The sequence below is a fragment of the Stenotrophomonas sp. X genome (assembly GCF_055721025.1).
On sequence record NZ_CM146756.1, the window covers coordinates 3,131,392 to 3,360,864 of the forward strand.

Below are 229,473 nucleotides of genomic sequence, written 5' to 3' on the forward strand. Positions count from 1 at the left end.
CGCGCGGCGAAGGCCACCGCGACATCTGCCTGATCCCGGACTCGGCGCACGGCACCAACCCGGCCTCGGCGCAGATGTGCGGCATGAAGGTCGTGGTGACCAAGACCGATGCCAACGGCAACGTCGACGTCGAGGACATCCGCCTCAACGCCGAGAAGTACAGCGACCGCCTGGCCGCGATCATGATGACCTACCCGTCCACGCACGGCGTGTTCGAGGAAGAGGTGGTCGAGATCTGCGAGATCATCCACAAGCACGGCGGCCAGGTGTACACCGACGGCGCCAACATGAACGCCCTGGTCGGCGTGGCCAAGCCGGGCAAGTGGGGTTCGGACGTTTCGCACCTCAACCTGCACAAGACCTTCTGCATCCCGCACGGCGGTGGTGGCCCGGGCGTGGGCCCGTGCGCGGTCAAGGAGCACCTGGCCCCGTTCCTGCCGGGCAAGCTGGGTGACAACGGCCCGGTCGGCATGGTCAGCGCGGCCAGCTTCGGCAGCGCTTCGATCCTGCCGATCAGCTGGATGTACATCGCGATGATGGGCCGCGAAGGCCTGCGCAAGGCCACCCAGGTCGCGCAGCTCAACGCCAACTACATCGCCAAGCGCCTGGCTCCGCACTTCAAGACCCTGTACACCGGCCGCAACGGCCTGGTGGCGCACGAGTGCATCCTGGACGTGCGCCCGCTGGAGAAGACCAGCGGCATCGGCGCCGAGGACGTCGCCAAGCGCCTGATCGACTTCGGCTTCCACGCCCCGACCCTGAGCTTCCCGGTCGCGGGCACGCTGATGGTCGAACCGACCGAGAGCGAGTCGCTGCACGAGCTGGATCGCTTCATCAACGCGATGATCCAGATCCGAGAGGAAATCAGCGCGATCGAAGACGGCCGCCTGGACCGCGAGGACAACCCGTTGAAGAACGCGCCGCACACCGCCACCGCGGTGACCGCCAGCGAGTGGACCCACGCCTACCCGCGCGAACTGGCCGCCTTCCCGCTGGCCAGCCTGAAGCAGAGCAAGTACTGGCCGCCGGTGGCACGCGTCGACAACGTGTACGGTGACAAGAACGTGATGTGCGCCTGCATCCCGGTCGATGCCTACAAAGATGATGAAGTCGAGGCTTGATTCCTCACTGCATCGATAAAGAAAACGGCCCGCGCAAGCGGGCCGTTTTCATGAGGGCGTGTGAACCAAGGTCCACACCCACAATTACCCGATCACGGGTCCGGCATCTGTCCCAGGCTCAACTGCCACGATACGCCGAAGCGGTCCTGCACCCAGCCATAGCGGTTGCTGAAGTCGTAATCACCCACCGGCATCAACCAATGGCCGCCCTCGCCCAGCACGCGTGCCGCACGCTCGAACTGCTCGGCACCGGAGCACTCGACGAACAGCGAGATCGACGGGCTGAAGGTGAAGTCGTGCACATCCAGGCTGTCGAAGCACAGGTAGTGGGTGCCACCGAGCAGGAAGATGGCCTGGCGGACCTGTCCGGGTACGCCGGCGCCGGCCTCCTCGGGGTGGCGTTCCAGGGCCAGCAGGCGGAAATCGGCAAAGGCTTCGGCGTACAGGGCCAGCGCGGCCTCGGCCTGGCCGGTGAACATCAGGAAGGGACGGCTGCGCAGCATGCGGTACTCCTGGTCGACGGGCCGCTGGCGGCCCACACGATCAGGATGGCACGGCGGATGTATGCCGGCTGTAGAGCCGAGCCCGCGCTCGGCTGGCGGCCACGCGAACAGCAGCCGACCACAGGGTCGGCTCTACAGAAACTACAGCAACCGCAGCCGACCACAGGGTCGGCTCTACAGAAGCTACGGCAACAGCAGCCGACCGTAGGGTCGGCTCTACAGCTTCAGTCACGCCTCGCGCATGCGCCGGGCGATGGCGCTGCCGGCGGCGATGGTGGCGGTCAGCGCCACCATCGACAGGAACTGCAGGCGGGTGTGCGCCTCGCTCAGCAGCAGGCCGAAGATCAACGCCAGGATCGCCAGCGCGCAGCAGGTCAGCCACGGGAAACCGGCCATGCGGAATGGCAGCCGGGTACCCAGGCGATCGGCGCGGCGGCGCAGCACCAGCTGCGAAACCAGCGACAGCGTCCACACCAGCAGGCAGGTGGAACCGACGATGTTCAGCAGCACCGGCAGCACCCGGTCCGGGAACAGCAGTTCCATCACTGTGGCCGCAAAGCCGAACAGCACGCTGGCCAGCACGGCGATGACCGGCACCTGCCGCGGATCGGTCCAGCCCAGCACGGCCGGTGCTTCGCGGCGCTGCGCGAGCGAATACATCATGCGCGAGGCGCCGTAGAGGTTGGCATTGAGTGCCGACAGCAGCGCGATCACCGCGATCAGGGTGATGGCGGTGCCGGCGCCCGGAATGCGCGCGATGTCCAGCACGGCGGCGAACGGTGACTTCAGTGCTTCGCTGGTCCAGGGCACCACGGCGATGATCACGCTCAGCGAGCCGATGTAGAACACCAGGATGCGCCAGGCCACAGTACGGATGGCACGGGCGATGCTGCGTTCGGGATCTTCGGTTTCGGCCGCCGCAACGGCGACGATTTCGGTGCCGCCGAAGGCAAAAACGACAACCAGCAGCGCCGCACCGATCCCGGCCAGGCCCTTCGGTGCGAAACCGCCGTGTCCGGTGAAGTTGCTCAGGCCAGGTGAGGTCACCTGCGGCAGCCAGCCCATCAGCAGTGCCACGCCAATGGCAATGAAGGCCAGGATCGCCGCCACTTTCAGGATGGCGAACCAGAATTCGAACTCGCCGAAGTTCTTCACCCCGAGCAGGTTGATCGCAGTGAAGAACAGCATGAAGGCCAACGCAGCCATCGGCACCGGCACCACCGGCCAGACCGTGGCAAGCAACCCGGCCGCACCGACCGCCTCGGCGGCGATCACGATCACCAGCTGCACCCACCACAACCAGCCGACCGTGGCGCCAGCGGTGGCGCCCATGGCATCGGCGGCGTACACCGAGAACGCGCCGCTGGTCGGTTTGGCCGCCGCCATCTCGCCCAGTGCGTTCATCACGATGATCACCAGCGCGCCAGCGACCAGATACGAGACCAGAACGGCCGGACCGGCCGCCTGCACACCGACGCCCGAGCCGAGGAACAGGCCGGCGCCGATGGCACTGCCCAGGCCCATCATGATCAGCTGACGGGGCTTGAGCGAATGTCCGAGGCGGGACGGCGAAGCGGTCGGAATCGAATTGGGCATCGGCGGGGCTGGCGGCGGGCTACAGGGGCGACACCTTACCCTGTCCCAGGCCCGCGGGGATAGGCACAGCGCAGCAGGGGGCTCAGGCCAGTGCGGGCTCGCCGACGTTGCCGCCGATCCGGGCGCGATAGGCGCGCGGCGAGAAACCGGTTTCAGCCTTGAACTTGCGGGTGAAGGCGCTCTGGTCGCTGAAACCGCAGGCCTGGCCGATGCAGGCAATGCTGTCGTCGCCATGCAACAGGTGCATGGCCATCTGGATCCGCAGCCGGGTCAGCACCTGCTGCGGGGTCATCTGGAACACTTTGCGGAAACTGCGCTCCAGCTTGGACAGTGAGAAGCCGGTGATGTCCAGCAGGGTCTGCATGCGCACGTTCTCGGCGTAGTGCGCGTTGAGGTGGGCCAGCGCCAGCCGCAGCTGCTCGTACTGGGCGCCCAGGCTGTCCTTCTGGCCCAGGTCGCGGGAAATGCCGATCAGGCCCTCGATGGCGCCATCGACCAGCAAAGGGCGCTTGCAGGTCAGGCACCAGCCCGGTTCGCGGTTGGCGAACAGGTGCAGCTCCATCAGGTTCTCGATCACCTCGCCGGACAGCACGCGGGCGTCCTGGTCGACATAGTCCGCGCTGAGGCCGGTCGGGTAGATCTCGGCCGCTGTGCGCCCGATCACGTCCTTGCGCGCGCGCAGGCCCAGCCGTCGCAGCATGGTCTGGTTGACGTGGGTGTACCGCCCCTGGCGGTCCTTGATGAAGAACAGCACGTCCGGGATGGCGTCGAACAGGGCTTCGATGTCGGCGGGCTCGACTCGCATGGGGCAAGCATACCCGAGCCTGCTTTTGCCCGTACGTTCACCTTTGCCGGACCTGGGTTTAACGGGTTCGGTTCCAGTGTCGTGGTTCCCTTGATGATCCGGAGCCTCCCCCATGGCCGCCAGCAAGCCGACCGGCAAGCGCGCAACCGAAAACCACCCCCGCGGCAACGGCGATGAACTGCACCCGCGCGCCGGCGGCAGCCACCCGGCGATGACCACCGATCAGGGCATCCCGGTGGCAGACAACCAGAACTCCCTGCGGCAGGGACCTCGAGGACCCACGCTGCTGGAAGACTTCATCCTTCGCGAGAAGATCACCCACTTCGATCACGAACGCATTCCCGAGCGCATCGTGCACGCACGTGGCAGCGCGGCACATGGCTACTTCGAGTTGACCCGGTCTCTGGCCGCCCACACCCGGGCGCGCATCCTGACCGAGGTAGGCGTGAAGACGCCCGTGTTCACCCGCTTCTCGACCGTGGCCGGCGGCGCAGGGTCGGTGGACACTCCGCGCGACGTGCGCGGCTTCGCGGTCAAGTTCTATACCAAGGAAGGCAACTGGGATCTGGTCGGCAACAACATCCCGGTGTTCTTCATCCAGGACGCCATGAAATTCCCGGACCTGGTGCATGCGGTGAAGATGGAACCAGACCGTGCGTTCCCGCAGGCGGCTTCGGCCCACGACACCTTCTGGGACTTCATTTCGCTGATGCCCGAGTCGATGCACATGATCATGTGGGCGATGAGCGACCGCGCCATTCCGCGTTCGCTGCGCATGATCGAAGGCTTCGGGGTGCACAGCTTCCGCCTGCTGAACGAGGCGGGCGAGTCGACGTTCGTCAAGTTCCATTGGCGGCCAAAGCTGGGCATCCAGTCAACGGTCTGGGACGAAGCCTTGAAACTGCAATCGGCTGACAATGACTTCCATCGCCGCGACCTGTTCGAGGCCATCCAGCGCGGTGATTTCCCCGAGTGGGAACTGGCGGTGCAGCTGTTCACCGAAGAAGAAGCCGACGCGTTCCCGTTCGATCACCTGGACCCGACCAAGATCATTCCCGAATCGCTGGTACCGCTGCAGGTGATCGGGCGCATGGTGCTGGACCGCTGGCCCGACAACTTCTTCGCCGAGACCGAGCAGGTGGCGTTCTGTCCGGCCAACGTGCCGCCGGGCATCGACTTCAGCAACGATCCACTGCTGCAGGGCCGCCTGTTCTCCTACCTGGACACCCAGCTGCTGCGGCTTGGCGGCCCGAACTTCCATCAGATCCCGGTGAATGCCCCGAAGTGCCCGTTCGCCAATCACCAGCGCGACGGCCACATGCAGATGCAGGTGCCCAAGGGCCGCGTCGCCTATGATCCCAGCTCGCTGCAGGAGGACTCGCCGCGCGAGACGCCCGCAGGTTTCCGCAGCCATGCCAGCGCCGACGATGGCCGCAAGGGCCGCACCCGCGCGGAGAGCTTCGGCGACCACTACAGCCAGGCCCGCATGTTCTTCCGTAGCCTTGAGAAGCCGGAACAGGCGCATCTGGCATCGGCACTCGTGTTCGAATTGTCCAAGGTGGAAACACTCAAGGTGCGGGTGCGTACCGTCAGCCACCTGCGCAACATCGACGAATCACTGGCGCAGCGCGTAGCCGATGGGCTCGCGCTGCCTGCACTGCCCGACCCCGCGCCGACCGCCACGCCGGCGCAGGACATGCCTGCCGCTCCCGAGGTGCGCGTGATCGGGCGCAACAAGCCCACCCTGCAAGGACGCAGCATCGGCATCCTGTTTGATGAGGGCTCCGACGCGCGCGTGATGGCCAGCCTGAGCAAAGCGGCCCGGAAGGCGGGTGCAGACGTGAAGCTGGTCGCGCCCAAAGTAGGCGGCGCCACGCTGAGCGATGGCGCGATGCAGGCGGCGGATGGGCAACTGGCGGGCACCCCATCGGCTGTGTTCGATGCGGTCGCCGTGGTGCTCAGCCCAGAAGCCGCGAAGGCCTTGTCGAAAGAGAGTGCAGCCATCGAGTTCGTCAGCCAGGCGTGGGCGCACCTGAAGGCCATCGCCAGCGACGCAGGCGGCCAGGCGCTGCTGAAGGCGGCGCGCGTCGGAAACGATGCCGGCATCGTCGAAGCGGAAGACGCCAAGGCCTTCCTGACGGCGGCCGCCACCCGCCAGTGGGCGCGTGAACCCAAGCTGCGCCTGCTGGCCTGACTACTACAACAGGAGAACCGTCATGCCCCGTGGTGACAAATCCGCATATACCGACAAACAGAAGCGCCAGGCCGAGCACATCGAGGAAAGCGAGCGCGAGCGCGGTGCCAGCGAAAGCACCGCCGAACGCATCGCCTGGGCCACCGTGAACAAGCAGGACGGTGGCGGCAAGCGTAGCGGCAGCGCACGCAAGGGCACGAAGAAGGCGGCCAGCAAGGCGCCTGCCAGGAAGTCGGCCGCAAAGAAGGCCACGCCCAAGGCGACGGCCGCGAAGAAGGCGCCTGCGAAGAAGGCGGCGGCAAAGAAGGCACCGGCTCGTAAGACCGCCACCAAGAAGGCCGCAAAGAAGACAGCGGTCAAGAAGGCCGGTACAGCCGCCTCGCGCAGTGCTGCAGCGAAGAAGGCGGCCAAGACCCGTGCGGCGAAGAAGACCGTGCGCAAGGTGGCGGCCAGGAAAGCGGCACGTACCCGCGCCCGCAGTTGAGCGCATCGTTCAACGCGGCAACGTCCTCATCCACGCGGCCACTTCGGCTGCAGCTGCGTCGGCACGTGCCTGCAGCAGCAGATGTGGCCCCTCCAACGACACATGGCGGGCATCGGGCAACAGGGCCTGCAGCTCGGCCAAGCTGGGCGGCCACAGCAGGCGGTCGTGGCACGCGTGCAGGCACAGCGTCGGCACCTGGATTGCCGGCAGCAATGCACGCACGTCGACCCGCAGGGTCGCCGCGGCGCGTTGCCGCAACGTGCGCGTCGGAGTCCTGGCCAATGCATCGCGCAGCATCGACGTGTGCCCGCGGGTGCACCACGGCCCCAGCAACAGGCGCGCCAGCAATGCCACGGGAGGCAGCGGCCAGGCCGGCGACAGCAGGGCTGCGCTGGCTGCCGGCAGTGGCACCGGCCGACGCGCAAAGGTCGCGGCAAGCACCAGTCCGCGCAGCCCGGTGGGTTGGCGCGTGGCCAGTTCAACAGCCAACGGGCCCGAGAAAGACTCGGCGAGCAGGATGAAGGGACGACTGGGCAGCTGCGACCACAGCCGTTGGGCAAGCGTGGCGTGATCCTGCGGTCCCTGCGCGGGCAGCGTGATCGCCTGCGTCGTCAGACCATAAGCCTGGAGTGCCGACAGGAACGGGGGCGATAGCCTGCTGGAGCCATCCAGACCGGGCAGCATCAGCACGTGCTGCGGCGCGGCCGATGCAGGGAAACAGATCGGCGTTTCCTCGCTCCCGATTCCCATGCCACCTCCTTTGCTGGCAAGCATCACCCACATCGGCAGGCAACGGAACCCCTGCTCCGGCTGTCCTGCTGCTTTGCCGGCCAAGGTTGGGCAATACTACCCGCTCTGCCGCGGGACGCGGCTACCCGGGAGAGCCGTTGATGCGATGGACCTGCGCGTTGGCCATGATGGCCATGATGCTGCCACTGGACAGCTCCGCCAGCGATGGTTGGATAAATGGGGATGGCAAGGCATTGGCGGAGACCGATGCCATGAAATCCAGCGGCGGCTTCGCGGCATCGCTGCTGGTCACTTCCGATGCCGACTGGCGGGCCAAGTGGACGACCCCGCAGGAGACCACTCCCCGCTTCAACGAGGCCGACGAAGTCCACCCGGGCGGTGAGTTGTTCCTGCTGACATTCCTCTCCAACCCGCAACTGGACGAAAACCGCGTACCCAAGGTGCACTGCGATCTGCGCATGCTGCGCCCGGACGGCAGTACCAGTATCGACGAACGCGATGTTCCCTGTTTCACCGCCGCCCTGACCGGCCCGCCAAACCTGCTGTACATGACCAACCTGCACCTGAGGTTCGTCGCCGAGGCCGGTGATCCGAAAGGCACGTGGACTGCGCAGGTGGTGGTCCGGGATCTGCTGCGGAAAGTGAGCCTGCCGCTGCAGGCCCGCTTCGACGTCCGTTGAACCGGGGCATGCGGATGAAGATGCGGCGACTCCTGAGCTGGACCGGTCTTGCGCTTTGCGTGGTCTACCTGCTGTTGACCGCATGGCTGGTTCACGGCGCGCAGTCGGAGGGGGACCCGAAGGGTACCTATATCCTGATGGCGCTCCCCATCACCCTGCAGTCTGCCGCACTCGATGCCATCGGCGCAGGCGGCCTGCTGCGTGGCAAACCCTGGTCGACCGCATATGCAGTGCTGGTTCCGCCGACACTGCTGTTGCTGTACGCAGCCGGCTGGCTGATCGAACGCTCAGCCCGCGGGCGCTAGCCCGCGGCATCGTTCCGGTGGGTGCATCGACGCCCTGCATGCGGGACATCGCAGGCAGGGCGCCATCCAGTATCCAGTTACAGGTCGCTTACGCCGCCCGCGCCGGCATGACCGGCATGCGCGGCCCCTGCTCCAGCTGGAATACCGCCACTGACGTGGTCAGTGCATGCGCCTGTTCTTCCAGCGCGCGGCTCGCGGCAGTGGCTTCTTCCACAAGCGCGGCGTTCTGCTGGGTCACCTGGTCCATCTGCACCACCACCTGGTTGACCTGCTCGATGCCGGCGGCCTGTTCCTTGCTGGCCGCTGCGATGTCGCTCATCAGCTGGGTGGTGCGCGAACTGGCCTGCGCCACGCGTGCGATCGCGGCTTCCGATTCAACGGTCACCGCCAGGCCACTCTTCACCTTGGAAGCGGCGTCCTCGATCAGTTCCTTGATCTCCTTGGCGGCGACACCGGCACGCTGTGCGAGCGTGCGCACTTCGCTGGCGACCACGGCAAAGCCACGGCCCTGCTCGCCTGCGCGCGCAGCTTCCACTGCGGCATTCAGCGCCAGGATGTTGGTCTGGAACGCGATGCCGTCGATCACCGTGGAGATTTCCGAGATGCGCGCCGAGGACTGATCGATTTCGCCCATCACCGATGCCATCTGTGCCATCGCCTGCTCGGTCTCGCGCACGGCGGCACCGGCGGCATGCGCTTCGCTGTCGGCCTGACGCGCCAGTTCGGCGTTCTGGCGTACGGTGGAGGTCAGCTCCTCCATCGACGCGGCCGCTTCTTCCAGATTCGCAGCCTGCTGCTCGGTGCGGCGCGACAGGTCGTTGTTGCCGGCGGCCAGTTCCTGGGCCGCGTTGTTGATGCTGTCGGCAGCCACCTGGATGCCGCGGACAATGCCGGTCAGCTGCGCGGTGGTGGTGTTGGCATCGTCGCGCATGCGCGCAAACACGCCTTCGTACTCGCCCTCCATGCGTGCGGTCAGGTCGCCATGCGAGATCGCGCGCAGCACGTCGGAAACATCGGCGATGCTGGCCTGCGAACTGGCCATCATGCCGTTGAGGTGCTCGACCATCGTCTTGAACTGGTACTGGAACGCAGCGGCATCGCCACGCATGCTGAAATCGCCGGCGCGTGCGGCGCGGGCCAGTTCATCGATCTGCGCGTTGATCGCCATCAGGCTCTGCTTCACCGCCGCCAGGGTGCGGGTCAGCGTGCCCTTCTCGCCCGGGTAGTCCGGCAGGTCGCGGCTGAGGTCACCCATGGCGTAACGCTGCATCACCTCGGCCATCAGCAGTTCCACCTGCACGTGCGACTCGACCAGGCTGTTGGTGGCCTGCACCATGCGGCCGAAATCACCGGGGAACGCACTGGCGTCCATGCGATAGCGGATTGCACCGGCCTCGTGCTGCTCGGCCATCTGCAACTGCGCGCCGATCGCCGCCTGCACACTCTGGCGCACGCTGGCCATCGCCTCGCCCAGCTGGGTCAGTTCGTCACGGCCGCCGAGGCGGAATTCCTGATCCAGCTGGCCCTTGGACAGGCGCTCGGCCAGGTTCACCGCGCGGGCCAGCGGGCCGGTCAGGCTGCGCCCGATCATCACCGAGGCACCGATGCCGACCAGCAGCGCGACGCCGCCCAGCACCAGCAGCTGGAGCAGGCTGCGCTCACCCAGGCGGATGGCCTCGGCGGCTGCCTCACGGCTTTCCTTCTCTTCGAAATCCACGCCATCGGACAGTGCCTTGTTCCAGCCGTTGGCCGCTTCCTGCACCGGGCCCAGGGTCAGTGCCACGGCACCCGGGTAGTCGCCCTGCTCCATCAGTTCGCTGGTCTGCTTGTTGAGCGGGCGCGCGATGGCACGCTTGGCCGCGATGGTTTCCGCGATGGCCTTGCCCTCCGCATCGCCTGGCAGTGCCTGGTAGGCGGCCCAGCTGGCCTCATAGCGCTTGACCAGATCGGCAATGCGCTTCTCATCGCTGCCGCGGTCTTCGCCCTGGCGGATCAGCATTTCGCGCCGCACCACCATCATCTGGTTGTTGGCGTCGAGCATCTGCGACAACAGGCGCACCTTGGCCACGCTGACGTCGACCACCTGCTGCATCGCGCGCTTCTGCACGACACTGGCGGTGGCGCCGGTGGCCACCACGGCGGCCACCAGCAGCAGCAACAGGCCAAAGCCCAGCCCAAGACGCCAGGCAACCCTGACGTTCCTCAAGTAGTTCATGGGGGTATCCAAAACGGGGGGATGTGGCCTTATCGGCGGCCCGGCAGGCAATCTTGATCGCCGCCCATCGACGGCGTCGGCCACCGTTCACCTTGGTGAGTCCCCGTCCCAGCGGCACCTGCCGGTGCCAGCCGGCCGCAATGACATGTCTGCTCATGCGGGTATCAGATCCCTTTCACGGCGGCTCCGCACCGTCTGCGGGCAAGGTGGCGGCGTACCTGCTGGAGATCCCAATGCGCTCATCTGTGTCCCGATCCACCCTGCTCGCAATCTCGCTGCTGGCATCACCTACCTTCGCGCAGGCGCCGCCGCCCGGACTGCCCGCCCCCATTGCCGAGAAGGCTGGCCCGGACACCGCGGTGCGCTCCGCACTGCATGCCCAGGTGCTGCTGGATCGTGCGAACTTCTCTCCAGGCCAGATTGATGGTGAGGTAGGCAGCAACCAGCGGCGGGCGGTGTCAGGCTTCCAGGCGGCGCACGGGCTGACCGTAACGGGTGAGCTGGACGACGCCACCTGGAAGGCTCTGCAGGCCGATACGATCACGCCGCTGGCCAGCTACACGCTGACTGCCGAGGATGTCGCCGGGCCGTTCCAGGCGGTGCCGAAGGGCCCCGCCGCACAGGCCAAACTGAAATCGTTGGGCTTCAACAACGTCGAAGAGTCGCTGGGCGAACGCTTCCACGCATCCCCTGAGCTGTTGAAGCTGCTCAATCCGGGCGTGGATCTGAGCAAGGCCGGCAACCGCATTCAGGTGCCCAACATCGCACCATCGGCGCTACCGAAGGCAGCCAAGGTGGTCGTCGACAAATCCGACTCGACCCTGCAACTGCTGGATGCCCAGGGCAAGGTGATCGCGCAGGTGCCTGTCTCATCCGGCAGCCAGCATGATCCGCTGCCGATCGGCGAATGGAAGATCCTGGGCGTTTACCGCGACCCGCCGTTCCACTACAACCCCAAGCTGTTCTGGGATGCGCGCAAGGGCGAAAAGAAGGCGACGCTGCCGCCGGGCCCGAACAATCCGGTCGGCCGGGTCTGGATCGATCTGTCCAAGCCGCATTACGGCCTGCATGGCACGCCTGAACCCGGCCACGTGGGCAAGACCGAGTCGCATGGCTGCGTACGCATGACCAACTGGGATGCACTGCGCGTGGCTGATGCGGTGGATGAGTCGGTGCCCGTGGTGATGCAGGAGTGAGTCGATGCGTCTTCCGCAACTGATTGTGCTCGGTGTTCTGCTGGGATTGGGTGCAGGTTGGTGGCTGCACCGCGATATGGATGAGCCGGTGGCCGACGCGCTGCCGGAAGCGCCATCGACGGTGGCCACCGCGCCGGTGACGGAACCGGTAGCGCCAGGTGCAACAGCCCCACCCGCCTCCACCGCGCCGCCGGCCGCGCAGGCTCCGGATGCACCGCCCGGGTTACTGCTGCCGGTGCAGGGCATCCTGCCCTCGCAGCTGCGCGATACCTTCACCGATGCACGCAGCGAGGGCCGCGTACACGATGCCATCGACATCATGGCCGATGCCGGTACGCCGGTGCTGGCGGCGGCCGATGGCACGGTGGAGAAACTGTTCGACAGTGAGCGCGGCGGGCTGACGATCTACCAGTTCGAGCCCAGCGGGCGCTGGTGCTACTACTACGCGCACCTGCAACGCTACGCCGATGGCCTGGCCGAGAAGCAGGTGATCAAGCGCGGGGAGGTGATCGGCTACGTCGGCAGCACCGGCAATGCCAGCGCCGAGGCCCCACACCTGCACTTCGAGGTGCATGTGCTGGGGCCGGAAAAGCAGTGGTGGAAGGGACAGTCGATCAATCCCTATCCGCTGCTGAAGTCGGCGGCACTGATGCCCGGCGCTGCCAGCGCCGCAAGGTGAACGTGAACACCGCCAACGCCCCCCCGGGAATCAGCAGGAACAGTGCCGCCACCTTCCAGAAAAAGAACGGCCACAGCCAGACGTAATCCAGGTCGGTCAGCTTCAGCAGGTCCAGCGGGGGCTGCAATTCGATCACGGCCGCCCTGCCCGCCAGCGCCGGGTCCACCTCCAGTACGGTTACCCGCAGCCATGAGCGTCCGCGTGGCAATGCATCACCGCGGCCATATCCAAAATAGGACGCCATGAGCCCGCTGGACTCAACCGATGCCAGCCTGCGGTTGATACCCTGCCCGGCCACTCCCGAACGCTCTCCTGCGCGGAAGTCCCCATGATCGGTGGGAGTGTCGATGCGCAGCAGCACTTCAGGGTCAGCCTCAGTACCGTCTGCGGCATACCGCAGTCGCAGCCGCAGTTGGTCATCAATGAAGCGGTAGACCGTCACCTCGGCCGTCGCGCCGGGGCTGAGCAGCAGCGGCAGGGTCTGGGTACGCGAGGCCAGATGGTTGGCGATGGCGCCGAGCGCCAGAACCGCGCAGGCGATGACCCACAGGCTCCACAACACCCACAGGGTGACCCGCACCACGGTCTCGCCTTTCACGCTGACATCCTGGTCATCGCCTCGCTTCCTCGCCGGCACTGGCGACACAGTAACGAAAAAGCCCCGCGTTCGCGGGGCTTCTTCCTTCTGCGACGCCAGGCATGGCCCAGCGCTACCGGTCACGCACTCAGGCAAACGGATCCTGCAGGACCATGGTGTGGTCGCGGTCCGGGCCGGTGGAGACGATGCTGATCGGGCAGCCGGCCAGCTCTTCCAGCGAACGCAGGTAGGCGCGTGCGGCCGGCGGCAGGTCGTCCCACTGGGTAATGCCGTGGGTGTTCTCGCTCCAGCCCGGGAACTCCAGGTACACCGGGGTGCATTCTTCCCAGCCCTGTGCGTCCAGCGGCGCGTACTCGGTGCGCTTGCCGTTGTATTCGTAGGCGATGCAGACCTTCAGCTTTTCCATGCCGTCCAGCACGTCCAGCTTGGTGATGCACAGGCCGCTGATGCCGTTGATGGCCACGGCGCGCTTCAGCGCGACGATGTCCATCCAGCCGCAGCGACGCGGGCGGCCGGTCGAAGCGCCGTACTCGGCACCGCGGTCACGGATGCCCTGGCCGACTTCGTCGTCCAGTTCGGTCGGGAACGGGCCGCCGCCGACGCGGGTGGCGTACGCCTTGGCAATGCCCAGCACGTAGTCGATCGAATCGGCGCCGACGCCGGAACCGGCCAGCGCACCACCGACGGTGGTGTTGGAGCTGGTGACATACGGGTAGGTACCGTGGTCGATGTCCAGCAGCGCACCCTGCGCGCCTTCAAACAGCACGCGCTTACCCTGCTTGCGCAGGTCGTGCAGGATGCCGGCCACGTCGGACTTCATCGGCTGCACGTATTCGCCGAACGCCAGCGCTTCGTCGAAGGTCTTCTGGAAGTCGACCGCATCGGTGTTCAGATACTTGGTCAGCACGAAGTTGTGGTAATCCAGCGCGGTGCGCAGCAGTTCTTCCAGCTGCTTCGGGTAATGCAGGTCGGCGATGCGGATGCCGCGGCGCGCCACCTTGTCTTCGTAGGCCGGGCCGATGCCACGACCGGTGGTGCCGATCGCCTTGCCACCGGCAGCGCGCTCGCGCGCCTGGTCCAGGGCGATGTGGTACGGCATGATCAGCGGCGCGGCCGGGGAGATCTTCAGGCGCGAACGCACTTCCACGCCGGAGGCTTCCAGCTCGGCGATTTCCTTCTGCAGCGCGGCCGGCGAGATCACCACGCCGTTGCCGATCAGGCACAGCGCGTCGTCACGCAGGATGCCCGACGGGATCAGGTGCAGGACGGTCTTCTTGCCGTTGATGACCAGGGTGTGGCCGGCGTTGTGGCCGCCCTGGAAGCGCACGACAGCGCCGATTTCCTCAGTGAGCAGATCGACGATCTTGCCCTTGCCTTCATCGCCCCACTGGGCACCCAACACTACGACAGACTGACCCATGACGGGCTCCTCGATTTGTTGCGGCCATCGGGGCCGCGGACGGGTAAACCGTGGCGGGGCTGGCCAGCACCTGGAGGGCGGCTCCAAACGGGGAGCAGCCGGCGATGGAAGGCCCAGACACGGAAAAAGCCGAACGGGGAGGCCCGTCCGGCTTTTGTGCATTATCCGGGTTTCCGGGGTCCGGTGCCACCTTTCCGACCGGCGGCTTCACCGGCCGGTCAGGCCGGCGTCTCATGTAGAGCCGAGCCCATGCTCGGCTGCCTTCCCGCCGCTGCGCGGCGCCGCCCGAGCATGGGCTCGGACGCTACAGGGCGGGGTCAGTGCCGCGCCCACCACAGCAGGCTCAGGCCGGCCAGCAGCACCAGCCCGCCGAAGCTGCGCAGGGCCGGGCTGGGCAGGTCCAGCAGGCGCTCGGCCATGCGCTTCCAGGCGAACGGCGCCACGAACAGGAACAGGCCTTCCAGCACCGCGACCAGGCAGACGGCGGCGAACAGATCTTTCATGGGGGACTCCGGAAAAAGCACGGGGCCCGGCGTCTGGCCGGGCCCCGTGGGGTACTGCCCTGCGACCTCAGCGGTCGTTCTTCAGGTACTGCAGGAACGGGTCGTTCTTGTCGAGCACAATCACGCCGTTGCCGTCGGTCATGGAGCCACGGTAGGCCTCCAGGCTGCGATAGAACGCATAGAACGACGGATCGGCCGAGCCAGCCTTGCCATAGATGCGGGCCGCCTCGGCATCGCCTTCACCGCGCAGGCGCTGTGCATCGCGCTCGGCCTCGGCGATCAGCACGGTGCTGTCGCGGTCGGCCTGGGCACGGATGGTCAGCGACTGCTCCTCGCCCTCCGCACGCAGCTTGGCCGCTTCCTGCTTGCGCTGGGCGCGCATGCGCTCGTACACGTCGTTGATCACCTGGCTGTCGGTCGGCAGGTCCACCTGCTTGATGCGCAGGTCGATCATCTGCATGCCGAGGCCGGCCACCGCCTCGTTGATCCCCTTCAGCTGCTCGGCGATCAGCTCGCTGCGGTCGCCGGACACCAGCTGCTGCAGGGTGCGCGAGTTGATCTGGTTGCGCAGCGAGTCGGTGATGATCGGCGCCAGGCGGGCGTTGGCCACACGCGGGTCGCCGCCGGTGGCACGGAAGTAGTCACCTACGTTGGAGATGTAGCCGATGGCGAAGAAGTCGACGCTGACGTCCTTCTGCTCGGCGGTGAAGTAGCGCGCAGGCGCGGTGTCGAGCACCTGGAAGCGGCGGTCGAAGACCTTCACCGTTTCCACCACCGGCACCTTGAAGTGCAGGCCCGGCTTGATGTCCGAACGCACCACCTTGCCCAGGTTCAGCACCATGGCGGTCTGGTCCTCACGGACCACGTACACCGAGCCGAGCAGGCCCAGCACCACCGCCACGATCACGGCGATCCAGATAGGACTCTTCATCGGCTGCCCTCCTCACGGCCGCTCGGTCGCCCGGTCGGGCGGCCCACCGGCCGGCCCGGATCACGGGAAGCTTCCACCGCTGCACCCGGCAGCGATGGCATCACCACGTCCGGGTTCGCCACTGCGGCCGGGGCCGAGGTGGTGGGACGGGTATCGCCGGTCATCGGCACGTAGATCAGCTGGCGGCCATCGCCGCCGATCACCTTGCGGTTCTCGCTCAGCACCTGCTGCACGGTTTCCAGCCACAGGCGCTTGCGGGTCACTTCCGGGGCGTCCTTGTACTGGGCCTGCAACAGGCTGAAGCGCTGCGCGTCACCCTCGGCCTTGGACACCGCAGCCTGCTTGTAGCCTTCGGCGGTGGTACGGGCGCGCGAGGCCTGGCCTCGGGCTTCCGGCACGACCTTGGCAGCGTAGGCCTGGGCTTCGTTGATCAGGCGTTCCTTGACCTGCTGGGCACCGTTGACTTCGTCGAAGGCCGGCTTCACTTCTTCCGGCGGACGGGCGTCCTGCAGGGTCAGGCCGGTCACGGTCAGGCCGGTCTTGAACGCCTTCAGCAGTGCCTGCAGGCGCTCCTCGGCAGCCACGGCCAGCGGGCCACGATTGTTCAGTACAGCGTTGAGGTCGGCACGGCCGACTTCCTCGCGCACCGCGCTCTGCGCCGACTGCTCCAACACCTGGTTGGCATCGACGGTGCCGAACAGGTACTGCTGCGGGTCGTCGATGCGGTACTGGACGTTCAGCGAGACGTTGACGATGTTCTCGTCCCGGGTCAGCACCGGCACCTGGATCGAGAACGTCTTGATCTCGGTGGCGTTGACCTTGGTGACCGATTCGATCGGCCACGGCAACTTGAAGTTCGGGCCGGGCTGCAGGATGCGCGAGAACTGGCCGAAGCGCAGGACCACGCCACGCTGCTGTTCACCGATGAGCTGGAAGCTGGAGAACAGCACCAGCAGCACAACGGCCGCCACCACCCAACGCACGATGCCGCCGTCGAACAGGTCCTTCAGCGGCCCGGGCAATCCGCCCCAGCCACCACCATTGCCACCGCCGCGCGACCCGAACGGCCCGCGTCGATTGTCCTCGGGGCCTTGTCCGCCCTTGTTGCCGCCGGGTGTATTCCAGGCCATGCACGCTCCATCAAGATGTGGGCTGCGGCGCGGGCCCTTCCCGCGGCGCCAGCCGTGAAACCATTACTGATCATACAAGATGGGGCGGATTGGCAGGATCGAAAGGGGGGCAACGGGGTAAGGTGGCGTTTTCCTCGAAGTCAGGCAATGCCGATGGCCCCCACCACCCCATTCACCGCCTTCCGCATCGAAAACGACGACGCCGGTTACCGCAGCGGCCTGGCCCAGCTCAAGGTCGAAGACCTCAGCCCCGGCCAGGTTCTGATCCGCGCCAGCTGGTCCTCGGTCAACTACAAGGACGCCCTGGCCGGCACCGGCAAGGGAAAGATCCTGCGCCGCTTCCCGCTGGTGGGGGGCATCGACGTAGCCGGCACCGTGGTCGCCAGCACCGATCCGGAATGGCGTGAAGGCGACGCGGTGCTGGCCACCGGCTGCGGCCTCAGCGAGACCCGCGACGGCGGCTACAGCCAGTATGTGCGGCTGGAATCGCGTGCGGTGATCGCCCAGCCGGCCGGGCTGAGCCCACGCGAGGCGATGGTGCTGGGCACCGCCGGCTTCACCGCGGCGTTGGCGCTGCTGCGCATGCAGGACAACCGGCAGAGCCCGGAGCTTGGACCGCTGGCGGTCACCGGCGCCAGCGGCGGTGTCGGTGCGCTGGCACTGTCGATCTTCAGCCGCGCCGGCTACACGGTGCATGCGATCAGCGGCAAACCCGACCAGACCGGTTTCCTGCACGCCATCGGCGCCACCGAGGTGCTGCCGCGTGAGGCCTTGGCCGACACCGGCCCACTGCAATCGGCGCGTTTCGGTGGGGGCCTGGACAATGCCGGCGGCGCCATGCTCGCCAGCCTGCTGGCGCAGACCACGCCCTACGGCAGCGTGGTCAGTGCCGGCCTGGCGGCCAGCCCGACCCTGGACATGACGGTGATGCCGTTCATCCTGCGTGGTGTGTCGCTGCTGGGCGTGTCTTCGGCCAATGCGCCACGCGGGCTGCGCGAGGACGTCTGGGCGCGACTGGGCAACGAATGGAAACCGCAGCACCTGGACCGCATCTGTACCGCGGAGGTCGGCCTCGATGGCCTGCCGGCCGTGTTCGAGCGGATGCTGGCGGGCGGATCGCTGGGCCGCACCGTGGTGCGGATCGACTGAACGTCGCAGGCAGGCGACGGACGGCAGATGCGCCCCTCCCGCCGGTAATGAGCCCGCACTACACTGCGGGCATTACATGGGGAACAACATGGCACGCATTCTGATCGTCGACGACTCACCGTCGCAGCTGTTGGGGATACAGCGCATCGTCGAGAAGCTCGGGCACCAGATCCTGACCGCCACCGATGGCGCGGCCGGGGTCGAAACCGCCAAGGCCGAGCTGCCCGACCTGGTCCTGATGGACGTGGTGATGCCCAATCTCAACGGCTTCCAGGCCACCCGCACCCTCGCCCGCGACGAGGCGACCCGGCATATCCCGGTGATCCTGGTGACCACCAAGGACCAGGACACCGATCGCATGTGGGGCATGCGCCAGGGCGCCAAGGCCTACATCACCAAGCCGTTCTCGGAAGACGAGCTGTCCGAAGTGCTGGAGCGCGTGTTCGCCGGGCAGGGCTAAGCCGTGCGCGGTAGTGCCGGCCGCTGGCCGGCAATCAAACCTCTGCCGGCCAGCGGCCGGCACTACCGGAAGGCGTCTCAGATCGTCTCGCCAAACGCCTTGGCCAGGTTCCGGTAGGCCTTCTTCTGCGCCTCGTCGGTCGCGGCCGGGGCCACGATCTCGATCTCGACGATCTGGTCGCCCTCCGGATTGCCCGGCAGGCCCCGCCCGCGCAGGCGCAGCTTGCGCCCGGCATCCGAATCGGCCGGGATCTTCAGTTCCACCGCGCCGCCCAGGGTCGGCACGCTGATGCTGGTGCCCAGCGCGGCCTGCCACGGCGTGACCGGCAAGGTGTAGAGGATGTTGCGACCATCGACCTCGAACTGCGGGTGTGCGGCGTACTCCACTTCCAGCAGCAGGTTGCCGCCATGGTTGCCCTGCCCCGCCAGGCGGATCACCTGCCCCGGACGGATGCCCTTGGGCACGCGCACGTCCAGCTGCTTGCCGTTGACGGTGATGCGCAGGCTGTCGCCGCTGTAGGCCGCTTCCAGCGGGACCGACAGCTTGGCGCGGGTATCGCGGTTGGGCGCATGGCCCTGGCTGCTGAACCCCGGGCCAGGGCCGGCACCGCCGCGCTGGCGCGCGAACAGGCTTTCGAAGAAGTCGCTGAAGCCGCCGTTGGCGCCACCACCGCCGAACACTTCCTCGAAATTGAAACCACCGGCGCCGCCGTAGTTCGGCGGCACGTTGAACTCCTCGCCTGGGCGATAGCCCTGCGCGCGCAGCTGGTCGTAGGCCGCGCGCTTTTCCGGATCGCGCAGCGCCTCGTAGGCCTCGTTGACCGCCTTGAACTTGTCCTCCGCCCCGGCTTCCTTGCTGACGTCCGGGTGGTACTTGCGTGCCAGCCGCCGGTAGGCGGTCTTGATCTCCGCCTCGCCCGCGCTCGGTTCCACCCCCAGGGTGGCGTAGTAATCCTTGAATTCCATCCAGCTACCTCGATCTGCTTCGGCCGCGCCGGTGGCGCCGCCCCGGGTTCATTCTACGCGCCGGCGATGCTCCGCCGCCCCTCGTGCGGCGCCAGTGAGGCCGACTGATCCTGCGCAATGCGGTTGCCATCGCCCTGCCCCAGGCTATGGCTGGAAGCCCGCTCCGCAAAGCCTGAAGATGGGGCCTGCACGCCGGTTTTCCAATGTCTTGACGTCCCTGTCCCATCCGGCCCACTACGCTGCCCCAGCAAGGAGTTCCCCCATGACCATCCATGTCGGCGACCGCATTCCGGAAGTGACCCTCAAGCGCATCCGCGAGGGCATTGAAACGCTTGATACGCATTCGCTGTTCGACGCGCGCAAGGTGGTGCTGTTCGCCGTGCCCGGCGCGTTCACGCCGACGTGCTCGGCCCGCCACCTGCCCGGCTACGTCGAGAAATTCGAGGCCTTCCGCCAGCGCGGCATCGATGTCTACTGCATGGCCGTCAACGACCCGTTCGTGATGAAGGCCTGGGCCGCCGATCAGCACGTGCCCGACGGCCTGCTGATGCTGTCCGACGGCAATGCCGAACTGACCCGCGCGCTCGGCCTGGAGCTCGACGCCAGTGCCTCGGGCATGGGCATCCGCGCGCGCCGTTTCGCCCTGTACGTGGTCGACGGCGTGGTCCGCGCCGCCTGGGTTGAACAGCCCGGTCAATTCGAAGTGTCTTCGGCCGACTACGTGCTGGAGCACCTGCCCACCTGATCTCCCACCGCAAGAGGAAACGGCCAGCCATGTCCAGCAAGCCAGCCAAAGCCCCCAAGCCCGCCGCGCAGATTCCCGGCATCAGCGAGCGCACGGCCCTGCGCGAGCGCGCCCGGCGCAACATCGAGGATGGTGCGATCACCGACAGCTACAGCGCCGACCGCAAGGTGGTGATCAAGCTGCTCAACGACGCACTGGCCACCGAGTACGTGTGCGTGTTGCGCTACTACCGGCACTACTTCATGGCCAAGGGCATGCTGGCCGACGCGGTGAAAGCCGAGTTCCTTGAACATGCACAGCAGGAACAGGCGCATGCCGGCAAGCTGGCCGAGCGCATCGTGCAGCTCGGCGGCGAGCCCGACTTCAACCCGGATACGCTGACCGCGCGCTCGCATGCCGAATACAAGGAAGGCAGCGACCTGCGCGACATGGTCCGCGAGAACCTGGTGGCCGAACGCATCGCCATCGACAGCTACCGCGAGATGATCAACTTCATCGGCGACCGCGATACCACCACCAAGCGCATCCTCGAAGAGATCCTGGCGCAGGAAGAGGAACACGCCGACGAGTTTGCCGACCTGCTGGACGGGTGGATCGGGGAATAGCGGTTACGCCACACGCTCGCTGCCATCTGCCGCGTTGTAGAGCCGAGCCCATGCTCGGCTGACTGCACCACGCACGTCGCAAGAGCAGCCGAGCATGGGCTCGGCTCTACAACAGCGTCGCAAATATACGGAAAGCGGTGACCAAGGTCGGCACCTACCGCAGCACGTTGAACCGTACCTGGGTCCACGCGCCATCTGCCGCCAGCGCGGTCAGGGTATGTGCTCCCGGATCGGCGAACTCGCGCTGCATCAACTGCGCGCCGTGGGTCTGCGCGATCCAGCGTCCATCCAGCAACCAGTCCACCGCCTGCTCGCTGCCCAGCGCGCGCAGCTGCAGGCGTACGCCATGTTCGGCGTTGGGTGCACGCGCCAGTGCGGCGCCATCATTGAGGCCATCGATGTGCAGCGCGACGCTGGCCTCCCGGCCATCATCACGGCAGTCCGGCGACAGCGCCGGCAGCTGCGAGGCGTCGCGCGTGGCCTTGGGCAGCCACGGCGACAACAGCGCCGGCCAGCGCGCGATCTCACGCGCGACTTCCTCATGCGGCAAACGGCAATCAGCGGAGACACGCAGACCGGTCCGCGCATCGGCCAGGTAACGTTGACGCCCCGGCTGCCAGCGCCGCGCCTCGCGCTCCGGGAAGGTCGGCGGTGCGGCGCCATCGAGCAGGTAGGCCGGCATCCTGCGCTGGCACAGTGCAGCCGGCAGTCCCTCGGCACGTTCGCCAGTGGGCCAGCAGATGTCTTCCTGGCTGACACTGGCCGGCATCGGCGCGGCCGCCGAATCACCACGCTGGCGCGGCAGGCTGTCCACCACTTCGAACATCAGCGGCAGCGCGGTGACCGCGCCGTACTGGCCCGGCAACGGAGTACCGTCCGGCCGGCCCACCCACACGCCCACCGTGTAGTGGCGGGTACTGCCGATCGCCCACGCATCGCGGTACCCGTAACTGGTGCCGGTCTTCCACGCCACGCGCGGGCGGCCACCGACATCGAACGTCCCGGCGCTGTATCCCGGGCGCGGGTTTGATTCGAGCATCTCGCGCACGATCCAGCTGGCGCCCGGCGAGGCCAGGCGCCGCTCGATCATGGGCTCGTCGTCGGTATAACGCACGCGGCCGGCGATACCGCTCCGGTTGAGCGCGGCGAACGCGCCGACCAGGTCTTCCAGGCGCGCGCCGGTGCCGCCCAGGATCAGCGACAGGTTGGGCGTACTGCCCGGCGGGAAGCGCAGCTGGATCCCGGCGTGCGACAGGCGGGCAGCGAAGCGCGCCGCGCCGACCCGCTGCAGCAGGTCCACCGACGGTACGTTGAGCGACAGCCGCAATGCGCTGGAGGCACCGATGGGCCCATTGAAGGCCATGTCGAAGTTGCCGGGGCGGTAGCTGCCGAAACTCTGCGGTGCATCGACCAGCAGGCTTTCCGAATGGATCAGGCCATCGTCCAGCGCCATCGCGTACAGGAACGGCTTGAGCGTGGAGCCTGGCGAACGCCAGGCCTGCACCATGTCCACGTGACCCAGCCGCTGGCGGTCACCGAAGGACAATGTGCCGACATAGGCGCGTGCCTGCAGGTTCCGGTTGTCGACCACCAGCAGGGCCGCGGAGGTACGCTCGGGCAGCGTCGAGAAATAGCTGGCCACGCGCTCTTCCAGCGTGCGCTGCAGGCCGATGTCGATGCTGCTCTGGATGCGTGCCTGGCCCGGATGCGCCGAATGCAGGCGCTGCGCCAGCAGCGCGGCGTGCAAGGGAGGGCGCAGCGAACGCGCCACCACATTCTCGACGCGCGCATCCTCCACTTCTTCCGGTGTCCACGCGCCCAGCTCGGCCATGCGTGACAGGACCTTGTCGCGCGCTTTCTGCGCAGCTTCCGGATGGCGGTCCGGGCGCAGCCGGCTAGGTGCCTGTGGCAGCACCGCCAGCAGCGCAGCCTCGGCATGCGACAGCTGCGCCGCCGGCTTGCCCAGATAGGCCCAGCTGGCCGCTTCCACGCCTTCGATGGTGCCGCCGTAGGGTGCACGCTCGAGGTACAGGGCCAGGATCTGCTGCTTGCTCAGGTGCACCTCAAGCTGCACCGCACGCAGCATCTGCTTCAGCTTGCCCCACGGGGTGCGTGAGTGCGGATCGAGAATGCGCGCGACCTGCATGGTCAGGGTCGAACCACCGGACACGATGCGGCCGCCGCGCAGCAGCTGGCCGCTGGCCCGCAGGATCGCCAGCGGGTTGATGCCCGGATGGCGCCAGAACCAGCGGTCTTCATAGGTCAGCAACGCCTGCAGGTACAGCGGTGAGACGCTGTCGATCGAGGCCGGATAGCGCCACACGCCCTCGGCATCGGCAAACGCGCGCAATGGCGTGCCGTCGGCAGCCACCACCAGTGTGCTGGTATCACGCTGCTTCGGCAGCGGCGGCGGGAAGGCGAAATCCAGCACCAGCAGCAGCGCCAGCGCAGCGGCCATGCCCCAGCGCAGCCACGGCCACAGCGGCCGCCACCGGCGGCGCAGGGTCGCCAGCCGGGTCATCATCGTGTTCTTCATTGCGGGTTGCCAGCAGGACGGGCCGCGCCGTCGCGGCCCGTCCGCGCGGTCACGGCTGTACCACCGTGATCGTGGTCGGGTTGCTGCGGCCGACACCGCGCAGCTGCGGCCGGTACATGTCCTCCACCAGTGGCGGCGGCACCGAGTAGGTACCCGGGGTCACCGCGCGCACCAGGTAGAACACGTTGGCCTTGCTGCCACGCGAGAGCTTCAGCGCAGCCACGTAGCGGTCGTCGCGGAACTCCTCGTGCTTGGTATCGGCGGCCTCACCCCGGTCGCTGATGGTGATGCCATCGACCACCACGTCGGCCCACTGCTTGGCATCGCCCAGGTTGAAGTTCTCGATCTCCAGGCCCGCCGGCAGCAGGTCGGTCAGCAGTGCATCGGGCATCGTGGTGTCGGCGGTGACGGTGACGCGCACGATCAGCGCTTCGCCTTCCTTCAGCGGACGCGGCGACCACGGCTTGCCATCGGTACCGAAGTAACTGCGTTCAATACCCACTACGCTGTTGTCCGGTGCCGGTGCACTGCGCGGGATACCGGCCACGTCGATGCTGGCGAACATCGGCGGTTGCCCCTGCGGGGTGAAGCGCACGCCACTGGCCAGCTCGCTGGCGCTGAAGTTGCGTCCGAACAGCTTGCGCTCGGCGATCGCTTCGGTGGTGCCACCGATCACCAGCTCACCGGCTACCAGCGCCTTCTGGTTGGCGGCGAGCGCCTTGCCGAGGCGGGCAATCGCCACCTGCTCCTGCGTGCTCAGCCACATCCAGCCGGCATTGCGGCGCGCATCCAGGCCACGACCGAGGTCGACCGCGCGCGCGTCCCAGGCCGGCTTGGCCAACTTGTTCTCGTGGGTCAGCGCGATCATCAGCGCGTCATCGCGGATCGCGCTGCCGTAGTCGCCGAAGTACGACGGGCGCTCGCTGCTGGACTTGGCGAAGGCCGCCGCCAGCGCGGCCTGGCCACGCTTGGCATCGCCCTGCAGTGACAGCGCCACGCCCAGGTGGACCAGCGACAGGCCGCCCACCGCCTTGCTGCGCTCGTTGTCGTACAGCGTGCGCAGGGTACCCAGCGGCGCACGGTTGACCCGGGCCAGCACGTAGCCCGAATAGGCCTGGTTGGCGAACTTCAGCTTCTCGCGGTCATCCTGGCCGTAGAACTGATTGCCGCCGGACAGCAGATCCTCGCTCAGGCGGTTGAGCGCCTTCTGCAGCACGTTGTCAGGCACCGCAAAACCGGCGTCCTTGGCATCGAGCAGGAACTCGGTGATGTACGGCGTCAGCCACGGGTTCACGTAGCCGTCGTCACCCCACATCGAGAAGTTGCCGTTGGCCACCTGCATCGACGCCAGGCGACCGAACGCACCTTCCATGCGCTCGCGACGGGTCTTGGCATCCAGGCCGTCGGCACCGAGCATCGACGACGTCGCCTGGTCCAGGATCAGCGCCGCGTAACCCTTGCTGGTGGTCTGCTCGGCACAGCCATATGGATAGTTCAGCGCGCCCTGCAGTGCACTGGCGAACGGAATCGGCGGCAGCGGGCTGACCAGCAGGCGGGCATTGACCGACTCGGACATCAGGCCATCGGTCAGGCTGTTGTCGAGGCTGACCGCCGCCAGTGGATCGAGCGTACGCACCTGCGAACGCAGCACCTGCGGCCACGCCGCACGCACCGGCAGGTCGTAGCGGCGATCGGCCTTGAAGCCGTTGCCGTCCACCCGCACCCTCACCTTGGCCACGCTGTGGCCTTCGCGTGCCGACAATGGGAAGCTCAGCGTGGTCTTGGCGTCGGCATTCAACTGCACGCTGCGGCTGCCCTCGCCCAGGTTCAACGGGCCCTCGGTTTCCACCTTCACGTTGAACTGGCCCGGCTTGCCGGTGAAGTTCTGCACGTCCAGGGTCACGGTGCTGCGGTCGCCCGGGGCCAGCACGCGCGGCATGCTGGCTTCGGCCAGGATCGGTGCGCGCACTATGGTTTCCACGTCGCGCTTGCCGTACTGGTCATCGCTGTAGACCAGCGCCGACACGCGCAGGGTGCCGTTGAAGTCCGGCACTTTCAGCCGGATGCGGGCATTGCCCTTGGCATCCAGCTGTACCGGGCCGGAGAACAGGTCCACGGTCTGCACGCGCGCGGTCGGGCGCTTGGCCTGCGGCAATGCCTGCAGCGCCATGTCGCCGCCGAACTTCAGCTTGCCGCTACCACCATCGAAGCTCTCGATCACCCGGCTGTAGATGTCGTAGGCATCGATACCGAGGCGACGCTGGGCGAAGAAGTGTGCACCGGCGTCGGGCACCGGGAAACGGGTGATGTTGAGGATGCCCACGTCCACCGCCGAAACGGTGACGTGCGCGGTCTTGCCGGCCAGCTGCGGCGCACTGACGGTTACCGGCAGGTCCTGCTCGGGCCGCATCTGCTTGGGCGCGACCAGGCCGACGGCCACTGTGCGGCCCTTGCGGTCCATCGGCACATGCACCACGCCCACGGCACGGGCCGGGGTGATCTTGCTCGGCGCACTGCCGCCACGGAACACCAGCGCAGTGATGTAGACGTCGTGGCGTTCCCAGTCGGCGGTGACCGGAATCTTGAAGGTCGACCCCGGCTTGGCCTCGATGTCCTGCACGTACAGCATGCGGTCGGTCTCGACCATCAGGATGCCCTTGCCGGCGTGCGGCGGGGTCACCGTCACCTCCAGGGTGTCACCGGCCTTGTAACCGGTCTTGTCCAGGCCCAGCTTGACCTTGTCCGGGCGTGCATCCAGGCCACGGTTGTCATCGCCCCAGCTCCAGCCGGCACGGAACGGGTAGCGGCTGGTCAGGCCGGTGGACGGATCGAACACGTCCACCCGGTACTCGCCCCACTCCACCGGGAAATCAAAGGCGACCGCGCTGTTGCTGGCATCGACGGTTCGGGTTTCCTTGTTCTCGAAACGGCGGGTGAAATCGTAATCCCAGCGGTTGTCGTTGAAGGTCCAGTGGTAGTCGCGCAGCTCGCGCACCAGGGTGATCTTCAGGCCCTTGGCCGGCTGTGGCGTACCAGCGGCATCCACGCGCATCAGCTCGAAGCGCGCGTTGCCGTTGGAATCGGCGCCGTCTTCGGGATTGAACAGCGGCCGCACGCCGACCAGCGCATTGGCCGGCCACATCACCCGCTTCAGGGTGCGGGTGACTGTGCGGCCGCCGGTTTCATACAGGCTGCCGGACAGCACCACGGCGATCGGCGCCTTGGCCTTGGCGGCCTCTTCCGGCAACGCCACATCCTCGCGCAGCTGGCCATTGGCCGGCAGCGTGGTGTCGATCACGTCCTTGGCCTCGCGCGGCAGCTGCAGGGTCGGGTCACCGAAGAAATAGCCCGGCAGGCCTTCCACCGGCTTCTGTTCGGCGGCCACCGCCATGCGTGCGGTGAAGCGGTTGCCATCGGCTGGTGCGCCATACAGGTAGGCGCCATTGGCCTGCAGTCGCAGGTCCTCACCCGGCTTCAGCGTCTTCTGCGCGCTGTCCAGGTCCAGCTTCATGCGTTCGGGCAGGAACTCCTCGATGCGCAGGGTCATGCCCTGGATCGCTTCCTTGCTGGCCGGGTCGGTGCGGAACTCGACCTGCCAGCGGCCGGTCGGCGCCTCGGCGGGGATCACCTGCTCGAAATTGATGTAGCCCTGGTCGCCTGGCTGCAGGCGGGTCTCGCGGAAGGTCTTGCCGTCGGGCTGCTTCAGCCGCAGGAACACCGGTTGCGCCTTGACCGGCTTGCCGTCGTTGTTGCGCAGCAACGCGGACAGGCGCACGGTCTCGCCGGGGCGGTACAGGTCGCGCCCGGACCAGGCATAGACATCGAACCACGCGTTGTCGCGGCCGGCCACGGCGAACTCGCTCAGGTCCAGCGCCGGCTGGTTGAACGGCAGGAAGCTGGTGTCCTTGCCACTGCTGGCGACCAGCACGTGGGTGGCATCCAGGGTGTAGTTCAGCAGCGCATTGCCGTTGCCGTCGGTGCTGCCCTTCAGCACCACCTCGCCCTTGGCGTCGAGCACGCGCAGGTCGATGCCCTTCAGCGGCGCGCCGTCCTTGAGGCCGGCGGTATGGACGAACAGCTTGTCCTTGTAGGCGCGGGTATGCAGGCCGATGTCGCTGACCGAGAAGAACGCGGTATCGAACTCGCCCTCGTAGTCACCGGTGCGCTTGAGCAGGGCGAAGTACAGGCCCGGCTCCTGCAGTTCCTTGATGTCCTGGGTGGGCAGGTAGGTCAGCACCCGCTCGTTCTGCTTGCCGCCAAGGATGAAGCGGTTGACGTAGACCGGCTCGGCCAGCTTGTTGATCGGGCTGCGCTCGTAGTCGCTGCTCAGCTCCCAGCTGCCACGGCGGCCGCCGCGCTGGTACTGGCTGAAGAAGGTCGGCAGGTCCTTCTCGCGCACGCGCAGGAATTCGACGTCGACTTCCGGCACGTTCACCGAGACCACCGGCAGGCCACGGCTGTCCTTGGCAGGCAGCACGCTGCCCTGCGAGGCGAAGCCAACCACCGGCTTCAGCTCGCCGCTGAACACCTTCTGCTTCAGTTCCTTGCCCAGGCGGCTGCCATCGGCGGCCAGCAGGTCCGGCGAGACCACCAGGCTGAACTCCTTGCCGGCCTCGACAAACGGGTAGCGCAGGGTCAGGCCGTCATCGGACAGCGTCCAGCTGCTGTCTTCGGTGCCGACCTTCTCCTCGAAGCGCACCAGCGTGTCGAAATCCTGGGTGCCGACCAGCGGGCGCGAGAACTCCAGCGCCAGCGACAGGCCGTCATTCTTCTGGTCCGGGTAGGCGCGCAGCAGGGTGAATTCCTTCACCTGCTCGGCCTTGGTGGTGATCGCCTCGCCACTGGCCTTGGGCAACTGCCCGCTGTCGTTGCGGCAGCCGGCCAGGCCCAGCAACAGGCCTCCTGCCAGTACCGCCGCCGCCCATCCCCACCGCTTCCGCCGTGCCGGACCGCTCATGTCGTCACTCCTTGATCGAGGTGGTCATTATAAGCAGGCCGCGTCAAGGCGTTGGCGCCCCGGCGGTCGGAAACCCGGTTCCGCCCGGGACCCGGTAGCCGCCAACCTCGGTTGGCGCCCCCCACATGCCAACCAAGGTTGGCCTCTACCAGAGCGGCCCTACCCCGGCAGGTACAGGTCCACGTAGTCGGTCACCGGCATTGCCGCCAGCGCTACCGGGTCCAGTGATGCCGCCAGGATGCGCTGCTGCTGGACTGTCGGGAAGCGGTGGGCCAGGTGCCGGCGGAACTTGTCCATCAGCAGCGGAATGCCTTCCTCCCGGCGCCGGGCATGGCCGAGCGGGTACTCCACCAGTACCTCGGGCAGCTCAGTACCGTCGCTGAAGCGCACGCCCAGGCCATTGGCGATGCTGCGCTTGCCCGGGTCCAGGTAGTCGGCGCTGAGCTGCGGATCCTCATGGCAGGCCATCTTCGCCCGCAGGGCATCGATGCGCGGATCAGCTGCAACGTCGTCCTCGTAATCCTCGGCCACCAGCCGCCCGTGCAGCAGCGCGATGGCGACCATGTACTGGACGCAGTGGTCGCGGTCGGCCGGGTTATGCAGCGGGCCCTGCTTGTCGATGATGCGGATGCAGGCCTCCTGGGTCCGGATCGCGATATGCGCGATGTCCTCGACCCGCCGCCCCATCGCGCGCAACTGCTGGTGCAGCGTGATGGCCGCCTCCACCGCGGTCTGGCCGTGGAACTCGGCCGGGTAGCTGATCTTGAACAGCACGTTCTCCATCACGTAGCTGCCCAGCGGTCGCCCCAGCGTCAGTGCCTTGCCATGCATCGACACCGCTTCAAAGCCCCAGGTCGGCGCGCTGAGCACGCTGGGGTAGCCCATCTCGCCACTGGCCGCCATCAGCGCCAGGCGCACGCCACGACTGGTCGCGTCGCCGGCGGCCCAGCTCTTGCGCGAGCCGGTGTTGGGTGCGTGCCGGTAGGTGCGCAGGGACTGGCCATCGACCCAGGCCAGCGACAACGCATTGAGCATGCGCTCGCGATCCAGGCCGAGCAGCTGCGCAACCACGGCGGTGGTGGCCACTTTGACCAGCAACACGTGGTCCAGCCCGACCCGGTTGAAGGAATTTTCCAGCGCCAGCACGCCCTGGATCTCGTGCGCCTTGATCATCGCCAGCAGCACGTCGCGCACGGTCGGCGGGGGGCGCCGCAGGGCCTGCGCGTTGCGCCCCAGCCAATCGCAGACGGCAAGGATGCCCCCCAGGTTGTCCGAAGGGTGCCCCCATTCGGCCGCCAGCCAGGTATCGTTGAAGTCCAACCAGCGCACCATCGCGCCGATGTTGAAGGCGGCCTGCACCGGGTCCAGCACGTAGTGCGTACCCGGAACGCGCGCGCCGTTGACCACGCTGATGCCCGGCACCAGTGGACCAAGGAGTTTGCTGCAGGCCGGGAAGGACAGCGCTTCCAGGCCGCAGCCCAGCGTGTCGAGCAGGCAGTGGTGCGCGGTCTGGAACGCCAGGGGTGAGTCGATGCGCGCGTCGCGCACGTAGTCGACGATGCCCACCAGCAGCGCATCCCACGCTGCACGCTCGTTGGATGGGGTGTGGTTGTGGGACATCGTCGATCTCCTCGCCGGAAAGCAGGTCAGGCCGTGCGTCCCGGTAGTCGCCAACCTTGGTTGGCGCTTGCATGCCAACCAAGTTGGCATCTACCAGAGCACTATTCGGCCGGCACCCGCACCTTGCCTTCCATCAGCACGCGGGCACTGCGGCTCATGATGGCCTTGGTCACTGTCCACTGGCCGTCAACAAGACCGGCCTGCGCACCCACGCGCAACGTGCCCGAGGGATGACCGAAGGTCACCGCTTCACGTTCGCCACCGCCGGCCGCGCGATTGACCAGCGTGCCCGGAATCGCTGCTGCGGTGCCGATCGCCACGGCAGCGGTACCCATCATCGCGTGGTGCAGCTTTCCCATCGACAACGCACGTGCATGCAGGTCGATCGCCGAGGCCGGAATGGCCTTGCCACTGGACGACACGTAATCCTGCGCCGCTGCCACGAAGGCCACCTTCGGCGTGTGCTGGCGCGTGGCCGCATCTTCCAGGTTCTTGATCAGCCCCATGCGCAAGGCGCCGTAGGCGCGGATCTTCTCGAAGCGCTCCAGCGCCCCCTTGTCCTCGTTGATCGCAGGCTGCAGTTCGGTGCCGGTGTAGCCCAGGTCGGTCGCATTGAGGAAGATGGTCGGAATGCCGGCGGTGATCATGGTCACCTCGAAACTGCCCACGCCCGGCACGTCCAGGGTGTCGACCAGGTTGCCGGTCGGGAACATCGCGCCCGCATCGCCGTCATCGGACGGATCGATGAACTCCAGCTGGATCTCGGCGGCCGGGAAGGTCACGCCATCCAGCTCGAAATCACCGGTCTCCTGCACTTCGCCATCGCGCATCGGCACGTGGGCGATGATGGTCTTGCCGATGTTGGCCTGCCAGATGCGCACGGTGCACAGGCCATCGCGCGGCACGCGGGACGGATCGATCAGGCCGTTGGCGATCGCGAACGGCCCCACCGCGGTGCTGAGGTTGCCGCAGTTGCCGCTCCAGTCGACGAAGGCGGTGTCGATCGAGACCTGGCCGTACAGGTAGTCCACATCGTGGTCCGGCATCGAGGCGGTGGAGATGATCACGCATTTACTGGTGCTGGAGGTGGCGCCGCCCATGCCGTCGGTCTGCTTGCCATACGGATCAGGCGAGCCGATCACGCGCATCAGCAGCGCATCGCGTGCGGCGCCCGGCACTTGCGCGGCGTCGGGCAGGTCCTGCAGGCGGAAGAACACGCCCTTGCTGGTGCCACCGCGCATGTAGGTGGCGGGAATACGGAGTTGCGGGAGAAATGCCATGAAAGATCCCTTGCAATGAAAGACGGCCCGTTACCGGGCCGTCGGTTGCCTTACGCCACCTTGGCGCCTTCCAGGAAGTCCTGCGCGAAGCGCTGCAACACGCCACCGGCCTCGTAGATCGCCACTTCCTCGTCGCTGTCCAGGCGGCAGGTGACCGGCACGATCACGTCCTGGCCGTCGCGGCGGTGGATGACCAGGGTCAGCTCGGCGCGCGGGGTGCGCTCGCCGATCACGTCGAAGGTCTCGGTGCCATCGATGCCCAGGGTCAGGCGGGTGGTGCCCGGCTTGAACTCCAGCGGCAGCACGCCCATGCCGATCAGGTTGGTGCGGTGGATGCGTTCGAAGCCTTCTGCCACGATCGCTTCCACGCCGGCCAGGCGCACGCCCTTGGCGGCCCAGTCACGCGAGCTGCCCTGGCCATAGTCGGCACCGGCGATGATGATCAGCGGCTGCTTGCGGTCCATGTAGGTTTCGATCGCCTCCCACATGCGCATCACCTTGCCTTCCGGCTCCACGCGCGCCAGCGAACCCTGCTTCACGCTGCCATCGTCGTTGCGCACCATCTCGTTGAACAGCTTCGGGTTGGCGAAGGTGGCGCGCTGCGCGGTCAGGTGGTCGCCGCGGTGGGTCGCGTAGGAATTGAAGTCCTCTTCGGGCAGGCCCATCTTCGCCAGGTATTCACCGGCGGCACTGGAGGCCAGGATCGCGTTGGACGGCGACAGGTGGTCGGTGGTGATGTTGTCCGGCAGCACCGCCAGCGCGCGCATGCCCGACAGCGTGCGCTCACCGGCCAGTGCGCCCTCCCAGTACGGCGGACGGCGGATGTAGGTGCTCTGCGGGCGCCAGTCGTACAGGGGGCTGACCGCGGCACCATGCTCCACGCGCACATTGAACATCGGGTTGTAGACGCGGCGGAACTGCTCCGGCTTCACCGCGGCCTTGACCACGGCGTCGATCTCGGCATCACTCGGCCAGATGTCCTTCAGGCGCACCTCGTTGCCGTCGGCGTCCACGCCCAGCACGTCCTTCTCGATGTCAAAGCGCACGGTGCCGGCGATGGCATAGGCGATCACCAGCGGCGGCGACGCCAGGAACGCCTGCTTCGCATACGGGTGGATGCGGCCATCGAAGTTGCGGTTGCCCGACAGCACGGCCGTGGCGTACAGGTCCCGGTCGATGATCTCCTGCTGGATGGCCGGATCGAGCGCGCCGCTCATGCCGTTGCAGGTGGTGCAGGCGAAGGCGACGATGCCGAAGCCCAGCTTTTCCAGGTCCGGCAGCAGTCCGGCCTCTTCCAGGTACAGCTGCACCGCCTTCGAGCCGGGCGCCAGCGAGGACTTCACCCACGGCTTGCGCAGCAGCCCGCGCTCGTTGGCCTTGCGTGCCAGCAGGCCGGCAGCGATCACATTGCGCGGGTTGGAGGTGTTGGTGCAGCTGGTGATGGCGGCGATGATCACCGCACCATCCGGCATCAGGCCCTGCGCCTGCTCGGCCCTGCCCGCTGCCAGCTTGGCCTCGTCGGCGATGCCGCGCTCGGCCAGCTCGGCGGTCGCCACGCGCTTGTGCGGGTTGGACGGGCCGGCCATGTTGCGCACCACGCTGGACAGGTCGAAGCGCAGCACGCGCTCGTACTGCGCGGTGGCCAGGTCGTCAGCCCACAGCCCGGTGGTGCGCGCATAGTTTTCTACCAGTGCCACCTGCGATTCCTCGCGGCCGGTCAGGCGCAGGTAATCGATGGTCTGCCCGTCGATGTAGAACATCGCGGCGGTCGCGCCGTATTCGGGGCACATGTTGGAGATGGTGGCGCGGTCACCGATGGTCAGTGCCGCCGCCCCCTCGCCGAAGAATTCAAGGTACGCGCCGACCACGCGCTCCTTGCGCAGGAATTCAGTGAGCGCCAGCACCACGTCGGTGGCGGTGATGCCCGGCTGCGGCCTGCCGGTCAGCTCGACGCCGATGATGTCCGGCAGCCGCATCCACGAGGCACGACCGAGCATCACGTTCTCGGCTTCCAGGCCGCCCACACCGATTGCGATCACGCCCAGCGCATCCACGTGCGGGGTGTGGCTGTCGGTGCCCACGCAGGTATCCGGGAAGGCCACGCCGTCCTGCACGTAGACCACCGGCGACATCTTCTCCAGGTTGATCTGGTGCATGATGCCGTTGCCCGGCGGAATCACGTCCACGTTCTGGAACGCCTGCTTGGTCCAGTCGATGAAGTGGAAACGATCTTCGTTGCGGCGATCCTCGATCGCACGGTTTTTCTCGAACGCCTGCGGATCGAAACCACCGCACTCCACCGCCAGCGAGTGGTCGACGATCAGCTGCACCGGCACCACCGGATTGACCTTGGCCGGGTCACCGCCCTTGTCGGCGATCGCATCACGCAGGCCGGCCAGGTCAACCAGTGCGGTCTGGCCGAGGATGTCGTGGCAGACCACGCGCGCGGGGAACCATGGGAAATCGAGGTCGCGGCGGCGCTCGATCAACTGCTTCAGCGAGTCGCCGAGCGTGGCCGGATCGCAGCGGCGCACCAGGTTCTCGGCCAGCACGCGCGAGGTGTACGGCAGCGTGGCGTAGGCGCCGGGCTGGATCGCATCGACGGCGGCGCGCGCATCGAAATAGTCCAGCGTGCTGCCGGGGAGGTTCTTGCGGTAATCGGTATTCATGGGCTGGCGGAATGCTTGAGGCGGGCCGGGTGCCGGCAATGCGGCGGCGAAAGCACCCGGCCGGCACAGGGCCGGCCGGATGGGGACAGCAGGTGGATCAGACGCGCTTGTCGATGGCGACGAAGTCGCGGTCTTCCGGACCGATGTAGTTGGCGCTCGGGCGGATGATCTTGCCGTCGATGCGCTGCTCGATGATGTGCGCGCTCCAGCCGGCGGTACGGGCGATCACGAACAGGGGAGTGAACATCGCGGTCGGCACGCCCATCATGTGGTAGCTGACGGCGCTGAACCAGTCCAGGTTCGGGAACATCTTCTTGATGTCCCACATCACCGATTCCAGGCGCTCGGCGATGTCGTACATCTTCATGCTCGACTGTTCTTCGGACAGCTCGCGGGCCACGTCCTTGATCACCTTGTTGCGCGGATCGGAGACGGTATAGACCGGGTGGCCGAAGCCGATCACCACTTCCTTGCGCTCGACGCGGGCCTTGATGTCTTCCTCGGCCTCATCCGGATTGTCGTAGCGCTTCTGCACTTCGAACGCCACTTCATTGGCGCCGCCGTGCTTCGGGCCACGCAGTGCGCCGATGCCACCGCAGATCGCGCTGTACATGTCGCTGCCGGTACCGGCGATGACACGACAGGTGAAGGTCGAGGCGTTGAACTCGTGCTCGGCGTACAGGATCAGCGAGGTGTGCATCGCCTTCACCCACGATTCCTGCGGCTTCTCGCCGTGCAGCAGGTGCAGGAAGTGGCCACCGATCGAGTCGTCATCGGTTTCCACGTCGATGGCACGGCCGTTGTGGCTCCAGTGGTACCAGTACAGCAGCATCGAACCGAGGCAGGCCATCAGCTTGTCGGCAATGTCGCGCGCGCCCGGATGGTTGTGGTCATCCTTCTCCGGCGCCACGCAGCCGAGCACGGACACACCGGTGCGCATCACGTCCATCGGGTGTGCCGACGGCGGCAGTTCTTCCAGCGCGGCCTTCACCGCGGCCGGGATGCCACGCAGCGACTTCAGCTTGGCCTTGTACGAAACCAGCTCGGCGCGGGTCGGCAGCTTGCCGTGCACCAACAGGTACGCGATTTCCTCGAACTCGCTGGTGTTGGCCAGGTCCAGGATGTCGTAGCCACGGTAATGCAGGTCGTTGCCACTGCGGCCCACGCTGCACAGCGCGGTGTTGCCGGCGGCGGTGCCGGACAGGGCGACGGACTTCTTCGGCTTGAAGGTCGGGGTTGCGGTCGTATCGTTCATGTTTCCCTCCGAAACTTGATGGTGCAGGGTACTGCTTATTTCTTGGCGGCGAACAGCGCATCGAGCTGCTGCTCGAAGGCGTGGTAGCCGATGCGGTCGTAGAGTTCCTCGCGGGTCTGCATGGTCTCCACCACATTGCGCTGGTGGCCATCGCGGCGCACCGCCTGGTAGACGTTCTCGGCCGCCTTGTTGGCCGCGCGGAACGCCGACAGCGGGAACAGCTGGATCGCAACACCGGCCGAAGCCAGTTCATCGCGGCTGAACAGCGGGGTGGCACCGAATTCGGTGATGTTGGCCAGCACCGGCACCTTCACCGCGTCGACGAAGCGGCGGTAGGTGTCCAGATCGTAGGCCGCCTCAGCGAAGATTCCGTCGGCACCAGCCTCGACACAGGCGATGGCGCGCTCGATGGCCTTGTCCACGCCGTCCACCTGGATGGCGTCGGTACGCGCGATCAGGAAGAAGTCCGGATCGGTCCTGGCATCGGCGGCCGCCTTCACGCGGTCGACCATTTCACCCTGCGAGACGATCTCCTTGCCCGGACGGTGACCGCAGCGTTTGGCGCCGACCTGGTCCTCGATGTGGCAGGCGGCCGCGCCGGCCTTGATCAGCGACTTCACGGTGCGCGCGATGTTGAACGCGCTCGGGCCGAAGCCGGTGTCGATGTCCACCATCAACGGCAGGTCGCAGACATCGGTGATGCGGCGCACGTCCACCAGCACGTCTTCCAGGGTGTTGATGCCCAGGTCCGGCAGGCCCAGCGAGCCTGCGGCAACACCACCGCCGGACAGATAGATGGCGCGGAAGCCGGCGCGCTTGGCCAGCAGGGCGTGGTTGGCGTTGATGGCGCCGATCACCTGCAGGGGCGATTCGGCAGCCAGCGCCTCACGGAAGCGGGCACCGGCGGAGAAAGGGGCGGAAGCGGTCATGCGGCGATCCAGGTTGAAGTACGGGACAGACAGCGCAAGCCCCATGCCAAGCTGCAAGCCGTTGATTTCACGGGGACGACCGCCACGCGATAGTGAAACATATGAAACATTGAAACGGATGTATCATGAAACATCCCGTCGACCTCCCGCCGCCATGTACCCGCCCCGCTCACCCCTGCGCCATGCCGACGCCGACCCCGGTCGCCCCGTGATCTGGACGGTCAGCGTCTCTCGCCTGACCGGCCTGTTGGGCGACGTCATTCCCGAGTTCGACCGCCGTGCGCGCATCGAGCAGATCAACCTCGGCTTCGAGGAAGCGGTGGACGTGATCGGCCAACGGCTGCGCCGCGAGCACTGCGACGTAGTGATCGCCGGCGGCTCCAATGCGGCCTGGCTGCGCGGGCGGCTGGAGTTGCCACTGGTGCCGATCCAGGCCAACGGCTTCGACCTGATGGAAGCACTGGCGCGCGCGCGGCGGATCGCCAGCCGCATCGGCCTGGTCACCCACGCCAGCGACGTACCGGTGTTCAGCAACTTCCAGCAGAGTTTCGGCCTGGAGATCGAGCACCGTCGCTTCGTCACCCGCGAGGACGCACGCGATTGCATTGCCGACCTGCGTGCCAACGGCATTGAGGTGATCGTCGGCACCGGCATGGCCATTGACCATGCCGAGCAGGCCGGTCTGCCCGGCGTGCTGCTCTATTCGGCCGACTCGGTGCGGCAGGCGTTCGAACATGCGCTGGAGCTGACCCAGGCCCTGGCCCGCTCCACGGGCAGCCGGCCGCCCCTGCGCCGGCGCCCGACAGTACGCAGCGACGCGCACGAACTGCTCGGCGACAGCGACGCGATGGCGCAGGTACGCGCTCAAATCGCGCTCTACGCACCGCACGACAGCACGGTGCTGGTCACCGGCGAAACCGGCACCGGCAAGGAACTGGTAGCGCGTCAACTGCACGCCGCCAGCGGCCGTCGCGGGCGCTTCGTGGCGCTGAACTGCGGCGCCATCAGCGAATCACTGCTGGAAGCCGAACTGTTTGGCTACAGCGATGGTGCCTTCACTGGTGCACGGCGCGGTGGTCGCGTGGGCCTGGTCGAGGCCGCCGATGGCGGTACGTTGTTCCTGGATGAGATCGGCGAACTGCCGCTGCCGTTGCAGACCCGCCTGCTGCGGGTGTTGGAAGAACGTGAAGTGCTGCGCGTGGGCGCCACCGAACCGACGCCGGTCGACCTGCGCGTGGTAGCCGCCACGCTGCAATCGCTGGAGCAGCGCGCAGCAACAGGCAGCTTCCGTCGCGACCTGTATTACCGGCTGGCGGCGCTGCGCATCGCCCTGCCCTCGCTGCGTGCCCGGCGCGGGGACATTCCGCTGCTGGCACAGCACTTCTTCCGCCAGCTGCGCGGCATCGACGCGCCACTGGACGAAGCTGCGATGGCAATGTTGACCGCCGCTGAGTGGCCCGGCAACGTGCGCGAACTGCGCAATCTGGTGGATCGCCTGCGCATCCACTGGCAGCCGGCTGAAGGGTCTATTGATGCCGCGCGACTGCTGCAGCTTGCACCCGAGCTGACAAGCGAAGGCGCGACGGCACTGCCACTGGAAAGCAACGGCAAACGCCCGCCGCGTGCGCAGCTGGAAGCATTGCTGCAGGAACATCGCAATGACCGCGAGGGCATGGCACAGGCGCTGGGCGTATCACGCACCACGCTATGGCGCTGGCTGCGCGCGGAGGGGTTGTAGAGCCGGGCCCATGCTCGGCTGCGCGTGCGGAAACATCAGCCGAGCATGGGCTCGGCTCTACAACTGCAGCCCGCCGGCCAGCAGCAGCTCGATCTCCTCCACCTGCACCACCGGCATCCGCCATGGATGATGCGGCACGATGCCCTGCTCGAAGATGCGCTGCAACCGCTGCGGATCACGCGGCAGGCAGAACTCCAGGCGCACGCTGTCGACCACTTCGGTGCGCCCCGCCTCCCCCTGCGCGGGCGACGCACCCACCCGCGGGCGGAACTGCTCGAACCCCGGCGCCGACCACCACATGCCGTGCTCGTAGTCACCCCCTGCCAGGGCATCCACCGCAAGGATGCCCTGCTTCACTGCGTCCAGTGCTGCCGACGGCACGAACACCACCACGCGGTACAGCGGCAGGCGTTGCACCGGCCAGCCTTACGGATACAGCAGGCGCTTGCTCCAGCGCCCTTCGGCACCGGCTTCATAGCACCAGCGCTCGTGCAGGCGGAACTGCGCGCCGTACCAGAATTCGATACGGTCAGGCACTACCCGCAGACCACTCCAGCCGTCCGGACGCGGCACGTCCTTGCCGTCGAAACGTGCCTCGACCTCCGCCACGCGGGCATCGAACTCCTCACGCGTGGCCAGCGTCTTCGACTGCTGCGAGGCCCACGCGCCGATCTGGCTCATGCGCGGACGGCTGGCGAAATAGGCATCGGCTTCGGCATCGGCGACCTGCTCGACGCGACCCTCGATGCGCACCTGGATACCGGCCTCGCGCAGGCTGCGCCACAGGAACAGCAGTGCAGCCTGCGGATTGGCCTGCAGCTCCCGGCCCTTGTGGCTGTCCAGGTGGGTGTAGAACACGAAGCCACGCTCATCGAACGCCTTCAGCAGCACGGTGCGCGCCGAGGGACGGCCGTGCGTATCGGAGGTCGCCACGGTCATGGCGTTCGGCTCGACCTCGCGGCTCTGCCTGGCCTCTTCGAACAGGCTGGCAAACGTGGACAGGGCTTCGGCGTACAGGTCGCTCATGGTTGCGTTCTTCTCACACGGATTGGGCTATTGTGGCTGCATGGCCGCTGCTGCGTATATGCCCCAGGTGAAAGGATTCCCCGAAACATTGGCCGAACAGGCGCTCGATGATGCGCTGGGCAGCAGCGCAGCGGTTCCAGTATTGGCGATCAGCGGCCTGCAGGGGAGCGGCAAATCGACGCTGGCCGCGCAGGTCGTGGCCCGTGCCCAGGCGCGCGGCCTGAACGCGGCCACGCTGTCGATCGATGATGTCTACCTGACCCGCGCACAGCGCCAACGGCTTGCCCGCCAGGTGCATCCACTGCTGATCACCCGGGGCCCGCCGGGCACCCATGACCTGCCGCTGGCCCACGCAGTGCTGGATGCGGTGGCCGCGCGGCAGCCCTTCGCGATGCCGCGTTTCGACAAGCTGGCCGACGAACGCCTGCCAGAAGCGCAATGGCCGCGCCTGCAACAACCGCTGGACCTGCTGGTGTTCGAAGGCTGGTTCCTGGGCACGCCCGCGCAGGATGGCATCGCGCTGGACAGCCCGTTGAACGCGCTGGAGCGCGAGGCCGACGCCGATGGCCGCTGGCGGCGCTGGTGCAACCAGGCGCTGGCCCGCGACTACCCGGCGCTGTGGCAGCGCTGCGACCGGCTATGGTTCCTTCAGCCGCCGGACTTCTCGGTGGTACCGCGCTGGCGCTGGCAGCAGGAGCAGAACCTGCAGGCCGCGCAGCCGGGCCGGCACGGCATGAGCCGGCCACAGCTGGAGCGCTTCGTGCAGTACTACGAGCGGGTCAGTCGGCAGGCACTGCGCACGCTTCCCACGCTCGCCGACCACGTCGTGGTCCTGGACGGCCAGCGGCAGGTGCAGGCCGTGCGCTGAGCGCGGCTACTCCACCAGGAAGGTCACCCGCAGGTTGACCCGCCACTCGGTGATCTCGCCGCTGCCATTGGTGACCACCTTGGTCTCGTTCACCCAGGCGCCCTGGATGCCCTTGACCGTCTCGGAGACCTTCTTCAGCCCGCTGCGCACGGCGTCCTCCACGCTTTTCGGCGAGGAGGCGGTGATTTCGATGACCTTGGCGACCGTCATGGCCTGTACTCCGGCTGGCGCGGGAAACCCCGCAGGAACAGCTACCCTGACGTGAAGGACGTAAAGGCCAGGGCACGGAGGTGTTAGCATCACAGGGCATGAATCCTGCTCCGAACCTGATCCTGATCGGCCCGATGGGCGCCGGCAAAACCTGCATCGGCCGCCGCCTGGCCGAGCGCTTCACGCTGGACTTCGTGGACGTCGACCAGGCCATCGTCGATGCCGCCGGCGCCAGCATCCCGACCATTTTCGAGCACACCGGCGAAGCCGGCTTCCGCAGCCATGAGCGGCAGGCCCTGGCCCGCGTGCTGGAAGGCCGCGGCCAATTGGTCTCCACCGGCGGCGGCGCGGTGCTGGACCCCGGCAACCGCGCATTGATTGCCCGGCGCGGCTTCGTGGTCTACCTGCGGGTCGGCGTGGCCGCGCAGCTGGAACGCCTGGCCCGCGACAAGGGCAGGCCGCTGCTGCAGCGCCCGGACCGCGAGCAGGTACTGCATGATCTGGCCGCACAGCGCGACCCGCTGTACCGAGAACTGGCCGACCTCACCCTCGATACCGACCCGTATACCGCTGCCGACGCGACTGCCCAACTGGTAGTCAAGCTGGCCACGCAATGGCAGCGCCAGGACATGACCGCATGACTTCCCCCGCCCTGCTGCAGGTCGCCGTTGGCGGCGATCGCCCCTACTCCATCACCATCGGCGCCGGTGCCCTGGCCGATGGCGCTGCATTGGTTTCACACGTGCGCGGCCGCCATGTGCTGCTGCTCAGCGATAGCGAAGTGGCTCCGCGCTATATGGCGTCGGTCAAGCAGACGTTGTTGACCGCACGCCCCGACCTGATCGTCGGCGAGCACGTGCTGGCCGCCGGCGAAGCCTCGAAGACGCTGGCCGAATTCGGCCGTGCGATCGAAGCGCTGGCCGCGCTCGGCGCCACCCGCGACGCCTGCGTGTTCGCCCTCGGCGGCGGCGTGGTCGGTGATCTCGCCGGTTTTGCCGCCGCCTGCTGGATGCGCGGCGTGGACTGCGTGCAGCTGCCGACCACCCTGTTGGCGATGGTCGATTCGTCGGTGGGCGGCAAGACCGCGGTCGACATCCCTGCCGGCAAGAACCTGGTCGGCGCGTTCCATCCACCGCGTGCGGTGATCGCTGATACCCGCGTGCTGGCTACCCTGCCGCCGCGCGAACTGCGCGCGGGCCTGGCCGAAGTGGTGAAGTACGGCGCGCTGGGCGATGCGGTGTTCTTCGAATGGCTGCAGCAGCATGCCGATGCGCTGCTGGCCGGCGAGGATGCCACGCTGGCCGAAGCCATCGCGCGCAGCTGCCGGCACAAGGCCGCCATCGTCGAGCGCGATCCGTTCGAGAAGGGCGAGCGTGCCCTGCTCAATCTCGGCCACACCTTCGGCCATGCCATCGAGACCGAGCAGGGCTACTCGGCTCCTGGCCGCGATGCGCTGAACCATGGCGAAGCCGTGGCGGTGGGCATGGTGCTGGCGGCAAAGCTGTCCACCGACCTGGGCCTGGCCGACGACGCCGACCGCGCTCGCCTGCAGGCACTGTTGGAACGCCTCGGCCTGCCGGTGGCGATCCCGGCCGGGCTGGACCCGCAGGCCCTGCTCGGCCGCATGCGCCTGGACAAGAAGAATGTGGCCGGCCGCCTGCGCCTGGTGCTGTGGCGCGGCATGGGCCGCGCCGAAGTGGTGCCGGACGTGGATGAAGCGGCGGTGCTGAAGGTGCTGGGCGCGGGCTGACCTTTCCGCGTTCGCCGGGCATGGCCCGGCGCTGACGGATTGTGCTGCGGCATGAAGCGCAGCCGAGCGTGGGCTCGGCTCTACAGGTCCGTGCTGCCCCGGGACGATACAATCGGCGCCATGCACGTCTACCTGCAACATCCCGACGCCGGTGCGCAGGCACCGCGTTTCCTGCGCCTGAGCCTGCAGCCGGACCTGTTCGGCGGCTGGGAGCTGCTGCGCGAGAGCGGCCGCGTCGGCAGCCGCTCGCAGCTGCGGCGCGAGCTGTTCCTGCAGGCCGACGACGCCCGCCACGCCTTCGAGAAGGCCCGCGATGCCGAACTGCATCGCGGCTTCCAGATCCTTTCGCACGGCGACTGACGCCGCTGCTCCTCCCGTCCAAGGAATGCCCATCGTGACCAGCCCTCTCCGCAACGATCGCCTGCTGCGCGCCCTGCGCCGCGAACCGGTGGACTGCACCCCCGTCTGGCTGATGCGCCAGGCCGGCCGCTACCTGCCGGAGTACCGCGCGACCCGGGCCAAGGCCGGTAGCTTCCTGGCCATGGCCAAGACCCCGGAGATCGCCTGCGAAGTCACCCTTCAGCCGCTGCGCCGGTTCCCGCTGGACGCAGCCATCCTTTTCTCGGACATCCTCACCATTCCCGATGCGATGGGCCTGGAGCTGTACTTCGTCGAAGGCGAAGGCCCGAAGTTCCGCCACCCGGTGCGTGATGAAGCGGCCATCGCCAGGCTGGCCGTGCCGGACATGGAACAGGACCTGGGCTATGTGATGGACGCGGTGCGCCTGATCCGCCGCGAACTGGATGGCCAGGTGCCGTTGATCGGCTTCTCCGGCAGCCCGTGGACGCTGGCCTGCTACATGGTGGAAGGCGGCGGCAGCAAGGACTTTGCACGCATCAAGGCGATGGCGCTGAACCACCCCCAGGCCCTGCACCGCCTGCTGGAGGTCACCACTGAAGCGGTGATCGCCTACCTCGGCGCGCAGCGTGCGGCTGGTGCGCAGGCGCTGCAGGTGTTCGACACCTGGGGTGGCGTGCTGTCGCCGTCGATGTACCGCGAGTTCTCGCTGCGTTACCTGCAGCGCATTGCCGAGGGCCTGGAGCGTGGCGAAGGCAGCGGGCGCACGCCGCTGATCCTGTTCGGCAAGGGCACCGGCCTGCACCTGGAAGCACTGTCGCAGACCGGCGCCGATGCACTTGGCCTGGACTGGACGCTGGACCTGGACGAAGCAATGCGCCGCACCGGTGGTCGCGTTGCCCTGCAGGGCAACCTCGACCCGACCACGCTGTACGCCTCGCCGGATGCGATCGCCACGGCCGCAGCGCGCGTGCTCGACACCTATGCCGCCGGCAACGGCGGCTCGCGCGAAGGCCATGTGTTCAACCTCGGCCACGGCATGTCGCCGGACATGGACCCGGCGCACGTGCAGGTCCTGGTCGACGCGGTGCACGCGCACAGCCAACGCTGAGCATTCCGCATGCCATCACGGCGCGATGTTGATCGCGCCGTGACCCGCAGTGCGCGATCATGGCGGCCCCCACGCTGCACCGGCCACACCCCATGCCCACATCGCCATCGACCTACAACCGCCAGCGTCCCCTGCTGTGGCTGGTGTCCCTGGCGATCTTCATGCAGATGCTGGACTCGACCATCGTCAACACGGCGTTGCCGGCAATGGCAGCCAGCCTGGGCGAGAGCCCGCTGCAGATGCAGTCGGTGGTGTTCAGCTATGCGCTGGCGGTCGCCACGTTCATTCCCGCCTCGGGCTGGATCGCCGACCGCTATGGCACCCGGCGCACCTTCCTGGTGGCGATCATCCTGTTCACCCTCGGCTCGCTGGCCTGCGCGTTGGCCCAGCACCTGCACCAGCTGGTTGGCGCGCGCGTGCTGCAGGGCGTCGGCGGTGCGATGCTGCTGCCGGTCGGCCGGCTGGCGGTGATGCGCTCGGTGCCGCGCGAGGATTTCCTGCGCGCGATGAGCTTCATCGCCATCCCCGCGCTGGTCGGCCCGCTGATCGGCCCGACGCTGGGCGGCTGGCTGGTCGAGATCGCCTCATGGCACTGGGTGTTCCTGATCAACCTGCCGATCGGCGTGATCGGTTTCATCGCCGCGATGAAGATCATGCCCGACCACTACGCCAGCCATCGCACCCGTTTCGACCTGCGCGGCTACATCATGCTGGCCTTTGCGATGGTGGTGCTGTCGCTGGCATTGGACGGCATCTCGGGACTCGGCACCCCGCACGCGCTGGTGATGCTGATGACGGTCGCGGGCCTGGCTGCGCTGGTGGGCTACTGGCTGCATGCCGCCAATTCCACCGCGCCCTTGTTCTCGCTGGCCCTGTTCCGCGTACCCAGCTACCGCATCGGAATCCTCGGCAACCTGTTCTCGCGCATCGGCAGCAGCGCCATGCCGATGCTGATCCCGCTGCTGCTGCAGGTCGGCCTCGGTCTGGGCCCGATGAACGCCGGCCTGATGATGGTACCGGTGGCGGCCGCCGGCATGGTCTCAAAGAAACTGGCAGTGAAGCTGGTCGAACGTTACGGCTACCGCCGCGTGCTGATGACCAACACCGTGCTGGTGGGGCTGGCAATGGCCAGCTTCATCCTGATGACACCTGGCCAGCACCTGGCCTGGCGCCTGGTGCAGCTTGCATTCTTCGGCGCGGTCAATTCACTGCAGTTCACCGTGATGAACACCGTGACGCTGCGCGACCTTGACCGCGAATTCGCCAGTTCCGGCAACAGCCTGCTGTCGATGGTGATGATGCTGGCCGCCGGTTTCGGCGCCGCGGCGGCCGGCAGCCTGCTGGCCGCGTTCGGCAATCACCTGGACAGCAACAGCGCGACCGCCGCGCTGCATGCCACATTCCTGTGCGTGGGCGCGATCACCCTGACCTCGACGATGATCTTCTGGCAGCTGCCTGACACCAAGCCCGAACCGCGGCAGGTCGAGCACGTCGCGGAGTGAGGGTGGTTCGGCAGGCCCTGCGGCCCTGCACCTGCGGTAGTGCCGGCCGCTGGCCGGCAACAGCAACAGCCAAAGCGGCATTCCGTGGGTTGGCGGGGCAGTGTCGCAGTGCGGGGACGCCGCAAGTACGTGCTTGTAAGCTTGGCAGCCGCATCCATGCGGCTGACACCCCGCACTGCGACACCGCCCCACCTCTGACAGACTCCGGCGGCTCTTGATAGGTGTCGACCTTGGTCGACACATCTGTCAGATATCGAAATCGATCTGGGGTCAGATCCGTTTTCCTACGGGAAACGGATCTGACCCCACGCCATTTCGACAGCACGCAGAATTCTGTCGAAGGCGGGTGCAGGGCCGCAGGCCTTGCAGAACCTACCTACCCGTGACCCTGGCGATCGCTTCCACCAAGAGCTCACCAGTCACCGGCTTGCGCAGGAAGCCGCCGATGCCGGCCGCTTCCACCTGCTGCTGCAGGTCCGGATCGGTCCTCGCGGTCACCGCCAGCAGCGGCAGCATGTAGCCCTGGTTGCGCAGGTGCTGGGCCAGTTCGAAACCACTCAGGCCCGGCAGGTCCAGATCCAGCAGGCCGACATCGAAATCGCCGGCACTGATCTCGCGCAGCGCCGCCAGCGCATGGCCGGCATGCACCACCTCGTGGCCGCGTGCGCTCAACAGGCCACGCACCACGTCGGCCACGGTGGCATCATCCTCGACCAGCAGCACCCGCAGCGGCGGCATGTTCGCCGCTTCGTCGCGATGCCCCTCGGCCGATGCCTCGGCATCGCTGTTCACCACCAGCGGCAACGGCAAGGTCACGCCGAAACAGGTGCCCCGGCCCAGTTGGCTCTCCACCTGGATCCGCCCCTGCATCGCATGCGCCAGCTCGCGGCAGATCGCCAGGCCGAGGCCACTGCCACCGTACTGCGCCGCGGTACGTGCACCATCGGCCTGCTCGAAGCGACGGAACAGGCGCTGCTGCTGTTCCTGGCTGATGCCCGGGCCGGTATCGCGCACCTCGAAGTGCAGCGCGCGCAGCTCGCCATCGCAACGTGCGTGCAGGGTGATAGTGCCGCGGCTGGTGAATTTCACTGCGTTCGACAGCAGGTTGAGCAGGATCTGCCGCACGCGCATGGCATCACCGGTCGCCTGCAGGCCCGGCGGCAGCTGGTTGTCGAGGACGAAGCGCAGGCCCTTCTGCGCAGCCAGCGGGCCCATCAGCGCCGCCAGATCCTGCAACAGGCCATTCAACGCAAACGACTGCGACTGCAGTTCCAGGCGCCCGGACTCGATCCGCGCCAGGTCCAGCGCATCGTTGACCAGGTGCAGCAGGTGCTCGCCAGCATGCCGGATCGACTGCGTGTAGCCACGCTGCTGCGGGTCCAGTGGCGAGGCCAGCAGCAGCTCGCTCATGCCCAGCACGCCGGTCATCGGCGTGCGGATCTCATGGCCAAGGTTGGCCAGGAAGCGGGTCTTGGCCGCCGACGCCTGCTCGGCCAGTTCCTGCTTGTGCAGCGCCAGCTGATAGGCGTGGCGCCGCTGCAGGCGACGTCGGTACAACCAGGCAAACCAGCTGGTCAGCAGCAACCCGACCGACGCCAGCACCAGCAGGCCGGACAGGCTGCGCCACCACGGCGGCTGCACGCGGAATTCCAGGCTCTGCACCCGCGACCACACATGGTCGGCCGAGCGGGCCTGTACTTCCAGCCGGTAGCTGCCCGGCGCCAGGCGCGAGAACAGGCGCTCGCCGGCCGGGCCGACTTCGACCCAATCGGGGTCGTAGCCGGCCAGGCGGTAGCGGTACGTATTGGACGCCGAGTCGGCGAAGGACAGCAATCGCGCGACGATGCGCAGGTCGCGGTCGCCATCGGCGATCTGCAACGGCGCATCGTGGGTCATGTCCAGCACCTGCTCGTTGCGGCGCACTTCCACCCGCTCGATCACCAGCGGGGCGCGACGGACCGAAGGCCGTACCTGCTCCGGGTCGAACACCACCGCGCCCGCTGCCGTTCCGGCCACCAGGTGGCCATCGGCCGCTGCGATCAAGGTGTGTTCGCGGAATTCCTGGCTGGGCAGGCCGTCGTGCACGCCGTACAGGCGCACGCTCTGCCCATCGGCACTGACGCGTACCAGGCCGCGTGCGCTGGTCGCCCAGGCCACGCCCTGCGCATCCACCACCAGGCCGGAGGCGGAGATCGCCGGATAGCCCTGTTCGGCACCGACCACCGCCTGCCGTTCCAGCCGCCCCTGGCTCCAGCGGTAACGGGACAGTCGACCATCCTCGGACAACCAGACCTGACCGTCACGGCCCACATGCAACGCATGGATCGCCGTTGCCGGCGCGCCCGGCACCGGCTGGAAGCGCTCGCTTTCCGGCAGCCACTGCAGCAGGCCACGGCTGCTGGCCAGCCAGATGTGGTCCTGCGGCCCGCATTCCACATCAAGGTTGAGCTGGCCCTGCTGCAGGCCGCGCTGGCCATTGTCCAGCTGGCGCCGCACGTGGCCGTCGAGGTCGCGCTGCTGCAGGCCTGCGGGCAGCATCAACCAGAGGCTGTCGCCGTCGCAGGTCATCATTGCTTCGACCACCCCTTCCATCGCCGCATCTGCACCGGCATCACGGCCCCAACGACGCAGTTCGCGCCGTTGCGGGTCGTAGCGCACCAGCGCATCGGTCGATCCAATCCAGACCTGCCCACGCCGGTCCTCACGCACCGAGGTCAACCAGTGCATGCCGTTGACCCAGGTGCGATGCTGCTCGATCCTGCCGGTCTTCGGATCGAAGCGGTCCAGCGCGCCATGGCTGCCCACCGTCCAGACGCCGCCGTTGCTGGAGGGGCTGGTACCCAGCACGAGTGCATTGCGCAGCGAGCTGGGGTCGTCCTCCAGGCGCGACAGCACCGAGAACTGCCACCAGCGTGGCAGCAGGTGCCACAGCCCGGCATTGGTGCTGGCCAACCAGATGCCACCTTCGCGGTCCTCGTAGGCACCGGTCCAGTTCGGCCGTACCGGACCGCGCGCGATCGCGCTGTACAGCGGCACGGTCTGGTACTGGCCATCGACCGCACGCCCCAGCCCGGTGCGTGTATCCAGCCAGTGCCCGCCCTGCTCGTCGCGCAGCATCATGCCCAGCACCTGCTCGCCCGGCGGCAGCTTCCACGGGGGGGCTTCGAAGCGGCCATCCGGGCGGCGCACGGTGGCGCCGGCCATCGTGCTGATCCACAGGCTGCCATCCGGCTCGACGGTCAGCCCGTTGATCAGCAGGCTGGGGATGATGTCCGTACCGACACGCTCGAAGTCGGTCCCGGTCCAGCGCGCCACGCCATGCTTGGTGCCGATCCACAGGCTGCCATCGGCCAGCGTGGCCAGGTAGGGCACCGACGACGAAGGCAGGCTGCGCGGATTGTTCGGCTCGGGCAGGAAGCGCTGCAGGCGATCCTGGCTGTCCAGGCGGTACAGGCCGCCTTCGTGGGTACCGAACCAGATCGAGCCATCAGGCGTGCTGGCCAGGCTCCAGACCGTGTTGGTACCCATCAACGGCTGGCTGCTGCGGTCGTAGAAGTGCAGCTGGCGGCGGTCGGCCGACATGCGCACCAGGCCGGCGTTCTCGGTGCCTATCCACAACTGGTTGCGGGCATCGACCAGCACCGTCCAGATGCGGTTGTCACGCAGTCCATCCTCGGAACGCCACACGCGGTAGGTGCGGCCGTCATAGCGGGCCAGGCCATCGTTGGTGGCGATCCACAGGTAGCCGTAACGGTCCTCGGCCATGCGGTTGACGGTATTGGACGGCAGGCCATCGAACACCGTCACCTGCCGCGGGCTCGGAGGCACCGGCTGTGCCGCAGCGGGCAACGCGCAGCACAGGAGGACCAGCAGCAGCATCGCCGCCCGCAGATACACCACCGATTGCCTCCTCACGCTGGTCCTGATGATTCCCGCGCTGCGGGCGTCGGCATGGTAAACCGAAAGTCGCGCCGTTCACGCCCTGCGTCGGCGTCGTCACGCAGTCGCCTGTCGTTTCGCGCGCGCCTGGGCAATGGCCGTCACCAGCAGGTCGCCGGTCACCGGCTTGCGCAGGAAGCCATCGAAGCCTGCGGCCAGCACCTGGGTTTCGGCATAGGCATCGGAACGGGCGGTCACCGCCACCAGCGGCAGTTCATAGCCCATGGTGCGCAGCTGGCGGGCGATGGCCGTACCGTCCAGCGCGGGCAGATCGAGATCGAGCAGGCCGACGTCGAAACCATCGGTGGCGATCTCCGACAGCGCGCCCAGGCCATGCAGCACGTGGACCACCTCATGCCCGCGCACGCGCAGCAGGCCGGCGATGACCTCGGCCACCGTGGCATCGTCCTCGACCAGCAGGATGCGCAGCGGCGGCAGTTCCGGCAGGGCCGCCACGTCGCCTGCACTGTTGGCGGCCTGGCGCGTCCAGGGCAGGGGCAGGCGCACGCGGAACCGCGCGCCCTTGCCAGGCTGGCTGTCCACTTCGATGCGCCCCCCCATCGCCACCGCCAGTTCCTGGCAGATCGCCAGCCCCAGGCCACTGCCGCCGTAGCGCGACGCGGTACGCGGGCCGTCGGCCTGTTCGAAACGATGGAACAGGCGCTGCTGCTGCTCGGCGTTGATGCCCGGGCCGCTGTCATGGACTTCGAAACACAGGCCGCCCTTTTCTTCCAGGCGTACGGCCAGGCCGACGTGGCCGCGCTCGGTGAATTTGATCGCGTTGCCGAGCAGGTTCAGCAGGATCTGGCGCACGCGCATCTCGTCGCCACTGACACTGATCGGCCCGGGCGGGTCTTCGCCGCGCTGGAACACCAGCTGGCGTTGCTGCGCCATCGGCTGCATCAGGCCCTGCACCTGGTCCAGCAGCTCCCCCAGATCGAACGGGCGCAGGTCCAGCTCCAGCCGCCCGGCTTCGATCCGGGCCAGATCCAGGGCATCGTTGACCAGCCGCAGCAGATGGCTGCCGGCCTGCTGGATGGACCCGGCGTAGCCGCGCTGCACCGGATCCAGCGGGGTCGCCAGCAGCAGTTCGCTCATGCCCAGCACGCCGGTCATCGGCGTGCGGACTTCGTGGCCCAGCGTGGCCAGGAAACGGCTCTTGGCCTGCGAGGCCTGCTCGGCCAGCTGCTGCTTGTGCACCGTCAGCTGCCATTGCTGGCGGCGGCGCAACCGCGCGCGGATCGACCAGACCAGAACCACCACCAGCAACGACCCCAGCAGGATGTAGCCGAATATCGCCATGCCGCTGCGCCACCACGGCGGCAGCACCTTCACCTGCAACTGCTGCGAAGGCGTCCACGTGCCCCGGGCAGTCGCAGCCTGCACCTCGATGACATAGCGGCCGGTCGGCAGCCGCGACAGGGTGCGCTGGCCATCGCCCCCCTGCTCCACCCAATCCTGGTCGTAACCCTGCACGCGGAAGCGGTACCGGTTGCCCTGCGGGCTGGCATAGGACAGCAGCCGCGCATCGATCTGCAGATCGCGGTCGTCCGGTCCCAGCAGCAGGGTGCCGGTGAGCGGCAGCGGTTGCCAGCCGCGTGCGTCGTCGCGCCGCACACGCACTTCGGCGATCACCAGCGATGAAGGCGGCAGCACGGTGTCGTCGGCATTCACATCAAAGGCGACCAGGCCGGTCTGGGTAACCGCCAACACGCGGCCATCGGCATTCACCGCAGGTGGCCGACCGGTGAACTCGGCATCGGACAGGCCATCGCGTTCGTTGAACTGTTGCAAGCGCCGCGTCTTCGGGTCCCACCGCAGCAGGCCGCGCGGCGTCGTGGCCCAGAGCTGGCCATTGTCGGCCAGCGCCAGCCCCCCCATGGTCACCGGCGGCACGCCCGCACTGCCGTCGATGCGCTGGATCAGGCGCAGGCTCATGCCATCCCACTGGTAGCGCTCGAAGGCGCCTTGGCGCGCCAGCCACAACTGCTGCGGATCGATCCATACCAGATCGTAGATCGGGCCGCGCGACACGCCGGGCACTGCCTCGAAGCGTCCGGCCTGCTCACGCCAGATGCCCATGTCGCCCATCACCCAGGGCCGGCCATGGGCGTCGAAGCGGATCTGCTCGATCGGCGCATCGGCCGTCCCGCGGAAATGTTCCAGCGGATGACTGTGCAGCAGCCGGCCCTCTGCATCGCGCTGCTGCAGGTCCAGGCCCATCACCGACACCCACACCGTGCCATCAGGGGCCTGCCGCATCAGGTCGATGCGCTGGCGCAGGTCGGCACTGCCATCGATCCGCAGGTCACGCAATGCGCCGGTGGCCGGATCGTAGACGGTGATGCGGCCGCCGCGTCCCAGCCACAGGCGACCATCCGGGCGCGGCAGCACCGACCACACCACGCCGTTGCCGAGCTGCCGGTCGCTGGCCAGCAGACGCAGGGTGCCCTGCGCATCGAGCTGGTACACCCCTCGCGCCGAGCCGACGTAGTAGTTCTTCCCATCGCTGGCCGCGCTCAACAGGTACTGGCTGTCCAGGGGCTTGCCGTCGAGCTGGTTCCAGATCGAGAAGCGCCGCCAGTCCGGTGGCAGATAGGCCAGGCCCTGGGTCAGCAACGCCACCCACAGTCCGCCCTCGTGGTCCTGCAGCAGGTCAAGCACACCGCTGTGCGCGGTCAGGAAGCCGCTGCCGCGGTCCCCCTCCAGGCGGCGCAACGCCGCCGCATCCCCTCGCAACAGGCCATCGGAGGTACCCGCCCAGTAGCCCCCCTGGCGATCGGCCAGGACCAGGGCCGACCGCAGCTGGGCACTGTCGGCCCATCGCGGGCGACTGACCCGGTCCTGCCCATCGATGCGGTAGAGGCCATCGTTCTGGCTGCCTACCCAGATCGAACCGTCTGCATCACGGCTCAACCGGAGCACGCTCAGCCTACCCAGTTCCCGCGCGGCCACCGGCTCGAAGCCGCTGCCGTTCCAACGCGCCACACCGGCTTCGGTGCCGACCCACAGGCGGCCCCGCGCGTCGATCAGGCTGGTGAAGATGCTGTTGCTGGGCAGGCCACCCGGGTGCGCCGGATCATGGGTGTAGAGGCGCACGCTGCCGTCTTCGCCGAAACGGCAGACGCCATGGTTGTTGGTCCCGATCCACAACGCGTCGTCGACATAGGCCAGTGCCCAGAACTGCCCCTGGCAGGTGGAATTGACCGTACCGAAGGTCTGGAAGCGCTCGCGGTCGGCATCCAGGCGCGCCACGCCCTTGCCATTGATGCCCACCCAGACCCGGTCCAGCGGGTCGATCAGCAGGGTCTCGATCTCGTTGCCAGGCAACGAGCCCGGCTGTTCCGGGTCGTGCTCCCAGACCCGCAGGCTGTTGCCGTCATAGCGGGCGAGTCCACCATCGGTGGCAGCCCACACGTGGCCCTGGCGATCCTCGGCCAGCGCCACCACCATGCGAGACGGCAAGCCTTCGGCGGCACCGAAGCGGCGCAGGCGTGGTGTTTCTGCCATGTGCAGGGTCGCAGCCGCCGTGGCCATCGCCATCAGCAGCAGTCCCATACCTGCGATGCCACGGCACCACAGGCGCCAGCCGCTCGTCATCCTGAACCCCCTGTCCTGCGCCGATTGTCACACAGGGCCGGGGTCATGGCTGCAACAGCCTGTTTCCAGCGGCGGCACCACCACGAACTGTTGCACCCATGCACGCAACGTTGGCAGGGGGCTGTGCGTATGATCGCAGCGTCCCCTTCCGGAGCCCGCCATCGATGCGTCCCTGTCTGGCCCTGCTGCCGATGCTGCTCGCCACCGCCCCTGCCTGGGCGGCCGCTGACACCTATCGCCTCGATCCGGTGCACACGCGGGTGCTGTTCTCGATCGACCACGCAGGCTACTCGCAGGCCATGGGCACGGTATCGGGCAGCGAGGGGCGCGTGCGGTTCGATCCCGACAACTGGCGCGACGCCACCGTGGAAGTGGATGTCCCGGTGTCGCGACTGGACCTTGGTGATGCCAAGTGGAACCAGGCCACGTTGGCCCGCAGCCTGCTCGACGGCGAGCGTTTCCCGACCGCGCGGTTCGTCTCCACCAAGGTCGAGCCGATCGATGCCAGGCGCGCGCACGTGTCCGGCACGCTGACCCTGCGCGGGGTCAGCCAGGAAGTCACGCTGGATGTGACCCTCAACGCCATCAAGCGCTACCCGCTTCCCCCGTTCCGACGCACCGCCGGTTTTTCCGCCAGCACCACGCTGAGCCGGCGCGCGTTCGGCATCACCGCCTGGCCGGGCGTCATCGGTGATGCAGTACAGCTGAGGATCGAGGCTGAAGCCACCCTCGACCGCAGCGACGCCCCGGGAACTCCCGCTCCCGTTCCGCACTCCGACCCCAAGACGGCCCCCTAGAGGACCCCTCATGACCGCCAAGAACACCCCCGCCGCCTGGGGGAGTGTCAGCCAGATCCTGCATTGGTTGATCGCACTGCTGATCCTCGCCCTGGGCGTGGTCGGCCTGACCATGGGTGAACTGCCCAAGACCCCGAAGTACTTCTGGGTCTACACCGCGCACAAGTCGATCGGCATCACCGTGCTGGCGCTGGTGCTGTTCCGCCTGGGCTGGCGCCTGTACGCCGGTGCACCGAAGCCGGTGCCGGGCGTGCCCAGCTGGCAGGAGCGTATCGCCAGTGCCACCCACGTGCTGCTGTACGTGCTGATGTTCGCCATCCCGCTGTCGGGCTGGCTGTACGACTCGGCCAGCGGCCTGCGCCCGTTCCGCTGGTTCGGCCTGGTCGACGTGCCCAAGCTGAGCGGACCCGACCCGCAGGTTGTCGCGGTATCGCATGCCATCCACGAATACGGCTTCTGGCTGTTGATCGCGGTGGTGCTGGCCCATGCCGGCGCTGCCTTCTACCACCACCTGTTCCAACGCGATGCAACGCTGTCCCGCATGTTGCCGCGCGGCTGGCTCGCCTCCCCTCAGAAGGACTGACCGATGAACCTGAAACTGACCACTCCGGCCGCCGTGGCCGCCGCCCTGGCCGGCATGCTGGGCACCGCCCCTGCACTCGCCGCGGACTACGCACAGGCCCCGGGTGCCGGCTCGATCCTGGTGTTCGCCACCAAGTACGACGGCGAAGTGTTCACCGGCAGCTTCCCGGGCTTCGCCACCAAGCTCAGCTTCGACCCGGCCAACCCGGCCGCCGGCTCGCTGGACGTGGTGATCCCGCTGGCCGGTGCCAAGAGCGGCAACAGCGACCGCGATTCGACCCTGCAGGGTGCCGACTTCTTCAATGTTGGCAAGTTCGCCACCGCACGCTACACCGCCAAGGGCTTCCGCGCGGTGGGCAACGACCAGTTCGCCGCCGATGGCACACTGGAGCTGCGCGGCGTCAGCAAGCCGGTCACGCTGACCTTCACCTGGAAGCCGGGCACCCAACCGGTGCTGACCGGCAAGGCCACGGTCAAGCGCCTGGACTTCGGCGTCGGCGGCGGTGACTGGGCCGACACCAAGACCATCCCGGACGAAACCGCGATCAGCACGATCGTGAAGTTCGACGCGAAATGAGCGATGGGCCGGGGCACGGCTCCGGCCGCATCCTGTAGAGCCGAGCCATGCTCGGCTGCCGTCCAGGTCGCGCTGCGCGCGTCAGCCGAGCATGGCTCGGCTCTACAATGAGCTTTCAGCCAGCCACGCCTGAACCGTGGCGGCGTCGAACGGCCAGTCCAGCTCACGGTCGCCGCGTTCGTCGCGCAGCACCGGCACCCGCGCGCCGTAGCGCGCTTCCAGCGCCGGCTGGTCATCCAGGAACACCGATTCGAACTCCGGTGCCCGCGCCTTGGCCAGCTCGGCCAGGGCCATGTCACACAGGTGGCAATCGTCACGTTGGATCAGGGTCAACACCGGTCGGGCTCCCATGGCGGAAATGCTGCGCCGCAGCCATCGGATGGCCCGGCAAGCCGTTAGAATAGCGGCTTGTCCGGTACCCGCAGTTTGGCAACCATGGCTGTCAGCACGTTCGACGTTTTCAAGATCGGCATTGGCCCGAGTTCCTCGCACACCGTCGGGCCGATGAAGGCCGCCGAGCGATTCATCCATCGCTGGCTGCTCGACCCGGGCCGCCTGCACGAGGTCGCGCGCATCCGCGCCGATGTCTATGGCTCGCTGGCACTGACCGGCCGCGGCCACGGTACCGACAAGGCGATCCTGCTGGGCCTGGAAGGCCAGCGGCCGAACCTGATCGACCCGGACATCATTCCGGCCACGCTGGAGCGCATCCGCAGCAGCAAGCGCATCCAGCTGATGGGCCAGCACGAGATCGCCTTCGACGAGAAGCGCGACCTCGGCATGAACAAGCGCCAGAAGCTGCCGTACCACACCAACGGCATGCGCTTCACTGCCTACAACGCCGACGACGAAGTGATCGCCACCCGCGACTACTACTCGGTGGGCGGCGGCTTCGTGGTCAACCAGGACGACGCGGCCGATGATCGCATCGTGCCCGACGAGACCCCGCTGCCCTACCCCTTCAAGAGCGGCGATGAGCTGCTGGCGCAGACCGCGCGCAGCGGCCTGAGCATTGCCCAGCTGATGTTCGAGAACGAGAAGTGCTGGCGCAGCGAAGACGAGATCCGCGCGCAGCTGCGCGAGATCTGGAGTGCGATGCAGTCGTGCGTGGCGCGCGGCATCCGCGAGGAAGGCGTGCTGCCGGGTGGCCTGAAGGTGGGCCGTCGTGCGCCGGCGTTGTACCGCGAGCTGTCGTCGAAGCCGGAAGCGGCGATGCGCGACCCGCTGACCACGCTGGACTGGGTCAACCTGTACGCGCTGGCCGTGAACGAGGAGAACGCGGCCGGTGGCCGTGTGGTGACCGCGCCGACCAACGGTGCGGCCGGTGTGCTGCCGGCGGTGCTGCACTACTTCGACCGCTTCTGCCCGGGCGCGAACGAACAGCGCGTGTTCGACTTCCTGCTGACCTCGGCGGCGATCGGCATCCTCTACAAGGAAAACGCCTCGATTTCCGGCGCCGAAGTGGGCTGCCAGGGCGAGGTTGGCGTGGCCTGCTCGATGGCGGCCGGTGGCCTGGTCGCGGCACTGGGTGGCAACCCCAGCCAGATCGAGAACGCCGCAGAAATCGGCATGGAACACAACCTGGGCCTGACCTGCGACCCGATCGGTGGCCTGGTGCAGATCCCCTGCATCGAACGCAACGCGATGGGCGCGGTGAAGGCGATCAATGCCTCGCGCATGGCGATGCGTGGCGACGGCAAGCACAAGGTGTCGCTGGACAAGGTGATCAAGACCATGCGCGATACCGGCCGCGACATGCAGGACAAGTACAAGGAAACCAGCCGCGGTGGCCTGGCGGTGAACGTCATCGAGTGCTGAGTTGTAGAGCCGGGCACCTGCCCGGCTGATGGGGCAGGAGCAGCCGGTGGTGATCCCGGCTCTACATCGGACGACACCATCACCGCGTTCCGGTTAGGCTCGGGGCTCCCCCATCCCGGATTGCCCCATGCGCGTGATCGCTGCCGCCCTGCTTGCCTGCCTTCCGCTGACCGCCCTGGCCGCGCCCAGCTACGGGCCGCGCCTGGAGGGCTTCGACTACGGCTATCCGGTGAAGACCTTCGCGCTGGAATCGCAGCGGCAGCCGCTGGAGATGGCCTACCTGGACATCGCACCGAAGAAGACTCCGATCGGCGTGGTGGTGCTGCTGCATGGCAAGAACTTCTGTGCGGCCACCTGGAAGGAATCGATCAAGCCGCTGGTTGCCGCCGGCTACCGGGTGATCGCTCCGGACCAGGTCGGCTTCTGCAAATCCAGCAAGCCCGAGCGCTACCAATACACGTTCGCACAGCTGGCAGCCAACACCCATGCCCTGCTGCTGCAGCTGCAACTGGGCGACGTGCCGGTGCACCTGGTCGGTCATTCGATGGGTGGCATGCTGGCGGTGCGCTACGCGCTGATGTACCCGCAGGATCTGCGCAGCCTGTCGCTGGTCAACCCGATCGGTCTGGAGGACTGGAAGGCACTCGGCGTGCCGTGGCGCAGCGTTGATGCATGGTATGCCGGCGAACTGAAAGCCAGCTATGACAGCATCCGCCGCTACCAGCTGGACGTGTACTACGACGGCACGTGGAAGCCGGCGTACGAACCATGGGCACGCATGCAATCAGGCATGTATGAAGGCCCGGGCAAGCAGGCCGTTGCATGGAGCCAGGCGCTGGCCTCGGACATGGTGTTCAACCAGCCGGTGGTCTATGAACTGAAGAACCTGCAGGTGCCGACCACGCTGTTCATCGGCCAGAAGGACCGCACCGCGATCGGCCGCGACCTGGCGCCACCAGCGGTGAAGGCGACGCTGGGCAACTATCCAGCGCTCGGCAAGGCGGCAGCCGCAGCGATTCCCGGCGCCACGCTGGTCGAGTTCGCCGAACTGGGCCACTCGCCGCAGGTGCAGGACCCGAAGCAGTTCAACGCGGCGTTGCTGAAGTCCTTGAAGGCGCATTGAACGGCAGCCCTCCCCTGTAGAGCCGAGCCCATGCTCGGCTCATCCAGCAGGAGGGGATCTCGCCAGTAGCAGCCGAGCATGGGCTCGGCTCTACAAGAACTGTGCGCTCAGCCGACGATCCGCAGCACGTCATCCAGCAACGCGGCGGCGGTGACTTCCGCGCCCGCACCCGGGCCCTGGATCAACAGCGGCTGGCGACGGTAGCGATCACTGTGGATGGCGACGCGGTTGTCGGTCCCGGCACCCTGCGCCAACGGGTGATCAGCCGGCAGCTCGCGCAGGCCCACCTGCGCACCCTCACCGTCAACGCGGCCGACGAAACGCAACACGCGGCCGTTTTCGCGTGCCTGCTGCCAACGCGCCTGCAGCGGCGCATCCAGCTGCTCCAGCGCAGCCACTGCGCCCTCCAGCGGCAACGCGGCCAGCGATTCAGGTACCAGTGAATCCACCTGCACCTGCGAAGCATCCAGCGCCAGCCCGCTGCTGCGGGCCAGGATCAGCAGCTTGCGCCGCACGTCCTCGCCGGACAGGTCAAGCCGTGGATCCGGCTCGGTATAGCCGGCCGCCAGCGCCTCGCGCACCGCCGCCGAGAACGGCGACTGGCCGTCGTAACGATGGAACAGCCACGCCAGCGAACCGGACAGCACACCCTCGATGGCATGGATGTGATCGCCACCGGCCACCAGCGCGCGCAGGCTGCTCAGCAGCGGCAGGCCCGCGCCGACGGTGGCGCTGTCGCCATAGCGCGCACCACTGTCTGCGCAGCTTTCGGCAATCGCCTGCGCGCGTGCGAGCTGCGCACCACGGCCCAGCTTGTTGGCGGTCACCACATGCACGCCGCGCGCCAGCCACTGCACGTGACGTGCGGCCACGTCTTCGCTGGCGGTGGCATCGACCACCACATCGCCACGCTCCAGCCCTTCGGTGCTGGCCCACGCCGGCGAACTCTGGCCATCGCGTGGCGCACGTCGAGCCAGTTCCAGCGGCAACGCCAGGTCACGATCAATCTCCAGCGCAGTGCGCGAGTTGGCCAGCCATTGCACGCTGGGCAGTTCCAGGCCACGCGCCCGCAATGCCTGGTAACGCTGCACGAAGGCCGAGCCGACCGTGCCAGTGCCCAGCAGCGCCAGGCGTCCCACGCCCAGCGCAGGAATGTCGGCGGCGAGCGCGCTCATGCATCCACCACCTGTTTGCGGCGTGCGGCCGCATCGATCACGACTTCGGCGCGCTGCAGCGCGGCACCGAGATCGGCCAGCAGGTCGCGCTCGGCCTCGATGCCGACCGACAGGCGCAGCAGCCCTTCGCTGATGCCAGCGGCGGCACGTGCTTCTGCGGTCATCGCCGCATGGGTCATGGTGGCGGGGTGGGCGATCAGGCTTTCGACGCCGCCCAGCGATTCGGCCAGGGTGAAGCAACGCAGGCCATCCACGAATGCGCGCACTGCCGCGTGCGGATCTTCACCGGCGCAGTGCGCAAGCTCGAACGACAGCATCGCACCGAAGCCGCTTTGCTGGCGGGCGGCGATGGCATGACCCGAATGATCGGCCAGGCCCGGGTAGTACACCGTGCCGACCGCCGGATGCTGGTCCAGCAGGGCAACGATCGACGCAGTGTTTTCCTGGTGCACGCGCAGGCGCGCATCCAGCGTGCGCAGGCCGCGCAGGGTCAGGAAGGCATCGAACGGCGAACCCGTCAGCCCCAGCGCGTTGCCCCACCACACCAGCTGCTCGTGCAGTGCCGGATCACGCGCGACCACTGCCCCGCCCACCACATCGCTGTGGCCGTTGATGTACTTCGTGGTGGAATGCAGCACCAGGTCCGCACCGAACGAGAGCGGTTGCTGCAGCGCTGGCGACAGGAACGTGTTGTCGACCACCACGAGTGCGCCGGCCTTGTGCGCGGCATCGATGACGAAGCGCAGGTCGGTGATGCGCAGCAGCGGGTTGGACGGGGTTTCCACCAGCACCAGCTTCGGCTGGGTGGCCAGCGCCTGCGCCAGCGCGCGCGGGTCGGTCAGGTCGGCGGTGACCAGTTCGAAGTGGCCCTTCTTCGCCAGGGCGTTGAACAGGCGCCAGCTGCCGCCGTACGCATCATGCGGCACCACCAGGGTATCGCCCGGCTGCAGCAGCGCGTTCAGCACCAGGTTGATCGCCCCCATGCCGGTGGCGGTGACCACACCACCGACGCCGCCTTCCAGTTCCGCCAGCGCTTCACCCAGCAGGTCTCGGGTCGGGTTGCCACTGCGCGTGTAGTCGTACTGGCGCTTGTTGCCGAAGCCTTCGAAGCTGAAGTTCGACGACAGCACGATCGGCGGCGTGACCGCGCCATGCGCGGTGTCCCGATCGATGCCCGCACGGACGGCGGCAGTGGTGCGACTACAGGACGGCTCGTTGGCGTGCAGGCTCATGCGGACTCTCCAGAAGTGCGGAAGGCGGTGGCGAGGATCGCGTCGATGCGATCGGTTTCTTTGAGGAAGGCGTCGTGGCCATAGGGCGAACGCAGCACGCGCAGGCTGCCGCGCGGGCCCAGCCCTTCGACCAGGCCGACCAGGTCGGCCAGCGGCACCAGGCGGTCGCCCTCCACGGCCACCACCACGGTCGGCGGCAGGATCGCGGCGGGGTCGACACGGTGCAGGTCGATCGATTCGGACAGGCGCAGGTAGGCGGTCACCGGCGTGCGCGCGACGTACTGCGCACCCGCCGCATCGAGATAGTCTTCGGCGGCCACGCGTACGCGGCCATTGATCACCTCCGGCGCGGCGTCGAAGCGCTCGCCGAACTCTTCCGGCGTGCGGTAGCTGAGCATGGCGAACTGCCGGGCCAGGGCCAGGCCGTGGTCTTCACCGCACTGCAGCTGGCCAAGCGCGACCGCGCGGCGCTGCAGTGCACGCCAGGCGGCGGCATACGGGTGCGGGCGATGCGCACCGCTGGCCAGCACCAGCTGGCGCACGCGGGCGCGGTGGCGGATCGCGAACTGCTGGCCGACCAGCGCGCCATACGAATAGCCGACGAAGGCCTTCAGCGTGCGGATGCCGAGATGGTCCAGCAGCAGCGCCAGCGCATCGGCCTGGTCGGCAGTATCGATCGGCACATCCAGTGCACCGTCGGCACCGATGAAATCGAAGGCCAGCACGCGCAGTTGCTGCGGATCCAGCGCGCGGCCGCTACCCACAAGCGCTTCGGCCCAGCCCTTCTCGCTGAACTGTGCGTTGGAGGCCACGTGGCGATGCGCGGAAATGCCACCGGCCAGCACCACCACCGGCGCGTTGGCCGGGCCGACCCACTCATAGCGCAGGCGCACCGGGCTGGGGCCTGCATGACGCATCGACAGCACCGCGGCGAACTCACCGCGCTCGGCGTGCACGCGGTCTGCGACCGGCACGCTGACGGGGACAAAGGGTTCGGGGCGAACGGCGGTACTGGTGGCGAAGCTCATGGCGGGATCCGGTTGGGGAATCGGCCATCGAGCCTTCGCGGGGCCCGCGTTCGAGATGCACGTGGGGTGCATGGTTCGAACCATCTTTCGGTGGACGCCACGGTCCCCGCAGGATTTGGCACCTACGCAGACGCTTGCGCGCCTGCGGGCTGCCCCGGCTTCAAAGGGCCTGTCCCTCTGCCGGTCTCGATGGTGGAGCCACGATGCCAGCCCTTTCCGGCCCTGTCAATCCCTTCATGCGGATAAAGCGATAGATATCTCCAGAATCACTCTGCGAGGGCCGTCCCGGTCGCCCCGTTCAGGATCGGGTACAGTCCCGGCGGTCCTCTCGCTGGAAACGCCGATGCCGCGCCTGCCCCTGTCCTGCCTGCTGTTGCCTCTGCTGGCGAGCGCGACCGCACACGCCGGCGACTGGCGCCAGGGCTGGGGACTGGCTCCCCCTTCCACCCGTGCCACGCGCGCAGGCAGTGCCGAGGGCGGCGCCCCCATGGCCCGGTTGCGCCTGCAGCCGGTCGGTACGCAATGGCAGGCGCGGATCGACAACGGGCTGGCAGGGCCGCTGCAGATCCAGCTGCGCGCCGCCCCCGGACACCCGGTCGAAGGCCTCCCGGTCGAGTCGCTGATCCAGGGCGACAGCAGCGTGGTGGTCGGCCACCTGCCCGCCCCGATCAATGGCCGCATGCTGGACCTGCGCCTGCAGTCGGTACCGGGCAATCCGGCCGCACAGGCCGAGGATGTGGCCTATCGCCTGCCGTTCGATGCGGCCCGTCCACGCGTGGACCAGGCGCCGCAGGGCCGGTTCAGCCACGACGACGAGGAAAACCGCGATGCGGTCGACTTCGCGCTGCCTGAAGGCACGTTGGTGCTGGCCGCACGCGAGGGCACGGTGATGCAGATCCAGGATGGCTTCCGTGGCAACGGCCAGGACCGCGAGCGCGATGGTGCCCGTGCCAATTTCATCCGCGTGCTGCACAGCGACGGCAGCATGGCCCTGTACGGCCACCTCCAGGCCGGCGGCATGCGCGTGCGCCGCGGCCAGGCGGTGGGAGCCGGGCAACCGATCGGCCTGTCCGGCAACAGCGGCTACAGCACTGCGCCGCACCTGCACTTCGTGGTGCAGGTCAACCGCGGCATGGGCCTGCGCTCGGTGCCGGTGCGCATCTTCGCCGGGCAGGGCCAGCTGCAGTTCGCCCGCCACGGCGAGGCCGACGGCGGTATCGGGCGCTGACCGGCCCCGGCCGGTATAATCGGGCGCTTATCTCTTTGAAAAGCGCCCCGGGCGGGCGCCACTGCCATGTCCGAAGTCGCCAACGAAGCGTCGCGTCGCCGCACCTTCGCCATCATTTCCCACCCTGACGCCGGCAAGACCACGCTGACCGAAAAGCTGCTGCTGTTCGGAGGCGCGATCCAGATGGCCGGTTCGGTCAAGGGCCGCAAGGCCGCCCGCCACGCCACCTCCGACTGGATGGCGCTGGAAAAGGAGCGCGGCATCTCCGTCACCTCCTCGGTGATGCAGTTCCCGTACGAAGGCAAGATCGTCAACCTGCTTGACACCCCTGGTCACGCCGACTTCGGCGAGGACACCTACCGCGTGCTGACCGCAGTGGACTCGGCGCTGATGGTGATCGACGTGGCCAAGGGCGTGGAAGAGCGCACCATCAAGCTGATGGAAGTGTGCCGCCTGCGCGACACCCCGATCATGACCTTCATCAACAAGCTCGACCGCGAGGGCAAGGACCCGATCGAGCTGCTGGATGAAGTGGAGACCGTGCTCGGCATCCAGTGCGCGCCGGTCACCTGGCCGATCGGCATGGGCCAGCGCCTGAAGGGCGTGGTTCACCTGCTGACCGGCGAAGTGCACCTGTACGAACCGGGTCGCAACTTCACCCGCCAGGACTCGACCATCTTCCCGTCCATCGATGCGCCCGGCCTGGCCGAGAAGATCGGTGCGCAGATGCTGGCCGACCTGCGCGACGAACTGGAACTGGTGCAGGGCGCCAGCCATCCGTTCGATCTGGACGCTTACCGCGCCGGCAAGCAGACCCCGGTGTTCTTCGGCTCGGGCGTGAACAACTTCGGCGTGCAGCCGCTGCTGGACTTCTTCGTCGAGCATGCGCCGTCGCCGCAGGCGCGAACCACCACCGGCCGCGAAATCGCACCGGAAGAGAACAAGCTGACCGGCTTCGTGTTCAAGATCCAGGCCAACATGGACCCGCAGCACCGTGACCGCGTGGCATTCATGCGGGTCTGTTCGGGCCGTTTCAGCGCCGGCATGAAGACCTTCCACGTGCGCACCGGCAAGGAAATGAAGCTGGCCAACGCGCTGACCTTCATGGCCAGCGACCGCGAGATCGCGGCCGAAGCGTGGCCCGGCGATGTGATCGGCATCCACAACCACGGCACCATCTCCATCGGCGATACCTTCACCGAAGGCGAAGCGGTGACCTTCACCGGCATTCCCAACTTCGCCCCGGAACTGTTCCGCCGCGCACGCCTGCGTGATCCGCTCAAGCTCAAGCAGCTGCAGAAGGGCCTGGCCCAGCTGTCCGAGGAAGGCGCGACCCAGTTCTTCCGCCCGCTCACCAGCAACGACCTGATCCTGGGTGCCGTCGGCGTGCTGCAGTTCGACGTGGCGGCCTACCGCCTGAAGGACGAGTACGGCGTGGAAGCCACCTTCGAGCCGGTCAGCGTGACCACCGCGCGTTGGGTCCACTGCAGCAACGAGAAGAAGCTGGAAGAATTCCGCGAGAAGAACGCATTGAACCTGGCCCTGGATGCGGCCGGTCACCTGGTCTACCTCGCTCCGACCCGGGTCAACCTGCAGCTGGCCCAGGAACGCTCGCCGGATGTGCGTTTCTCGGCCACACGCGAAGCGGCGCACACCGTTTCGGCAGGCTGATGCCACGGGGTCGGATCCCTTTCCGCAAGGAAAGGGCTCTGACCCCGCCGTCGCAACGCAGGGATTCACCCACCATACGGTGACGGGCGTGCACATGCCGCCCATCGCGGCGATGATAGAGGGGTGCGGGTCCCCCTCCCCGCGAACGATGCCTACGCCATGTCCACGACTTCCGTTGCTTCGATCCGCGAAGAAATCGCCAGCGCCCTGACCCACGGCCTCGGTGCCGTGCTCGCCCTAGGCGCCGGCGCGGTGCTGATCACCCTGGCCGCAATCTACAGCGATGGCTGGCAGCTGGCCGGCGCCATCGTGTTCGGCATCGCACTGCTGCTGCTGTACACCGCGTCCACCCTGTACCACGCCATCCAGCACCCGGTCGCCAAGGGCCGGCTCAAAGTGTTCGACCACTGCGCGATCTACGTACTGATCGCCGGCACCTATACCCCATTCACCCTGATCGGCCTGCGCGGCCCGTGGGGCTGGGGCCTGTTCGCCGCGATCTGGACCCTGGCCCTGGCCGGCGTGGTGTTCAAGCTGTTCTACACCGGTCGCTTCAAGCGCCTGTCCACTGCCATCTACGTGGCCATGGGCTGGCTGGTGATCGTGGCGGTCAAGCCGATGCTGGCCTCGATCGACGGCTGGACGCTGGGCTGGCTGCTGGCCGGCGGCCTGTCCTACACGCTGGGCACCTATTTCTACCACCGCGAATCGATTCCCTATTCGCATGCGATCTGGCACCTGTTCGTCATCGGTGGCAGCGTCTGCCACTTCGTCGCGGTCACCATGCAGGTGCTGTAGCACTGGCCCGTGCGCGGCGCGTGCACGCCGCGCACATGGACGCTTCGCGCCCCGTCCACGATGAGGGGGCAACCATGGCAGCGTGAATGCCGCCGCCTCCCCTGCCGCAAAGCGCACGAACCGCTGGCGCCTCCGCCGCCCCGGCCCGCGAGGCCGGCGCTGGTTGACGCTGCTGATCTTCCTGCTCGCGGCGATCCTGGTGCTGATCGCGCTGTGGGACTGGAACTGGTTCAAAGGCCCGGTCGAGCGCGCCGTGCAGGCCCGTACCGGCCGTGCACTGCACATCGGCCATCTGGATGTCGACCTCGGCCGGACCAGCACCATCCGTGCCGATGCGATCACCTTCGCCAATGCCGGTTGGGCGAAGCAGCCGAACATGGCCACGGCCGACCGCGTCGAGATCGACGTGCGCGTGTGGCCCCTGCTGCGCGGCAGCGTGCAACTGCCGGAAGTGCGCCTGACCCGACCGGACGTGCTGCTGGAAACCGCCCCACGCAAGGGCGAGCCGGGCAACTGGGACTTCCTCGGTGACAGCGCTGGCGGCGCCAGCCCGCAGCTCAAGCGCCTGCGCATCGACGACGGCCGACTGCAGTTCCTCGACGCACCGGGCCGTACCGACATCCGCGTGGGCGTGCGCAGCGGCCAGCCGAAGCAGGCCGATGCCTCGCCGCCGCTGCTGGTGCAGGGCAAGGGCCACTGGCAGGGCAACCCGTTCACCCTGCAGGGCGGAACCGAATCACCGCTGGAACTGACCAACAGCGACCACCCGTTCCGCATCCACCTCGACGGCCGCGCTGGCGCCACCCACGCGGTGGCCAGCGGCACGCTGACCAATCCGTTCCAGCTGCGCGTGTTCGACCTGCAGTTCGCACTCAGTGGCCAGGACCTGGCCGATCTCTACCCATTGCTCGGCATCGCCATTCCGCCGTCCCCGCCCTACGCGCTGAACGGACACCTGAAGCGCGACCACGACGTCTGGCGTTACGACGGTTTCACCGGCAAGGTGGGCGACAGCGACCTCGGTGGCAGTCTTCAGTTCGAGGTGGGCCGCGACCGTCCGCGGCTGACCGCGACGCTGGAATCCAGGCGCCTGGACTTCGATGACCTGGCCGGCTTCGTCGGCGCGCCACCGAAGACCGGCGGTGGCGAAACCGCCAATGCGGAGCAGAAGGCCGAGGCCGCGCGGGTGGCCGCGCGCGCGCGCGTGCTTCCGGACACGCCCTACAACCTCGGCAAGCTGCGTGCGATGGATGCCGATGTGCGCTGGAAGGCCCACCGCATCAACGCACCGTCATTGCCATTGGACGACATGGACGCCCATCTGCTGCTGGATGACGGGGTGCTGCGGCTGGCCCCGCTGAACTTCGGCGTCGCCGGCGGCGATATCCGCAGCACCATCCGCATGGACGCACGCCAGCCGCAGATCAGCACTGCGCTGAAGGCGAGCGTGCGCGGCGTTCAGCTGGGCCAGCTGTTCCCCGATGCCAAGCTGGCCGAACAGGCCAAGGGCGGCATCGGCGGTGAGGTGGACCTGAGTGGCCGCGGCAATTCGATCGCCGCAATGCTCGGCAGCAGCAGCGGCGAGGTCGGCCTGGCGATGGGCCGTGGCCATGTCGGCAACCTGGTGATGGAGCTGGCCGGCCTGGACATCACCGAATCGCTGAAGTTCCTGGTGACCGGCGACAAGCAGATTCCTCTGCGCTGCGCCTTCGCCGACTTCGGTGTGCGCGACGGCCTGATGACCAGCCAGGCGCTGGCGGTGGACACCACCGACACGATCCTCATCGGCGAAGGCACCGTCAGCCTGCGCGACGAAACCCTGGATCTGCTGTTGAAGCCGCGCCCGAAGGACAGGAGCATCCTGGTACTGCGCTCGCCGCTGCACGTTGCCGGCACGTTCAAGGACCCGTCGTTCCGCCCGGACTTCAAGGCGCTGGGCATCCGCGGAGCGGTGGCCCTGGCACTGGGCAGCATCGCCCCCCCGGCGGCGCTGCTGGCGACGATCGAGCTGGGGCCGGGCAAGGATGCCGACTGCGGTGGGCAGTATGCGAAGTAGGGTTACAGCGTTGTTCGCGGCGCCTCTTTTCCCGCGCGTAGAGCCGGAGCAAGGCGACAGGCAGGACACGCCGTAAATACGTCCCTGTAGGCTCGGTCGGCGCATCCATGCGTCTCACGGTCCTGCCTGCCGCCTTGCTCCGGCTGCGGACAGCTTCCTGCGCGCGGAACGAGAGCGAAATTCAAAGTCAAAAGAAAAAAGCAAAGTCAAAAGCTGTTGCCAACCAAGGTTGGCGGCTACCAAAGGCGAGCCACCACGCATGTGCGCACCGCGCTCGCAGGAACGTGTCCAGAGGCGGAGGGTGCGGCTGGGCAGGACCGTGAGGCGCATGGATGCGCCGATCGAGCCCCCATGGATGGGTTTACGGCGTGTCCTGCCCAGCCGCACCCTCCGCCTCCCAACGTATCAGGAAGGCGCTGCTTTGGCTTTGGCTTTGGCTTTGGCTTTGGCTGTGGCTTTGAGCTTCGAAAAGCGGGCCGGCGGGCCGCAGGCCCGCCAGCGACACCCTCACCCGGCAACGATGTACTGCTGCAGTTGATCCAGCTCCCGCCGCTGCGCATCGATCACCGACTTCACCAGGTCGCCGATGGAGATCACCCCCAGCACCTGCGCGCCCTCCACGACCGGCAGATGGCGGATGCGATAATCGGTCACCAACTGCAGGCAATGCTCCACCTGCTCGCCCGGCGACACCGTCACCACCTGCGACGTCATGATCTCTGCCACCGCCGTATCGCGCGAAGAGCGATCACGCAACACGATCTTGCGCGCGTAATCACGCTCGGACAGGATTCCCACCAGCCGCGGGCCGTCCATCACCAGCACCGCACCGATGCCCTTTTCCGCCATCAACCGGATCGCATCGATCACCGCCGCATCCGGCGCGACCGCATGTACTTCAGGAGACTTGCCGTCCAACAGTTGCCGTACCGTGGTCATCTGCCTGCCCTCCCAGGGTGGGTTGCGGGACCGAGTCTGCCACGGACGATGCTAGCCAGGCGTCAACCAGGTACAACGGCCGCTGCTTGGACTCCTCGTACAGCCGCCCCAGGTACTCGCCGATCAGGCCAAGCGCGATCAGCTGCACGCCGCCCAGGAATAGGATCACCGCCATCATCGTCGGCCAGCCCGCCACCCGGTCGCCATACAGCGCCGCCTTCACGATCACCCACAGGCCGAACACGAAAGCGACGGCCGCGGTTGCCAGCCCGAGGTAGGTCGCCGCCCGCAACGGCACGGTCGAGAACCCGGTGATGCCTTCGAGGGCGAAATTCCACAGCCGCCACAGGCTGAACTTGCTGCTGCCGGCCACACGTGCGTGGCGGTGGTAGGGCACGGCGATCCGCTTGAATCCCACCCAGCTGAAAAGTCCCTTCATGAAGCGGTGGCGCTCGCGCATCCCGCGCAGGGCGTTCAGCGCGCGCGGTGACAGCAGGCGGAAGTCCCCGGTATCGGCCGGAATCGGTGTCCGCGACAGGCGGCCCATCACCCGATAGAACATCGCTGCCGTGGCCCGCTTGATCCAGGCCTCGCCATCGCGGGCCATGCGCGTGCCGTAGACGTTGTCATGCCCTTCGCGCCAGCGCGCGACGAACTGCGGCACCAGCTCCGGCGGGTCCTGGCCGTCGGCATCGAGGATCATCGCCGCACCCTCGTGCACCAGATCCAGGCCGGCGGTCAGCGCCGCTTCCTTGCCGAAGTTGCGCGACAGCTTCAGCGCCGATACGCGTGCATCAGCCTGGGCCAGCCCGGCGATCACGTCCCAGGTGCGGTCATGGCTGCCGTCGTCCACATAGAGGATGTGACCGTCGATGTCGGGCATGCCGTCGAGCACCGCGCACAGCCGTGGATGCAGCAGCGGCAGTGCCAGGGCCTCGTTGTAGGCGGCGATGACGAAGGTAAGCCGTTCGCGGGTCATGGCCGGATTGTACGTTGCCGGCACGTGCCCGGCCCGTCGCCTGCCAATTGCAGCGCCGGGCTCAGTCCTCCGACAGATAGGACGCACCACCCAGCTGGCGCGCCTGGCGTTGGATCCACGCGGCCCGCCGCTGCACATACGGCCCAGGCTTTGCCGCGTTGTAGCGACGCGGTGCCGGCAACACCGCGGCCAGGCGCGCGCTCTCGGCCGGACTCAGCCGGGCCGCGTCCTTGCCCCAGAATTTCTGCGCTGCCGCCTGCGCGCCATACACACCATCACCGAATTCGGCAATGTTGGCGTACATCTCCAGGATCCGCTCCTTTGGCCACAGCGCCTCGATCAGCACCGTGTACCAGACTTCCAGGCCCTTGCGGATCCAGCTGCGGCCCTGCCACAGGAACAGGTTCTTGGCCACCTGCTGGCTGATCGTGCTGGCGCCGCGCAGGCGCCCGCCCCTGGCGTTGTGGTCGCGCGCCTTTTCGATGGCCTGCAGGTCGAAGCCGTTGTGGTCGGGGAAGCGCTGGTCCTCGGCCGCCACCAGCGAGATCGGCAGGCTCGGTGCCATCTGGTCGAGGTCGCGCCACTGGTAATGCAGCCGATAGGACCAGTCGGCCTCGCCCAGCGCCTCGCCATAGCGCCACAGCATCACCATGGACACCGGCGGGTCGATGAACCGCAGCACCAGCACCTGCAGACAGCTGAAGGCGGCCAGCAGCACCGGCAGCCACAGCAGCCGCTTCCAGCGCCAGCGTCGCCGGCGCGGCGCGGCGACCACGGCCTCTACCTTGTGCTGCTCTCCCGCTGCCCCCATTACTGGTGCATCCTTCTTCTGTCTGGTTGTCGGCGCATTATCCGGCAACCGCCCCCGTTTACGCGCGATGTGAGCCGATGACCGCCAACCCCGATTCCCTGATCCGTTTCCTGCTCCCCGACGCCGGCGTGCGTGGCGTGCATGTGCACCTGCAGGCCACCTGGCAGGAAATCCTGTCCCATGCCGCCTACCCGGACGCCGCTGCCGAACTGCTTGGCGAGGCCTGCGTCGCCTCGGCGCTGTTCACCGGCCACACCAAGATCGACGGGCGCCTGTCGGTGCAGCTGCGCAGCAGCACCGCGCTGCGCACCCTGTTCGCCGAATGCACCGCCGCCGGCACCCTGCGCGGTATCGCCCAGCTCAGCGAGGGTGGCGACGCACCGCGTGACCTGTCCCGCCTCGGTGATGACGCAATCCTCGCCATCACCATCGAGAACCCCGGCCTGGACGCGCGCGAGCCGCAGCGCTACCAGAGCCTGGTCGCGCTGACTGCGCCGGAACTGGACGAGGCCTTCGAGGACTACTTCCGCCAGTCGGAGCAGCTGCCAACCCGCCTGCTGCTGGCGGCCGACCGCAACGGTGCCGCCGGCCTGCTGCTGCAGAAGCTGCCGGGCGACGAAGGCGACGAGGATGGCTGGGCCCGCGCCAGCGCCCTGTTCGAAACCCTGGGCAAGGCCGAACTGCTGGCGACCCCGGCCGAGCAGCTGCTGCACCGCCTGTTCCACGAGGAGCGGCCGGAACTGCTGGGCGACAAGCCGCTGTCCTTCGCCTGCTCCTGCTCGCGCGAGCGGGTGGCTGGCATGCTGCAGTCATTGGGCGAGGACGAAGCCCGCGCGGCCGCCGAGGCCACCGGCGCCGTCGAGGTGCGTTGCGAATTCTGCGGGCGTGAGTATCACTTTCCATTGACGGAGTTCGGCATACTGTTCCACGGCGCCCAGGGGGCTGTAGCGGCGCCTGAACGACTTCAGTAAACGGCAGTCTTGTACCTGGGGAGGATCAAGGCTTGTTAAGAATTCATAAACACCCTAGGATCGAGTTCCCGTCCCCACGGGAACTTCCGTTGTCCGTCCCTGTCTGAACTGGTCCGATGCGTACCTTCCTGCGTCTACCGCTGGCCCTGCTGATCGCCCTTGGCGCGATCACGGGCGTGCATGCGCAGAGCAAGGACACCCGCACCGTGTTGCCGGTATGGAACAAGGGCAGCGGCAAGGTCGAGGCGCTGCTGTACCTGGAGCCGACCGGCGAACAGGCAGCCGGCGCCCGCTGGCATTTTGGCCGCAATTCGCTGGACGCGGCCTTTGGCCTGTCATCTGGCGATTCGCTGGGCCTGCTCTGCAACAGCAGCAGCGGCACCAGCATCAGCGGCCTGGCCAGCCATTGCATGCTGGCCAGCCTGGGCGACGAGGATGATCTGAACAGCCGTCGTTTCAGTGGTACCGCCGCGTTGAACCGGGGCAACAGCCGCTTGGGCATCACCGCCGGCACCGGCCGTGAAACCCTGCCCGCCTGGTTGTCGGGCTCGAACAAGACGCCCTCGCTGCGCGCCGAGCAGAACGATCTGACCGTGTTCGCGCAGAAGAACATTGGCCGCGAAGGCTTCGTCTCCATCGCCGGTACCTACGCCAAGGCACGCCTGGTACCGCTGGCCGACGCTTCGCCGGCCATCGTCGATCGCTGGGACAGCAAGAGCCTGAGCATCGGTGCCGGTTACGGCAACTTCACCGGCAGCATCATCGGCCGCGTGGTCGACGTGCCGGGCAAGCCCGGCAAGTTCGAAGGCCTGGGCATCGGCCTGACCTGGCGTACCCCGTGGTCTGGCCAGCTGACCGTCGGCGCCGAGAACGTGATCAGCCGCGGCAAGAATCCGTTCTCCCCGCGGAACGAAAGCAACGACGACGGCACCGTGCCGTACGTGCGTTACGAACAGGATCTCTGATCCCCTCAGTCAGGTTCAGCAACGATATTCCCGAAGGCGCCGAAAGGCGCCTTTTTGCATCTGCGTGCCAGCCTCGCACTCGCATGAGCGGTATCGACCGCAGAGCGTATCGACATATTGGGATACATATCAGTCGAAACTTTTTTCATCATTCTGCGTTAACAAACGAGGCAGATCAGCATGACCATACCAGCAACCCGTTGATTGGGCTTGGAAAAGCGCTTTTTTACCAAAATCACAGACTTCATTAACACAGCTTTAATTCTTGGCGAACGCCCGTTACTATCGGGTCAGCCTCGCGATTTGGGAGCGCTTTTTCGCTCCCCCGCCGGGCACTAACCCCAGCCAAGATTTCTTGGAGAGAGAGAGAGCCAATGAAACTCAAGTCCAGCCAGCTGCGTGACGCAGTTGTGATCGCGCTTGTCGCCGGTGCCACCACCGCGACGGCCCACGCCCAGGAAGCGACCAACCTCGACCGCATCGAGGTCACCGGTTCGCGCATCCGTCAGGTCGATACCGAAACCGCGCAGCCGGTGTTGAGCCTGAGCCGCGCCACCATCGAAAAGAGCGGCTTCAAGACGGTTGCTGACGTGCTGCAGAACATTTCTGCCGCCGGCAGCCCGGCCATCAGCCGTTCCGAACCGCTGTCCTCTGGTGAAATGGTCGGCGGCTACTACATCGACCTGCGCAACCTGGGTGCACAGCGCACCCTGATCCTGGTCGACGGCAAGCGCCTCGGCGCCAGCGTCAGCGGTTATCAGGACGTGTCGCAGATCCCGTCGGCGATCGTCGAGCGCATCGACGTGCTGAAGGACGGTGCTTCCTCGGTGTACGGTTCCGATGCCATGGCCGGCGTGATCAACATCATCACCCGCAAGAATTTCGAAGGCCTGGAAGTCAACGCCTACACCGGGCAGTACAGTGAAGGCGACGGCCAAAAGCAGAGCGCCGATTTCGTTGCCGGCTTCACCGGCGATCGCGGCTCGATCACCATCGGTGCCGAGTACTCCAACGAAAAGGCGGTGTGGGCAAAGGACCGCTGGTTCTCCGAATCGTCGCGCACCAATCGCCATCCGACCGCCGGCTGGACCTCGGTCAGCCAGTGGGGCTCGGTGTTCGACCCGACCGATCCGGACGCACCGTCGCTCACCCTCAATCGCGGCGGCAATCCTTACAACGCGGCGGATTTCCACGAAACCGACCTGACCCCGATCACCGGTGACGTAAGCAACTCCAACCAGCAGATGCAGCTGCTGACCCCGACAAAGCGTCGCAGCGTGTTCGCCAACCTGCAGTACGACCTTACCGACAATGTCCGTTTCAGCGGTGACCTGCTGTACACCCGCCGCGAATCGGAAGCGCAGGTGGCCGGTTACCCGCTGCAGTCCGAAGCCTACGCCAACCTCGGTTCCATCTGGTCGGCCGACAGCTACTACAACCCGTTCGGCCAGGATATGGCGTATGTCCGCCGTGGCTGGGAAGTGCCGCGCGTTTCCAACAACAAGCTGACGACGTTCCGCTTCAGCGGCGCGCTGCAGGGCTCGTTCCAGTTCAATGACAAGTACTTCGACTGGGAAGCCGGCTACCTCTACCAGAACTCCGAAAACAACCAGAGCCAGACCGGCAACTACAACGTCCTGGCTGCCAACGCCGCCACCGGGGCCTCGTTCTACAACCCGGCAACCGGCCGCGTGGAGTGCGGAACCGCAGCGGGCCTGGCTGCGGGCACCAACCCGGCCTACGGCCCCGGCGCCGGCGGCTGCATCCCGTGGAACCCGGCCATTCCGTTCGGCCGCACCGGTGATGGCGGCTTGACCGGCAATCCGGACCTGCAGCAGTTCCTGTTCCCGACGACGCACAACGTCGGCGAAACCACGATGACGTCCTACTACGCCAACATTGCGGGTAGCATCCTGACCCTGCCGGCAGGCGACCTGGGCTTCGCACTGGGTTACGAGTACCGCGAGGAGAAGGGCAACTTCAATCCGGACGCGCTGTCGCAGTCGGGTTACTCCACCGACCTGGCGGCTGGCCCGACCGGCGGCAAGTACGACGTCAATGAAGTGTACCTGGAGCTGAACGTACCGATCCTGGCCGACCTGCCCGGTGCCAAGGAACTGAGCCTGAGCGCAGCCACCCGCTTCTCCGACTTCAGCACCTTCGGCAACACGACCAACAGCAAGTTCGGCCTGAAGTGGCGCCCGATCGATCAGCTGCTGGTTCGTGCGACCTACTCCGAAGGCTTCCGCGCGCCGACCATCGCCGACCTGTACGGCGGCAGCTCGCAGTCCTTCGAGTACTTCACCGATCCGTGCGATACCTCGTTCGGTCTGGCCGCAACCGATGCCGCCACGGCCCAGCGATGCGCTGCCGCCCTGGGTGCCCTGGCCCCGAACTTCCGCCAGCTGAAGCAGGGTTACGTCCCGGCTGAAGGCCCGGATGAGCAGAGCCCGGTGCCGTTCACCTCCGGCTCCAATCCGAACCTGACTCCGGAAACGTCCAAGTCCAAGACCGTTGGCCTGGTCTGGAGCCCGACCTTCGCCCCGGGCCTGAACCTGAGCCTGGACTGGTTCAACATCAAGATCGAGAACACGATCGTTTCCGATACCCCGACGGATCAGCTGAACGACTGCTACGTTCTGGGCATTGCTGAGCGCTGCAGCACCTTCACCCGTGACGCCACGCTCGGCTACGTCAACAACCTGACCTACGGCAGCCGCAATGCTGGCTTCATCGAAACCGAAGGCTTCGACTTCGATGCAAGCTACCGCTATGCGACCGACACCTGGGGCAGCTTCAACTTCAACCTGCAGAACACCTACGTCACCAAGAACGTTCTGAAGACGGCCAATGATGACTCCCCGGTGCAGATCTACAATGGCTTCGGCAGCAACTTCCGCCTGCGTTCGAACCTGACCGTTGGCTGGGAATTCGGCGACTTCGGCATCACCTGGGGCACCCGCTACTTCTCCAGCGTGAAGGAGCGTTGCTACTACGCCACCGAGTGCTCGCTGCCTGACTACGGCTCGCCGGATCCGGCTCGCAACCAGGCGCAGAACAAGCGCGGCGCCACCACCTTCCACGACGTCCAGTTCTCCTGGAACGCGCCGTGGAATGCGACCATCGCGGTCGGTGCACGCAATGTGTTCGACCACTACGGCCCGCAGATGTACTCGGCGCCGAACTCGCAGTACTCCTACTACGGCGGCTACGACATCGGTCGCCTGATCTACATGCAGTACAAGCAGAAGTTCTGATCGGGAACCTGATCAGCTGATGCGGCAACGGCCCCGAAAGGGGCCGTTGTTCTTTGTGCGCCATGGACGGGCGCTGGCCAGCGCACAACAAAAAAGGCCGCAGCATCGCTGCGGCCTTCCTTCGAGATCATTTCCGGGCGCTCATCCGTTCGGGATCAGCGTCTCGATCAGGTGCTCGACGTAGGCCTCGAAATCCTCGCGCGCCTGCTTGGGCTGCTGCAGCTGCAGCGACAACTGCAGGAAGCCGACATACGCGGCGTACGCAAGGCGTGCGCGATGACGCGCATCGGTCGAGCTGAGGCCGGCCTGGCGGAACGAGGCGACCAGATAGTCGAGGCGACGCTGCGAGACCCGGTCGATCACCGGCCGCACCATCGGATGATCCAGGGCCTTCAGCAGCTCGCTGTAGATGATGTGCGGCTGCACTTCATGCGCCACCATCTGGAACAGCTGGCGCAGGCGCACGCGCGGATCCGGTACGTCTTCCAGGCTGCCGAACACCTGTTCCTGTTCGAACAGTTCCCAGCGTTCCAGCGCCGCCTGCAGCAATGCGTCGCGCGAAGGGAAATGCCAGTAGAAACTGCCCTTGGTAACGCCGAGCCGCCGTGCCAGCGGCTCTACCGCGACGGCGCCGACACCTTGTTCAGCAATCAGATCGAGGGCCGCCTGGGCCCAGTCTTCGGCACTCAGGCGGCTGTTGCGGCCGGCGCGCGGTTCGCCGGCGGAAGCGTCAGGTTGATTCATGGACTGATTTAACCATACGCCGGGGTTCGTTGCAGTACGCGGTTGCGGTCGAAACCGTCGCAGGCCCCTTGGAAGGGTCCCTCCACGCGCGTTCTGCAACGCACCATACCGTGCAGTATTGACTTCCCCTCGAAGCTCTCCATACTAGCAAGTATGGTTATGTCCCCCACTACCGCTGCGTTCCATGACCTGCGCCTGGACGCCGCCCATGGCGCCCGCCTGGCGGCGACCGTCAGCGACCATGGCCGGCGTGGCCGGGTCCTGTTCGCCCATGGCTTCGGCCAGACCCGCCACGCCTGGAATGCCACTGCCCGCGCACTGAACGCGGCCGGCCTGCAGACGCTGGCCTACGACGCCCGCGGCCATGGCGATTCCGACTGGAATGGCGCCGACCTGCCCTATCACGGCGAACAGTTCGCCGACGACCTGATCGTGTTGGCCGGCGAACAGCCGCGCCCGCCGGTACTGGTTGCCGCTTCGATGGGTGGCCTGTTCGGCCTGCTGGCCGAGTCGCGCTGGCCGGGCCTGTTCTCGGCCATGGTGCTGGTCGACATCACCCCGCGCTGGGATACCGCGGGTGTCGAGCGCATCCTCGCCTTCATGACCGCCCATCCCGACGGCTTCGCCTCGCTGACCCAGGCCGCCGACGTGATCTCGGCCTACATGCCGCACCGGCCGCGCAAATCCGAGCAGTCGCTGCGTGCGCTGCTGCGCGAGGACGGCCACGGGCGCTGGCGCTGGCATTGGGACCCGCGCCTGGTGGCCGAGCTGGCCCGCGACAGCGAACAGCACCAGGACGCACTGGCCGAGGCCGCACGCCAGGTGAAGTGCCCGCTGCTGCTGGTCAGCGGCGGCCGCAGCGACCTGGTCACGCCGCAGACCGTGGCCGAATTCCTGGCGCTGGCGCCGCATGCGCGCCATGTACAGCTGCCGCAAGCGACCCACATGGTCGCCGGCGATGACAACGACGCCTTTACCGCTACTGTGTTGGACTATCTGGACGTGTTGCCCGCAGCGGACGCTGCGGCTTCGTCCGCCACAAACGAGCACGTCACCGGAGCACGCTCATGAGCATCGTTCTTCCCTTCCTCGCCCTGCTGCTGGCAGGCGCCTTCGTCGCCTACCACCGCATGCGGCTGGTTACCTGGACGCTGATCAGCGTGGCCCTGCTGGCCGCCTGCTGGTTCATTCCCTACGTCAACCAGACCGCCACCATCGTCGCTGCGGCGGTGCTGGCGGTGATCGCCGTGCCGCTGCTGCTGCCGTTCATCCGCAAGCCACTGCTGACCGGCCCGATGATGAAGGTGTTCCGCAAGGTGCTGCCGCCGCTGTCGCAGACCGAGCGCATTGCGCTGGAAACCGGCTCGGTCGGTTTCGAGGGCGAGCTGTTCACCGGTGACCCGGACTGGAACATCCTGCTCAACTATCCCAAGCCGCAGCTGACCGCTGAAGAACAGGCCTTCCTCGATGGCCCGGTGGAAGAGCTGTGCACGATGGTCAACGACTGGGAAATTACCCACGTCCACGCCGACCTGCCGCCGGAGCTCTGGGCCTTCATCAAGAAGAACAAGTTCTTCGGCATGATCATCCCGAAGGAGTACGGTGGCCTGGGCTTCTCCGCGCTGGCCCATCACAAGGTGATCCAGAAGCTGGCCTCGGTGTCCTCGGTGGTCAGCTCCACCGTCGGCGTGCCCAACTCGCTGGGCCCGGGTGAGCTGCTGGTGCACTACGGCACCCAGGAACAGAAGGACCAGTACCTGCCGCGCCTGGCCGATGGCCGCGAAGTGCCCTGCTTCGGCCTGACCGGTCCGTTCGCCGGCTCCGACGCCACCTCGATTCCGGACTACGGCATCGTCTGCAGGGGCGAGTGGAACGGTGAGCAGGTGCTCGGCGTCAAGCTGACCTTCGACAAGCGCTACATCACCCTGGCTCCGGTCGCTTCGCTGATCGGCCTGGCCTTCCGCATGTACGACCCGGATGGTCTGATGGGCGACACCCGCGACATCGGCATCACCCTGGGCCTGCTGCCGCGCGACACCGCCGGCGTCGAGATCGGCCGTCGCCATTTCCCGCTGAACTCGACGTTCCAGAACGGCCCGATCCGCGGCAAGGACGTGTTCATTCCGCTGACCCAGCTGATCGGCGGCGCAGCCATGGCCGGCAAGGGCTGGAACATGCTCAACGAGTGCCTGGCCGTGGGCCGCTCGATCACCCTGCCGTCCACCGCCAGCGGCGGTGCCAAGGCCGGTGCCGCCGTGACCGGCGCCTATGCGCGCATCCGCAAGCAGTTCGGCCTGTCGGTCGGCCGCTTCGAAGGCGTGGAAGAAGCGCTGGCCCGCATCGGCGGCAAGGCCTACAAGATCAGCGCGCTGTCGCAGGCTACCGCCGCGGCGGTCGATCGTGGTGACGTGCCGTCGGTGCCGTCGGCGATCGCCAAGTACCACTGCACCACCATGAGCCGCGAAGTGATCTCGGACATGATGGACGTGATCGGCGGCAAGGGCATCATCCTGGGGCCGCGCAACTTCGCCGGCCGCAGCTGGCAGGCCGCGCCGATCGCGATCACCGTGGAAGGCGCCAACATCATGACCCGCAGCCTGCTGATCTTCGGCCAGGGTGCGATCCTCTGCCACCCGTGGGTGCTGAAGGAAATGAAGGCCGCGCAGGATCCGGATACCCGTGCCGGCCTGCAGGAGTTCGACCGCAGCCTGTTCGGCCACATCCGCTTCGGCATCTCCAATGCCGTGCGTTCGTTCTGGTTCGGCCTGACCGGCGCGCGCTTCGGCGCCGCCCCGGGCGACGCCTACACCCGCCGCTACTTCCGCAAGCTGGACCGTTACTCGGCCAACCTGGCGCTGATGGCCGACATCTCGATGATGACCCTGGGCGGCAAGCTGAAGTTCAAGGAATCGCTGTCCGGCCGCCTGGGCGACGTGCTGAGCCATGTCTACATGACCAGCGCCATGCTCAAGCGCTACCACGACGAAGGTGCACCGCAGGCCGACCAGCCACTGCTGGCCTGGGCCTTCCATGACAGCGTGCACAAGATCGAAGAGTCGCTGTCGGCCGCGCTGCGCAACTTCCCGATCCGTCCGATCGGCTGGCTGATGTGGGCGCTCATCTTCCCATTGGGCCGTCGTGCCGAGGCTCCGGGTGATCGCCTGAGCCGCCGCGTCGCCGCCCTGCTGATGGCGCCGAATGAAGCCCGCGACCGTCTCGCCAATGGCGTGTTCCTGACCCCGTGCGAGAACAACCCGGGCGGCCGCATCAACAGTTACCTGAGCAAGGCGATCATGGCCGAGCCGGTGGAGCGCAAGTTCCTGAAGGCGCTGAAGAGCAAGGGCATCGAGGCGCTGGACTTCAAGGCGCAGCTGGACGAAGCCGTGGCCGAGGGCGTGATCACCCAGGACGAGCGCAGCCTGCTGGAAGAGCTGCGTACGCTGACTCTGGACACGATCACCGTGGACGACTTCGACACCCACGAACTGCGCGCGGCCAGCTACTACGACCGCCAGCACAAGGACCCGCATTCGCAGGCGGCCTGATCGCCCGCGACACGCGTTGCCTCGACGGCGGGCCTTGGCCCGCCGTCGCTTTATCCGCCGACCGGAATCCTCCTCATGTCCACGCCCCTGCTCTCGCTCTACAACCGCCTGCAGCGCTGGCCTGCCGGCAACTGGCTGTTCTCGCGCGCGGTGTGTTTCAAGGCGCCTTACTTCGCCAGCATCGCGCCGCGCATCACCCGCCTGGAACACGGCCGCTGCGAAGGTACGCTGGCCGACCGCCGCAGAGTACGCAACCACATCGGCACGGTGCACGCGATCGCGATGTGCAACCTGGCCGAACTGACCGCCGGGTTGATGGTCGACGCATCGCTGCCGAAGGGCATGCGCTGGATCCCGAAGGGGATGCAGGTGCAGTACCTGGCCAAGGCGCGTGGCACGCTGCAGGCGGTGGCGCTGCCGGCACAGCCTATTGTTGTCGCGGCCGAGGGCTATGCGCTGCCGGTGACGGTGAGCGTGCGCGACCGTGCGGGCACGGAGGTGTTCAGCGCGGTGATCGACATGTGGTTGTCGCCGGCGAAGTAAGTTCCCGCGAACGGCGCAGCCCCTCGTGGGTGGACGCGGGATGCGGTTTATCGGTGGGGCCGGAGGGGTGGGGCCGGGCGGGGACGCCGCAAGTACGTCCGTGTAGGCTTAGCCGCGCCATCCATGGCGCGGATACCCCGCCCGACCCCACCCCTCCGGCCTCTGACAGATCTTTGCGGCGTCCACCCACGCAAGAGAAAAAAGAAGAGCAGAAGCAGAAGCAAGAGCGGCCCACCGGCCGCTTTTTGCTGTTGCTGTTGCTCTTGATCTTCTCTTTCTTCTCCGTGGGCTGGCCGCACACGGAACCTGTCAGGGGTGTGGCGGGTGGGCCGTGCAGGGGCGTTGGCGCCATGGATGGCGCCATCGAGCTTACATGGACGTACTTGCAGCGTCCCCTGCACGGCCCATCCGCCACACCCAACACATGACCCGCTCTACGCGACCAACCCACGAGGGGCTGCGCCGTTGGCTGGAAACTACGCTACCGCGCGAAACACCAACGCCAGGATCGCAGGCACCGCCTGGATCATGAAAATGCGCCGGCTCACGCTGTACGCACCATAGCACCCCGCCACCACCACGCAGGCCAGCGAGAACGTCACCAGCACCGGCTGATCGATCACCAGCCCCACCACGATGCCCGCCGCCAGGAAGCCGTTGTACAGGCCCTGGTTGGCCGCCAGCACGCGCGTGATCTCCGCCTTCTCCGGCGTGTTGCGGAAGGTCTTCAGGCCCAGCGGGCGGGTCCACAGGAGCATCTCAAGCGCCAGGAAATAGACGTGCAGCAGGGCGACCAGCAACGTCAGGATGAGTGCGATCCAGTACATGGGCAGTTCCTTGGACAGGGATGGGGGTCGGGCCCCGGGAAATCAGCGGTCGCGCGGCAGTTTCTTTTCTTCGCGCAGTACACCGAACGCGGCTGCGGTCATGCACGCGGCCACCAGCATGCCGCCGATGAACACCACGTGCGAGCCGAACAATGACAGGCCCTTGTGCACCCAGGCAAAGCTCAGGTCCGCACCGCGGTAGACCACGGTGTCGATCGCTGCGCCGGCCTTGTAGCGCCACTGCCGGTCCACGCGCGTGTAGATGGTCTCGCGCGCCGGCTTGGCCAGTGCGAATTCGCTGGCCCGGGTCATCACCTGCACTACCGCGACCATCAGCGGCATCGGCGAGGCCGCCAGCACCGAGAAGCCGATCAGGATCGCGAAACCGGGAATCAGCAGCGCCGGGGCGATTCCGTGCCGGGACAGCAACCAGCGGGTCAGGCCCAGCTGCATCAACAGCGCCAGCGCATTCACTGTCAGGTCGATGCGCGAGAAAAACGCGGTGGCGGCGCCTGCATCATTGAATGAGGCACGCACGATAGTGGCCTGCTGGTTGTACAGAAGGGTGCCAATGCCCACACCGAACAGCACCATGATCGCCAGCCAACGCAGCAGGGGTTCGCGAACGATCAGCTTGAGACCGTCGAGCACACTACCGCCCATCGGTTTTTCTCCCGACACCAGCCGCTGCTCACGCTCGCGCAGCACCGCCCAGTGCCGCAAGCGCCAGATGCAGAACAGGCAGACCATCAGGAATCCGGTGGATACCAGCATCAGGTTGGCAATACCCACCCGCTGCACCAGCACACTGGTGATGAACGGCCCGAGGAAGGCACCGATGGTGCCGGCCGCGCCGATGTATCCGTAGAAGGCACGCGCCTGCGCGTTTGAAAAGACGTCGGCCATGAAGCTCCAGAACACCGCCACCGCGAACAGGTTGAAGACGCTGATCCAGAAGAAGAAGGCCATGCCGCGCCCCGGCACGTTGCTATCGAACAACGCATAGAAAACCAGCAGAGTGACGATGAAGAACCCATACACCGCCGGCAGGAACACCCGCCGCGGGAAGCGGCTGACCAGCCAGCCGTACACCGGCTGCAGTACCAGCATGATCACGAACACGCAGGAGAACAGGAACTGCAGGACGAAGTCCTTCAGCGCAATGCCATGGCTGGCAAACCAGGCGATCAGCATCGGCGGGAACACGGTCTCCAGGTCGGCCGAGGCAGCCATCGCCTCACGCACCGGGCGCAGCACGTAGTAGCCGCTGAGCAGGCAGAAGAAGTACAGGAACGACCACCACAGCGCCGGCGACTCACGCAGTGCCGCCGTCAGCCCATGCAGCGGCCCCTTGCCCTTCACCGCGCTCACGCGGCGTCCCTCGCCAGAAGACGGCGGTTGGACAGCGGCATGGCAGGCTCCGGGGGCGGTGAAGCGCGTACGTTAGCCAATGCACTGCAACATCGCCAGCAGCAGCCACGCAGAAGGCTGCAACGCAGTGTCACGGCCCCACCCATACGACACGTTCCGATACATGCCTTCAGGGCGTCAAAATTCCAACTTTTTCAACGAGATGCGCATTCATCTTCGCTTTGTTTGTGCACAAGGGAAAAGCGGCGCTAGAATCGCCATCAGCAGTCGCGCACGGGTCCAACCGATGAAAAAGAACAGCCTGCGTCGCCCGATCCGTTCGGCGGCCACCGGTTTGCTGGGCATGCTGATGCCCGTTGCCTTGTCCACCACCGCGCAGACACCGCCGGCATTGCCGCCGATGCCGACCAACATCGAATCCGCTGCCGGTCCCACTGTCGCCCACACCCAGCCGGCGGCCTACCGCACCGGCCTGGTGCCGCGCGTGCAGGCCCCGGCGCCCGGCTTCAACGTCGCCAACATCGAATCGATGGCGCAGCAGCTCACCTATGGCGAACGCGTGCCGGGCATGGCCGTGGCGATCGTGCAGGGCGGTCGTATCCTCAGCGCGCGCGGCTATGGCGTCACCGACGTCAACAATCCGCTGCCGGTCGATGCGCACACCGTGTTCCGCCTGGCCTCGCTGTCCAAGGCCTTCGCCGGCACCATGGCCGGCCTGCTGGTCAACGACGGCACGCTGCGCTGGGACAGCAAGGTCACCGACTACGTGCCGGGCTTCCGCCTGAACTCGCCGGAAGCCACTGATCGCCTGACCGTAGCCGACGTGCTCAGCCATCGCGTCGGCCTGCCGTACAACGCCTACGACCGCGACATCGAGGGCAACGCCGAGTACTACGCGCTGACCCAGAAACTGGCCAACACCAGCCTGAAGTGCCTGCCGGGCGACTGCTATGCCTACCAGAACGTGGCCTTCAGCCTGATCGGCGATGTCGTCTACGCGGCCTCCGGCAGTTTCTACGAGCAGTCGGTCGAGCGCCGCATCTTCAAGCCGCTGGGCATGAACGATGCCAGCCTCGGCCTGGCCGGCATCCAGGCCAGCTCGCGCTGGGCGCGTCCTCACGTGCGCAGCCGCAACGGCTGGGTCTCGCTGACGCCGAAGCCGACCTACTACCGGGTGGCCCCGGCGGCCGGCGTCAATGCCAGCGCCAGCGACATGGCGCAGTGGCTGCTCGCCCACACCGGCCACCGCCCCGACGTGCTGCCGGCACCGCTGCTGGCCACCCTGCATTCGAGCCTGATCAGCACCCCCGGCGAGATGCGTTCGGGCTGGCGCCGCGAGCGCCTGCACTCGGCCGGCTACGCCCTGGGCTGGCGCACCTTCGACTACGCCGGCCACGACGTGGTGTTCCATGCCGGTGCCGTGCAGGGCTATCGCGGCCTGGTCGCGCTGCTGCCGGAACGCGATCTGGGCATCGCCATCATGTGGAATGGCGAAAGCAGCCTGCCCAGCGGCCTGCTGCCGACCGTGCTCGACTCCGCGCTCGGCCTGCCGGCGCAGCGCTGGCTGGACGTGGACACCGACTTCGGCAGCGACAACCTGATGGCCGAGGGCGCCAGCCCGGCGCAGCAGGACAAGCGCAAGGGCAAGGGCGCCTCGGGCAATCGTGCGGTGGCGTCGCCGCACTGATCAGGCGGGCTCGATCGTGTGTGCGAAGGGCGGCCCGCGGGCCGCCCTTTTTGTTGTTGTGTAGAGCCGAGCCGTGCTCGGCTGAGCGGAATTCTGGCGCAAGGCGGCCGAGCATGGGCTCGGCTCTACAGCTCCGCAGCATTAGTGCGCGAAGTAGTGCATGCCGCCGTCCACCGGAATCACCGCGCCTGTGATGTAGCCGGCCAGCGGCGAGGACAGGAACGCCACCAGTGGCGCCACTTCCTCGGGTTCACCGAAGCGTCCGATCGGGATGTTGCTGGCGATGAACGCACGCCGGCTTTCCTCGGTGGGATGCAGGCGTTCCAGGATCTGCGCGCTGTTGATGCGCCCCGGTGCAATCGCATTCACCGTAATGCCCTGCCCGGCCACCTCCGACGACAGCCCCTTGCTCCACAGATGCAGCGCCGCCTTCGCCGCAGTGGCCGCGTTCACCGCACGCGGTTCCATCGAACCGCTGAAGTTGATCACCCGCCCCCATGCCTGCGCCTGCATGCCAGGCAACAGCGCCTGGGTCATCCGCCGCGCGGCGGAAAAGTTCAGGGCGATCGCTTCCTCCCAGACATCATCATCGGCATCGACGCTGGTCGGCCGGGAGCCCCCTGCGGCGTTGACCAGGATGTCGACGCGTTGCAATGCCTCCCGGGATGCCTGCGCGATGTACCGGACGTCACCGGCCACGGTGACATCGCCGGCCACGATGACCGGTGCCACGCCGCCTTCGGCTTCGATCCGCGCCGCCAGCGCCTGCAGGGGTGCCCGCTGCCGTGACGTGATGGCAACGCGCACGCCCTGGGCCGCCAGCTGCCTGGCGACGGCGGCACCGATGCCGCTGGCCGCGCCCGTCACCAAAGCGGTACGGCCTGCAAGATTCAAGTCCATGGTGTTCTCCTGTTCGCATGGCCGGCCAATCCAGCCCTTGCACGACATGCTGTTTGATCACCCCTGATTGATAAACTCCGCGCAGGTTTCAGCATTCAACACCCGGGGTGTCAGATGAACCTGCTGGAAAGCATGCGGGTCTACGTGCTGATCGTGGACAAGGGCAGCCTCAGTGCGGCAGCTGCGGCGATGAACATCTCCGCGACGATGGCCGGCAAGCATCTGCGTGCATTGGAAGCACGGCTGGGCATGCAGCTGTTGAGCCGAACCACCCGGCGCCAGCACACGACCCCGTTCGGCCAGGATTACTACACGCGCTGCCGGGAAATCCTGCGCCTGGTGGACGAAACCGATGCGCAGGCGCAGCACCAGCACCTGGCACCGGCGGGCACGCTGCGCATCAGTGCACCCGTGATCTTCGGTACGCATGCACTGGTACCGGCGCTGGCCGAGTACATGGCGCGCCATCCGGATGTCCGGGTCGAAGCGACACTGACCGATCGCGTGGTCGACCTTGCCGAAGAGGGCTTCGAAGCGGCGCTGCGGATCGGCACGCTGGCCGACAGCAGCGTGCTGGTGGCACGAGCCCTGGCCCCTTATCGCCTGATGATGTGCGCCTCGCCGGCGTATCTGGCCAGGCATGGCACGCCACACAGCGTGCATGCACTTGCCGGCCATCAATGCCTGTCATTCGAACCGAGTGCACTTGCGCAGTGGCTGCAGGAGGACGCTGGCGAGCTCGACCACGTGCCCGACGGTCGACTGCAGATCAACAATGGCGAAGCGCTGCGTTCGGCGGCGCTGCATGGCCTGGGCATCGTCCTGCAGTCGACGCTGCTGCTGGCAGCCGATGTCGAGGCTGGACGACTTGTGCAGCTGCTCCCGGAGCACGGCCAGGCCGGTCGGCCGATGCACGTGGTCTATGCGCACGACCGTTACCACTCCACCCGCCTGCGCAGCTTCCTCGACTTCCTGGTGGAACGATTCCCGCCGGTAGTCACCCCACCAGGCGATCGAAGCCGCCCATAAAAAAACCCCCTCCCCGCTGGGCAGCCAGGGAAGGGGGTTTCAGGATGCGGCTATCGGGAAGTACTTAGATCAGCGGCGCCGGGGTTGCCGGCAGAGCGACCGGAGCGGCCTTCTTCTTGCGGGCGGCCGGCTTGCGCTTGGCAACCTTCTTCGCTGCCTTCTTCGGGGCGGCCTTCTTGGTAGCCTTCTTCGCGGTCTTCTTTACTGCCTTCTTGGCGGTCTTCTTGACGGCCTTCTTGGCAGTCGCCTTCTTTGCGACCTTCTTGGCCGGCTTGCGGGCCGTAGCCTTCTTGGCAGTCTTCTTGGTGGCCTTCTTGGCCGCCTTCTTCGCGGTCTTCTTGACGGCCTTCTTGGCAGTGGACTTCTTGGCGACCTTCTTCGCCGCCTTCTTCACTGCCTTCTTCGCCGTGGTCTTCTTGGCGACCTTCTTCGCCGCCTTCTTCACTGCCTTCTTGGCAGTCGCCTTCTTCGCGACCTTCTTCACTGCCTTCTTGGCAGCGGCCTTCTTCGCGACCTTCTTCACCGCTTTCTTGGCGGCGGGCTTCTTCTTCGCAGCTTTCTTGGTTGCCATGGGATGGCTCCTCGTCAGTGATAGGGAGTTGAAACGCCCAGTTGGATCAAACCCGCGGATGCTGCGTGCGGGGACCGCCGGCGCGTCAGGCGCGCCGTTACGGATGCGGCGATGCCCGCCTCGATCGGCGGAGCGGACATCGGAACGGGAGGTGCCTTGCATTTCTCCGGGGGAAGCGGGGCCGTGTCCACCGTCATCAGGGTCGCGGTGGTCTTGAAGGGGCTGCTTCGCATCGGACGATTGATTCTGCGCACTCGGTTGGGCAGGCAAGGTCTGCTGAGGCGAAACCTAATCACGGTTTTTTTTACTGTCAACAACCCCCGCGAAAAATTTTCACATCCGCGCCTTTCCGAGCGCCGTCGGCGCCACTGCTCTACGCGGCCCGCGATGGCAGTTGAAGCGTCGCGCAAGCGTGCTGCATGCACCGGCATCGATGCATACGTTGAACAAAAAACACTTGAAATAAGCACTCCGCGCATTTAGACACAGACTCGCAACGGCATCGCGCGTGCGACGTCGACGGTCACCGGCGCCGCCACCGACGCCAGCACAACGGCGCCGCAACAGGGGGCGAAAAGTTTTCACATCCGAGTGCGTCGGCGCGGGGCTGAAACGCGGATTTGCGCAAAACTGCGCACGCCCATCGGCACCGTTCGCCTGTCGGCTGATGCCACGCCGAGGGTGCGCAGCGAACCCCGCGTCATGAGTCCGGTGCAGTCGCCAAAACAAAAACGGCCACCCGAAGGTGGCCGTTCCAGAATCCGGAAACGACGACTCAGTGGTCTTCGTTCTCCAGGGCTTCGGCGTACGCGTCCGGGTCCAGCAGCTCGTTGACCTCATCGGCGTTGGTCAGTTCGACCACGAACATCCAGCCTTCGCCGTAGGCATCTTCGTTGATGGTTTCCGGCTTGTCGGACAGGGCCGAGTTGACCTCGACGACCTTGCCGCTGATCGGGCTGTAGACGTCCGAGGCGGCCTTCACCGACTCGACGACGGCGATCTGCTCGCCGGCCTTGGCGTCAGCGCCGACTTCCGGCAGTTCGACGTAGACCAGGTCACCCAGCAGGCCCTGGGCGTGGTCGGAAATACCGACGGTGACGCGGCCATTGCCTTCGACACGGGCCCACTCATGGGACTTGAGGAACTTGAGGTCGCCGGGGATCTCGCTCATGGGACTGCTCCAGAGATATGCAGGGGTGGAAAAAACGGGGCTAGTGTAACCAACCGGCCACCACTGCTGTCAGTGACGACCGGCACGTACGGATCAGGCGTCGGCGAGCACGCCGGGCTGCGCCTGGCCTTCCCGAACGAACGGGAACTTGACCACCCGCACCGGCACCTGACGGCCGCGGATGTCGACGGTGACCTCGCCGAGTTCACCAGCCGGCACGCGGGCGAAGGCGATACCCTTGGCCAGCGTCGGCGAGAAGGTGCCGGACAGGATCTCGCCCTGGCCGCTGGCCGTGGTGACCGTCTGGCCGTGGCGCAGCACGCCCTTCTCGTCCATCACCAGGCCGATCATCTGGCGCGCGGTGCCGGCGCTCTTCTGCGCCTCCAGCACGTCGCGGCCGATGAAGTCGCGGCCTTCGTCCAGCGACACGGTCCAGGCCAGCGCCGCTTCGTAGGGGCTGATCTCTTCGTCCATGTCCTGGCCGTACAGGTTCATGCCAGCTTCCAGGCGCAGGGTGTCGCGCGCGCCAAGGCCGGCCGGCTTCACACCCGCCGCCAGCAGGCGGTTCCAGAAGGCGACCACGGCGTCCTGCGGAAGCAGGATCTCGAAACCATCTTCACCGGTGTAGCCGGTGCGGGCGACGAACAGCTCGACGCCGTCATCGGACTGCACCTGCAGGGCGGCGAAGCGGCCCAGCTTGGTCAACGCTGCGCGGTCGGCTTCGCGGGCCAGGCCGATCACGATGTCGCGCGCCTGCGGGCCCTGCACGGCGAGGATGGCCAGGTCCGGGCGCTGCTCGACGGCGACGCCGAACGGCGCAGCCTGCTCGCGCAGCCAGGCCAGGTCCTTCTCGCGGGTGGAGGCATTGACCACCATGCGGAAGAAATCGTCGCCCAGGTAGTAGACGATCAGGTCGTCGATGACGCCGCCGCGCGGGTTCAGCATGCACGAGTACAGCGCCTTGCCGGTCACCTTCAGCTTGTCGATCGAGTTGGCCAGCAGGCGGCGCAGGAACGGCTTGACCTGCTCACCGCGCAGGTCGACCACCGTCATGTGGCTGACGTCGAACACACCGGACTCGCGACGCACCAGGTGGTGCTCGTCCAGCTGCGAGCCGTAGTGGATGGGCATGTCCCAACCCCCGAAATCGACCATCTTGGCGCCAAGGGCGCGGTGGGTATCGTTGAGCAGCGTCTTCTGGGTCATGACCGGGTCCGGCAGCAGAGGAAACAAGAATCCCCATTATCCCAGATCGGTCGCCCGCAGGCGTGCCGCAGCGCAGCGCCGGAGCTGTAGAGCCGAGCCCATGCCCGGCTGCTCTCCGTGTGGGAGCCGAGCGTGGGCTCGGCTCTACATGGGGCGGCCTGCGTCCTCGACCACCAGCACCGTGCCCTGCACGCTGCGCACCCGCACCCACGTACCCGCAGGCAGCTCCGGACCGCTCACCTGCCAGGACGCATCGTCAATGCTGACCCGTCCCTGGCCACCGACGATGCCCTGCTGCAGTACCACCTCGCGGCCGACCAGCTGCTCGGCGCGGCGGTTGAGCAACGGCGCATCGCTTGGCCGTGCCCGCGGCCGCCCCCAGCGCCGGTAGCACTGGATCGAGACCACACTCAGCAGAACGAAAGCGATCACCTGCCACAACAGCGGAATGTCACTGAACACCGCAACCAGTACGAACACCGCCGCCGCGCCAATGCCGATCCACAGCATGAACGCACCCGGCGCCAGCGCTTCGGCCGCGAACAGCAGCAGCGCCAACGCGCCCCAACCGACGACTTCCCAGCGCATGTCAGCCTCCGAGCGGCGGCGGCCGCTTGCCGGCGACCTTGTTGTCCTGGCTGGCCAGCGCCTGCTTCGCCAGTTCGGCCACGCCCGCGATCGAACCGATCACGCCACTGGCCTCCATCGGCATCAGCACCAGCTTCTGGTTCGGCGAACTGGCCAGTTCCTTGAACGCTTCCACGTACTTCTGCGCAACAAAGTAGTTGATCGCCTGCACGTCACCCTCGGCAATCGCCGCCGACACCACCTTGGTCGCCATCGCTTCGGCCTCGGCCAGGCGCTCGCGTGCCTCGGCATCACGGAACGCAGCTTCGCGACGGCCTTCGGCCTCCAGCACGGTGGCCTGCTTTTCGCCATCGGCGCGCAGGATCTCCGACTGGCGTGAACCCTCTGCCTCGAGGATCTGCGCGCGCTTTTCGCGCTCGGCCTTCATCTGCCGCGCCATCGCGTCCAGCAGATCCCGCGGCGGCTGGATGTCGCGGATCTCGATGCGGTTGACCTTCACGCCCCAAGGATTGGTGGCATGGTCGACCACGCTCAGCAGCTGGGCATTGATCACCTCGCGCTGGCTGAGCGATTCGTCCAGGTCCATCGAACCGATCACGGTACGGATGTTGGTCTGCACCAGGGCGATCATCGCCACTTCCAGGTTGGCCACCTCATAGGCGGCCTTGGCAGCATCCAGTACCTGGAAGAACACCACGCCGTCCACGCGCACGGCGGCGTTGTCCTTGGTGATCACTTCCTGGCTGGGCACATCCAGCACCTGCTCCATCATGTTCACCTTGCGCCCCACCCCGTACACGATCGGGATCAGGAAATGCAGGCCGGGGGTCATGGTGTGCGTGTAGCGCCCGAAGCGCTCGACGGTCCACTCGTAGCCCTGGGGCACCATCCGTACGGCCTTGAACAGGATCACCACGGCCACGAAGGCCAGTACCACGGTAAAGAACATGGTCGGGAACATCTTGCTTTCCTTATCGATGACGTCCAGGCCCCAGCATAGCGCGTGAAGGCCGCATTCACAGCGGAGCTACCAGGGCACCCGCCCACGCAGGATGTCGAGGAACATCACCCAGTCACCCATGAACGAGTACAGCGGATGGCGGAACGTCGCCGGTCTGTTCTTCTCGAAGAAAAAATGGCCGACCCAGGCGAACCCGTAGCCGCAGAACAGGGCGCCGAGCAGGAACAGCGGCTGGCCGCGCAGCAAGGCAGTGGCGACCAGCAGCAGGACCCCGCAACTGCCGATGAAGTGCAGCCGCCGCGATACCGGGTGGCGGTGTTCGCTGAGATAGAACGGATAGAACTCGCGGAAGCTGGCGAAGCGGGACATGAGCAGGCTCGGGGAACCAGGGTCGCCCACATCATGCGCCATCGCTGACCTTGTAGAGCCGAGCCATGCTCGGCTTGCGCGCGCCAGCGCGGTCGGAAGGAGAGCAGCCGAGCATGGCTCGGCTCTACACCGATGAGGTGCGCGGCCCGAACATGATCACCGCCATGCCGGCCAGGCACAGCGCTGCGCCCAGCAGGTCCCAGCGGCTGGGACGAATGCCATCGACCAGCCACAGCCAGAACAGCGCGGTGCCGATGTAGACGCCACCGTAGGCGGCATAGACCCGTCCACTGGCAGTCGGGTGCAGGGTCAGCAGCCAGGCGAACAGGGCCAGGCTGGCCGCCGCCGGCAGCAGCAGCCAGACGCTGCCTCCCTTGCGCAGCCACAACCATGGCAGGTAGCAGCCAACGATCTCGGCCAGCGCGGTCAGCAGGAACAGGCCAAGCGTTTTCACGCCTTCTCTGCTGCCTTGGCCTGCTGCCACAACGCTTCCTGCGCATCCAGGTCCAATGCGGCCAACGCCTCACCCTGTGCGTCGGCCTGCGCTTCCATCGCGCGGAAGCGACGCTCGAACTTGTGGTTGGCACCGCGCAGTGCAGCGCCCAGATCGATATCGGCATGGCGCGCCAGGTTGGCGCAGACGAACAGCAGGTCGCCCAGTTCTTCCTGCAGGCGCGCCTTGTTGCCAGCGATATCGCCGCGCTCGAACTCCTCGCGCAGCTCCTGCAGTTCCTCGGCGGCCTTGTCCAGCACCGGCAGCGGACCCGGCCAGTCGAAACCGACCTTGGCCGCGCGCGACTGCAGCTTCACCGCCCGCTGCCATTCCGGCAGGCCGCGCGAGATACCGGCCAGTGCGGAGGTGTCCTGCTCGCCCTTGGCGGCGCGCTCGGCCCGCTTGATCGCCTCCCAGTTACGCATCACCCCGTCGGCATCGTCGACGCTGGCCTCGGCGAACACGTGCGGGTGGCGGCGCTGCATCTTGTCGCTGATCGCGCGGGCCACGTCTGCGAAGGCGAAGCTGCCCTGCTCTTCGGCCATGCGCGCATGGAACACCACCTGCAGCAACAGGTCGCCCAGCTCGTCGCAGAGATCGTCAAGATCGCCGCGGTCGATCGCATCGGCCACCTCGTAGGCTTCTTCGATGGTGTAGGGGGCGATGGTCGCGAAGTTCTGCTCCAGGTCCCACGGGCAGCCGCCCTGCGGGTCGCGCAGGCGCGCCATGATCGCCAGCAGGCGCTCCAGTTCGTTGCTTGCGGCGCTGCCGGTGGTGGGGGTGTCGTGCGCGCTCATGCGGCCTCCAGGGTCAATCGGACAACCAGTCACGCCATGGCAGGCTGGTATCACCAAGGGCAATGAAATCGCCGTTCAACAGGGTCTCGCGGCGGTTGTAGCGGAACGGCTTGCCGGTCGCGGCCGACAGTACCGCACCACCGGCGGCGTGCAGCACGCACTGGCCCGCAGCGGTATCCCATTCGGAGGTCGGACCCAGCCGCGGATAGACATCCAGGCCGCCTTCGGCGATCCGGCAGAATTTCAGCGACGAGCCCTGCGCGATGGTCTCGATGCGGCCCATGCGCGCCAGCAGCGCCTCGGTTTCCGGCGAACGGTGCGAGCGGCTGGCGGCAACGCGCAGCGGAGCCGTGGCCGGCGTGCGGGTGCGCAGCACGGTGTCATGCAGGCCCTGCCGCCGATAGGCCAGTTCGCCGCGCATGGCATGCCAGACAATGCCGGTGACCGGCGCCAGCACCACGCCGAATGCTGGCGCGCCCTGGTAGATCAAGGCGATGTTGACGCTGAATTCGCCGTTGCGCTTGACGAACTCGCGGGTACCGTCGAGCGGATCCACCAGCCAGTAAGCGCCCCAATGGCGGCGCTGCTCCCAGCCCACCTGCGCCGATTCCTCGGACAGGATCGGCAGGTCCGGTGTCAGCTGCCGCAGGCCCAGCTCAATGACCTGGTTGGCCGCCAGGTCGGCCGCGGTGACCGGGCTGTTGTCGTCCTTGATCTGGACCTCGAAGCCATCGGCATACACCTGCATGATGGCTTGGCCGGCCTGCTGGGCGATGGCGATGGCGGTCTCGCGCAGGTCCGTCGTCAGCTTGATCATCGCGTTCCCTGCAGCCACTGGCGGGCAATGAACAGCGCCGCCAGCGAGCGTCCCTCGGAGAAGTCCTCGCGCAACATCAGCTGGTCCAGTTCGGCCAGCTTCCACGGCACCACTTCCAGTTCTTCCGGCTCGTCGCCGGCCAGTTTTTCCGGGTACAGGTCGCGCGCCACCACCAGCCACGACTGGTGGCTCATGTAGGTCGGGGCCAGTGTCATCGCGCGCAGCACGTCGACCCGGCGCGCACCATAACCAGCCTCTTCCTTCAGTTCGCGGTCGGCAGCCTGCTCGGGGGTCTCGCCTGCGTCGATCCTGCCCTTCACCAGCCCCAGTTCGTAACGATGCATGCCGGCGGCGTATTCACGCACCAGCAGCACGGTTTCATCGTCGAGCATCGGCACCACCACCACCGCACCGTGACCACGGCTGACCAGGCGCTCGAAACGGCGACGTTCACCGTTGGAGAACTCCAGGTCCAGATGCTGGCGCTGGAAGGGGCCGTTCTCCTCATCGGTGATCCGATGGATGATCGGCAAGCGACGGCCGGCACGGTCATCGTTCATGCGGAATCTCCGCGGCGACCGGCGGCTGCGCCGGGGCCGATAGAATGTGCAGGCAGCAACATGTTCATGAGCCCGAAATGCTAGCAGACCCGACCCCCTCCCCGCTGGCCCGCCACTGGCGGCAGCGCGACCTGCAGGTGCTGTGGCACCCGTGCACGCAGATGCGTGAGCATCCGGACACCCTGCCGCTGGTGCCGATCGCCCGTGGCGAAGGCGCGTGGCTGATCGACCATGAGGGCCACCGCTATCTGGACGCCGTCAGCAGCTGGTGGACCAACCTGTTCGGTCATGCCGAACCGCGCATCGGCGGTGCCATTGCCACCCAGGCCACGCAGCTGGAACAGGTGATGCTGGCCGGCTTCAGCCATGAGCCGGCCATCACCCTGGCCGAACGCCTGTTGGCATTGGCACCACGCCAGCCCGGCCGCGAGCCGCTGACCAAGGTGTTCTACGCCGACAACGGCTCGGCCGGCGTGGAAGTGGCGCTGAAGATGGCCTTCCAGTATTTCCAGAACCGTGGGGAGCCGCGGCGCACGCGTTTCATTGCACTGGAAAACGGCTACCACGGCGAGACCCTGGGTGCGCTGGCGCTGGGTGACATCCCGCTGTATCGCCGCGTCTATGCGCCGCTGCTGGCCGAAGCGCTGTTTGCGCCGTCGCCCGATGCCTACCTGGCCGAACCCGGCCAGAGCGCGGCCGACCGCGCGCGGCAGGCTGCCGACGGCCTGGCCACGCTGTTCGACCAGCATCCGGGCGAGATCTGCGCGGTGATCCTGGAACCGCGCCTGCAGTGTGCCGGCGGCATGCGCATGCATGACCCGGTCTATCTGCAGCGCGTGCGCGAACTGTGCGATGCCCATGGCGCGTTCATGATCGCCGACGAGATCGCCACCGGCTTCGGCCGCACCGGCACCCTGTTCGCCTGCGAGCAGGCAGGGGTGATGCCGGACCTGATGTGCCTTTCCAAGGGTCTGACCGGCGGCTTCCTGCCGCTGGCCGCCGTGCTGGCCACGCAGGCGCTGTACGACGCCTTCCTCGACGACTCGCGCGAGCGCGCCTTCCTGCATTCGCACAGCTACACCGGCAATCCGCTGGCCTGCGCGGCGGCACTGGCGACGCTGGACATCTTCCGCGACGACGATGTGATCGCCCGCAACCGGGGCATCGCGTCGGTGATGGGCACGCTGGCGGCACCGTTTGCCGACCATCCGCACGTGGCCGACGTGCGCCAGGCCGGCATGGTGGTGGCGTTCGAGCTGTCGCGCGACGGCAACAGGCGCACGCCGTTCGACCCGGGCCTGCGGCTGGGCCTGCACGCTTACAAGGCCGCCCTCAAGCGCGGCGTGGTGCTGCGCCCGCTGGGCGACGTGCTGTACTGGATGCCACCCTATTGCGTGGATGACGAACAACTGGAGCTGCTGGCACACACCACGCTGGCGGCCATCGACGAGGCGATTGCATGCGCGTGACCCGCTGCCCCATCGACCTGGCGCTGCACAGCGGCCAGACCGTGACCCTGCCGGAAGAGACGGCCAACCACCTGGTGCGGGTGATGCGCCTGCGCGAGGGAGACACCTGCGTGCTGTTCAACGGCGACGGCCATGACTACAGCGCCACGCTGACCGTGGCCGGCAAGCGCGAGGTACAGGTGCGCATCGATGCTGTGCAGGCCATCGATAATGAATCACCGCTGGCGATCACCCTGCTGCAGGGCATCGCCCGTGGCGAGAAGATGGACCTGATCCTGCAGAAGGCCACCGAACTGGGCGTGGCGGCGATCATTCCGGTCAACGCCGAGCGCACCGAGGTGAAGCTCGATGCTGCGCGCGCCGAGAAGCGCGTGGCGCACTGGAACAACGTGGTGACGTCGGCCTGCGGCCAGTCCGGGCGTGCGCGCATTCCGCGGGTGGGGCCTCCGCTGTCGCTGGCGCAGGCCGCGGCGGCGCTGCCGGCCGATACGCTGCGGCTGACCCTGGATCCGCGGGGCGCACATCGCCTGTCGACGCTGACGGCCGCTCCGGCAGGGGGCGTCGTGCTCGCGATCGGCCCGGAAGGGGGCTGGTCGCCACGCGACCGCGACCAGCTGGCAGCGGCAGGGTTCCAGGGACTGCAGCTGGGCCCGCGGATCCTGCGCACGGAAACGGCCGGGCTGGCCGCGGTCGCGGCGTTGCAGGCGCGGTTGGGCGACCTGGGATAAGACAGGTTCGTGGTAGTGCCGGCCGCTGGCCGGCATCCACGGGATCAGGAGGTTGCCGGCCAACGGCCGGCACTACCGCGACCAACGCGTCCAGGGCAGCAGCCGAGCGCAGGCTCGGCTCTACAGGGCCCGCGCCAGATTGCAGTTTCCTTGTAGAGCCGAGCCATGCTCGGCTCGGTGCCGGTCGGCAGCCGGCACTACCGTTTGGTAGATCAGGCCGCCAGTGAATCCAGGGCGGCTTCCAGTGCGTCCAGGTTCGGCAGCAGCGCACTCTGCTCACCCAGCAGCACGCGCATGTGCACGGTCTGCGGCAGGGTTTCTTCGGAGGCGTCGGCCAGCAGGCCGTCGCGCGGCACCGAGATCAGCTGCGGGAAGTTCTGCGTCAGCAGCGCGTAGTACGGGCGCTGCGCGTTGCCGCTGAGGGACTTCAGCACCACCACCTTGTTGTGGCCGGCCACCGTCTCTTCGCCCAGCCCCGAAAGGCGTGCGAACGACACCAGCGGCACCTGCCAGCCGTGCCAGCCGATCTCGCCAACCAGCCAGCGCGGCGCATCGGAGACCGGCTGCACCGGCACGCGCGACATCATTTCGGCCACGGTGGCATTGGGCAGCAGCACGCGCTCGTTGCCGGCCTGGATCAGGACGCCGCGGATTTCGTCATTGCTGGCGTAGCTCATGGTGCGTCTCCGTTGTCGTCCTGCTCACCCCAGCGCGCGGCAATCGCCTGCGCCAGTTCCTGCGGTTCACCGGCCACCATGCCGGCAGCCACCACGGCGGTGGCCGCCGCCGGGTCATAGCAGCCCTCGCCCACCTGCCCGGCCACCCACGCACCGGCGGCCGCCAGGTCCAGCGCCGGGCCTACGTGGGCTAGGTCGGCACCGCTGAGCAGCACCAGCGCGGTGTGTTCGGCCGGCAGCGAAGCGAGCGAAATACCATTGGCATCGCTCTGGAAATGCAGGCCATCGCTGGCCGCGCGCACGCCGATATCATCGGCCAGCACGTGCACCTCGCCCGGCACCGCGTGCTGGCCGGCCTCGGCCAGCTGCACCGGCAACGGCGAAACGCGGGACATCTGCTTGACCAGGTTGCCGTAGCGGCCACCATCCAGACGCATGTGCACCAGGACCGGCACGCTCAACGACGCGGGCAGTGCGCCGAGCAGGCGACGCAACGCATCCGGGCCACCGATGCCGGCCAGCACCAGCAGCGATGCGGCACGCGCACCGGCCGGGGCGGCGGCATCCAGATCGACCAGGCTCAAATGATCGGTATCGAACGAGGGCTGCGGCGCGACGACCGGCGCCACGGCTTCTGCCGATACGGGTGCTTCGATCGATTCCTCGACCAGCGACCAGGCGGTGTGATCGAAGGAGACCGGCGGTGTCGCGGGCGCCGCCGGTTCGGCCAGTGCCTGCGGCGCCGAAGGCGGATCCAGAGGCTCGGGCACGACCGGCTGCAGCGCCGCCAGGGCCTGCTCCAGCGCGATCGGTTCGTGCAGGTCTGCCGGTGGCGAATACAGGCCGTCGGCCGGAACGTCATCGGCCCAGCTCAGCGCCTGTTCCAGGTGTGGCCGCAGGGCTTCTTCCTGCGGCGCCGGCGCGGGCGCCGGATGACCAGGCTCCAGCTGCAGGCTGGGCTCTTCTTCGGCGCCCGGCGGCAACACCTGCTGGTGGCCGTGCAGCTTGGCGGCCAGGTGGCGCCCCCAACGTTGCGCCTCCCAGCCGTCGCGGCGGGCGGCCAGCTCAGCCTCATCGAACACCAGGGTCAGCCCCGGTGCCGAGAGCGCGGATTCCAACCGTTCCAGTGCGTCCTCGATGGCAGCTTCCAGCGCGATCACCACGAACTGCGGATCCGCGGCCTGCAGGACCTGCGGCTCGAGGCCGTTCGGATCATCTTCCAGGACCAGCTGTACATCGGCATGCGCCAGCGCCTCGCGCAGGCGTTCACGCGCCGCACCGGGGCGGGCCAGCAGGGCGACGGCCGGGGCCGGATGGGTTTCACTCACGGACACGGGCGATCCCCAGCAGGTCGTACACGTTTCGCATCAGGTCCAGTTCCTGGTACGGCTTGCCCAGATAACGCTGGACACCGATCTCGAAGGCACGCTGGCGGTGCTTGTCGCCGCTGCGCGAGGTGATCATCACGATCGGCACATCCCTGTATCGCGGATCGGCACGCATCACAGTGGCCAACTCGTAGCCGTCCATGCGCGGCATCTCGATGTCCAGCAACATCAGGTCCGGCACGCGCTCTTCCAACCGCTCCAGTGCTTCCACGCCATCGCGGGCGACACTGACTTCGAAGTTGTGGCGTTCGAGGATACGGCCGGTCACCTTGCGCATGGTCAGCGAGTCATCGACCACCATCACCAGCGGCACCTGGCGTTCGTCGCGCGGCGCATTGGCCAGCACCGGTGCCGTCGGATTGGCCAGGAAGCGGCGCACCAGCGGCGCGACGTCCAGGATCACCACCACGCGGCCATCGCCGGTGATGGTGGCACCGTAGATGCCCGGTACCGATGCGATCTGCAGGCCGACCGGCTTGACCACGATTTCGCGGTTGCCCAGCACCTGGTCGATCGCCACGGCTGCACGCAGGTCACCGGCACGGACCAGCAACAGCGGCACCTGGTCCTGGCCATCGGCACGCGCCGGGGCCTGCCCGACCAGGCTGCCGAGGTCATACAACGGATAGTCTTCGCCGCTGTAGCGGTAGCTGCTGTCGGCGGCCTCGAAACGTTCGCGCGACAGGCGGCCGATACCGCTGACCGAGGCCACCGGCACGGCGAAGGTGGTCTCGCCGATCTGCACGAACACCGCCTGGGTGACAGCCAGCGTCTGCGGCAGGCGCAGGGTGAAGCGCACGCCCTGGCCGCGCACCGACTGGATGTCGACCGAGCCGCCCAGCTGGCGCACTTCGTTGCGCACCACGTCCATGCCCACGCCACGACCGGCCAGCTGGCTGACCTGGTCGGCGGTGGAGAAACCGGAGGCGAAAATCAGGTTGTCCAGTTCCTGATCGTTCGGCTGCGCGTCGGCGGCCAACAGGCCACGGTCGATGGCGCGGCGGCGGATCGCTTCGCGATCGAGGCCGGCACCGTCATCGGCCACTTCCAGCACGATTTCCGAGCCTTCACGGTGCAGGCGGATGGCAACTTCGCCCTCTTCCGGCTTGCCGGCGGCGCGGCGCTGTTCCGGCGCTTCCAGGCCATGGGCCACGGAGTTGCGCAGCATGTGTTCGAGCGGCGCGACCATGCGATCGAGAACATTGCGGTCCAGTTCGCCGTGGGTGCCTTCCAGGGTCAGGTGCACCTGCTTGCCGGTATCCATGCCGGACTGGCGGACCACGCGGCGCAGGCGCGGCACCAGGCCATCGAACGGCACCATGCGCGCGCGCATCAGGCCGTCCTGCAGCTCGGAGCTGACGCGCGACTGCTGTTGCAGCAGCGAATCGTACTGGCGCGACAGATCGTCCAGCACCCCTTGCAGGCCGCCAAGGTCGGCCGCCGATTCGTTCAGCGCACGGCTGAGCTGTTGCAGCGTGGAGAAGCGGTCCAGCTCCAGCGGATCGAACTTCTGGTCTGCCTGGTCCTGCTCACGCTGGTAGCGGGCGACGATCTGCGCTTCGGTTTCCAGGTCGAGCCGGCGCAGCTGGTCGCGCAGTCGCGCGTTGGTGCGCTCCAGCTCGCCCATCGCACCGCGGAACGCGCCGAGCTGCTGCTCAAGGCGCGAGCGGTAGATCGCCACTTCACCGGCATGGTTGACCAGGCGGTCGAGCAGATCCGCGCGCACGCGCACCTGTTCCTGCTGCGGGCGTGCCAGCGGATCTTCATCGACCACGCCTTCGGCGGGCAGCGGTGCCGACAGCGGCGCGTCGAGCAGTGCCGGCGCCGGACTGGCGACCGCTGCCGAAACAGTTTCCGCGACGCTCGCCACGTTGGCTGCAGCTACGGCAGCCGCCGCTGCCGTAGCGAGATCGGTGGTCGTACGCACTTCGAACGCGTCGACCAGGTCCTGCGCCGGTTCCACCACGCGATGGTCGCCGGTGCGGGTGAGCAGCTGGTGCAGGCGATCGAATCCGCGCTCCAGCAACTGCACATCGCGGCGTTCGATCTCGGTGCGACCAGCGGCGACGGCTTCCAGCAACGATTCGATGCTGTGGCCAAGATCGCCGATGGCGTTGATGCCGGCCATGCGTGCGCCACCCTTCAGGGTATGCAGGTCACGCTGCAGGCCGGCCAGCACCTCGCGGTCCTGCGGCGCATCGCGCAGCTCGCTGATCAGGCCATCGCAGTGGTCGAGCAGGTCCTTGCCTTCCTCGACGAAGATGTCGACCAGCTCGCGATCGTAGACGCTGAAGTCGAGCGTATCGGCGTTGTCTTCCGGCACCGGGATGTCAAGGACGTCGGGTGCCACGGTTTCAGCCACGTCGGCGTCAGGCGCGCCAACGGCCGGGGCATCCGACACGGCATCGGCAGCTTCGGCGTGGACTTCCACCTGGCCCGGCGCGTCTTCCAGTTCGAAGAACCGGACCGGTTCGGCAGTGGCCGGCGCCGCGGCCTCCGCGATCTCCTCATTCACCGTCGCCGGGGACGGCTGATCGGCGCTCTCTCCTTCACCGATCGCCGCCTCCCCGCCGACGTCCGCATCCTCGGCAAAGGCTTCCGCCTCGCCCGGCGCGAGTTCGCTGGCCTGCAGGCCGAGCACGGACCATTGCCCGTCGTCGGCCAGGGGCTGCTCTTCGTCGATCACGTGCAGGCCGGCCTCGAGCGCGGCGTCCAGCGAGACCGGTTCTGCAAACCCCGGCGCAGCCATTTCATCCTGCAGGCTCGACAGCTCGCTGTCGAGTGGCAGTGCAGCAGGCGTCTCGAATGCCTCAGGGTCAGCGACGTGCACGTGATCGAACGAGGACGCATTCAGGTCAGATGCGACGGCTTCGACAGCATCCGGAATCTCTTCGGCATCGCGGTCGTCGACCGGCAGCGCACTCGCATCCAGGTACGGCGACAGATCGTCCACGACGGTCAAACCGGCATCGTCGGCCAACAGCGGCGCGCTTTCGGCCTCCGTCTCGACACCGTCTACCTCAACGCCCGGAACATCGTCGGCCACCTGGATCGATTCGACCACCGGTAGCGACGCCGCTCCCTCACCCGGTACCGACGGCCATCCGGCATCGAAGTAGCGCGAAAGATCGTCGCTGGCAGTCAGCTCACCGACCTCCAGCCCGCCCTCGCCCTCAATCGCCGCATCCTCGACCGGGGCTTCGGCGACATCGGCAACTGCCTGTGGTTCCTGCTCCGGCGCGACGGACGAAGGCGGTACCGCATCGGTTTCAGGCGCGATGGCTGCCGAGGCGTCCGCATCCCATTCCGCCGTCGGTTCGTCATCCAGCGCCAGCTCGGCTTCGTCGTCCTCCAGGCCCACCATCGGCCAGCGCGCTTCCGGCAACTCGCTGGCCAGCGCCTGCAGGCGCTGTGCCAGTACCTGTTGCGGTGCGATGCGCGGCTGTTCGGCCTGCAGCGCTTCCATCGTGGCGGTGATCGCCTGCGCGGTCGCATCCAGCGCGGCCACGCCTTCATCATTCGGCACCACCTCGGCGGCCAGTGCACGCTTGATGTAGGACTCGGCACCGCCGGTTACAGCCGTGATCTCGGGCACTTCGGTCATCGCGAAGGCGCCGTTCATGGTGTGCACTGCGCGCAGGAGTGCGTCGCTGACCGGCTGCGGTGCCTGCTGCGCCGAACGCAGCCAGTCCTGCAGGGTGGCCTGGTGGACTTCCACCTCGGCCTCGAGAATCTCGCGCAGCACGCTGTCGATGTTGGCCGGCGTGCCGGTGGTTTCGGCCTCCTCGGCGGTATCGGCCAGCGCCGAAGCGGCAATCTCCGCGTCGAGAATGCGGCTGATCTCGTCTTCGCCCTCGGCTTCGGCCAGCGGTGCGACCGGTGCAGTGGCCCCAGGCAGGGGGACGTAGTAGGTTTCCTCGCCTGCACCGACACGATCGGCGATGGCCTGCATGGCCTGCAGGTCGACGCTGATGCGCTGGCCATGGCGCAGCGCCGCGTTCAGCTGGGGCAGCGCCGCATGCGCGTTGTCGACCATCGCCAGCACGGCGGGGGATGCAGCGCGGCTGCCATCCAGCACGCGGTTGAGCATGCCTTCGATCTTCCACGCGAACTCACCCAGGGTGCGTGCGCCGACCAGGCGGCCACTGCCCTTGAGAGTATGGAAGATGCGGCGGATCGGGCGCAGCCGGTCCATGTTGTCCGGCTGCATCCGCCATGCCGGCAGCAGCGTGCCGAGATTGGCCAGCTCATCGTCGAACTCTTCCAGGAACACCTCGCGGATGTCCTCGTCGATGTTCTCGGCATCGTCATCGAAACCGGCGTCGAAGCCCGCATTGGTGTCAGCATCGGTCCCGGCAACGGCCGAATCCACCGCCTCCGGCGCTGCCGCAGCGGCCATCGCCTGTGGATTGAAGCCGGCAGCGGCCGCACTCAACTCGGCGAAGAACTGGGCGTCGGCCTCGCTGAAATCGATCGGCGCGATGGTGTCGATATCGATCACCGACACGGCCGGCGCCGAGGTTTCCGCTGCCGGGATGGGCGCTTCGATCGACGGCGGCGTGATCAACGTTGCCGGCAGGTCATCCGGGGCCTCATCCACCTCGGCCAGCACTGCGGGCGATACATCGGCCAGCGGCGGGACGACGGCATCGACGATCTCCAGCGAAGGATGCAACGCGGCGTCATCGTCCAGCGACAGCGTTTCCATCGCATGCAGCGACAGCACGTCGTCAGCGTTGTCCAGCGCGTCGGCATCGAAGCGGAACACCACGTCGTCGGCCACGGCAGCCGCATCCTGTTCGGCCGCCACCGGGTCGAATACCGGTGCAGCATCGAAAGCGGTCGCGGAGGAATCCACCGCGTCCGTCATCTCATCGATCACAGGCGCTGCGGTGTCCTCAAGCATCTGCGGCGCCTCGGACAGCGACCACTGCGGTGCACCGGGGTGGCCGCTGTCAGCCAGTTCGAAGCTGACCGGATCGAAACTGGCGAAGGTCGGGCTGCGCTCGTCATCGGCAGGCACGATGGCGTCGGCCTCCGGATGGAACGGCGCCAGCTCCCACTGCGGGACATCCGGCGCAGGTGCGCTGGACGCCGCGAAGACCAACGATGCCTCCGCATCGTCGTGCGTCGGCGACGGCGAAGCATCGATATCAGCCTTGCTGGCGGCCACGGCGGCCACGGTGCCCAGTGCGCCGAACATCAAGCGGTTGTCGGACACCATCGGCGCCGGCGAGGCCGGCGGCGGATCGAAGGTGAAGTCCGGCAGTGGCACCGGCACGTCGCCGGCAGCGGGCGCCGCAGGCTGCACCGGAACCTCGATGCGCTCCGGCTGCAGCGGCTCGGCCTGCAACGCAACCGGCTCACGTTCGACCGGCAGCAGTGCCGGCGCTTCCGGCGCGACGGCATTGTGCTCCGGCAGCGGCCAGTAGCGCAGAGCCTCGAGGCTGCTGCGGGTGATTTCGAGGATGTCCTCGCGGCCCGGGCGGCGGTCGCGCAGGGCTTCCAGGTAGTACTCCAGGCTGGCCATGGCATCGGCCAGGGTGTCCAGCTGGCGGCCACTGGGCACGCGCTGGCGGCCGATCAGTTCGGCCTCGATGTACTGCTGCACGCCGCGCAGGTAATCGGCGGCGGTACCCAGGTCGAGCATGCGCAGCGCGCCGGACACATCGCCCAGCAGGCGTGGTACATCCTGCAGCTCGGCATGGTTCCAGCTGGTTTCGATGAAGGCGACGAAATGCTCGCGGGCAGCGGCGAAGTTGGCGATGGCTTCATGCGCCAGCACCTCCACCGTGCGCCGGTTCTCGACCGCGCTCGGATCGTCCTCGCCACTGCCGCCGGCGCCCAGATGGGCAACCTGGTCGTCCAGCGAGGCATCGACGTACAGCAGTGCACCGGCAATATCCAGCAGCAGGTTCTCGTCAATCTGCTGGCGACCTTCAACCACGCCGCGCAGCGCATCGCGCTGCTGCACGACCACGCCGCGGGCCACGCCCAGGCCCATCATGCCCAGCGTGTCGGCCACGGCGCCAAGCTCGTTGGCCTGGGTCTGCAGCTGTTCCGGCGCACCACCGGTGCGCAGGTGCAGGTCAAGCGCATCCTTGATGCGCAGCAGTTCTTCCTTCACCGCACTGCCGACCGTGTCGAGCAGCTCGCGGTTGCGTCCGCTCAGGCTGCCACGGGCATGGTCCAGCTCGGCCTCGGTGGCGGTGACGCTCTCCGGCGCAAAGGCCAGCAGCACACTGTCAGTGACGCCTTCTTCGCCGCGCGACGCACGGATCTCGTTGAGCAGCGGCATCAGCACGATCGGAATGTCGCGATGGCCGTTCTGCAGGCGTTCCAGATAGTCGGGCAGCAGCACGCTGCCACGCATCAGGGTTGCGCAGGCTTCATCACGGTCGGCCACGCGACCAGCGCCGATGGCATTGGCCAGCTGCTCCAGTTCTTCGGCCACCATCGCCGGGGCATACAGCTCGACCATGCGCAGGGTGCCCTGCACCTGGTGCAGGTAGCCGGCGCAGATGCGCATGCGGCTGGCATCGGTCGGGTCTTCGGCGTAGTACTCGACCTCGTTGCGCACCTGGCGCAGGGTCTCGTCCAGCTCGGGCTTGACCCAGCCCAGCGCTGCGTGGCTCATCGCATCGCGCAGACTGCTCATGGACGCGCTCCGTTCGCCGCCGCGCGGTGGCCGCGCGAGTTCTGGCGTGGGGAATGGAAATGCTTCATCGACTGGTTCCTTGCTCGCCGCCCTGCCCGCGTCACGCCGGCAGCTTGAAGTCGGCGACCGAACGGCGCAGGTCCGCCGCCAGCTGCGCGAGGTGGCCGATCGACTCGGCGGTCTGTCCGGCACCCTGCGAGGTCTGCCCGGTGATCTGCCGGATCACGCCCATGGTGCGGGTGATGTCCGAGGCGGCGGCCGACTGCTGCTGGGCGGCGATGGAGATGTTCTTGATGAGGGTGTTCAGCGCGTTTGACACGCGTTCGATCTCGGTCAGCGCGGTACCGGCGTCCTCGGCCAGGCGCGCACCAGACACCACTTCGGCCGTGGTCTGCTCCATCGAGGTGACCGCTTCATTGGTGTCGGCCTGAATGGCCTGGACCAGGTTTTCGATGCGTCGGGTCGCACCCGAGGTGCGTTCTGCCAGGCGCTGCACTTCGTCGGCCACGACCGCGAAACCGCGGCCCGCTTCACCGGCCGACGCAGCCTGCACCGCCGCGTTCAACGCCAGGATGTTGGTCTGCTCGGAGATGTCGTTGATCAGTTCCACGATCGAGCCGATTTCCTGCGACGACTCGCCAAGGCGCTTGATGCGCTTGGAGGTTTCCTGGATCTGGTCACGGATCTGGTCCATGCCCTGGATGGTCTCGCGCACCACGCCGGCACCCTCGGCGGCGATCACCACCGAACGCTGTGCCACGTCGGCCGACTCGGCCGAGTTGCGCGACACCTGCTCGATGCTCGCCGCGATTTCGCCGATGCGGTCCGAGGCCGAGGTGATCTGGTTGGCCTGGTGCCCTGCGGCCTCTGCCAGCTGCATGGCGGTGGCCTGCGTTTCCTGGGTGGACATCGCGACCTTGGCCGAGGTGTCATTGATGGTGGTCACCAGGTGGCGCAGCTCGTCGACCGCGTAGTTGATCGCGTCGGCGATCGCGCCGGTCATGTCCTCGGTCACCGAGGCCTTCACCGTCAGGTCGCCCTCGCCGAGCGAGGAGATTTCGTCCAGCAGCCGCATGATCGCCTGCTGGTTGCGGCTGTTGAATTCCACCTGGGTCTGGTAGCGCAGTTCCTGCTCGCGCGAGCGGCTGCGCACGTTGGTGGAGACGAAGCCGATGATCGCGATCAGCGACAGCGCACCGGAGACCACGCCAATCCAGAAGTTCGGGAACAGGCGGGTGTCGGATACCGAGCCGAACGAGGAGAACGCGTCGAACAACTTGCGGCTGTCATCCAGCATGTGGGCCGAACCCTGGCCCAGCGCGGTGGCAGCGGACTGCGCCGCGAACAGCTGGCGCGAGCTGGCCAGGATCGCGTCGGCGTCCTGCTTCATCGCTTCCCACTTCTGCTGCGACTGTTCCAGCGCGGCCACGGCGGCGGCACCGCGCACGGCGGTGATGCCCAGTTCCTCGTTGCCGTTGCGCAGGCCGTCGAGCACCTGCGAGAACACGGTGATGTCACGTGCCAGCGCATCGCCGGAGGTCGCCGCGGCGCTGCCACCGGCACGCATTTCGGTCACGCGGCGGGCCATCGAACCGGCCACCACAACCTGCTGCAGCGCGCTGTACACCTGCGACGACGGCGCGCCGGAAGCGGACATCGCACGCACCAGCTCGTTCAGCTGGGCCTGCAGGCCCGGCACTGCGCCGGTGAAGTTGTTCGCGTTGCCGGCCAGCGCCAGCACGGCCGGTTCGCTGGCCACCAGCTGCCCGGCCTGCTTGCCCAGCGGCGCCCAGGTCTCGCCGAGGGTGGCGATGGCACCGGCTACGCCCGGCTCCTTGCCGTAGCGTCCCTGCAGGGTCGACACGTTCTGCTCGATCGCGTTGCGGGTGGCCTTGAAGGCGGTGAAGGCCTGGGCGTTGCCGCCGACTGCGTCACGTCCCTGGTTGGCCAACTGCTGCGACAGCACCTGCAGGTCGGCGGCCTTGGAGCCGGCGTCGGCAAGGCGGCTGCCCTGCCAGGTGGCGACGCCGGTGTTGACGCCGAACAGGATCATCGATGCCAGCAGCAGGAACAGCCAGAGGTTGCTGCCGCCCAGCCGCAGCTTGCCGGTCTTGGTGGCGTCCGAAGCAGTACTCATCGTTCAACCTCGATCTTCAATGCAGGGGGCGATGCCTGGCCTCAGGCCGCGGCTTGCCGGAATTCAGGGGTGCGCGACAGCAGCGAGAGCGAGAACACGCCCCAGTCATGGCCGTCGGCATGGAAAGCACGATCGACGAAATGCCCGTAGCGGCCTTCTGCCAACGTGCCCGCTTCGATCTGCTGGTCCAGCTCGAAGCTGCGCTGGCCGAACAGTTCATCGATGGTCAGTGCGACGTCGCCGCCGGCCTGGCGCATGATCAGCACGCGCTGGCCTTCCTGCTGCACGGTGCGCGTGCCTTCCAGGAAGTACTTCAGGTCGACCACCGGGAACAGGTTGCCGCGCAGGTTGCCCACGCCCAGCAGCCAGGGCTGCGCACAGGGTACCGGGGTCACCGGCGGCATCGGTACGATTTCCACCACTTCGCGGAAATCGGACACCAGCCGGCGCTGACCGACGCGGAAACCCACGCCACGCCACAGGTCCTGGGCAAACTGCTTTCCGGGCAGCTGCACCGCATGGGCCAGGCTGCGCCGTTCATAGGCTTCAAGGATGTCGAAGGGCGAGCGCATCAGGCCACCAGTTCGTTGATCCGCGCGATCAGTTCATCCTCGCGCGGCGGCTTGACGATGTAATCGGCGGCGCCCTGGCGCAGGCCCCAGGCCTTGTCGGTTTCCATCGCCTTGGTGCTGACGATGATCACCGGGATGTGCTTGATCGCCGCATCACGGGCCATCGCACGGGTCGCCTGGAAGCCGCTCATGCCGGGCAGGACCACGTCCATCAGCACCAGCTGCGGCACCTGGTCGCGGACCAGCTGCAGGCCATCCTCGGCGTTGTCCGCTTCCAGCACTTCGTGGCCGGCACGGCGCAGCCACTGGGTGAACACCGCGCGGTCGGTCGGTGAATCCTCGATCAGGACGATACGAGCCATTGTGCCTTTCCCCCCTGGTCAGGCGTTGACGTATGTGCGGATGGCACCCAGCAGTTCTTCACGCGTGAAAGGCTTCGTCAGGTACTGCTCCGAGCCGACGATGCGTCCCCGCGCCTTGTCGAACAGGCCATCCTTGGACGACAGCATGATGACCGGGGTCGCCTTGAACAGCTGGTTGCCCTTGATCAGCGCGCAGGTCTGATACCCGTCCAGGCGCGGCATCATGATGTCGACGAAGATGATCTGCGGTTGCTGGTCTGCGATCTTGGCAAGCGCTTCGAAGCCGTCGGTGGCGGTGACCACCTCGCAGCCTTCGCGCTTGAGCAGCGTTTCCGCAGTCCTGCGGATGGTCTTCGAATCATCGATGACCATCACCCGGAGTCCTGCGAGTTCCCCGCCCGCAGTCGTGTTTTCAGTCATTGCCTATCCCCAAGCGCACGGCCCGATCTCTGGCGGGGGCCGCTGCGAAAGCGTATCTATATCGCACTTTCCGCGCCCGCTTCAAGGCCGCCCCACGGCGCGGGGCATGGCCCCCTCCTGAACGTGACGGGTTTCGCAATGAGTGCGCGACCGCCGGGCGGACGCTGCGTTGCAGTATGGCAGGGAGGCGCGCGACCGGCGTTGCCGCTACCATCAACGCCTTGCCTGACAGGTGCGACCATGCCGTTGAACGTCATCGTGGTGATGGACCCCATCGCCCACATCAAGATCGCCAAGGACACCACCTTCGCCATGCTGCTGGAAGCCCAGCGCCGCGGCCATGCCCTGCACTACGTGCGGCCGGGCGGACTGGCCCTGGAAGGTGGCGTGGCGGTGGCCCAGACCGCGCCGCTGCAGGTGCGCGACGACCCGGCCGGCTGGTATGAGCTGGGTGAGTTCAGCCGTACCGAGTTCGGGCCCGGCCAGATCGTGCTGATGCGCAAGGACCCGCCGGTCGACGCCGAGTACATCTACGACACCCAGGTGCTGGACGTGGCCGCCGCTGCCGGTGCCTGCGTGGTCAACAACCCGCAGGGCCTGCGCGACTACAACGAGAAGCTGGCCGCGCTGCTGTTCCCGCAGTGCTGCCCGCCGACCCTGGTCAGCCGCGATGCCAAGGCGCTGAAGGCCTTCGCCCTCGAACACGGCCAGGCCGTGCTGAAGCCGCTGGACGGCATGGGCGGCCGCTCGATTTTCCGCAGCGGCCAGGGCGATCCGAACCTGAACGTGATCCTGGAGACACTGACCGACGGCGGCCGCAAGCTGGCGCTGGCCCAGAAGTTCATTCCCGACATCACCGCCGGCGACAAGCGCATCCTGCTGGTCGACGGCGAACCGGTCGATTACTGCCTGGCACGCATTCCCCAGGGTGACGAGTTCCGCGGCAACCTGGCGGCCGGCGGCCGTGGCGAAGGGCGCCCGCTGAGCGAGCGTGACCGCTGGATCGCCGGCCAGGTTGGCCCGGAGATGAAGCGTCGTGGCATGCGCTTCGTCGGCCTGGACGTGATCGGCGATTACCTGACCGAGGTCAACGTGACCAGCCCGACCTGCGTGCGCGAGCTCGACGCGCAGTACGGCCTGAACATTGCCGGCACCCTGTTCGACGCGCTCGAGGCCGGCCTGCGCTGATGCCGTCCGCACCCGCCGTTCTGCCCCCGCCGCCACGCGAAGCGCAACGGCTGGGGGCCACCATCGCACTGTCGGTGCTGGTCCACGCCCTGCTGATCCTGGGCGTGGGCTTCGCCGTGAAAGGCGATGCTCCGCTGGTGCCGACGCTGGAAGTGATCTTCAGCCAGACGCGCACCGCACTGACGCCAAAGCAGGCTGATTTCCTTGCCGCCGCCAACCAGGAAGGCGGTGGCGAGCACGACCGCGCACAGCGTCCGCGCGACAACCAGGCCGGCATCGTGCCGCAGGCGCAATCCGGACTCAGCCCGGTTCCCCAGCAACAGCAATCGGCCGCGCCGGTTCCGCCGCCCCAGGCACGGGTGGTCAGCAGCCGCAACGGACAGGACACGGTGGCACAGGCACAGGCCCAGCCAGCCCCGGAACGCCCCGAGCCGGACGCGCCGTTGAGTGCACGCGAGCAGCGCGATGTGGAGATGGCGCGACTGGCTGCCGAAGTGCATCTGCGCTCGGCGCAGTATGCCAAGCGCCCGAATCGCAAGTTCGTGTCGGCCAGCACGCGTGAATATGCCTATGCCAATTACCTGCGTGCTTGGGTCGACCGTGCCGAGCGCGTCGGCAACCTGAATTATCCGGACGAGGCCCGGCAGCGCCGGCTCGGCGGCCAGGTGGTGATCAGCGTGGGCGTGCGGCGCGATGGCAGCGTGGAGAGCAGCCGCATCCTGCGTTCAAGCGGGACGCCGCTGCTGGATGAAGCGGCGCTGCGGGTGGTGAAGCTGGCGCAGCCATTCCCGCCGTTGCCAAAGACCGAGGACGAGATCGACATCCTGCAGGTCACCCGTACCTGGGTGTTCCTGCCGGGCGGCACCCTGCACGACGATCGGTAGGGTTTTGTTGCCCGGGCCTGCGGCCCGGGACCCGCTGAAAGGCTAGAGCAACGGCAACAGCAACAGCGGCGGTTGGTGTACTGAAGCGTGGCGAGGCGGTGTCGGGCGGCGGGGACGCCGCAAGTACGTCCGTGTAGGCTTAGCCGCGGCATCCATGCCGCGGATACCCCGCCACCCGACACCGCCCCGCCTCTGACAGATCACGGCGCACCATTGCTTGGGTAGGTGTCGACCTTGGTCGACACACATCCACGCCACGCGTGGATGCGAGCGAAGCGATCCGCTTTTGACTTTGATTTTCTTTTTTGATTTTCCGTGGCGGACGCACACGGAAACTGTCAGAGGTCGGACGGGGTGGGTTCGCGGGGGTGTCCGCGGCATGGGTCGGGCGCATGCGCCCGACGGGTTGGGCAGGACGCCCAACCCCGGTCTTGCCGTGTGCGCAGGACAGCGCACACGTGCAAGCCACGGCCAAGCCCCCATGGGTGAGGGCGCTTCGCTTGCGAAGCATTGCTTCGCAAGCGCCCGAACGCCCAGCCGCCAGCGGCTGGGCCGGACTGGGGGTTCACGGCGTCCCCCGCGCACCCACCTCGCCCGGCCAAGCGCGGCTCGTGCTTTCGCGCTCCGCCACGAGGGGCTCAGCCGTTGGCCTTCGCCTTCGCTTCTCGCGCCGCCTGCTGCTCGACCAGGGTCAGTGCCACGTTGTCGCGCAGGTACGCCGGCTCGACCTTCTCCGGTGCGATCGCCTCGCCACGCGCGAACGCCGGCACCGCCAGTGCCAGTACGTCCGACGCGCGCGGCAAAGCGGCGGCATCGAATCCACGCAGGCCAGCCCCAAGTTGCGCCACCAGTGCGCCCTCGGCCGCGCCGAAACCGGTACCCACACCGTAGGCGGACAGCCCTTCCGGCAGCGCCACCGCGGCAGGCGCGCAGACGCGCTCGGCATCCTGCACGACCGGCAGGCCGTCCACGCGTTCGAAGCGCGCGACATAGAGTTCGCCCATCCGGGCATCGATTGCCGACAGGATCTGCGTTTCTTCCACCGGTGCCCGCAGCGCCAGCACCTGCAGCGTCGAAACCGGCAGCAGCGGGCGGTCCAATGCCAACGCGATGCCCTGGGCGATGGCGATCGCCAGGCGCACACCGGTGAACGCCCCCGGGCCGCGACTGAGCGCGATGCCGTCGAGCTGGCGACGGCTGATGCCGGCTTCGGCCAGCAGCGCCTCGGCCCATGGCAGGCTCAGGTCGGCATGCCGGCGCGGGGCGATCTCGAAGCGTTCCAGCACCTGCCCATCGACATGCAGGGCAACGGAGCAGGCTTCGGTGGCGGTTTCAAAGGCGAGCAGTTTCATCAGATCAGGTCAGAACAGGGGGAACGTGGCACCGGGAGCCGGCTCCGGGCCCGGCGCAACAGCGGCCGGGTCAGCCGCATCATCAGCCACGGGCACCCATTGTGGCGTAAAGAAGGCCTGCACATCGGCCAGGCTGCGGGTGCGGCGGAAGGGTGGTAGTGAATCCAGGAAGACCCGGCCATAGCCACGGTTGAGCAGGCGCGGATCGCACAGGACCAGCACGCCACGGTCGCTTTCGCTGCGGATCAGGCGACCGACACCCTGCTTCAGTGCGATCACCGCCTGCGGCAACTGTTCGTCGCGGAACGGATTGCCGCCCTGGCTGCGGATCGCCTCCAGGCGTGCCTCATACACCGGATCGTCCGGTGCCGCGAACGGCAGCTTGTCGATCATCACCACACTCAGCGCTTCGCCGACCACGTCCACGCCCTCGCGGAAACTGGCCGAGCCCAGCAGCACGCCATTGCCCGATTCACGGAAGCGCTGCAGCAGCGTCGCGCGCGGTGCCTCACCCTGCACGAACAACGGCCATGGCCCGTCGCGCAGTGCTTCGGCCGCCTCGCGCAATGCACGGTGCGAGGCGAACAACAGGAATGCCCTGCCCTGCGATGCCTGCAGCACCGGCCGAAGGGTCTGGATCAGCGCGGTTCCGAAGCCCCGTGCAGCCGGATCAGGCAGGCCTTCCGGGAGGTAGCACAACGTCTGCTCGGGCCAGTTGAACGGACTCGGCTGGACCAGGGTATGCGGATCGTCCAGGCCCAGGCGCGCGGCGATGTGGTCGAATCCATTGCCCACGGTCAGCGTGGCCGAGGTGAAGATCCATGCCGCGCGGCTGCGCTCGCGATGCTCGCGCAGCGGGCCGGACACATCCATCGGCGTGCGCTGGCAGCGGAAACCCCGCGGCGTGAGTTCGTACCAGAGCACATCGGTGGCACTGGCGTGGTCCGCCGGATCGGCATCGAAATCGAGGGTGGGTTCATCATCGCCCAGCCAGCGCTGCAACCGCGACACCGCCTCGCGCGCCCGCGCATGGCAGGCGTCCAGACCCGCCGCCGATTCGCGCAGCGGTTGAAGTGCCTGCTCCAGCGCCACCAGGCCGGCCATCACCGTATTGAAGCCGTCGCGGACCTGTGGCATGGCCAGCGCACGCCACTGCGTACCCCGCGGCGGCAGCCCCTCCATCGCCGAACGCAACGCCAGCAACGCCTGTTGCAACTGGTCGACAGGCTCCTGCAGCGCCGATTGTGCGCCCCCTACGCCGCGCGCTTCAGCCAGGCAGTCGCGACCCAGTTCCTGCCATGGGCGCATGCCGAAACCTTCGCCGAAGAACTGCGCTGCCAGTTCGGGCAGCTGGTGTGCCTCGTCGATGACAAAGGCCTGCGCCCCCGGCAGCAACTCGCCGAAGCCGTCCTGTTTCAGTGCCAGATCGGCCAGCAGCAGGTGGTGGTTGACCACCACCACGTCGGCGGCCTGCGCACGCTGCCGTGCGCGCACCACGAAGCAGTCGTCCCAGAATGGGCAATCGGTGCCCAGGCAATTGTCGACAGTGGAGGTGACCATCGGCAGCAGCGGCGAGTCATCGGCCAGGCCCTCCAGTTCGGCGATGTCACCGAACTCCGAGCGGCCGGACCACGCCAGGATGCGCTGGAACTGCGCGGCCTGTTCGGGACTGGAAAACCGCGGCTCGCCCCGCGCCTGCTGCAGTCGGTAGCGGCACAGGTAGTTCGCGCGCCCCTTCAGCAGCGCGCTGCGCAGGCCGACGCCCAGCGCCTGGCGCACGCGCGGCAGATCGCGGTGGTAGAGCTGGTCCTGCAGCGCGCGGGTACCGGTGGAGATGATGGTGCGCAGCCCGGACAGCAGCACCGGCACCAGATAAGCGAAGGTCTTGCCGGTGCCGGTACCGGCCTCGGCCAGCAGCAGGTCCCGCTGCTGCAGCGCATCGGCAATGGCTGCGGTCAGGTGCAGCTGTGCCGGACGCGGGACGAAGGCATCCAGGTGCGAGGCGAGCGCGCCGCCTTCGCTGAGGGCTTCGCGGCTGGCATGGACAAGGTCGGACATCAGAGGGAAAGGATACCCGGCCGGGCGCTGCCCGGCACCCGTTTCAAGCCGGAGCGCAGGCAAAGGCAACAGCAACAGCGTGGTTCATGGCTCTGGGTTGCTGCGTGTTTGGCGGGGCGGGAGGGGCAGGCAGGACACGCCGTAAACCCGTCCATGGGGGCTCGATGGCGCCATCCATGGCGCCAACGGTCCTGCCTGCCCCTCCCGCCCCGCCTTCGACAGTTTCTCGGTGACGGATGGACGTGCTTCGTGGCGTCGCGCTTGCTCGACTGGATTCAGAAGCGGTGGGTCGAACGGAAACAAGAAGGGGTCGGAGCCGTTTTCCTGCGGAAAACGGATCCGACCCCACAACGAGTGCGCGCAGCGCGCGACCCGCTTTTGATTTTCTTTTTCTCTTCCGTGGCTGGCAGCACACGGAAACTGTCAGGGGCCGGGCGGGTGGGCTGCGCAGGGGCGTGAGCCGCATGGATGCGGCGACCGAGCTTACATGGACGTACTTGCAGCGTCCCCTGCGCAGCCCACCCGCCCGGCCCAATCACATGACCCGCATTTTGCGGCCAGCCACGAGGGGCTGCGCCGTTGGCTGGAAACTCAGTACCGCTTGATCCCCGGCACCGTGCAGCCTTCAATCTGCGCATGCGCCGACACCGCGTTCTCCTTCTCACCGCGCGCCAGCCGCGACTGCTCGATCGTCGCCCAGTGCCGGCGGCACAGCGGCCCGGTCTTCGAGCCCAGATCCACGGCCTTGCGCGCGAACGTCTCCGCCTGTGCCCACTGCCCCTGCAGCAGCGCCAGTTCGGCACGCTCCTGCAGCACCGCCGGGTCACCAGCCACGATCTCCAGCGCATGGTCCAGGCTGCTGGCGGCACCGGCGAGGTCGTTGGCCTGGCGCTGCGCCTGTGCGGCCAGCCTCAGGTCTTCCACCTGCGAATCACGCAGCGGCTGCACCGACAATTCCTTGTCGTCCGGACCCGCTGCAGCATCCACGGCCGCCAGGCGCTGCGCCGGCGTGGTGGTGTCGACCGGTTTGACTACCGGCGGCGCGCTGCTCACGCAGGCGGCCAGGGCCAGACTTAGGCCGGTCAGGGCCAGGGGCTGCAGCAGGGTTCGCATGTTCATCGGCATCATCGGCTCGGGGGAGGAGTGGTGGCGGCAGGTTCGGCGGGTGCTTCCGGCTTGCGGTCCAGGCCGAACCAGCTGCGCCAGCCACCGCCCTCGCCTTCAGCCTCGCCCTGCCCCTCGGGCGACGCGGCCGGCGCGCACGGCGCATAGGCAGGCGCATAGCCCACCACGAACGGGAAACGACGCGCGCCGGGGCAGCCTTCATCGGTGCTGTTGAGACCGGTGGGAGCCACCGGCTGCCAATCCAGGCCCTTGTTGCTGACCCGCAATGGCGCACTCGGCAGGCGTTGGAAGATGCCCGACCAGACCCGCATCGCGCCAGTGGCGCCATACAGGCCGGCCTGCTGGTTCTGATCGTTGCCGATCCAGATCACCGCCAGGTGGTCGCCGGTGTAGCCGGCATACCAGCTGTCACGGCCATCGTTGGTGGTGCCGGTCTTGCCGGCTGGCTGCAGACGGCCGAGGCCATCAGCATTGAGCCGCTGCGCGGTACCACTGGCGACGACCTGCTGCAGGCCGACACTGATCAGGTTGGCGGCAATCGAATCGCCTTCCTGTGCCGGTGCCGGGGTCTTGTCGTAGCGCTTGAGCAGCTTGCCCTGCGGATCGAGCACGCCACGCACGGCGTGCAGCGGCTGGATCTCCCCCCCGGACGCGAGGAACTGGTACAGCTGCGCCATCGCATACGGGCTCTGGTCGGTCGAGCCGAGGATCACCGCCGGATTGGCCTCGGCCTTGATGCCGGCCAGCACATGGATCAGCTGGGTCACGCGCTCGGGGCCGACCTGCATGCCCAAGCGCACCGTCGCCTGGTTGTACGAATGCGCCAGCGCATCGATCAGGCGCACCGTGCCGTGGCTGCGGTTGTCGGCGTTGCCGGGGCTCCAGTTGCGGCCGCGGCCGAGCTGCACCGTCACCGGCGAATCATCGACCCAGCTGGCCAGCGAATAGCGGTCCGGCTGCGCCAGGGCCAGCAGGTACACGAACGGCTTGAGCAGCGAACCGACCGGGCGCTGCGCCTCGATCGCACGATTGAAGCCGACCTCGGACACCTCACGGCTGCCGATCACCGCCAGCACGTCGCCGTTGTGAACGTCGGTCAGCACCATGCCGGCCTGCAGTTCAGGGCGACGCTGGCTTTCCAGCGACTTGATGGTGCGGGTCACCGCGCCTTCGGCATAGGCCTGCGCGGACGGCGACATGCCGGTCATCACGCTCAGGCCCGCGCCCTGCAGCGCAGATTCCGGATAGTCATGCGCAAGCTGCCGGCGGACCAGGTCGACGTAGGCGGGGAAGCGGTTGGCTGCCACCAGGCCCGGTGTCTTGGGCACACCCAACGGAGCCTTCAGCGCGCGCTGGTACTCGGCATCGTCGATCAGCGTGGCCTCGTGCAGCTTGCCCAGCACGAAGTTGCGGCGATCCAGCGCACGTTCCGGGTTGCGCCGCGGGTCGTAGAAGGACGGCCCCTTGACCAGGCCGATCAGCAGGGCGATCTGCTCGGTCTCCAGCGACTGCAGGTCACGCCCGAACCAGAATTCGGCGCCGGAGGACATGCCATGGATCGCCTGGCTGCCGCGCTGGCCCAGGTACACCTGGTTGAGATACGCCTCGAAAATCGTGCGCTTGTCGTAGCGCGCTTCCATGATCAGCGCGTACAGCACCTCATTGAACTTGCGGGTGAGCGTCTGCTCCTTGCCGATGCCAAGCAGGCCGCTGCGGGCCAGCTGCTGGGTGAGCGTCGAAGCGCCCTGGCGGCTCTGGCCACCGGAACGGATCGTCACCCACACCGCGCGCGCGATGCCGGACAGGTCGATGCCGTGATGGCGATTGAAGTCCTTGTCTTCCACTGCCTGCAGGCCGGTCACCAGCAGGTCCGGCGCCTCGTCCATGCGGATCAGGCGGCGTTCTTCCTGCTTCTGGCCGTACAGCGTGGCGATGCGCGCCGGATCCAGCCGCGCGGCCTTCAGTGCCTTGCGGCTGTCGGCATCGCGCAGCGAGGCCACGCCGCCATCGGCCAGCGACAGCTCCACCCGGCGCGGCGCCACCCGGCCATCGACATCGTTGTAGCCACGACTGGAGATCACAAAGCGACCGCCGTTCACCGCATAGGTGGCCGGCTCCTTGCCCTGGCCGTCATCACGATAGGCGGAGGCGGCCAGTTCGGTCTTCAGCGTGGACGCATCCATCGCCTTGCCGGGGGTGAGCACCAGCGGGCGCGCATACACGCGCGTCGGGATCTGCCAGCGCAGCTCGCCGAAACGCTGGGTCACCTGCTGGTTCAGGTACAGCGTATAGGGAATGAGGAAACCCAATCCCAATGCGACCGCAGCCATGCTCCAGGTGATCAGCCGGCGCCGCCACAGCGGACCGCTGTCCTGCGGGTCGTCGTCGAAATCGTCGATGTCGTCGGAATCGTAGCGTCGGGGCACGGGAGAAACATGGCATGGGCGTCAGCGGAGTCTACCCCAGCCCATTTCCACAGGGCAGGTTCACCAAACCGCCTGTTCAGCGATTTTCCGGAGGCAATGGTCCGCCCTTGCCTCGAAGTCCATCCCACAGACCTCTCAGCATGAACCGCAACCGAATCCAGCGAGGGGCGAGGAACAGACCGTTGCCTGCCAGCTTCAGCAACAGGCGCGGCACATCCTGGGCAATCCACACCCGTGGCGTATAGGCACGTCCATAGAGCAGAACGCGATTGCGCATAATGAAGTAAAGGCGGAAGGGCTTGTGCACGATCACGCCATCCGGCTTCGTACGTGATGGCAGCAGCTCCTCGCCGATGCTATGGGTCATCTGCGCATCGCAGATGCCGTACAGAGAATAGCCCTGGCGCTTGGCCCTGAAACACCAGTCCATGTCCAGGTTGTCAATGAACAGGTCTTCGTCCATTGCACCAATATCCTGCAATGCCGACATCGGCACCAGCGAACCGGACGTGATGAGGAAATCGCAGGAGATGCGCTGACCCGCCCCCCCTCGCAACTTGTGGTTGAACGGGAAGCCAAAGCGAACGAACGGGGCAAGCATGCCACTGCGCGAATCGCGGAACTGCGGCCCGACAGCAGCCACGCGCTCTGCGCGGGTGAGTTCGATCAGTGCAGTCCCCAGGACATCCACCATCTTTGGCGCCAGCACACTATCCTGATCCATCAGCAGCACATAAGCGAAGCCGAGCGCCTGCGCCCGCTCATAGGCCCGGTTCAAGGCACTCCCGAGGCCAACGTTGTGCGCCGAGGCAACCACGCTGACCCCCCCCCTTCCGGCCAGCAGTTCGTCGACATCAACACCAGTGCTGCCATTGTCGAACACCACCAGATGCCCCACCTGCTGCAGCACACTGTCAACCACCCGCCGCAACAGGTCCGGCTCGGGCCCATAGGTGACGATGACAGCGCAGACAAGGGAGGCATCGAATGCGGGCCCCGGACCTGGCCCTTGCGGAATCACTGGATTCATGACGTCATGTCGCTGGCTGCGGAACGCAGGCTGTGTGAAAAACGATGAAAACGACCAAAGGCCATCTCCCGCCAAGCCTGCAGCAATAGCATTGACAGCAAGACTGACAACTCACTGCACCGCTTGAGCGTGACGCAGCGGCTGGACTATACCCGACCAGTGCGACCTGCACGAATCCTGTCGATATCAGCGTGGTGGCAGCTCACCACCGGCGCGGCGCAGGCGATCTTCAAACGCCGGCAGTTCGGCCAGATCCGGCTGCAGCAACCGCGCCTGTTCGGCGGCATGCGCGGCGAAGGCCAGGTTACCGTTACCGAGCCGCTCGCTGCCGATCGCCAGCCAGCGCTGGGCCAACCGCAGCCGCGCCGAGGGCAGTCCGGCTGCGGTCGGTGACAGGGTCTGCCAGGCCTGCAGGCAGGCGCCTGCCGCCTGCACGCGGTTCTGCCGCAGATTGTCGTCGAAGCAGCGTCGGCTGGCGGGCAGCAAGCGTGCGGCGGCTGCCTTCACCCGCGCATCGCGGGGAGCCAGCGACTGCGCTTCGCGCAACGCGTCGAACGCGCTGTGCCCGGGTGGGCTGATCCACTGCCCCGCGCGCTCGGCACGTTCGATCTTCCGCAGGTGGTCGCGCAGCTGGCGTTCGCGCTGCGCCGTGCTGACCGCGGGCTGCTGCAGAGCCCGCTGCGCCTGCTGCGCGCGCTGCATGCGCTGCGCCAGTTGTTGCTGGACTGCCTGCGAAGCCCCGAGCTCCGCCGCCAGGGCCGCATCACGTTGCGCCGCATCGAACTGGAAGTCGTCGGCGGACTTCTGGCTGCGTGCAACCACTGCCTGCCGGGTCTGCTCACGCCCGCGCTGCGCATTGGAATCATCGGCGGCCACCACCAGCACCGCCTGGAAACCCTTGGCCGCAGCTTCCAGCTGCTGCCGTCGCAACGCACGCTGCGCTTGCCGCAGGCGCCGGTCGGCCGCGCGCGCGAGGGCCTCCTCGCTCGCCGGCATATCGGCATGACCGGCATCAAACTGACGGGCACGACGCAGGAGCGCGGCCGCCTCGGCCAACTCCCCTCGCTCCGCCAGCGTGCGTGCGTGCAGCAGCAGGTCGCTCAGCGCATCTTCGCGCCCTTCCAGCGCCGGCAGGTTGTCCGGCTGCAGGACCAGGATGCGCTGGAACAAGGGCAACGCACTGCTGTCGCCGTCATCCAGGCGTCCGGCGGCGAACGCGTTACGCGCCTGCGCCAACAACGCACCAATACCGGCTCCGGCACTGCGTCGCGCCTGCAACTGGCGGGCGACCGCATCGGCGTCGCCCTGCGGCACCTGCAGCTCACGGGCCAGTGCCAGGGCCTGCGCGCTGCCGTCCAGGTCATCGGCCTGCAGGCGATCGCGCGCCTGTTGCAGCGCTGCCGCGCCGGTATTGGCCAGGCCCTGGCGCGCCTGCGGGCGATCACCATCCAGCGCCAGCGCCGCCTGGTAGCGCTCGCGCGCACCACTGCCATCGGCATCGCTCAGGCGCCCAGCCGCCAATGCACGATCCCCCTCGGCCAGCAGCTGTTCGATCTGCGGCTCATCCCAGAACCAGTCTGCCAACGGCTTGCGCAGCAGGACCAGCAGCACGAACACGGCCAGCGCTGCGAGCAGGGCCCAGCGCCAGATCCGGCGCGCATGGCGCGCCTGCAGCCACCACCAACGCCCCTCGCGACGGACACGGTCCAGCGCAGGATGTTCAGCGCCATGCGGGCGATGCGGGGGCTCGCGTTCCATGCGTGCAGGGTAGCCGGGGCAGCGTGAAGCTCAGCCGAGGCGACGCGCCTCGCTCACGCCCGGCAGCGCATCGAGCTTGCCCAGCAGCGTCGACAACTGCCCGTAGTCACTGACCTTCAGGCGCAGCCGCAGATGGGCACGGCCACTGTTGCGCACGTTGTCACTGTGGATGTCGAGCACGTAGGCGTCTTCCTGGGCGATCAGGTTGGTGATGTCCTTCAGCAGCCAGCGGCGATCGACCGCATCGACCACGACGTCCACCTCGTAGCCGCCCCCGGCCTGGCCCCACTCCACCGGCAGGATGCGCTGCGGGCTGCTGGCCGCCAGCCGGGCCAGCGCGGCGCAGTCTGCACGATGCACGGTGACACCCCGGCTACGGGTCAGGTAGCCGACGATCGGCTCGCCGGCCACCGGCTGGCAGCAGCGTGCCAGCTGCACCAGCAGGTTGCCCACGCCCTGCACGGTGAACTTGGACTTGCCCAGGTTCTCGCGGCGCGCGGTCGGCCGCGGCAGGGCCGGTGCGGGTGCGGGCTGGCTGGCGGCACGCTCCGCCTCCAGCAGCGCACGGCTGACCTGGTTCGGGCCGGTATCGCCCAGCGCCACCTGGATGTACAGGTCATCGACGCTGTCGGAATGGAACTTCTTCGCCGCCACAGCCAGGTCCGCGTGCTGCAGGCCCAGCCGCTTCAGCTCGCGCTCGAGCAGCTCGCGACCGGCCTGCACGTTGCGCGCGCGGTCCAGCTTGTGGAACCAGCTGCGCACCTTCTCGCGCGAGCGGTTGCTGGCCAGGAAGCCGTTGGCCGGCATCAGCCAGTCGCGGCGCGGATCGGCCTCCTTGCCGGTCAGGATCTCGACGCGGTCGCCGCTGCGCAGGCGGTAGGTCAGCGGCACGATGCGGCCGTTGACCTTGGCGCCGCGGCAGCGGTGCCCGACCATGGTGTGCACCTGGTAGGCGAAATCGAGCGGCGTGGCGCCCTGCGGCAGGTCCAGCACCTCGTCCTTCGGGCTCAGCGCATAGACCCGGTCCTCGGTCAGCTCGGCATCAAGCGCCCCGGCCAGTTCATTGCCCTGCCCGTCCTGCGCCTGTTCCAGCAGCTGGCGCATCCAGGTGATCTTGCGGTCGAAGGACTTCTCCGCGCCCTTGCCACCCTCCTTGTACTTCCAGTGCGCGGCCACGCCCAGCTCGGCCTGCGAGTGCATTTCATGGGTGCGGATCTGCACTTCGATGGTGCGACCTTCCGGGCCGACCACGGCGGTATGCAGCGAGCGATAGTCGTTGGCCTTCGGGCGTGCGATGTAATCATCGAACTCGCTCGGTACCGGTGCCCACAGCGCGTGCACCACGCCCAACGCGGCATAACAGGCGGCAACGTCGTCGACCATCACGCGCACCGCACGGATGTCATACAACTGGTCGAAGGCCAACCGCTTCTTCTGCATCTTCCGCCAGATGCTGTAGATGTGCTTCGGGCGGCCGCTGACTTCGGCCTTGATGCCCTGGGCGACCAGCTCGCGCGACAGCACCTTCTTGACGTTCTCGACGTAACGCTCGCGGGCGATGCGGGTTTCATCCACCTCGCGGGCGATGCGGCGGTAGGTTTCCGGTTCCAGGTGGCGGAACGCCAGGTCCTCCAGCTCCCACTTCAGCTGCCAGATGCCCAGCCGGTTGGCCAGGGGCGCGTGGATGTCGCGGGTCAGCTGGGCCAGCGCGCGCCGCTGCTCCTCGTCCAGCTTGTCGGCCGCACGCATCCTCGCGAGCTGGCGCGCCAGCAGGATCGGCACCACGCGCAGGTCGCGGATGATCGCCAGCAGCAGCCGGCGCAGGCCCTCACTGTTGCGCCCCGCCTCACGGCCGGCATGCAGCGCCCACACCGGATCGGCCGCGTCCTGGCCATCCAGCAGGCCGGTCACCGCCGCCTTGTGGTTGCCCAGCGGTAGCTGGTCCAGGCTGGCGCGCAGGCCCGGCAGGTCGAACAGCAATGCGGCCACCACCGCGCCTTCGTCGGCCGAGAGCATCGCCAGCGCATCGAGGGTATCGCCCAGCACCGACCAGCTGGCACGCATCTGGTGGTCGCAATCCGGCGCTTCCCAATGCTCACGCAGGGCCTGGCGCAGCGGAGCAGGCAGCACCGCTGCCGAGGGACGGTTCAACAAGGCATCCAGGCCGGGGACGGAAGCGCGGTTCACAGCATCGAGCAGGCAAGACAGAGGCCCCTACACTAGCGCCGGCGCCGTTCAGGGACAATCACTGCACCCACCATCACCCGGCATGAAGACATGCCGCTACACTCGCCCACACACCCAGGAGAGACCCGCCATGCCTTCGATTGCCCCGCGCGTCCGTCCACGGCTGCTGGCCTGTGCCGCCGTGCTGCTGTCCCTGTCCGCGCCTGCGCTGGCCCAGCGCGTGGTGGAGGGCGACCTGCAGCAGCAGATGTCGCCCTCCGAGTTCAAGGCCGCCGGGCTGGACAAGCTCAGTGCCGGTGAACTGGCCACGCTCAACCGCTGGCTGCAGGGCAAGGTCGAGGCGGCCACCAACCAGGCCGTCGCCGCAGCGCGCGAAGAAGGCCGCCAGGAAGTGATCAAGAAGAACCGCGGCTTCCTGGACTTCGGCAGCAGCGAACCGATCGAAAGCAACCTGCAGGGTGAATTCCGTGGATTCGGCCAGGGCCGCCGCTACGTGCTGCAGAACGGCCAGGAGTGGGAGCAGATAGACGCCACGCACTATTCCGGTGGCCGCAAGGACGCCCCGCGCGTCAGCATGCGCCCAGGGGTGATGGGCGCCTGGTATATGAAGGTGGACGGGGTGAACGTGCAGCCGAAGGTTCGCCGCACCAAGTAACGTCCGGGCATTCCGGCCGTGCCGGCTCCCTGCCCGGCCGGCCCCGGTCGCCCGAGGGGGCGACCGTGGCGCGCTCAGGCCTGGCGCAATGCAGCCACGCGCTGCGCCAGCTTCTTCGCCGAGATACCGGTGCGTGCACCCAGCTCCTGCGCGAACAGCGATACCCGCAGTTCTTCCAGATCCCAGCGCAGCGCCTGCCATTGCGGGCGATCACGCAGGCCCTGCTGCTCGCCCGCCGCCAGTGCTTCCAGGAACGGATGCAGTTCCAGCATGCGCGCCTGGTCGCGCGGCGGATCACGCTTGGCACGTTCGGTGCGCAGGATCATCGCCTTCAGGTAACGCGGGTACTGCGCCAGCGCGTCGGCCGGCGTGTCGCGCAGGAAGCCGGGGTGGATCAGCCCGGCCAGCTGCGCTTCCATGTCGTCCAGGTTGCCGCGCGCCCAGCCCATCAGCGGCGCCTCCAGCATCGGCTTCAGCTCCGCCACCAGCGCAAGGATGGATTCGGCCAGCTTCAGCCGCGACATCGCCTCGCCAAACAGGGCCTTGGCGGCATGCTCGCGGCGCTGCTCGAAGGCCGCTGCATCACGGATGTCTTCCAGGCCCTCGGCCAGCACCGCGTTCATCGCTGCATCGACCAGGTCACCACGCAGGCGCTCCTGCGATTCGATCGCGGCATACAACAGGCCGGTCTTGGCACCGACCGGCAACTGCTTGCGTGCCTGCTTCACCTTGTCGGCCAGGGCGATCTCCAGCAGGCGGCGCACGCCCAGCGGATGGGCGTCCTGCGCCTGCTGGCGGTCGGCGAAGATGCGCAGCGCCACGCTGTCGCCCTCGTCCAGCAGCGCCGGATAGGCCGGCACGCCGGCTTCACCGGGTACCTGCAGCGGAATCGGCGTGGCCGGGAACGTGCGCAGGCCGTCAGCCGCCATCTCGCGCCCGGCACGCGCGGCGAAGGCATCGCCAGCACGGCCACCGAATTTCGCGCGCAGCGCTTCCAGATCACGCGAGGTGGCCAGCACCTTGCCCTGTTCGTCGCGCAGCCGCAGGTTCATGTGCAGGTGTGGCTCAATCGAACCCGGCTCGAAATCCAGTGCGGTCACCGTCGCGCCGGTCGCACGTGATAGGAAACGCGCCAGCTCGCCGGTGATGGCATCGGCGCTGGGCTGCGGGAAGGCCTCGTAGAACGCGCGACCGAAGTCCGGCGCCGGCACGTAGTTGCGGCGCATCGCCTTGGGCAGGCTGCGGATCAGTGCCGAGGCCTTGTCGGCAACAAAGCCCGGCGCCAGCCAGCCCAGCTGCACCGGATCCAATGCGTTGAGCAGGTGCAGCGGCACGTCCAGGGTCACGCCATCGTCGTCGGCCCCCGGTTCGAAGCGGTAGTGCAGCGGCAAGCGCGCCTGGCCCAGCGCCAGGTACTTCGGATAGCGCTCCTGTTCGCTGCCCTCACCGGGCAACAGGTCTGCCAACGACCAGTGCAGCGCCTTGCGCTGTTCCGGCGCCAGCCCTTTCCACCAGCTATCCAGTCCCGCCGCCGAGTGGATCTGCGGCGGCACCCGGTCCAGGTACCAGCGTGCCTGCCAGTCTTCGTCGGCAACGATGCCGGCGCGGCGCAGCTTGGCTTCTTCCTCGCGCGCGACCTCCAGCACCTTCTGGTTGTCGGCGACGAAACTGGCGCGGGTATTGATCTCGCCGGTCACCAGTGCCTGGCGCACGAAGATGTCATGCGCCTCGCCCGGCGCGATGCGGCCGTAATGGACCGGTTTCTTCGGTGCCAGCACCAGGCCGAACAGGCTGATCTGCTCGGACGCCAGCACCTGGCCCTGCGCGCGCGACCAGTGCGGGTCGAAGTGCTTGCGCAGCAGCAGGTGCGGCAGTTCGGCGATCACCCAGTCCGGCTCGATCGCGGCCAGGATCATGCCCCATACCTTCTGCGTATCCAGCAGGTTGGCCACCAGCAGCCACGGCGGTGGCCGCTTTGCCAGCGCCGAACCGGGGAACGGCAGGAAGCGGCGCTGGCGTGGTGCCTGGAAATCGCCCTTATCGGTGCGGTGGCCGATCTGCGTCGGCAGGCCCGCCACCAGTGCCCGGTGCAGGGTCTGGTAGGCAGCAGCGCGTACACGTTCGCTGAAGCCGCCGCCGACGGGCGCCTGTTCCTTCTGCGCGCGCACGGCCACCGGTGCCGGTGCGGCCTCGGCCTTGCCTTCGCGGGCCAGGCGCGCGGCACGATGCAACTGGCCGCGGGTGGCCTTTACTGCGGCCGCGTCATCACGCGCCGGTGCCGGCGCACTGCTGCCGGCCAGCAACGGTGCCATCGACGCCTCGCTGGCCTCTTCCTTCCAGCCCAGTTCCTCGCACAGCAGGCGCAGCTGGCGATGCAGCTCGCGCCACTCGCGCATGCGCAGGAAGCCGAGGAAATGACGTCCGCACCAGTCGCGCAGCTTGGACTGGGTCAGGTCTTCATGGGCCTGCCGGTAGGCATCCCACAGGCGCAGCACGCCGACGAACTCGGAGCGGCCATCGGCGAACTGCGCATGCGCGCTGTCGGCCGCACCGCGCGCTTCCGGCGGGCGTTCGCGCGGGTCCTGGATGCCCAGGAACGAGGCAATCACCAGCATCGGCCGCAGGCAGCCGGCGGCCTGCGCGGCGACCAGCATGCGCGCCAGCTTCACGTCCACCGGCAGGCGCGCCATCTGCTTGCCGATGGTGGTCATGCGCCGCTCGGTATCGATCGCGCCCAGCTCGGTCAGCTGCTGCCAGCCATCGGCTACCGCGCGCTCGTCCGGTGCCTCCAGGAACGGGAACTCCTCGATGCGGCCCAGGCCCAGCTGCAGCATGCGCAGGATCACGCCGGCCAGGCTGGAGCGGCGGATTTCCGGATCGGTGAACTCCGGCCGCGCCTGGAAATCCGCCTCGGCATACAGGCGGTAGCAGATGCCTTCGGCGATACGACCGCAGCGACCCTTGCGCTGGTTGGCGCTGGCCTGCGAGATCGGCTCGATGTGCAGGCGATCCAGCTTGTTGCGCGGGCTGTAGCGCTTGACGCGGGCGAAGCCCGGATCGACCACGTAGCGGATGCGTGGCACCGTCAGCGAGGTCTCGGCCACGTTGGTGGCCAGCACGATGCGCCGGTTCGGCCCGGGGTTGAACACCCGGTCCTGGTCCTGGTTGGACAGGCGCGCGTACAGCGGCAGCACCTCGGTATTGCGGTACTTGCGCCGTTCCAGCGACTGGTGCGCATCGCGGATCTCGCGCTCGCCCGGCAGGAAGATCAGCACGTCGCCGCGTGCGTCCAGGCGGGTGATCTCGTCGATGGCCGACACGATGGCATCGTTGACGGTGCGCTCGCCCTGGTCTTCGCCCTCGCCTTCCAGCGCGCGGTAGCGCACTTCCACCGGGTAGGTACGGCCTTCGACGCTGATCACCGGCGCATTGTCGAAATGCTGGGCGAAGCGTTCGGTGTCGATGGTGGCCGAAGTGACGATCAGCTTCAGGTCCGGGCGCTTGCGCAGCAGCTGCTTCAGGTAGCCCAGCAGGAAGTCGATGTTGAGGCTGCGTTCGTGTGCCTCGTCGACGATGATCGTGTCGTAGTTCGACAACCAGCGGTCGCTGGCGATCTCCGCCAGCAGGATGCCGTCGGTCATGAACTTGATGCGGCTGTCGTCGCTGACCTTGTCATTGAAGCGCACCTGGTAGCCTACCAGCTGGCCCAGTTCGCTCTGCAGTTCCTGCGCCACGCGGCTGGCCACCGCACGTGCGGCGATCCGTCGCGGCTGGGTGCAGCCGATCATGCCGGCCTGGCCACGGCCTGCGGCCAGGCACAGTTTCGGCAGCTGGGTGGTCTTGCCCGAACCGGTTTCACCGGCGATCACCACCACCTGGTGGTCGCGGATCAGTTTGATGATCGCGTCGGCTTCACGCGCAATCGGCAGCTGCGGGTCCAGAGTAATGGACGGCTGCTGTTGCGCCCGCACCTGCCGGCGCTGCACCGACGCCTGCAAGGCCTGCTCGAAAGTAGCGGCCAGTGCCGCATCCTGCGGCTTGGCCTGGCAACGCGAGAGCATTCCCAGCAAACGGCCCCGGTCGCGGCTCATGGCGCCGTCGATGGCGGCGCGCTGTTGGCGCAGGCGGGGCGATGGATTTTTATCGATAGAGTTCATCAATCGGTTCGTTCAAAACTTTGAAAGCGACCAGTCATCACGACCGGTTTATTGTGAAGGCCAACGATTCCACAAGGAGGAACCCCATGGCGAAGACCAAGAGCACGACCAAGGCCAAGACCGGCAAGCAGAAGCTTGCAGCGGCGGCACCGTCGGCGCCGAACATCGATATCGGGATCACCCAGGGCGACCGCAAGAAGATCGCCGACGGTCTGTCGCGCTTCCAGGCCGACGCGTTCACGCTCTACCTGAAGACGCACAACTTCCACTGGAACGTGACCGGGTCGATGTTCAATTCGCTGCACACCATGTTCGAGACGCAGTACACCGAGCAGTGGGCGGCACTGGACGACGTGGCCGAGCGCATCCGCGCGCTGGGCTTCAATGCCCCGGGCTCCTACCGGGAATTCGCTGCGCTGACCTCGATCGCCGAGGAACCGGGCCTGACCGACAGTGCGGACTGGCGTGAAATGGTACGCCAGTTGGTGGTCGCCAACGAAGCGGTATGCCGTACGGCACGTGAAGTCCTGGACGTGGCGGCCAAAGGGGACGACGCCCCGACCGAGGATCTGATGACCCAGCGCCTGCAGACCCACGAGAAGTACGCCTGGATGCTGCGTTCCCTGCTCCAGTAAGAGTTGGGGGTGGTTCGGCAGGGCTGCGCCCTGCACCCGCAGAGGCAACTGCAACGGCCACGGCCGGAGCAAAAGCGGGTTTCCTGTGGGTTGGCGGGGTGGGTCCGGTGGCAGGGGACGCTGTAAACCCGTCCTTGGGGGCTCGGTCGCGCCATCCATGGCGCTCACGCCCCCCGCAACCGGACCCACCCCGCCTTCGACAGATTTCCGCGATCTGCCGGCAAAGCCATTGGGGTCAGATCCGTTTTCCGCAGGAAAACGGATCTGACCCCATTTTGTTTGTCGATATCTGACAGATGTGTCGACCAAGGTCGACACCCACCAACGGCCGCGGGAAACTGTCGAAGGTGGGGCGGTGTCTGATTGCGGGGTGTCAGCCGCATGGATGCGGCTGCCAAGCCTACAGGGACGTACTTGCGGCGTCCCCGCAATCCGACACCGCCCCACCCAACCACGAATCACCCCAGAGCCGGCTGTTGCCTTTGACGTTGCACTGGCTTGCAGCAGGTGCAGGGCGCAGCCCTGCCGAACCCCTACCCCTCGCTCCGGAGTAAACTAGCCGGATGGCTTCCCGTCCCGCGCACGACCTGCTTCAACGCGTCTTTGGTTACGACGATTTCCGTGGTCCGCAGCAGGACATCGTGGAGCATGTGGCTGCCGGTCACGACGCCCTGGTGCTGATGCCCACCGGCGGCGGCAAATCGCTGTGCTACCAGGTCCCAGCCCTGCTGCGTGACGGTTGCGGCATCGTCATCTCGCCGCTGATCGCACTGATGCAGGACCAGGTCGAAGCCCTGCGCCAGCTCGGCGTGCGCGCCGAGTACCTGAATTCAACCCTGGACGCCGAGACCGCCGGCCGCGTCGAGCGCGAGCTGCTCGCCGGCGAACTGGACATGCTGTATGTCGCCCCTGAGCGGCTGCTGACCGGGCGTTTCCTGTCGCTGCTGTCGCGCAGCCAGATCGCCCTGTTCGCCATCGACGAAGCACACTGCGTGTCGCAGTGGGGCCATGACTTCCGCCCCGAATATCGCCAGTTGACCGTGCTGCACGAGCGTTGGCCGCAGATCCCGCGGATCGCGCTGACCGCCACCGCCGATCCGCCGACCCAGCGCGAGATCGCCGAGCGCCTCGATCTGCAGGAAGCGCGCCATTTTGTCAGTTCCTTCGACCGCCCCAACATCCGCTACACCGTCGTGCAGAAGGACAACGCCCGCAAGCAGCTGACCGACTTCCTGCGCGGCCACCGTGGCGAGGCCGGCATCGTCTACTGCATGTCGCGGCGCAAGGTCGAGGAGACCGCTGAATTCCTCTGCGGCCAAGGCGTCAACGCTCTGCCTTACCACGCCGGCCTGCCGCCGGAAGTGCGCGCCAGCAACCAGCGCCGCTTCCTGCGCGAGGACGGCATCGTGATGTGTGCCACCATCGCCTTCGGCATGGGCATCGACAAGCCGGACGTGCGTTTCGTCGCGCATACCGACCTGCCCAAGTCGATGGAGGGCTACTACCAGGAAACCGGACGCGCAGGCCGCGATGGCGAAGCCGCCGAGGCCTGGCTGTGCTACGGCCTGGGTGATGTGGTACTGCTCAAGCAGATGATCGAGCAGTCCGAGGCGGGCGAAGAGCGCAAGCAGCTGGAACGGGCCAAGCTCGACCATCTGCTGGGCTACTGCGAATCGATGCAGTGCCGCCGCCAGGTGCTGCTGGCCGGCTTCGGCGAAACCTACCCCCAACCGTGCGGCAACTGCGACAACTGCCTGACGCCACCGGCCTCGTGGGACGCGACCATACCGGCACAGAAGGCGCTGAGCTGCGTCTACCGCAGCGGCCAGCGCTTCGGTGTCGGCCACCTGATCGACATCCTGCGCGGCAGCGAGAACGAGAAGGTGAGGCAGCAGGGCCACGACAAGCTGAGCACTTATGCCATCGGCCGCGACCTGGATGCACGCACCTGGCGCAGCGTGTTCCGCCAGCTGGTCGCGGCCAGCCTGCTGGAAGTGGACAGCGAGGGCCACGGCGGCCTGCGCCTGACCGACGCCAGCCGCGACGTGCTGACCGGCCGCCGCCAGATCAGCATGCGCCGCGACCCGGCCAGCAGCAGCAGCGGACGCGAGCGCAGTGCGCAGCGCACCGGCCTGTCGGTACTGCCGCAGGACCTGGCCCTGTTCAACGCGCTGCGCGGCCTGCGCGCCGAACTGGCCCGGGAACAGAACGTACCGGCGTTCGTGATCTTCCACGACAGCACCCTGCGCAACATCGCCGAGCGGCGCCCGACCAGCCTGGATGAACTGGCCCGGGTCGGCGGCATCGGCGGTACCAAGCTGAGCCGCTATGGCCCGCGCCTGGTCGAGATCGTGCGCGAAGAAGGGTAGTGCCGGGCCAACCATGCGCTGGTACCCCTGTAGAGCCGAGCCCACGCTCGGCTACCGTTCCCGCAGAAGCAGCCGAGCGTGGGCTCGGCTCTACATTGGTGCAGGTCCAACCTTGAACCGGCCATTCAGCCGGAAGTGCATCCACAGCCGCTTGCGGCTAGATTAGCGCCATGTCCCTCGCCTCGACCCTGCTCCGTGTCGTGCTCATGCTCAGCCTGTTGCTCAACGGGCTGAACGCGGCCATGGCCCGTGGTCACGAAGAAATGGGGCGGATGGCCCACGCCGCAGCCGCTGCTGTTGATGGCGGCACTGCCGACTGCCACCACCACGCCGCCATGCAGGCCGACCCGGCCCCGCAGGCCAAGGCCCCGGCCCACGACGCCCACTGCCAGATCAAGGACTGCGTGCGCAGCTGCGCCCAGCACCCGCTGCTGGTGGTGCAGCCGTTGCCGTTCATGGCCGGACCGGCACTGTCGCTGGCCCCGCAGCCGATGCCGGCCACCGGCCGGCCGGCGCCGCCGCTGCCGCCGATCTCACGCCCTCCCATCGGCTGATTCCACACGCACCGTGCGCCCTGCGCACCGCAGCCGGCCGCCTGCCGGCGTCTTTACGTGTCTGGAGTCACCACCATGAATACCCGTATCCCCCGCGGTCCGGGCGCTGTGCCCATGCCGTCGCGCCGCCTGTTCGTGCAGGGCCTGGCCGCCGGTGGCGTGGTTGCCGGCATCGCCGCTGTCGGCGTGCCGCAGCGCGTGCTCGCCGCCGCCACTGCCGCCCCACGCCTGGCCGGCGCCCCCGCCGTGCTCAGCGACACCCGCATCGAACTGGCCATCGGCGAATCGCTGGCCAACTTCACTGGCCGCACCCGTCCGGCGATCACCGTCAATGGATCGCTGCCGGCACCGATCCTGCGCTGGCGCGAAGGCCAGACCGTGGACCTGTTCGTGCGCAACACGCTGGACCGCCACCCGACCTCGATCCATTGGCACGGCATTCTGCTGCCGGCCAACATGGACGGCGTGCCCGGCCTGAGCTTCAATGGCATCGGCCCCGGTGAGACCTACCACTACCACTTCGAACTGAAGCAGTCGGGTACCTACTGGTACCACAGCCACTCGATGTTCCAGGAGCAGGCCGGCCTGTACGGAGCGCTGATCATCGACCCGGCCGAGCCGGCGCCCTACCAGCACGACCGCGAGCACGTGATCCTGCTGTCCGACTGGACCGACATGGACCCCGGCGCGCTGTTCCGGCGCATGAAGAAGCTCGCCGAGCATGACAACTACTACAAGCGCACCCTGCCCGACTTCCTGCGTGACGTGAAGCGCGACGGTTGGTCGGCCGCGTTGTCCGACCGTGGCATGTGGGGGCGGATGCGGATGACGCCCACCGACATCTCCGACATCAATGCGCACACCTACACCTACCTGATGAATGGCACCGCGCCGGCCGGCAACTGGACCGGGCTGTTCCGCAGCGGCGAGAAAGTACTGCTGCGCTTCATCAACGGCGCCTCGATGACCTACTTCGACGTGCGCATTCCCGGCCTGAAGATGACCGTGGTCGCCGCCGACGGCCAGTACATCCATCCGGTCAGCATCGACGAGTTCCGCATCGCGCCGGCCGAAACCTACGACGTGCTGGTGGAACCGACCGGGCAGGACGCGTTCACCATCTTCTGCCAGGACATGGGCCGTACCGGCTTTGCCGCCGGAACGCTGGCGGTCCGCCATGGCCTGCAGGCACCGGTTCCCGCGCGCGACCCACGCCCGTTGCTGACGATGAGCGACATGGGGCACGACATGGGTAGTGGTGGCCATGGTGGCCACGACATGGCCGCGATGAAGGGCATGGAAGGCGGCTGCGGCGCCAGCATGGACCACGGTGCGCACGGCGGTAGCGATGCCGCCAGCAAGGCACCGAAGCACCCGGCCAGCGAACGCAACAACCCGCTGGTGGACATGCAGAGCTCGGCCACCGAACCGAAGCTGGACGATCCCGGCATCGGCCTGCGCGACAACGGTCGCCAGGTACTCACCTACGGCGCGATGCGCAGCCTGTTCGAGGACCCCGATGGCCGCGAGCCGAGCCGCGAGATCGAGCTGCACCTGACCGGCCATATGGAGAAGTTCTCCTGGTCATTCGATGGCATTCCGTTCGCCAGCGCCGAGCCGCTGCGGCTGAACTACGGCGAGCGCATGCGCATCGTATTGGTCAACGACACCATGATGCAGCACCCGATCCACCTGCACGGCGTGTGGAGTGATCTGGAGAACGCGCAGGGCGAATTCCAGCTGCGCAAGCACACCATCGACATGCCACCCGGCACCCGCCGCAGTTACCGCGTGCGCGCCGATGCGCTCGGTCGCTGGGCCTACCACTGCCATCTGCTCTACCACATGGAAGCGGGCATGATGCGCGAAGTGAGGATCGAAGAATGAGCCGCTCACTGCTTTCCCCCAGCCTGCTGGCCCTGGGCCTGGCCGCGGCATGGCCGGTGTTCGCGCAGTCGCATGCTGGCCATGACATGGGCGCGATAGATCCGCCCGCAAAGACCGCCAACGCGCCGGCCGAACCGGTCGATCATTCGAAGATGGATCATTCGAAGATGGACATGGGCGCGGCGGATCACGCCGGCATGGACCACTCCACGATGGACCACTCGAAGATGGACCATTCACAGATGGACCACGAGGCGATGGGTCACGGCACGCCCGCACCGATCGAACCGCGCGAGCCGATCCCGGTTCCCACCGATGCCGACCGCGCTGCCGCATTCCCACCGATCGCGCACGGTGCGATGGAGCATGCACCGCAGATCAACAGCCTGCTGCTGATCGATCGCCTTGAACATTGGGACGGCAAGAACAGCACCGGCCAGGCCTGGGAGGCCACCGGCTGGATCGGTGGCAACATCAACCGCCTGTGGTTGCGCACCGATGGCGAACGCAGCCGCGGCCGCACGGAATCGTCGTCACTGGAAGCACTGTATGGTCGCAGCGTATCGCCGTGGTGGGACGTGCTGGGCGGCGTGCGCCAGGACTTCCGGCCGGCCGACTCGCGCACCTGGGCGGCCATCGGCATCCAGGGCCTTGCACCGTACAAGTTCGAGAGCTCGGCAACGCTGTACATGGGTTCCGGCGGCCAGGTGCTGGCCAAGGCCGAGGTCGAGTACGACGTGCTGCTGACCAACCGCCTGATCCTGCAGCCGCTGCTGGAAGCCACCATCGCAGCCAAGGATGAACCGGAGTACGGCATTGGTCGCGGACTGAACAAGGTCGAAGCCGGGCTGCGCCTGCGTTATGAGTTCAGCCGCCGTTTCGCGCCGTACATCGGCATCAGCCACGAGCGCACGTTTGGCGACACCGCCGACTACGCCGGTGACCACGCGCGCGACACGCGTTGGGTGGCCGGCGTTCGCATGTGGTTCTGATCAGCGGATTGTGAGCAACCGCCAGCCCCGGCAAACGCCGGGGCCGGCTACACTGCGCCACGTTCCAATGCAGGCTCCGCCATGTCGCTGCAGATCCGCCGCGCCACCCTTGCCGATGTCGACGCGCTGTCGACCATCGCCATCACCACCTACAACGAAACCTGGGGCGACTCGTATCCGGCGCAGGAGCTGCAGGATTTCCTGCAGGCGCACTACAGCAGCGAACCGCAGCGCGCCGAGTTGTCCGACCCGCGCAGTGCGATCTGGCTGCTGTTGGACGGCGACAACGTGGTCGGCTACCTGGCCGCCGGTGCCAACACCCTGCCGCATGCCGAAGCCCGCGAGGGCGACATCGAACTGAAGCGCTTCTACATCCTGGCCGACTACCAGAACGGCGGCCACGGCGCGCGCCTGATGGACGCGTTCATGGCCTGGCTGGACCAGCCGCAGCGCCGCACCCTGTGGGTGGGCGTCTGGGAGGAGAACTTCGGCGCGCAGCGCTTCTACGCGCGCTACGGCTGCAGCAAGGTCGGCGAGTACGACTTCATCGTCGGGGATACGCGCGACCGCGAGTTCATCCTGCGCCGGCTGTGACCATGCTGCACATGTAGAGTCGAGCCATGCTCGACTGCTTTGGCAATAGCCAGTCGAGCATGGCTCGACTCTACAAAAGCGAAGCGCCTAGAAGTCGAACAACTCCGACAGGAAGCTGTCCTTCTTCTTTTTCTTGTAACCATGGCCGTACTGCTGGCCCCGGTTGTCCTCGTAGCGCTGGCCCAGGTGGCGGGTATCGCGATGCATCACCGGCGGCGGCGCAGCGGCCGGCTGTGCCTGCACAGGGGCGGGCGGCGGCACCGTAGCACCGGCGCCGGCACGTTCGATGATCTTGTCCAGCTCGCCACGGTCCAGCCACACGCCACGGCAACCGGGGCAGTAATCGATCTCGATGCCGTGGCGCTCGGCCATCTGCAGGGTCTGGGTCTTGCACACGGGGCACAGCATGGGCATGGCTCCTGAAGGTCTGGCAACGACTCTACCTGCCCACGGATGACTGTGCGGCAACACATGACCGATGGCGCAGGGACTTCCGGCGCGTGCCAGCGTCCCCGGCCGCCTTCCACACTGCACGCTGGTTCCGCAGGGAGTGCGTGCATGACCGTCCTGTCCCGCCTGCCCAACGCGGCGCGCCTGCTGCTGGTGCTGCTCGGCGTCGGCGTTGGCCTCAATCTGCGCGATGTCGCTGCGGCCGCAGGCGCACCGATTCCCGCCTTGCCCATGCCCTACGGCGGCAGCCTGCTGGACAACGCACTGGCCGTGCTGCTGGCACTGCTGCTGGCCGCACTGCTGCGCCCCCATGGGGTAGGCCAGATGGCCAGCCTGGGGCTGCGCGGCAACGGCTGGCGCGGCCCGATGTGGGTGCTGCTGGCCAGCCTGCCCTGCTGGCTGGGCCTGGCGCTGCTGGGCACGCCCAACACCGCACTGACCACCCTGGATGCAACGATGCTCGCCGTGCTGTTCCCACTGGCCGAGGAAGTGCTGTTCCGCGGCCTCGGCTTCGTGTTGCTGGTGAAGCTCATGCGTGGCCCGTGGTCCCTGCTTGCGCTGCCGCAGGCGCTGCTGTTCGGTTGGGTGCACTGGCTGGGCTTCGGCGGCTTCGACGGCGGCGGCACTGCCCTGTTCGTCGGCGCGGTCATCGCACTGGGCGGCTTCATCTTCGCTTGGCTCGACCATCTGGACGGCGACACCCTGTGGTGCGGCCTGGTGCTGCATGTATCGATGAACATGGCGTGGAACGCGTTCAGCCTCGACGACGCCGTCGCGCTGGGCTGGCAGGCCACCAGCCTGCGTATCGGCACCGCGCTGCTGGCGGTGGCGGTGCTGGCCTGGCAGGTACGCCGTCGGCAGCAGCATCGGCTGTAACGCCCACTTAGCCTGCCGTGCACGCCGGGATCACCCCCGGCTTGCGCATACTTGCGCGCCTTTTGCTCCCCTGTTGTCCGGAGTTGCCGCGTCATGTTGCTGTCCAAGCGCTTTGTGGAACCGCGCGTCCTGCTGATCGAGGACGCCGAGGAAACCCAGGAACTCAGCCGCCTCGCCCTGGAAAGCCAGGCCTGCCAGGTCACCGCTGTCAGCAGTGCCGAGGCCGCGCTGGGCCTGCTCAACGCCGGCGAGCCGTTCGACCTGCTGTTCACCGATGTCTGTCTGGGCGGGATCAGCGGCATCGAAACCGCCAACCGCGTGCGCGAGCATCTGCCGCAGCTGCCGATCCTGGTCACCTCCGGCATGGACCAGCATCATGTGCTGCCGCAGCTGCGCGCCGGCATCCACTTCCTGCCCAAGCCGTACAGCATGAGCGAGCTGCTCGATGCCATCCGCCTGTGCTTCCGCCATGCAGCGGATGCCACGTTGATGCCGCCGCCGCAGGCCAGCGCGGCCTGAGGCAATCATTCACGCATGGCGTGGATTGAACCTGCAATCAACCGCTGCTGTACGGTCCGGTACCCGGGAACACCTTCAGCAGCGCGCGGGTGATCATGTCCGGATACACCGTGAAGTGATCCTCGTCATCGATCACCATGTTGTCCACCGTCAACGAGCGCCCGCTGGCGCGCAGCTGCTCGGCGAATTCGGCGTTGTGGCGCAGCATGTCGTTGCGGGTGAAATAGCGCGGCTCCGGCTTCACCGTTTCGAAGCTGCCGATCGACAGCACCACCGTGGTCGGCTGCGTGGGCGCCTTGGCCTCGGCCTGCATGCGCGGCACCCGATGGTTGTCGAACCACAGCGACGGGCTTGACAGGATGTAGCTGTGAAACATGTCCGGGCGCGTGGTCAGCACGTAGGCACCGAACAAGCCACCATAGGAATGACCGGCATAGGCGCGCCGCGCCGGATCGGTGCGGTAGCGCGCATCGATCATCGGCAGTACCTGCTCAGCGAGGAAATCGCGGTAGTGCGCCGCGCCGCCGTAGCTGACGTCGTCGCTGTAGTCACGCGGATCGGTGCGCGCCGGATCGCTGGGCGTGTAATCGCGCGAGCGGCTCTGCTTGGACGTCAGGCCCTCCTGCGGCGGCAGCCCGACCAGGATGAAATCCTCCAGGTTCACGCCCTTCTGCCCCACCATGTTGCGCACGCTGCGCACCAGCGGGAAGCTGTACAGCGCATCGGTCACGTACAGCACCGGATAGCGCTTCTCCGGATGCGCCGCGTAGTCAGCCGGCAGTGCTACCCAGATCGGATAATCGCGGCCCACCGGATCGTGCACGCGCAGCGCTTCGGTATCCGGCAGCACCACGCCCGGCGCAGCGGTGGCCGCGCTTTCCTTCGCTTCATTCTGCGTTGCCGGTGGCGCCACCGACATCGCACAGCCACTCATGACCAGGCAGGCCGCCATACTCCATCCACGCACACGCTGCATCCACACGCTCCCATTGCGGGCGGCGCACCGCATGGCACCGCTGCCGCATCCTTGCATGGCGTGCAGCCCGGTGCCAGTGCGGTCAGGGCGAGGCCGGCGGTGGTGCCGGGAACAGCGTGCGCAGCGCCTGCATCGCGGCCGGATGATAGATCGTCGCGTGCGTTTCCTCCGGCAGTGGCAGGTACTTCACCAGCGGCGACGGCGAGGCGTGCTGCAGCAATGCGGCCAGTCGTGCGGCAGAGGCGGCCAGCTCCGGCTGCCCGCTGCTGGCCAGGAACACATGCGGCTGCGCACGCGTCACCGCAGGCAACTGATTGGCCGCTCCGGCCAGCATCGCGCCGCGGTTCCACCACAGGCTGGGATCCAGCGCGATGTAGCTGTTGAACAGCGCCGGTTCCTGCAGCAGCGTCTCAACCACGAACAGGCCGGCCAGCGACTCACCGATCAGCGCGCGCTCGTCGGTGGTCGGGTAGCGCTGGCGTACCTGCGGCATCAGTTCATCGCGCAGAAACGTGCGGTAGGCCGCGGAACCCCCAACGCGCGGCGCGATCTTCTGGTCCTGCGGATCGCTGCTGGGGCCGGTCATGTCGCGACGGCGCTCGGTGTTCTCGATGCCGACCAGCAGGAACGGGCGCATGCTGCCATTGCCGCTCAGCACCTGCACCAGTCCTGCCACGTGCAGGAAGTCCTCACCGATGCCGCCGTCGGGCATGTAGAGCACCGGCAGCAGCGCCTTCGGGTCCAGGCCCCAGGGCTGCGGGCGGTAGACATTGATGCGGCGGGTCTCGCCCAACGCCTTCGATTCGATGGTGAAGGTTTCGCCGATCACCAGCGGGGTTGCGGCCGCTGATTGTGCGGTCGGCGCCGGTTCGGCGGCCATCAACGGCGCGACGGAGACGGCGGACAACAACAGCGACAGCATGATCAAGCGCATGACGGGCCCCTTTCTCGGAAAGACGCTGAGCATAGCGTCAAGGCCAGGGTGGCGACTCCGCATGTCTGCACGTGTACAACGGCGCTGCGCGATGCTTGACGCGCCTCGAAGAATGGCTGGCATCCGGGTGCTACCCTGCATCGTTTCCTGCAAGGGGTTCGGATATGGGAGGTTTCAGCATCTGGCACTGGATCATCCTTCTGGCCGTGGTTCTCATCCCGGTCGGCATCGCTGCTGTCATCGCAGCGATTGTTCTCAAGCGAAGGTAGTACCTTCTCAGCTGCGGCATCCATTGTTTGCAGGGGGCTGCGCTGCGCCGCAAGCCATCAGCGCGTGGCCCGAACCTCCGGTTCTGCGGAACGGCCAGGCGTCGCGCGCAGCCGTGCAAGCCAACCCGATGCACTGGCCGGTCCGGTGCCGCCCCAGGACTGGACCGGGTAAGTACAATGCGCGGCAGCAATGGAGAAAAGATGAGCCAGCACGCCAGTCCACACCGCTTTCTGTCGCTGCAAGTTCTACGCGGCGTCGCAGCACTGGCCGTGGTCGTGTTCCATCTTCGGGGCGTCGAGATCAAATATCTGCCTGGCGAGGGGATCCTTGACGGGGTCGGGCGCTACGCGGACGCCGGCGTGGATCTGTTCTTTGTGTTGTCCGGCTTCGTCATGACCACCCTTACCGCCGGTCGTGAGGGAGGGATTGCCGCCGCCGGCACCTTTCTGATCCGGCGTGCGTGGCGAGTGCTGCCGCCGTACTGGATATTCACTACGGTGGTGGTGGTGTTGATGGCCCTGGTCCCGACGATGGTGAACTCTTCTTACCACGACCAGAGCATACTGGCCTCCTATCTGTTGATCCCGCATCAGCAACTGCCAGTGTTGACGGTAGGGTGGACTCTTGTGCACGAGGCCTACTTCTATCTGATGTTCGCCGTGGCGATCGCCTTTGTCCCGGCTCGAGCCCTGACCACGTTCCTGCTCGGGTGGGCCGCTCTGATCGGCGTCGCCCATCTGTTTGCACCGGCGGCCACTTCGCCAGCCCATGTGCTGGTCATCAATCCGCTCACCTTCGAATTCATTGCGGGTGCGCTGCTGGGCCTGCACTGGCGCTACCTTCCGCGCAGCCTTGGTTGGCCCTTGGCACTTGGCGGGGGAGCACTCGCGGTGGCCGCAGCCAGTCTTCTGTCCACCGAAGGCCCGTCGATCATGCCGGTGTGGACCCGGGTCATGCTGTTTGGCACGGCCAGCGCGCTCCTTGTCGCCGGGGCAGTGCTGATCGAAGCGCGTGCACGGCGAGCGCCACCGAACAGCCTGATCCTGTTGGGCGATACGTCCTATGCTCTGTACCTGTCCCATATCTTCGTGATCTCGGTCGCCGGCCGCCTATGGTCGATGCTGCTGCCCACAGGTGCCTGGTGGAATCACGGCCTCTTCGTCGCTGCGACCCTGCTGGCGTGCTGCGTGGTCGGCTATCTGGTGCATCGCGTGGTCGAGCGGCCGTTGCTGCTGTTGCCGCAACGGATGGCACAGCGCGGGCTCAGCAGGCCTGCATAGATCCAGGCCTTGCCGGGGGCGCCCGTGAAAGTGTCGTCTTTGAATCGTCACTGACGGCACGCACAGCGAATGGCATACAAAGCCAGCACGACACGTGCGCGCGTTCTCCATTGATGGCGGACGCGGAACTCGCCTCATGCCCCTCCGTTCGGGCCGGGTCATCCGCATTCCGCGCTTTGCGCCTTGTCTGACCCCAGCCGCCGCACGCCGGACGCCGGACGCCGAAGCAGGAACACTGCTCCATGATCCGGGCCATGCTCGGCCTGGTCCCTTCTCGGACCCATCCAGACTTGCAAGGAGGTTCACATGCTGGACCGCGCTGGCCGCCGGCTCGCCAACCTACGCCGATTGCCTGCTTGGCAACATCCAACCCGGGTTGTCCGACCGTGCGGTACAACTGATACAGCAGGCATGTGCTGCGAAGAATCCGGAGAGCCTTGCCGCAGCGATGGAACTGGAACGCAGGTTCAGTGAACAGCGGCAGGCCGAGTTCGCGGCGGCCCAGGCGCAGGCGGCACGTTCTGCAGATGCGGCCGCAACCGCTGCAAAGCAAGTCTCCGACGCGGCGGCCGCCAAAACGACGGCGGTAGGGACGCAGTAACGGCGGCGAACAGGTGCAACAGAAAAAGCGCCGCCAAGCGGTGCCTTTTTGAATGACTTGAGTCATTGACCGCAATGGTGGGCCGTGAAGGATTCGAACCTTCGACCAAAAGATTAAAAGTCTTCTGCTCTACCGACTGAGCTAACGGCCCATTGCACTGCCCCAGCCTTTCGGCGGGGTGGGCATTCTACCCTACTTTGGCCGGTCGCGTGAAACCCCGGTGTGTCGAGGATGCCGGCCAGCGGCCGGCACTACCAGCGGGCTTAAACCTTTCGGGCCATTGTCGCATCCCATCTGTGATCCTTCCCCGGAGCCACGGATGCGCCTGATCGCCAGCCTGCTTGCCGCCCTGCTGCCCTGCGCAGCCCTGGCCGCCCCATCCCAGGTCGTCACCGACGACATCGCCCGCTTCTGGGCCACCTATGACGCGGTGCGCGCCGAACCCGATGCCGAACGCCGGGTGGCGCTGGTCCAGCAGCGCTACATCGATCCGGGCAGCCCCGGCCTGCATGCGCTGATGCAGGTGCGCAACTACACCGCCCGCGAGTACGCCGAAGCCATGGAGTCATGGCCTCGCTTCTGGACGTCGGTACGGCCGTTGACTGCCAACGTGCAGCAGGCCAGCGCCACGCTGGAGCGGGATCTGGCTGCCTTCCACGCGCTCTACCCTGCACTGCGCCCGGCCACCATCACCTATGCGATCGGCGTCCTGCGCACCGGCGGTACCACGCTGGACGACAAGGTGCTGATCGGCGCGGAGATGGCGCTCGGCGATGAGCGCGTGGACGTGAGCGAACTGCCCGAAAAGATGCGCGACCGGCTACGGATCTTCTACGACAGCCGCCCCGGTGCGAACAACGCGCAGAACAACCTGCACGAATACGTGCATACCCAGCAGCGCGAGACCACCGGCAGCCTGGCCCAGTACGCGATACGCGAAGGCGTGGCCGAATACGTGGCAGAGCGCATCAGCGGGCGCCGCCCGGCGTTGCCGCTGTACACCTATGGGCCCGCGCACGAAGCGGAAATCCGCGCGCGCTTCCGTGCGGAGATGCACGGGGACAACCTGGACAACTGGCTGTACAACAGCGCGCGCAATCCGTTCGGGGTGAGTGACCTGGGCTACTACGCCGGCTACCGCATTGCGCAGGAGTACATGCGCCAGCAGGCCGATGAGAGAGCCGGCATCGCGCGGATGATCGAGCTGGACTATGCCGATCCGAATGCGGTGCGGGCCTTCATCGAGGCATCGGGATGGTTGCAGGCCCGCTAGGTCAAGGAGTGCGGACCAACGGTTGGCACCACCGAGGGAGTGATTGCCCCACCGGGGAAGCCGGCCAGCGGCCGGCTCTACCAGGCGCGGTCAGGCGTACCGCGTCGGGTCCGGCACGCCGGCTTCGGCGAAGCCCTGCGCGCGCAGGCGGCAGGCGTCGCAGTGGCCGCAGGCGGCGCCGTTGGCGTCGGCGTTGTAGCAGGACACGGTCAGGCCGAAGTCCACGCCCAGGCGCACGCCTTCGCTGACGATCTGGCCCTTGCTGAGGAACTGCAGCGGGGCATGCACCTTGATGCCGGCGCCTTCCACGCCCGACTTTGTGGCCAGGTTGGCCAGCGCCTGGAACGCGGCCACGAACTCGGGGCGGCAGTCCGGGTAGCCGGAGTAGTCGACGGCGTTGACGCCGCAGAAGATGTCATTGGCACCGAGCACTTCGGCCCAGCCCAGCGCCAGCGACAGCATGATGGTATTGCGCGCCGGCACGTAGGTGACCGGAATGCCGGCTCCGCCCGCCTCCGGTACGTCGATGTCGTCGGTCAGCGCCGAGCCACCGATGCTGCGCAGGTCCACGTCCACGGTCTTGTGCGCGACCACGCCCTGGGCCTTGGCCACGCGGGCGGCGGCATCCAGTTCGGAGGTGTGGCGCTGGCCGTAGCGCACGCTCAGGGCATGCACGGCAAAGCCCTGTTCCTGGGCCATGGCGATGACGGCGGCTGAATCCATGCCGCCGGAGAGAAGCACGACTGCCTTCTTCATGGGAAATCTTCCGGTTGGGAGGGGAAAGCCAGCACGCTGTCCCGCGCCGGAGCTACATCAGGGAACGCTGCGCCGGCTCATCGACCCGGCTCGTCGTTCCACAGGATTTTATGCAACTGCATCTGGAAGCGCACCGGCAGCCGGTCTTCGACGATCCAGTCGGCCAACTGCCGCGCGCTGATCTCGCCCTTGCTCGGCGAGAAGAACACGGTGCAACGCTCCACCAGGCCGTGCTCGGCGACCATGGCCTTGGCCCAGTCGTAGTCCTCGCGGTTGCAGATGACGAACTTGATCTGATCGCGGACGGTCAGCAGCGGCAGGTTTTCCAGGCGATTGCGGGCGGCTTCGGCCGAGCCCGGCGTCTTGATGTCAACCACGCGCGACACGCGCGGGTCCACTGCGCTGACATCCAGCGCGCCGGAGGTTTCCAGCGAGACATCCATGCCCGCATCGCACAGCTTCTGCAGCAGCACCAGGCAGCGCTTCTGCGCCAGCGGCTCGCCGCCGGTCACGCAGACGTGGCGGACGCCCTGGGCCAGCACCTCGGCCACGATGTCGTCGATGTCCCACCAGGTGCCGCCGTGGAAGGCATAGGCGGTGTCGCAGTACTGGCAGCGCAGCGGGCAGCCGGTCAGGCGCACGAACACGGTCGGCCAGCCGGCGGTATCGGCCTCGCCCTGCAGCGAGGTGAAGATCTCGGTGATCTTCAGGCGCGGCAGCGGCGACTGCACGATGTCGCTGGGGGTGGCGACGGCGTTTGACGGGGTAACGGCGGTCATGGCGGGTACTTCTTGGTGGGACACGTGGCGGGTGGGCTACCGTGGCCGGTAACGAAAACAGCCGAGCATGGCTCGGCTCTACAACAGCAACCGGACGGGTTTGCTGGTCCGGAAACGAAAGCAGCCGAGCGTGGGCTCGGCTCTACAGGGCACCTATTGTACGCCCGCTCAGCGGATCAGCGGATCTGCTTGCCCAGGCGGATGGACTGCAGACGGTCCTGCGCGGTGCGCGCGGCGTCCGAGCCGGGGTACTGCGCCACGACGGTCTCCAGCGTCTGCTGGGCCTGGTCGACCTTTCCCTCGCCGTACTGCGAGAGGCCGATCTTGAGCAGGCCGCCCGCGGCCTTGTCGTGGGTCGGATAGCGCGAGAGCAGCTCTCGGAACTGGGTCTCGGCCATCGGGAAATTGCGGGTGGCGTAGTAGCTCTCGCCCAGCCAGTACAGCGCATTCGGCGCGTAGACGCCGTTCGGGTACAACTCCAGGAAGCTCAGGAACAGCTGCGCCGAATCGTCGTACCTGCCGGCCTTCAACGCATCGAAGGCAACGTTGTAGGAGGTGCGCTCGTCGCCGGTGGCGGCAAGGCTGCCAGCATCACCATGGACGGAAGGCGGCCGCTCGGAAGTGGCCGCCGCTGCGGGTTTTGCCGGGGCCGGTGCGGCCTTCGGCGCGCTCGCCGGAACGGGCGGCAGGGCCGGGGCGGCATTGCCCCCTTCCAGCCGGTTCAGGCGGCTGTCCAGATCCAGGTACTGGTCCTGGGCGGACTGCTTGAGCTGGGCGTTGTCATGCTGCAACTGCTCGATCGAGGCCTGCAGGCTGGTGACCTGCTGCCGCAGCTGATTGATCTGGTTCAACAGGTCCTGGTTGGCACTGTTGTTGTACATCTGCTGCTCGAGCGCGCCGACACGGTCAGCCAGGCTCTGTCGCTGTGCGTGCGCCGGTGCGGCAGCCACGAGGGCTGCCGCAACGACCAGCATCAGTTTGATGCCAATGCGCATGGATTACTGCGCGGTGTAGACGATTTCGACGCGACGGTTCTGCGACCAGCAGGACTCGTTCGACTCGGTGCAGACCGGACGCTCTTCACCGTAGGACACGACGGTCAGCTGCGAAGCCGAACCACCGTTGGCCTGCAGGGCCGAGCTGACGCCGTTGCCACGACGCTCACCCAGGGCCTGGTTGTACGCGCGCGAACCGCGCTCGTCGGTGTGGCCCTGCAGGGTGATGCGCGAGGACGGACGGTCACGCAGGTACTTGGCGTGGCACGCCATGATGGCCTGGAATTCCGGCTTCACGTCTTCCTTGTCCAGGTCGAAGTAGACAACGCGCTGGCGCAGGCAGGCGTCGGTGTCCAGATCGCCCGGGCCGTACAGACCGGAGGTCGACGGACCGGTCGGGGTGGTGGTCGAGGTGCCGGTGTCGACCGGGGCTGCCGGCTCTTCCTTCACCTTCTTCGAGCAACCGGCCAGGACGGCCACAGACAGCAGGGAAACAAGCAGAACGCGGGTGGACTTGTTCATGGCGATACCTTTGTGGCTCCTAAGCCGATGAGGGGTTCAAGACAACGAAAATATTAACACTCTTTTAGCGCTGGGTACGGTATGGGGACCATGCCGGTTCGCGCACATCACCGTCAGCCAGAACCAGGCGCTGGCGAACCCGCGCATCGGCCGAAACGGCATACAACACACCACGGCCACCTTCGCGGGCGGCGTACAGCACCATGCTTGCGTTGGGCGCAAAGCTCGGCGATTCATCCAGCGAACCCGGAGACAGCGTGCTCCAGCGGGGCGACCCCAGCGAACTGTCCATCATCGCGATCTTGTAGCTGTTGCCCGAGCCCTGGGCGACGGCGATCTTCTTGCCATCGTAGGACACCGACGGCTTGGCATTGTAGTTGCCCTGGAAGGTCACGCGCTCGGCGCTGCCGCCGCCGGCACCGACCTTGTAGACCTGCGGACGGCCGCCGCGATCGGAGGTGAAGTACACCGCGCTGCCGTCCGGTGCCCAGGTCGGCTCGGTATCGATGGCGAAGTGGTTGGTCAGCTGGGTCAGCTGCTTGCTGCCCAGGTCCATCACGTAGATTTCCGGGTTACCGGAGCGCGACAGGGTCAGGGCCAGCTTGCGGCCGTCCGGCGAGAACGCCGGGGCGCTGTTGATGCCGCGGAAGCTGGTGACCAGCTCGCGTGCACCGGTGCCGATGTTCTGGATGTAGATGGCCGAATTGCCACGCTCGAAGCTGACGTAGGCCAGCTTGCTGCCATCCGGACTCCACGACGGCGACAGCAGCGGCTCGGCCGAGCGCACGATGGTCTGCGGGTTGAAGCCATCGGAATCGGCCACCATCAGCGCGTAGCGCATGGCGTCGCCCTTGCCACTGGCGGTCACGTAGGCGATGCGGGTCCAGAAGGCGCCGCGCACACCGGTAATCTTTTCGTAGATGGCGTCGGCCATCTGGTGGGCAACGTCGCGCATGGCGTTGCCACGGGCGGTCATCGCCAGGCCCAGCAGGCGCTCGCCCTTGGGCACGTCGAACAGTTCGTACTCGACGCGGTAGGCACCCGCACCGGCATCAAGCACGCGGCCGACCACGATGTAGTTCTGCTTCAGCGCGCGCCAGGTCGCGAACTGGATATCCCCCCCCCGCACGGGCTTCTCGACGATCTGCGCTTCCGGCAGCGTGCGGAACTGGCCCGAACGCTCCAGATCGGCACGGACCACGCCAGCGACGTCGGTCTGCGGAGCGGCCGACGAACCCTGATAGGGCATCGGCACGATGGTGATCGGCAGCGCGGAGGCATTGCCGCCGATGATGTCGATATCCAGCCCCTTCTGCTGCGCGACGGCAGCAAAGGGCAGCAACAGGGCCGCAAACACGGCAAGCCAGCGAGGCATCTTTTTCATGGAGCGCTCAATAAGGGGAAACCGGAACGAGGGATAACAAAGCGGGAGTGAACCGCTTCGCAATCATGAACCAAGGGTACGTGAATTCCGGGTCAGTTCCAGCCCGTCTTCTCACGCACCGTTAACGTCGTGGCTAACATCGCACCGTCTGCCCCGGTCACGCCGCCCCGGAGGACGGTGTTCGACAGCAGCCCACAGCCTGCCCGGTCGAGGCAAGCGCGACAACCGTGGGCGCGGGTGGCTCGAGAGCCGCCCCGGCCCGCCGCCTCAGCGATCCTGGGCAGTAAACGTGAAGTTGAGCGTGCGTGCGAACACCGACTCGAAGCCACGGTACGGCAGCGGCTGCGCGTTGAGCACGGCGGCCTCGATCGAACGCTTGCCGGCCTCGTCGTACGGGCAGTTCGGGCTGACCTTGGCCTGCATCACCGTGCCACCCGGAATCTGGGTGATGGTGATCTGGCAGCGCTGGCCCAGCGGCACCGTGTCCGGCCGCACCCACTGCGACAGCACCTTGGCCTGGATCGCCGCGGCGTACTTGGCCGAAAGATCATCGCTTTTGCCACCGCCACCGGCGGCCGGCTGGGATGCACCGCTGGCACCGGCGGCGGCACTGCCCGCGGCATTGCGCGCGGCGGCGACCTGGCGCAGCTTCTGCTCAGCCAGCTTGGCTTCCTTTTCGGCCTGTTCGCGGCGGGCGCGGATCTCGGCGATCTTCTTCTGCTTCTCGGCCTCGGCCTTGTCCGCGGCCTGACGCGCCTGATCGGCCAGCTTCTTCTTCGCGTCTTCTTCCTGCTGCTTGGCCAGGCGCAGCTTCTGCTCGGCCTCTTCCTGGCGCTTGCGTTCGGTCAGGTCGATCTGCTCCTGGCGGCGCTTGGCTTCCTGCTCCTGCCTGGCCTTCTCCTGCGAGATGGCCAACGCGCTGACCGCTTCCTGGTCCTTGGTATCCGGCTGCGCGACACGCTCCTGTGCCTGTTGCTGCTGTGGCGTGGGGGCGTCCTGTGGGCGCGGCTCGGGAATCGGCTGTGGCGGCGGAATGGTGTCTTCCGGCACCGGAACCGGCTCGGCCACCGGCGGCGGCAGGTCCTCCAGCTTTTCGGACTGGCGCAGGGCCTGGCGGGCGGCGGACGCCTCGGACGCGGACAGCGCCAGGCTGGCCTCCACCGACGGATCACCGGCGGCGGCGTCGGTGTTGCGCTCGGGCGACCAGAACCAGGCCACGATGAAGACCAGCGCGACCAGCAGGTGCACCAGCAACGCCAGCGCCAGGGGCAGGCCCCAGCCGGGTTCGCGCTGCTGCGGAGGTGGCAGGGCGTCAGCGTGCATCGGTGGCCAGGCCTACCTTGTCTACCTTGGCGCGCTTGATCACATCCATCGCGGCGATGACCTTTTCATAGGCCACGGCACGGTCGGCGGCGACGATCACGCGCACGCCCTTGTCCTGGGCGGCGATGCCGGCCAGGCGGCCCTCCAGTTCCTCGGCCGACACGGCGGTCGGTTCCTTGGCGTCGGGCAGCTTCAGGCTGAGCTGGCCGTCCTGGCGCACCGAGACGATCACCGGGTCCTGCTTGCTTTCCAGCGCCTTGGCGTTGGATTGCGGCAGGTCGACGTCGAAGCTCAGGGTGAGCAGCGGCGCGGTGACCATGAAGATGATCAGCAGCACCAGCATAACGTCGATGTAGGGGACGACGTTGATTTCCGATTTCAGCTTGCGGCGCTTGCGGCGACCGATGGCAGCGGACATGGCTTGGACTCCCGGGTCAGGCGCTTACTCGTCGCCAGCGCTCTGGCGCTGCAGGATGGAGCTGAACTCTTCGGCGAAGGTCTCGAACCGCACCGACATGCGCTCCACGCGGGTGGTGAAGCGGTTGTAGGCCCACACCGCCGGGATCGCCACGAACAGGCCGATGGCGGTGGCGAACAGGGCTTCGGAGATGCCTGGCGCGACGGCGGCGATACCGGCCTGCGCACCGCTGCTGATCATGTCGTGCATGGTCACCATGATGCCGAACACGGTACCGACCAGGCCCACATACGGGGCAGTCGAACCGATGTTGGCCAGCAGTTCCAGGTTACGCTCAAGCTGGTCCACTTCGCGGGTGTAGGTGGTGCGCATGGCACGCTGCGCGCCTTCCAGCTGCGCACGGCCATCCAGGCGGCGCTTGTCGCGCAGGCGGGTGTACTCGCGGAAACCAGCTTCGAAGATGGCTTCCAGGCCGGTCACGCTGCGGCTGCGGTCGGTGGCGGCGCTGTACAGCTTGCCCAGGTCGGCGCCGGACCAGAAGCGGTTCTCGAACTCGTCGGCTTCGCGGGTGGCCTGCTTGAACACGCGGGCCTTGCGGAAAATGATCACCCAGCTGACGAACGAGCCGACCAGCAGCAGCAGCACGATGATCTTCACCGGCAGGCTGGCCTTGGCCATCAGTTCGAGGTAGTTGATGCCGCCGCCGGTGGTGGCCTGGGCAAGGGTCTGTGTCGCGGCGTTGCTGACGTCGGCCGGCAGTGCCTCGGTGACCGTGGCCTGCAGGGCCAGGAGCGTTGCGATCATCCGTTGTTCCTCAGTGTTCGGATTCGGGGTGGAGGTGGGGTTGCAGCATGGCAAGGACGGCCTCGTCCATGCCACGCGGACGGAAACTGGCCGCTTCCAGTGCGGCGATGCGGACCCGGGCCGACAGCAGCAGCTCGCCGTCGCGCAGGATCTGCTGGTCGAAAACCATGCTGGCCTTCTTCAGCTGGACCAGGCGGGCGCTCACCTGCAGGGTGTCATCCAGCCGTGCCGGCCTGATGAAATCCATCTGCATCGAGCGCACCGCGAAGACCATCCCATGCTCGGCGCGCATGCGCTCCTGGCCGTAGCCGAGCGCACGCATCCATTCGGTCCGGGCCCGTTCCATGAAGGCCACGTAGCGGGCGTGGTAGACCACGCCGCCTGCGTCGGTATCTTCCCAGTAAATGCGTGTCGGCCAACTGAATAGTGGCTCAACCGACATCGGGAACCTCCGCGAACAGGTCCTGCGGCGGGTTCTTCGGCTTCAGGCCCATGTGCCGGTAGGCCTTGTGGGTGGCCATGCGGCCGCGCGCGGTGCGCACCAGGAAGCCCTGCTGGATCAGGTACGGCTCGACCACGTCTTCCAGCGTGCCGCGTTCCTCGGACAGCGCCGCGGCCAGCGACTCGATGCCGACCGGGCCGCCATCGAAGTAGTCGACCAGGGTCTTGAGCAGGCGCCGGTCGAGCTCGTCGAAGCCTTCCGGATCAACCTTGAGCATCTTCATCGCGGCCTGCGCCACGGCCTCGTCGATGTGGCCGCCCGCCTTCACCTGCGCGTAGTCGCGCACGCGGCGCAGCAGCCGGTTGGCGATACGCGGGGTGCCGCGTGCGCGCCGCGCGATCTCGCCGGCGCCGTCGGGGGTGCAGTCGATGCCGAGGATGGTGGCCGAACGGCGCACGATCCGGGTCAGCTCCTCGACGCTGTAGAACTCCAGCCGCTGGACGATGCCGAAGCGGTCGCGCAGCGGCGCGGTCAGCAGGCCGGCGCGGGTGGTGGCACCGATCAGGGTGAACGGCGGCAGGTCGATCTTGATCGAACGGGCCGCGGGGCCCTCACCGATCATGATGTCGATCTGGAAGTCTTCCATCGCCGGGTACAGCACTTCCTCGACCACCGGCGACAGGCGGTGGATCTCGTCCACGAACAGCACGTCGTGCGGCTGCAGGTTGGTCAGCAGTGCGGCGAGGTCGCCGGCCTTCTCGATCACCGGGCCGGAGGTCACCCGCAGGGCCACGCCCAGTTCGTTGGCGATGACGTGGCTGAGCGTGGTCTTGCCCAGGCCGGGCGGCCCGAAGATCAGTACGTGGTCGAGCGCGTCGCCACGCCCCTTGGCCGCCTGGATGTAGATCTCCATCTGCTCGCGCACCGGGGCCTGGCCAAGATAGTCGGCCAGGCGCTTGGGGCGGATGCTGGCGTCGGCGGCGTCATCCTCGCGGGTGGCGCCGGCGCCGATGATGCGGTCGTCGGTCATACCGTGATTATGCGGTAAATGGTTGCATTCCGGGGCCGGAAGCACGGTAGTGCCGGCCGCTGGCCGGCAACCCCATGAACACCGGTGGTGCGGCGGATGCCGGCCAGCGGCCGGCACTACCAGACCTCAGATCTCGACCTGGGCCCCGAGTTCGACCAGGCGGTTGCCGGGAATACGGAAGAAGCCCGTGGCCGGCGCGGCATTCCGATGCATCAGCGCGAACAGCTTGTCGCGCCAGATCGGCATGCCGCGGTTGGCGGTGGCCACGATGGTTTCGCGGCTGGCGAAGAAGGTGGTGTCCATCGGGTCGAAGTAGATGCCACCGTGGTCACACGAGCGCATCAGCGCCAGCGGCACGTCCGGGGTTTCCATGAAGCCGAAGCGCACATAGACGCGGTAGAACTCGTCGCCCACCGATTCGATTTTCAGCCGCTGCCCTTCCATCGCATACGGGATCGGCAGGGTCTCCACGTGCAGAAACACGTTGCGCTCGTGCAGCACCTTGTTGTGCTTGAGGTTGTGCATCAGCGCATGCGGGGCGACGGTCGGGTCGGCGGTGAGGAATACCGCGGTGCCCGGCACGCGTACCGGCGGTGCCAGCATCAGGCCCGGCAGGAAGGTATCCAGGCGGATGCCGTCCTTGCGGATCTCATCGCGCAGCAGCTCGCGGCCACGGCGCCACGTGCGCATCATGGTGAACAGGAAGATGCCCAGCACCACCGGGAACCAGGCGCCCTGCAGCAGCTTGGCACCGTTGGCGATGACGAAGCCGAGGTCGATGATGAAGAACACCACGCACAGCGGCAGCAGCCAGGCGCGCGCCTTCGGCCACAGCGAACGGGCCACCAGGGCCAGCAGCAGGGTGTCGATCAGCATGGTGGCCGACACCGAGATGCCGTAGGCCACCGCCAGGTTGGACGAGCTGCGGAAGGCCAGCACCAGGCCGATCACCATCACCGCGATGCCCCAGTTGATGCCCGGGATGTAGATCTGGCCGATGGTGTCGTGCGAGGTGTGCTTGATGCGCATGCGCGGGATGTAGCCCAGTTGCATCGCCTGACGCGAGACCGAGAACGCGCCGGTGATGACCGACTGGGACGCGATCACCGCCGCCATCGTGGCCAGGATGATCATCGGGTACAGCGCCCACGACGGCACTGCCTCGAAGAACGGGTTCTTCAGCGCCTCGGGGTGGTTGAGCACCAGTGCGCCCTGCCCCAGGTAGTTCAGCACCAGGCACGGCAGCACGAAGAAGTACCAGGCGTGTCGGATCGGCTTGGCACCGAAGTGGCCCATGTCGGCGTAAAGCGCCTCGCCACCGGTCACCGCCAGCACCACTGCGCCGAGGATGAAGATCCCATGCCAGCTGTGCTCCATGAAGAAGCGGATCGCCCACCACGGGTTGAATGCCTTGAGCACTTCCGGCGCATCGACGATGTTGTAGATGCCGATCGCCGCCAGCGAGATGAACCAGACCGATGTGATGGGGCCGAAGGCCTTGCCGATCTTCTCGGTACCGAAGCGCTGCGCCGCAAACACCATCAACAGCACCACCACCGTGATCGGCACGATGAAGGCATGCAGGCCCGGCGCGGCCACCTCCAGGCCTTCCACCGCACCCAGCACCGATATCGCCGGGGTGATCACGCCGTCACCGAAGAACAGCGACGCACCGAAAATGCCGAGGATGCCGACCACGTAGGCCGAGCGCGAGCCGTTGCGCAGCGTGCGCTGGGTCAACGCCATCAGCGCCATGATGCCGCCCTCGCCGTCGTTGTCGGCGCGCATGATGATGGTCACGTACTTCAGCGTGACCACGATGTTCAGCGCCCAGAACGCCAGCGACAGCACGCCCAGCACGGTGTCGTGGTCACTGTTGAGCCCGTAGTGCGGCGAGAACGCCTCCTTCAGCGTGTACAGCGGGCTGGTACCGATATCGCCGAACACCACGCCGATCGCACCGATGATCAGCGCCATGCCTCCTGCTGGAGGGGCGTGACCGTGGCTGCCGGAGGCAGCTGCGTGCGGGGTTTGACTGCTGGACATGGGACTCCTGGCGATGCTCAGGCGGTTCGTTGAAGGAAAGGGACGCGGCTCAGCGCAGCGCCGACTGCAGCGCCTTGCGGATCACGGTGGCTACCTCGTCGCCTTCATTGAAGGCGTCGCGGGCCATGCGTGCCGCTTCGGCCGGCTTGTAGCCCAGCTGCTGCAGGGCCACGGTGGCATCGGACAGCGGGTCGGCCGGGGCTGGGCCGCTGCCGGTGGGCAGCGCGCCGCCGGCGCCGAACTGGGCGGCGCGGTCACGCAGTTCCAGCACCATGCGCTCGGCAGTCTTCTTGCCGATGCCGGGGATGCGGGTCAGCGCGGTGATGTCACCGGCCTGGACCATGCGCGCGAACTCCTCGACGGAAACGCCGGACAGCACCGCCAGCGCGATCTTCGCGCCGATGCCACTGACCTTCTGCACGTCGCGGAACAAGCGCCGCTCACCCTCGCGCAGGAAGCCGTACAGCGAAACGCTGTCTTCCTTCTGCGCGTAGTGGGTGTACAGCGTGACCTCGCGGCCGAGCTCAGGCAGGTCGTAGAAGGTGCTCATCGGCGCCTCCAGTTCGTAGCCCACCCCGTTCACGTCCACCACCAGCCACGGCGGCGCCTTGTAGGCGACGATGCCGCGCAGTCGACCGATCATTGCGTGCAGCTCCTCATTTGCGGCCCCACGCCTGGCGGGCACTGAGCCCCAGGCGGTTGGCCGTTGCCCGTACGTGGGCATGGGTGATCGCCACCGCCAACGCGTCGGCCGCGTCGGCCTGCAGCTTGGTTTTCAGGTTGAGCATGAGCCCGACCATGTGTTGAACCTGTTGCTTTTCGGCGCCACCACGGCCAACCACGGCGAGCTTGATCTCGCTGGCGGCGTATTCGTGCACCGGCAGGTCGCGCAGCACCACGGCCGAGATCGCCGCGCCCCGGGCCTGGCCCAGCTTCAGCGCCGAATCGGGATTGCGGGCCATGAACACCTTTTCAATGGCCACTTCCTGCGGCTGGTACTCGCGGCACAGGTCGGCCAGGCCCAGCACCAGCAGCTTCATGCGCTGCGGGAAGTCGTCGGCGCCCAGCAGCACCAGTGGCTGGTGGTGCACGTAGGTGACGCGGCCGGCGGCGTCGACATCGATGATGCCGACCCCGGTCCGCTGCGAACCGGGGTCGATGCCGAGGATGCGGGTCATGCTGCACTCCTGGCGGGGCGGAACGGGATGCGCTGGCAGGCGTAGGGGGCTCATGACTGTCCGCAGTGACCGTTCAACGGCCCGCGCCCAGGCCGTCGAGGACGGCTCAGGCGTAGGCGTCGGCGCCGAGTTCGGCGTTGGAATACACGTCCTGCACGTCGTCCAGGTCTTCGAGCATGTCCAGCAGCTTCTTGACCTGCAGGGCGACGTCGCCTTCAACCTTGATGTCGTTGTCCGCGCGGAAGGTGATCTCGGCGTGGTCGGCGACATGGCCGGCGGCGGCCATCGCATCCTTCACCGCGTTGAACGCGTCAGGGCTGGTGACCACATCGATCGAGCCGTCATCGGGGTAGACCACGATGTCATCGGCACCGGCTTCAATGGCCGCTTCGGTGATGGCTTCCTCGTCGGCCCCTGCGGCGAAGCTGAGCACGCCCAGGCGCTTGAACATGAAGGCCACCGAGCCCTCGGTGCCCATGTTGCCACCGCACTTGCTGAACGCATGGCGGACATCGGCCACGGTGCGTACGCGGTTGTCGGTCAGGCAGTCAACGATCACGGCCACGCCACCCGGGGCGTAGCCCTCGTAGCGGACTTCCTCGTAGTCGACGCCTTCCAGCTCACCGGTCGCCTTCTTGATGGCACGCTCGATCACGTCCTTGGACATGTTCACGGCCAGGCCCTTGTCCACGGCCACGCGCAGGCGCGGGTTGTTGTTGGGGTCGCCTCCACCGCCGCGCGCGGCAACGCCGATCTCGCGGATGATCTTGGTGAAAATCTTGCCGCGCTTCGCGTCGGACGCGTTCTTGCGGGCTTCGATGGAGGGGCCTCTACCCATGGGTGCTACCGTCTGGCTGCTTCAGGATCAAGGCGCGGATTCTACCTGATCGGGCGCTGCAACCGTGTCTAGGCCCGTATTGTTGTAGAGCCGAGCCCATGCTCGGCCCAATGGGCCCGACGGAATGCAGCCGAGCATGGGCTCGGCTCCACAGGGCGGCCCTGCCTCCCCTGCCCCTATGCTGCCGCCGCGTCGCGGCTGTGGTCGAACTTGCCATGACGCAGGAAATGCGCGGTCTGCCGCGCGGCGTCTGGCGACACCACCAGGCCGCTGTGGCTGGTGCGGACCACGCAATGGTCGGCCAGGCCCGGCAGCCGGGTCTCGGCCAGTGCCACGGTGCCGTCGGAGGCATCGTCGATGGCACCCAACAAGCTGCCCAGACCATGCGGCACCGAGCCGGCGATCAGGCCAACCTCGGCCCTACCCTGCCAGTCCGGCAGGCCATCGAGTAGCAGCTCGCTGCTGCGTCCCAGCGCCAGGCCCCAGCCATGCTCGGACAACGAGCGTGCGGTGCCACTGCCGCGCAGCGGTGAACCCAGGCAGACCACCCGCTGCACCGGCAGCTGCGGATTGCGCCGCAGCGCTTCCAGCGCCAGCAACCCTCCCAGGCTGTGGCCGACCAGCGACAACGGCCCGGCATCGGCCAACCGTTCCAGCAGCTGGGGCACCGCCACGTCGGGACCACCGAACACCGAGGAGTAACCGAACGCGTGCACCTGGAAACCACGCGCGCGCAGGCGCCAGGCCAGCGGCCCGACCCAGGCGCGGGCATTCCAGATGCCATGCAGCAGCAATACGGGGGGAGTCATGCAAACAGCCTGGCGGTCAGCGGGGCAGGAACGTGAGGTGATTGAACACGCGCGCGCAGCAAGCGGCGGTGAACGTCAGGCCGCGCGCGGTGCGCGGCGCAGGATGAATTCAAGATCGTTGGTATTGCCGACCGGGAACAGGTACTCGCCGGCCTTCTCGAAACCATAGCGCGCGTAGAAGCGTTGCGCGCCGAAGTTCTCCGACCACACACCCAGCCACAGCGTGCGCGGGCCTTCGCGCTCCAGCCAGGTCAGCGCGGTTTCCAGCAGGCGGCTGCCCCAGCCGCAGCTCTGCTGCGCCTTGATCAGGTACAGGCGCTTGAGTTCGCCGTCACCGGGTTTCACATCCGGATGCGGCAGGCCACAGGGGCCGGCGGCGGCATGGCCGACCGCCTCCCCATCCAGTTCCAGCAGCCACACCGCGTAATCGGGGTGGGCCAGGATCACGCGCTGGCGCTCGACCGTGTAGGCCTCCTCCAGGAAGGCCTGCAGGTCCTGCGGCGGGTACAGATGGCCGAAGGTTTCGGTGAACGTGCGGGCGGCCAGCGCCGACAGGGTCGGCGCGTCGTCCACAGTGGCGCGGCGGATCGAATACATGCAGGAAGTTGACGCCAGGGCGAAGCGGGGGTCAAGCCTTTTCAGGCGACTCCGCTTCTTCTTCCTCGTCCTCTTCCTCGTACTCCTCTTCGTCCTCGTCCTCTTCTTCCTCGTCCTCTTCGTACTCTTCCTCTTCGTCGTCCTCGTAATCCTCGACGCCGAAGTCTTCACCGTCCCAACGGCCTTCGCCGTCGGCGACGAAGGTCAGGGCCATCGCCGCCGGGTTGGTACCGACGCGGACCAGCCAACCACCGAACACGCGTGCACGCTCGGTGACCAGGTTGGCCTCGGAGCCTTCATTGCCCAGCTTTTCCCACTCCAGCGAAAACGCAAACTCGGTCATTGCCTGGATCTCCTGATCAGTTGGTCTTGGGGCGAACCTGGATGTGCACTTCGGCCAGCTGCGCGTCGACGATCGGCGACGGCGCGTCGGTCATCAGATCCTGTGCACCGGTGGTCTTCGGGAACGGGATGACGTCGCGGATCGACTCGGTGCCGGCCATCAGCGCGGCGATGCGGTCGATGCCGAAGGCGATGCCACCGTGCGGCGGCGCGCCGTAGTTCAGCGCGTCGAGCAGGAATCCGAACTTGGCGCGGGCCTCTTCGGCGCCGATGCCGAGCAGCTCGAACACTGCGCTCTGCATGTCCGGACGGTGGATACGGATCGAACCGCCGCCGATTTCATTGCCGTTGAGCACCATGTCGTAGCCGCGCGAGACGGCGGTACGGGCGTTGGCGCGCAGGTCGGCGATGTCGTCCACGGCCGGTGCGGTGAAGGGGTGATGCAGGGCGACGTAGCGCTGTTCTTCCTCGTCCCATTCGAACATCGGGAAGTCGGTGACCCACAGCGGCGCCCAGCCATCGGCGATCAGGCCGAAGTCCTTGCCGGCCTTCAGGCGCAGTGCACCCATGAAGTCGGAGACCTTGTTGTAGCCACCGGCACCGAAGAACACGATGTCGCCGTTGCCGGCGCCAACATGGGCGACCAGCGCAGCGAAGGAAGCCTCGCTGAAGAACTTCTGGATCGGCGAGCTGACTTCGCCGTTGTCGGCGATCTTGATGTAGGCCAGGCCCTTAGCGCCGTACTTGGCGGCGTGCGCGGCGTACTCGTCGATCTGCTTGCGGCTCAGCGCTGCACCGCCCGGGATGCGCAGCGCGGCGACGCGGCCTTCGGCATCGTTGGCCGGGCCGGTGAACACTGCGAACCCGCTGTCCTTGACCAGTTCAGCCACGTCGACCAGCTCCAGCGCGATGCGCAGGTCCGGCTTGTCCGAACCGTAGCGGCGCATCGCCTCGGCCCAGGTCATGCGCGGGAAGCTGGCATCCAGCTGGACGTCGACCACTTCCTTGAAGATGGCGCGGATCATGTCTTCGACGAAGTCCTGCACGTCGCGCTCGCGCACGAAGGCGAATTCCATGTCCAGCTGGGTGAACTCCAGCTGGCGGTCGGCACGCAGTGCTTCGTCGCGGAAGCAGCGCGCGATCTGGTAGTAACGGTCGAAGCCGGCCACCATCAGGATCTGCTTGAACAGCTGCGGGCTCTGCGGCAGGGCGTAGAACTCGCCCGGGTGCATGCGCGCCGGCACCAGGAAGTCGCGGGCGCCTTCCGGGGTGGCCTTGGTCAGGATCGGGGTCTCGATGTCCTGGAAGCCCTTCTCGTCCAGGTGGCGGCGCAGGGCCTGTACCAGCTTGATGCGGGTGCGCTGCATGCGCTGCATTTCCGGACGGCGCAGGTCCAGGTAGCGGTACTTCAGGCGGGTTTCCTCGCCCGGGTTCTCGTGGGCGTGGAACGGCAGCGGCGCAGCCTTGTTCAGCACGGTGATGGCGGTGGCGATCACTTCCACCTTGCCGGTGCGCATCTTGTCGTTCACCGCGTGGCGGGCGCGCACGACGCCCTCCACCTGAAGCACGTCCTCGTAGCCCAGCGAAGCGGCCACGGCGAACACTTCGGCGTTGTCGACCTCCACGGTCACCTGCACGATGCCTTCATGATCGCGGAGATCGATGAAGCAGACGCCGCCCTGGTTACGGGCCACGTCGGTCCAGCCGGCGAGGGTGACAGTCTGGCCAATCAGGGTCTCATCGACCAGGCCGCAGAAGTGGGTACGCATGGGGGGAAGCTCCGCTGGAGAACGCCGGCACCGGATGGGGGCCGGAAAGCCTCGTATTCTGCGGCCGAGGCCCCGGCCGGGGCAAATCCGGCCAGTCACACCGGCTTGATCATCCCCCTCCCTATAGTCAGGCACCTGCCACCGTATGGGATGCCGCCATGAATCCGCTGTCCCTGGCCCGCCTGGCCGTGACCCTGAGCCTGGGCACCATCGCCACGCTCGCCCTGCCCTCCGCCCCGGCCGCCGCGCAAAGCGGGGTGATCCGTTGCGAGAGCCAGAACAATCGAGAACGCGTGTGCAATACAGGCTGGCGCAATGCGCAGCTGGTCCGCCAGCTGTCCGGCAGCGCCTGCGACGAGGGCCGCACCTGGGGCAGCCGCAATGGCAGCATCTGGGTCAGCAATGGCTGCCGCGCCGAATTCGTCGAGGCCCGTGGTGGCTGGGGCGGCGGCAACGGCGGTGGCTGGGGCGGCAACAACGGCCGGCCCGGCGAGACCATCCGCTGTGAGAGCCAGAACAATCGCGAACGCAGCTGCCCGGTCGGCTGGCGCAATGCCCGCCTGGTCCGCCAGCTGTCCGGCAGCCCCTGCGACGAAGGCCGTACCTGGGGGGTGCGCAATGGCGCGGTGTGGGTCAGCAACGGCTGCCGCGCCGAATTCGCCGAAGCTCGCGGCTGGGGTGGCGGGGGCGGTGGCTGGGGCGGCGGCAACAGCAACTACTCCATCACCTGCAGCAGCAACAACAACCGCACGCAGAACTGCGACTGGGATGAGCGCCAGGGCCGGCCGGTGCTGCAGCAGCAGCTGTCCGGCAGCGCCTGCCAGGAGGGCCGCAGCTGGGGCTACTCACGGGGCCAGGTGTGGGTGAGCAACGGTTGCCGGGCGCGCTTCGGTACGCGTTGAGTTGAGGGGTCGGATCCCTGGCCAGCGGCCGGGGCTCTGACCCGACCAGGTCTCCCGCATCCACGCATGGCGCGGATCTACTCGGTCGGGGGGCCTTTCCGGGGTCGGAGCGCTCCACAGGAGGCATCCGACCCCGCGATCACGGTGCGGGCGCTTTGTCGTCACCCCACGGCGGCGGCGGCAGATCGACCGGCTTGCTCAGGTCGAACTTCACGCGGAAGCGGCGGCCGTCCGGGCGGGCCAGCTCGTAGACGAAGGTCTGGTCCGGGTCGATCTCCATCGCCCAGGTGTTGTGCGTAGAGGCCAGCATGTCGGCACGACGGAACATCGCCACCGAATCGGAGTCGGCCGGGAACTGCTGCCGCTCGGCGGTGCCCGGTGGCGTGCTGTCGCCGCCATAGAGGGTGATCGCATCCGCGCTGCCATCCGGGTGGCGATGGTCGTGCTTCAGCCGCAGGCCATTTTCGGTACGGGTCAGCACCCAGGTGCGCGAATGGTCATCCCCCACATGGAAGGGAATCCGCAGTTCATGGGCGGGGTCGGCACAGCCGCGCACATGCATGACCAGGCGCTGCCCGGCGAACGGGTCCTTGCCGGTCGGCGCCGGCGTGTCCTCCACCACCCGGCCTTCATAGGCCTGGCCGCAATGCGCGGCGATGGCCGCCATGAAGGCATCGGCCGGTGCGGTCGCCAGATCATGGGCGACCGTATCGGAACGCTGCGAGCAGGCAGCGAGGCTGAGCAGGAGGGCGGAAGCGGCAACAACGGCAGGCAGTCTCATGCCCCAACCCTAACGACCCGGGCCGGTGCGCGCAAACCTTGCGCACCGGCCACGTCACCTCATCGGTGCAACCAGACCTCGCAACCGCCGACGTCCTGCTTCTGGCCACCGGCGGCATAGCGGCGGATGATCTCCGCCTGCCACTGCTCGCGCTCGGGGCTGCTGCCCACCTGGCTGGGGCAGTTGACCAGTGCGGCCAGCGGCAATCCCCCCAGTGCTGCGTCATCTGCAGCCAGCGATGCGAGCACGTCGTCCGATGCCCAGTCCGGAATCATCACCGCGCGGCGGCCGGAGAAATACGGCAGCTCGGAGGACCAGTCCTGACCGAACGCGACCACCACACCCTGCGCCGGGGTGCCGGTCCGGATGGCCTCGGCGATCTGCGAAACCGGTGTCGGCTCGCGTGCCTCCTTGATGTCCTTCAGCGACTTCACCAGGCCAAAGCCCACCGACAGCACGCACAGGAAGATCGCCAGCGCAACGCCACGGCGCGGCTTGCCCGCCGCTTCGGCCGCCAGCACCGTCGACCACAGCACCAGGCCGATGATCGACGTGGCGAACACGATATTGGCCGCCTGGTAGTAGGGATGGGCGATGTGCAGGTTGGTGAAGACCAGGAACGGCGCCAGGTAGGCCAGCAGCAGGACACCCACCGCCGAGCGCGTGCGCTTCTGCCACAGCCCGGCGATGACGAAGATCAGGAAGATCCAGTTGGAGCCGATCGCACCGGAGAAGCGCTTCTTGAACACCGTGCCCCACCAGGTAGCGGGATCCAGGCGCTGCTGCAGGGTGCCGTAATTCCAGGTGGACAGAGCATCGGAGGTGATCTGCCGGCCCAGCGCCGACTGCGCCTTCAGCGCATCGGCATGCTGCAACCACAGGCTGAGCGTGGCCAGCACGGCAAGCGCGGACAGGCCACCCCAGAACAGCAGCTGCCAATGCTGCTGCAGCCACCGCGGGCGCCAGCCGTGCTCGCGCAGGGCCAGCCACAGGAAGGCCAGTGCAACGAACGCGGCAAAGCCGAAGAACGAAGTCACCTTGATGGCCGCCGACAGCACCGCCGCGACGACGGCAACCAGGCCCACCCACGCGCGCGGCTGGCTGCGCAGGCGTGCCATCGCCCAGACAAAGAGCAGGCCAAAGAACACCGCGCTGGATTCCATCATCACCGAGCGCCCCCAGAACTGCGCGTACGGTGAAACGGCGAAGGCGCCGGCCACGCACAGCGCCAGCGTGCGATCAGGGCGCCATGCCAGCAGCGTGCGGTAGACCAGCCAGATGCAGCCGGCATGGAAGACGGTGGAGACCAGCCGCCCGCTGTTGTCGGCACTCATGCCGGTGACGCTGGACAGCAACGCCGCCAACCACTGGTAGAACGGGAACTCGAACGGGATCGACCAAGGCGCGCCCAGCACCGGGGTCACGTAGTCCAGCCAGGGACCGCCGCGCAGCAACCAGTCGATCGACAGAGCAGTCTGTGTCTGCCGGAAACCGGAGGCATCGACCGGGGGCATCGACCAGCTGCAGCCCAGCAGGACCAGCAGCGCGACCGCCGAGAACCACAACAGGATCTTGCCCGGCAACAGGCTGCGGTCTGGGTTGCTTTCCTGGGTCACGCCTGTTGCTCCTGGCTGTGGCCGCCCACGACAGGGCGCGCTTCACGGGCGCGCAGTGTCTGTGTTGGCACGCGGGAGTGCAAGCCGCTGCACGCGTCTGCGGCTCAGACCTGCGGTGGCAGCGGCGCCTTCGGCGGCTCGGCGTGGCTGACCTCGGTGGCCGCTACCGGTGCGGCCTCGCCCTCGCCCGCCGGTTCCTGCTCCACCGGATCGACGTCGAACGGCGTGCGGAACACCAGCGACGGCAGCAGCGTGGTCAGTGCGGCGTACAGCAGCAGCGCGCCGAACAGCACCGCCGGAATCTGGAAACGCTCGCGCATGATCGCCGCCAGCACCAGGGTGAAGATCAGGGTCGGAGCCAGCGCCAGCGAGACGCGCAGGCTGCTGCGGAAGCTCTCGCCGAACATCACCCGGCGCTGCAGCCAGACCACGCCGATGCGCAGCGGCAGCACCACCAGAGTGATCACGATGCCCAGCCCCAGCGCCTCGAAGCTCAACGCTTCGCTGGGCACCTTGGTGCCCGCGTTGAAGAAGTAGAACGGCACGAAGAACGAGGCGAACAGGCGCAGCGCGTGCAGGTTCTCGTGCGAGGCCAGCAGCGGCATGCGCTGGTGCAGCAGGCGCGCGACCAGGCCGGCGATGAACGCGCCCACCAGGTAATACACGCCCAGCAGGTAGGTGATGTAGGCCGCCACCATGCCGACCATCACCAGCAGCGAGAACTCCGAGCCCGGCGCGTGCGGCGCCACCCAGCGGCCCAGCGCGATGAACAGCAGCGGCAGGCCGACCATCATCGCCAGCAGCGCCAGGCTGGACAGCGCCATGTGGCCCGGATCGCCCGCCTGCAGCACGATGAACAAGGCAGCCAGCGCCAGCAGCTCACCGGCAATGGCCTTGCTGGTCACCCAGAACCGTTCGTCCTCGCTCAGGCCCAGCCGCGACAGCGAGTCCATGATGAAACCGGTCGAGGGCGTCAGCAGCGCCAACGCCAGCAGCCCGGCGGCCTGCCACGGCAATCCTGCGTAACGCCAGGCCAACCAGCCGACGCCGAACAGCGTGCCGGTACGGATCACCAGATGTGCCAACAGCGGCCACATGCCCCGGCGCAGCGCCTGCAGATCCACTTCCAGGCCGGCGAACAGGAACAGCGAGGAAATGCCCAGGGTGGCCAGCAGTCCGATCACCGCATCATGTGCCTGATCCCCCAGCCAGAGCATGGCGATGATGCCAAACAGCAGGCAGGTCAACGGGGCAGGCAGGCTGAAACGCTGCAACGCGCGTGGGATCACCAGCAGCGCGAAGATCAGCAACAGGTAGATCAGTTCATGGCTCATGGGGTCTTCCGTGGGGTTGGAACGCGCGCAGGATGCGCGCGCTGAACCGATACGGCAAGCCGTTTTCGAATGACCCCGGTTACCTCATCCGATCATCGCGTCGGCCAGCGCCCCCACCCGTGCAAGCACCGCTGCGCGCTGGTCGTCATCGACCGACGCGCCCTGCAGATAGGCGGTGACCACCCACACTGCGCCGCCCGCATGCGGCCACAGCACGGCGATGTCGTTGCGCGTGTCATCACCGTTGCTGCCGGTCTTGTCCCCCACCCGCCAGCGCTTGCCCAGCCCGGCGCGCAGGCAGGCATCGCCGGTCTGGTTGTCGATGAGCCAATCAGTGAACTGCTGGCGCGATGCCGGCTGCAGGCCATTGCCCACCGCGAAGCGGGCCAAGCTGGTGGCCATCGCGGCCGGGCTGGTGGTATCGCGCGGGTCTCCCTTCGCGAACAGATTCACGTCCGGCTCGTTGCGGTCATTGCGGGTAACGCTGTCGCCCTGCCCGCGCAGGAATGCCGTCAGCGCCGACGGCCCGCCCACCACCTCCAGCAGCAGGTTGGCCGCCGTGTTGTCGCTGGTGGTCAGCGTGCCCCGGCACAGGTCGCGCACCGTCAGGTCCTTGCCCACATGGCGGCGCGCCACCGGGGCGTAGGACAGCAGATCCTTTTCGGCGATGGGCACACGTGTGTCGAGCGAAACGCGGCCTGCATCGGCAAGGCTCAGCACATGGGCAACCAGCATCGACTTGAACGTGCTGCACATCGGGAAGCGCTCGTCCTGACGATGTCCGCCGATGCGACGGCCGTTACCGGTGTTCAGCACGGTGACGCCCAGACGGCCACCGCTGGCTTTCTCCAGCGCGGCGAAATCGGCGGCGTCGGCAATGGCGGCGTTCGCGGCGGATATGCCGGACGATGGGGAAACAGCTCGCGCCAACGCCGGGGCAAGCAGCGAGGAAGCAACGGCAGCACCACTGAACTGCAGGAATCGGCGACGGGCGAGCATAGGGGTTCTCCTGGTGACCGCTCGATTATTGGCGCTTCCCCTGCAGCCGACCAGCGCGAAAAATCAAGGCAAGCCATAAGTTGAACTCATGCCTGTCGTAACCAACTTGTTGAGATTTACGAAATTCCTTATTGAACGGTAGGATCAGCCATCACCATGGCTCACGGCTTTCCGATGCTGCACCCGACCCTGCCACTGAACGCGCTGCGTGCTTTTGAAGCCGCCGCCCGCCATCAGAACTTCACCCGTGCCGCGCTGGAGCTGTGTGTCAGCCAGGCGGCGCTGAGCCACCAGATCCGGGGCCTGGAAGACCGGCTCGGCATCCGCCTGTTCCATCGCCTGCCGCGCGGCGTGGCGCTGACCGATGAAGGCGCAGCGCTGTATCCGGTGCTCAACGAATCGTTCGAACGCATCTCGGCCAGCATCGCGCGCTACACCGGCGGGCCGGCCCGTGAAGTGCTGACGCTGGGCGTGGTCGGTACCTTCGCCACCGGCTGGCTGCTGCCACGGCTGGCCGCATTCGAGGCCGCGCATCCGGACATCGAGCTGCGCCTGCAGACCCACAACAACCGCATCGACCTGGCCGGCGAAGGGCTGGATCTGGCCATCCGCTTCGGTGATGGCGACTGGCAGGGCCAGGCCTGCACGGCGATCCTCGATGCGCCCTTCGCGCCGCTGTGCGCCCCGGCATTGGCGCGGCGGCTGAAGCAGCCGCGCGACCTGGCCACGCTGCCGTTGTTGCGTTCTTATCGCAGCGACGAATGGCCGCGCTGGCTGCAGGCGGCCGGCGTCAGCGGCGTGGAAGCGCGTGGGCCGGTGTTCGATTCCTCGCTGACGGTGGCGATGGCCGCCGCCGGAGGGGCCGGCGTGGCCTTGCTGCCGCTGCGCATGTTCGAGCAGGAACTGGCCGAAGGCCGCCTGCTGCAGCCGTTCGGCACCACGCTGGAGCTGGGCCGCTACTGGCTGACGCGGCTACGCTCGCGCGCCGAGCGCGAGCCGGCGAAGCGGTTCCGCGAGTGGCTGCAGGCGCAGGCATGATGTAGCGCCGAGCCTACGCTCGGCTGATTCATGTGCGAACCCGCGCTGCGCGCATAAGCCGAGCATGGCTCGGCTCTACAGAAGAGGCAGCTGGCCAGCGGCCGGCACTACCGATTACGACTCCAGCAGCTCCATCCACGCCGCTTCAGCCTTTTCCAGCTGCGCGGCGGCGGTTTCCCGATCGCGGCCGAGCACGGCCATGCGGCTGGCATCGGCATAGTTGGCCGGATCGGCCAGCTGGCGATCCAGTTCGGCCAGCGCACCCTCCAGCTCGGCCACCTTGGCTTCGGCCGCGGCCAGCTTGTGCGGGTTCACCGGCTTTTTCTGCACCACCTGTGCCACCGGGGCGGTCTTGACCACCACCGGCTCTTCCACCTGCTCCATACGGGCCTTCGTGCCCTGCGCCTGCGGACGGGTGCGCAGCCACGCGGCGTATGCATCCAGGTCACCGTCGAACGGCTCGACCACGCCATCGGCCACGCGCCAGTAGGTATCGCAGACCAGGCCGATCAGGTGGCGGTCATGCGAGACCATCACGATCGCGCCTTCGAAGGTGGCCAGTGCTTCGGCCAGCGCTTCGCGCATTTCCAGGTCAAGGTGGTTGGTCGGTTCGTCCAGCAGCAGCACGTTCGGCTGCTGCCAGGCGATCAGCGCCAGCGCCAGGCGTGCGCGCTCGCCACCGGAGAAACCATCGACCGGCTCGAACGCGCGGTCGCCCGGGAAATTCCACTTGCCAAGGAAATCGCGGAACGACTGGTTCGGCGCATCCGGGGCAATCTCGCGGAAGTGCTCCATCGGCGACTGGCCTTCGTGCAGCGACTCCACCGTGTGCTGGGCGAAGTAGCCGATCTTCAGGTCCGGGTGCGCCATGCGCTCACCGACGATCGGCGCCAGTTCACCCACCAGGGTCTTCACCAGGGTGGTCTTGCCGGCGCCGTTGGGGCCGAGCAGGCCAATGCGCTGGCCCGCTTCCAGGCCGAAGCCGACGTTGTGCAGGATCACCGCATCCTTGCCGTAGCCGGCCTCGACGTGGTTCAGGCGGATCAGCGAGAACGGCAGCTTGGCCGGCGGCGCGAACTCGATGCGGAACTCGCGTTCGGCACGCACCGCTTCGGTGCCGGCCAGCTTGGCCAGGCGCTTCATGCGGCTCTGCGCCTGCGCGGCCTTGCTCGCCTGCGCCTTGAAGCGGTCGATGAAACTCTGCAGGTGGGCGCGCTCGGCCTGCTCCTTCTCGTGCGCGATCTGCTGCTGGCGCAGCTGTTCGGCGCGCTGGCGCTCGAAATCGGTGTAGCCGCCCGGGTAGAGCTTGGCGCCGCCGCCGTGCAGGTGCAGGGTATGGGTGGCCACGTTGTCGAGGAACTCGCGGTCATGCGAGATCAGCAACAAGGTGCCTGGGTACTTCAGCAGCCACTGTTCCAGCCAGTACACCGCGTCCAGGTCCAGGTGGTTGGTCGGTTCGTCGAGCAGCAGCAGGTCGCTGGGCATCATCAGCGCACGGGCCAGGTTCAGGCGCACGCGCCAGCCACCGGAGAACGAGGACACCGCGCGGTGGTGCGTCTCGGCCGGGAAGCCGAGCCCGTGCAGCAGCTTGCCGGCGCGCGCTTCGGCGTCGTAGGCGCCCATCTCGGCCATCTTCGTGTGTGCGTTGGCCACCGCCTCCCAGTCTTCGCGGGCGGTTGCCGCGGCCTCTTCGGCCAGCACCGCGGCCACCTCGGTATCGCCGCCCAGCACGAAGCTCAGCGCCGGGTCCGGCAGCGACGGAGTTTCCTGGGCCACGCTGGCGATACGGACCTTGCCGGGCAGGTCGACGTCACCCTTGTCGGCCTCCAGTTCGCCCTTCACCGCCGCGAACAGGCTGGATTTGCCAGCACCGTTGCGGCCGACCACACCTACCCGGTAACCGGCGTGCAGGGTCAGGTCGACATTGGACAACAGCAGCCGCTCGCCGCGGCGCAAGGCGAAATTACGAAGGGAGATCATCGGGGGAGGGGTCCATATAACCGGATGGAATGTGCTGGTGAGCACTGTTCCTGCGACGCAATTCTAGCGTTAACGAATACTTGACGCGTCCCGGGATGCGCAGTGGCCGACGTTCCTCTCTCCCACGTCCTCGCCGCGCGCGTCCCGGGTCTCCTCCCCGCCGATGCCTGTCCGGGCTAAATGGTTGCTGCTGCAACGTTTTTTCCGATGACCGGCATTTGACAGGCACTGAATATCCCGTTAATTGCTGTATTGCGCACCGCAACAACCGCCGTCCGCCTCACCCCCGTGATGTCGATTCCGGTGCCGCCCCCGCCAACCGGAGCCCCATCCCGATGACCCGCAAGACCAGCCTGATCGCCGCCGCCGTCGCTGTCGCACTCGGTGGCTCTCCGTTCGTCGCCGCCGCCCAGCAGGCCGGCACCGCCGCCAACACCCTGGACACCGTGATCGTCACCGGCACCCGCGTGGCCGACCGCACCGTCGCCGAATCGCAGTCGCCGATCGACATCATCACCCCTGAAGTGCTGCAGTCCACCGGCACCAGTGAACTGGCCACCGCACTGTCGCGCGCCCTGCCCTCACTGAACTTCCCGCGCCCTGCGCTGACCGACGGCACCAGCGGCGTGCGCCCGGCGCAACTGCGCGGCCTGTCGCCGGACCAGGTGCTGGTGCTGGTCAACGGCAAGCGGCGCCACACCTCGGCGATGATCAACGTCAACGGCAGCATCGGCCGTGGCTCGTCGGCGGTGGACATCAACGCGATCCCGATCGCCGCGATCGAGCGCGTGGAAGTGTTGCGCGACGGCGCGTCGGCGCAGTACGGCTCGGACGCCATCGCCGGCGTCATCAACATCGTGCTCAAGGGCAGCGGCCGTGGCGGCAGCCTGGCCGTGGACTACGGCCAGTACTCCGCCGGCGACGGCAACAAGTACCAGCTTTCCGGCGATACCGGCGTCGAGTTCGGCAACGGCCGTGGCCGCGTGCACGTGGCCGGCCAGATCAGCCAGCAGGACGAGAGCAACCGCGCCGGCCCGTACCGCGGCACCACGCCGAATACCGGCAACTTCCCCAGCATCGGCCAGAAGACCTTCATCGTCGGCGACCCGCGCGTGGGCGCCACCGCCGCCTCGGCCAACGCCAGCTTCGATTTCAGCGACCACGTAACCGGCTACGCCAGCGCGCTGCTCAGCAACCGCGACATCACCTCGTTCGCGTTCTACCGCTCGCGCAACCACAGCGGGCAGAGCGCGCTGCTGGCGCAGACCTACCCGGACGGCTACGTGCCGGAGATCAACCAGTACTCCAAGGACCGCTCGTTGGTGGCCGGGGTCAAGGGCAACACCGACAGCGGCTGGACCTGGGACCTGAGCCTGAACCACGGCGAGAACACCCTCGATTTCCACACCCGCAACAGCATCAACTACAGCCTCGGTGCGACCAGCCCGCGCTCGTTCTACGACGGCACGCTGAAGTACCAGCAGGACATCTTCAACGCCGACCTGACCAAGTCGCTGGACTGGGGCCTGGCCTACCCGGTCACGCTGTCCTTCGGCGGTGAGTACCGCAAGGAGAAGTGGGACCAGAATCCGGGCGAACTGAACTCGTACACCGGCAGCGGCGCGCAGGGCTTCGCCGGCTTCACTCCGACCAATGAAGTGCATGCCGACCGCCACAACTACGCCGTCTATGCCGGCCTGGAAGCGGACCTGACCGAGAAGTTCTCGGCCGGCATCACCGGCCGCTACGAGGACTACTCGGACTTCGGCGACCGCTTCTCCGGCAAGCTGTCGGCGCGCTATGCGTTCACCGACAAGGTCGCGCTGCGTGCCACCGCCTCCAGCGGCTTCCGTGCACCGTCGCTGGCGCAGCAGGGCTACCAGGCGGTCACCAGCCAGTTCCTCAATGGCGTGTTCGTTGAACGCGGCACCTTCCCGACCACCAGCCCGGCCGCGCAGGCGCTGGGCGCCTCGCCGCTGAAGGCCGAGACCTCCACCTCCTACAGCCTAGGCTTGGTACTGCAGCCGGTCGAGCGCCTGTACATCACCGTCGATGCGTACCAGATCGACATCGATGACCGCATCGCGCTGTCGTCCAGCATCACCACCAACGCCGCCACCAGCGCCCTGCTGGGCACCCTCGGCCTGCCGCAGGTGACCGCGTTCTCGTACTTCACCAACGGCCTGGATACGCGCACCCGCGGCGTCGACTTCGTGTCCAGCTATACCGTGCCGTTCAGCGCCAGCAGCCTGGAGCTGACCGCCGCCTACAGCTACAACGACACCGAAGTGCGCCGTGTCGGCGGCACTCCGGCGGTGTTCGGCACGCTGGGCCTGACCCAGTCGCTGATCGGCCGTGATGAGATCGGTCGCATCGAGGACAGCTACCCGCGCGACAAGGCGATCCTGAGCGGCACCTGGCGTTCGGACCACTGGGAACTGGGCCTGGCCGCGACCCGCTACGGCAAGTTCACCGTGCGCAACTCGGCCACCGCGCTGCGCGACCAGACCTACGGCGATGCCTGGGTGGTGGATGCCTCGGCCAGCTACAAGCCGAGCAGCAACTGGACCCTGACCGTGGGCGCCGACAACCTGCTGGACAAGTACCCGGACCGCACCGAAGACCTGCAGAACTCCACCTTCGGCATGCTGCCGTACAGCAACTACTCGCCGTTCGGCTTCAACGGCGCGTATGTGTACGGGCGGATCAAGTACACCTGGTAAGCGAGGCTCTGGTAGTGCCGGCCGCTGGCCGGCAACCCCGGGCCGCATCTGGAGGAGAGCCCCTTCTTGTTGAAGGGGCGCGCCGAAGGCGGGGGAAGAGGAGAAATGCGTGGGCAAGCCCGCCGGCCACGGCACGTGGACGGCGGGTTTGCCGTATCTGGCCTCGTCGGTGAAAATCGGGGCATCCCCCCCGATTTCCTGCGAGTGCCGATGCACCATGACACCGACCTGATCAACATCGTTGCCGTTGGCCTGGGGCTCGCCTTCATCTTCGGCGCGCTGGCCAACAAGCTCCGCTTGTCTCCCCTGGTCGGTTACCTGGTTGCTGGCATCTGCGTAGGCCCGTTCACCCCCGGCTTCGTCGCCGACCAGGCGCTGGCCAACCAGTTGGCCGAACTGGGTGTGATGCTGCTGATGTTCGGCGTCGGCCTGCACTTCTCACTGAAGGACCTGATGGCGGTCAAGGCCATCGCCATCCCCGGCGCCATCGGCCAGATCGCGGTGGCCACCCTGCTCGGCTGGGGCGTGGCCTCGCTGATGGGCTGGCCGGCCATTCACGGCGTCATCTTTGGTTTCTCGCTGGCCACGGCCAGTACCGTGGTGCTGCTGCGGGCGATGGAGGAACGGCGCCTGCTGGAGACGATGCGCGGCAAGATCGCGGTCGGCTGGCTGATCGTCGAAGACCTGGCCTGTGTGCTGGCGCTGGTGATGATGCCGGTGATGGCCGGCGTGTTCGGTCCCGACGCGGCCAAGGAGTCGCACTCGCTGGGCAGCGTGCTGGCCGACATCGGCTGGACCTTCGTGCAGCTGGGCCTGTTCGTGGCGGTGATGCTGGTGGTCGGGCGCCGGGTCATCCCGTGGATCCTCGAACGAATTGCCGGTACCGGCTCGCGCGAACTGTTCACCCTGTCGGTGCTGGCAATTGCGCTGGGCGTGGCGTTCGGCTCTGCGATGCTGTTCGGTGTCTCGTTCGCGCTGGGCGCGTTCTTCGCCGGCATGCTGCTCAACGAATCGGAACTGAGCCACAAGGCCGCGCATGATTCGCTGCCGCTGCGCGATGCGTTCGCGGTGTTGTTCTTTGTGTCGGTCGGCATGTTGTTCGACCCCAACATCATCGTGCAGCACCCGTGGCAGGTGCTGGCCACCGTGCTGATCATCATGTTCGGCAAGTCGGCCGCCGCCTTCTTCATCGTGCGTGCGTTCGGCCATCCCACCAGCACCGCGTTGACCATCTCGGCCAGCCTGGCGCAGATCGGTGAGTTCGCCTTCATCATCGCCGGGCTCGGTGTGGCGTTGCAGATCCTGCCGAAGGAAGGCCAGTCGCTGGTGCTGGCCGGTGCGCTGGTGTCGATCATGCTCAACCCGCTGGTGTTCGGCCTGCTCGACCGATGGCAGGCCAAGCAGGAAACACAGCCGCAAACGCCGGAGCCGGAAGAGGCGACCGGCCCGTCACGGGACCTGCATGACCACGCCATCGTGATCGGCTATGGCCGGGTCGGCAGCGAACTGGCGCAGGTGCTGAGCGACCGTGGCGTGCCGGTGCTGGTGATCGATGACAACAAGGAACACGTCGAGGCGGCGCACGCCAAGGGCCTGGCGGCGATCCGCGGCAGTGCGGCGGCCGACCGGGTGCTGGCCGAGGCCCATCCTGAGCGGGCGAAGATTGCGGTGCTGGCGATTCCGCAGCCGCTGGAAGCCGGTGAGGCGCTGGCCAAGCTGCGTGCGATCAACCCGGACCTGACCCTGCTGGCACGCGCGCACAGCGATGCGGAAGTGAAGCATCTGCTGGAACACGGTGCCGATGGCACGGTGATGGCCGAACGTGAGCTGGCGTACTCGCTGGCGGAGATGATCATGTCCACACCGCCGTACCGGAATCTGGGGCAGCACAGTATCCCGGTGGTGTGAGAAGTGTGCTTGCGGCAGGGCTTGCAGCCCGGCACCTGCCCAAACAACAGCAACGGCAACGACAAGAGCAAAAGCTTGCATTCCGTGGGATCGCGGGGTGGGTCCGCTTGCAGGGGCCGCTGCAAGTACGTCCATGTAAGCTCGGTCGCCGCTTGCTCGTGTGCGCTGTCCTGCGCACACGGCAAGACCGGGGTTGGGCGTCCTGCCCAACCCGCCCAAGGCATGCCTCGGGCCCATGCGGCTCACGCCCCCGCAACCGGACCCACCCCGCCTTCGACAGTTCCCTGCTGCTGTTGGTGCATTGGGTCAGATCCGTTTTCCACAGGAAAACGGATCTGACCCCGGAAACAAAAAAATCCCCGGTCGACCCGCATCGACCGGGGATCTGGATCGCCACGTTGCCACGCCTTGGAGAGGCAGTTCCACCCTAGCGCATCGCGCCGCCGGTGGTGATCGCCTGTGGCGATATGCACCAAGCGCGCGGCTATCAGGCGGCGGCCAGGGCCTGCTCCAGGTCGGCGCGCAGGTCACCGATGTGCTCGATGCCGATCGACAGCCGCACGGTATCTTCGCTGACCCCGGCCTTGGCCAGCTCTGCCGCATCCAGCTGGCGATGGGTGGTCGAGGCCGGATGGGTGGCCAGCGACTTCGCGTCGCCCAGGTTGACCAGGCGGGTGAACAGCTTCAGCGCATCAAGGAAGCGCGCGCCAGCCTCGCGCCCGCCCGGCAGGCCGAAGGTCAGTACGCCCGAGCCATGCCCGCCCAGGTAGCGCTGCGCGGCGGCATGCTCGGGGTCGTCTGCCAGTCCCGCGTAACGCACCCAGGCGACCTTGTCGTGCGCCTTCAGGAACTGCGCGACGGCCAGTGCATTGGCGTTGATGCGCTCCATGCGCAGGGCCAGGGTCTCGATGCCCTGCAGGATCAGGAACGCATTGAACGGCGACAACGCGGCACCGGTATTGCGCAGCGGGACCACCCGCGCGCGCCCGATGTAGGCCGCCGGCCCCAGTGCTTCGGTATAGACCACGCCGTGGTAACTGGGGTCGGGTTGGTTGAGGCGGGCGAAACGCTTCGGCTGCGCCGCCCAGTCGAAGCGGCCGGAGTCGATGATGGCACCGCCGAGGCTGTTGCCGTGGCCGCCCAGGTACTTGGTCAGCGAGTGCACGACGATGTCGGCACCGTGCTCGAACGGGCGCAGCAGGAACGGCGTAGCCACGGTGTTGTCGACGATCAGCGGCACACCCGCCGCATGCGCCACCTCGGCAATGGCGGCGATGTCGGTGACGTTGCCGCGCGGGTTGCCGATCGATTCGACGAACACCGCCTTGGTGCGCTCGTCGATCAGCGCGGCGAACGCAGAAGGATCGGCCGGGTCGGCGAAGCGCGCCTGGATGGCATACTGCGGCAGCGTGTGGGCCAGCAGGTTGAGGCTGCCGCCATACAGCGCGCTGGAGGCGACGATGTTGTCACCGGCCTCGGCGATGGTCTGGAGGGCATAGGTGATCGCGGCCTGCCCCGAGGCCAGCGCCAGCGCACCGATGCCACCTTCCAGTGCGGCCAGGCGTTGCTCCAGCACGTCGGTGGTAGGGTTCATGATGCGGGTGTAGATGTTGCCTGGCACCTTCAGGTCGAACAGGTCGGCACCGTGCTGGGTGTCATCGAAGGCATACGCCACGGTCTGGTAGATCGGCACCGCCACCGCGCGGGTGGTCGGGTCGGGACGGTAGCCACCGTGCACGGCCAGGGTTTCCAGTTGCCACTGCGGTTCGCTCATTGCACCAGGCTCCATCCGGGGAAACCGCCACCATAGGCCAGCTGGCACACGCCGCTGAAAGCTACTGGCGATGACGCCCGTACCGGCGGTTATCAGGTTGGCCGCGATTCAGGCAGTCGTCATGGGGCGTTGCTAGGCTGCGCCGCCGGGCGCTCCTGCCCGGGCACGGAGGCCCCACCCATGCAGCCATCGCCCTGGCATCCCACCACCAGCAGTTCGCCTACGTCGGTCATGCTGGTAGAGGACGACCGTCGCCTGGCCGAACTGGTGAGCGACTACCTCCACCAGCATGGCTTCGCCGTGCAGCACATCGCACGCGGCGACCTTGCCGGCGCCGCCTGCCGCCAGCACGCGCCGGAGCTGGTGGTGCTGGACCTGATGCTGCCCGGCCTGGGCGGCATCGACGTGTGCCGGCAGATCCGCAGCTTCTCCGATGTGCCGATCCTGATGCTGACCGCCTGCGAGGACGACATCGAACAGGTGCTGGGCCTGGAATCGGGCGCCGACGACTATGTGCACAAGCCCATCGAACCACGCCTGCTTCTTGCCCGGCTGCGCGCCCTGCTGCGCCGCCGCCACGGCAGCGGCAATACCGGCACGCCCAGCCGGCTGATGCACGGTGAACTGCTGATCGACCGCATGCAGCGTGAGGTACACCTGCACGGCGCCACGGTGGACGTGGGCACCACCGAATTCGAAATCCTGTGGCTGCTGGCCAGCCAGCCCGGGCAGATCCTGTCCCGTGACCAGATCCTGCAGGCGGTGCGCGGTATCGGCTTTGACGGCCTGGACCGCAGCGTTGACGTCTGCATCGGCAAGCTGCGTCGCAAGCTCGGCGATGATGCGCGCGAGCCGCGGCGGATCAAGACGGTGTGGGGCCGCGGCTACCAGTTCAATCCGTCGGCCTGGACGGCATGAAGCGGCTGTTCCTGTGGCTGTGGTTCATCACCGGCGCCTGTTTCCTGGCCTCGGTATTCTTCCTCAACCGGGTGCTCGACAGCATCTATACGCCTGTGCAGGATCGCGTTTTCGTCCAGCAGGTGCGCGGGCAGGTGTACGCCCTGCGCAGCGGCCTGGCCGGCCTGGACGGTAGCCAGCAGCGTGAGCGCCTGCAGCAGTGGCAACCGCACTATGGCATCGCATTGACCCTGCTCGACACGCCTCCCGCGCTGGCCCCGCAGGAACAGGCAGCCGTGCAGGCCGATGGCTTCATCGTGCGCGATCAGTACCAGCAGGTCCTGCTGCCGATCGAAGGCATCGACGGTCGCTGGTTGCACCTGCGCCTGCCTGGCGCGGTGCAGATGACCACGTACATGACCATCGCGGCCTACCTCAGCATCCTGCTGCTGGTCGGCGCCAGCCTGTACGCCTGGGTTCGCCTGCTCTGGCGCGATCTGGAGGCCCTGCGCGTGCATGCCGACCGCATCGGCGCCGGCGATCTGCAGGCACGCGCGCAGGTTTCGCCACGCTCGCAGATCCGGGTCATCGTCGATCACTCCAACCGCATGGCCGCACGCGTGGCCGAACTGGTGCAGCGCCAGCGCGACCTGACCCATGCGATCTCGCACGAACTGCGCACGCCGATCGCGCGCGTGGCCTTTGGCCTGGACCTGATGCAGGACAGCGATGACCGCGAGCGCCGCGAACGACTGGCGCAGGGCCTGCATGGCGACCTGGCCGAGCTCAACCGGCTGGTCAGCGAACTGCTGGCCTACGAACGGCTCGAGCATCCGGGCGAGGGCGAACCGATGCAGCGGATCGAAGCCAACGACTGGCTGCAGGCCTGCCTGGCCGATGCCCGCCGCGATGCCGAACGTGCCGGCCTGGTGCTGCGCGTGCAGCCCAGTGCCCTGCCTCGGCTGGACGCGGAACCGCGCCTGCTGCAGCTGGCGCTGAGCAATCTGGTCGGCAATGCCCTGCGCCACGCGCGCTCGCAGGTGGAAGTCTCGCTGGTCGGTGTCAGCGGCCGCGCCTGCCTGCGCGTGGATGACGATGGCCCCGGCATCGCCGAAGCCGATCGCGAGAAGGTGATGCGCCCGTTCACCCGCCTGGATGACAGCCGCAGCCGCGATACCGGGGGCTTCGGCCTGGGCCTGGCGATCGTCGGCCGCATTGCCGCACGCCACCACGGCGAACTGCGCATCGGTCGCGCCGCCCTCGGCGGCGCACGCCTGGAAATGCACTGGCCGCTGGCTGCCAGCTGAACGCCCACGGGCGCAATTACAGTTGATTACAACTCCCGCACAACTGCGGACGGATCGGTCGCCGGCGTATCGCCACGCTAGCGACCCTGCAGCACTCGCCGGATGCGCGCGCTGCTTTTCCTCCCATTGTCGAGAGTTTCCATGTCCCAGCTTCGCCGTTCCCCCACCCTGCTCTGCCTGGCCCTGTTGCCACTGTTCGCTGCCCCGATCGCCCACGCCAGGGATGACCACTGGACCTTCGAGCTCGCCGCCGGTGGTGGCGTGGCGCCGCGCTACAGCGGCAGCGAGGAGTACCGTGCGACGCCTTCGCTGTCCTTCGATGTCACCTCGCCAAGGGGCTGGTTTCTGGGCACCAGTGGCATCGGCTGGGGCACGACCCTCGGCGAGCACACCCGCGTGCGCGCCTATGTCGGTGCCAGCGGTATCCGCAAGGACAAGGATTCGCTGCTCGGCGGTTCGGACTTCCTGCGCGGCATGGGCGATATCGATACCCGTCCCCTGGTCGGTGTCTCGGCTGGATATACGCTGGGCGAAGCCGTGCTGAGCGGTTCCTGGCAGTTCACCCGCAAGGACGAGGACAAGGCTGAGAACGGACTGGCTACCCAGCAGATCCACCTGAACCTGAGCATGCCGCTGTTCGACCTGGCCGGTGGCGTGGTCAGCGGCAGCGTCTCCACCGACTACGGCAACCGTGGGTACATGCAGACCTGGTACGGCGTCAGTCCGGAACAAGCCGCGCGCACCGGCTTTGCCGAGCACAAACCGAAGGCCGGCCTAGTCAGCGCCGGTGTGGGCCTGAAGTGGAGCAACCGCGTGGGCCGTAATGGCAACTGGTACATCTCGGCCGAAGGCACGCGCCTGCTCGGCGATGCGGCCAACAGCCCGATCGTGCAGAAGGCCAACCAGTTCGGCGTGATGAGCGGCTATACGCACCGCTTCTGATGCATGAAGGACGCCGCTGGGCGCCCTCTTTCGCTGCGATCAGTGGCAGGCTTGTGCGGCGCCGCTGCCGCACAAGCCGACCTCTCGCAGCCAGCCGATCCACTGCACGACGTCGTCCTTCTCCGGCTCGGCGCGGAACGACTTCTGCACGGTGTGGAAGCCCTGCCTGCCCTGCATGCCCTTGATCCAGGTGAACTCCGGTTTGCCGGTGCCGGGGTTCAGCGGGCAACTGAGCATCAGCAGCGCGAATGGCCGTCCGCCCTCCTCGCCTTCGCGGATCCAGTGGCTCTGCGCAGCCGGACAGGCCATGCGCCACCCCGCCTCGATGATGCCGAGGAACTCGCGCGGACTTACATGGCCACTTTTCGGCGCATCATTGACGGTGACCATGTCGGTCCAGTCCTGCACGGTCTGGCCCTGCGGCACGTACTCGGTGATGCGGTTGCCTTGTGCGTCGGTGCTCTGGTGGGCCTGCTGGTAACCCTTCATCGTCGGCAGCTGGACCTGTTCGACGGCTGCGGCGTGTCCAGCAACTGCAGCGAGCGCCAGCGCCACGCAGAGTGAAACCCTGCGGGTAACGTCCATGCGGATCTCCTCGTCCTTGCGAAAGTGAAACGGGATCATTGTGCCTTGCTGAGGCTTTGGTGGCGCGCCAGCCATGGCAGGCGCGCCACCGGTTCAGGCCTTGGCGAAGACCAAATGCCCACCCTCATTGCCGACTTCGATGGTGTCACCGTTGACGAACGCGCCGGACAGGATCTGCTGCGCCAGCGGATTCTCCAGCTGCGACTGGATCGCGCGCTTCAGCGGCCGCGCGCCATACACCGGATCGAAGCCGACGTTGCCGAGCAGATCGAACGCCGCATCGGAGACCGCCAACTTCAGCCCGCGCTCGGCCAGGCGCTTCTCCAGCCCGCGCATCTGGATGCGTGCGATCTGCTTGATCTGCTGCTTGTCCAGCGGGTGGAACACGACGATGTCATCCAGGCGGTTGATGAACTCCGGACGGAAGTGCGCCTGCACCACGCCCATCACGGCCGCCTTCATCTGCGTGTAGGCCTCCGGGCTGTCGTCGGTGCTCATGTCCTGGATCTGATGCGAGCCCAGGTTCGAGGTCATCACGATGACGGTGTTGCGGAAGTCCACCGTGCGGCCCTGGCCGTCGGTCAGGCGGCCATCGTCCAGCACCTGCAGCAGGATGTTGAACACATCCGGATGCGCCTTCTCCACCTCATCGAGCAGGATCAGCGAATACGGGCGACGACGCACGGCCTCGGTCAGGTAACCGCCTTCCTCGTAGCCGACGTAGCCCGGGGGCGCACCGATCAGGCGGGCGACGCTGTGCTTTTCCATGAACTCGCTCATGTCGATGCGGATCATCGCGTCGGCACTGTCGAACAGGAACTCGGCCAGCGACTTGCACAGCTCGGTCTTGCCGACGCCGGTCGGGCCGAGGAACAGGAACGAGCCGGCCGGACGATTCGGATCGGACAGGCCGGCACGCGAGCGGCGTACCGCATCGGAGACGACCTTGATCGCCTCTTCCTGGCCGACCACACGGTTGTGCAGCACTTCTTCCATGCGCAGCAGCTTGTCGCGCTCGCCTTCGAGCATCTTGTTGACCGGGATGCCGGTCCAGCGCGAAACGACCTCGGCGATCTCCTCATCGGTCACGCGGTCCTGTACCAGCTTGAAGTCCTTGTGCTCGGCTTCCTGCGCGGCGGCCAACTGCTTTTCCAGCTGCGGCAACAGGCCGTACTGGATTTCGCTCATCTTGGCGAAATCCTGGCGGCGCTGCGCAGCTTCCAGTTCCAGCTTGGCCTGCTCGACCTGTTCCTTGATCTTGGTGGCGCCCTGCAGCGCCGCCTTCTCCGACTTCCAGATTTCATTGAGATCGGAGAACTCGCGCTCCAGCCCGTCGATATCGCTCTCCAGGTCGGCCAGGCGCTGCCGCGAGGCTTCGTCCTTTTCCTTCTTCAGCATCTCGCGCTGGATCTTCAGCTGGATCACCCGGCGCTCCAGGCGGTCCAGCTCCTCCGGCTTGGAGTCGATCTCCATGCGCAGGCGTGAGGCGGCTTCGTCCATCAGGTCGATGGCCTTGTCCGGCAGCTGGCGGTCGGTGATGTAGCGGTTGGACAGCGTGGCGGCAGCCACGATGGCCGGATCGGTGATCTCCACACCGTGGTGCACGGCGTACTTTTCCTTCAGCCCGCGCAGGATCGCGATGGTGTCCTCCACCGTGGGTTCGCCGACGAACACCTTCTGGAAGCGGCGCTCCAGCGCGGCATCCTTCTCGATGTACTTGCGATATTCGTCCAGCGTGGTCGCACCGATGCAGTGCAGCTCGCCACGCGCCAGGGCCGGCTTCAGCATGTTGCCGGCATCCATCGCGCCATCGGCCTTGCCGGCGCCGACCATGGTGTGCAGCTCGTCGATGAACAGGATGATCTGTCCTTCGTTCTTGGCCAGGTCGTTGAGCACGCCCTTCAGGCGCTCCTCGAATTCACCGCGGAACTTGGCGCCGGCGATCAGCGCGCCCATGTCCAGAGACAGCACGCGCTTGCCGCGCAGGCCCTCGGGCACTTCGTCATTGATGATGCGCTGGGCGAGCCCTTCCACGATCGCCGTCTTGCCCACGCCGGGCTCGCCGATGAGCACCGGGTTGTTCTTGGTCCGGCGCTGCAGCACCTGGATGGTGCGGCGGATTTCCTCGTCACGGCCGATCACCGGGTCGAGCTTGCCGCTCTCGGCGCGCGCGGTCAGGTCGATGGTGTACTTCTCCAGCGCCTGCCGCTGCTCCTCGGCATTCTCCGACTGCACGTTCTCGCCGCCGCGCAGCTTGTCGATGGCCGCCTGCAGGCGGGTCTTGTCGGCACCGGCGGCGCGCAGCGCCATGCCCAGCGTGCCACCATCCTCCAGCGCCGCCAGCACGAACCACTCGCTGGCGATGAAAGCATCACCGTGCTGCTGCGCCAGCTTGTCGGTCTGGTTCAGCAGGCGCCCCAGGTCATTGCCCATCGACACGTTGCCGGCCTGACCGGACACCTTGGGCAGTGCGTCCAGCGCCTCGGTCAGGCGCTCGCGCAGCACCGGCACGTTCACCCCGGCCTGGGCCAGGAGCGGGCGCGTGCTGCCACCCTGCTGGTCCAGCAGCGCGCTGAACAGGTGAACCGGTTCGATGATGCTGTTGTCGCGGCCCACGGCCAGCGACTGTGCGTCTGCCAGCGCCTGCTGGAAACGCGAGGTGAGCTTGTCCATCCGCATTGCGAATCCTCATCGGTCATCAGGGCCGGCCCGCGCCGGCGATGCTGGGAAGATGCGGCTGCCCCACCCCGTTTCAAGGGTGGCTGCGACTGCACCCCGTAGCGAGTCAGCCTGCGGCCAGCATGCCGGAACGGGTGTGGTCGGCGCGTTGATCCCGATCAGTTCGGCGCAGTGGACCGGTTCAGCGGGTGATCGCAGAGCGGAGCGCCCGCAGCTGCTGCTTGACCGCCCGCGCCTGCGTGGCGTCCATGCGCAACAGCGCCTTCTGCCCGATCGAGCGCGACTGCAGGGTGGGATCGACAAAGCGGTAACGGCCGCGCTCATCGCGCTGCACCAACGGCGCCTGCGCCAGTTCCGGGGTCTCCAGCAGATGGTCGATCACCGCCACCAGACGGTCGTTGAAGTAGCCCTCGGGCCGGCCCAGGTCGACGTAGGCCTGCTGGATCAACGGATAGAAGCGCTTGTACGCCGTAGCCGCTGCCGCTGGATCCAGCGCAGTAAAGGCCTGCACATAGGGCGCGTAACGCGCCGAGTTGCTTGCCGCGATGCGTTCCCCGCCCTCGCCAGGCTCGACCTGCAGGTTGCCCGGCAGCGGCCGTGCGGCCAGCGCCGTCGGCGGCACGCTTGGTTTGTCCAGGTTGTCGACCTGGGTGACCAGGCGCTGGATCAGGTGATCGCGCAGCAGCAGGGTCATCGGGCCCTCGCCCTGGAACAGCTGGCTCAATGCACCCCAGGCAGCCGTATCGCTGTCAGCCAGCTTCGGTAGCGCCGGATCAGCTGCGGCCTCGGTATCCAGCGGATGCTTGATCGTCGGTGGCGCTGGCGCGGGTTCCGCGGCCGCCTGCGGTTGTGGCGGTGCGCTGGTACTGGCGGGGGGCGATTGCACCGGCACCGAGACACCGTCTGCCAGGCTCTTCAGCTGATCGCGGAACAACCAACCGCCCGCGCCGCCGATCACCACCACACCCAGCACCCAGGGCCATACCGCCTTTCCACTCTGCATGATGCAGCACCTCGTTTCACACGCATGGAGAAGGTGTGACCCCACCGGTTCCAGCCGGTTCCCCGCCTGTTCCGCTGCCGTTCGGCTTCGGCCCGCGCCAAAGCCGCGCTCACGCCTGCTTTGCGTGCCGCGCGCGAGGCTGTGGGCCTTGTCCTGCGGAGACACTGCCATGCAGTACGCGCTGTATTACTGGACCGGCATCCAGGGCCGGGGCGAGTTCGTGCGGCTGGCGCTGGAAGATGCCGGCGCCGACTACATCGACATGGCGCGGGTGCACGGTGATGCGGTGATGCAGCCGTTCCTGGAGGGCCACAGCGAAGGCCCGCAGCCCTTCGCGCCGCCGTTCCTGAAGGCCGGTCGCCAGGTCATTGCGCAGGTTGCCGCGATCCTGGACTTCCTCGGCCCGGCGCTGGATCTGGTGCCGCAGGCCGCATCGCGGCGGATGCAGGCGCTGCAACTGCAGTTGACCATCGCTGACCTGGTGGCCGAAGTGCATGACACCCATCATCCGATCGCCGCATCGAAATACTACGAAGAGCAGAAGACCGAGGCCAAGGCACGTGCCGCGTCGCTGCGCAGCGAGCGCCTGCCGAAGTTCCTGGGCTACTTCGAACGGGTGCTGGCCGCCAACGGTGGCCGCCATGCACTGCGCGAGCATTCGTATGTGGACCTGTCGCTGTTCCAGTTGCTGAGTGGGCTGGACTACATGTTTCCGCGTCGCATGCAGGCACTGGCGCCCTCACTGCCCCTGCTGCGCGCGCTGCAGGCGCGGGTGGCGAAGCGGCCGAACATCGCCGCCTACCTGGCCTCGGAACGGCGGCTGGCGTTCAACACGGATGGCATCTTCCGCCATTACCCGGAGCTGGACGCCGAGCGGTAGTGCCGGCCGCTGGCTGGCAGAGCGCGCTGTGAGCATTCGCCGCCCGCAACACGCCCCTGTAGAGCCGAGCCATGCTCGGCTCAGCGCAGCCGAGCGCAGGCTCGGCTCTACAAGGTGGCAGAAGCAGAAGGGCCGGCAATGCGCCAGCCCTTGGATACCCATGAGCATGCCGGCCAACGGCCGGCACTACCGTGGGATCAGCTGTTCCCACCCAGCGGCTTCACCGGCTGCTTCTGCAGCGACAGCAGGCCCAGCAGCAGCGCCAGGGCCACGTAGGCGCCGGCAAACTGCAAACTGATGATGCGCGCCAATCCTTCCAGGTCCCACGGCAGGTAGATGCCGCCGCGCGGATCCACCGAGTGGATCAGCCCGAACAGGGTCAGTACCGCCGCCACCAGCAGGAAGCCGCAGGCACGGCGCAGGCGGCCATCGACCATCGCCGCCACCGCCGAAATCCACAGCATCGAGGTGATGATGAAGCCGTTGCCGAGGGTGAAGATCACCGCCAGCTCAGGCAGGCCGTGGCCGTCGAGCTTGGTCAGCAGCTGGGGCAGCTGATCCGGTGCGATCCAGCCGGGTGCCTTGATCGCCAGCAGGTAGGCCACCGAAGGCAGGAAACCGAACACCATCGCGCCGGTATGGTGGCGCGGCGTGGCCTGGAAGGCCTGGGTGGTGATGTCGATGGCCACGTACACGATGATCGGTGCCAGCACCGCCAGCGGCAGCCACTGCACCAGCCCGGAGATGATGCCGAGCATGCCGCCGATGCCGACGAACAGGCCGGTCAGCAGCGTATAGCCGCTGCGCGCGCCCATGTGCTTGTACGCCGGCTGGCCGATGTACGGCGTGGTCTGCGCGACGCCGCCACAGACGCCTGCCACCAGCGTAGCCACCGCTTCCACCAGCAGGATGTCGCGGGTGCGGTAGTCATCGCCGGCCGCACGCGCGCTTTCAGACACATTGATGCCGCCGACCACCATCAGCAGGCCGAACGGCAGCAGCAGCGGCAGGTAGGTCATCGCAGTGGGCAGGCCGTCGAGGAAGCCCAGCGTCGGCAGCGGCAGCACCACCTGCGGCGGCACCCACTCCGGCACATGGAATCCCGGCGCACCCAGCCCGGCCAGGCCCAGGCCGTAATACAGCACGGTGCCGAACACGAAGGCCAGCAGCACGCCCGGGCCACGCACCGGCAGCTTCCCCTTGGCGATCAGCACATACAGCAGCAGGCCCAGCGTGGTGAAGCCGACCAGCGGCGAGCGCAGCGTTTCCAGCAGCGGCAGCAGGCCCATCAGCACCAGCGCGATGCCGGCGATGGAACCCAGCAGCGCGGCACGCGGCAGCGCGCGGGTGACTGCTTCACCGAAGAACGACAGCACGAACTTGAGCACGCCCATGATGACCAGCGCCGCCATGCCCAGCTGCCAGGTGGCGATGCCCGCCGCGTGCGGGTCCATGCCCTGCTGCTTGAACGCGATGAAGGCCGGGCCAAGCACCAGCAGGGCCATGCCGATGCTGGTCGGGGCATCCAGGCCGAGCGGCATGGCGGTGACGTCGTCACGGCCGCTGCGCGCGGCCAGCCGGCGTGCCATCAGGGTGTACAGCAGATTGCCTATCAGCACGCCGAAGGCCGTGCCGGGGAACATGCGGCCGAACACCACGTCGGCGGGGAACTGGAAGATCCCGACCAGGGCCATGGCGATGAAGCCGAGGATGGAAAGGTTGTCGACGACCAGGCCGAAGAAGCCGTTGAAGTCGCCGGCGACGAACCAGCGACGCGGTGCGGCGGAAGCGGGAGCGGACATGGAAGGGGCGGTGGGGGTGAGGAGCGCCGATGGTAGGCCCAGCGGGGCCTGGGCGCCAATTCCGCGGTGGAATGATGGGTTCCAGCCAACGGCGGGGCCCCTCATGGCTGGGCGCGGGTAGAGTCGACTGTTACTCGACTGGCATTGCGAGTTGGGCCGGTCGGGATGGGCTGCGCAGGACACGCCGTAAACCCGTCCGTGGGGGCTCGATGGCGCCATCCATGGCGCCAACGGTCCTGCGCAGCCCATCCCGACCGGCCTCCCACAGTTTCCTGCGCGTGCCAGCCACGGAAGAGAATCAAAAGATCAAAGGCAAAGGCAGGCTCTCGTTGTAGCGCCGAGCCCATGCCCGGCTGCTGTACGCGAAACCTCCGAGCCGAGCATGGCTCGGCTCTACAGAAGATCATTCCGATCATTCTTTCGTTCATCCACGCATGGCGTGGATCTACCGTGTCGACCAAGGTCGACGCCTACCAACAGCAGCGGAAGACTGTCGAAGGCGGGGTGGGTCCGGTTGCGGGGGCGTGAGCCGCATGGATGCGGCGACCGAGCTTACATGGACGTACTTGCAGCGTCCCCCGCAACCGGACCCACCCCGCCTACTCACGGCAAACCTGCTTTTGACCTTGCTTCGGCGGTTGCCGTGGTTTCGGCGGGTGCAGGGCGCAGCCCTGCATCGACCATCCCCTACTTCTTCAGGAAGTTGTCCACCAGCAGATGCTTCACGTCGTCGAAGCGACCGTTCAACACCGCCTTGGCCGCATACAGCGCCGTGCCGGCGACCTGCTTGGCCTCGATCTGCGGCGGCATCACCAGCTCGGCGCGACTCGTGTGCACGTCCAGCAATGCCGGGCCGCGCTGCGACAGGAAATCCTGCACCGCTTCCTCCAGATCCTCGCTGCGGGTGACCGTGCGGCCATGGAAGCCGATCACTTCGGCCAAGCGGCCGAAGTCCGGGTTCTTCAGGTCGGTGTAGTTGTCCAGAAGGCCTTCCACCTTCTGCTCCAGCTCGACGAAGTTCAGCGAACCATTGTTGAACACCACCACCTTGATCGGCAGGTTCTCCTGCACCGCCGTCAACAGATCACCCAGCAGCATCGCCAGGCCACCATCGCCGGACAGCGAGATCACCTGCCGGCCGGGGAAGGCCTTCTGCAGCCCCAGCGCCTGCGGCATCGCGTTGGCCATCGTGCCGTGCAGCAGGCTGGTCAGCGTGCGGCGGCGGCCGTTCACGCGGATATGACGCAGCACCCACACCATCGGCGAGCCGCCGTCGGCGGTGAACAGTGCATCTTCGGTGGCGTGCTTCGAGAGCAGCGCGGTCAGGTGCTGTGGATGGATCAATTCGCCTTCGCCCGGCTGCTCCTCCTGTTCGCGATTCTTCAGCGCCTTGTCGCGATGCTCGATGCACTCGTCCAGGAAACTGCTGTCCTCGCGCGGCGGCAGCATCGGCAGCAACGCGTCCAGCGTAGGTGCGATATCGCCGACCACGCCGAGGTTCACCGGGTGGCGGCGGCCAAGGTGGCTGCCATCGCGGTCGACATGGATGATGGTGGCCTTGTCCGGGTAGAACTGGCCCCAGGCGAAGTCGGCGCCGAGCAGCAGCAGCGTGTCGCACGCCATCAGCGTGTGGAAGCCGGACTCGATGCCGAAGATTCCGGTCATGCCCATGTTGTACGGGTTGTCCGGCTCGACGAAGTCCTTGGCGCGCGAGGTGTGCGCGATCGGGGCCTGCAGGCGCCGGGCCAGTTCCAACAGCTGTGCGTGCGCGCCCTGGCAACCTGCACCGGCGTAGATGCCGATGCGCTTGCCCTGCCCCAGCAACTCGGCGATGCGCTGCAGTTCGGCGTCGGAGGGGCGCAGTACCGGCTGGGTGTAATGCACCGAGAACGGCACATCGTGCTTCACCTCGGCCTGGCTGATATCGGCCGGCAGGATCACCACCGCCACGCCACGGCGGCTGATCGCGGCCTGGCAGGCCAGGGCCACCACGCGTCGCGCCTGCTCCGGGCTGTGCACCTGCTCGCAGAACACCGTGCAGCTGCCATAGACCGACTTGAAATCCACTTCCTGCGGGAATTCCATGCCCAGCTCGCTGGTCACCACTTGGCTGGCGATCAGCACCATCGGCGCACGGTTGCGGTTGCTCTCGAAGACGCCGTTGATGAAGTGCAGGCCACCGGGACCACAGGAACCCGCGCAGGCGGTCAACTCGCCGCTCACCAGCGAATCGGCGCCAGCAGCGAACGCTGCCACTTCTTCATGGCGCACGTGCACCCAGGCGATCTCGCTGCCATGCATCGCATCGGTCACATGGTTGAGCGTATCGCCCACGATGCCGTAGCAACGGCGGACACCAGCCTGCTGCAGGGCGTCCACCACGATTTCGGCCACGCGCTTGCTCATCGGATACATCCTCGAACGGGGGAACGTTCGAGGCTAGACCTGATGAAGTGATGCCCCCGCAAAAAAGGGGGCGGAGGGAATTAAGTCGCTTGTGCCGCAAGCGACTTAATTCCCTCCGTCCCCTTTTTAGTCGTTGACGTTGATCCAGCCCAGCACGTCGCCGCGCTTCGGGCTGCGGTAGCGCAGCTTCACCCAGCCGTCCTGTTCATCCAGCAGTTCCACGCGATCGCCCTGCACCAGGTAACGCTTGGTGCTGGACGCACCAGGCCGGTCGAACAGGAACAGCCGCGCGGATGCCACGGTGGCCTGCTGGCCGCGCAACGGTCCATCCGGCGGTGCGCCCAGGCCATCGGCAATGGCACTTTCCAACACACGGCCGGCGGGATCATAGGTACGCCAGACTGCCAACGGCCCGTTCTCGTCGCGTTGTTCCCACTGCAGCGCGGCGTTCACCGTATCGCCCAGCATCAGCACGCTCTCGGCGCGGTACAGATAGAGTGTTGCGCCTGCAAAGCGATACTGGTCGGTGTACCACATCGGGCCGCTGCGGCAGCTGCTGGTCAGGGTGCGGCTGGGGCGGTCGACCATCAGGCCCATCAGCTCGCCGCAGCTCTCCCTGCCGTGGGTTTCAGCCCGCAGCGCGCGGAACCCGGCACTGGCGGGATCGAACCGGTACACCGCCACCGCTTCGTTGACCATGCCGACCGGGGCGCGTGCGACCAGTTCCGGGTAACCGTCGAAATCGACATCTTCGAGCGACCAGCGCGAATTTCCGTCGGCATCCGCCGCGCCGGCCAGCGTCTGGCGCTTGCCCGACGGTGACAGCTGCACCACGATGCTTCCGTCCTGCTGGGGATCGGCGTGCGCCTGCACATGCGCGGCCACCTGGAAGCGTAGCATTTCGCCCTCGTCCTCCGCCTGCGCCGTCGGTGCCAGCGCGCCGGCCAACACCAGGCCCAGCAGGCATTCCCTGTAGTTCATCATTGCTCCCTGCGGCACCGCGGCGGCACCTTCAACTCAGAACGATACCTCGACCGGCTGCCGCGACCACAGCACCGACTGATGCCTGGTCTGCTGCTTCCACGCCAGGCGGATCGCTTCGATATCGGCGCGGCGCTGCGGGGTGTCCTCGTGCAGCACCACCAGCACCTTGGTGCGCAGGCGGTTGGGCGCGGCATCGCCGCGGAACAGCCACTGGCCATAGGCATCAAACACGGTCAGGCCGTCCGGGAAGCGCGGGGTCACTTCCTTGTCCAGGAAGGCGCGCCACTGCGCGTCGCTGATGGTGTCGGCCTGCGGACGGTTGCCGGCGCCCTGCTCTTCGCCTACGCCGAAGTACAGCTCGCTGCGCACCCAGCCGTGGCCGGCGGACGGGCGTGCGGCATCGCCCTTCAGTTCGGCGGTGGTGGCCGTGGCATAGGCGCTGGGCGCCTGCGAAGAGAGGCTGGCGCAGCCGCTGGTGGCCAACAGCACGGCGAAGACGAGGCCAAGGTGTTTCATCGGTACAGCTCCGGGGAAGGGGACAAGGCGAGCCGGCAGCGTACAGCGCCACCGGCCCGGCGTGCTGATGCCAACCGGGCATCAGCTCATGCCGGACCGGCAGGGGCTTGCATCGGCACCGGTCATCACGCGAAGATAATATATCGCTTCATCCGGATGGATGTAAGTGAAACTATCTCCCCTTCCCCGCCGTCGTTGTTGCTGGAGCCCCCATGTCCGCCCGCCTGCCCGCGTCGCCGCTCGGCCTCGCCATCGCCCTCGCGCTTTCAACCGCCGCCGCCCCGGCGCTGGCCCAGGACGCCACCAACCTGGATACGGTGATCGTCACCGGCACCCGTGCCGCCGACCGCACCGTGCTCGAATCCACCTCGCCGGTGGATGTGCTCACCGCCGAGGACATCCGCAAGGCCGGCGTGGTCAACGGTGAGCTGGGCAGCGCGCTGCAGGCGCTGCTGCCGTCGTTCAACTTCCCGCGCCAGTCCAACTCCGGTGGCGCCGACCATGTGCGCGCCGCGCAGCTGCGTGGTCTGTCGCCGGACCAGGTGCTGGTGCTGGTCAATGGCAAGCGCCGCCACCACACCGCGCTGGTCAACACCGACAGCAAGATCGGCAAGGGCACCACCCCGGTCGATTTCAATTCGATTCCGGTCAGCGCGATCAAGCGCATTGAAGTGCTGCGCGATGGCGCCGGTGCGCTGTACGGCTCGGACGCCGTGGCCGGCGTGATCAACGTGATCCTCGACAACGGCGGTGACGGCGGCGAGATCGAGGCGAGCTACGGTGCCAACCACACCGACCTCAAGCCGATCGGCCGCACCCTCACCGATGGCCAGACCGGTAACCTCAGCGCCAAGGTCGGCACCTCGTTGGGCGAGGACGGTGGCTTCCTGCGCGTCGGCCTGGAATACAAGCACCGCAACGGCACCAACCGCGCCGGCTTCGACCAGATTCCGCCGTGGGACCAGACCCCGGGCAACCTGGTGCTGCAGGGCAAGCGCAACTATGTGCTGGGCGATGGCAAGAGCAAGGACATCAACCTGTGGCTGAACACCGAGATTCCGGTGGGCCAGACCTCGACGTTCTACGCGTTCGGCACCTTCAACCAGCGCGACACCGAAGGCGCAAACTACTTCCGCTATCCCGATGGCGATGCCAACTGGAAGCAGGTCTATCCGAACGGCTACCGGCCGATCTCCGAAGGTGAGAACCGCGACGTGCAGGCCGTGGCCGGCGTGCGCGGGCAGTGGAGCGAATGGAGCTACGACGGCAGCCTGGACTACGGCCAGAATGACTTCACCTATCGCCTGCGTGATTCGCTCAACGCCTCGCTGGGCCCGACCAGCCCGACCCGCTTCAAGACCGCCGATTACCAGTACGCACAGACGGTGGGCAATCTCGATCTGAGCCGCGTGTTCACCCAGAACGACAGCATCAGCCACACCCTGGGCCTGGGCGTGGAAGCACGCCACGAGCGCTACCAGACCCGTCCCGGTGACCCGGCCAGCTATGCGGCCGGCCCGTACACCGACCGCCCGACCGGTTCGCAGGCCGGTGGCGGCCTGACGCCACAGGACGCGGCCACCCTGTCGCGCGATGTGGCCAGCGCCTACGCCAGCCTGTCCAGCCAGTTCGGCGAGAAGTTCTCCACCGATCTGGCCGCGCGCTACGAGCACAACGATGACTTCGGCGGTGAACTGACCGGCAAGCTCGGCCTGCGCTATGAGTTCACCCCGGCGTTCGCGCTGCGCGGCGCGATCTCCAACAACTTCCGCGCGCCGTCGCTGGCACAGATCGGCTACGAGTCCACCTCCACCGGCTACAACGCAGCTGGCCAGCTGGTGCAGGGCCGCCTGCTGTCGGTCAACAATCCGATCGCACGCGGCCTGGGGGCACAGAACCTGAAGCCAGAGAAGTCGCTGAACACCTCGCTCGGTTTCACCAGCCGCATCGGCGAGCATTTCGACCTGTCGCTGGACTTCTTCCAGATCGACATCGACGACCGCATCGCGCTATCGGAGAGCATCACTGGCGATGCACTGACCGACTATGTGGCCGCCAACTACGGCGTCAGCGGCCTGCAGAGCGCCAGCTTCTTCGTCAACGCGGCCGATACCCGCACCCGTGGCGCCGAGCTGGTGAGCAACTGGCGCCAGTCGCTGGGCGATGGCCAGCTGCTGCTGACCGGCACCTATGCATATACCAAGACCACGCTGAAGAACGTGCTGGCCACGCCGGCCCAGCTGCAGGCGCTGGACCCGGACTACGTGCTGTTCGGCATCGAAGAGACCAACACGCTTACCGATGCCACGCCACGCACGCGCGGCAGTTTCTCGGCCGCATGGAGCAACGACCGCTGGTCGCTGAGCACCCGCGTGAACCGCTACGGCAGCGTAACCCGCGTGTTCAACTTCGGTGACGGCTACATCCCGCGCCAGACCTACCAGGCCGAGTGGCAGCTGGACGCGGAAGTGGAGTACCGCATCACCCCGCAGTGGAGCGTGGCCCTCGGTGGGCAGAACCTGACCGACAACTACCCGGATCGATCCAACAGCGATATCCACTACTTCGGCAACCTGCCGTACGACGTGCTGTCGCCGATCGGCAGCAACGGTGCGTACTACTACGGCCGCGTCCGCTATACCTTCTGATTGCTCTGGGTGTAATTGCCTTGGGTGGGTGCGGACCGTTGGTCCGCACTGCCCGGGTTCAATGCAGGCTGACCCTTTATGCCGACCAACGGTCGGCACCCACCGAAGCAAGGCCGTAGCCTGCCCTCGACCCCACGTACACGCCCACGCTGGCAAGCTGGGCTTCATGGCTGAACCGCTCCCCCTGCGTCCGCCACCGCCATTGCTGGACGATGCCTGTGCGTTGTTCCTCGATGTCGATGGCACCCTGATCGAATTCGCTGCGCGCCCGGATGCCGTGCAGCTGCTGCCGGATGTGCGTGAAGCCATCGGCCGCATCAGCGACCGCCTGGAAGGTGCCGTGGCACTGGTCAGTGGTCGCCCGCTTGAGCAGCTGGACAAGCTGTTCGCCCCGCTGCAACTGCCTGCCGCCGGCCTTCACGGCCATGAACTGCGTGGCCAGGATGGTCGTGTGCTGCGCGACGAACACGACGACGACACCGCCGAGTGGCTGCACGCGCTGCACCAGCAGGCGATGCGTTTCGCCCACGGCCATCCCGGCGTGCTGGTGGAAGACAAGGGCGCCGGCCTGGCCCTGCATTGGCGCGGCGCGCCACATGCCGCCAGCGATGTGCGCGCCTTCGCCGACCGCCACGTGCGCGGCCGCGCCGGCTACCGCCTGCAACCGGGCGACCATGTGGTCGAATTCGTCCCGGTCGGCACCGACAAGGGACGCGCCGTGCGCCGGATGATGCAGTACCTGCCCTTCCGCGGCCGCCTTCCCGTGTTCCTCGGTGACGACCTCACCGATGAATTCGGCTTCGACGCCGCCAACGTCCAGCATGGCTGGAGCGTGCTGGTGGGCGAGCGGGAACCCAGCAAGGCGGTGTTCGCGCTGCCCGACATACGCAGCGTGCACGCCTGGCTGCGTGAGAATGCCTATTGACCCGGCCACCCCACGGCCGCAACCGAGATGTACCGCGTGATGACCCAACCAGATCTTGATCTGGGCGTGGTCGGCAACGGCAGCTTCGGCGCCCTGGTCGACAAACGTGCCCGCGTTGTCTGGAGCTGCCTGCCCACCTTCGACGGCGACCCCACCTTCTGTGCCCTGCTCGGTCCCAACCAGCAGACCGGTGGCGACTTCGCCATCGAGCTGGAGGACTTCGCGAGCAGCGAGCAGGAATACCTGACCAACACCGCGATCCTGCGCACTGTGCTGCGCGACGCGCACGGCGGCGAACTGGAAATCCTCGATTTCGCCCCGCGCTGGCGCCAGAACGACCGTTTCTACCGCCCGGTCAGCCTGATCCGCCAGGTGCGTCCGCTGGCCGGCAGTCCGCGCATCACCGTGCGTGCGCGGCCACTGGCGGACTGGGGCGCGCGCGTGCCGGAGTCCACCTGGGGCAGCAACCATGTGCGCTGGATCCTGCCCGAGCATGTGCTGCGGCTGACCACCGATGTACCGGTGCGCTTCGTGCGCGACGGTCTGCCGTTCGTACTCAACCATTCCATCCACCTGATCCTGGGCGTGGATGAATCGCTCAACCGCTCGATCAGTGGCTATGTGCAGGAAGCCTTCCAGCGCACCCGAGACTACTGGCGCGAATGGGTGCGCTACCTGTCCATCCCGCTGGAATGGCAGGACGCGGTGATCCGCAGTGCGATCACCCTGAAGCTGTGCCAGTACGAGGACAGCGGCGCGATCATCGCGGCAATGACCACCTCCATTCCGGAAGCCCCCGGCAGCGTGCGCAACTGGGACTACCGTTACTGCTGGCTGCGTGATGCGGCGTTCGTGGTGCGCGCACTGAACCGCCTCGGCGCCACGCGCACGATGGAACAGTTCCTCGGCTACATCTTCAACCTGGCCACCACCGACGGCACGCTGCAGCCGCTGTACGGCATCGGCTTCGAAGCGAAGCTGGACGAAGATGAGGTCCCCAGCCTGTCCGGCTACCGCGGCATGGGCCCGGTACGGCGCGGCAATCTGGCCTGGGTGCAGCGCCAGCACGATGTCTACGGCAGCGTCGTGCTGGCGTCCACGCAGCTGTTCTTCGACCGGCGCCTGCAGGACCCGGGTGATGCGCACACCTTCGCCCGCCTCGAACCCCTCGGCGAGCAGGCCTTCGCCCTGCATGACGTACCCGATGCCGGCCTGTGGGAGTTCCGCGGCCGCACCGAGGTACACACCTACACCAGCGCGATGTGCTGGGCCGCCTGTGACCGCCTGTGCAAGATCGCCGTACGGCTGAAGCGCGACGACCGCGCCCACTACTGGCGCACACGTGCCGACACCATCCACGCGCGCATCATGGCCGAATCCTGGAGCGAAGAGCTGGGCCACTTCACCGATACCTTCGGTGGCCATCGCCTGGACGCCTCGCTGCTGCTGCTGGCCGACATCGGCTTCATCGACGCGATGGACGCCCGCTTCATCGCCACCGTCGAAGCCATCGGCCGTGACCTCAAGCATGGCAATTCGCTGTACCGCTATGTCGCTCCGGATGACTTCGGTGAACCGGAAACCAGCTTCACCATCTGCACGTTCTGGTACATCGATGCACTGGCGGCGATCGGGCGCCTGGACGAGGCGCGCGAGATGTTCGAACTGCTGCTGAGGCAGCGCAATCACCTGGGCCTGCTGTCGGAGGATCTGGCCTTCGACACCGGCGAGGCCTGGGGCAACTTCCCGCAGACCTATTCGCATGTCGGCCTGATCACCGCCGCGATGCGCCTGTCGCGGTCCTGGCAGGAGGCATCGTGAGTCGTCTGGTCGTGGTATCAAATCGTGTGGCCGTGCCCGGCGAGAACCGCGCAGGCGGCCTGGCGGTCGGCCTGCTGGCCGCCCTGAAGGAGCGCGGCGGCCTGTGGTTCGGCTGGAGCGGCAAGACCGTGAAGGAAGGCAGCGGCACGCTGCACCGGCAGAAGGACGGTGACATCGACTACGTCACCATGGACCTGAGCAAGCGCGAAGTCGATGGCTACTACAATGGTTTCGCCAACCGCACGCTGTGGCCACTGCTGCACTTCCGGCTGGACCTGGTCGACTACGACCGCGGCACCCGCGAGACCTACCACAAGGTCAATGCGCTGTTCGCCGACAAGCTCGCGCCATTGCTGCGCGAGGACGACATCGTCTGGATCCACGACTACCACCTGATCCCGCTCGGCGCACTGCTGCGCGAGCGCGGCATCGGCTGCCGCATCGGTTTCTTCCTGCACATCCCGATGCCGTCGGCCGACCTGCTGCAGGCCATGCCCGATCATCTGCGGTTGTTCTCCGCGCTGTACGCCTACGACCTGGTCGGCTTCCAGACCCAGCGCGATGCCGATCGCTTCCAGACCTACCTGCGCCTGTTCGGTGGTGGCCGCGTGCTCGACAACGGTGAGCTGGAAGCACCCGGTGGGCGCCGATTCCGCGCGGCGGCCTTCCCGATCGGCATCGACACCGAACTGATCGCGCGCCAGGCCGGCACCGCCGCGACCAAGACCGCAGTGAAGAACCTGCGCAGCAGCCTGCGGGACCGCCAGCTGGCGATCGGCGTGGATCGCCTGGACTACTCCAAGGGCCTGCCCGAACGCTTCCTCGGCTTCGAGCGCTACCTGCAGCGCCACCCCGACCAGCGCGGCTCGCTCACCTACCTGCAGATCGCGCCGGTCTCGCGCGGCGATGTCACCGAGTACCGGCAGCTGCGCAGCCAACTGGAACAGATCGCCGGCCACATCAACGGTGGCCACGCCGAGCCGGACTGGACGCCGCTGCGCTACGTCAACCAGAACTTCACCCATGCCACGCTCACCGGCTTCTACCGGGCGGCGGCGGTCGGCCTGGTCACGCCGCTGCGCGATGGCATGAACCTGGTGGCCAAGGAATACGTGGCCTCGCAGGACCCGGAGGATCCCGGCGTGCTGGTGCTGTCACTGTTGGCCGGCGCCGCCGACGAACTGAAGCAGGCACTGCTGGTGAACCCGCACGACCTCGACGGCGTGGCCGATGCGATCGCCACCGCAGCGACGATGTCGCTGAGCAGGCGCAAGGAACGCTGGCACGCGATGATGGAACATCTGCGCACCTACGACATCAACCACTGGCGCCGCAGCTACCTCGACGCACTCGAAGGCTGAAGAAAAAGGGGACGGAGGGGATTAAGTCGTTTGTGCACAAACGACTTAATCCCCTCCGTCCCCTTTTTCTCCAGTCCAGGAACCGCGCGACCTGTTCCGGTGCGGGTAGATGGCAGGTGTCATGCCGACCGAACCAGCGGTAGCGGTTGCGTGCCAGCGCGCGATACGCCGCATCACGCCAGCCGCGCGGCACGAGCCGCAGCACGCCGGCCAGGCGCCAGGCGCCGCCCAGCCCCGCAAGTACGCGCAGGATCGCATCGGTATCGGTCCAGGCATCCTGTGCGTCCAGCAGCAGGAACGACATCGGGTCCTGCGGATCCAGCCCGTGCGCGCGCAGCATCGCGCTGCCCTTCTGCCCCTGCATCGCTGCAAAGCGGTAGCGCCCCCTGCGGTCGAAACGCAGCAGGAACCGCACCCAGCGGTTGCACAGTGCGCACACGCCATCGAACACGATCACCGCGCTGCCAGCCTCGGCGGCAGCGTCACCGCGGTTCGAGCCAACCTTCATAGCGGATCAGGGCTCCGGCCCCGGGGCAGCGTCACATCGACCAGGAAAGTGTAGCGCTCGCCCTGCCAGGCTTCACGGCAGCGCACACCGCCGAACCAACGCGTCGGCAGCGGCAGCAGCCCGAACGCCCAGACCCGGCGCACCGACCAGTCGATACCACCGTCGCGGGCCCGCAGCGCGAACTCGAAGCGCACCGCGCCCAGCTGCTCGCGCAGATGCCCGTCGTGCGCCCACAGCCGCGACACCATTGGCCAGCGCCCGAACCGCCGCGCCCACTGCTCGCCCTGCCGGTAGCGGTTGAACGCCACCTCGGTGGGCAGCGCGTCACCGTCCTGTGGCAACCGCGCCAACGCAGCCAGCAGCGGCACCAGCCAGTGCCGCCCCCTCACGATGCAGGCCTGCCCTGCGTAGCGGCACGGCAACGGCGCGGCATGCAGCGCCTGCACCGGTCCTGCCAGGGTGACGAAGGCCGGCCCCAGCACACGCGCGAACAGCGGCGGAGTCAGGGCGCGATCCAGGCCAGGGTCGCCATGCGCCCGGTGCGACGATCGCGCCGATGCGAATACAGGTCCGGGTCGGCCATCGTCGACACCGTGCCGCCATACACCTGTGCCGGGTCCATCCCCGCAGACTGCAGGCGCTGCCGCGCCAGCGCGAACAGGTCCACTTTCCAGTGTCCGGGACGGGTCGCGACGAACGCCCGCTCAGCAGCGGGATCATGGCCGACGAAGGCGTGATAGACCTCCTCGCCGATCTCATAGTCGGACGGCCCGGCGGCCGGGCCCAACCAGGCCCGCAGCTGCGCCGGCGGCGTCTGCAGGGCGGCCACCGTGGCCTCCAGCATGCCGTCGGACAGGCCGCGCCAGCCGGCGTGGGCCGCGCCCACCTCGCTGCCGTCGGCGGCGGCGAACACCACCGGCAGGCAGTCGGCGGTCAGGATCGCCAGCACCACGCCCGGCACCGAGGTTACCGCCGCGTCGGCCACCGGCTCGCTCGCGCCGGGCACCGGCGGTGCATCGAAGCGCAGCACGGTGCTGCTGTGCACCTGGCGCAGCCAGTGCGGCGCCGATGGCAGCGCCAGCCCCTGCTGCAGCAGCTGGCGGTTGTGCTCCACGTTGGCCGGGGTATCACCATCGGCCGCGTGCCGGTTGCCCAGGTTGAACTGCGCGAACGGCGCCGGCGAGATGCCCACACCGTGCCGGCGCGTGGTCAGCGCATGGACGCCTGCGGGCGCCGGCCAGTCGGCCTGCAGCAACGGCAGCGCGGCCGCCATCACCAGCGGTCCCGCTCGCGGGCGGCGAAGGCTTCGCTGTCTTCGCGCAGCACCTTCAGCAGGTGCAGCATGTCCTCCGGCACCGGCGCGGTGTTGCGCACCGGTTCACCGGTGATCGGGTGCGTGAACTCCAGGGTCTCGGCGTGCAGGGCCTGGCGCTTGAAGCCGCGCAGCGCGGCCACCAGCTCGTCGCTGGCGCCCTTGGGCAGCTTCAGCGCGCCGCCATACAGCGGGTCGCCGATGATCGGATGGCGCACGTGCGCCATGTGCACGCGGATCTGGTGGGTACGGCCGGTTTCCAGGCGGCACTCCAGCGCGGTGTGTGCCCGGAAGCGCTCGCGCAGGCGGTAGTGGGTCACCGCTTCCTTGCCGTCCTCACGCACCGCCATCTTCAGGCGGTCGCGCGGGTGGCGGTCGATCGGGGCATCGGCAGTACCACCGGCCACCAGTGCGCCCATCACGATGGCCAGGTACTGACGGTGCACGTCACGTGCCGCCAGCTGCTCGACCAGCGCGGTCTGCGCTTCCAGGGTCTTGGCCACCACCATCACGCCGCTGGTGTCCTTGTCCAGGCGATGCACGATGCCGGCGCGCGGCAGCACCGCCACCGACGGATCGCGGAACAGGAGCGCGTTGACCAGGGTGCCGCTGTGGTTGCCGGCACCCGGATGGACCACCAGGCCCACCGGCTTGTTGATCACCAGCAGGTGCTCGTCCTCGAACAGCACGTCCAGCGGGATGTCCTCCGGCTGGGCGTCGGTCTGGGTTTCCAGCACCGCGTTGAGGGTCACCACCTCGCCGCCACGCAGCGGATCGCGCGGGCGCACCTGGGCACCGTCCAGCAGGACCTCACCGGCCTTGATCCACTCGGTCAACCGCGAGCGCGAGTATTCGGGGAACAGTTCGGCCACGACCGCGTCGAAACGACGGCCCGCAGCGGTGTCGGGGACGATGGCCTGGCGGGCCGATTCAGAGGGTTGTTCAGACATGGCAGGGGGCATTCTTTGAAATTTTGGGGTCCCGGCGGCCGGTTTCAGTCGCTGGACAGGACACTAGGCTATCATCGACCCTTCGTATTCCAGCCGCGTCCCGCCTCGACCCCATGATCCGACGCTCCGCCATGCTCTCCGCGCCCGTCCGCCTCACCGCCCTGCTGCTGGTGCTGGTCATCGCCGCAACCGGCTGCCATCGCGGCGCCAAGAAGGGTGATCGCCCCGATGAAGGCGTGCCGGTCGAACAGCTGTACGAGAAAAGCCACAAGCTGATGCAGGGCGGCAACTGGAGCGGCGCCGAAGCCAGCTTCCGCCGCCTGGTGGCCCAGTATCCGTACGGTCCGTACACCGAGCAGGCGATGATCGAAACCGCCTACGCCCAGTACAAGGCCGGCAAGCACGATGACGCGGTGTCCAGCATCGACCGCTTCATCCGTACCTACCCGACCCACCGCAACATTGCCTATCTGTACTACCTACGCGGCCTGGCCAACTCCAACCGCAGTACGGTTTTCCTGCGCCGCGTATGGTCGCTGGATGCCAGCCGCCGCGACCTGTCCACGCCGCACCAGGCTTACTCGGACTTCAACATCGTGGTTGATCGTTATCCGAACAGCCGCTACGCCGCCGATGCGCGCCAGCGCATGCTGGAGCTGCGTGACGTGTTCGCCCAGCACGAGCTGGACAACGCCCTGTACTACATGCGCCGCGGCGCCTGGGTGTCAGCCGTGGGCCGCGCCAACTACCTGCTGGAAACCTACCCGCAGAGCGCCTTCCAGTACGACGCCGTGGCCGTGCTGGCCGATTCCTACACCCACCTGGGCAACAAGACCCTGGCCGACGACGCCCGCCGCGTCCTGCAGCTGAACCAGCCGGACCACCCGTGGCTGGAAGGCAAGTGGCCGAAGTACCCGTGGATGATCCGCAAGCTGAACCCGTTCGCCGGCGAGAAGTCCGCCAGCACCGGCCAGCGCAACGCGCGACTGGAAAAGAAGTAAGCGAGGGCCCCGAAAGGGGCCCTTCTTCTTTTTAGAGTCGAGCCATGCTCGACTGCTTTCCTCGTCCGCGTCCCCGCACCGGGGCCGGCACCTAGGAATGCTACGAATCCACGGCGGATGCGACGCCGGTCGCAGCCCGCCCGGGCACGGCCATCCACACTGCAGCGCCACGGCCACACCGGCCATCACGGAGCGCCCCATGGCCTCACTGCCCTGCAGTATCCGCCCTCTGTCCTGCCTCCTCGCCATCGCGCTGCTGGCGCTGGCCTCGGCGCCGCCGGCCGCCGCACAGGGCGCACCGGGCGATCTGCTGTCCGCAGCCCCCTATCGCGCCACCTGGGTGCCGTCCCAGGCCGCCCAGGCCTACAAACTGCACTACCGCACCCCGGATCACCGCGGGCAGCTGGCCGAAGGCACCGGCCTGCTGTACCTGCCCGCCGGCACGCCGCCCATCGGCGGTTGGCCGGTGGTGTCGTGGGCGCATGGCACCCAGGGCATTGCGGATCGTTGTGCGCCCTCGGTCTCCGGCCCCTACCAACCCGAACGCGACGGGCGCTTTCTCGATCGGTTCCTGGCACAGGGCTATGCAGTGGTCGCCGCGGATTATCAGGGGCTCGGCAGCCCAGGCAGCCATGCCTATCTGCATGTGCGCACTGCCGCGCGCAATGCCATCGACATGATCAAGGCCAGCCGCCAGTACCTCGGCAACGGGACGCTGTCGCCGCGCTGGGTGTCGGTCGGCCATTCGCAGGGCGGTGCCGCCGCGCTCACGGCGGGCCACATGGCCCCCATCTATGGTGGGCCCTCGCTGCAGTACCGCGGCAGCTTCACCACCGGCACGCCCACCGCAGTCGAACTGACCGCGCTGGTGATGAAGCCGGACAACCGCACCGCCAATCCGGGCGCGCTCAACGCGTATCACGCGTATCTGCTCGATGGCCTGCTGCAGGTCGCGCCGCAGATCGACCGCGTCCTCAGCGACGCCGGCCGCGCCCGTGTGGCCGTGGCACGCGAGCAGTGCCTGGGCGAACTGGCCACCACGCTGGACGGCACCGACACCGGCAGCATGTTCACTGCGCCGCTGGCCAGCGTGCCGGGCATCTGGGCGGTGCTGTACGACTATCTCGGCGTACCGCGCCGCGGCTTCAGCCAACCGCTGATGCTGGGCCATGGCAGCCAGGACCGCGATGTGCCCTACCTGACCACCCTGCTGTACGCCGCTGGGCTGGCCCTGCGAGGCGAGCCGGTCGCGTTCCGGCGCTACCCCGTCGACCACCGGGGCACGCTGGACGCGGCGGCGGCCGATGGCCTGGCGTTCGTACGTGCGCGGTTTGAGGATGACCACTTCAACGACGCTGCGGAAACCGCCGGCCTCGAACAGTTGCTCGACGAAGCCCGGTAGATCCACGCCGAACGAGGATGATCTTCGACCATCGTGCGGACCAAGCTCCGCACCCACCGGAGAGGGGCCAACGGGTTGCCGGCCAGCGGCCGGCACGACCCGCCAAGCGCTGCCTCAGCCCTTGTAGCCGTTGCTGATCGGGTAACGCCGCTCGCGGCCGAACGCGCGGCGCGAGACCTTCGGCCCCGGCGCGGCCTGGTGCCGCTTCCACTCGCTGATGCGCACCAGGCGCAGCACGCGGTCGACCACGGCTGCGTCGTAGCCGGCGGCCACGATCTCGCCGCGCGACTGCTCCTGGTCGATGTAGCGGTAGAGGATGCCGTCCAGCACGTCATAGGCCGGCAGCGAGTCCTGGTCCAGCTGGTTCTCGCGCAGCTCGGCCGACGGCGGGCGGCTGATCACCGCCGGCGGGATCACCGGTGCGCCGCCCACGGTATTGCGCCACTTGGACAGGCCGAATACTTCGGTCTTGTACAGGTCCTTCAGCGGCGCGTAGCCACCGCACATGTCGCCGTAGATGGTGGCGTAGCCGACCGCGTACTCGCTCTTGTTGCCGGTGGTCAGCAGCAGGCCGCCGAACTTGTTGGCCAGCGCCATCAGGATCACGCCGCGGCTGCGCGACTGCAGGTTCTCTTCGGTCACGTCCGGCGCGGTGCCTTCGAACATCGGCGCCAGCGATTCCATCAGGCCCTTGAACGCCGGTTCGATCGACACAGCCTCAAGCTTCACCCCCAGCGCCCGGCACTGCTCGGCGGCCAGGTCGTTGGACAGGCCGGCGGTGTAGCGCGACGGCAGGCGCACGGCGGTCACGTTCTCCGCGCCCATCGCATCCACGGCCAATGCCAGCACCAGGGCCGAGTCGATGCCACCGGACAGGCCCAGCCACACCTTCCTGAAACCGTTCTTGCGGCAGTAGTCCTGGATGCCACGGGTCACCGCGCGCCAGGCCAGCGCGTCCATGCTCTCGTCGCCGTCGTCCATCCACACATGCGGCATGAAGCGGCGCGTCTCACCGTCATACTCCACCACCAGCCACTGGTCGACGAAGGCAGCAGCGGCCGGGTGCACCGTGCCATCACCATCCGCCACCACCGAAGCACCGTCGAACACCAGCGCATCCTGGCCGCCCACCACGTTGAGGTAAGCGATGGCCGCCCCGCTCTCGCGGGTACGCGCGGCCAGCACGGCGTCGCGCTGGGCGTGCTTGCCACGCTCGTAGGGCGAAGCATTCGGCACCACCACCAGCTGCGCACCCGCGCGCATGGTGTCGGCCAGCGGCTCGGCGAACCACAGGTCCTCGCAGATCAGCAGGCCGACCGGAATGCCATTGACCTCGAACACGCAGCTGCCACCATCCGGATCGACGTCGAAGTAGCGGCGCTCGTCGAAGACCGCGTAGTTGGGCAGTTCGCGCTTGCGGTAGGTCTGCTCGACCAGGCCGTCACGCAGTACGCTGGCAGCGTTGTAGACCACCGCGCCAGCCGCCTGTGGCCAGCCGACCACGGCGGTGATGCCACGGCAGGCGGTGGCGATGCGGGTCAACGCCTGCTCGCACTCGTACAGGAAACCCGGGCGCAGCAGCAGGTCCTCCGGCGGATAGCCGCTCACCGCCAGCTCGGGGAACATCACCAGCTCGGCGCCGTACTCATCGCGCGCCTGGCCGATCATCTCGATGATGCGCTCGGTGTTGCCGGCGACGTCGCCGACCGGGAAGTCGAACTGCGCCATCGCGATGCGGATCGAAGCCATGGGAATCCAGCCTGTGGTTGCAATGCTTCCATTGTAACGCCGGGGTCAGATCCCTTTTGCATGGCAAAAGGGATCTGATCACACGCCAGACGCAGAAAGGCCGCCCAAAGGCGGCCTTTCTGTTTCAGGCAACCGGCCAGCGGCCGGCTCTACAGCATCGTCTGCGCGAGGCAGCCGATCTTATTTCACCAGCTTGGCGATGGCAGCGCCCAGGTCGCCCGGCGAGCGGACCGTGACCACGCCAGCGGCTTCCATCGCGGCGAACTTGCCTTCCGCGGTGCCCTTGCCGCCCGAGGCGATCGCGCCCGCGTGGCCCATGCGCTTGCCGGCCGGAGCCGACGCACCGGCGATGAAACCGACGACCGGCTTCTTCACGTGGTTCTTGATGTACTCGGCGCCGGCTTCTTCAGCGTCACCGCCGATTTCGCCGACCATGATGATGCCTTCGGTCTGCGGGTCTTCGTTGAACAGCTTCAGGCAGTCGACGAAGTTCAAGCCGTTGATCGGGTCACCGCCGATGCCGATGCAGGTGGACTGGCCCAGGCCGACTTCGGTGGTCTGCTTGACCGCTTCATAGGTCAGGGTGCCCGAACGCGACACGATGCCGATCTTGCCCGGCTTGTGGATGTGGCCCGGCATGATGCCGATCTTGCACTCGCCCGGCGTGATGACGCCCGGGCAGTTCGGCCCGATCAGCACGGTGTCCGGGTAGGAACGGGTCAGCACGTTCTTCACGCGCAGCATGTCCAGCACCGGGATGCCTTCGGTGATGCAGACGATGACCTTGATGCCGGCAGCCGCAGCTTCCAGGATCGCGTCGGCCGCGAACGGCGGCGGCACGTAGATGACCGACGCGTTGGCGCCGGTGCTCTGCACGGCGTCGGCAACGGTGTTGAAGACCGGCAGGTCGATGTGGGTGGTGCCACCCTTGCCCGGGGTCACGCCGCCAACAACCTGGGTGCCGTACTCGATCATCTGAGTGGCGTGGAAGGTGCCCTGCTGGCCGGTGAAGCCCTGCACGATCACCTTGGTGTTCTTGTTAATCAAAACAGACATGGGAATTTCCTTCGGTGTCGTGGATCAGGCGGCGTTCTTGACCGCTTCAACGACCTTCTTGGCGCCGTCGTTGATGTTGTCAGCCGGGATGATGGCCATGCCGCTGTCACGCAGCAGCTGCTTGCCCTCTTCCACGTTGGTGCCTTCCAGGCGCACCACGACCGGAACCTTGACGCCCACTTCCTTCACGGCGGCGATGATGCCTTCGGCAATCATGTCGCAGCGGACGATGCCGCCGAAGATGTTGACGAAGATGCCTTCAACCTTGTCCGAGGACAGGATCAGCTTGAACGCTTCGATGACGCGCTGCTTGTTCGCACCGCCGCCCACGTCCAGGAAGTTCGCCGGCTCGCCGCCGTTGAGCTTGATGACGTCCATGGTGGCCATGGCCAGGCCGGCACCGTTCACCATGCAGCCGATGTTGCCGTCCATGGTGACGTAGTTGATGTCCAGTTCCGAAGCGGTCACTTCGGTTTCATCTTCCTGGGACTTGTCGCGCATCGCGACCAGTTCCTTGTGGCGGAAGTTGGCGTTGTCGTCGCTGTTGAACTTGCCGTCCAGCGCGTACAGGTTGCCGTCGTCCAGGATCGCCAGCGGGTTGATCTCAACCAGCGCCAGGTCCTTCTCGTTGAAGATGCGGTACAGGTTCACCATGATGTTGGCGAACTGGCCGGCCTGCTTGGCGGTCAGGCCCATCTTGAAGCCGATGTCACGGCCGTGGTAACCCTGCACGCCCTCGACGAAGTCCACGTTCAGGGTGTGGATCTTGTCCGGGGTCTCGGCAGCGACCTGCTCGATTTCCATGCCGCCTTCGGAAGAGGCGATGTAGCTGATGGTGCGGGTGCCGCGATCCACCAGGACCGACAGGTACAGCTCCTTGACGATCTCACCGGCGGTGGTCACCAGCACCAGGTTGATCGGCAGCTCGACGCCGGCGGTCTGGTAGGTGGCCATCTTGGTGCCGAGCATCTTGGCCGCTGCGGCCTTCACGTCGTCGACGGTCTTGCAGAACTTGACGCCGCCAGCCTTGCCGCGGCCGCCAGCGTGGATCTGCGCCTTGACCATCCAGGGGCCCTGGCCCAGCGACTGGGCGACTTCAACCGCCTCGTCCGGGGTCGCCGCGACCTTGCCGGCCGGGACCGGGATGCCGTATTCGGCAAGCAGTTGTTTTGCCTGGTATTCGTGGAAATTCATGCGTCACCGTGGGAATAGGAACGACCGCACGCAATTCCTCAGGGCCCCTGGAAGAGGCACCGGCACGGACCGCGGCGGGCCCACTATTGTGGCCGAGCCGGCGCCGGGGCGCAAAGAAGTCTGTACAAAACGCCAGACCCGGCCAGATTTCCGCCGTCATTCAGGCAGTTGCGCCCGGGGGCCGGCTGGCCAGCGGTATCCATCCCAGGCCAAATGCGCGATCCGCGCCGCACCGGCGGGCGCCTGCCGGGGGCCCTATACTGGTCAACCAGGGTGTGCAGCGTCGGGGGTGCTCGACGGCTTCCACCGCAGGCCACATCGAAGCGACGTACCGCCCGGCCTCAGGGGACGCCGGGCAGGCCCGCCGCAGATTCCAGACCCAGGCAGCCAGAAGGGGAGTTCCGGCGTGTCACCCAGTGCTTCATTGATCGACCGCATCGAATCGATTCCGCGGCGTGAGCTGTATTTCTTCGCGCTGTACCGGGTCCTGATCGCCTCGGTCATCGCCGCCCTGCTCTACAGCCCCTTGTCGGCCATGGTCGGCGAAGCCCACCACCCGCGGCTGGCCGACACCGTCGCCGCCATCTACCTGGTGCTGTCGCTGCTGGCCTTGGTGATCGGCCGCAACGAACGCTGGCTGCGCCCGATCGTGGTCAGCGGCGTGCTGGTGGACATCGTCGCCGCCACCCTGCTGTCACATGCCCTGCCCGGTGCCAGCGCCGGCATCTCGATGTCGCTGTTGTTCAACATCGCCGCCGCCGCCACCCTGCTGCCGCTCAGCCTGGGGCTGGGCCTGGCCCTGGCCGCCAGCCTCGCCACCGGCGTGGAATACACCTGGAAGCTGCTGGAAGGTGGTGACCCCACCCGTACCCTGGCCGAACTGGCGATGTTCGCCACCAGCTACCTGGCGCTGGCCTTCATCAGTTACCAGGTCGGCAGCCGCGCGCGCCGCAACCAGCAGCTGGCCAACCAGCGCGGCGACGAAGTAGCCAACCTGTTCCAGATCAACGAGCTGATCATCCGCCGCATGCGCACCGGCGTGCTGGTGGTCGACGCCGACAACCGTGTCACCCTGGCCAACGAGGCCGCCTCGATGCTGCTCGGTGACAGCGACGGCAGCGGCGAAAGCGGCCGCCTGGACCTGGCCAGCGCCGCCCCGGAACTGGCCCGTCGCCTGCAGCGTTGGCGCAACGGCTGGGCCCAGGACGAACTGCCGCTGCAGCTCAACCCCGACCAGCCCGAAGTGCAGCCCCGCTTTGCGCGCCTGCTGGCCGGCAGCGAGCTGGCCCTGGTGTTCCTGGACGACTCCAGCGTGGTCTCGCGCCGTGCCGAGTCGCTCACCCTGTCAGCAATGGGGCGCTTCTCGGCCAGCCTCGCCCACGAGATCCGCAACCCGCTGGCCGCGATCAACTACGCGGTGCAGCTGCTGGAGGAAGGCACCGGCTTCAACGAAAGCGACCGCCGCCTGCTGCAGATCATCCGCCAGCAGTGCCAGCGCACCAACGGCATCGTCGAAAGCGTGCTGGGCCTGGCCCGGCGCGAGCGCGCCACGCCCGAAAACGTCGACCTGGCCGCCTTCGTGCGCCGCTTCGTGCTGGAGTACAAGCAGGGGCAGACGCTGGAGACCGACAGCATCGAACCGATCATCAACGACACCTCGGTGCTGGCCCAGGTCGACAGCAAGCACCTCTACCAGGTGCTGACCGTGCTGGTGCACAACGCGCTCAAGTACGGGCGCATCGGCCAGCAGCCGGCGCGAGTGCGCCTGCGCGTGGCGCAGCACGAGCGCAGTGCGGTCATCGACGTGATGGATCGTGGCCCCGGCATTCCCGAGAGCGTGGCCGCGCAGTTGTTCCGGCCGTTCTTCACCACGTCCGAGCACGGCACCGGGCTGGGCCTGTACATCGCCCGCGAGCTGTGCCGGGCCAACCAGGCACGGCTGGACTACATCCCGGTGCCCGCCGGCGGCTCCTGCTTCCGCCTGGTGTTGCCCGGCCCGCATACGCTGTTGCCCACCTGATCTCCATTCTGTGCGTCAAACATTTGTCGCTTCCAGCCCCCTCGTTTATCTTTCACGCCCATGAACGAAACCCGCAGCGCCCTCGTCGTCGACGACGAACGCGACATCCGCGAACTGCTGGTACTGACGCTCGGCCGCATGGGGCTGCGCATCAGTACCGCAGCCAACCTTGCCGAAGCGCGCGAACTGCTGGCCAGCAATCCGTACGACCTGTGCATCACCGACATGCGCCTGCCCGACGGCAATGGCATCGAGCTGGTCAGCGAGATCGCCCAGCACTACCCGCGCACGCCGGTGGCGATGATCACTGCCTTTGGCAGCATGGACCTGGCGGTGGAAGCGCTGAAGGCCGGCGCCTTCGATTTCGTCAGCAAGCCGGTGGACATCGCCGTGCTGCGTGGCCTGGTCAAGCACGCGCTGGAACTCAACAACACCGAGCGCCCCGCGCCTGGCCCTGCCGCCGAACAGGGCGCACGCCTGCTTGGCGACTCGCCGGCCATGGACGTGCTGCGTACCACCATCGGCAAGGTCGCGCGCAGCCAGGCGCCGGTCTACATCCTCGGTGAATCCGGCGTGGGCAAGGAACTGGTCGCACGCACCATCCACGCCCAGGGCGCCCGCGCGGCCGGCCCGTTCGTACCGGTCAACTGCGGTGCCATTCCCGGCGAGCTGATGGAGAGCGAATTCTTCGGCCACCGCAAGGGCAGCTTCAGCGGCGCCCACGCCGACAAGCCCGGGCTGTTCCAGGCCGCGCATGGCGGCACCCTGTTCCTGGACGAAGTGGCCGAGCTGCCACTGCAGATGCAGGTGAAGCTGCTGCGCGCGATCCAGGAAAAGTCGGTGCGCGCGGTCGGCGCCGCCAACGAGGAGCCGGTGGACGTGCGCATCCTCTCGGCCACCCACAAGGACCTGGCCGAGCTGGTCGAGGACGGCCGTTTCCGCCACGACCTCTACTACCGCATCAACGTGATCGAACTGAGGGTGCCGCCGCTGCGCGAGCGTCGCCAGGACCTGCCGGAACTGGCCGCGTCGGTGCTGGCACGGCTGGCCCGCAGCCACGGCCGCCCGACGCCGTTGCTGGCGCCGTCGGCATTGGATGCACTGGCCCAGTACGCCTTCCCCGGCAACGTGCGCGAACTGGAGAACATCCTGGAACGCGCGCTGGCCCTGGCCGAAGAAGACCGCATCGGCGCCGACGACCTGCGCCTGCCGCAGCATGGCCCGCGCACGCCCGGCAGCGCAGCGCACGCCGAGGCCGTGGTGGACCTGCAGCCCGGCAGCGCCGCCCTGCCCTCGTACATCGAACAGCTCGAGCGCAGCGCCATCCAGCGCGCGCTGGAAGAAAACCGCTGGAACAAGACCCGCACCGCCGCGCAGTTGGGGATTACCTTCCGCGCGCTGCGCTACAAGCTGAAGAAGCTGGGGATGGAGTAGAGCCGAGCCCATGCCCGGCTGCGCGGTGGTCGGGACCGCGCCATCCACGCATGGCGTGGATCTATTATGGGACCCGTGGCCGATCATCCACGCATGGCGTGGATCTACTGTAGAGCCGAGCCCACGCTCGGCTGCTCTTCGGTACCTCAGCCGAGCATGGGCTCGGCTCTACCTCAGTCCTTGGTAACGCGGTTGATCTCGGCCAGGCTGGTGACACCCGCAGCAGCCTTCTTCAACGCCGACTGGCGCAGGTCATTCACCCCGATCTGCTGTGCGGCCTCGGCAATCTGCAACGCATTGCCGCCAGCCAGCACGATCGTGGCGATCTCGTCGGTCATCGGCATCACCTGGTAGATACCGGTACGGCCCTTGTAGCCCTCGGTGCACTCATCACAGCCGACCGCCTCGTACAGCTCGATACCCGCGTCCAGCTGTGCCTGGGTGAAGCCTTCGGCCAGCAGCGCATGCTCGGGCAGATTGGCCGGGCGCTTGCAGTTGTTGCACAGCCGGCGCGCCAGGCGCTGCGCGATCACCAGCGTCACCGAGCTGGTGATGTTGTACGGCGCGATGCCCATGTTCATCAGGCGCGCGATGGTCTGCGGCGCATCGTTGGTGTGCAGCGTGGACAGCACCATGTGGCCGGTCTGCGCCGCCTTGATCGCGATCTCGGCCGTTTCCAGGTCGCGGATTTCGCCGACCATGATGATGTCCGGATCCTGTCGCAGGAACGAGCGCAGTGCCGCGGCAAAGGTCATGCCGCGCTTGTTGTTCTGCTGCACCTGGTTGACACCGGGCAGGCGGATTTCCACCGGGTCTTCGGCGGTGGAGATGTTGCGCGTCTCGTCGTTGAGGATGCCCAGCGCGGTGTACAGCGACACCGTCTTGCCCGAACCGGTCGGGCCGGTCACCAGCACCATGCCGTACGGCTTGTGGATGGCTTCCAGGAACAGCTTCTGCTGGTCCGGCTCGTAACCCAGCTTGTCGATGCCGAGCTTGGCCGCGCTACCGTCCAGGATACGCAGCACCACCTTCTCGCCGAACAGGGTCGGCAGCGTACTCACGCGGAAGTCGATCTGCTTGGTCTTGGACAGGTTGAGCTTGATGCGTCCGTCCTGCGGCACGCGCTTCTCGGCGATGTCCAGCTGCGCCATCACCTTCAGGCGCGCGGCGATGCGCTGGTTCAACTTCACCGGCGCGCGCGCGACCATCTTCAGCAGGCCATCGATGCGCAGGCGCACGCGGTAGTCGTCTTCATAGGGCTCGAAGTGGATGTCCGAGGCGCCCTTGCGGATCGCGTCCACCAGCACCTTGTTGACGAACTTCACCACCGGGGTGTCATCGCCCTTGGCATCGATGCCGGCGTCGCCGCCCCCGGAAATGTCCTCGTCACCGCCGGACACATCCAGGTTACCAATGCCATCGTCGTCACCGCTTAGCGCGTCGCCCAGCGTGTCATGGCTGGCATGCCACTGCTCGAGCGTGCGGCGGATCTGGTCTTCATCGACCAGGATAGGCTCCACCACCAGATTGGTGTGGAACTTGATCTCGTCCAGCGAATGGGTCGGGTTGCTGGTGCCCACGAACAGCTTGCCGCCGCGCTTGAACAGCGGCAGCACGTTGTGCTTGCGCAGCAGCTCCTCGCTGACCAGGCTCATCGCGTTCTGGCTGGCGTCGAACGTGGACACGTCGAACAGCGGCATGCCGAACTCGACCGCATTGGCGGCCGCCAACTGGGCTGCCCCAACCACCTTGTTCTGCGCGAACCAGGTCGGCAGCGGCTGGCGGGCCGCGGCGGCCTTGGCCATCGCGTCGCGGGCGGAAGCCTCGTCCAGCGCACCATCCTGGACCAGGCGACGGGCCAGGCCGGTGATGCCGACGAGATTGGCGGTGGTTACGGCGTTCATATGAATCCTTGGCTCATCATGGGTCAGGCAGTGCGGCGCGCCCTCCAGGGGCACCGCACAGGGCAGCAGAACCTGCCGCGACCCACTGGCCGACGACGACGCCAATCCTTCAGCATGACTGCCTCGCCCGGCACTCCCAGCCCGGCAGGCACGATCCTGACTCCCCCCGGGATGATAGCCCCGTCAACGGCCCGCCAACATCCCATTGGCAAGCCGAAGTGTGATCAACAGCCGGTTGGGCGATAGCGCGCTTCGAAGGCGCTGCCGTCGCAGGTCCAGGTGCCGTCGGCTGCGCGGCGGAGGATGAGGTCTTTGCCGTTGACGGCAGGCCCCCCGAGCAGCGTACATCCGATGGTGGCCACTCCATCAGAGGCAAGTTGGGCAGATACAGCAGAGCAGCGCGTAGACGGGGCGATACCAACATAAGCTGGATCTACTAGCGTGCTATCACGACTATCTTGTACGACCGCCTCGATTGTCGTCTTGCCGGGTCTAATTTCAGCGAGCGCCGCCCCCAACTGTGCTTTGGCTGCATAGGCCTGATAGATCGGCAGCGCTACGGTCGCGAGTATCGCGATGATGGCAACCACAATCATCAGCTCGATCAATGTAAAACCTTTCTCGTTCACGACAATCCCCCTGTATTTCACGGCAATCCCCCACTGCCTTCGACGCGAAACTTGCAACTCAAAATGTACGAGGCGACAAAAGAAAGGCCCCGACAAGCGGGGCCTTCTTCAGCCAATCCAGATGGGATTAGCAGCCCTTCGGCTTGTACTTGTCATCTGCGGCGCCACCAGTGGTGCTGCATGCCCAGGTGCCTGCGGCAGCAGCGCGAGTCCACACCACGGTACCGTTATTGATCTTCGGATTACCCTTGAGCGTGCAGGTGATGGTCGCAGCGCCACTGGTCTCAATATTCGTAGTAATCGCGCAACGGGTGGTCGAAGCAGTGAGGCCGATCTTGGTCACATCCGTGACGTCAGCAGCCAGACCTTCGTTGATCAGCGTCTCGGCGTTGGTCTTGCCGGGGGTGATCTCAGCCAGGCCGGCACCGACCTGCGACTTGGCAACGTAGTCCTGGTACATCGGCAGGGCGATGGCGGCCAGGATGGCGATGATCGCAACGACGATCATCAGTTCGATAAGGGTGAAGCCCTTCTGGTTCTTCATTTTGGTACATCCCCAAGATAAGTGGTGGTTGATTTCAGAGCACAGGATCGGTCTGGCCAGCGGCCAGCTGAGCGGGTCCTGCCCCCTGCGGGTGGATCAACGCAGGTTGCGTGCCAACCCCGGCACGCCTCCCCCTGGATTTCCCCGCGCCCATGATGGCAGCTATTTCTCGGATGGGAACCCCCCGCATGCGAATCTGCGATGGACGCGGCAATGTGACGCAGTGCGTCACCTTTGGTCGGCACCCGGCACGAATTCGCATCATGGGCCCCTTGGCAACTGCCCAGACGGGCATGAACCCGCTACCATCGACGGCTAGACGCCCGCCTGGGGATGGCGGGTCTTGGGGAGCCGATATGTCTGTCAGTCGCAGTACGATCAAGAAGGAGCCCGTGGCGCGCAGCACCACGGAACTGCAACCGTTTGTCTGGGAGGGGACCGACAAGCGGGGCGTGAAGATGAAGGGTGAGCAGACCGCGAAGAACGCGAACCTGCTTCGGGCCGAGCTGCGCCGCCAAGGCATTAATCCTGGCACGGTCAAGCCAAAGCCCAAGCCGCTCTTCGGTGCAGCGGGTAGCAAGGTAACTCCGAAAGACATCGCCTTCTTCAGCCGGCAGATGGCCACCATGATGAAGTCGGGGGTACCAATTGTCGGCGCCTTGGACATCATCGGCAGCGGTCACAAGAACCCGCGGATGAAGAAGCTGGTTGAAACTGTCAAGACCGACATTGAAGGCGGCTCTTCGCTGTACGAAGCGATCAGCCGCCACCCTGTACAGTTCGACGAGCTGTACCGAAATCTGGTGCGTGCGGGCGAAGGCGCTGGCGTGCTAGAGACGGTGTTGGACACCGTGGCGACCTACAAGGAGAACATCGAAGCTCTGAAGGGCAAGATAAAAAAGGCCTTGTTCTACCCGGTCATGGTGCTGGCAGTTGCACTTATCGTCAGCGGCATCCTACTGGTCTGGGTGGTACCGCAGTTCGAGGATGTGTTCAAAGGCTTCGGCGCGGATCTGCCTGCGTTCACCCAGATGATCGTTAACCTTTCCCGCTTCATGGTTTCTTGGTGGTGGCTGATTCTGCTGATCAGCATAGGGGCGATTGGCGGCTTCTTCGCCGCCTACAAGCGCTCTCCGCGCATGCAACACGGCATGGATCGGCTGGTCCTGAAGCTACCGGTCATCGGGCAGATCATGCACAACAGCTCGATCGCCCGCTTTGCCCGCACGACCGCCGTAACCTTCAAGGCCGGCGTGCCGCTGGTGGAAGCTCTGGGCATCGTGGCCGGCGCCACCGGCAATACGGTTTACGAGCATGCCGTATTGCGCATGCGCGACGACGTGTCGGTCGGATATCCGGTCAACATGGCCATGAAACAGACCGCCCTGTTCCCGCACATGGTCATCCAGATGACCGGCATCGGCGAAGAGGCCGGCGCCCTGGACGCCATGCTGTTCAAGGTGGCCGAGTACTATGAGCAGGAGGTCAACAACGCCGTTGACGCGTTGAGCAGCCTTCTGGAGCCTGTGATTATGGTGATCATTGGTACCATTGTCGGCAGCATGGTCATCGGCATGTACCTGCCCATCTTCAAACTTGCCGCCGTTGTCGGATAATTACTGAATGGCATTTCTCGACCAGCATCCCGGCCTCGGCTACCCCGCCGCGGCCGCCCTGGGGCTGCTGCTGGGCAGTTTCCTCAACGTCGTCATCCTGCGCCTGCCCAAACGGCTGGAGTGGCAGTGGAAGCGTGATGCGCGCGAGGTCCTGGAGGAACCGGACTTCTACGAGCCCCCACCACCGGGGATCGTGGTCGAGCCCTCGCATTGCCCGCACTGCAAGCACAAGCTGAGCTGGTACGAGAACATCCCGCTGTTCAGCTGGCTCATCCAGGGCGGCAAGTGCCGCCACTGCAAGGCGCCGATCTCGCTGCAGTATCCGCTGGTCGAGGCCCTGACTTCAGTGCTGGTGCTGGCCTGCGTCTGGCAGTTCGGCTTCGGCTGGCAGGGTTTCGGCGCCATCGTGCTGACCTGCTTCCTGATCGCCCTGTCCGGCATCGACCTGCGCACCCAGCTGCTGCCCGACCAGTTGACCCTGCCCCTGATGTGGCTGGGCCTGATAGGCAACATCGACAACCTGTATATGCCGGCCAAGCCTGCCTTGGTCGGCGCGGCGGTGGGCTATCTGTCGCTGTGGATGGTCTGGTGGCTGTTCAAGCAGCTGACCGGCAAGGAAGGCATGGGCCACGGCGATTTCAAGCTGCTGGCCGCCCTCGGCGCCTGGTGCGGGCTGAAGGGCATCCTGCCGATCATCCTGCTGTCGTCGGTGCTGGGCGCCATCATCGGCTCGATCTGGCTGTATACCCGGGGCCGTGACCGCGCCACGCCCATCCCGTTCGGCCCCTACCTGGCCATCGCAGGCTGGCTGTACTTCATGTGGGGCGCGCCCGTGGTCGAGCAGTACCTGGTGTTGAGCGGACTGCGCTGAGGGGAATCCCCATGAGCCGGTATGTGGTTGGCCTGACCGGTGGCATTGCCGCCGGCAAGAGCGAGGTGACCCGGCGCTTCGAGGCGCTGGGCATCGTGGTGGCCGACGCCGACCTGGCCGCCCGCGCGGTGGTTGCTGCCGGCAGCCCTGCCCTGGGCCGCATCGCCGAGCGTTTCGGCGCCGACATGCTGCAGGCGGATGGCAGCCTGGACCGGGTGCGCCTGCGTGCCCACGTATTTGCCGACCCGGCCGAGCGGGCGGCACTGGAAGCGATCACCCACCCGGCCATCCGTCTGCTGATGCAACAGCAGTGCGAGCAGGCCGCCAGCCCCTATGCGATTGCCGCCATCCCGCTGCTGACCGAGGTCGGCGGCCGGCAAGCCTACCCGTGGTTGGACCGGGTATTGCTGGTGGATGCACCCGAAGCCGTGCAGCACGCCCGGCTGATGCAGCGCGACGGCATCGACGCCACGCTGGCCGACAAGATGATCGCCGCCCAGGCCAGCCGTGCGCAGCGGTTGGCACTGGCCGATGATGTGGTGGTCAACGATGGCCACCCGGAAGACCTGCAGGCGCAGGTGGAAGCGCTGCATGAGCGCTATCTAGGGTTGGCTGGGGGTTGAGCGGTCCGCATTGCGCGGAAGCGTTTTCACGCACAACTTGGATCTCCTGAGATATTTCACCCACTCATCTGGATCGGCCCCGGCGACCTTTTTCCCGCCTACGCCTTTCCGCAGATCCTTTTCCATGCCAAACCACAACGGAAGCAAAAGTGAACATCACTCCCGCGACAATCCAGGAAAATCCCATCAATTTGTTATAAGCCGACTGCCCGAACAAACGAATCAAGGCGCTATAAAGACCGCAGTTGGCCCGGCAAGGACCCGTCCCAATCAGTGCATCGTCCATGACTGCAATGCCATAGACGACCATCAGCACACCTACGAGACATCCGAAAAGACGCACGGCAACCATCTATCTTCCTGTGTGCGCACCAAAGACTCTGCTATGGACGCGAAGAACGCCAATCTCTTGGTGGATGAATCAAGCTCCTCAGCTCTACGGCTCAAGAATTCCTGATCGCCCTCGCTCGATCAAAGTGAAGTCGTACTCAGCGTCTGCACAGTGCAGCAGATCGAATCCAGGCGCTCGCAACAATGCACCTCGCCCGAGGTATCGCCATTCTTCCGCAGAAAAGCCAACTGCATAAGCCTCATCATCGATCACGGCAACTACGATCCCGCGCGATCCGCCACCAAGATCTACGGTGTCGCCAAGCAGTACCTTTTACCCATCCGGGTAGTTCATAGGAAGCACTCAGGAAAGTCCATGAATGTCGACGAGCTCAGAGCGGGCTTCGAGCTCAAGCATGCCTTCGGATAGCGTCATACGGGGCGGCTGATTCGGATGTCCAATTGTCCGCCACCAATAGGACCGAGCTAGACATACGGATCGAAATCCAATGAGACTCCACCAGACGCCATCAGTCTGATCACGTCACAAGAAAGACTAAAACCCGGCCACACCCCGCGCTGACTCGATAGGCGCACTCCCACCTGCAGCGCCCACAGCCTTGCCTCACCCTCCACCTTCTCAAGACCGCACTGCAACGCTTCAAGAACGCCCCCCTGGATGTCACCAGTTCTGTATTGCTGGCGCTCGACTCTGGAAAGGATGACTTCTTCACCACTTACAGGAGAGTCACCCACGAGGACGACAACCAGCTCAGGTCGCGCAGACGGAGCAATTTCCCCCTCCAATTCCAATCCATCTGCGCCGCCGTCTCCAGTCAACTCGGGATCAAAATTCAATGAGGCAGATATAGATGCCATCTTTTCAAGGGTTGCGGAAGAGAGATTTAGACACGCCCTATCTCCCTCGCCTGCCCGAACTCGCACGATGATTTCAGGAGCTTGATGGGTCGACTCAGCCAAGGTTGCCGCTCCGCGACATTCAATGACTTTCCCGATCAGAATATCCGCCGCGTCCAGCTCATTCACTTCCCGCGAGAATTGCGTCATCAGGTCATAGCTCGCACAACTAGCTACGGAAGCCATCAACTTTACTTCAATCCCAGGATGCATCACTTCCACCGATGATTGGCAAATTCCACGAATAGAACGGCAAACCGTATGAACACCAGAATGATGCAATTGAGCATGCGCGCATTGCAATCAACGTACTTTTACCAGCTCAGCCACATGTAGCGACGGCCTCCTTGCAAGCCATAAAAGTCTCGCGTTTCTAGCCCCTCTTAGCCCTATACCTACCACATCATCGTCCCCCAGGCCGGCCGCGCGCGGGAGTCGGCATCGGCCAATGATGTGGTGGTCAGCGATGGTCACCCGGGGGACCTGCAGGCGCAGGTGGAAGCGCTGCATGAGCGCTATCTCGGATTGGCTGGGAGCTGAGGCCGGGTTGCCGGCCAGCGGCCGGCACTACCGAACAGCATCCACGCATGGCGTGGATCTACCCGGCGCCAGCGTGGAACTGCTGTGGAGCCGAGCCCATGCTCGGCTGCGATCATCAAGCCGAGCATGGGCTCGGCTCTACAAAGTGTTCTGCATCCACGCATGGCGTGGGCCTACTCCAGCTGCAGGCGGGCATAACGGGCCAGTTCTCGTGCACCAAGCAGCAATCCATCTACGACATCCGGGCTGAGCTGCTGATGGGCACCGCCCTGCTCGCGGGCGGCTTCGGCGGCGTGCAGCACCTGCATGAGTGCATTCAAGCCGGCCAGGGTGCGGCTGAGACCGGCCATGGTGGCCGCCTGGGCCGGGCTGAGGCCCTCGGCCTCCAGCCGTCGGCCGTCGGCTGCGTCGCGGCCGTCCATGCGGGCCAGCAGCGCGGGCAGCAGATCCCTGGGATCATCGAGCAGGGTCTCGATGCGCTCGGCGACGTCGGCGGGGAGCAGGTCGGCGGCTTCGCCGATCAGTGCGTGCAGTTGGGGGAACAAGGGGCGTGCGGACATGGTGAATCTCCTCGCAGTCGGCGAGCCACCTGCGGATGCAAGGTGGCGGACGGTGCGGGTTGGCGTACCGGAGACCCAACAATTCAAAAGCTAAGGAAAAAGACTCCAGCGGATTCTGACGAATCCCCACGCACCATCCGCCGAAACGAGGCAGGTGATGCATTTTCCATGATGGTCGCTGCACATCTGGAGCTTTTGAATTGTCGGTTTTTTTCAGGACGCCAATCCCGGCCAGGGCACCTGCCCCGGCCGACCCATCTGGCCATCACGCAGCGCTGTGATCTGTAAGGAAATTCTCAAGCCGCAGCTGAGGCTACGAATGCGTGCATGTGGACACGCACGCGGCGTGGCGGCGGTCACGGTGATGTCGTGTTGGGCTTCTGGCGCATCACGTCTGCGAAGCTAATTCGATGGCACAAGCGACACAGGGCGCAACACGAACCCGGTGTAGAGCCGAGCCAATGCTCGGCTCCGGGAAGCCACCGCAGCCGAGCGCGGGCTCGGCTATACAAATGTGGAGCACCCACCAGAGTAAAGCCCCTTACAACGGCTTCGGCGAGAATGTCAGGGTGGCGATCACGCCGCGCTCGCCACCGGGGCGCACGCTCACCTGCCAGCCATACAGATCGCACAGGCGGCTGACGATCGACAGGCCGATACCACCGCCCTGCGAATGGCCGGCGTGCGTGCCGCGATAGCCGCGCTGGAACAGCTTGGCGGCATCCTCTTCGCTCAGGCCCGGTCCGCTGTCGGTTACCGACACCGAATTGCTGCCGACAAAGACGCGGACCTCACCATCCTGCGAGTACTTCACCGCGTTGCCGATCAGGTTGCCCAGCGCCACCGACAATGCGGCTTCCGGCGCATCGATCACCAGGTTGCGCTCGCCTTCCAGTGCCAGTTCCAATGGCTTGCCGCCCAGCTGTGCACGGTGGGCGTCCAGCAGCTGTTCGGCCACGCGGGCGACGTTGCTGGTGCCCTGCCCGCGTTCGTTGCGCGACAGCAGCAGCAGCGCGCCGATCAGGTCGCTGCACTGTTGTTCGGCGCGCTGGATGCGCTGCAGACGCTGCAGCACCTTCTCATCCAGGCCGGGCCGGGTCAGCAGCAGCTCGGTGGCGCCACGGATCACCGCCAGCGGCGTGCGCAACTCGTGGCTGACGTCGGCATTGAACTCACGGTCGCGCTGCACCACTTCGGTCAGCCGCGACGAATAGTCATCCAGCGCCTGCGCCAGCTGCCCCACTTCGTCATCGGGGAAACGTGGCGCCAGCGGCTCGGGCTCGCTCGTGCCGCCGCGATAGGCACGCAGCCGCGCGGCCAAGTCCGAAACCGGCTTCATCACCTTCGAGGCCGACCACCAGCCCAGCACCAGCGACAACAGGCTGAACACCAGCACCGACAGTACCAGCGCGCGGTTGAGCTGCTGCCCGCCGCGCACGCTGTCGGTCATGTCGTAGGCCAGGAATGCCCAGGCGTCGGGCGTCTTGCGCACGGCCAGCTTGTACGCATAAGGTTGCCCGCGCTCGTCCACCCCGGAGATGTTGTGGTTGCCATCGGGCAGCGCGGCCCAGTCCGGCTCTTCCTCGCGCAACGCCTCGAACTTGTCGGGTTTGACGAGGCGCGCACGCATCTGCTGCACGGGCAGGTCGGGGTTGCGATCCGGGCTCTCGTAGAACCGCCGCACATATTCGTTGATGTTGCGGTTCATCACGTCTTCGACCAGCTGGTTTTCCACGCGCATGCGGGCCCAGTTGGTGGCGAACGCGAACAGTGTCGTCAGGCAGAAGCCCAACAACACGAACGAGACGATGATGCGGCTGCGCAGGCGCCGCCGATACGGCGAACGCCGGCGCTCCCCCTTGGTTGCCACGGAATCAGGCTTCCGGGGTAGCGATGCGGTATCCGATGCCATGGCGGGTCTGGATCAGCGGCACTTCAAACGGCTTGTCGACCACCGCACGCAGGCCGTGGATGTGGACACGCAGCGAATCCGAATCGGGCAGCTCTTCGCCCCAGACGCGGGTCTCCAGTTCCTGGCGGGTAACCACGGCCGGCGCGGCCTCCATCAGGGCCTGCAGGATCTTCAACGCGGTCGGGTTGAGCTGCAGCAGCTTGCCCTGGCGACGCACCTCCAGCGTGTCCAGGTTGTATTCCAGGTCGCCGGTTTCCAGCACGCGGGTCTGCACGCCCTTGCCGCGGCGCGACAGCGCGTTCAAGCGCACTTCCACTTCCTGCAGCGCGAACGGCTTGATCAGGTAGTCATCGGCACCGGAATCGAAACCGGCCAGCTTGTTGTCCAGCGAGTCGCGGGCGGTCAGCATCAGCACCGGGGTCTGCTTGCGCGCCTCGTTGCGCAGCTTGCGGCAGACTTCAATGCCATCCATGCCCGGCAGGTTCAGGTCCAGCACGATGGCGTCGAACTCGTGGACCACGGCCAGGTGCAGGCCGGTCACGCCGTCGGCGGCGAAGTCCACGGTGTGGCCACGATCCTCAAGGTAGTCGCCAAGGTTGGCGGCGATGTCGCTGTTGTCTTCGATTACGAGAATGCGCACTGGGACCTCTGGTTCTTGAAGGGTCGTCGGGGGGCCAGGCCCACCTGCTCAGGATGCCCCTGTGCGGGTGGACGCGACGTCTACCTGCTGAACGATACAGGTTCCATTCTTAACATTTCGTACCGGAGGGACGACACCAGCAAACGCCCCCGGGACGAGCGCTCAGCGGCTGATGCGCTGCTGGTCGGTCAGCGCCTGGCGGCTGTCTTCCTGGGCCTTGCGACGCTGGGCCACGGTCAGGCAGACACTGGTCGGCATGTTGCTGCCGGTCAGGCGCTCGCGGCGGCAGATCATGCGGCTGTCGGCCTGGGCGCGGGTCATGATGGTGTTGACGATCTCCTGCTCGTTGAACAGGTCGTTGCGCTCCTGCGGGGCCAGCTCATCCACCTTCTCGCGGCCATTCATCTTGATCCGGATCCGGTTCAGCGCCTGCTGCACGCGGCTCTTGTCCTCCAGCCCGATCTCGCTGTAGTCCTCGCTGCCCATGGCCGTTTCAACGCGGCGGATCTGTTCGGATACCGGGGTGAAGGAATCCATCTGCACGGTGTCCTTCTGCGCCTTGGCCTGCACGGTGGCCACCAGGCCGAGCGACAGCATCAGGGCGAGCGTAGTGATGCGGTACATGACGAGCTCCATGTTCGTCCATGAATAGGGTCTCGACTTTACGGGCGCGCCGATGCGTCCACAAGGGACGCACGGCAGGGTGACCGATGGCGGCCTGCGACCGGCCCAACCACGGTTACGGCTTGTAGTTGTTGAAGCGCTGGTTGTCGTTGAGCGTCTTGCGGCTGTCTTCCTGCGCCTTGCGGCGCTGGGCCACGGTCAGGCAGACGCTCTGCGGCATGTTGCTGCCGGTGGTGCGCTCGCGGCGGCAGACCATGCGGCTGTCGGCATGGGCGCGGGTCATGATCGTGTTGATCACTTCCTGGTCGTTGAAGATCTCGGTGCGGTCCTGCGGGCTCAACTGCTCCACCCGTTCGTGGTCGCCCATCTTGATCTTGATGCGGCCCAGTGCCTGCTGCACGCGGCTTTTGTCTTCCAGCCCGATCTCGCTGTAGTCCTCGGTGTTGATCGCCGTCTCAACGTTGCGGATCTGTTCGGCCACCGGTGCGTTGGCGTCGAACTTTACCTGCCCTTTCTCGGGCTTGGCGTGCGCGGTGGTGGCCAGTGCCAGGCCCAGCATCAGGGCGAAGGGGGTCATGCGCTGCATCGTTACCTCCAGGTTCTTCCATGAGTGGAACATCGGCCCTGCGGTGCCACCGATACGCCGTTACGGCACCCCGGTGGACCGAAAGGCGGTGCGGTCAACGCCCAGCGGGCGGTGGGCTGAGCGTGTTGTAGCTGCGCTGGTCGTTGATCAGCGCCTTGCCTTTCTCTTCGATCCGGCGCCGTTCGGCCACGGTCAGGCAGCGGCTCCTGGGCATGTTGCTGCCGGTGGTGCGTTCGTACCTGCAGATCTGCCGGCTGTCGTCATGGCCACGCGCCATCAGGGTGTTGATGCGTTCCTGCTCGTTGAAGACCTCGGCCTGCAGCTGCGGCGGCAGCTCCTGCACGGTCTGGCGTTCGCCCAGGTGCTGGCGGATACGCGACAGCGACTGCTGCACCTGGCCGCGATCTTCGGCAGACAGCTCGGCGTAGTCGGGGGCGGCCAGCGCGGCTTCCACCTGGCGCATCTGCTCGGCGACCGAGCCCTGCCGGTCCATCTGTACGGCGACCTTCTCCGGCTTGGCGGCAACAGCGCCAGACAGGCCCAGCAGCAACGCGATCGTCATGATGCGGTACATCGCCAACCTCCCGATCCATCCCGGAACGAAGGGCCAACTCTACGACCGTCACGCGGCCTCCACAAGAGACCTTGGGCACAGAGCCGACAGGCATAAAAAAGGCCCAGACGGTGCACCCGCCTGGGCCTGAAGTCGTATCCCGATACCGATCCTGCTGAGAGGCAGAGCTGCGGTTCGCTGAAGCCTACGCCGACGCCGATTAAAGCCTCGTTAAAGCCTTGGCTCACTCACCCATGAGAATCTCAACCCCATGAATAATCAAGGTTTTTTGATCTTCTCTACGTGTTCGATGATGCGTGTGGCCACGTCGACCCCGCAGGCCGCTTCGATGCCTTCCAAACCGGGCGTGGAGTTGACCTCCAGCACCAGCGGGCCGCGCGCGGAGCGGATCAGGTCCACGCCGCACACCGACAGGCCCAACGCCTTGGCCGAACGCACCGCCACCTGCTGCTCGGCGCGGCTGGCCTTGGCCGCCACGGCGGTGCCGCCGGCGTGCAGGTTGGAGCGGAAATCACCCTCCGGTGCCTGCCGCTGCATCGACGCCACCACCTGGTCGCCCACCACGAAGCAGCGCAGGTCGGCGCCCTTGGCCTCGCCGATGAATTCCTGCATCAGGAAGTTGGCGTACAGGCCGCGCAGCGCTTCGACGATGCCGCGCGAGGCACTGGCCTTCTCGGTCAGGATCACGCCGCGCCCCTGGGTACCTTCGTTGAGCTTCACCACATGCGGCGGCGGACCGAGCATGGACAGCAGGTCGACGGTGTCATCGGGGTTGTCGCCGAACACGGTGACTGGCATGTCGATGCCCTTGGCCGCCAGCAGCTGGTGCGCGCGCAGCTTGTCGCGCGAACGCAGGATGGCATCGGACGGATTGGGCGTGCGTGCGCCCATCAGTTCGAACTGGCGCAGCACGGCGGTGCCGTAGCGGGTGATCGAGGCGCCGATGCGCGGAATGACCATGTCCACGCCGGTCATCGGCCGGCCCTTGTAGTGCATGGAAAAGCCATCGGCGGCGATGCGCATGTAGCAGCGCAACGGGTCGAGGATGCGCACGGTATGGCCGCGCGCGCGCGCCGCCTCGACCAGCCGACGGGTGGAATACAGGGAGCTGTTGCGGGACAGGATGGCGAGCTTCATCGCGGCGGGATCGGTCGGCAGGCGCGAAGCATAGCGCGGGCGTGTGGCGGGCGGATGATGCCCGTCGCCGACGATCTCGAGCGTTGTGGATGAAGCTTCAGCTGTCCCGTTCAGCACTGGCCTGGAAGCCACGGGCCGCTTCGCCCAGCGCCGCCACGCAGGCCATCTGCAGGGCAGAATTGCTGAACGCCTGCTGGTAGATCTGCTCGAGCAGTTCCGCGGCCTTGGGACCACCGGCACGCCCGAGCGCGCGCACGGCCTCAAGCTGCTTGTTCGAGCCGACGCCGGCTGAAAGAAAGATCCGATGGATGCGCTCGACGACGTCGTTCCGGCAGTTCATGGAAGGCAGCTCCTGATCAGTATCCGCTCACGCTAGCTGCTCAGTGCCGGCCTGCCCATGGGAAAAGTTTGAAGCGTTACGCGCCCCTCCGCAGCGCCTCTAGGACTTCTACGAAAATGTCGCTTTCGGCTGGAAGCAGGCGAGCGTGCCGATCACCATGGAAGCTCCTCCCAAAGCGGAAATCCCGATGTCGAAAATGGAGCAACTTGCACAGAAGCTGCAGCAGTCCGCACACGCGGAGCAGGCCAGGGCCGCCGCCGTCGAAAAGCAGTACCAGGACTGGATCCAATCGCTGCATGTGTTGTTCGACACCCTCGAACGGTGGCTGCAACCGTTGGTGCAGGCGGAGGTGGCCACGCTGCGTCGGGACACGGTCACCATCACCGAGAATCCGTCATCCGGGGAACTGAAAACCTACGCGGCCCCCGCACTGACCCTGAACGTCAATGGCAAGGCCGCCGCGATCAAGCCTCTGGCCCGCTTCTGCTTCGGCTGCCAGGGACGGGTGGATATTCTGGCCCGGGAAAACCAGTGGCACCTGACACGGCACTTGGAGCCGGACGAGGTCTGGTACCTGCACACGCATGATCGCGCCCAGGGACGCGTGCTGGACGCGGACGCGTTGGCCGCGGTGTTCGCGGCGTACTGAGGCGGTCTGAAGGAACCTGCGCGGCGGAAACGCGGCGCGGTCTTGAAGGATGGAGCGGGCGATGGGAATCGAACCCACGTCAGTAGCTTGGGAAGCTACAGCTCTACCATTGAGCTACGCCCGCAGTGCGCGGTGAAAGTCTATGCGGTTGGGCCGGTAGAGCGCAATGGTGGCCACCGCATCCGCGAGGGGTCGGAGCCCTTTCCCTGCGGAAAGGGCTCCGACCCCGGCGGTTGCTGCTTAGTTAGAACGTGCCGCTGAAGTTGGCGAACAGGGTGGCGTCCTGCGCACGCTTCTGGCCGGTCGACGCGCTCAGGCCGAAGTTGCTCTGGAGGCCGAACAGTTCGGTGCGGGCACCCAGCACGACGGTGGCGTAGTTCTTGTCGAACTTCAGGCCCGGCACGCGGTAGCTGCCCAGTTCCGGCAGGGTCTGCAGCCAGGCGCTGGCCTGCTTGGTGTCCTCGAACTCGTGGTCGTAGGTCACCTGCGCGTACGGCTTGAGGGTGCCGCCATCGAAGCGTGCCTGCCAGCCAATGCGGCCGACGGTCGAATCAACGTTCTGGCGGTCATAGCCCAGTGCAGTGGCCAGGGTGCCGGCCGCGGCGCTTTCGGTGTAACCGTCGATCTTCACCTTCTGCCAGATCACCGAAGCGATCGGGCCGTGGCGGAAGCCGCCTTCGGTGCCGAACTCGTAACCGGCGTTCAGGGCGGCGGTCAGGTTGCTGCCGTCCGGCGAACCACCGTGCTCACGGGTGGCCGGGCCGAGCTGGACCTTGCGGTTCACGTCATAGGACAGCCAGGTGTAGCTGACCTGACCGTTCACCCAGATGCGGTCGCTGTACCAGCCAGCGAACAGACCGGCCGTGGTGTCCTTCTGCGTGAAGTCGCCGCGGTTGTTGCCGAAGTCGGCGTTGAGGCGACCGAAACCGGCGAAGCCGCCGAACACCATGCCGTCGCGTGCCCAGTCGATACCGAACAGACCGGCCGGGGCCAGCCCGTCGTACAGGTCGGCGTGGTCGTAGCGCTGCAGGTCGCCCCGCACGCCACCCCACCAGGACAGGCCGTCAGCCGGACGACCGCCCAGGTGCATGCTGACCTGGTCGGCGCGCGAGCGGCCGATGGTCTGCGCCGAGTGGCTCAGCACCTGCTGCAGGCGCGGCGCTTCCAGCACCGAGACTGCGTACTGGCCCAGCAGCTGATGGCCAGCGGTGGTCGGGTGCACGCCATCGGCGAACAGGTAGGTGTTGGCCGCATCCGGGCTGACGTAGCTGGTCGGGTTGCAGGTCAGGATGCTCTGCGTCGAGTTGGCCGGATCGATCTTGCAGGCGGTGCTGGTGACGTTGGTGAAACCGTACATGCCCGGGTTGGCGGTCACTTCACGCAGGATGCTGAAGGTATCGAGCGGAATGAACTCGATGCCCGCCTGCTTCAGGCCACCGTACAGGGCCTTGTTGTAGCCGGCCGACAGTGCGGTGGCGGCGGCGGCATTGGGGCCGCGGAACTGTGGGGTGATGCCCACATCCGGCAGGTTCGGTACCAGCACGTACTGGGCGCCGGCCTGCTTCAGCGCACCCACCAGCGCGATATGGTCGGTGACCGCTGCGCCGATGATGCCCTGCACCTGGGCCTGCGAAGCGCCACCTGCCGCCGCACGGGTGGCCGCGAACAGATCATTGGCACCTCCCCATACGGTGTACAGGGCGTTGCCGTCAGCCTTGCCACCGTTCGCGGCAAGGTAGCGGGTTGCTTGCGACTTCAGCGACGGAATCACGCCCAGGCCACCGGCCTCGTCCACCGACACGCGGGCACCGCCGACTGCATAGTTGTCACCGCTCTGGCCGTTGCCGTTGGCGGCGCCATTGAGGCCATAGTAGTTGGCGACCTGCTGCGCCCACACCCAACCGGGGTTGGTGGTGAACTGGCCGGTGACCGGACGCACATCGGCCGGCAGCAGCGGGCGGAAATAGCCGGCGTCGGTCAGGCTGTCGCCGAAGAACACGGCCTTGGAATACGGGGATTCGCCTGCCATGGCCGGAACCGCGGCCAGCGCGATCGCGGCCGCCATCAGGGAGCGGATCGGGCGTTTGCTGAGCAGCATGTAAGAAACTCCTGTGGGGATATCGTTGAGGACCCGGCGGACGTACGCCGGCGCACGGTGAATGGTTTCACTGCGCCGCCTTTTGCTCACGCTGCGCCGCCGCATGGATTGTCGCCCGGCAGCGTCGGACAACGCTGTGCCGGGGCTGGCGGCCGAGGCAATTTGCAAGGGTTCCGATCCGCGAAGGCCATAGGCGACAATGCGGCGATGAACATCCAGCTCAACGGCGAACCCCGTACCCTGCCCGCCTCGGCGACCCTCCACGATCTGCTGCAGGCCGAGCAGCTGCTGCAACGCCGGGTCGCGGTCGAGGTCAACGGCGAAATCGTCAGCCGCAGCCGCCATGGCGAGCACGTGCTGGCCGAGGGCGACGTGGTGGAGATCGTGCACGCGCTGGGTGGGGGCTGAGACCTGCGCGGGTGTTCAGGGGTCAGATCCCTTTGCCGGTGGCAAAGGGATCTGATCCCACGCTCGCCCCGCCCTCTACGTGACCCCATCTTCAGGCGGATAAGCGATAATCGCGCCATGAACGTTCATGTCTCCCCCGATTCGCTGGTGATCGCCGGCAAGACCTATGGCTCGCGGCTGCTGACCGGCACCGGCAAGTTCAAGGACCTGGAAGAAACCCGCCTGGCCACCGAGGCCGCTGGTGCCCAGATCGTCACCGTGGCCATCCGCCGCACCAACATCGGGCAGAACCCGGGCGAGCCGAACCTGCTGGACGTGCTGCCGCCGGAGCGCTTCACCATCCTGCCCAACACCGCCGGCTGCTACACCGCCGAGGACGCGGTGCGTACGTGCCGCCTGGCCCGTGAGCTGCTGGACGGCCACAACCTGACCAAGCTGGAAGTGCTGGGCGACCAGAAGACCCTGTACCCGGACGTGATGCAGACCCTGAAGGCTGCCGAGCAGCTGGTCAAGGACGGTTTCGAGGTGATGGTCTATACCTCCGACGACCCGATCCTGGCCAAGCGCCTGGAGGAGATCGGCTGCGCTGCGGTGATGCCGCTGGCCGCGCCGATCGGTTCGGGCCTGGGCATCCAGAACAAGTACAACCTGCTGCAGATCATCGAAGACGCCAAGGTGCCGATCATCGTTGATGCCGGCGTGGGTACCGCGTCGGACGCGGCGATCGCGATGGAGCTGGGCTGCGACGGCGTGCTGATGAACACCGCCATTGCCGGTGCGCGCAGCCCGGTGCTGATGGCCAGCGCGATGCGCAAGGCGGTCGAGGCCGGCCGCGAGGCCTTCCTGGCCGGGCGCATCCCGCGCAAGCGCTACGCCAGCGCCTCCTCGCCGGTGGACGGGCTGATCGGCTGATGACCAATCCTTTTGACAGCGCAGGTTCCAAGGCCCCGCCCAAGCCCTTCACCGTGAGCGAGGGCCGCCGCGAGGTGCGCAGCTTCGTGTTGCGCCAGGGCCGTTTCACTCCCGCCCAGCAGCGCGCATTCGACGAACGCTGGCCGCGCTTCGGCATCGATTACAACGGCCAGCCGCGTGACCTGGACGCCACCTTCGGCCGCCCGGCACACAAGGTGCTGGAGATCGGCTTCGGCAATGGTGCCGCGCTGCGCTTCGCCGCCCAGCACGACCCATCGCGCGACTACATCGGCATCGAGGTGCACGCCCCGGGCGTGGGCCGGCTGCTGAACGCGCTGGCCGAGGACAATGCCGACCACGTGCGCCTGTACCACCACGACGCGGTGGAAGTGCTGCAGAACGAGATCGCCGACGGCGCGCTCGATGAAGTGCGCATCTACTTCCCGGACCCGTGGCACAAGAAGCGCCACAACAAGCGCCGCCTGCTGCAGCCGGCATTCGCCGAACTGCTGGTGCGCAAGCTGCGCCCGGGAGGCCGCCTGCACTGCGCGACCGACTGGGAAGACTACGCCGAGCAGATGTGGGACGTGCTCGACGCCACCGCCGGGCTGGTCAACCGCGCCGGCCCGCGAGGCAGCGTGCCGCGCCCGGACTGGCGCCCGCAGACGCACTTCGAGACCCGCGGCCAGAAGCTCGGCCACGGCGTCTGGGACCTGCTGTACGACCGCACCTGACGATCGCCTGAGGACGCCGCGCCCCACATGGATACCGCGCTGACGCTGACCAACGACATGAAGCTCGTGCTCGGGCTGGTCGGCTTCACGATGGCGATGTTCCTGTTCGAGCGCATCCGCGCAGACGTGGTCGCGCTGGTGGTGCTGGTGGTGCTCGGTGTCACCGGCCTGATCGCGCCGGAGGAGATCTTCGGCGGTTTCTCCGGTAACGCGGTGATGAGCATCATCGCCACCACCATCCTCGGTGCGGGCCTGGACCGCACCGGGGCGCTGAACCGGCTGGCGGCCTGGCTGCTGCGGCGCGGCCACGGCGTCGAGCAACGGCTGCTGATGATGACCACCGCCATCGCCGGCCTGAACTCGTCCTTCATGCAGAACCCGTCGGTGATGGCGTTGTATCTGCCGGTCGCCTCGCGACTGGCGGCGCGCACCGGGCTGACGATGCAGCGCCTGCTGCTGCCGATCTCGGCGGCGATCGTGATGGGCGGCGCGCTGACCATGGTCGGCAATTCGCCGCTGATCCTGCTGAACGATCTGCTGGCCTCGGCCAACAACAACCTGCCTTCCGGCCTGGCCACCATCGAGCCGCTGCGCATGTTCGCGCCGCTGCCGATCGGCGTGGCGTTGCTGATCGCTTCGTTGCTGTACTTCCGCTACTACGGTGACCGCAAGCTGATCGAAGAGGAAAGCCTGGTCAATGACGGGGTCACCCCGGCGCGCACCGAGAGCTACTTCGCCAAGACCTATGGCATCGAAGGCGATGTGTTCGAGCTGGTGGTGACCGCCGAGAGCCCGCTGGTGGGCATGACCCTGGGCGAGGCCGAGACCCTGCACGATGCGCCGCTGCTGCTGGCGCTGAAGACCGGCAACGACACTCGCCTGGCACCGCCGGCGGAGATGCGCATCTGGGTCGGCAGCGTGCTTGGTGCGATGGGACCGCGCCAGCAGATCAGCGACTTCGCGCAGAACCAGTTCCTGCGCATGTCCTCGCGCCTGAAGCACCTGGGTGACCTGTTCAACCCCAGCCGCGCCGGCATTTCCGAGGCAGTGGTGCCACCGACCTCGAACGTGATCGGCAAGAGTGCGGCCGATCTGCGCCTGCGCAAGGAGCGCGGCATCAGCCTGCTGGCGATCAACCGCGACAAGCAGGTGATCCGCGAGGACGTGCGCGACGTGCAGCTGCGCGCCGGCGACATGCTGGTGTTCCACAGCATCTGGACCGACCTGGCGCAGGCCGCGCGCAGCCGCGACTTCGTGGTGGTGACCGACTACCCGACCGGCGAGCAGCGCCCGCACAAGTTCAAGATTGCGATGGCGATCTTCGCGCTGACCATCCTGATCGCGCTGACCAGCAAGCTGCCGGTGGCGCTGACGCTGATGACCGGCGTGGCCGGCATGCTGCTGACCGGCGTGCTGCGCATGGACGAGGCGTATGCCTCGATCAACTGGAAGACGGTGTTCATGATGGCCGGGCTGATTCCGCTTGGCTGGGCGATGGACTCCAGCGGCGCGGCCGCGTGGGTGGCCGGCCATACCATCGACAAGCTGCCGACCGGCATTCCGGTGTGGGTGCTGGAGGTGGCGCTGGCGCTGCTGACCACGGCGTTCTCGCTGGTGATCAGCCATGTGGGTGCGACCATCGTGATGGTGCCGATCGCGGTGAACCTGGCACTGGCAGCGGGGGGCAACCCGACCGCGTTCGCCCTGATTGTGGCGCTGTCGGCGTCCAACAACCTGATGACGGCCTCCAACCCGGTGATCTCGATGATCACTGGCCCGGCCAACTACACCCCGCGCGAGATGTGGCGGGTCGGCGGCCCACTGTCGCTGATCTATACCTGCGTGGTGGTGCTGATGATCAACCTGATGCTCTGAGGGTTGGGTTTGTTGGCAGGGCTGCGCCCTGCACCCGCAGAAGCCGAAGCAACAGCTGGCTTCCTGTGGGATGGCGGGGTGGGTCCGGTTGCGGGGGCCGCTGCAAGTACGTCCCTGTAAGCTCGGTCGCCGCATCCATGCGGCTCACGCCCCCCGCAACCGGACCCACCCCGCCTTCGACAGTTTCACGCGGCTGATGGTGGGTGCCGACCGTTGGTCGGCACGGCTTTTGTAGAGTCGAGCCGTGCTCGACTGCTTCCGGCCTCAGGCCAGGTAAACCTGCCCGTCGCGCACGTCCACCGGCACCGCACGCAGGCGGTCACCCTTGCACGGGCCGGCAATGCAGTCGCCGCTGTCCAGCGCGAACGAGGCACCATGCGCGGCACACACCAGATGACCCTCGCGGCTCTTCAGGAACTGGCCCGGCGCCCAGTCCAGGCGGCGGCCGGCGTGCGGGCAGATGTTCAGGAACGCACGCACCTGCGCGCCGTCGCGGTACAGCAGCAGCGATTCGGCATCGCCATCGACCACCGCTTCGACCTCGGCAAACGCGCCATCGGCAATGGCATCAAGGGCGATCAGGGCAGCAGCGATAGTCATGGCGAAGGCTCGGACGGTAAACCGGAATTGTCGCATGCCTGCTCAGGTGACTGGCTGCGACATGAACACAAGTCATTGATCCGTAATAAGTACAGGCTATATTTAACGAGTTTTTCACTCAATGACAGTGGCGCGTCCCGATACTTTGGTTTCGCTGATCCCAGCCTATCGAGCCGCCATGTTCAATCGCGCATCCGCCTTCAACCAGTTCCGCACCCTGTTCGCGCCGCGTAAGCCGCGTCACCCGCTGGTGCGCGTTGCCGTGGGCCTGCTCGGCCTGGCGATCCTGGCCGCGATGGTGTTCATCGGTGTGTTCGTTGGCGCGGCGATGATCCTGGTCGGCCTGGCGTGGAAGCTGCTGGCCTCGCGCAAGCCGGGCGTTGCGCGTCCGGTTGACCCGACCGTGGTCGAAGGCGAGTACCGCGTGGTACGCAAGCCGGTGTTGCCGGCCTCGCGCTGATCCAGGCCTTCCGCGCCCGCTGACGGCGGGCGCCATGCGTTCTAGACTGCGGGCACGCCCTTCCTGGATGCCCGCATGTCCGATGTCTCCGATGTGATCCCTGCCGTAGCCCTGCCGCGTGTACCGGTAGCCGGTGGCGGCAGCTTCCCTGTGCACCGCATCTACTGCGTCGGCCGCAATTTCGCCGACCACGCCCGCGAAATGGGCGCGGCGGTGCCGGCGGCCGATGACCGCGGCCGCCCGATGTTCTTCAGCAAGCCGGCCGACGCCATCGTGGTCGGCCACGACGATGCCATCCCCTATCCGCCAGCAACCGCCAACCTGCACCACGAAGTGGAACTGGTGGTGGCGATCGGCCGCGACGCGCCCGCAGGCGAGCTGGCCGTGGCCGACGCCGATGCGCTGGTCTATGGCTACGCCGTCGGCCTAGACCTGACCCGCCGCGACCTGCAGGCCGCGGCCAAGGACAAGGGCCACCCGTGGGACGCGGCCAAGGGCTTCGACGCCTCCGCGCCGATCAGCGAAATCGTCCACGCCGAGGAAGTCGGCGACCTGGCCGCGCTGAACCTGTCGCTGGAGGTCAACGGCGAAGTGCGCCAGCAGGCACTGCTCGACCAGATGATCTGGAACGTGCCGGAGATCCTGCATGAGCTGTCCAAGCTGTGGCAGCTGCGTGCCGGCGACTTGGTGTTCATGGGCACCCCATCCGGGGTGGCTGCGTTGAAGCCCGGCGACCGCTTCAGTGCCCGCCTTGAAAACGTGGCCGAGCGCCACGGCGTGATCGCCGGCTGACATCACCTGCGCTACCCTGCGCGCTGTCCACTTCCCCACCGGAGAAAAACAACAATGGGAATGCTCACCGAGTTCAAGGAATTCGCCATGCGCGGCAACGTCATCGACCTCGCCGTCGGCGTGGTGATCGGCGCGGCCTTCGGCAAGATCGTGACGGCGCTGGTCGAGAAGATCATCATGCCGCCGCTGGGCTACCTGATCGGGCGCGTGGATTTCTCCAGCCTGGCCTGGACGTTGTCGCCAGCCCGGATCGGACCGGATGGCAAGGAGATCCCGGCGGTGGTGGTTGGCTACGGCGACTTCATCAACACCGTCATCCAGTTCGTGATCGTGGCTTTCGCGATCTTCATCGTGGTCAAGGCGATCAACCGGCTGTCTCGCAAGAAGGAAGCTGCCCCGGCGGCGCCGGCCGAAGAAGTGGTGCTGCTGCGCGAGATCCGCGACAGCCTGAAGAAATGAGGTATCGGGCGCCTATGGGCGCCCCTCCCACCTGTAGAGCCGAGCCCACGCTCGGCTGATCTGCAAAAGGCAGCCGAGCATTGGCTCGGCTCTACAGAAGCAGGCGAAAGCCCCGCCCCGGCGGGGCTTTCGCTTTGCCGGTCATGGCGGAAAACAGCGTTCGCGCCAGCCATGACCTCCCGCCCATGCGCCGGGCTGAACGACTGTTAAGCTCCAAGGCTTAGGTCCCTTCCCGGAGTTGTTCATGCGTCGCCGCGTCCTTGCCATCGCATCCTCCCTCGCCCTGCTGGCCGCCCCGGCCTTCGCGGCGCCGCACACCACTACCCTGCCCCCGGCGTCGCTGGCCACCGCCGCACAGCTGCGCGACCAGGCGCTGGCCGATGACACCGGCTGGAAGGTGGTCGAGTCGCTCACCACCGAGATCGGTCCGCGCATCGCCGGCAGCGAAGCCGATGCCCGCGCCGTGGCCTGGGCCGAAGCCAAGTTCAAAGCCCTGGGCTTCGACAAGGTGTGGAAGGAGCCGGTGACATTCCCGAAGTGGGAGCGGCGCAGTGAACACGCCGCCGTGACCGGCAGGAACCCGCAGCCGCTGCAGATTACTGCACTGGGCGGCAGCCCAGGCGGCACCGTGGAAGCCGAGGTGGTGCGCTTCGCCGACCTGGCCGCGCTGCAGGCCGCACCGGCGGGCTCGCTGAAGGGCAAGATCGCCTTCGTCGATTACCAGATGCTGCCGTTCCGCGATGGCCGCGATTACGGCCGCGGCGGTGCGATCCGCAGCAAGGGGCCGTCCGAAGCGATCCGCAAGGGTGCGGTCGGTTTCCTGATGCGCTCGGCCGGTACCGACTCGCACCGCGTGCCGCACACGGGTATCACCCGTTTCGATGACGGCCTGACCCCAGTGCCGTCGGCCGCGCTGTCGGTGCCCGATGCCGACCAGCTGGCCCGCCTGCTGGCGCGTGGCAGCACCACGGTGAAGGTGGCACTGGATTGCGGTTGGGATGGCACCGCCACCTCCTACAACGTGATCGGCGAGATCACCGGCCGCAGCCTGCCGAAGGAAGTGGTGGTGATCGGCGGTCACCTGGATTCGTGGGACCTGGGCACCGGCGCTGTCGATGACGGCGCAGGCGTGGGCATCACCATGGCTGCAGGCCACCTGATCGGCCAGCTCAAGCAGGCACCGAAGCGCACCATCCGCGTGATCGCCTTCGCCAACGAGGAACAGGGCCTGTATGGCGGCAAGGCCTATGCCGAGGCACACGCCAAGGACGTGGCCCTGCACCAGCTGGCCGCCGAGAGCGACTTCGGCGCAGGCCGCATCTACGCCTTCAATACCGGTTCGCCGAACCCGGAAGGCTCGCGCGAAGCGACGAAGCAGATTGCCGAAGTGATGAAGCCGCTGGGCATCGAGTACCAGGCCGACAAGGGGGGCCCGGGTCCGGACGTCGGCCCGCTGGCCGCCAAGGGCGGCGCGTGGGCGTGGCTGGCGCAGGACGGCTCGGACTACTTCCACCTGCACCACACCGCCGACGACACGCTGGACAAGATCGACCCGAAGGCACTGGCGCAGAACGTGGCCGCCTACACCGTGTTTGCCTACCTGGCGGCGGAAGCCGATGGCGGCTTCGGCAGCGAGGCCAAGGCGACCACGCCGCCGAACG

The 229,473-nt window shown here is 67.0% G+C and carries 192 protein-coding genes, 2 tRNA genes, 2 pseudogenes and 1 riboswitch (2 of these 197 cut by a window edge); of the genes and pseudogenes, 80 read left to right on the plus strand and 116 right to left on the minus strand.

What is annotated here, in order from left to right:
• On the plus strand, positions 1–1,121 hold the 3' end of the coding sequence (gene gcvP, locus ACZ75I_RS14565; protein WP_049411804.1) for an aminomethyl-transferring glycine dehydrogenase. 1,747 nt of this gene lie to the left of the window's left edge; 1,121 of the gene's 2,868 nt are visible here — the last part of the coding sequence; the start codon falls outside the window, past its left edge; its stop codon occupies positions 1,119–1,121.
• Positions 1,122–1,213: 92 nt separating this feature from the next.
• On the opposite strand, the gene ACZ75I_RS14570 is transcribed toward gcvP, so the two are convergent.
• From ACZ75I_RS14570 to ACZ75I_RS14580, 3 genes are all read right to left on the minus strand, one after another.
• Complete coding sequence (locus tag ACZ75I_RS14570) at positions 1,214–1,624, minus strand: VOC family protein (RefSeq protein ID WP_472958139.1); 411 nt, start codon at positions 1,622–1,624, stop codon at positions 1,214–1,216.
• A gap of 228 nt (positions 1,625–1,852) precedes the next feature.
• Positions 1,853–3,220 (minus strand): amino acid permease, encoded by a 1,368-nt coding sequence (locus tag ACZ75I_RS14575; RefSeq protein WP_061478840.1) that lies wholly within the window; start codon positions 3,218–3,220, stop codon positions 1,853–1,855.
• A gap of 82 nt (positions 3,221–3,302) precedes the next feature.
• Positions 3,303–4,025: a helix-turn-helix transcriptional regulator gene (locus ACZ75I_RS14580; RefSeq protein ID WP_005418296.1), complete on the minus strand. Its 723-nt coding sequence runs from the start codon at positions 4,023–4,025 to the stop codon at positions 3,303–3,305.
• 112 nt (positions 4,026–4,137) lie between these two features.
• Between ACZ75I_RS14580 and ACZ75I_RS14585 the strand changes: the two genes are divergently transcribed.
• Together ACZ75I_RS14585 and ACZ75I_RS14590 are read left to right on the plus strand one after the other, a co-directional pair.
• A complete protein-coding gene (locus ACZ75I_RS14585; protein ID WP_472958140.1) occupies positions 4,138–6,219 on the plus strand; it encodes a catalase in 2,082 nt (693 codons plus the stop codon).
• 22 nt (positions 6,220–6,241) lie between these two features.
• Positions 6,242–6,703 carry a hypothetical protein gene (locus ACZ75I_RS14590; protein ID WP_472958141.1) on the plus strand — a complete coding sequence of 154 codons (462 nt, stop codon included), beginning with the start codon at positions 6,242–6,244 and terminating at the stop codon, positions 6,701–6,703.
• A gap of 9 nt (positions 6,704–6,712) precedes the next feature.
• Here the strand turns inward: ACZ75I_RS14590 and ACZ75I_RS14595 are convergent, their stop codons facing one another.
• Positions 6,713–7,453, minus strand: coding sequence for an alpha/beta fold hydrolase (locus tag ACZ75I_RS14595; RefSeq protein ID WP_472958142.1), 741 nt, complete (start codon positions 7,451–7,453; stop codon positions 6,713–6,715).
• A 140-nt stretch (positions 7,454–7,593) separates the two neighbouring features.
• Here ACZ75I_RS14595 and ACZ75I_RS14600 point away from each other — a divergent pair, with 140 nt between their 5' ends.
• Together ACZ75I_RS14600 and ACZ75I_RS14605 are read left to right on the plus strand one after the other, a co-directional pair.
• Positions 7,594–8,133, plus strand: a complete 540-nt coding sequence (locus tag ACZ75I_RS14600; protein WP_472958143.1) for a hypothetical protein — start codon at positions 7,594–7,596, stop codon at positions 8,131–8,133.
• Between the two features lie 14 nt (positions 8,134–8,147).
• Positions 8,148–8,438, plus strand: coding sequence for a hypothetical protein (locus ACZ75I_RS14605; RefSeq protein ID WP_032954416.1), 291 nt, complete (start codon positions 8,148–8,150; stop codon positions 8,436–8,438).
• Between the two features lie 88 nt (positions 8,439–8,526).
• Here ACZ75I_RS14605 and ACZ75I_RS14610 read toward each other — a convergent pair whose 3' ends face one another.
• Entirely contained in the window at positions 8,527–10,653 is a 2,127-nt protein-coding gene (locus ACZ75I_RS14610; RefSeq protein WP_472958145.1) for a methyl-accepting chemotaxis protein, read from the minus strand.
• A 233-nt stretch (positions 10,654–10,886) separates the two neighbouring features.
• On the opposite strand from ACZ75I_RS14610, the gene ACZ75I_RS14615 reads away from it, so the two are divergent.
• Both ACZ75I_RS14615 and ACZ75I_RS14620 read left to right on the plus strand, forming a co-directional pair.
• Positions 10,887–11,849 carry a L,D-transpeptidase family protein gene (locus tag ACZ75I_RS14615; protein ID WP_154351232.1) on the plus strand — a complete coding sequence of 321 codons (963 nt, stop codon included), beginning with the start codon at positions 10,887–10,889 and terminating at the stop codon, positions 11,847–11,849.
• A 4-nt stretch (positions 11,850–11,853) separates the two neighbouring features.
• Entirely contained in the window at positions 11,854–12,528 is a 675-nt protein-coding gene (locus ACZ75I_RS14620) for a M23 family metallopeptidase (protein ID WP_472958146.1), read from the plus strand.
• Here the strand turns inward: ACZ75I_RS14620 and ACZ75I_RS14625 are convergent.
• From ACZ75I_RS14625 to hflK, 5 genes are all read right to left on the minus strand, one after another.
• The gene (locus ACZ75I_RS14625; protein ID WP_180870469.1) at positions 12,464–13,126 is read right to left on the minus strand and encodes a hypothetical protein; all 663 of its coding nucleotides are present in this window, start codon (positions 13,124–13,126) and stop codon (positions 12,464–12,466) included. The genes ACZ75I_RS14620 and ACZ75I_RS14625 overlap by 65 nt on opposite strands.
• Before the next feature lie 127 nt (positions 13,127–13,253).
• Positions 13,254–14,546, minus strand: a complete 1,293-nt coding sequence (locus ACZ75I_RS14630; RefSeq protein ID WP_014648029.1) for an adenylosuccinate synthase — start codon at positions 14,544–14,546, stop codon at positions 13,254–13,256.
• A 317-nt stretch (positions 14,547–14,863) separates the two neighbouring features.
• Positions 14,864–15,049, minus strand: a complete 186-nt coding sequence (locus ACZ75I_RS14635; RefSeq protein WP_005410640.1) for a DUF2065 domain-containing protein — start codon at positions 15,047–15,049, stop codon at positions 14,864–14,866.
• A gap of 67 nt (positions 15,050–15,116) precedes the next feature.
• Positions 15,117–15,980 (minus strand): protease modulator HflC, encoded by an 864-nt coding sequence (gene hflC, locus ACZ75I_RS14640; protein ID WP_019660037.1) that lies wholly within the window; start codon positions 15,978–15,980, stop codon positions 15,117–15,119.
• Positions 15,977–17,110: an FtsH protease activity modulator HflK gene (gene hflK / locus ACZ75I_RS14645; RefSeq protein ID WP_072168589.1), complete on the minus strand. Its 1,134-nt coding sequence runs from the start codon at positions 17,108–17,110 to the stop codon at positions 15,977–15,979. The genes hflC and hflK overlap by 4 nt, the downstream gene beginning before the upstream one ends.
• A gap of 153 nt (positions 17,111–17,263) precedes the next feature.
• Between hflK and ACZ75I_RS14650 the strand changes: the two genes are divergently transcribed.
• Positions 17,264–18,259: a YhdH/YhfP family quinone oxidoreductase gene (locus tag ACZ75I_RS14650; RefSeq protein ID WP_346476801.1), complete on the plus strand. Its 996-nt coding sequence runs from the start codon at positions 17,264–17,266 to the stop codon at positions 18,257–18,259.
• Positions 18,260–18,347: 88 nt separating this feature from the next.
• On the plus strand, positions 18,348–18,719 hold the full coding sequence (pilH, locus tag ACZ75I_RS14655; RefSeq protein WP_005410644.1) for a twitching motility response regulator PilH: 372 nt from the start codon (positions 18,348–18,350) through the stop codon (positions 18,717–18,719).
• Between the two features lie 77 nt (positions 18,720–18,796).
• Here the strand turns inward: pilH and ACZ75I_RS14660 are convergent, their stop codons facing one another.
• The gene (locus tag ACZ75I_RS14660; RefSeq protein WP_061478849.1) at positions 18,797–19,684 is read right to left on the minus strand and encodes a DnaJ C-terminal domain-containing protein; all 888 of its coding nucleotides are present in this window, start codon (positions 19,682–19,684) and stop codon (positions 18,797–18,799) included.
• Positions 19,685–19,946: 262 nt separating this feature from the next.
• Here ACZ75I_RS14660 and ACZ75I_RS14665 point away from each other — a divergent pair, with 262 nt between their 5' ends.
• Together ACZ75I_RS14665 and ACZ75I_RS14670 are read left to right on the plus strand one after the other, a co-directional pair.
• Positions 19,947–20,429 (plus strand): peroxiredoxin, encoded by a 483-nt coding sequence (locus ACZ75I_RS14665; RefSeq protein ID WP_061478850.1) that lies wholly within the window; start codon positions 19,947–19,949, stop codon positions 20,427–20,429.
• Between the two features lie 29 nt (positions 20,430–20,458).
• Positions 20,459–21,034, plus strand: coding sequence for a ferritin-like domain-containing protein (locus tag ACZ75I_RS14670; RefSeq protein WP_061478851.1), 576 nt, complete (start codon positions 20,459–20,461; stop codon positions 21,032–21,034).
• Positions 21,035–21,188: 154 nt separating this feature from the next.
• Here the strand turns inward: ACZ75I_RS14670 and pbpC are convergent, their stop codons facing one another.
• The 7 genes from pbpC to prpB form a co-directional block, all read right to left on the minus strand.
• A complete protein-coding gene (gene pbpC, locus ACZ75I_RS14675; protein ID WP_472958149.1) occupies positions 21,189–23,570 on the minus strand; it encodes a penicillin-binding protein 1C in 2,382 nt (793 codons plus the stop codon).
• Positions 23,571–23,619: 49 nt separating this feature from the next.
• Positions 23,620–28,527: an alpha-2-macroglobulin family protein gene (locus tag ACZ75I_RS14680; protein WP_472958150.1), complete on the minus strand. Its 4,908-nt coding sequence runs from the start codon at positions 28,525–28,527 to the stop codon at positions 23,620–23,622.
• A 159-nt stretch (positions 28,528–28,686) separates the two neighbouring features.
• The gene (locus tag ACZ75I_RS14685; protein ID WP_472958152.1) at positions 28,687–30,147 is read right to left on the minus strand and encodes a bifunctional 2-methylcitrate dehydratase/aconitate hydratase; all 1,461 of its coding nucleotides are present in this window, start codon (positions 30,145–30,147) and stop codon (positions 28,687–28,689) included.
• 101 nt (positions 30,148–30,248) lie between these two features.
• Positions 30,249–31,427: a 2-methylaconitate cis-trans isomerase PrpF gene (gene prpF, locus ACZ75I_RS14690; protein ID WP_472958154.1), complete on the minus strand. Its 1,179-nt coding sequence runs from the start codon at positions 31,425–31,427 to the stop codon at positions 30,249–30,251.
• Positions 31,428–31,477: 50 nt separating this feature from the next.
• Complete coding sequence (gene acnD / locus ACZ75I_RS14695) at positions 31,478–34,096, minus strand: Fe/S-dependent 2-methylisocitrate dehydratase AcnD (protein WP_472958155.1); 2,619 nt, start codon at positions 34,094–34,096, stop codon at positions 31,478–31,480.
• Between the two features lie 97 nt (positions 34,097–34,193).
• The gene (gene prpC / locus ACZ75I_RS14700; RefSeq protein WP_049413436.1) at positions 34,194–35,351 is read right to left on the minus strand and encodes a bifunctional 2-methylcitrate synthase/citrate synthase; all 1,158 of its coding nucleotides are present in this window, start codon (positions 35,349–35,351) and stop codon (positions 34,194–34,196) included.
• 35 nt (positions 35,352–35,386) lie between these two features.
• Entirely contained in the window at positions 35,387–36,280 is an 894-nt protein-coding gene (gene prpB, locus ACZ75I_RS14705; protein WP_088496824.1) for a methylisocitrate lyase, read from the minus strand.
• Between the two features lie 154 nt (positions 36,281–36,434).
• Here prpB and prpR point away from each other — a divergent pair, with 154 nt between their 5' ends.
• Positions 36,435–38,018 (plus strand): propionate catabolism operon regulatory protein PrpR, encoded by a 1,584-nt coding sequence (gene prpR / locus ACZ75I_RS14710; protein WP_472958156.1) that lies wholly within the window; start codon positions 36,435–36,437, stop codon positions 38,016–38,018.
• 57 nt (positions 38,019–38,075) lie between these two features.
• Here the strand turns inward: prpR and ACZ75I_RS14715 are convergent, their stop codons facing one another.
• Together ACZ75I_RS14715 and pdxH are read right to left on the minus strand one after the other, a co-directional pair.
• Complete coding sequence (locus ACZ75I_RS14715) at positions 38,076–38,435, minus strand: YqfO family protein (protein WP_472958157.1); 360 nt, start codon at positions 38,433–38,435, stop codon at positions 38,076–38,078.
• Positions 38,436–38,444: 9 nt separating this feature from the next.
• Positions 38,445–39,044 (minus strand): pyridoxamine 5'-phosphate oxidase, encoded by a 600-nt coding sequence (gene pdxH, locus ACZ75I_RS14720; RefSeq protein WP_061478862.1) that lies wholly within the window; start codon positions 39,042–39,044, stop codon positions 38,445–38,447.
• A gap of 40 nt (positions 39,045–39,084) precedes the next feature.
• Here pdxH and ACZ75I_RS14725 point away from each other — a divergent pair, with 40 nt between their 5' ends.
• On the plus strand, positions 39,085–39,912 hold the full coding sequence (locus ACZ75I_RS14725; RefSeq protein ID WP_346476792.1) for a kinase: 828 nt from the start codon (positions 39,085–39,087) through the stop codon (positions 39,910–39,912).
• A gap of 6 nt (positions 39,913–39,918) precedes the next feature.
• Here the strand turns inward: ACZ75I_RS14725 and ACZ75I_RS14730 are convergent, their stop codons facing one another.
• Positions 39,919–40,122, minus strand: coding sequence for a dodecin family protein (locus ACZ75I_RS14730; protein ID WP_005410663.1), 204 nt, complete (start codon positions 40,120–40,122; stop codon positions 39,919–39,921).
• Between the two features lie 98 nt (positions 40,123–40,220).
• On the opposite strand from ACZ75I_RS14730, the gene ACZ75I_RS14735 reads away from it, so the two are divergent.
• From ACZ75I_RS14735 to mdtD, 5 genes are all read left to right on the plus strand, one after another.
• Positions 40,221–40,763 (plus strand): shikimate kinase, encoded by a 543-nt coding sequence (locus ACZ75I_RS14735; RefSeq protein ID WP_061478864.1) that lies wholly within the window; start codon positions 40,221–40,223, stop codon positions 40,761–40,763.
• Entirely contained in the window at positions 40,760–41,872 is a 1,113-nt protein-coding gene (aroB, locus tag ACZ75I_RS14740) for a 3-dehydroquinate synthase (RefSeq protein WP_154351239.1), read from the plus strand. Before ACZ75I_RS14735 ends, aroB begins: the two co-directional genes overlap by 4 nt.
• 120 nt (positions 41,873–41,992) lie before the next feature.
• Positions 41,993–42,232: a WGR domain-containing protein gene (locus tag ACZ75I_RS14745; RefSeq protein WP_053498927.1), complete on the plus strand. Its 240-nt coding sequence runs from the start codon at positions 41,993–41,995 to the stop codon at positions 42,230–42,232.
• A 25-nt stretch (positions 42,233–42,257) separates the two neighbouring features.
• The gene (gene hemE, locus ACZ75I_RS14750) at positions 42,258–43,340 is read left to right on the plus strand and encodes a uroporphyrinogen decarboxylase (RefSeq protein ID WP_111200754.1); all 1,083 of its coding nucleotides are present in this window, start codon (positions 42,258–42,260) and stop codon (positions 43,338–43,340) included.
• Between the two features lie 92 nt (positions 43,341–43,432).
• The gene (gene mdtD / locus ACZ75I_RS14755; RefSeq protein WP_111200755.1) at positions 43,433–44,842 is read left to right on the plus strand and encodes a multidrug transporter subunit MdtD; all 1,410 of its coding nucleotides are present in this window, start codon (positions 43,433–43,435) and stop codon (positions 44,840–44,842) included.
• Positions 44,843–45,214: 372 nt separating this feature from the next.
• On the opposite strand, the gene ACZ75I_RS14760 is transcribed toward mdtD, so the two are convergent.
• Complete coding sequence (locus tag ACZ75I_RS14760) at positions 45,215–48,742, minus strand: hybrid sensor histidine kinase/response regulator (RefSeq protein ID WP_472958159.1); 3,528 nt, start codon at positions 48,740–48,742, stop codon at positions 45,215–45,217.
• A gap of 96 nt (positions 48,743–48,838) precedes the next feature.
• Positions 48,839–52,381 (minus strand): sensor histidine kinase, encoded by a 3,543-nt coding sequence (locus ACZ75I_RS14765; RefSeq protein ID WP_472958160.1) that lies wholly within the window; start codon positions 52,379–52,381, stop codon positions 48,839–48,841.
• Between the two features lie 164 nt (positions 52,382–52,545).
• On the opposite strand from ACZ75I_RS14765, the gene ACZ75I_RS14770 reads away from it, so the two are divergent.
• From ACZ75I_RS14770 to ACZ75I_RS14780, 3 genes are read left to right on the plus strand one after another with little or no spacing between them, the layout of a single operon-like run.
• Positions 52,546–53,178 (plus strand): YceI family protein, encoded by a 633-nt coding sequence (locus ACZ75I_RS14770; RefSeq protein ID WP_088496806.1) that lies wholly within the window; start codon positions 52,546–52,548, stop codon positions 53,176–53,178.
• A 10-nt stretch (positions 53,179–53,188) separates the two neighbouring features.
• Positions 53,189–53,761 carry a cytochrome b gene (locus ACZ75I_RS14775; RefSeq protein ID WP_005410672.1) on the plus strand — a complete coding sequence of 191 codons (573 nt, stop codon included), beginning with the start codon at positions 53,189–53,191 and terminating at the stop codon, positions 53,759–53,761.
• 3 nt (positions 53,762–53,764) lie between these two features.
• Positions 53,765–54,337 (plus strand): YceI family protein, encoded by a 573-nt coding sequence (locus ACZ75I_RS14780; RefSeq protein ID WP_111200758.1) that lies wholly within the window; start codon positions 53,765–53,767, stop codon positions 54,335–54,337.
• A 102-nt stretch (positions 54,338–54,439) separates the two neighbouring features.
• On the opposite strand, the gene ACZ75I_RS14785 is transcribed toward ACZ75I_RS14780, so the two are convergent.
• On the minus strand, positions 54,440–54,673 hold the full coding sequence (locus ACZ75I_RS14785) for a glutaredoxin family protein (protein WP_472959063.1): 234 nt from the start codon (positions 54,671–54,673) through the stop codon (positions 54,440–54,442).
• A gap of 99 nt (positions 54,674–54,772) precedes the next feature.
• On the opposite strand from ACZ75I_RS14785, the gene ACZ75I_RS14790 reads away from it, so the two are divergent.
• The gene (locus tag ACZ75I_RS14790; RefSeq protein ID WP_049415888.1) at positions 54,773–56,155 is read left to right on the plus strand and encodes an L-serine ammonia-lyase; all 1,383 of its coding nucleotides are present in this window, start codon (positions 54,773–54,775) and stop codon (positions 56,153–56,155) included.
• A gap of 127 nt (positions 56,156–56,282) precedes the next feature.
• Complete coding sequence (locus ACZ75I_RS14795; RefSeq protein WP_472958162.1) at positions 56,283–57,278, plus strand: alpha/beta fold hydrolase; 996 nt, start codon at positions 56,283–56,285, stop codon at positions 57,276–57,278.
• A 107-nt stretch (positions 57,279–57,385) separates the two neighbouring features.
• Here ACZ75I_RS14795 and ACZ75I_RS14800 read toward each other — a convergent pair whose 3' ends face one another.
• From ACZ75I_RS14800 to metX, 3 genes are read right to left on the minus strand one after another with little or no spacing between them, the layout of a single operon-like run.
• Complete coding sequence (locus ACZ75I_RS14800) at positions 57,386–58,453, minus strand: homoserine dehydrogenase family protein (protein WP_061478877.1); 1,068 nt, start codon at positions 58,451–58,453, stop codon at positions 57,386–57,388.
• Complete coding sequence (locus ACZ75I_RS14805) at positions 58,450–59,685, minus strand: O-succinylhomoserine (thiol)-lyase (RefSeq protein ID WP_472958163.1); 1,236 nt, start codon at positions 59,683–59,685, stop codon at positions 58,450–58,452. The genes ACZ75I_RS14800 and ACZ75I_RS14805 overlap by 4 nt, the downstream gene beginning before the upstream one ends.
• The gene (gene metX / locus ACZ75I_RS14810) at positions 59,682–60,713 is read right to left on the minus strand and encodes a homoserine O-succinyltransferase MetX (RefSeq protein ID WP_231352252.1); all 1,032 of its coding nucleotides are present in this window, start codon (positions 60,711–60,713) and stop codon (positions 59,682–59,684) included. Before metX ends, ACZ75I_RS14805 begins: the two co-directional genes overlap by 4 nt.
• Before the next feature lie 77 nt (positions 60,714–60,790).
• Positions 60,791–60,909, minus strand: a riboswitch (SAM riboswitch).
• 147 nt (positions 60,910–61,056) lie between these two features.
• On the opposite strand from metX, the gene ACZ75I_RS14815 reads away from it, so the two are divergent.
• From ACZ75I_RS14815 to ACZ75I_RS14830, 4 genes are all read left to right on the plus strand, one after another.
• A complete protein-coding gene (locus ACZ75I_RS14815) occupies positions 61,057–61,941 on the plus strand; it encodes a M23 family metallopeptidase (protein ID WP_472958164.1) in 885 nt (294 codons plus the stop codon).
• Between the two features lie 66 nt (positions 61,942–62,007).
• Complete coding sequence (locus ACZ75I_RS14820; protein WP_049415910.1) at positions 62,008–63,612, plus strand: peptide chain release factor 3; 1,605 nt, start codon at positions 62,008–62,010, stop codon at positions 63,610–63,612.
• Between the two features lie 159 nt (positions 63,613–63,771).
• Entirely contained in the window at positions 63,772–64,410 is a 639-nt protein-coding gene (gene trhA, locus ACZ75I_RS14825) for a PAQR family membrane homeostasis protein TrhA (protein WP_005418403.1), read from the plus strand.
• A gap of 82 nt (positions 64,411–64,492) precedes the next feature.
• Positions 64,493–66,466, plus strand: a complete 1,974-nt coding sequence (locus tag ACZ75I_RS14830) for an AsmA family protein (RefSeq protein WP_472958166.1) — start codon at positions 64,493–64,495, stop codon at positions 66,464–66,466.
• Positions 66,467–66,973: 507 nt separating this feature from the next.
• Here the strand turns inward: ACZ75I_RS14830 and ACZ75I_RS14835 are convergent.
• The 3 genes from ACZ75I_RS14835 to mtgA all read right to left on the minus strand — a co-directional run bounded on the left by ACZ75I_RS14835 (position 66,974) and on the right by mtgA (position 69,195).
• Complete coding sequence (locus tag ACZ75I_RS14835; protein ID WP_005418405.1) at positions 66,974–67,405, minus strand: CBS domain-containing protein; 432 nt, start codon at positions 67,403–67,405, stop codon at positions 66,974–66,976.
• Positions 67,365–68,384, minus strand: coding sequence for a glycosyltransferase family 2 protein (locus ACZ75I_RS14840; RefSeq protein ID WP_005418406.1), 1,020 nt, complete (start codon positions 68,382–68,384; stop codon positions 67,365–67,367). Before ACZ75I_RS14840 ends, ACZ75I_RS14835 begins: the two co-directional genes overlap by 41 nt.
• Positions 68,385–68,445: 61 nt before the next feature.
• A complete protein-coding gene (gene mtgA, locus ACZ75I_RS14845) occupies positions 68,446–69,195 on the minus strand; it encodes a monofunctional biosynthetic peptidoglycan transglycosylase (RefSeq protein WP_005418407.1) in 750 nt (249 codons plus the stop codon).
• A 77-nt stretch (positions 69,196–69,272) separates the two neighbouring features.
• Here mtgA and hslO point away from each other — a divergent pair, with 77 nt between their 5' ends.
• The 3 genes from hslO (at position 69,273) to ACZ75I_RS14860 (ending at position 74,388) form a co-directional block, all read left to right on the plus strand.
• Positions 69,273–70,166, plus strand: coding sequence for an Hsp33 family molecular chaperone HslO (gene hslO / locus ACZ75I_RS14850; RefSeq protein WP_180870149.1), 894 nt, complete (start codon positions 69,273–69,275; stop codon positions 70,164–70,166).
• Positions 70,167–70,282: 116 nt separating this feature from the next.
• On the plus strand, positions 70,283–71,131 hold the full coding sequence (locus tag ACZ75I_RS14855; protein ID WP_472958169.1) for an XOO1806 family protein: 849 nt from the start codon (positions 70,283–70,285) through the stop codon (positions 71,129–71,131).
• A 374-nt stretch (positions 71,132–71,505) separates the two neighbouring features.
• The gene (locus ACZ75I_RS14860) at positions 71,506–74,388 is read left to right on the plus strand and encodes a TonB-dependent receptor domain-containing protein (protein WP_049412226.1); all 2,883 of its coding nucleotides are present in this window, start codon (positions 71,506–71,508) and stop codon (positions 74,386–74,388) included.
• 141 nt (positions 74,389–74,529) lie between these two features.
• Here ACZ75I_RS14860 and ACZ75I_RS14865 read toward each other — a convergent pair whose 3' ends face one another.
• Positions 74,530–75,132: a TetR/AcrR family transcriptional regulator gene (locus tag ACZ75I_RS14865; RefSeq protein ID WP_005418411.1), complete on the minus strand. Its 603-nt coding sequence runs from the start codon at positions 75,130–75,132 to the stop codon at positions 74,530–74,532.
• A 153-nt stretch (positions 75,133–75,285) separates the two neighbouring features.
• Here ACZ75I_RS14865 and ACZ75I_RS14870 point away from each other — a divergent pair, with 153 nt between their 5' ends.
• From ACZ75I_RS14870 to ACZ75I_RS14880, 3 genes are all read left to right on the plus strand, one after another.
• Complete coding sequence (locus ACZ75I_RS14870; RefSeq protein ID WP_154351254.1) at positions 75,286–76,203, plus strand: alpha/beta fold hydrolase; 918 nt, start codon at positions 75,286–75,288, stop codon at positions 76,201–76,203.
• On the plus strand, positions 76,200–78,677 hold the full coding sequence (locus ACZ75I_RS14875) for an acyl-CoA dehydrogenase (RefSeq protein ID WP_180870144.1): 2,478 nt from the start codon (positions 76,200–76,202) through the stop codon (positions 78,675–78,677). Before ACZ75I_RS14870 ends, ACZ75I_RS14875 begins: the two co-directional genes overlap by 4 nt.
• A gap of 75 nt (positions 78,678–78,752) precedes the next feature.
• A complete protein-coding gene (locus ACZ75I_RS14880) occupies positions 78,753–79,220 on the plus strand; it encodes a hotdog fold domain-containing protein (protein ID WP_061478884.1) in 468 nt (155 codons plus the stop codon).
• A gap of 476 nt (positions 79,221–79,696) precedes the next feature.
• Here the strand turns inward: ACZ75I_RS14880 and ACZ75I_RS14885 are convergent, their stop codons facing one another.
• Together ACZ75I_RS14885 and ACZ75I_RS14890 are read right to left on the minus strand one after the other, a co-directional pair.
• Positions 79,697–80,047, minus strand: coding sequence for a DUF1304 domain-containing protein (locus ACZ75I_RS14885; protein WP_346477257.1), 351 nt, complete (start codon positions 80,045–80,047; stop codon positions 79,697–79,699).
• A gap of 42 nt (positions 80,048–80,089) precedes the next feature.
• On the minus strand, positions 80,090–81,418 hold the full coding sequence (locus tag ACZ75I_RS14890; RefSeq protein ID WP_472958172.1) for an NTP/NDP exchange transporter: 1,329 nt from the start codon (positions 81,416–81,418) through the stop codon (positions 80,090–80,092).
• 286 nt (positions 81,419–81,704) lie between these two features.
• On the opposite strand from ACZ75I_RS14890, the gene ACZ75I_RS14895 reads away from it, so the two are divergent.
• Positions 81,705–83,105: a serine hydrolase domain-containing protein gene (locus ACZ75I_RS14895; RefSeq protein ID WP_180870136.1), complete on the plus strand. Its 1,401-nt coding sequence runs from the start codon at positions 81,705–81,707 to the stop codon at positions 83,103–83,105.
• Positions 83,106–83,246: 141 nt separating this feature from the next.
• Here ACZ75I_RS14895 and ACZ75I_RS14900 read toward each other — a convergent pair whose 3' ends face one another.
• A complete protein-coding gene (locus ACZ75I_RS14900; RefSeq protein ID WP_061478888.1) occupies positions 83,247–84,005 on the minus strand; it encodes an SDR family NAD(P)-dependent oxidoreductase in 759 nt (252 codons plus the stop codon).
• Positions 84,006–84,119: 114 nt separating this feature from the next.
• On the opposite strand from ACZ75I_RS14900, the gene ACZ75I_RS14905 reads away from it, so the two are divergent.
• On the plus strand, positions 84,120–85,034 hold the full coding sequence (locus ACZ75I_RS14905) for a LysR family transcriptional regulator (RefSeq protein ID WP_061478889.1): 915 nt from the start codon (positions 84,120–84,122) through the stop codon (positions 85,032–85,034).
• Positions 85,035–85,098: 64 nt separating this feature from the next.
• Here ACZ75I_RS14905 and ACZ75I_RS14910 read toward each other — a convergent pair whose 3' ends face one another.
• On the minus strand, positions 85,099–85,605 hold the full coding sequence (locus tag ACZ75I_RS14910; RefSeq protein WP_032954412.1) for a hypothetical protein: 507 nt from the start codon (positions 85,603–85,605) through the stop codon (positions 85,099–85,101).
• Positions 85,606–85,716: 111 nt separating this feature from the next.
• Here ACZ75I_RS14910 and ACZ75I_RS14915 point away from each other — a divergent pair, with 111 nt between their 5' ends.
• A complete protein-coding gene (locus tag ACZ75I_RS14915; RefSeq protein WP_134968390.1) occupies positions 85,717–86,088 on the plus strand; it encodes a hypothetical protein in 372 nt (123 codons plus the stop codon).
• Positions 86,089–86,380: 292 nt separating this feature from the next.
• Here ACZ75I_RS14915 and gcvH read toward each other — a convergent pair whose 3' ends face one another.
• The 9 genes from gcvH to nudE form a co-directional block, all read right to left on the minus strand.
• The gene (gene gcvH, locus ACZ75I_RS14920; protein ID WP_005418426.1) at positions 86,381–86,776 is read right to left on the minus strand and encodes a glycine cleavage system protein GcvH; all 396 of its coding nucleotides are present in this window, start codon (positions 86,774–86,776) and stop codon (positions 86,381–86,383) included.
• A gap of 93 nt (positions 86,777–86,869) precedes the next feature.
• Positions 86,870–87,982: a glycine cleavage system aminomethyltransferase GcvT gene (gcvT, locus tag ACZ75I_RS14925; protein WP_134968391.1), complete on the minus strand. Its 1,113-nt coding sequence runs from the start codon at positions 87,980–87,982 to the stop codon at positions 86,870–86,872.
• Positions 87,983–88,126: 144 nt separating this feature from the next.
• The gene (locus ACZ75I_RS14930; RefSeq protein WP_061478891.1) at positions 88,127–88,570 is read right to left on the minus strand and encodes an NfeD family protein; all 444 of its coding nucleotides are present in this window, start codon (positions 88,568–88,570) and stop codon (positions 88,127–88,129) included.
• Position 88,571: 1 nt separating this feature from the next.
• Entirely contained in the window at positions 88,572–89,531 is a 960-nt protein-coding gene (locus tag ACZ75I_RS14935; RefSeq protein ID WP_049410653.1) for an SPFH domain-containing protein, read from the minus strand.
• A gap of 66 nt (positions 89,532–89,597) precedes the next feature.
• A complete protein-coding gene (locus ACZ75I_RS14940; RefSeq protein WP_180870129.1) occupies positions 89,598–89,900 on the minus strand; it encodes an Mpo1-like protein in 303 nt (100 codons plus the stop codon).
• 124 nt (positions 89,901–90,024) lie between these two features.
• Positions 90,025–90,354 carry a YnfA family protein gene (locus ACZ75I_RS14945; protein ID WP_072168556.1) on the minus strand — a complete coding sequence of 110 codons (330 nt, stop codon included), beginning with the start codon at positions 90,352–90,354 and terminating at the stop codon, positions 90,025–90,027.
• On the minus strand, positions 90,351–91,190 hold the full coding sequence (mazG, locus tag ACZ75I_RS14950) for a nucleoside triphosphate pyrophosphohydrolase (protein WP_180870126.1): 840 nt from the start codon (positions 91,188–91,190) through the stop codon (positions 90,351–90,353). The genes ACZ75I_RS14945 and mazG overlap by 4 nt, the downstream gene beginning before the upstream one ends.
• A gap of 13 nt (positions 91,191–91,203) precedes the next feature.
• Positions 91,204–92,007, minus strand: coding sequence for a 3'(2'),5'-bisphosphate nucleotidase CysQ (gene cysQ, locus ACZ75I_RS14955; protein WP_053499520.1), 804 nt, complete (start codon positions 92,005–92,007; stop codon positions 91,204–91,206).
• Complete coding sequence (gene nudE / locus ACZ75I_RS14960; RefSeq protein ID WP_005418435.1) at positions 92,004–92,567, minus strand: ADP compounds hydrolase NudE; 564 nt, start codon at positions 92,565–92,567, stop codon at positions 92,004–92,006. Before nudE ends, cysQ begins: the two co-directional genes overlap by 4 nt.
• A 77-nt stretch (positions 92,568–92,644) precedes the next feature.
• Here nudE and bioA point away from each other — a divergent pair, with 77 nt between their 5' ends.
• Positions 92,645–94,036, plus strand: coding sequence for an adenosylmethionine--8-amino-7-oxononanoate transaminase (gene bioA / locus ACZ75I_RS14965; protein ID WP_219626997.1), 1,392 nt, complete (start codon positions 92,645–92,647; stop codon positions 94,034–94,036).
• Positions 94,027–94,764 (plus strand): 16S rRNA (uracil(1498)-N(3))-methyltransferase, encoded by a 738-nt coding sequence (locus ACZ75I_RS14970; RefSeq protein ID WP_180870121.1) that lies wholly within the window; start codon positions 94,027–94,029, stop codon positions 94,762–94,764. Before bioA ends, ACZ75I_RS14970 begins: the two co-directional genes overlap by 10 nt.
• Before the next feature lie 212 nt (positions 94,765–94,976).
• Here the strand turns inward: ACZ75I_RS14970 and ACZ75I_RS14975 are convergent, their stop codons facing one another.
• From ACZ75I_RS14975 to pilG, 7 genes are all read right to left on the minus strand, one after another.
• Complete coding sequence (locus ACZ75I_RS14975) at positions 94,977–95,441, minus strand: chemotaxis protein CheW (RefSeq protein WP_005418442.1); 465 nt, start codon at positions 95,439–95,441, stop codon at positions 94,977–94,979.
• Positions 95,438–96,775 carry a chemotaxis protein CheB gene (locus tag ACZ75I_RS14980; protein WP_061478897.1) on the minus strand — a complete coding sequence of 446 codons (1,338 nt, stop codon included), beginning with the start codon at positions 96,773–96,775 and terminating at the stop codon, positions 95,438–95,440. Before ACZ75I_RS14980 ends, ACZ75I_RS14975 begins: the two co-directional genes overlap by 4 nt.
• Positions 96,762–103,487 carry an Hpt domain-containing protein gene (locus tag ACZ75I_RS14985; protein WP_180870118.1) on the minus strand — a complete coding sequence of 2,242 codons (6,726 nt, stop codon included), beginning with the start codon at positions 103,485–103,487 and terminating at the stop codon, positions 96,762–96,764. The genes ACZ75I_RS14980 and ACZ75I_RS14985 overlap by 14 nt, the downstream gene beginning before the upstream one ends.
• 100 nt (positions 103,488–103,587) lie before the next feature.
• Complete coding sequence (locus ACZ75I_RS14990) at positions 103,588–105,624, minus strand: methyl-accepting chemotaxis protein (RefSeq protein WP_049415562.1); 2,037 nt, start codon at positions 105,622–105,624, stop codon at positions 103,588–103,590.
• Between the two features lie 41 nt (positions 105,625–105,665).
• A complete protein-coding gene (locus tag ACZ75I_RS14995; protein WP_005418454.1) occupies positions 105,666–106,196 on the minus strand; it encodes a chemotaxis protein CheW in 531 nt (176 codons plus the stop codon).
• Positions 106,196–106,558, minus strand: a complete 363-nt coding sequence (locus ACZ75I_RS15000; protein ID WP_005410717.1) for a response regulator — start codon at positions 106,556–106,558, stop codon at positions 106,196–106,198. The genes ACZ75I_RS14995 and ACZ75I_RS15000 overlap by 1 nt, the downstream gene beginning before the upstream one ends.
• Positions 106,559–106,576: 18 nt before the next feature.
• A complete protein-coding gene (gene pilG / locus ACZ75I_RS15005) occupies positions 106,577–106,978 on the minus strand; it encodes a twitching motility response regulator PilG (RefSeq protein ID WP_005418455.1) in 402 nt (133 codons plus the stop codon).
• Positions 106,979–107,218: 240 nt separating this feature from the next.
• On the opposite strand from pilG, the gene gshB reads away from it, so the two are divergent.
• Both gshB and ACZ75I_RS15015 read left to right on the plus strand, forming a co-directional pair.
• A complete protein-coding gene (gene gshB, locus ACZ75I_RS15010; RefSeq protein ID WP_061478899.1) occupies positions 107,219–108,166 on the plus strand; it encodes a glutathione synthase in 948 nt (315 codons plus the stop codon).
• The gene (locus ACZ75I_RS15015) at positions 108,166–109,050 is read left to right on the plus strand and encodes an energy transducer TonB (RefSeq protein ID WP_180870116.1); all 885 of its coding nucleotides are present in this window, start codon (positions 108,166–108,168) and stop codon (positions 109,048–109,050) included. The genes gshB and ACZ75I_RS15015 overlap by 1 nt, the downstream gene beginning before the upstream one ends.
• 638 nt (positions 109,051–109,688) lie before the next feature.
• Here the strand turns inward: ACZ75I_RS15015 and tsaB are convergent.
• The 7 genes from tsaB to ACZ75I_RS15050 form a co-directional block, all read right to left on the minus strand.
• Positions 109,689–110,402 (minus strand): tRNA (adenosine(37)-N6)-threonylcarbamoyltransferase complex dimerization subunit type 1 TsaB, encoded by a 714-nt coding sequence (tsaB, locus tag ACZ75I_RS15020; RefSeq protein ID WP_472958181.1) that lies wholly within the window; start codon positions 110,400–110,402, stop codon positions 109,689–109,691.
• Between the two features lie 9 nt (positions 110,403–110,411).
• On the minus strand, positions 110,412–112,460 hold the full coding sequence (locus ACZ75I_RS15025; protein WP_472958182.1) for an ATP-dependent DNA helicase: 2,049 nt from the start codon (positions 112,458–112,460) through the stop codon (positions 110,412–110,414).
• 591 nt (positions 112,461–113,051) lie between these two features.
• Positions 113,052–113,588 carry a hypothetical protein gene (locus tag ACZ75I_RS15030; protein WP_050562713.1) on the minus strand — a complete coding sequence of 179 codons (537 nt, stop codon included), beginning with the start codon at positions 113,586–113,588 and terminating at the stop codon, positions 113,052–113,054.
• Positions 113,585–116,011 carry a penicillin-binding protein 1B gene (mrcB, locus tag ACZ75I_RS15035; RefSeq protein WP_072167685.1) on the minus strand — a complete coding sequence of 809 codons (2,427 nt, stop codon included), beginning with the start codon at positions 116,009–116,011 and terminating at the stop codon, positions 113,585–113,587. The genes ACZ75I_RS15030 and mrcB overlap by 4 nt, the downstream gene beginning before the upstream one ends.
• Positions 116,012–116,087: 76 nt before the next feature.
• Positions 116,088–117,041 carry a glycosyltransferase family 2 protein gene (locus ACZ75I_RS15040; protein ID WP_472958185.1) on the minus strand — a complete coding sequence of 318 codons (954 nt, stop codon included), beginning with the start codon at positions 117,039–117,041 and terminating at the stop codon, positions 116,088–116,090.
• Positions 117,042–117,227: 186 nt separating this feature from the next.
• On the minus strand, positions 117,228–118,799 hold the full coding sequence (locus ACZ75I_RS15045) for a hypothetical protein (RefSeq protein ID WP_472958186.1): 1,572 nt from the start codon (positions 118,797–118,799) through the stop codon (positions 117,228–117,230).
• A gap of 30 nt (positions 118,800–118,829) precedes the next feature.
• Positions 118,830–120,986 (minus strand): RelA/SpoT family protein, encoded by a 2,157-nt coding sequence (locus ACZ75I_RS15050; protein ID WP_472958187.1) that lies wholly within the window; start codon positions 120,984–120,986, stop codon positions 118,830–118,832.
• A gap of 130 nt (positions 120,987–121,116) precedes the next feature.
• Between ACZ75I_RS15050 and ACZ75I_RS15055 the strand changes: the two genes are divergently transcribed.
• Positions 121,117–121,641 carry a hypothetical protein gene (locus ACZ75I_RS15055; RefSeq protein ID WP_134972529.1) on the plus strand — a complete coding sequence of 175 codons (525 nt, stop codon included), beginning with the start codon at positions 121,117–121,119 and terminating at the stop codon, positions 121,639–121,641.
• Between the two features lie 74 nt (positions 121,642–121,715).
• Here ACZ75I_RS15055 and hrpA read toward each other — a convergent pair whose 3' ends face one another.
• Positions 121,716–125,798: an ATP-dependent RNA helicase HrpA gene (hrpA, locus tag ACZ75I_RS15060; RefSeq protein ID WP_472958188.1), complete on the minus strand. Its 4,083-nt coding sequence runs from the start codon at positions 125,796–125,798 to the stop codon at positions 121,716–121,718.
• An 86-nt stretch (positions 125,799–125,884) separates the two neighbouring features.
• On the opposite strand from hrpA, the gene ACZ75I_RS15065 reads away from it, so the two are divergent.
• From ACZ75I_RS15065 to ACZ75I_RS15090, 6 genes are all read left to right on the plus strand, one after another.
• The gene (locus tag ACZ75I_RS15065) at positions 125,885–126,433 is read left to right on the plus strand and encodes a Dps family protein (protein WP_006439098.1); all 549 of its coding nucleotides are present in this window, start codon (positions 125,885–125,887) and stop codon (positions 126,431–126,433) included.
• A 563-nt stretch (positions 126,434–126,996) separates the two neighbouring features.
• Entirely contained in the window at positions 126,997–128,802 is a 1,806-nt protein-coding gene (gene recQ, locus ACZ75I_RS15070) for a DNA helicase RecQ (RefSeq protein ID WP_472958190.1), read from the plus strand.
• 170 nt (positions 128,803–128,972) lie between these two features.
• Positions 128,973–129,356 (plus strand): CopL family metal-binding regulatory protein, encoded by a 384-nt coding sequence (locus ACZ75I_RS15075; RefSeq protein ID WP_180867573.1) that lies wholly within the window; start codon positions 128,973–128,975, stop codon positions 129,354–129,356.
• 75 nt (positions 129,357–129,431) lie between these two features.
• Entirely contained in the window at positions 129,432–131,243 is a 1,812-nt protein-coding gene (locus ACZ75I_RS15080) for a copper resistance system multicopper oxidase (protein ID WP_472958191.1), read from the plus strand.
• Positions 131,240–132,235 (plus strand): copper resistance protein B, encoded by a 996-nt coding sequence (locus tag ACZ75I_RS15085; protein WP_472958192.1) that lies wholly within the window; start codon positions 131,240–131,242, stop codon positions 132,233–132,235. Before ACZ75I_RS15080 ends, ACZ75I_RS15085 begins: the two co-directional genes overlap by 4 nt.
• A gap of 81 nt (positions 132,236–132,316) precedes the next feature.
• Positions 132,317–132,829, plus strand: a complete 513-nt coding sequence (locus ACZ75I_RS15090; RefSeq protein ID WP_472958193.1) for a GNAT family N-acetyltransferase — start codon at positions 132,317–132,319, stop codon at positions 132,827–132,829.
• Positions 132,830–132,916: 87 nt separating this feature from the next.
• Here the strand turns inward: ACZ75I_RS15090 and ACZ75I_RS15095 are convergent, their stop codons facing one another.
• Positions 132,917–133,237, minus strand: a complete 321-nt coding sequence (locus ACZ75I_RS15095; RefSeq protein WP_472958195.1) for a TFIIB-type zinc ribbon-containing protein — start codon at positions 133,235–133,237, stop codon at positions 132,917–132,919.
• A 150-nt stretch (positions 133,238–133,387) separates the two neighbouring features.
• On the opposite strand from ACZ75I_RS15095, the gene ACZ75I_RS15100 reads away from it, so the two are divergent.
• Together ACZ75I_RS15100 and ACZ75I_RS15105 are read left to right on the plus strand one after the other, a co-directional pair.
• Positions 133,388–134,155: a CPBP family glutamic-type intramembrane protease gene (locus tag ACZ75I_RS15100; protein WP_472958196.1), complete on the plus strand. Its 768-nt coding sequence runs from the start codon at positions 133,388–133,390 to the stop codon at positions 134,153–134,155.
• Positions 134,156–134,248: 93 nt separating this feature from the next.
• Positions 134,249–134,674: a response regulator gene (locus ACZ75I_RS15105; protein WP_061480336.1), complete on the plus strand. Its 426-nt coding sequence runs from the start codon at positions 134,249–134,251 to the stop codon at positions 134,672–134,674.
• A 37-nt stretch (positions 134,675–134,711) separates the two neighbouring features.
• On the opposite strand, the gene ACZ75I_RS15110 is transcribed toward ACZ75I_RS15105, so the two are convergent.
• Complete coding sequence (locus ACZ75I_RS15110; RefSeq protein WP_472958197.1) at positions 134,712–135,650, minus strand: alpha/beta hydrolase; 939 nt, start codon at positions 135,648–135,650, stop codon at positions 134,712–134,714.
• Positions 135,651–135,732: 82 nt separating this feature from the next.
• Positions 135,733–136,584, minus strand: a complete 852-nt coding sequence (locus tag ACZ75I_RS15115; RefSeq protein ID WP_472958199.1) for an alpha/beta hydrolase — start codon at positions 136,582–136,584, stop codon at positions 135,733–135,735.
• A 470-nt stretch (positions 136,585–137,054) separates the two neighbouring features.
• Between ACZ75I_RS15115 and ACZ75I_RS15120 the strand changes: the two genes are divergently transcribed.
• Positions 137,055–138,134 (plus strand): acyltransferase family protein, encoded by a 1,080-nt coding sequence (locus tag ACZ75I_RS15120; protein WP_061480334.1) that lies wholly within the window; start codon positions 137,055–137,057, stop codon positions 138,132–138,134.
• A 136-nt stretch (positions 138,135–138,270) separates the two neighbouring features.
• Positions 138,271–138,735: a hypothetical protein gene (locus tag ACZ75I_RS15125; RefSeq protein ID WP_229298478.1), complete on the plus strand. Its 465-nt coding sequence runs from the start codon at positions 138,271–138,273 to the stop codon at positions 138,733–138,735.
• 75 nt (positions 138,736–138,810) lie between these two features.
• Here the strand turns inward: ACZ75I_RS15125 and ACZ75I_RS15130 are convergent.
• Positions 138,811–138,886 (minus strand) — tRNA-Lys (locus ACZ75I_RS15130).
• A gap of 168 nt (positions 138,887–139,054) precedes the next feature.
• Between ACZ75I_RS15130 and ACZ75I_RS15135 the strand changes: the two genes are divergently transcribed.
• Complete coding sequence (locus ACZ75I_RS15135; protein WP_472958201.1) at positions 139,055–140,008, plus strand: DUF2268 domain-containing putative Zn-dependent protease; 954 nt, start codon at positions 139,055–139,057, stop codon at positions 140,006–140,008.
• A 90-nt stretch (positions 140,009–140,098) separates the two neighbouring features.
• On the opposite strand, the gene queC is transcribed toward ACZ75I_RS15135, so the two are convergent.
• The 18 genes from queC to aspS form a co-directional block, all read right to left on the minus strand.
• The gene (gene queC, locus ACZ75I_RS15140; protein ID WP_061480332.1) at positions 140,099–140,764 is read right to left on the minus strand and encodes a 7-cyano-7-deazaguanine synthase QueC; all 666 of its coding nucleotides are present in this window, start codon (positions 140,762–140,764) and stop codon (positions 140,099–140,101) included.
• 77 nt (positions 140,765–140,841) lie between these two features.
• Positions 140,842–141,543 carry a 7-carboxy-7-deazaguanine synthase QueE gene (gene queE, locus ACZ75I_RS15145; RefSeq protein ID WP_111201914.1) on the minus strand — a complete coding sequence of 234 codons (702 nt, stop codon included), beginning with the start codon at positions 141,541–141,543 and terminating at the stop codon, positions 140,842–140,844.
• 176 nt (positions 141,544–141,719) lie between these two features.
• Entirely contained in the window at positions 141,720–142,538 is an 819-nt protein-coding gene (gene ybgF, locus ACZ75I_RS15150; RefSeq protein ID WP_019660125.1) for a tol-pal system protein YbgF, read from the minus strand.
• Between the two features lie 3 nt (positions 142,539–142,541).
• Complete coding sequence (pal, locus tag ACZ75I_RS15155) at positions 142,542–143,060, minus strand: peptidoglycan-associated lipoprotein Pal (protein ID WP_005418510.1); 519 nt, start codon at positions 143,058–143,060, stop codon at positions 142,542–142,544.
• Positions 143,061–143,124: 64 nt separating this feature from the next.
• Positions 143,125–144,444: a Tol-Pal system beta propeller repeat protein TolB gene (gene tolB / locus ACZ75I_RS15160; protein WP_005418511.1), complete on the minus strand. Its 1,320-nt coding sequence runs from the start codon at positions 144,442–144,444 to the stop codon at positions 143,125–143,127.
• Positions 144,445–144,711: 267 nt separating this feature from the next.
• Entirely contained in the window at positions 144,712–145,767 is a 1,056-nt protein-coding gene (tolA, locus tag ACZ75I_RS15165) for a cell envelope integrity protein TolA (RefSeq protein ID WP_472958203.1), read from the minus strand.
• Positions 145,757–146,185 (minus strand): protein TolR, encoded by a 429-nt coding sequence (gene tolR / locus ACZ75I_RS15170; protein WP_005410751.1) that lies wholly within the window; start codon positions 146,183–146,185, stop codon positions 145,757–145,759. The genes tolA and tolR overlap by 11 nt, the downstream gene beginning before the upstream one ends.
• A gap of 24 nt (positions 146,186–146,209) precedes the next feature.
• Positions 146,210–146,989: a protein TolQ gene (gene tolQ / locus ACZ75I_RS15175; protein WP_005410752.1), complete on the minus strand. Its 780-nt coding sequence runs from the start codon at positions 146,987–146,989 to the stop codon at positions 146,210–146,212.
• A gap of 10 nt (positions 146,990–146,999) precedes the next feature.
• The gene (gene ybgC / locus ACZ75I_RS15180) at positions 147,000–147,431 is read right to left on the minus strand and encodes a tol-pal system-associated acyl-CoA thioesterase (protein WP_061480413.1); all 432 of its coding nucleotides are present in this window, start codon (positions 147,429–147,431) and stop codon (positions 147,000–147,002) included.
• Positions 147,421–148,461 (minus strand): Holliday junction branch migration DNA helicase RuvB, encoded by a 1,041-nt coding sequence (gene ruvB, locus ACZ75I_RS15185; protein ID WP_180867536.1) that lies wholly within the window; start codon positions 148,459–148,461, stop codon positions 147,421–147,423. The genes ybgC and ruvB overlap by 11 nt, the downstream gene beginning before the upstream one ends.
• Before the next feature lie 126 nt (positions 148,462–148,587).
• Positions 148,588–150,438, minus strand: a complete 1,851-nt coding sequence (locus ACZ75I_RS15190) for a potassium transporter Kup (RefSeq protein ID WP_171953504.1) — start codon at positions 150,436–150,438, stop codon at positions 148,588–148,590.
• 118 nt (positions 150,439–150,556) lie between these two features.
• Positions 150,557–151,150, minus strand: coding sequence for a Holliday junction branch migration protein RuvA (gene ruvA, locus ACZ75I_RS15195; RefSeq protein ID WP_005418517.1), 594 nt, complete (start codon positions 151,148–151,150; stop codon positions 150,557–150,559).
• Between the two features lie 13 nt (positions 151,151–151,163).
• Entirely contained in the window at positions 151,164–151,685 is a 522-nt protein-coding gene (ruvC, locus tag ACZ75I_RS15200; protein WP_005418518.1) for a crossover junction endodeoxyribonuclease RuvC, read from the minus strand.
• 106 nt (positions 151,686–151,791) lie between these two features.
• Entirely contained in the window at positions 151,792–152,523 is a 732-nt protein-coding gene (locus tag ACZ75I_RS15205) for a YebC/PmpR family DNA-binding transcriptional regulator (protein ID WP_005418519.1), read from the minus strand.
• A gap of 176 nt (positions 152,524–152,699) precedes the next feature.
• On the minus strand, positions 152,700–153,332 hold the full coding sequence (locus ACZ75I_RS15210; protein ID WP_032954421.1) for an esterase/lipase family protein: 633 nt from the start codon (positions 153,330–153,332) through the stop codon (positions 152,700–152,702).
• Positions 153,333–153,407: 75 nt separating this feature from the next.
• On the minus strand, positions 153,408–153,929 hold the full coding sequence (locus ACZ75I_RS15215; RefSeq protein WP_346476847.1) for a GNAT family N-acetyltransferase: 522 nt from the start codon (positions 153,927–153,929) through the stop codon (positions 153,408–153,410).
• A gap of 31 nt (positions 153,930–153,960) precedes the next feature.
• The gene (locus ACZ75I_RS15220) at positions 153,961–154,272 is read right to left on the minus strand and encodes a hypothetical protein (RefSeq protein ID WP_061480409.1); all 312 of its coding nucleotides are present in this window, start codon (positions 154,270–154,272) and stop codon (positions 153,961–153,963) included.
• 16 nt (positions 154,273–154,288) lie between these two features.
• Positions 154,289–156,040, minus strand: coding sequence for an aspartate--tRNA ligase (gene aspS, locus ACZ75I_RS15225; RefSeq protein ID WP_072167667.1), 1,752 nt, complete (start codon positions 156,038–156,040; stop codon positions 154,289–154,291).
• 158 nt (positions 156,041–156,198) lie between these two features.
• Here aspS and ACZ75I_RS15230 point away from each other — a divergent pair, with 158 nt between their 5' ends.
• The gene (locus ACZ75I_RS15230) at positions 156,199–156,942 is read left to right on the plus strand and encodes a DUF3011 domain-containing protein (protein WP_061480407.1); all 744 of its coding nucleotides are present in this window, start codon (positions 156,199–156,201) and stop codon (positions 156,940–156,942) included.
• Between the two features lie 139 nt (positions 156,943–157,081).
• On the opposite strand, the gene ACZ75I_RS15235 is transcribed toward ACZ75I_RS15230, so the two are convergent.
• The 4 genes from ACZ75I_RS15235 to blaL2 all read right to left on the minus strand — a co-directional run bounded on the left by ACZ75I_RS15235 (position 157,082) and on the right by blaL2 (position 161,672).
• Positions 157,082–157,723: a hypothetical protein gene (locus ACZ75I_RS15235; RefSeq protein ID WP_472958208.1), complete on the minus strand. Its 642-nt coding sequence runs from the start codon at positions 157,721–157,723 to the stop codon at positions 157,082–157,084.
• 59 nt (positions 157,724–157,782) lie between these two features.
• Positions 157,783–159,339, minus strand: coding sequence for an ArnT family glycosyltransferase (locus ACZ75I_RS15240; protein ID WP_472958209.1), 1,557 nt, complete (start codon positions 159,337–159,339; stop codon positions 157,783–157,785).
• Between the two features lie 104 nt (positions 159,340–159,443).
• Positions 159,444–160,673 (minus strand): cation:proton antiporter, encoded by a 1,230-nt coding sequence (locus ACZ75I_RS15245; protein ID WP_472958211.1) that lies wholly within the window; start codon positions 160,671–160,673, stop codon positions 159,444–159,446.
• An 84-nt stretch (positions 160,674–160,757) separates the two neighbouring features.
• The gene (gene blaL2 / locus ACZ75I_RS15250; protein ID WP_472958212.1) at positions 160,758–161,672 is read right to left on the minus strand and encodes a L2 family extended-spectrum class A beta-lactamase; all 915 of its coding nucleotides are present in this window, start codon (positions 161,670–161,672) and stop codon (positions 160,758–160,760) included.
• 174 nt (positions 161,673–161,846) lie between these two features.
• On the opposite strand from blaL2, the gene ampR reads away from it, so the two are divergent.
• Positions 161,847–162,710: a LysR family transcriptional regulator AmpR gene (ampR, locus tag ACZ75I_RS15255; protein ID WP_088496740.1), complete on the plus strand. Its 864-nt coding sequence runs from the start codon at positions 161,847–161,849 to the stop codon at positions 162,708–162,710.
• Positions 162,711–162,824: 114 nt separating this feature from the next.
• On the opposite strand, the gene ACZ75I_RS15260 is transcribed toward ampR, so the two are convergent.
• A complete protein-coding gene (locus ACZ75I_RS15260) occupies positions 162,825–164,690 on the minus strand; it encodes an ABC-F family ATP-binding cassette domain-containing protein (protein WP_472958213.1) in 1,866 nt (621 codons plus the stop codon).
• 335 nt (positions 164,691–165,025) lie between these two features.
• Between ACZ75I_RS15260 and ACZ75I_RS15265 the strand changes: the two genes are divergently transcribed.
• Entirely contained in the window at positions 165,026–167,413 is a 2,388-nt protein-coding gene (locus tag ACZ75I_RS15265; RefSeq protein WP_472958214.1) for a TonB-dependent receptor plug domain-containing protein, read from the plus strand.
• 210 nt (positions 167,414–167,623) lie between these two features.
• The gene (ybaL, locus tag ACZ75I_RS15270; protein WP_472958215.1) at positions 167,624–169,321 is read left to right on the plus strand and encodes a YbaL family putative K(+) efflux transporter; all 1,698 of its coding nucleotides are present in this window, start codon (positions 167,624–167,626) and stop codon (positions 169,319–169,321) included.
• A 487-nt stretch (positions 169,322–169,808) separates the two neighbouring features.
• Here the strand turns inward: ybaL and ACZ75I_RS15275 are convergent, their stop codons facing one another.
• The gene (locus tag ACZ75I_RS15275) at positions 169,809–171,095 is read right to left on the minus strand and encodes an O-acetylhomoserine aminocarboxypropyltransferase/cysteine synthase family protein (protein WP_053500794.1); all 1,287 of its coding nucleotides are present in this window, start codon (positions 171,093–171,095) and stop codon (positions 169,809–169,811) included.
• A 180-nt stretch (positions 171,096–171,275) separates the two neighbouring features.
• On the opposite strand from ACZ75I_RS15275, the gene ACZ75I_RS15280 reads away from it, so the two are divergent.
• The 3 genes from ACZ75I_RS15280 to ACZ75I_RS15290 all read left to right on the plus strand — a co-directional run bounded on the left by ACZ75I_RS15280 (position 171,276) and on the right by ACZ75I_RS15290 (position 174,241).
• The gene (locus tag ACZ75I_RS15280; protein WP_134968998.1) at positions 171,276–172,013 is read left to right on the plus strand and encodes a winged helix-turn-helix domain-containing protein; all 738 of its coding nucleotides are present in this window, start codon (positions 171,276–171,278) and stop codon (positions 172,011–172,013) included.
• Complete coding sequence (locus tag ACZ75I_RS15285; protein ID WP_180867509.1) at positions 172,010–173,299, plus strand: ATP-binding protein; 1,290 nt, start codon at positions 172,010–172,012, stop codon at positions 173,297–173,299. Before ACZ75I_RS15280 ends, ACZ75I_RS15285 begins: the two co-directional genes overlap by 4 nt.
• 141 nt (positions 173,300–173,440) lie before the next feature.
• The gene (locus ACZ75I_RS15290; protein ID WP_180867506.1) at positions 173,441–174,241 is read left to right on the plus strand and encodes a MipA/OmpV family protein; all 801 of its coding nucleotides are present in this window, start codon (positions 173,441–173,443) and stop codon (positions 174,239–174,241) included.
• A gap of 39 nt (positions 174,242–174,280) precedes the next feature.
• Here the strand turns inward: ACZ75I_RS15290 and ACZ75I_RS15295 are convergent, their stop codons facing one another.
• The 3 genes from ACZ75I_RS15295 to ACZ75I_RS15305 all read right to left on the minus strand — a co-directional run bounded on the left by ACZ75I_RS15295 (position 174,281) and on the right by ACZ75I_RS15305 (position 178,508).
• Complete coding sequence (locus ACZ75I_RS15295) at positions 174,281–174,865, minus strand: hypothetical protein (RefSeq protein ID WP_472958216.1); 585 nt, start codon at positions 174,863–174,865, stop codon at positions 174,281–174,283.
• 54 nt (positions 174,866–174,919) lie between these two features.
• The gene (gene clpB / locus ACZ75I_RS15300; RefSeq protein WP_346477011.1) at positions 174,920–177,505 is read right to left on the minus strand and encodes an ATP-dependent chaperone ClpB; all 2,586 of its coding nucleotides are present in this window, start codon (positions 177,503–177,505) and stop codon (positions 174,920–174,922) included.
• Positions 177,506–177,686: 181 nt separating this feature from the next.
• The gene (locus tag ACZ75I_RS15305; protein WP_061480771.1) at positions 177,687–178,508 is read right to left on the minus strand and encodes a DUF3014 domain-containing protein; all 822 of its coding nucleotides are present in this window, start codon (positions 178,506–178,508) and stop codon (positions 177,687–177,689) included.
• 169 nt (positions 178,509–178,677) lie between these two features.
• On the opposite strand from ACZ75I_RS15305, the gene ACZ75I_RS15310 reads away from it, so the two are divergent.
• Positions 178,678–179,388, plus strand: a complete 711-nt coding sequence (locus ACZ75I_RS15310) for a glutathione S-transferase (RefSeq protein ID WP_472958218.1) — start codon at positions 178,678–178,680, stop codon at positions 179,386–179,388.
• Between the two features lie 197 nt (positions 179,389–179,585).
• Here the strand turns inward: ACZ75I_RS15310 and ACZ75I_RS15315 are convergent, their stop codons facing one another.
• From ACZ75I_RS15315 to ACZ75I_RS15330, 4 genes are all read right to left on the minus strand, one after another.
• Complete coding sequence (locus ACZ75I_RS15315; protein ID WP_088497235.1) at positions 179,586–181,190, minus strand: SulP family inorganic anion transporter; 1,605 nt, start codon at positions 181,188–181,190, stop codon at positions 179,586–179,588.
• Positions 181,191–181,877: 687 nt separating this feature from the next.
• Complete coding sequence (locus tag ACZ75I_RS15320) at positions 181,878–183,596, minus strand: thiamine pyrophosphate-dependent enzyme (protein WP_472958219.1); 1,719 nt, start codon at positions 183,594–183,596, stop codon at positions 181,878–181,880.
• 126 nt (positions 183,597–183,722) lie between these two features.
• Positions 183,723–184,577: an XAC2610-related protein gene (locus ACZ75I_RS15325; protein ID WP_472958220.1), complete on the minus strand. Its 855-nt coding sequence runs from the start codon at positions 184,575–184,577 to the stop codon at positions 183,723–183,725.
• A 36-nt stretch (positions 184,578–184,613) separates the two neighbouring features.
• Positions 184,614–185,096 carry a DUF3574 domain-containing protein gene (locus ACZ75I_RS15330; protein WP_032957546.1) on the minus strand — a complete coding sequence of 161 codons (483 nt, stop codon included), beginning with the start codon at positions 185,094–185,096 and terminating at the stop codon, positions 184,614–184,616.
• Between the two features lie 212 nt (positions 185,097–185,308).
• Here ACZ75I_RS15330 and ACZ75I_RS15335 point away from each other — a divergent pair, with 212 nt between their 5' ends.
• From ACZ75I_RS15335 to otsA, 4 genes are all read left to right on the plus strand, one after another.
• On the plus strand, positions 185,309–187,744 hold the full coding sequence (locus tag ACZ75I_RS15335) for a TonB-dependent receptor plug domain-containing protein (RefSeq protein ID WP_472958221.1): 2,436 nt from the start codon (positions 185,309–185,311) through the stop codon (positions 187,742–187,744).
• A 166-nt stretch (positions 187,745–187,910) separates the two neighbouring features.
• Positions 187,911–188,669: a trehalose-phosphatase gene (otsB, locus tag ACZ75I_RS15340; RefSeq protein WP_180867489.1), complete on the plus strand. Its 759-nt coding sequence runs from the start codon at positions 187,911–187,913 to the stop codon at positions 188,667–188,669.
• A gap of 39 nt (positions 188,670–188,708) precedes the next feature.
• Entirely contained in the window at positions 188,709–190,490 is a 1,782-nt protein-coding gene (locus tag ACZ75I_RS15345) for a glycoside hydrolase family 15 protein (RefSeq protein WP_180867472.1), read from the plus strand.
• Positions 190,487–191,851, plus strand: coding sequence for an alpha,alpha-trehalose-phosphate synthase (UDP-forming) (otsA, locus tag ACZ75I_RS15350; RefSeq protein WP_061480565.1), 1,365 nt, complete (start codon positions 190,487–190,489; stop codon positions 191,849–191,851). Before ACZ75I_RS15345 ends, otsA begins: the two co-directional genes overlap by 4 nt.
• Positions 191,852–191,924: 73 nt before the next feature.
• Here the strand turns inward: otsA and ACZ75I_RS15355 are convergent.
• The 4 genes and pseudogenes from ACZ75I_RS15355 to rluD all read right to left on the minus strand — a co-directional run.
• Positions 191,925–192,359, minus strand: a pseudogene (locus ACZ75I_RS15355) (thiol-disulfide oxidoreductase DCC family protein); the annotation flags it as partial.
• Positions 192,334–192,841: pseudogene (locus tag ACZ75I_RS15360) on the minus strand (DUF4166 domain-containing protein). The pseudogenes ACZ75I_RS15360 and ACZ75I_RS15355, both read right to left, overlap by 26 nt.
• Positions 192,842–192,861: 20 nt before the next feature.
• Positions 192,862–193,632, minus strand: a complete 771-nt coding sequence (gene pgeF, locus ACZ75I_RS15365) for a peptidoglycan editing factor PgeF (RefSeq protein WP_180867465.1) — start codon at positions 193,630–193,632, stop codon at positions 192,862–192,864.
• On the minus strand, positions 193,632–194,621 hold the full coding sequence (gene rluD / locus ACZ75I_RS15370; protein ID WP_080376926.1) for a 23S rRNA pseudouridine(1911/1915/1917) synthase RluD: 990 nt from the start codon (positions 194,619–194,621) through the stop codon (positions 193,632–193,634). The genes pgeF and rluD overlap by 1 nt, the downstream gene beginning before the upstream one ends.
• Positions 194,622–194,734: 113 nt before the next feature.
• On the opposite strand from rluD, the gene ACZ75I_RS15375 reads away from it, so the two are divergent.
• Together ACZ75I_RS15375 and ACZ75I_RS15380 are read left to right on the plus strand one after the other, a co-directional pair.
• On the plus strand, positions 194,735–195,622 hold the full coding sequence (locus ACZ75I_RS15375; protein ID WP_032960726.1) for an outer membrane protein assembly factor BamD: 888 nt from the start codon (positions 194,735–194,737) through the stop codon (positions 195,620–195,622).
• 199 nt (positions 195,623–195,821) lie between these two features.
• Entirely contained in the window at positions 195,822–197,024 is a 1,203-nt protein-coding gene (locus ACZ75I_RS15380) for a lipase family protein (protein WP_472958223.1), read from the plus strand.
• A gap of 114 nt (positions 197,025–197,138) precedes the next feature.
• On the opposite strand, the gene ACZ75I_RS15385 is transcribed toward ACZ75I_RS15380, so the two are convergent.
• From ACZ75I_RS15385 to sucC, 3 genes are all read right to left on the minus strand, one after another.
• A complete protein-coding gene (locus ACZ75I_RS15385) occupies positions 197,139–198,773 on the minus strand; it encodes an NAD+ synthase (protein WP_065178926.1) in 1,635 nt (544 codons plus the stop codon).
• 180 nt (positions 198,774–198,953) lie between these two features.
• Positions 198,954–199,829 carry a succinate--CoA ligase subunit alpha gene (gene sucD, locus ACZ75I_RS15390; RefSeq protein WP_005418610.1) on the minus strand — a complete coding sequence of 292 codons (876 nt, stop codon included), beginning with the start codon at positions 199,827–199,829 and terminating at the stop codon, positions 198,954–198,956.
• Positions 199,830–199,853: 24 nt separating this feature from the next.
• Complete coding sequence (gene sucC / locus ACZ75I_RS15395; RefSeq protein WP_005418614.1) at positions 199,854–201,023, minus strand: ADP-forming succinate--CoA ligase subunit beta; 1,170 nt, start codon at positions 201,021–201,023, stop codon at positions 199,854–199,856.
• Positions 201,024–201,429: 406 nt separating this feature from the next.
• On the opposite strand from sucC, the gene ACZ75I_RS15400 reads away from it, so the two are divergent.
• Complete coding sequence (locus tag ACZ75I_RS15400) at positions 201,430–203,043, plus strand: sensor histidine kinase (protein WP_061480577.1); 1,614 nt, start codon at positions 201,430–201,432, stop codon at positions 203,041–203,043.
• 60 nt (positions 203,044–203,103) lie between these two features.
• Complete coding sequence (locus ACZ75I_RS15405) at positions 203,104–204,477, plus strand: sigma-54-dependent transcriptional regulator (protein ID WP_472958224.1); 1,374 nt, start codon at positions 203,104–203,106, stop codon at positions 204,475–204,477.
• Between the two features lie 173 nt (positions 204,478–204,650).
• Here the strand turns inward: ACZ75I_RS15405 and pilB are convergent, their stop codons facing one another.
• The 3 genes from pilB to ACZ75I_RS15420 all read right to left on the minus strand — a co-directional run bounded on the left by pilB (position 204,651) and on the right by ACZ75I_RS15420 (position 207,554).
• Positions 204,651–206,381: a type IV-A pilus assembly ATPase PilB gene (gene pilB, locus ACZ75I_RS15410; protein ID WP_180867457.1), complete on the minus strand. Its 1,731-nt coding sequence runs from the start codon at positions 206,379–206,381 to the stop codon at positions 204,651–204,653.
• A gap of 224 nt (positions 206,382–206,605) precedes the next feature.
• Positions 206,606–206,977 carry a pilin gene (locus ACZ75I_RS15415; protein ID WP_061479342.1) on the minus strand — a complete coding sequence of 124 codons (372 nt, stop codon included), beginning with the start codon at positions 206,975–206,977 and terminating at the stop codon, positions 206,606–206,608.
• A gap of 160 nt (positions 206,978–207,137) precedes the next feature.
• Positions 207,138–207,554 carry a pilin gene (locus ACZ75I_RS15420; protein WP_061479294.1) on the minus strand — a complete coding sequence of 139 codons (417 nt, stop codon included), beginning with the start codon at positions 207,552–207,554 and terminating at the stop codon, positions 207,138–207,140.
• A 356-nt stretch (positions 207,555–207,910) separates the two neighbouring features.
• On the opposite strand from ACZ75I_RS15420, the gene ACZ75I_RS15425 reads away from it, so the two are divergent.
• Genes ACZ75I_RS15425 through coaE form a run of 3 tightly spaced genes read left to right on the plus strand, consistent with a single transcriptional unit; the run spans position 207,911 to position 210,664 of the window.
• Positions 207,911–209,170 carry a type II secretion system F family protein gene (locus ACZ75I_RS15425; RefSeq protein WP_061479295.1) on the plus strand — a complete coding sequence of 420 codons (1,260 nt, stop codon included), beginning with the start codon at positions 207,911–207,913 and terminating at the stop codon, positions 209,168–209,170.
• A gap of 7 nt (positions 209,171–209,177) precedes the next feature.
• Positions 209,178–210,041: a prepilin peptidase gene (locus tag ACZ75I_RS15430; protein WP_065185263.1), complete on the plus strand. Its 864-nt coding sequence runs from the start codon at positions 209,178–209,180 to the stop codon at positions 210,039–210,041.
• 11 nt (positions 210,042–210,052) lie between these two features.
• Positions 210,053–210,664 (plus strand): dephospho-CoA kinase, encoded by a 612-nt coding sequence (gene coaE, locus ACZ75I_RS15435; RefSeq protein WP_472958226.1) that lies wholly within the window; start codon positions 210,053–210,055, stop codon positions 210,662–210,664.
• A gap of 816 nt (positions 210,665–211,480) precedes the next feature.
• Here the strand turns inward: coaE and ACZ75I_RS15440 are convergent.
• The 9 genes from ACZ75I_RS15440 to ACZ75I_RS15480 form a co-directional block, all read right to left on the minus strand.
• Positions 211,481–212,098, minus strand: coding sequence for a hypothetical protein (locus tag ACZ75I_RS15440; RefSeq protein WP_472958227.1), 618 nt, complete (start codon positions 212,096–212,098; stop codon positions 211,481–211,483).
• A 527-nt stretch (positions 212,099–212,625) separates the two neighbouring features.
• Complete coding sequence (locus ACZ75I_RS15445; protein ID WP_053499205.1) at positions 212,626–213,012, minus strand: hypothetical protein; 387 nt, start codon at positions 213,010–213,012, stop codon at positions 212,626–212,628.
• A gap of 541 nt (positions 213,013–213,553) precedes the next feature.
• The gene (locus ACZ75I_RS15450; RefSeq protein ID WP_069139309.1) at positions 213,554–214,924 is read right to left on the minus strand and encodes a sensor histidine kinase; all 1,371 of its coding nucleotides are present in this window, start codon (positions 214,922–214,924) and stop codon (positions 213,554–213,556) included.
• Positions 214,887–215,564: a response regulator transcription factor gene (locus ACZ75I_RS15455; RefSeq protein WP_005410804.1), complete on the minus strand. Its 678-nt coding sequence runs from the start codon at positions 215,562–215,564 to the stop codon at positions 214,887–214,889. The genes ACZ75I_RS15450 and ACZ75I_RS15455 overlap by 38 nt, the downstream gene beginning before the upstream one ends.
• Before the next feature lie 162 nt (positions 215,565–215,726).
• A complete protein-coding gene (locus ACZ75I_RS15460) occupies positions 215,727–216,188 on the minus strand; it encodes a hypothetical protein (RefSeq protein WP_346477018.1) in 462 nt (153 codons plus the stop codon).
• A 115-nt stretch (positions 216,189–216,303) separates the two neighbouring features.
• Positions 216,304–216,774, minus strand: a complete 471-nt coding sequence (locus tag ACZ75I_RS15465) for a hypothetical protein (RefSeq protein WP_111202060.1) — start codon at positions 216,772–216,774, stop codon at positions 216,304–216,306.
• A 94-nt stretch (positions 216,775–216,868) separates the two neighbouring features.
• Positions 216,869–217,348 (minus strand): hypothetical protein, encoded by a 480-nt coding sequence (locus ACZ75I_RS15470; RefSeq protein ID WP_061479299.1) that lies wholly within the window; start codon positions 217,346–217,348, stop codon positions 216,869–216,871.
• A gap of 258 nt (positions 217,349–217,606) precedes the next feature.
• Positions 217,607–218,485 carry a 30S ribosomal protein S6--L-glutamate ligase gene (gene rimK / locus ACZ75I_RS15475; protein ID WP_005418651.1) on the minus strand — a complete coding sequence of 293 codons (879 nt, stop codon included), beginning with the start codon at positions 218,483–218,485 and terminating at the stop codon, positions 217,607–217,609.
• Positions 218,486–218,582: 97 nt separating this feature from the next.
• Positions 218,583–218,825: a hypothetical protein gene (locus tag ACZ75I_RS15480; RefSeq protein WP_053499212.1), complete on the minus strand. Its 243-nt coding sequence runs from the start codon at positions 218,823–218,825 to the stop codon at positions 218,583–218,585.
• A gap of 145 nt (positions 218,826–218,970) precedes the next feature.
• On the opposite strand from ACZ75I_RS15480, the gene ACZ75I_RS15485 reads away from it, so the two are divergent.
• Positions 218,971–219,474, plus strand: coding sequence for a hypothetical protein (locus ACZ75I_RS15485; RefSeq protein WP_134968673.1), 504 nt, complete (start codon positions 218,971–218,973; stop codon positions 219,472–219,474).
• A 50-nt stretch (positions 219,475–219,524) separates the two neighbouring features.
• Here ACZ75I_RS15485 and ACZ75I_RS15490 read toward each other — a convergent pair.
• Together ACZ75I_RS15490 and ACZ75I_RS15495 are read right to left on the minus strand one after the other, a co-directional pair.
• Positions 219,525–219,598: transfer RNA gene (locus ACZ75I_RS15490), tRNA-Gly, on the minus strand.
• Between the two features lie 120 nt (positions 219,599–219,718).
• Positions 219,719–221,572, minus strand: a complete 1,854-nt coding sequence (locus ACZ75I_RS15495) for an autotransporter outer membrane beta-barrel domain-containing protein (protein WP_472958228.1) — start codon at positions 221,570–221,572, stop codon at positions 219,719–219,721.
• A gap of 207 nt (positions 221,573–221,779) precedes the next feature.
• Here ACZ75I_RS15495 and thiS point away from each other — a divergent pair, with 207 nt between their 5' ends.
• The 4 genes from thiS to ACZ75I_RS15515 all read left to right on the plus strand — a co-directional run bounded on the left by thiS (position 221,780) and on the right by ACZ75I_RS15515 (position 225,501).
• Positions 221,780–221,980 carry a sulfur carrier protein ThiS gene (thiS, locus tag ACZ75I_RS15500; RefSeq protein ID WP_005418796.1) on the plus strand — a complete coding sequence of 67 codons (201 nt, stop codon included), beginning with the start codon at positions 221,780–221,782 and terminating at the stop codon, positions 221,978–221,980.
• 117 nt (positions 221,981–222,097) lie between these two features.
• Positions 222,098–222,892, plus strand: a complete 795-nt coding sequence (locus ACZ75I_RS15505; protein ID WP_005418798.1) for a thiazole synthase — start codon at positions 222,098–222,100, stop codon at positions 222,890–222,892.
• Entirely contained in the window at positions 222,892–223,626 is a 735-nt protein-coding gene (gene trmB / locus ACZ75I_RS15510; RefSeq protein WP_053501092.1) for a tRNA (guanosine(46)-N7)-methyltransferase TrmB, read from the plus strand. The genes ACZ75I_RS15505 and trmB overlap by 1 nt, the downstream gene beginning before the upstream one ends.
• Before the next feature lie 27 nt (positions 223,627–223,653).
• Complete coding sequence (locus tag ACZ75I_RS15515) at positions 223,654–225,501, plus strand: SLC13 family permease (RefSeq protein ID WP_472958229.1); 1,848 nt, start codon at positions 223,654–223,656, stop codon at positions 225,499–225,501.
• A 264-nt stretch (positions 225,502–225,765) separates the two neighbouring features.
• Here the strand turns inward: ACZ75I_RS15515 and ACZ75I_RS15520 are convergent, their stop codons facing one another.
• Positions 225,766–226,101 (minus strand): Rieske (2Fe-2S) protein, encoded by a 336-nt coding sequence (locus tag ACZ75I_RS15520; RefSeq protein ID WP_072167633.1) that lies wholly within the window; start codon positions 226,099–226,101, stop codon positions 225,766–225,768.
• Positions 226,102–226,279: 178 nt separating this feature from the next.
• Between ACZ75I_RS15520 and ACZ75I_RS15525 the strand changes: the two genes are divergently transcribed.
• From ACZ75I_RS15525 to ACZ75I_RS15540, 4 genes are all read left to right on the plus strand, one after another.
• A complete protein-coding gene (locus ACZ75I_RS15525; RefSeq protein ID WP_005410817.1) occupies positions 226,280–226,561 on the plus strand; it encodes a hypothetical protein in 282 nt (93 codons plus the stop codon).
• Positions 226,562–226,636: 75 nt separating this feature from the next.
• Positions 226,637–227,353, plus strand: a complete 717-nt coding sequence (locus ACZ75I_RS15530; RefSeq protein ID WP_019660190.1) for a fumarylacetoacetate hydrolase family protein — start codon at positions 226,637–226,639, stop codon at positions 227,351–227,353.
• A gap of 54 nt (positions 227,354–227,407) precedes the next feature.
• A complete protein-coding gene (gene mscL, locus ACZ75I_RS15535) occupies positions 227,408–227,812 on the plus strand; it encodes a large-conductance mechanosensitive channel protein MscL (RefSeq protein WP_072167632.1) in 405 nt (134 codons plus the stop codon).
• A gap of 244 nt (positions 227,813–228,056) precedes the next feature.
• Positions 228,057–229,473, plus strand: partial view of a M28 family peptidase gene (locus ACZ75I_RS15540; protein ID WP_180867420.1) — the 5' portion only. The gene runs 5 nt beyond the window's last position; 1,417 of the gene's 1,422 nt are visible here — the first part of the coding sequence; it begins with the start codon at positions 228,057–228,059; its stop codon lies beyond the right edge, outside the window.

Excerpts from the sequence above, each read along its gene's own strand:
- ACZ75I_RS14570 (WP_472958139.1), bottom strand. The coding sequence starts at position 1,624 with ATGCTGCGCAGCCGTCCCTTCCTGATGTTCACCGGCCAGGCCGAGGCC.
- ACZ75I_RS14575 (WP_061478840.1), bottom strand. The coding sequence starts at position 3,220 with ATGCCCAATTCGATTCCGACCGCTTCGCCGTCCCGCCTCGGACATTCG.
- ACZ75I_RS14580 (WP_005418296.1), bottom strand. The coding sequence starts at position 4,025 with ATGCGAGTCGAGCCCGCCGACATCGAAGCCCTGTTCGACGCCATCCCG.
- ACZ75I_RS14585 (WP_472958140.1), top strand. The coding sequence starts at position 4,138 with ATGGCCGCCAGCAAGCCGACCGGCAAGCGCGCAACCGAAAACCACCCC.
- ACZ75I_RS14590 (WP_472958141.1), top strand. The coding sequence starts at position 6,242 with ATGCCCCGTGGTGACAAATCCGCATATACCGACAAACAGAAGCGCCAG.
- ACZ75I_RS14595 (WP_472958142.1), bottom strand. The coding sequence starts at position 7,453 with ATGGGAATCGGGAGCGAGGAAACGCCGATCTGTTTCCCTGCATCGGCC.
- ACZ75I_RS14600 (WP_472958143.1), top strand. The coding sequence starts at position 7,594 with ATGCGATGGACCTGCGCGTTGGCCATGATGGCCATGATGCTGCCACTG.
- ACZ75I_RS14605 (WP_032954416.1), top strand. The coding sequence starts at position 8,148 with ATGAAGATGCGGCGACTCCTGAGCTGGACCGGTCTTGCGCTTTGCGTG.
- ACZ75I_RS14610 (WP_472958145.1), bottom strand. The coding sequence starts at position 10,653 with ATGAACTACTTGAGGAACGTCAGGGTTGCCTGGCGTCTTGGGCTGGGC.
- ACZ75I_RS14615 (WP_154351232.1), top strand. The coding sequence starts at position 10,887 with ATGCGCTCATCTGTGTCCCGATCCACCCTGCTCGCAATCTCGCTGCTG.
- ACZ75I_RS14620 (WP_472958146.1), top strand. The coding sequence starts at position 11,854 with ATGCGTCTTCCGCAACTGATTGTGCTCGGTGTTCTGCTGGGATTGGGT.
- ACZ75I_RS14630 (WP_014648029.1), bottom strand. The coding sequence starts at position 14,546 with ATGGGTCAGTCTGTCGTAGTGTTGGGTGCCCAGTGGGGCGATGAAGGC.
- ACZ75I_RS14635 (WP_005410640.1), bottom strand. The coding sequence starts at position 15,049 with ATGAAAGATCTGTTCGCCGCCGTCTGCCTGGTCGCGGTGCTGGAAGGC.
- hflC (WP_019660037.1), bottom strand. The coding sequence starts at position 15,980 with ATGAAGAGTCCTATCTGGATCGCCGTGATCGTGGCGGTGGTGCTGGGC.
- hflK (WP_072168589.1), bottom strand. The coding sequence starts at position 17,110 with ATGGCCTGGAATACACCCGGCGGCAACAAGGGCGGACAAGGCCCCGAG.
- ACZ75I_RS14650 (WP_346476801.1), top strand. The coding sequence starts at position 17,264 with ATGGCCCCCACCACCCCATTCACCGCCTTCCGCATCGAAAACGACGAC.
- pilH (WP_005410644.1), top strand. The coding sequence starts at position 18,348 with ATGGCACGCATTCTGATCGTCGACGACTCACCGTCGCAGCTGTTGGGG.
- ACZ75I_RS14660 (WP_061478849.1), bottom strand. The coding sequence starts at position 19,684 with ATGGAATTCAAGGATTACTACGCCACCCTGGGGGTGGAACCGAGCGCG.
- ACZ75I_RS14665 (WP_061478850.1), top strand. The coding sequence starts at position 19,947 with ATGACCATCCATGTCGGCGACCGCATTCCGGAAGTGACCCTCAAGCGC.
- ACZ75I_RS14670 (WP_061478851.1), top strand. The coding sequence starts at position 20,459 with ATGTCCAGCAAGCCAGCCAAAGCCCCCAAGCCCGCCGCGCAGATTCCC.
- pbpC (WP_472958149.1), bottom strand. The coding sequence starts at position 23,570 with ATGAAGAACACGATGATGACCCGGCTGGCGACCCTGCGCCGCCGGTGG.
- ACZ75I_RS14680 (WP_472958150.1), bottom strand. The coding sequence starts at position 28,527 with ATGAGCGGTCCGGCACGGCGGAAGCGGTGGGGATGGGCGGCGGCGGTA.
- ACZ75I_RS14685 (WP_472958152.1), bottom strand. The coding sequence starts at position 30,147 with ATGTCCCACAACCACACCCCATCCAACGAGCGTGCAGCGTGGGATGCG.
- prpF (WP_472958154.1), bottom strand. The coding sequence starts at position 31,427 with ATGGCATTTCTCCCGCAACTCCGTATTCCCGCCACCTACATGCGCGGT.
- acnD (WP_472958155.1), bottom strand. The coding sequence starts at position 34,096 with ATGAATACCGATTACCGCAAGAACCTCCCCGGCAGCACGCTGGACTAT.
- prpC (WP_049413436.1), bottom strand. The coding sequence starts at position 35,351 with ATGAACGATACGACCGCAACCCCGACCTTCAAGCCGAAGAAGTCCGTC.
- prpB (WP_088496824.1), bottom strand. The coding sequence starts at position 36,280 with ATGACCGCTTCCGCCCCTTTCTCCGCCGGTGCCCGCTTCCGTGAGGCG.
- prpR (WP_472958156.1), top strand. The coding sequence starts at position 36,435 with ATGTACCCGCCCCGCTCACCCCTGCGCCATGCCGACGCCGACCCCGGT.
- pdxH (WP_061478862.1), bottom strand. The coding sequence starts at position 39,044 with ATGAGCGACCTGTACGCCGAAGCCCTGTCCACGTTTGCCAGCCTGTTC.
- ACZ75I_RS14725 (WP_346476792.1), top strand. The coding sequence starts at position 39,085 with ATGGCCGCTGCTGCGTATATGCCCCAGGTGAAAGGATTCCCCGAAACA.
- ACZ75I_RS14730 (WP_005410663.1), bottom strand. The coding sequence starts at position 40,122 with ATGACGGTCGCCAAGGTCATCGAAATCACCGCCTCCTCGCCGAAAAGC.
- ACZ75I_RS14735 (WP_061478864.1), top strand. The coding sequence starts at position 40,221 with ATGAATCCTGCTCCGAACCTGATCCTGATCGGCCCGATGGGCGCCGGC.
- aroB (WP_154351239.1), top strand. The coding sequence starts at position 40,760 with ATGACTTCCCCCGCCCTGCTGCAGGTCGCCGTTGGCGGCGATCGCCCC.
- ACZ75I_RS14745 (WP_053498927.1), top strand. The coding sequence starts at position 41,993 with ATGCACGTCTACCTGCAACATCCCGACGCCGGTGCGCAGGCACCGCGT.
- hemE (WP_111200754.1), top strand. The coding sequence starts at position 42,258 with ATGCCCATCGTGACCAGCCCTCTCCGCAACGATCGCCTGCTGCGCGCC.
- mdtD (WP_111200755.1), top strand. The coding sequence starts at position 43,433 with ATGCCCACATCGCCATCGACCTACAACCGCCAGCGTCCCCTGCTGTGG.
- ACZ75I_RS14765 (WP_472958160.1), bottom strand. The coding sequence starts at position 52,381 with ATGACGAGCGGCTGGCGCCTGTGGTGCCGTGGCATCGCAGGTATGGGA.
- ACZ75I_RS14770 (WP_088496806.1), top strand. The coding sequence starts at position 52,546 with ATGCGTCCCTGTCTGGCCCTGCTGCCGATGCTGCTCGCCACCGCCCCT.
- ACZ75I_RS14775 (WP_005410672.1), top strand. The coding sequence starts at position 53,189 with ATGACCGCCAAGAACACCCCCGCCGCCTGGGGGAGTGTCAGCCAGATC.
- ACZ75I_RS14780 (WP_111200758.1), top strand. The coding sequence starts at position 53,765 with ATGAACCTGAAACTGACCACTCCGGCCGCCGTGGCCGCCGCCCTGGCC.
- ACZ75I_RS14790 (WP_049415888.1), top strand. The coding sequence starts at position 54,773 with ATGGCTGTCAGCACGTTCGACGTTTTCAAGATCGGCATTGGCCCGAGT.
- ACZ75I_RS14795 (WP_472958162.1), top strand. The coding sequence starts at position 56,283 with ATGCGCGTGATCGCTGCCGCCCTGCTTGCCTGCCTTCCGCTGACCGCC.
- ACZ75I_RS14800 (WP_061478877.1), bottom strand. The coding sequence starts at position 58,453 with ATGAGCGCGCTCGCCGCCGACATTCCTGCGCTGGGCGTGGGACGCCTG.
- ACZ75I_RS14805 (WP_472958163.1), bottom strand. The coding sequence starts at position 59,685 with ATGAGCCTGCACGCCAACGAGCCGTCCTGTAGTCGCACCACTGCCGCC.
- metX (WP_231352252.1), bottom strand. The coding sequence starts at position 60,713 with ATGAGCTTCGCCACCAGTACCGCCGTTCGCCCCGAACCCTTTGTCCCC.
- ACZ75I_RS14815 (WP_472958164.1), top strand. The coding sequence starts at position 61,057 with ATGCCGCGCCTGCCCCTGTCCTGCCTGCTGTTGCCTCTGCTGGCGAGC.
- ACZ75I_RS14820 (WP_049415910.1), top strand. The coding sequence starts at position 62,008 with ATGTCCGAAGTCGCCAACGAAGCGTCGCGTCGCCGCACCTTCGCCATC.
- trhA (WP_005418403.1), top strand. The coding sequence starts at position 63,772 with ATGTCCACGACTTCCGTTGCTTCGATCCGCGAAGAAATCGCCAGCGCC.
- ACZ75I_RS14835 (WP_005418405.1), bottom strand. The coding sequence starts at position 67,405 with ATGACCACGGTACGGCAACTGTTGGACGGCAAGTCTCCTGAAGTACAT.
- ACZ75I_RS14840 (WP_005418406.1), bottom strand. The coding sequence starts at position 68,384 with ATGACCCGCGAACGGCTTACCTTCGTCATCGCCGCCTACAACGAGGCC.
- mtgA (WP_005418407.1), bottom strand. The coding sequence starts at position 69,195 with ATGGGGGCAGCGGGAGAGCAGCACAAGGTAGAGGCCGTGGTCGCCGCG.
- hslO (WP_180870149.1), top strand. The coding sequence starts at position 69,273 with ATGACCGCCAACCCCGATTCCCTGATCCGTTTCCTGCTCCCCGACGCC.
- ACZ75I_RS14855 (WP_472958169.1), top strand. The coding sequence starts at position 70,283 with ATGCGTACCTTCCTGCGTCTACCGCTGGCCCTGCTGATCGCCCTTGGC.
- ACZ75I_RS14860 (WP_049412226.1), top strand. The coding sequence starts at position 71,506 with ATGAAACTCAAGTCCAGCCAGCTGCGTGACGCAGTTGTGATCGCGCTT.
- ACZ75I_RS14865 (WP_005418411.1), bottom strand. The coding sequence starts at position 75,132 with ATGAATCAACCTGACGCTTCCGCCGGCGAACCGCGCGCCGGCCGCAAC.
- ACZ75I_RS14870 (WP_154351254.1), top strand. The coding sequence starts at position 75,286 with ATGGTTATGTCCCCCACTACCGCTGCGTTCCATGACCTGCGCCTGGAC.
- ACZ75I_RS14875 (WP_180870144.1), top strand. The coding sequence starts at position 76,200 with ATGAGCATCGTTCTTCCCTTCCTCGCCCTGCTGCTGGCAGGCGCCTTC.
- ACZ75I_RS14880 (WP_061478884.1), top strand. The coding sequence starts at position 78,753 with ATGTCCACGCCCCTGCTCTCGCTCTACAACCGCCTGCAGCGCTGGCCT.
- ACZ75I_RS14885 (WP_346477257.1), bottom strand. The coding sequence starts at position 80,047 with ATGTACTGGATCGCACTCATCCTGACGTTGCTGGTCGCCCTGCTGCAC.
- ACZ75I_RS14895 (WP_180870136.1), top strand. The coding sequence starts at position 81,705 with ATGAAAAAGAACAGCCTGCGTCGCCCGATCCGTTCGGCGGCCACCGGT.
- ACZ75I_RS14900 (WP_061478888.1), bottom strand. The coding sequence starts at position 84,005 with ATGGACTTGAATCTTGCAGGCCGTACCGCTTTGGTGACGGGCGCGGCC.
- ACZ75I_RS14905 (WP_061478889.1), top strand. The coding sequence starts at position 84,120 with ATGAACCTGCTGGAAAGCATGCGGGTCTACGTGCTGATCGTGGACAAG.
- ACZ75I_RS14910 (WP_032954412.1), bottom strand. The coding sequence starts at position 85,605 with ATGGCAACCAAGAAAGCTGCGAAGAAGAAGCCCGCCGCCAAGAAAGCG.
- ACZ75I_RS14915 (WP_134968390.1), top strand. The coding sequence starts at position 85,717 with ATGCCCGCCTCGATCGGCGGAGCGGACATCGGAACGGGAGGTGCCTTG.
- gcvH (WP_005418426.1), bottom strand. The coding sequence starts at position 86,776 with ATGAGCGAGATCCCCGGCGACCTCAAGTTCCTCAAGTCCCATGAGTGG.
- gcvT (WP_134968391.1), bottom strand. The coding sequence starts at position 87,982 with ATGACCCAGAAGACGCTGCTCAACGATACCCACCGCGCCCTTGGCGCC.
- ACZ75I_RS14930 (WP_061478891.1), bottom strand. The coding sequence starts at position 88,570 with ATGCGCTGGGAAGTCGTCGGTTGGGGCGCGTTGGCGCTGCTGCTGTTC.
- ACZ75I_RS14935 (WP_049410653.1), bottom strand. The coding sequence starts at position 89,531 with ATGTTCCCGACCATGTTCTTTACCGTGGTACTGGCCTTCGTGGCCGTG.
- ACZ75I_RS14940 (WP_180870129.1), bottom strand. The coding sequence starts at position 89,900 with ATGTCCCGCTTCGCCAGCTTCCGCGAGTTCTATCCGTTCTATCTCAGC.
- mazG (WP_180870126.1), bottom strand. The coding sequence starts at position 91,190 with ATGAGCGCGCACGACACCCCCACCACCGGCAGCGCCGCAAGCAACGAA.
- cysQ (WP_053499520.1), bottom strand. The coding sequence starts at position 92,007 with ATGATCAAGCTGACGACGGACCTGCGCGAGACCGCCATCGCCATCGCC.
- nudE (WP_005418435.1), bottom strand. The coding sequence starts at position 92,567 with ATGAACGATGACCGTGCCGGCCGTCGCTTGCCGATCATCCATCGGATC.
- bioA (WP_219626997.1), top strand. The coding sequence starts at position 92,645 with ATGCTAGCAGACCCGACCCCCTCCCCGCTGGCCCGCCACTGGCGGCAG.
- ACZ75I_RS14970 (WP_180870121.1), top strand. The coding sequence starts at position 94,027 with ATGCGCGTGACCCGCTGCCCCATCGACCTGGCGCTGCACAGCGGCCAG.
- ACZ75I_RS14975 (WP_005418442.1), bottom strand. The coding sequence starts at position 95,441 with ATGAGCTACGCCAGCAATGACGAAATCCGCGGCGTCCTGATCCAGGCC.
- ACZ75I_RS14985 (WP_180870118.1), bottom strand. The coding sequence starts at position 103,487 with ATGAGCAGTCTGCGCGATGCGATGAGCCACGCAGCGCTGGGCTGGGTC.
- ACZ75I_RS14990 (WP_049415562.1), bottom strand. The coding sequence starts at position 105,624 with ATGAGTACTGCTTCGGACGCCACCAAGACCGGCAAGCTGCGGCTGGGC.
- ACZ75I_RS14995 (WP_005418454.1), bottom strand. The coding sequence starts at position 106,196 with ATGCGCTCGCCCTTCGACATCCTTGAAGCCTATGAACGGCGCAGCCTG.
- ACZ75I_RS15000 (WP_005410717.1), bottom strand. The coding sequence starts at position 106,558 with ATGGCTCGTATCGTCCTGATCGAGGATTCACCGACCGACCGCGCGGTG.
- pilG (WP_005418455.1), bottom strand. The coding sequence starts at position 106,978 with ATGACTGAAAACACGACTGCGGGCGGGGAACTCGCAGGACTCCGGGTG.
- gshB (WP_061478899.1), top strand. The coding sequence starts at position 107,219 with ATGCCGTTGAACGTCATCGTGGTGATGGACCCCATCGCCCACATCAAG.
- ACZ75I_RS15015 (WP_180870116.1), top strand. The coding sequence starts at position 108,166 with ATGCCGTCCGCACCCGCCGTTCTGCCCCCGCCGCCACGCGAAGCGCAA.
- tsaB (WP_472958181.1), bottom strand. The coding sequence starts at position 110,402 with ATGAAACTGCTCGCCTTTGAAACCGCCACCGAAGCCTGCTCCGTTGCC.
- ACZ75I_RS15025 (WP_472958182.1), bottom strand. The coding sequence starts at position 112,460 with ATGTCCGACCTTGTCCATGCCAGCCGCGAAGCCCTCAGCGAAGGCGGC.
- ACZ75I_RS15030 (WP_050562713.1), bottom strand. The coding sequence starts at position 113,588 with ATGATGCCGATGAACATGCGAACCCTGCTGCAGCCCCTGGCCCTGACC.
- ACZ75I_RS15040 (WP_472958185.1), bottom strand. The coding sequence starts at position 117,041 with ATGAATCCAGTGATTCCGCAAGGGCCAGGTCCGGGGCCCGCATTCGAT.
- ACZ75I_RS15045 (WP_472958186.1), bottom strand. The coding sequence starts at position 118,799 with ATGGAACGCGAGCCCCCGCATCGCCCGCATGGCGCTGAACATCCTGCG.
- ACZ75I_RS15055 (WP_134972529.1), top strand. The coding sequence starts at position 121,117 with ATGCCTTCGATTGCCCCGCGCGTCCGTCCACGGCTGCTGGCCTGTGCC.
- hrpA (WP_472958188.1), bottom strand. The coding sequence starts at position 125,798 with ATGAACTCTATCGATAAAAATCCATCGCCCCGCCTGCGCCAACAGCGC.
- ACZ75I_RS15065 (WP_006439098.1), top strand. The coding sequence starts at position 125,885 with ATGGCGAAGACCAAGAGCACGACCAAGGCCAAGACCGGCAAGCAGAAG.
- recQ (WP_472958190.1), top strand. The coding sequence starts at position 126,997 with ATGGCTTCCCGTCCCGCGCACGACCTGCTTCAACGCGTCTTTGGTTAC.
- ACZ75I_RS15075 (WP_180867573.1), top strand. The coding sequence starts at position 128,973 with ATGTCCCTCGCCTCGACCCTGCTCCGTGTCGTGCTCATGCTCAGCCTG.
- ACZ75I_RS15080 (WP_472958191.1), top strand. The coding sequence starts at position 129,432 with ATGAATACCCGTATCCCCCGCGGTCCGGGCGCTGTGCCCATGCCGTCG.
- ACZ75I_RS15085 (WP_472958192.1), top strand. The coding sequence starts at position 131,240 with ATGAGCCGCTCACTGCTTTCCCCCAGCCTGCTGGCCCTGGGCCTGGCC.
- ACZ75I_RS15090 (WP_472958193.1), top strand. The coding sequence starts at position 132,317 with ATGTCGCTGCAGATCCGCCGCGCCACCCTTGCCGATGTCGACGCGCTG.
- ACZ75I_RS15095 (WP_472958195.1), bottom strand. The coding sequence starts at position 133,237 with ATGCTGTGCCCCGTGTGCAAGACCCAGACCCTGCAGATGGCCGAGCGC.
- ACZ75I_RS15100 (WP_472958196.1), top strand. The coding sequence starts at position 133,388 with ATGACCGTCCTGTCCCGCCTGCCCAACGCGGCGCGCCTGCTGCTGGTG.
- ACZ75I_RS15105 (WP_061480336.1), top strand. The coding sequence starts at position 134,249 with ATGTTGCTGTCCAAGCGCTTTGTGGAACCGCGCGTCCTGCTGATCGAG.
- ACZ75I_RS15110 (WP_472958197.1), bottom strand. The coding sequence starts at position 135,650 with ATGCAGCGTGTGCGTGGATGGAGTATGGCGGCCTGCCTGGTCATGAGT.
- ACZ75I_RS15115 (WP_472958199.1), bottom strand. The coding sequence starts at position 136,584 with ATGCGCTTGATCATGCTGTCGCTGTTGTTGTCCGCCGTCTCCGTCGCG.
- ACZ75I_RS15120 (WP_061480334.1), top strand. The coding sequence starts at position 137,055 with ATGAGCCAGCACGCCAGTCCACACCGCTTTCTGTCGCTGCAAGTTCTA.
- ACZ75I_RS15125 (WP_229298478.1), top strand. The coding sequence starts at position 138,271 with ATGCCCCTCCGTTCGGGCCGGGTCATCCGCATTCCGCGCTTTGCGCCT.
- ACZ75I_RS15135 (WP_472958201.1), top strand. The coding sequence starts at position 139,055 with ATGCGCCTGATCGCCAGCCTGCTTGCCGCCCTGCTGCCCTGCGCAGCC.
- queC (WP_061480332.1), bottom strand. The coding sequence starts at position 140,764 with ATGAAGAAGGCAGTCGTGCTTCTCTCCGGCGGCATGGATTCAGCCGCC.
- queE (WP_111201914.1), bottom strand. The coding sequence starts at position 141,543 with ATGACCGCCGTTACCCCGTCAAACGCCGTCGCCACCCCCAGCGACATC.
- ybgF (WP_019660125.1), bottom strand. The coding sequence starts at position 142,538 with ATGCGCATTGGCATCAAACTGATGCTGGTCGTTGCGGCAGCCCTCGTG.
- pal (WP_005418510.1), bottom strand. The coding sequence starts at position 143,060 with ATGAACAAGTCCACCCGCGTTCTGCTTGTTTCCCTGCTGTCTGTGGCC.
- tolB (WP_005418511.1), bottom strand. The coding sequence starts at position 144,444 with ATGAAAAAGATGCCTCGCTGGCTTGCCGTGTTTGCGGCCCTGTTGCTG.
- tolA (WP_472958203.1), bottom strand. The coding sequence starts at position 145,767 with ATGCACGCTGACGCCCTGCCACCTCCGCAGCAGCGCGAACCCGGCTGG.
- tolR (WP_005410751.1), bottom strand. The coding sequence starts at position 146,185 with ATGTCCGCTGCCATCGGTCGCCGCAAGCGCCGCAAGCTGAAATCGGAA.
- tolQ (WP_005410752.1), bottom strand. The coding sequence starts at position 146,989 with ATGATCGCAACGCTCCTGGCCCTGCAGGCCACGGTCACCGAGGCACTG.
- ybgC (WP_061480413.1), bottom strand. The coding sequence starts at position 147,431 with ATGTCGGTTGAGCCACTATTCAGTTGGCCGACACGCATTTACTGGGAA.
- ruvB (WP_180867536.1), bottom strand. The coding sequence starts at position 148,461 with ATGACCGACGACCGCATCATCGGCGCCGGCGCCACCCGCGAGGATGAC.
- ACZ75I_RS15190 (WP_171953504.1), bottom strand. The coding sequence starts at position 150,438 with ATGGCGCTGATCATCGGTGCGATCGGCGTGGTGTTCGGCGATATCGGT.
- ruvA (WP_005418517.1), bottom strand. The coding sequence starts at position 151,150 with ATGATCGGTCGACTGCGCGGCATCGTCGCCTACAAGGCGCCGCCGTGG.
- ruvC (WP_005418518.1), bottom strand. The coding sequence starts at position 151,685 with ATGACCCGCATCCTCGGCATCGACCCCGGTTCGCAGCGGACCGGGGTC.
- ACZ75I_RS15205 (WP_005418519.1), bottom strand. The coding sequence starts at position 152,523 with ATGGGTAGAGGCCCCTCCATCGAAGCCCGCAAGAACGCGTCCGACGCG.
- ACZ75I_RS15210 (WP_032954421.1), bottom strand. The coding sequence starts at position 153,332 with ATGACTCCCCCCGTATTGCTGCTGCATGGCATCTGGAATGCCCGCGCC.
- ACZ75I_RS15215 (WP_346476847.1), bottom strand. The coding sequence starts at position 153,929 with ATGTATTCGATCCGCCGCGCCACTGTGGACGACGCGCCGACCCTGTCG.
- ACZ75I_RS15220 (WP_061480409.1), bottom strand. The coding sequence starts at position 154,272 with ATGACCGAGTTTGCGTTTTCGCTGGAGTGGGAAAAGCTGGGCAATGAA.
- aspS (WP_072167667.1), bottom strand. The coding sequence starts at position 156,040 with ATGCGTACCCACTTCTGCGGCCTGGTCGATGAGACCCTGATTGGCCAG.
- ACZ75I_RS15230 (WP_061480407.1), top strand. The coding sequence starts at position 156,199 with ATGAATCCGCTGTCCCTGGCCCGCCTGGCCGTGACCCTGAGCCTGGGC.
- ACZ75I_RS15235 (WP_472958208.1), bottom strand. The coding sequence starts at position 157,723 with ATGAGACTGCCTGCCGTTGTTGCCGCTTCCGCCCTCCTGCTCAGCCTC.
- ACZ75I_RS15245 (WP_472958211.1), bottom strand. The coding sequence starts at position 160,673 with ATGAGCCATGAACTGATCTACCTGTTGCTGATCTTCGCGCTGCTGGTG.
- blaL2 (WP_472958212.1), bottom strand. The coding sequence starts at position 161,672 with ATGCTCGCCCGTCGCCGATTCCTGCAGTTCAGTGGTGCTGCCGTTGCT.
- ampR (WP_088496740.1), top strand. The coding sequence starts at position 161,847 with ATGCTGCACCCGACCCTGCCACTGAACGCGCTGCGTGCTTTTGAAGCC.
- ACZ75I_RS15260 (WP_472958213.1), bottom strand. The coding sequence starts at position 164,690 with ATGATCTCCCTTCGTAATTTCGCCTTGCGCCGCGGCGAGCGGCTGCTG.
- ACZ75I_RS15265 (WP_472958214.1), top strand. The coding sequence starts at position 165,026 with ATGACCCGCAAGACCAGCCTGATCGCCGCCGCCGTCGCTGTCGCACTC.
- ybaL (WP_472958215.1), top strand. The coding sequence starts at position 167,624 with ATGCACCATGACACCGACCTGATCAACATCGTTGCCGTTGGCCTGGGG.
- ACZ75I_RS15275 (WP_053500794.1), bottom strand. The coding sequence starts at position 171,095 with ATGAGCGAACCGCAGTGGCAACTGGAAACCCTGGCCGTGCACGGTGGC.
- ACZ75I_RS15280 (WP_134968998.1), top strand. The coding sequence starts at position 171,276 with ATGCAGCCATCGCCCTGGCATCCCACCACCAGCAGTTCGCCTACGTCG.
- ACZ75I_RS15285 (WP_180867509.1), top strand. The coding sequence starts at position 172,010 with ATGAAGCGGCTGTTCCTGTGGCTGTGGTTCATCACCGGCGCCTGTTTC.
- ACZ75I_RS15290 (WP_180867506.1), top strand. The coding sequence starts at position 173,441 with ATGTCCCAGCTTCGCCGTTCCCCCACCCTGCTCTGCCTGGCCCTGTTG.
- ACZ75I_RS15295 (WP_472958216.1), bottom strand. The coding sequence starts at position 174,865 with ATGATCCCGTTTCACTTTCGCAAGGACGAGGAGATCCGCATGGACGTT.
- clpB (WP_346477011.1), bottom strand. The coding sequence starts at position 177,505 with ATGCGGATGGACAAGCTCACCTCGCGTTTCCAGCAGGCGCTGGCAGAC.
- ACZ75I_RS15305 (WP_061480771.1), bottom strand. The coding sequence starts at position 178,508 with ATGCAGAGTGGAAAGGCGGTATGGCCCTGGGTGCTGGGTGTGGTGGTG.
- ACZ75I_RS15310 (WP_472958218.1), top strand. The coding sequence starts at position 178,678 with ATGCAGTACGCGCTGTATTACTGGACCGGCATCCAGGGCCGGGGCGAG.
- ACZ75I_RS15315 (WP_088497235.1), bottom strand. The coding sequence starts at position 181,190 with ATGTCCGCTCCCGCTTCCGCCGCACCGCGTCGCTGGTTCGTCGCCGGC.
- ACZ75I_RS15320 (WP_472958219.1), bottom strand. The coding sequence starts at position 183,596 with ATGAGCAAGCGCGTGGCCGAAATCGTGGTGGACGCCCTGCAGCAGGCT.
- ACZ75I_RS15325 (WP_472958220.1), bottom strand. The coding sequence starts at position 184,577 with ATGAACTACAGGGAATGCCTGCTGGGCCTGGTGTTGGCCGGCGCGCTG.
- ACZ75I_RS15330 (WP_032957546.1), bottom strand. The coding sequence starts at position 185,096 with ATGAAACACCTTGGCCTCGTCTTCGCCGTGCTGTTGGCCACCAGCGGC.
- ACZ75I_RS15335 (WP_472958221.1), top strand. The coding sequence starts at position 185,309 with ATGTCCGCCCGCCTGCCCGCGTCGCCGCTCGGCCTCGCCATCGCCCTC.
- otsB (WP_180867489.1), top strand. The coding sequence starts at position 187,911 with ATGGCTGAACCGCTCCCCCTGCGTCCGCCACCGCCATTGCTGGACGAT.
- ACZ75I_RS15345 (WP_180867472.1), top strand. The coding sequence starts at position 188,709 with ATGACCCAACCAGATCTTGATCTGGGCGTGGTCGGCAACGGCAGCTTC.
- pgeF (WP_180867465.1), bottom strand. The coding sequence starts at position 193,632 with ATGGCGGCCGCGCTGCCGTTGCTGCAGGCCGACTGGCCGGCGCCCGCA.
- rluD (WP_080376926.1), bottom strand. The coding sequence starts at position 194,621 with ATGTCTGAACAACCCTCTGAATCGGCCCGCCAGGCCATCGTCCCCGAC.
- ACZ75I_RS15375 (WP_032960726.1), top strand. The coding sequence starts at position 194,735 with ATGATCCGACGCTCCGCCATGCTCTCCGCGCCCGTCCGCCTCACCGCC.
- ACZ75I_RS15380 (WP_472958223.1), top strand. The coding sequence starts at position 195,822 with ATGGCCTCACTGCCCTGCAGTATCCGCCCTCTGTCCTGCCTCCTCGCC.
- ACZ75I_RS15385 (WP_065178926.1), bottom strand. The coding sequence starts at position 198,773 with ATGGCTTCGATCCGCATCGCGATGGCGCAGTTCGACTTCCCGGTCGGC.
- sucD (WP_005418610.1), bottom strand. The coding sequence starts at position 199,829 with ATGTCTGTTTTGATTAACAAGAACACCAAGGTGATCGTGCAGGGCTTC.
- sucC (WP_005418614.1), bottom strand. The coding sequence starts at position 201,023 with ATGAATTTCCACGAATACCAGGCAAAACAACTGCTTGCCGAATACGGC.
- ACZ75I_RS15405 (WP_472958224.1), top strand. The coding sequence starts at position 203,104 with ATGAACGAAACCCGCAGCGCCCTCGTCGTCGACGACGAACGCGACATC.
- pilB (WP_180867457.1), bottom strand. The coding sequence starts at position 206,381 with ATGAACGCCGTAACCACCGCCAATCTCGTCGGCATCACCGGCCTGGCC.
- ACZ75I_RS15415 (WP_061479342.1), bottom strand. The coding sequence starts at position 206,977 with ATGATTGTGGTTGCCATCATCGCGATACTCGCGACCGTAGCGCTGCCG.
- ACZ75I_RS15420 (WP_061479294.1), bottom strand. The coding sequence starts at position 207,554 with ATGAAGAACCAGAAGGGCTTCACCCTTATCGAACTGATGATCGTCGTT.
- ACZ75I_RS15425 (WP_061479295.1), top strand. The coding sequence starts at position 207,911 with ATGTCTGTCAGTCGCAGTACGATCAAGAAGGAGCCCGTGGCGCGCAGC.
- ACZ75I_RS15430 (WP_065185263.1), top strand. The coding sequence starts at position 209,178 with ATGGCATTTCTCGACCAGCATCCCGGCCTCGGCTACCCCGCCGCGGCC.
- coaE (WP_472958226.1), top strand. The coding sequence starts at position 210,053 with ATGAGCCGGTATGTGGTTGGCCTGACCGGTGGCATTGCCGCCGGCAAG.
- ACZ75I_RS15440 (WP_472958227.1), bottom strand. The coding sequence starts at position 212,098 with ATGGCTTCCGTAGCTAGTTGTGCGAGCTATGACCTGATGACGCAATTC.
- ACZ75I_RS15445 (WP_053499205.1), bottom strand. The coding sequence starts at position 213,012 with ATGTCCGCACGCCCCTTGTTCCCCCAACTGCACGCACTGATCGGCGAA.
- ACZ75I_RS15450 (WP_069139309.1), bottom strand. The coding sequence starts at position 214,924 with ATGGCATCGGATACCGCATCGCTACCCCGGAAGCCTGATTCCGTGGCA.
- ACZ75I_RS15460 (WP_346477018.1), bottom strand. The coding sequence starts at position 216,188 with ATGTACCGCATCACTACGCTCGCCCTGATGCTGTCGCTCGGCCTGGTG.
- ACZ75I_RS15465 (WP_111202060.1), bottom strand. The coding sequence starts at position 216,774 with ATGCAGCGCATGACCCCCTTCGCCCTGATGCTGGGCCTGGCACTGGCC.
- ACZ75I_RS15470 (WP_061479299.1), bottom strand. The coding sequence starts at position 217,348 with ATGTACCGCATCATGACGATCGCGTTGCTGCTGGGCCTGTCTGGCGCT.
- rimK (WP_005418651.1), bottom strand. The coding sequence starts at position 218,485 with ATGAAGCTCGCCATCCTGTCCCGCAACAGCTCCCTGTATTCCACCCGT.
- ACZ75I_RS15480 (WP_053499212.1), bottom strand. The coding sequence starts at position 218,825 with ATGAACTGCCGGAACGACGTCGTCGAGCGCATCCATCGGATCTTTCTT.
- ACZ75I_RS15495 (WP_472958228.1), bottom strand. The coding sequence starts at position 221,572 with ATGCTGCTCAGCAAACGCCCGATCCGCTCCCTGATGGCGGCCGCGATC.
- thiS (WP_005418796.1), top strand. The coding sequence starts at position 221,780 with ATGAACATCCAGCTCAACGGCGAACCCCGTACCCTGCCCGCCTCGGCG.
- ACZ75I_RS15505 (WP_005418798.1), top strand. The coding sequence starts at position 222,098 with ATGAACGTTCATGTCTCCCCCGATTCGCTGGTGATCGCCGGCAAGACC.
- trmB (WP_053501092.1), top strand. The coding sequence starts at position 222,892 with ATGACCAATCCTTTTGACAGCGCAGGTTCCAAGGCCCCGCCCAAGCCC.
- ACZ75I_RS15515 (WP_472958229.1), top strand. The coding sequence starts at position 223,654 with ATGGATACCGCGCTGACGCTGACCAACGACATGAAGCTCGTGCTCGGG.
- ACZ75I_RS15520 (WP_072167633.1), bottom strand. The coding sequence starts at position 226,101 with ATGACTATCGCTGCTGCCCTGATCGCCCTTGATGCCATTGCCGATGGC.
- ACZ75I_RS15525 (WP_005410817.1), top strand. The coding sequence starts at position 226,280 with ATGTTCAATCGCGCATCCGCCTTCAACCAGTTCCGCACCCTGTTCGCG.
- ACZ75I_RS15530 (WP_019660190.1), top strand. The coding sequence starts at position 226,637 with ATGTCCGATGTCTCCGATGTGATCCCTGCCGTAGCCCTGCCGCGTGTA.
- mscL (WP_072167632.1), top strand. The coding sequence starts at position 227,408 with ATGGGAATGCTCACCGAGTTCAAGGAATTCGCCATGCGCGGCAACGTC.